General features: G+C 43.9%; 161 protein-coding genes, 3 tRNA genes, 1 pseudogene and 1 riboswitch. Of the genes and pseudogenes, 86 read left to right on the forward strand and 79 right to left on the reverse strand.

All coding sequences use genetic code 11. The features are described 5' to 3' along the window. Positions 1 to 4 precede the first annotated feature (4 nt). Positions 5 to 89, reverse strand: a tRNA-Tyr gene (locus HKI82_RS14495). Positions 90 to 375: 286 nt separating this feature from the next. Between HKI82_RS14495 and HKI82_RS14500 the strand changes: the two genes are divergently transcribed. Together HKI82_RS14500 and vexH are read left to right on the forward strand one after the other, a co-directional pair. Continuing rightward, positions 376 to 1434, forward strand: coding sequence for an efflux RND transporter periplasmic adaptor subunit (locus tag HKI82_RS14500; RefSeq protein WP_102940308.1), 1059 nt, complete (start codon positions 376 to 378; stop codon positions 1432 to 1434). After that, the gene (vexH, locus tag HKI82_RS14505; protein WP_171138394.1) at positions 1434 to 4541 is read left to right on the forward strand and encodes a vibriobactin export RND transporter permease subunit VexH; all 3108 of its coding nucleotides are present in this window, start codon (positions 1434 to 1436) and stop codon (positions 4539 to 4541) included. The genes HKI82_RS14500 and vexH overlap by 1 nt, the downstream gene beginning before the upstream one ends. Before the next feature lie 97 nt (positions 4542 to 4638). On the opposite strand, the gene HKI82_RS14510 is transcribed toward vexH, so the two are convergent. Then, complete coding sequence (locus HKI82_RS14510) at positions 4639 to 5238, reverse strand: YitT family protein (RefSeq protein ID WP_042486501.1); 600 nt, start codon at positions 5236 to 5238, stop codon at positions 4639 to 4641. Positions 5239 to 5585: 347 nt separating this feature from the next. Between HKI82_RS14510 and glyA the strand changes: the two genes are divergently transcribed. Continuing rightward, positions 5586 to 6836 carry a serine hydroxymethyltransferase gene (gene glyA / locus HKI82_RS14515; RefSeq protein ID WP_171138395.1) on the forward strand — a complete coding sequence of 417 codons (1251 nt, stop codon included), beginning with the start codon at positions 5586 to 5588 and terminating at the stop codon, positions 6834 to 6836. A 103-nt stretch (positions 6837 to 6939) separates the two neighbouring features. Here glyA and HKI82_RS14520 read toward each other — a convergent pair whose 3' ends face one another. The 13 genes from HKI82_RS14520 to leuS all read right to left on the reverse strand — a co-directional run bounded on the left by HKI82_RS14520 (position 6940) and on the right by leuS (position 20047). Next, positions 6940 to 7272: a hypothetical protein gene (locus HKI82_RS14520; RefSeq protein ID WP_042486494.1), complete on the reverse strand. Its 333-nt coding sequence runs from the start codon at positions 7270 to 7272 to the stop codon at positions 6940 to 6942. A gap of 136 nt (positions 7273 to 7408) precedes the next feature. After that, positions 7409 to 8374: a lipoyl synthase gene (gene lipA, locus HKI82_RS14525; RefSeq protein ID WP_102940238.1), complete on the reverse strand. Its 966-nt coding sequence runs from the start codon at positions 8372 to 8374 to the stop codon at positions 7409 to 7411. Beyond that, complete coding sequence (gene lipB / locus HKI82_RS14530) at positions 8371 to 9039, reverse strand: lipoyl(octanoyl) transferase LipB (RefSeq protein ID WP_171138396.1); 669 nt, start codon at positions 9037 to 9039, stop codon at positions 8371 to 8373. The genes lipA and lipB overlap by 4 nt, the downstream gene beginning before the upstream one ends. A 190-nt stretch (positions 9040 to 9229) precedes the next feature. Then, a complete protein-coding gene (ybeD, locus tag HKI82_RS14535) occupies positions 9230 to 9508 on the reverse strand; it encodes a DUF493 family protein YbeD (RefSeq protein WP_102940236.1) in 279 nt (92 codons plus the stop codon). A gap of 269 nt (positions 9509 to 9777) precedes the next feature. Next, on the reverse strand, positions 9778 to 10953 hold the full coding sequence (locus HKI82_RS14540) for a serine hydrolase (protein WP_102940235.1): 1176 nt from the start codon (positions 10951 to 10953) through the stop codon (positions 9778 to 9780). An 88-nt stretch (positions 10954 to 11041) separates the two neighbouring features. Beyond that, positions 11042 to 11830, reverse strand: coding sequence for a septal ring lytic transglycosylase RlpA family protein (locus HKI82_RS14545; protein ID WP_102940234.1), 789 nt, complete (start codon positions 11828 to 11830; stop codon positions 11042 to 11044). Beyond that, positions 11830 to 12951, reverse strand: coding sequence for a rod shape-determining protein RodA (gene rodA / locus HKI82_RS14550; protein WP_102940233.1), 1122 nt, complete (start codon positions 12949 to 12951; stop codon positions 11830 to 11832). The genes HKI82_RS14545 and rodA overlap by 1 nt, the downstream gene beginning before the upstream one ends. Further along, a complete protein-coding gene (mrdA, locus tag HKI82_RS14555) occupies positions 12951 to 14834 on the reverse strand; it encodes a penicillin-binding protein 2 (protein ID WP_102940232.1) in 1884 nt (627 codons plus the stop codon). The genes rodA and mrdA overlap by 1 nt, the downstream gene beginning before the upstream one ends. A 6-nt stretch (positions 14835 to 14840) precedes the next feature. After that, positions 14841 to 15311 carry a 23S rRNA (pseudouridine(1915)-N(3))-methyltransferase RlmH gene (gene rlmH, locus HKI82_RS14560; protein WP_102940307.1) on the reverse strand — a complete coding sequence of 157 codons (471 nt, stop codon included), beginning with the start codon at positions 15309 to 15311 and terminating at the stop codon, positions 14841 to 14843. 2 nt (positions 15312 to 15313) lie between these two features. Further along, complete coding sequence (rsfS, locus tag HKI82_RS14565; protein ID WP_171138397.1) at positions 15314 to 15631, reverse strand: ribosome silencing factor; 318 nt, start codon at positions 15629 to 15631, stop codon at positions 15314 to 15316. Between the two features lie 66 nt (positions 15632 to 15697). Continuing rightward, positions 15698 to 16723 carry a DNA polymerase III subunit delta gene (gene holA, locus HKI82_RS14570; protein ID WP_171138398.1) on the reverse strand — a complete coding sequence of 342 codons (1026 nt, stop codon included), beginning with the start codon at positions 16721 to 16723 and terminating at the stop codon, positions 15698 to 15700. An 8-nt stretch (positions 16724 to 16731) separates the two neighbouring features. Then, positions 16732 to 17364, reverse strand: coding sequence for an LPS-assembly lipoprotein LptE (locus HKI82_RS14575; RefSeq protein ID WP_171138399.1), 633 nt, complete (start codon positions 17362 to 17364; stop codon positions 16732 to 16734). A gap of 106 nt (positions 17365 to 17470) precedes the next feature. Further along, the gene (gene leuS / locus HKI82_RS14580; RefSeq protein ID WP_171138400.1) at positions 17471 to 20047 is read right to left on the reverse strand and encodes a leucine--tRNA ligase; all 2577 of its coding nucleotides are present in this window, start codon (positions 20045 to 20047) and stop codon (positions 17471 to 17473) included. A gap of 122 nt (positions 20048 to 20169) precedes the next feature. Between leuS and HKI82_RS14585 the strand changes: the two genes are divergently transcribed. Further along, positions 20170 to 20640, forward strand: a complete 471-nt coding sequence (locus HKI82_RS14585; RefSeq protein ID WP_102940228.1) for a zinc ribbon-containing protein — start codon at positions 20170 to 20172, stop codon at positions 20638 to 20640. 60 nt (positions 20641 to 20700) lie between these two features. Here HKI82_RS14585 and lnt read toward each other — a convergent pair whose 3' ends face one another. From lnt to miaB, 5 genes are all read right to left on the reverse strand, one after another. Continuing rightward, positions 20701 to 22221 carry an apolipoprotein N-acyltransferase gene (gene lnt / locus HKI82_RS14590; RefSeq protein ID WP_171138401.1) on the reverse strand — a complete coding sequence of 507 codons (1521 nt, stop codon included), beginning with the start codon at positions 22219 to 22221 and terminating at the stop codon, positions 20701 to 20703. Between the two features lie 44 nt (positions 22222 to 22265). Continuing rightward, the gene (corC, locus tag HKI82_RS14595; RefSeq protein ID WP_042486459.1) at positions 22266 to 23165 is read right to left on the reverse strand and encodes a CNNM family magnesium/cobalt transport protein CorC; all 900 of its coding nucleotides are present in this window, start codon (positions 23163 to 23165) and stop codon (positions 22266 to 22268) included. Between the two features lie 73 nt (positions 23166 to 23238). After that, the gene (gene ybeY, locus HKI82_RS14600) at positions 23239 to 23703 is read right to left on the reverse strand and encodes an rRNA maturation RNase YbeY (protein WP_171138402.1); all 465 of its coding nucleotides are present in this window, start codon (positions 23701 to 23703) and stop codon (positions 23239 to 23241) included. Beyond that, entirely contained in the window at positions 23700 to 24806 is a 1107-nt protein-coding gene (locus HKI82_RS14605; protein WP_102940224.1) for a PhoH family protein, read from the reverse strand. The genes ybeY and HKI82_RS14605 overlap by 4 nt, the downstream gene beginning before the upstream one ends. A gap of 67 nt (positions 24807 to 24873) precedes the next feature. Next, a complete protein-coding gene (gene miaB, locus HKI82_RS14610; RefSeq protein WP_102940223.1) occupies positions 24874 to 26298 on the reverse strand; it encodes a tRNA (N6-isopentenyl adenosine(37)-C2)-methylthiotransferase MiaB in 1425 nt (474 codons plus the stop codon). A gap of 302 nt (positions 26299 to 26600) precedes the next feature. Between miaB and HKI82_RS14615 the strand changes: the two genes are divergently transcribed. Then, the gene (locus HKI82_RS14615) at positions 26601 to 27752 is read left to right on the forward strand and encodes a 2-octaprenyl-3-methyl-6-methoxy-1,4-benzoquinol hydroxylase (RefSeq protein ID WP_102940222.1); all 1152 of its coding nucleotides are present in this window, start codon (positions 26601 to 26603) and stop codon (positions 27750 to 27752) included. Positions 27753 to 27857: 105 nt separating this feature from the next. On the opposite strand, the gene crr is transcribed toward HKI82_RS14615, so the two are convergent. The 5 genes from crr to cysZ form a co-directional block, all read right to left on the reverse strand. Continuing rightward, positions 27858 to 28367 carry a PTS glucose transporter subunit IIA gene (gene crr, locus HKI82_RS14620; protein WP_042486447.1) on the reverse strand — a complete coding sequence of 170 codons (510 nt, stop codon included), beginning with the start codon at positions 28365 to 28367 and terminating at the stop codon, positions 27858 to 27860. Positions 28368 to 28472: 105 nt separating this feature from the next. Continuing rightward, positions 28473 to 30197 carry a phosphoenolpyruvate-protein phosphotransferase PtsI gene (gene ptsI, locus HKI82_RS14625; protein ID WP_171138403.1) on the reverse strand — a complete coding sequence of 575 codons (1725 nt, stop codon included), beginning with the start codon at positions 30195 to 30197 and terminating at the stop codon, positions 28473 to 28475. A gap of 140 nt (positions 30198 to 30337) precedes the next feature. Then, positions 30338 to 30595, reverse strand: coding sequence for an HPr family phosphocarrier protein (locus tag HKI82_RS14630; RefSeq protein ID WP_102940220.1), 258 nt, complete (start codon positions 30593 to 30595; stop codon positions 30338 to 30340). 296 nt (positions 30596 to 30891) lie between these two features. Beyond that, entirely contained in the window at positions 30892 to 31860 is a 969-nt protein-coding gene (cysK, locus tag HKI82_RS14635) for a cysteine synthase A (RefSeq protein ID WP_102940219.1), read from the reverse strand. A gap of 170 nt (positions 31861 to 32030) precedes the next feature. Beyond that, positions 32031 to 32774, reverse strand: coding sequence for a sulfate transporter CysZ (cysZ, locus tag HKI82_RS14640; RefSeq protein WP_102940218.1), 744 nt, complete (start codon positions 32772 to 32774; stop codon positions 32031 to 32033). Between the two features lie 238 nt (positions 32775 to 33012). Between cysZ and zipA the strand changes: the two genes are divergently transcribed. The 5 genes from zipA to cueR all read left to right on the forward strand — a co-directional run bounded on the left by zipA (position 33013) and on the right by cueR (position 38807). Continuing rightward, entirely contained in the window at positions 33013 to 33870 is an 858-nt protein-coding gene (gene zipA, locus HKI82_RS14645; protein ID WP_171138404.1) for a cell division protein ZipA, read from the forward strand. A 64-nt stretch (positions 33871 to 33934) separates the two neighbouring features. After that, a complete protein-coding gene (ligA, locus tag HKI82_RS14650; RefSeq protein WP_171138405.1) occupies positions 33935 to 35944 on the forward strand; it encodes an NAD-dependent DNA ligase LigA in 2010 nt (669 codons plus the stop codon). A 487-nt stretch (positions 35945 to 36431) separates the two neighbouring features. Next, on the forward strand, positions 36432 to 37520 hold the full coding sequence (locus tag HKI82_RS14655; protein ID WP_102940215.1) for a porin: 1089 nt from the start codon (positions 36432 to 36434) through the stop codon (positions 37518 to 37520). A 73-nt stretch (positions 37521 to 37593) separates the two neighbouring features. Beyond that, the gene (locus HKI82_RS14660; protein ID WP_171138406.1) at positions 37594 to 38340 is read left to right on the forward strand and encodes a YccT family protein; all 747 of its coding nucleotides are present in this window, start codon (positions 37594 to 37596) and stop codon (positions 38338 to 38340) included. Between the two features lie 62 nt (positions 38341 to 38402). Further along, positions 38403 to 38807 (forward strand): Cu(I)-responsive transcriptional regulator, encoded by a 405-nt coding sequence (gene cueR, locus HKI82_RS14665; RefSeq protein WP_102940213.1) that lies wholly within the window; start codon positions 38403 to 38405, stop codon positions 38805 to 38807. A 62-nt stretch (positions 38808 to 38869) separates the two neighbouring features. Here cueR and HKI82_RS20700 read toward each other — a convergent pair whose 3' ends face one another. The 5 genes from HKI82_RS20700 to HKI82_RS14690 all read right to left on the reverse strand — a co-directional run bounded on the left by HKI82_RS20700 (position 38870) and on the right by HKI82_RS14690 (position 43362). Next, complete coding sequence (locus tag HKI82_RS20700) at positions 38870 to 39319, reverse strand: NfeD family protein (RefSeq protein ID WP_102940212.1); 450 nt, start codon at positions 39317 to 39319, stop codon at positions 38870 to 38872. Beyond that, on the reverse strand, positions 39316 to 40245 hold the full coding sequence (locus HKI82_RS14675; protein ID WP_102940211.1) for an SPFH domain-containing protein: 930 nt from the start codon (positions 40243 to 40245) through the stop codon (positions 39316 to 39318). Before HKI82_RS14675 ends, HKI82_RS20700 begins: the two co-directional genes overlap by 4 nt. A gap of 158 nt (positions 40246 to 40403) precedes the next feature. Beyond that, on the reverse strand, positions 40404 to 41258 hold the full coding sequence (locus HKI82_RS14680; RefSeq protein ID WP_171138407.1) for a thioredoxin family protein: 855 nt from the start codon (positions 41256 to 41258) through the stop codon (positions 40404 to 40406). 343 nt (positions 41259 to 41601) lie between these two features. Further along, positions 41602 to 42429, reverse strand: coding sequence for an SDR family oxidoreductase (locus HKI82_RS14685; protein WP_171138408.1), 828 nt, complete (start codon positions 42427 to 42429; stop codon positions 41602 to 41604). An 18-nt stretch (positions 42430 to 42447) separates the two neighbouring features. Next, positions 42448 to 43362 carry a TIGR01777 family oxidoreductase gene (locus HKI82_RS14690; RefSeq protein WP_171138409.1) on the reverse strand — a complete coding sequence of 305 codons (915 nt, stop codon included), beginning with the start codon at positions 43360 to 43362 and terminating at the stop codon, positions 42448 to 42450. Between the two features lie 203 nt (positions 43363 to 43565). Between HKI82_RS14690 and HKI82_RS14695 the strand changes: the two genes are divergently transcribed. From HKI82_RS14695 to yfcE, 5 genes are read left to right on the forward strand one after another with little or no spacing between them, the layout of a single operon-like run. Beyond that, a complete protein-coding gene (locus HKI82_RS14695; protein WP_171138410.1) occupies positions 43566 to 44300 on the forward strand; it encodes a DUF1538 domain-containing protein in 735 nt (244 codons plus the stop codon). Further along, positions 44297 to 45106, forward strand: a complete 810-nt coding sequence (locus tag HKI82_RS14700; RefSeq protein ID WP_171138411.1) for a DUF1538 domain-containing protein — start codon at positions 44297 to 44299, stop codon at positions 45104 to 45106. Before HKI82_RS14695 ends, HKI82_RS14700 begins: the two co-directional genes overlap by 4 nt. Beyond that, positions 45096 to 45446, forward strand: coding sequence for a P-II family nitrogen regulator (locus tag HKI82_RS14705; RefSeq protein WP_042486396.1), 351 nt, complete (start codon positions 45096 to 45098; stop codon positions 45444 to 45446). Before HKI82_RS14700 ends, HKI82_RS14705 begins: the two co-directional genes overlap by 11 nt. Further along, on the forward strand, positions 45443 to 45850 hold the full coding sequence (locus HKI82_RS14710; RefSeq protein ID WP_102940206.1) for a CBS domain-containing protein: 408 nt from the start codon (positions 45443 to 45445) through the stop codon (positions 45848 to 45850). The genes HKI82_RS14705 and HKI82_RS14710 overlap by 4 nt, the downstream gene beginning before the upstream one ends. Positions 45851 to 45895: 45 nt before the next feature. Continuing rightward, positions 45896 to 46444: a phosphodiesterase gene (yfcE, locus tag HKI82_RS14715; protein ID WP_171138452.1), complete on the forward strand. Its 549-nt coding sequence runs from the start codon at positions 45896 to 45898 to the stop codon at positions 46442 to 46444. Between the two features lie 47 nt (positions 46445 to 46491). On the opposite strand, the gene HKI82_RS14720 is transcribed toward yfcE, so the two are convergent. From HKI82_RS14720 to HKI82_RS14730, 3 genes are read right to left on the reverse strand one after another with little or no spacing between them, the layout of a single operon-like run. Then, the gene (locus HKI82_RS14720; protein WP_102940204.1) at positions 46492 to 46770 is read right to left on the reverse strand and encodes an Rdx family protein; all 279 of its coding nucleotides are present in this window, start codon (positions 46768 to 46770) and stop codon (positions 46492 to 46494) included. A gap of 7 nt (positions 46771 to 46777) precedes the next feature. Then, positions 46778 to 47293, reverse strand: coding sequence for a regulatory protein ToxS (locus tag HKI82_RS14725; protein ID WP_102940203.1), 516 nt, complete (start codon positions 47291 to 47293; stop codon positions 46778 to 46780). After that, positions 47290 to 48195, reverse strand: coding sequence for a transcriptional regulator (locus HKI82_RS14730; RefSeq protein ID WP_171138453.1), 906 nt, complete (start codon positions 48193 to 48195; stop codon positions 47290 to 47292). Before HKI82_RS14730 ends, HKI82_RS14725 begins: the two co-directional genes overlap by 4 nt. Positions 48196 to 48485: 290 nt before the next feature. Between HKI82_RS14730 and htpG the strand changes: the two genes are divergently transcribed. The 3 genes from htpG to hemH all read left to right on the forward strand — a co-directional run bounded on the left by htpG (position 48486) and on the right by hemH (position 52538). Further along, positions 48486 to 50390, forward strand: a complete 1905-nt coding sequence (gene htpG / locus HKI82_RS14735) for a molecular chaperone HtpG (RefSeq protein ID WP_171138412.1) — start codon at positions 48486 to 48488, stop codon at positions 50388 to 50390. Between the two features lie 346 nt (positions 50391 to 50736). Further along, the gene (gene adk, locus HKI82_RS14740) at positions 50737 to 51381 is read left to right on the forward strand and encodes an adenylate kinase (RefSeq protein ID WP_042486378.1); all 645 of its coding nucleotides are present in this window, start codon (positions 50737 to 50739) and stop codon (positions 51379 to 51381) included. A 200-nt stretch (positions 51382 to 51581) separates the two neighbouring features. After that, positions 51582 to 52538, forward strand: coding sequence for a ferrochelatase (gene hemH, locus HKI82_RS14745; RefSeq protein ID WP_102940200.1), 957 nt, complete (start codon positions 51582 to 51584; stop codon positions 52536 to 52538). A 65-nt stretch (positions 52539 to 52603) separates the two neighbouring features. Here hemH and HKI82_RS14750 read toward each other — a convergent pair whose 3' ends face one another. Beyond that, entirely contained in the window at positions 52604 to 53992 is a 1389-nt protein-coding gene (locus HKI82_RS14750) for a peptide MFS transporter (protein WP_102940199.1), read from the reverse strand. Positions 53993 to 54303: 311 nt separating this feature from the next. Between HKI82_RS14750 and rfaH the strand changes: the two genes are divergently transcribed. Beyond that, complete coding sequence (gene rfaH, locus HKI82_RS14755) at positions 54304 to 54801, forward strand: transcription/translation regulatory transformer protein RfaH (protein WP_171138413.1); 498 nt, start codon at positions 54304 to 54306, stop codon at positions 54799 to 54801. 63 nt (positions 54802 to 54864) lie between these two features. Here the strand turns inward: rfaH and asnB are convergent, their stop codons facing one another. The 4 genes from asnB to nagA all read right to left on the reverse strand — a co-directional run bounded on the left by asnB (position 54865) and on the right by nagA (position 60802). Further along, positions 54865 to 56529 carry an asparagine synthase B gene (asnB, locus tag HKI82_RS14760; protein WP_102940198.1) on the reverse strand — a complete coding sequence of 555 codons (1665 nt, stop codon included), beginning with the start codon at positions 56527 to 56529 and terminating at the stop codon, positions 54865 to 54867. A gap of 231 nt (positions 56530 to 56760) precedes the next feature. Continuing rightward, positions 56761 to 58347: a cation:proton antiporter family protein gene (locus HKI82_RS14765; RefSeq protein ID WP_171138414.1), complete on the reverse strand. Its 1587-nt coding sequence runs from the start codon at positions 58345 to 58347 to the stop codon at positions 56761 to 56763. A gap of 101 nt (positions 58348 to 58448) precedes the next feature. Continuing rightward, positions 58449 to 59663 carry a DNA-binding transcriptional regulator NagC gene (gene nagC / locus HKI82_RS14770; protein ID WP_171138415.1) on the reverse strand — a complete coding sequence of 405 codons (1215 nt, stop codon included), beginning with the start codon at positions 59661 to 59663 and terminating at the stop codon, positions 58449 to 58451. A gap of 2 nt (positions 59664 to 59665) precedes the next feature. Next, the gene (gene nagA / locus HKI82_RS14775; RefSeq protein WP_102940195.1) at positions 59666 to 60802 is read right to left on the reverse strand and encodes an N-acetylglucosamine-6-phosphate deacetylase; all 1137 of its coding nucleotides are present in this window, start codon (positions 60800 to 60802) and stop codon (positions 59666 to 59668) included. A 481-nt stretch (positions 60803 to 61283) separates the two neighbouring features. Here nagA and nagE point away from each other — a divergent pair, with 481 nt between their 5' ends. The 9 genes from nagE (at position 61284) to purF (ending at position 75240) form a co-directional block, all read left to right on the forward strand. Then, entirely contained in the window at positions 61284 to 62858 is a 1575-nt protein-coding gene (nagE, locus tag HKI82_RS14780) for an N-acetylglucosamine-specific PTS transporter subunit IIBC (RefSeq protein ID WP_102940194.1), read from the forward strand. A gap of 238 nt (positions 62859 to 63096) precedes the next feature. Beyond that, positions 63097 to 64767: a glutamine--tRNA ligase gene (gene glnS, locus HKI82_RS14785; protein WP_102940193.1), complete on the forward strand. Its 1671-nt coding sequence runs from the start codon at positions 63097 to 63099 to the stop codon at positions 64765 to 64767. 233 nt (positions 64768 to 65000) lie between these two features. Beyond that, positions 65001 to 69173 (forward strand): FimV/HubP family polar landmark protein, encoded by a 4173-nt coding sequence (locus HKI82_RS14790; protein WP_171138416.1) that lies wholly within the window; start codon positions 65001 to 65003, stop codon positions 69171 to 69173. A 173-nt stretch (positions 69174 to 69346) separates the two neighbouring features. After that, entirely contained in the window at positions 69347 to 70141 is a 795-nt protein-coding gene (truA, locus tag HKI82_RS14795) for a tRNA pseudouridine(38-40) synthase TruA (protein ID WP_042486330.1), read from the forward strand. A gap of 209 nt (positions 70142 to 70350) precedes the next feature. Further along, the gene (accD, locus tag HKI82_RS14800; RefSeq protein WP_102940190.1) at positions 70351 to 71277 is read left to right on the forward strand and encodes an acetyl-CoA carboxylase, carboxyltransferase subunit beta; all 927 of its coding nucleotides are present in this window, start codon (positions 70351 to 70353) and stop codon (positions 71275 to 71277) included. Positions 71278 to 71321: 44 nt separating this feature from the next. Beyond that, on the forward strand, positions 71322 to 72587 hold the full coding sequence (gene folC, locus HKI82_RS14805; protein WP_171138417.1) for a bifunctional tetrahydrofolate synthase/dihydrofolate synthase: 1266 nt from the start codon (positions 71322 to 71324) through the stop codon (positions 72585 to 72587). After that, the gene (locus HKI82_RS14810) at positions 72588 to 73139 is read left to right on the forward strand and encodes an SPOR domain-containing protein (protein WP_102940188.1); all 552 of its coding nucleotides are present in this window, start codon (positions 72588 to 72590) and stop codon (positions 73137 to 73139) included. A gap of 62 nt (positions 73140 to 73201) precedes the next feature. Next, positions 73202 to 73693 carry a CvpA family protein gene (locus tag HKI82_RS14815; RefSeq protein ID WP_102940187.1) on the forward strand — a complete coding sequence of 164 codons (492 nt, stop codon included), beginning with the start codon at positions 73202 to 73204 and terminating at the stop codon, positions 73691 to 73693. Between the two features lie 35 nt (positions 73694 to 73728). Beyond that, the gene (purF, locus tag HKI82_RS14820; protein ID WP_102940186.1) at positions 73729 to 75240 is read left to right on the forward strand and encodes an amidophosphoribosyltransferase; all 1512 of its coding nucleotides are present in this window, start codon (positions 73729 to 73731) and stop codon (positions 75238 to 75240) included. A gap of 131 nt (positions 75241 to 75371) precedes the next feature. On the opposite strand, the gene HKI82_RS14825 is transcribed toward purF, so the two are convergent. Both HKI82_RS14825 and rnt read right to left on the reverse strand, forming a co-directional pair. After that, positions 75372 to 76697, reverse strand: coding sequence for a Na+/H+ antiporter family protein (locus tag HKI82_RS14825; protein ID WP_102940185.1), 1326 nt, complete (start codon positions 76695 to 76697; stop codon positions 75372 to 75374). 29 nt (positions 76698 to 76726) lie between these two features. Further along, the gene (gene rnt / locus HKI82_RS14830; protein ID WP_042486311.1) at positions 76727 to 77380 is read right to left on the reverse strand and encodes a ribonuclease T; all 654 of its coding nucleotides are present in this window, start codon (positions 77378 to 77380) and stop codon (positions 76727 to 76729) included. A 258-nt stretch (positions 77381 to 77638) separates the two neighbouring features. On the opposite strand from rnt, the gene motY reads away from it, so the two are divergent. Further along, entirely contained in the window at positions 77639 to 78523 is an 885-nt protein-coding gene (motY, locus tag HKI82_RS14835; RefSeq protein WP_102953776.1) for a flagellar protein MotY, read from the forward strand. Between the two features lie 79 nt (positions 78524 to 78602). On the opposite strand, the gene gloA is transcribed toward motY, so the two are convergent. From gloA to rsxA, 8 genes are all read right to left on the reverse strand, one after another. Then, complete coding sequence (gloA, locus tag HKI82_RS14840) at positions 78603 to 79019, reverse strand: lactoylglutathione lyase (protein ID WP_102940182.1); 417 nt, start codon at positions 79017 to 79019, stop codon at positions 78603 to 78605. A gap of 34 nt (positions 79020 to 79053) precedes the next feature. Next, complete coding sequence (gene nth / locus HKI82_RS14845) at positions 79054 to 79689, reverse strand: endonuclease III (RefSeq protein WP_102940181.1); 636 nt, start codon at positions 79687 to 79689, stop codon at positions 79054 to 79056. 157 nt (positions 79690 to 79846) lie between these two features. After that, positions 79847 to 80551 carry an electron transport complex subunit E gene (locus tag HKI82_RS14850; protein WP_171138418.1) on the reverse strand — a complete coding sequence of 235 codons (705 nt, stop codon included), beginning with the start codon at positions 80549 to 80551 and terminating at the stop codon, positions 79847 to 79849. Continuing rightward, the gene (rsxG, locus tag HKI82_RS14855; protein WP_102987685.1) at positions 80551 to 81180 is read right to left on the reverse strand and encodes an electron transport complex subunit RsxG; all 630 of its coding nucleotides are present in this window, start codon (positions 81178 to 81180) and stop codon (positions 80551 to 80553) included. Before rsxG ends, HKI82_RS14850 begins: the two co-directional genes overlap by 1 nt. A 9-nt stretch (positions 81181 to 81189) precedes the next feature. Then, positions 81190 to 82236 carry an electron transport complex subunit RsxD gene (gene rsxD / locus HKI82_RS14860; RefSeq protein WP_171138419.1) on the reverse strand — a complete coding sequence of 349 codons (1047 nt, stop codon included), beginning with the start codon at positions 82234 to 82236 and terminating at the stop codon, positions 81190 to 81192. Next, entirely contained in the window at positions 82236 to 84635 is a 2400-nt protein-coding gene (gene rsxC, locus HKI82_RS14865; protein WP_171138420.1) for an electron transport complex subunit RsxC, read from the reverse strand. Before rsxC ends, rsxD begins: the two co-directional genes overlap by 1 nt. Positions 84636 to 84643: 8 nt before the next feature. Then, entirely contained in the window at positions 84644 to 85231 is a 588-nt protein-coding gene (rsxB, locus tag HKI82_RS14870; RefSeq protein ID WP_171138421.1) for an electron transport complex subunit RsxB, read from the reverse strand. After that, entirely contained in the window at positions 85231 to 85812 is a 582-nt protein-coding gene (gene rsxA, locus HKI82_RS14875) for an electron transport complex subunit RsxA (RefSeq protein WP_042486237.1), read from the reverse strand. The genes rsxB and rsxA overlap by 1 nt, the downstream gene beginning before the upstream one ends. Before the next feature lie 308 nt (positions 85813 to 86120). Here rsxA and HKI82_RS14880 point away from each other — a divergent pair, with 308 nt between their 5' ends. Continuing rightward, positions 86121 to 86420: a PTS sugar transporter subunit IIB gene (locus HKI82_RS14880; RefSeq protein ID WP_171138422.1), complete on the forward strand. Its 300-nt coding sequence runs from the start codon at positions 86121 to 86123 to the stop codon at positions 86418 to 86420. A gap of 21 nt (positions 86421 to 86441) precedes the next feature. Here HKI82_RS14880 and HKI82_RS14885 read toward each other — a convergent pair whose 3' ends face one another. Further along, positions 86442 to 87446, reverse strand: a complete 1005-nt coding sequence (locus HKI82_RS14885) for a substrate-binding domain-containing protein (RefSeq protein WP_102940175.1) — start codon at positions 87444 to 87446, stop codon at positions 86442 to 86444. A gap of 371 nt (positions 87447 to 87817) precedes the next feature. Between HKI82_RS14885 and HKI82_RS14890 the strand changes: the two genes are divergently transcribed. Next, positions 87818 to 89935 carry an alpha-galactosidase gene (locus HKI82_RS14890; RefSeq protein WP_102940174.1) on the forward strand — a complete coding sequence of 706 codons (2118 nt, stop codon included), beginning with the start codon at positions 87818 to 87820 and terminating at the stop codon, positions 89933 to 89935. A gap of 95 nt (positions 89936 to 90030) precedes the next feature. Here the strand turns inward: HKI82_RS14890 and HKI82_RS14895 are convergent, their stop codons facing one another. Further along, positions 90031 to 92355, reverse strand: coding sequence for a glycoside hydrolase family 9 protein (locus tag HKI82_RS14895; RefSeq protein ID WP_171138423.1), 2325 nt, complete (start codon positions 92353 to 92355; stop codon positions 90031 to 90033). A 439-nt stretch (positions 92356 to 92794) separates the two neighbouring features. Here HKI82_RS14895 and HKI82_RS14900 point away from each other — a divergent pair, with 439 nt between their 5' ends. The 8 genes from HKI82_RS14900 to fbpC all read left to right on the forward strand — a co-directional run bounded on the left by HKI82_RS14900 (position 92795) and on the right by fbpC (position 103169). Then, on the forward strand, positions 92795 to 93493 hold the full coding sequence (locus HKI82_RS14900; RefSeq protein WP_052404605.1) for a family 16 glycosylhydrolase: 699 nt from the start codon (positions 92795 to 92797) through the stop codon (positions 93491 to 93493). A gap of 248 nt (positions 93494 to 93741) precedes the next feature. After that, positions 93742 to 94887: a glycoside hydrolase family 5 protein gene (locus HKI82_RS14905; protein ID WP_171138424.1), complete on the forward strand. Its 1146-nt coding sequence runs from the start codon at positions 93742 to 93744 to the stop codon at positions 94885 to 94887. Between the two features lie 269 nt (positions 94888 to 95156). Then, positions 95157 to 95783, forward strand: coding sequence for a response regulator transcription factor (locus HKI82_RS14910; protein ID WP_102940170.1), 627 nt, complete (start codon positions 95157 to 95159; stop codon positions 95781 to 95783). A 2-nt stretch (positions 95784 to 95785) separates the two neighbouring features. After that, positions 95786 to 97348: a signal transduction histidine-protein kinase/phosphatase UhpB gene (uhpB, locus tag HKI82_RS14915; protein WP_171138425.1), complete on the forward strand. Its 1563-nt coding sequence runs from the start codon at positions 95786 to 95788 to the stop codon at positions 97346 to 97348. 91 nt (positions 97349 to 97439) lie between these two features. Beyond that, positions 97440 to 98762 carry an MFS transporter family glucose-6-phosphate receptor UhpC gene (uhpC, locus tag HKI82_RS14920; protein WP_171138426.1) on the forward strand — a complete coding sequence of 441 codons (1323 nt, stop codon included), beginning with the start codon at positions 97440 to 97442 and terminating at the stop codon, positions 98760 to 98762. A 103-nt stretch (positions 98763 to 98865) separates the two neighbouring features. Next, a complete protein-coding gene (locus HKI82_RS14925) occupies positions 98866 to 99900 on the forward strand; it encodes an ABC transporter substrate-binding protein (protein ID WP_102940167.1) in 1035 nt (344 codons plus the stop codon). 105 nt (positions 99901 to 100005) lie between these two features. After that, positions 100006 to 102102 carry an ABC transporter permease gene (locus tag HKI82_RS14930; RefSeq protein WP_171138427.1) on the forward strand — a complete coding sequence of 699 codons (2097 nt, stop codon included), beginning with the start codon at positions 100006 to 100008 and terminating at the stop codon, positions 102100 to 102102. Between the two features lie 11 nt (positions 102103 to 102113). Next, the gene (gene fbpC, locus HKI82_RS14935; RefSeq protein ID WP_102940165.1) at positions 102114 to 103169 is read left to right on the forward strand and encodes a ferric ABC transporter ATP-binding protein; all 1056 of its coding nucleotides are present in this window, start codon (positions 102114 to 102116) and stop codon (positions 103167 to 103169) included. Positions 103170 to 103263: 94 nt separating this feature from the next. Here the strand turns inward: fbpC and HKI82_RS14940 are convergent. After that, positions 103264 to 103339, reverse strand: a tRNA-Asn gene (locus HKI82_RS14940). 628 nt (positions 103340 to 103967) lie between these two features. Between HKI82_RS14940 and uvrB the strand changes: the two genes are divergently transcribed. The 3 genes from uvrB (at position 103968) to luxU (ending at position 108025) form a co-directional block, all read left to right on the forward strand. Then, entirely contained in the window at positions 103968 to 105998 is a 2031-nt protein-coding gene (gene uvrB, locus HKI82_RS14945) for an excinuclease ABC subunit UvrB (protein ID WP_171138428.1), read from the forward strand. Positions 105999 to 106268: 270 nt separating this feature from the next. After that, positions 106269 to 107669, forward strand: coding sequence for a quorum-sensing sigma-54 dependent transcriptional regulator LuxO (luxO, locus tag HKI82_RS14950; RefSeq protein WP_102940163.1), 1401 nt, complete (start codon positions 106269 to 106271; stop codon positions 107667 to 107669). Between the two features lie 2 nt (positions 107670 to 107671). Continuing rightward, complete coding sequence (luxU, locus tag HKI82_RS14955; RefSeq protein WP_206361921.1) at positions 107672 to 108025, forward strand: quorum-sensing phosphorelay protein LuxU; 354 nt, start codon at positions 107672 to 107674, stop codon at positions 108023 to 108025. A gap of 99 nt (positions 108026 to 108124) precedes the next feature. Here the strand turns inward: luxU and yvcK are convergent, their stop codons facing one another. After that, on the reverse strand, positions 108125 to 109015 hold the full coding sequence (gene yvcK, locus HKI82_RS14960) for a uridine diphosphate-N-acetylglucosamine-binding protein YvcK (RefSeq protein ID WP_102940304.1): 891 nt from the start codon (positions 109013 to 109015) through the stop codon (positions 108125 to 108127). A gap of 250 nt (positions 109016 to 109265) precedes the next feature. After that, a riboswitch (molybdenum cofactor riboswitch) is annotated at positions 109266 to 109415 on the forward strand. Here yvcK and moaA point away from each other — a divergent pair. The 7 genes from moaA (at position 109403) to udp (ending at position 113764) form a co-directional block, all read left to right on the forward strand. Then, the gene (gene moaA / locus HKI82_RS14965; RefSeq protein ID WP_171138429.1) at positions 109403 to 110392 is read left to right on the forward strand and encodes a GTP 3',8-cyclase MoaA; all 990 of its coding nucleotides are present in this window, start codon (positions 109403 to 109405) and stop codon (positions 110390 to 110392) included. (Overlaps the previous riboswitch by 13 nt.) A 77-nt stretch (positions 110393 to 110469) precedes the next feature. Further along, positions 110470 to 110976, forward strand: a complete 507-nt coding sequence (gene moaB / locus HKI82_RS14970; RefSeq protein WP_042486196.1) for a molybdenum cofactor biosynthesis protein B — start codon at positions 110470 to 110472, stop codon at positions 110974 to 110976. A 12-nt stretch (positions 110977 to 110988) separates the two neighbouring features. Further along, positions 110989 to 111468 carry a cyclic pyranopterin monophosphate synthase MoaC gene (gene moaC, locus HKI82_RS14975; protein WP_102962741.1) on the forward strand — a complete coding sequence of 160 codons (480 nt, stop codon included), beginning with the start codon at positions 110989 to 110991 and terminating at the stop codon, positions 111466 to 111468. Next, complete coding sequence (gene moaD, locus HKI82_RS14980; RefSeq protein WP_102953795.1) at positions 111465 to 111710, forward strand: molybdopterin synthase sulfur carrier subunit; 246 nt, start codon at positions 111465 to 111467, stop codon at positions 111708 to 111710. Before moaC ends, moaD begins: the two co-directional genes overlap by 4 nt. A gap of 1 nt (position 111711) precedes the next feature. Continuing rightward, positions 111712 to 112167 (forward strand): molybdopterin synthase catalytic subunit MoaE, encoded by a 456-nt coding sequence (gene moaE, locus HKI82_RS14985; RefSeq protein WP_171138430.1) that lies wholly within the window; start codon positions 111712 to 111714, stop codon positions 112165 to 112167. A gap of 155 nt (positions 112168 to 112322) precedes the next feature. Continuing rightward, the gene (locus tag HKI82_RS14990) at positions 112323 to 112739 is read left to right on the forward strand and encodes a CBS domain-containing protein (protein WP_102940157.1); all 417 of its coding nucleotides are present in this window, start codon (positions 112323 to 112325) and stop codon (positions 112737 to 112739) included. A 266-nt stretch (positions 112740 to 113005) separates the two neighbouring features. Beyond that, a complete protein-coding gene (gene udp / locus HKI82_RS14995) occupies positions 113006 to 113764 on the forward strand; it encodes a uridine phosphorylase (RefSeq protein ID WP_042486185.1) in 759 nt (252 codons plus the stop codon). A 78-nt stretch (positions 113765 to 113842) separates the two neighbouring features. On the opposite strand, the gene HKI82_RS15000 is transcribed toward udp, so the two are convergent. Then, positions 113843 to 114649, reverse strand: a complete 807-nt coding sequence (locus HKI82_RS15000; RefSeq protein ID WP_102940156.1) for a hypothetical protein — start codon at positions 114647 to 114649, stop codon at positions 113843 to 113845. A 306-nt stretch (positions 114650 to 114955) separates the two neighbouring features. Next, positions 114956 to 117019, reverse strand: a complete 2064-nt coding sequence (gene metG, locus HKI82_RS15005) for a methionine--tRNA ligase (protein WP_171138431.1) — start codon at positions 117017 to 117019, stop codon at positions 114956 to 114958. A gap of 423 nt (positions 117020 to 117442) precedes the next feature. On the opposite strand from metG, the gene apbC reads away from it, so the two are divergent. From apbC to HKI82_RS15020, 3 genes are all read left to right on the forward strand, one after another. Beyond that, positions 117443 to 118516, forward strand: coding sequence for an iron-sulfur cluster carrier protein ApbC (apbC, locus tag HKI82_RS15010; RefSeq protein ID WP_171138432.1), 1074 nt, complete (start codon positions 117443 to 117445; stop codon positions 118514 to 118516). A 208-nt stretch (positions 118517 to 118724) separates the two neighbouring features. Continuing rightward, positions 118725 to 119366 (forward strand): uridine kinase, encoded by a 642-nt coding sequence (gene udk, locus HKI82_RS15015; RefSeq protein ID WP_042486176.1) that lies wholly within the window; start codon positions 118725 to 118727, stop codon positions 119364 to 119366. Positions 119367 to 119518: 152 nt separating this feature from the next. After that, entirely contained in the window at positions 119519 to 121660 is a 2142-nt protein-coding gene (locus HKI82_RS15020; protein WP_171138433.1) for an AsmA family protein, read from the forward strand. Positions 121661 to 121751: 91 nt separating this feature from the next. Here the strand turns inward: HKI82_RS15020 and cobO are convergent, their stop codons facing one another. Then, on the reverse strand, positions 121752 to 122357 hold the full coding sequence (gene cobO, locus HKI82_RS15025; protein WP_102940151.1) for a cob(I)yrinic acid a,c-diamide adenosyltransferase: 606 nt from the start codon (positions 122355 to 122357) through the stop codon (positions 121752 to 121754). Between the two features lie 85 nt (positions 122358 to 122442). On the opposite strand from cobO, the gene HKI82_RS15030 reads away from it, so the two are divergent. After that, positions 122443 to 122910, forward strand: a complete 468-nt coding sequence (locus HKI82_RS15030; RefSeq protein ID WP_102940150.1) for a low molecular weight protein-tyrosine-phosphatase — start codon at positions 122443 to 122445, stop codon at positions 122908 to 122910. A 43-nt stretch (positions 122911 to 122953) separates the two neighbouring features. Here HKI82_RS15030 and HKI82_RS15035 read toward each other — a convergent pair whose 3' ends face one another. From HKI82_RS15035 to HKI82_RS15050, 4 genes are all read right to left on the reverse strand, one after another. Next, entirely contained in the window at positions 122954 to 124228 is a 1275-nt protein-coding gene (locus HKI82_RS15035) for an outer membrane protein transport protein (RefSeq protein ID WP_171138434.1), read from the reverse strand. A gap of 304 nt (positions 124229 to 124532) precedes the next feature. Continuing rightward, positions 124533 to 125813 carry an outer membrane protein transport protein gene (locus HKI82_RS15040; protein WP_102940148.1) on the reverse strand — a complete coding sequence of 427 codons (1281 nt, stop codon included), beginning with the start codon at positions 125811 to 125813 and terminating at the stop codon, positions 124533 to 124535. Positions 125814 to 126055: 242 nt separating this feature from the next. After that, positions 126056 to 126781, reverse strand: a complete 726-nt coding sequence (locus HKI82_RS15045) for a DUF3379 family protein (RefSeq protein WP_102940147.1) — start codon at positions 126779 to 126781, stop codon at positions 126056 to 126058. After that, complete coding sequence (locus HKI82_RS15050; RefSeq protein ID WP_102940146.1) at positions 126774 to 127337, reverse strand: sigma-70 family RNA polymerase sigma factor; 564 nt, start codon at positions 127335 to 127337, stop codon at positions 126774 to 126776. Before HKI82_RS15050 ends, HKI82_RS15045 begins: the two co-directional genes overlap by 8 nt. 639 nt (positions 127338 to 127976) lie before the next feature. Between HKI82_RS15050 and fadI the strand changes: the two genes are divergently transcribed. The 3 genes from fadI to HKI82_RS15065 all read left to right on the forward strand — a co-directional run bounded on the left by fadI (position 127977) and on the right by HKI82_RS15065 (position 132120). Then, positions 127977 to 129284, forward strand: a complete 1308-nt coding sequence (gene fadI, locus HKI82_RS15055; protein WP_102940303.1) for an acetyl-CoA C-acyltransferase FadI — start codon at positions 127977 to 127979, stop codon at positions 129282 to 129284. Next, entirely contained in the window at positions 129284 to 131407 is a 2124-nt protein-coding gene (fadJ, locus tag HKI82_RS15060) for a fatty acid oxidation complex subunit alpha FadJ (RefSeq protein WP_102940145.1), read from the forward strand. The genes fadI and fadJ overlap by 1 nt, the downstream gene beginning before the upstream one ends. Before the next feature lie 164 nt (positions 131408 to 131571). After that, a complete protein-coding gene (locus HKI82_RS15065) occupies positions 131572 to 132120 on the forward strand; it encodes an NAD(P)H nitroreductase (protein WP_171138435.1) in 549 nt (182 codons plus the stop codon). Between the two features lie 50 nt (positions 132121 to 132170). On the opposite strand, the gene HKI82_RS15070 is transcribed toward HKI82_RS15065, so the two are convergent. Next, a complete protein-coding gene (locus HKI82_RS15070) occupies positions 132171 to 133046 on the reverse strand; it encodes a LysR family transcriptional regulator (RefSeq protein ID WP_042486152.1) in 876 nt (291 codons plus the stop codon). Between the two features lie 237 nt (positions 133047 to 133283). Between HKI82_RS15070 and HKI82_RS15075 the strand changes: the two genes are divergently transcribed. From HKI82_RS15075 to recR, 6 genes are all read left to right on the forward strand, one after another. Continuing rightward, the gene (locus tag HKI82_RS15075; protein ID WP_102940143.1) at positions 133284 to 134387 is read left to right on the forward strand and encodes a response regulator; all 1104 of its coding nucleotides are present in this window, start codon (positions 133284 to 133286) and stop codon (positions 134385 to 134387) included. Positions 134388 to 134748: 361 nt separating this feature from the next. Continuing rightward, on the forward strand, positions 134749 to 135141 hold the full coding sequence (locus HKI82_RS15080; protein WP_258004216.1) for a YbaN family protein: 393 nt from the start codon (positions 134749 to 134751) through the stop codon (positions 135139 to 135141). A gap of 137 nt (positions 135142 to 135278) precedes the next feature. Then, positions 135279 to 135824 (forward strand): adenine phosphoribosyltransferase, encoded by a 546-nt coding sequence (gene apt / locus HKI82_RS15085; protein WP_042486144.1) that lies wholly within the window; start codon positions 135279 to 135281, stop codon positions 135822 to 135824. An 89-nt stretch (positions 135825 to 135913) separates the two neighbouring features. Next, a complete protein-coding gene (gene dnaX / locus HKI82_RS15090; RefSeq protein WP_171138436.1) occupies positions 135914 to 138049 on the forward strand; it encodes a DNA polymerase III subunit gamma/tau in 2136 nt (711 codons plus the stop codon). An 80-nt stretch (positions 138050 to 138129) separates the two neighbouring features. Continuing rightward, positions 138130 to 138459 carry a YbaB/EbfC family nucleoid-associated protein gene (locus HKI82_RS15095; protein ID WP_042486139.1) on the forward strand — a complete coding sequence of 110 codons (330 nt, stop codon included), beginning with the start codon at positions 138130 to 138132 and terminating at the stop codon, positions 138457 to 138459. Between the two features lie 14 nt (positions 138460 to 138473). Then, a complete protein-coding gene (gene recR, locus HKI82_RS15100) occupies positions 138474 to 139076 on the forward strand; it encodes a recombination mediator RecR (RefSeq protein WP_042486136.1) in 603 nt (200 codons plus the stop codon). A gap of 53 nt (positions 139077 to 139129) precedes the next feature. On the opposite strand, the gene aqpZ is transcribed toward recR, so the two are convergent. After that, positions 139130 to 139831: an aquaporin Z gene (aqpZ, locus tag HKI82_RS15105; RefSeq protein ID WP_171138437.1), complete on the reverse strand. Its 702-nt coding sequence runs from the start codon at positions 139829 to 139831 to the stop codon at positions 139130 to 139132. Positions 139832 to 139952: 121 nt separating this feature from the next. Continuing rightward, on the reverse strand, positions 139953 to 140201 hold the full coding sequence (locus tag HKI82_RS15110; RefSeq protein ID WP_171138455.1) for a YkgJ family cysteine cluster protein: 249 nt from the start codon (positions 140199 to 140201) through the stop codon (positions 139953 to 139955). A gap of 164 nt (positions 140202 to 140365) precedes the next feature. Between HKI82_RS15110 and HKI82_RS15115 the strand changes: the two genes are divergently transcribed. Then, the gene (locus HKI82_RS15115; RefSeq protein WP_171138438.1) at positions 140366 to 140806 is read left to right on the forward strand and encodes a YcgN family cysteine cluster protein; all 441 of its coding nucleotides are present in this window, start codon (positions 140366 to 140368) and stop codon (positions 140804 to 140806) included. A 97-nt stretch (positions 140807 to 140903) separates the two neighbouring features. Here the strand turns inward: HKI82_RS15115 and HKI82_RS15120 are convergent, their stop codons facing one another. The 3 genes from HKI82_RS15120 to rlmA form a co-directional block, all read right to left on the reverse strand. Then, on the reverse strand, positions 140904 to 142058 hold the full coding sequence (locus tag HKI82_RS15120; protein WP_171138439.1) for a hypothetical protein: 1155 nt from the start codon (positions 142056 to 142058) through the stop codon (positions 140904 to 140906). Between the two features lie 326 nt (positions 142059 to 142384). After that, entirely contained in the window at positions 142385 to 142741 is a 357-nt protein-coding gene (locus tag HKI82_RS15125) for a hypothetical protein (protein WP_102940091.1), read from the reverse strand. A 256-nt stretch (positions 142742 to 142997) separates the two neighbouring features. Beyond that, complete coding sequence (gene rlmA / locus HKI82_RS15130) at positions 142998 to 143816, reverse strand: 23S rRNA (guanine(745)-N(1))-methyltransferase (protein ID WP_171138440.1); 819 nt, start codon at positions 143814 to 143816, stop codon at positions 142998 to 143000. 287 nt (positions 143817 to 144103) lie between these two features. Between rlmA and HKI82_RS15135 the strand changes: the two genes are divergently transcribed. Further along, complete coding sequence (locus tag HKI82_RS15135) at positions 144104 to 145987, forward strand: methyl-accepting chemotaxis protein (protein ID WP_102940089.1); 1884 nt, start codon at positions 144104 to 144106, stop codon at positions 145985 to 145987. A gap of 101 nt (positions 145988 to 146088) precedes the next feature. On the opposite strand, the gene HKI82_RS15140 is transcribed toward HKI82_RS15135, so the two are convergent. Both HKI82_RS15140 and gap read right to left on the reverse strand, forming a co-directional pair. Then, positions 146089 to 146973, reverse strand: a complete 885-nt coding sequence (locus HKI82_RS15140; RefSeq protein ID WP_102940088.1) for a D-hexose-6-phosphate mutarotase — start codon at positions 146971 to 146973, stop codon at positions 146089 to 146091. A 131-nt stretch (positions 146974 to 147104) separates the two neighbouring features. Continuing rightward, positions 147105 to 148100 carry a type I glyceraldehyde-3-phosphate dehydrogenase gene (gap, locus tag HKI82_RS15145; RefSeq protein ID WP_102940087.1) on the reverse strand — a complete coding sequence of 332 codons (996 nt, stop codon included), beginning with the start codon at positions 148098 to 148100 and terminating at the stop codon, positions 147105 to 147107. 336 nt (positions 148101 to 148436) lie between these two features. Here gap and msrB point away from each other — a divergent pair, with 336 nt between their 5' ends. Then, entirely contained in the window at positions 148437 to 148841 is a 405-nt protein-coding gene (gene msrB, locus HKI82_RS15150; RefSeq protein WP_102940086.1) for a peptide-methionine (R)-S-oxide reductase MsrB, read from the forward strand. Positions 148842 to 148883: 42 nt separating this feature from the next. On the opposite strand, the gene HKI82_RS15155 is transcribed toward msrB, so the two are convergent. Beyond that, on the reverse strand, positions 148884 to 149705 hold the full coding sequence (locus HKI82_RS15155; protein ID WP_102940085.1) for a DUF2989 domain-containing protein: 822 nt from the start codon (positions 149703 to 149705) through the stop codon (positions 148884 to 148886). 191 nt (positions 149706 to 149896) lie between these two features. Between HKI82_RS15155 and HKI82_RS15160 the strand changes: the two genes are divergently transcribed. Further along, a complete protein-coding gene (locus tag HKI82_RS15160) occupies positions 149897 to 150181 on the forward strand; it encodes a YeaC family protein (protein ID WP_171138441.1) in 285 nt (94 codons plus the stop codon). A gap of 105 nt (positions 150182 to 150286) precedes the next feature. Here HKI82_RS15160 and ansA read toward each other — a convergent pair whose 3' ends face one another. Then, positions 150287 to 151300 (reverse strand): asparaginase, encoded by a 1014-nt coding sequence (ansA, locus tag HKI82_RS15165; RefSeq protein ID WP_102940083.1) that lies wholly within the window; start codon positions 151298 to 151300, stop codon positions 150287 to 150289. Between the two features lie 120 nt (positions 151301 to 151420). After that, complete coding sequence (gene sppA / locus HKI82_RS15170; protein ID WP_171138442.1) at positions 151421 to 153268, reverse strand: signal peptide peptidase SppA; 1848 nt, start codon at positions 153266 to 153268, stop codon at positions 151421 to 151423. 207 nt (positions 153269 to 153475) lie between these two features. Between sppA and HKI82_RS15175 the strand changes: the two genes are divergently transcribed. Continuing rightward, positions 153476 to 155479, forward strand: coding sequence for an NADPH-dependent 2,4-dienoyl-CoA reductase (locus HKI82_RS15175; protein WP_171138443.1), 2004 nt, complete (start codon positions 153476 to 153478; stop codon positions 155477 to 155479). A gap of 60 nt (positions 155480 to 155539) precedes the next feature. On the opposite strand, the gene purU is transcribed toward HKI82_RS15175, so the two are convergent. After that, complete coding sequence (purU, locus tag HKI82_RS15180; protein WP_171138444.1) at positions 155540 to 156373, reverse strand: formyltetrahydrofolate deformylase; 834 nt, start codon at positions 156371 to 156373, stop codon at positions 155540 to 155542. Positions 156374 to 156570: 197 nt separating this feature from the next. Here purU and HKI82_RS15185 point away from each other — a divergent pair, with 197 nt between their 5' ends. The 8 genes from HKI82_RS15185 (at position 156571) to rnd (ending at position 164477) form a co-directional block, all read left to right on the forward strand. Then, positions 156571 to 156780 carry a hypothetical protein gene (locus tag HKI82_RS15185; RefSeq protein ID WP_042486091.1) on the forward strand — a complete coding sequence of 70 codons (210 nt, stop codon included), beginning with the start codon at positions 156571 to 156573 and terminating at the stop codon, positions 156778 to 156780. 158 nt (positions 156781 to 156938) lie between these two features. Beyond that, on the forward strand, positions 156939 to 158870 hold the full coding sequence (locus tag HKI82_RS15190; protein ID WP_171138445.1) for a DNA repair helicase YoaA: 1932 nt from the start codon (positions 156939 to 156941) through the stop codon (positions 158868 to 158870). Positions 158871 to 158878: 8 nt separating this feature from the next. Next, entirely contained in the window at positions 158879 to 159580 is a 702-nt protein-coding gene (gene tsaB / locus HKI82_RS15195) for a tRNA (adenosine(37)-N6)-threonylcarbamoyltransferase complex dimerization subunit type 1 TsaB (RefSeq protein WP_102986829.1), read from the forward strand. Positions 159581 to 159669: 89 nt separating this feature from the next. Beyond that, the gene (locus HKI82_RS15200) at positions 159670 to 159966 is read left to right on the forward strand and encodes a hypothetical protein (RefSeq protein WP_042486082.1); all 297 of its coding nucleotides are present in this window, start codon (positions 159670 to 159672) and stop codon (positions 159964 to 159966) included. A 37-nt stretch (positions 159967 to 160003) separates the two neighbouring features. Further along, a complete protein-coding gene (locus tag HKI82_RS15205) occupies positions 160004 to 160567 on the forward strand; it encodes a Slp family lipoprotein (RefSeq protein WP_102940077.1) in 564 nt (187 codons plus the stop codon). Continuing rightward, positions 160564 to 161424 carry an alpha/beta fold hydrolase gene (locus tag HKI82_RS15210; RefSeq protein ID WP_171138446.1) on the forward strand — a complete coding sequence of 287 codons (861 nt, stop codon included), beginning with the start codon at positions 160564 to 160566 and terminating at the stop codon, positions 161422 to 161424. The genes HKI82_RS15205 and HKI82_RS15210 overlap by 4 nt, the downstream gene beginning before the upstream one ends. Positions 161425 to 161566: 142 nt before the next feature. Next, positions 161567 to 163255, forward strand: coding sequence for a long-chain-fatty-acid--CoA ligase FadD (fadD, locus tag HKI82_RS15215; RefSeq protein ID WP_102940075.1), 1689 nt, complete (start codon positions 161567 to 161569; stop codon positions 163253 to 163255). Between the two features lie 103 nt (positions 163256 to 163358). Continuing rightward, positions 163359 to 164477 (forward strand): ribonuclease D, encoded by a 1119-nt coding sequence (gene rnd, locus HKI82_RS15220; protein ID WP_171138447.1) that lies wholly within the window; start codon positions 163359 to 163361, stop codon positions 164475 to 164477. A gap of 76 nt (positions 164478 to 164553) precedes the next feature. On the opposite strand, the gene minE is transcribed toward rnd, so the two are convergent. From minE to minC, 3 genes are read right to left on the reverse strand one after another with little or no spacing between them, the layout of a single operon-like run. Next, complete coding sequence (gene minE / locus HKI82_RS15225) at positions 164554 to 164817, reverse strand: cell division topological specificity factor MinE (RefSeq protein WP_171138448.1); 264 nt, start codon at positions 164815 to 164817, stop codon at positions 164554 to 164556. Positions 164818 to 164826: 9 nt separating this feature from the next. Further along, a complete protein-coding gene (gene minD, locus HKI82_RS15230; protein ID WP_171138449.1) occupies positions 164827 to 165639 on the reverse strand; it encodes a septum site-determining protein MinD in 813 nt (270 codons plus the stop codon). Between the two features lie 21 nt (positions 165640 to 165660). After that, positions 165661 to 166323 (reverse strand): septum site-determining protein MinC, encoded by a 663-nt coding sequence (gene minC, locus HKI82_RS15235; RefSeq protein ID WP_102940073.1) that lies wholly within the window; start codon positions 166321 to 166323, stop codon positions 165661 to 165663. A 191-nt stretch (positions 166324 to 166514) separates the two neighbouring features. Here minC and HKI82_RS15240 point away from each other — a divergent pair, with 191 nt between their 5' ends. Continuing rightward, the gene (locus HKI82_RS15240; protein ID WP_102940072.1) at positions 166515 to 166796 is read left to right on the forward strand and encodes a YcgL domain-containing protein; all 282 of its coding nucleotides are present in this window, start codon (positions 166515 to 166517) and stop codon (positions 166794 to 166796) included. A gap of 20 nt (positions 166797 to 166816) precedes the next feature. Next, a complete protein-coding gene (locus tag HKI82_RS15245; protein ID WP_042486063.1) occupies positions 166817 to 167788 on the forward strand; it encodes a lytic murein transglycosylase in 972 nt (323 codons plus the stop codon). A gap of 67 nt (positions 167789 to 167855) precedes the next feature. On the opposite strand, the gene folD is transcribed toward HKI82_RS15245, so the two are convergent. Next, entirely contained in the window at positions 167856 to 168716 is an 861-nt protein-coding gene (gene folD, locus HKI82_RS15250; protein ID WP_102940070.1) for a bifunctional methylenetetrahydrofolate dehydrogenase/methenyltetrahydrofolate cyclohydrolase FolD, read from the reverse strand. A gap of 200 nt (positions 168717 to 168916) precedes the next feature. On the opposite strand from folD, the gene HKI82_RS15255 reads away from it, so the two are divergent. Both HKI82_RS15255 and HKI82_RS15260 read left to right on the forward strand, forming a co-directional pair. Next, a tRNA-Arg gene (locus HKI82_RS15255) sits at positions 168917 to 168993 on the forward strand. Between the two features lie 735 nt (positions 168994 to 169728). Next, complete coding sequence (locus HKI82_RS15260; protein WP_102940069.1) at positions 169729 to 170979, forward strand: dicarboxylate/amino acid:cation symporter; 1251 nt, start codon at positions 169729 to 169731, stop codon at positions 170977 to 170979. 54 nt (positions 170980 to 171033) lie between these two features. On the opposite strand, the gene HKI82_RS15265 is transcribed toward HKI82_RS15260, so the two are convergent. The 3 genes from HKI82_RS15265 to HKI82_RS15275 all read right to left on the reverse strand — a co-directional run bounded on the left by HKI82_RS15265 (position 171034) and on the right by HKI82_RS15275 (position 174258). Beyond that, positions 171034 to 171954, reverse strand: coding sequence for a DMT family transporter (locus HKI82_RS15265; RefSeq protein WP_102940068.1), 921 nt, complete (start codon positions 171952 to 171954; stop codon positions 171034 to 171036). Then, positions 171936 to 172556 carry a LysE family translocator gene (locus tag HKI82_RS15270; RefSeq protein WP_102962712.1) on the reverse strand — a complete coding sequence of 207 codons (621 nt, stop codon included), beginning with the start codon at positions 172554 to 172556 and terminating at the stop codon, positions 171936 to 171938. Before HKI82_RS15270 ends, HKI82_RS15265 begins: the two co-directional genes overlap by 19 nt. Before the next feature lie 169 nt (positions 172557 to 172725). After that, positions 172726 to 174258, reverse strand: coding sequence for a bifunctional GNAT family N-acetyltransferase/carbon-nitrogen hydrolase family protein (locus HKI82_RS15275; RefSeq protein WP_102940066.1), 1533 nt, complete (start codon positions 174256 to 174258; stop codon positions 172726 to 172728). Positions 174259 to 174758: 500 nt separating this feature from the next. On the opposite strand from HKI82_RS15275, the gene HKI82_RS15280 reads away from it, so the two are divergent. The 7 genes from HKI82_RS15280 to HKI82_RS15310 all read left to right on the forward strand — a co-directional run bounded on the left by HKI82_RS15280 (position 174759) and on the right by HKI82_RS15310 (position 183236). After that, positions 174759 to 176228 (forward strand): protein adenylyltransferase SelO, encoded by a 1470-nt coding sequence (locus HKI82_RS15280; protein WP_171138450.1) that lies wholly within the window; start codon positions 174759 to 174761, stop codon positions 176226 to 176228. 140 nt (positions 176229 to 176368) lie between these two features. After that, complete coding sequence (locus tag HKI82_RS15285) at positions 176369 to 177097, forward strand: response regulator (RefSeq protein WP_102940064.1); 729 nt, start codon at positions 176369 to 176371, stop codon at positions 177095 to 177097. Positions 177098 to 177102: 5 nt separating this feature from the next. Continuing rightward, positions 177103 to 178557: an ATP-binding protein gene (locus HKI82_RS15290; RefSeq protein ID WP_102940063.1), complete on the forward strand. Its 1455-nt coding sequence runs from the start codon at positions 177103 to 177105 to the stop codon at positions 178555 to 178557. Positions 178558 to 178581: 24 nt separating this feature from the next. Further along, the gene (locus HKI82_RS15295; protein ID WP_102940062.1) at positions 178582 to 179826 is read left to right on the forward strand and encodes an ABC transporter substrate-binding protein; all 1245 of its coding nucleotides are present in this window, start codon (positions 178582 to 178584) and stop codon (positions 179824 to 179826) included. Positions 179827 to 180125: 299 nt separating this feature from the next. Next, entirely contained in the window at positions 180126 to 181124 is a 999-nt protein-coding gene (locus HKI82_RS15300) for a TRAP transporter substrate-binding protein (RefSeq protein WP_102940061.1), read from the forward strand. Positions 181125 to 181208: 84 nt separating this feature from the next. Beyond that, on the forward strand, positions 181209 to 181871 hold the full coding sequence (locus HKI82_RS15305; protein WP_102940060.1) for a TRAP transporter small permease: 663 nt from the start codon (positions 181209 to 181211) through the stop codon (positions 181869 to 181871). A gap of 3 nt (positions 181872 to 181874) precedes the next feature. Next, on the forward strand, positions 181875 to 183236 hold the full coding sequence (locus HKI82_RS15310; protein ID WP_171138451.1) for a TRAP transporter large permease: 1362 nt from the start codon (positions 181875 to 181877) through the stop codon (positions 183234 to 183236). A gap of 125 nt (positions 183237 to 183361) precedes the next feature. On the opposite strand, the pseudogene HKI82_RS15315 reads toward HKI82_RS15310, so the two are convergent. Beyond that, positions 183362 to 183587, reverse strand: a pseudogene (locus tag HKI82_RS15315) (IS5/IS1182 family transposase); the annotation flags it as partial.

Consider the following 183587-nt stretch of genomic DNA (forward strand, 5'->3'; position numbering starts at 1 on the left):
AATATGGTGGAGGGGGACGGATTCGAACCATCGAAGGCGGAGCCGGCAGATTTACAGTCTGCTCCCTTTGGCCACTCGGGAACCCCTCCAGGGTGTTTTCCTAATCTTTTACAAGAGAAGGCTTAACTGACGTTTTCCCAACACATCAATCAAGTGCGGAGCGCATATTATCAAACTCGGACTTGGTGTAAACCCTTTTTTTGTCTTTTTGAATTGAATGCTGGCTTTTTGGGCAAAGATGGCCGTAATTCCCCATTTTCTTTTTGAAATAGTGGTTTGAAAAGGAGATGGAAATATCAAATTTACGTTCCTTTACGTTTCCACGTGCTATAACTCGTTATAATAAAAGTTCTTTCTTATATGCTGATGTGGTTTATGAAAAACGTTTCGATTCTTTCTGCTGTTCTTGCTACTGCCTTATTAAGTAGCCAAGGCGCTGTCGCTGCGGGGCCAAGAAGTGCACCTGCTATCTCTGTCGTCACTGATTTAGTGCAGGTTCATCAAATCTCTCAATCACTTTCTTTAGTTGGCAAACTGGAAGCTGAACAGTCAGTCATTATTTCGCCAGAAGTGGCAGGAAAAGTAGACGTTATTGCGGTCAAAGCCAATCAGGAAGTAAAGAAAAATCAATTATTGGTGCAGTTGTCTGACGAAAAAGCTCGAGCTTCTGTCGCCGAAGCTAAAGCGTATTTGCGTGATGAAAAACGTAAGCTGGCCGAATACGAGCGTTTGTTAAAGAGAAGCGCCATCACTCAGACTGAAATTGATGCTCAGAAAACCAGTGTTGATATTGCTCAGGCGCGCTTAGAAGCGGCAGAAGCGAACTGGAATGATCTTCATATCAAAGCCCCTTTTGCTGGCAATGTAGGTTTTATCGATTTCAGCCGAGGCAAGATTGTCAGTACCAGTACTGAACTGATGACGTTAGATAACCTTTCATTAATGCAGTTGGATCTTCAGGTTCCTGAACGTTATTTGTCGATGCTTTCTAAAGGCATGAAAGTGGTTGGGACAACCCATGCTTGGCCGGGCAAGACATTTGAAGGTGAAGTGGTTGGTATCGATACTCGTGTAAATACTGAAACGCTGAATTTAAGAGTGCGTATTCATTTTTCCAATGCTGGTGGTTTACTTAAACCAGGAATGTTAGTTTCAGCGAACTTAGCTTTCCCAGCAATTGAAGCGCCGATTATTCCGGTTCAGGCTCTCGAATACTCTGGCACCAAGCGTTATGTTTATGTTGTGAACCAAGAAAACAAAGCGGTTCGAACAGAAGTGCTTCTAGGCGCTCGTGTTGAAAACCAAGTGGTGATTGAGCAAGGGCTAGAAATTGGTGAGAAAGTGGTTGTTCAAGGCATAGTTAACATGCGTGATGGCGCTAAAGTGTCCGAAGTGACCGCAGAGGGCCTGCCAGTGAACAAGGATGACAACTAATGTTGATCTCTGATGTTTCTGTAAAACGTCCAGTTGCCGCGCTGGTTTTAAGTATGCTGCTGTGCGTGTTCGGTTTTGTCTCTTTTACTAAGCTTGCTGTGCGAGAAATGCCGGATATTGAAAATCCGGTAGTTTCTATTTCAACCCGATATCAAGGCGCTTCCGCGACCATTATTGAAAACCAGATTACTTCTGTTCTGGAAGAACAATTAACGGGTATCAGCGGCGTCGACGAAATTACATCAGTGACTCGTAACGGTTCGTCGCGTATTACAGTCACTTTCAATCTTGGTTATGACCTGAATACTGGTGTCAGTGATATTCGTGATGCGGTAGCGCGGGCACAGCGCTCCTTGCCTGAAGGGGCGGATGACCCACTGGTGTTTAAGAATAATGGTTCTGGCCAAGCGTCTATGTATATTAACTTGAGTTCATCGACGATGGACCGAACTCAGTTAACCGATTATATGGAACGAGTTCTGGTTGACCGCTTTAGCCTGATTTCGGGTGTCAGCTCTGTGGACGTCTCTGGTGGTTTGTACAAAGTCATGTATGTGCGATTGCAACCAGAATTGATGGCGGGGCGGGGTGTGACCACTTCAGATATTTCAGCCGCATTACGTCGTGAGAATATCGAAAGCCCGGGAGGTCAAGTTCGTAACGATTCTACGGTCATGTCGGTTCGTACCGCTCGAACTTATCAAAAGCCGCAAGACTTCGAGTACCTAGTGGTTAAACGCGTTAACGGGGCGCCGATTTATCTCAAAGATGTGGCTGATGTATTTCTTGGCGCTGAGAATGAAAACTCGACGTATAAAACAGACGGTGTCGTGAACGTGAGTATGGGGATTGTTCCTCAGTCAGATGCTAACCCGCTGGAGGTGGCGAAACGGGTTCATCAGCAGGTCGATAACATTCAGAAATTCCTGCCTGAAAACACCAAGTTGGTGGTGAACTACGACTCAACCATCTTTATTGAACGCTCTATCGAAGAGGTATACAGCACCCTATTTATTACTGGTGGTCTGGTTGTTTTAGTGCTCTATATCTTTATCGGTCAGGCTCGCGCGACATTGATCCCTGCTATTACTGTACCGGTATCCTTGATCTCTTCTTTTATAGCTGCCTACTACTTTGGCTTCTCTATTAACCTCATCACCTTGATGGCACTGATTCTGTCCATTGGTCTGGTTGTGGATGACGCTATTGTGGTGGTGGAAAACATCTTCCACCATATTGAGCAGGGCGAAAAACCTTTGCTTGCTGCCTATAAAGGCACTCGTGAAGTGGGCTTTGCTGTTATTGCCACGACCTTAGTGTTGGTGATGGTGTTCCTGCCAATCTCCTTTATGGATGGAATGGTCGGTTTGCTGTTCACTGAGTTCTCGGTTCTGCTGGCAATGTCGGTGATTTTCTCGTCATTGATAGCACTGACCCTCACGCCTGTGCTGGGCAGTAAGATTCTTAAAGCAAATGTGAAACCGAATGGCTTTAACCGCTTTGTTGATAAATTATTCGCAAAGCTGGAATCGGCTTATCGCACTATGCTGCGTTTTGCTTTGCGCTTTAAATGGTTTGCTCCTCTAGTCATTCTTGGCTGTATTGGTGGCAGTTACCAGTTTATGCAAAGTGTTCCCGCGCAACTGACGCCGTCTGAAGACCGTGGGGTTATCTTTGCGTTTGTACGAGGCGCAGATGCAACCAGTTACAACCGTATGTCTGCCAATATGGACTTAGTGGAAGCTCGATTGAAACCTTTGCTTGGGCAAGGCTTCTTAAAATCGTTCAGTATTCAGTCGCCAGCATTTGGTGGTAATGCTGGAGACCAGACGGGTTTTGTAATTATGACGCTAGATGATTGGAATCAGCGCAGCATTACCGCTCAAAATGCACTGGGAGAAGTAAGAAAAGCATTAGCAGGCATTCCCGATGTTCGTGTGATTCCATTTATGCCTGGTTTCCGAGGCGGCTCCAATGAGCCGGTACAGTTTGTACTTGGCGGTTCAGATTATACTGAGCTCAAAGAGTGGGCTGAGAAACTAGAAGCGGAAGCGGAAAGCTCAACCTACATGACGGGCGTGGATATCAACTATTCAGAGAAAACACCTGAACTGGTGGTGACGGTTGATAAACAAAGAGCATCGGAACTCAACATCAGTGTGCAAGATATTTCGGATACGCTGGAGGTCATGCTGGGTGGTAAGGCGGTGACAACCTTCGTCGAGCGTGGTGAAGAGTATGATGTTTATTTACGCGGCGACGAAAACAGCTTTAATAATGCTGCGGATTTAAGCCAAATCTATATGCGTACCGGAAATGGCGATCTTGTCACTCTGGATACTGTGACCAAAATTGAGGAAGTGGCGTCGGCCATTCGCCTGTCGCACTACAACAAGCAAAAAGCGATTACCATTACTGCGAACTTAGCCGATGGGGCAACCTTAGGTCAGGCTCTGGATTTTATGGATCAAAAAGCTTTGGAAATACTGCCAAGCGATATCTCTGTCAGCTATTCCGGTGAGTCTAAAGACTTTAAGGAAAACCAGTCGAGTGTTGCGGTGGTATTCGCACTAGCCTTGCTGGTGGCTTACTTGGTGCTTGCCGCTCAGTTTGAAAGTTTTATCAACCCAATGGTAATTATGTTTACTGTACCTATGGGCGTATTCGGTGGTTTCCTCGGCTTGTTTATTATGGGGCAGGGGATGAACGTATACAGCCAAATAGGTATGGTGATGCTGATTGGTATGGTCACCAAGAACGGTATCTTAATCGTTGAGTTTGCTAACCAGTTACGTGACCGAGGAGTTGAGTTTGAAAAAGCGATTGTGGATGCTTCAGCGCGCCGCTTGCGTCCAATTCTGATGACGGCATTCACTACTCTTGCAGGCTCTATCCCGCTTATTGTTTCTACAGGTGCGGGTTATGAAAGCCGTGTGGCTGTGGGTACGGTTATCTTCTTCGGTATGGCATTCGCTACTGTGGTTACCCTGTTTGTTATTCCTGCAATGTACCGTTTAATTTCAGCGAAGACGCAAGCTCCGGGGCATGTTGAAGCAGAACTGAACAGAGAGTTGGGGCACGATAACAAAGGCCGAACAACTCACTAAGCCCGTTTCCTTGAAGCCAAAATCAAAAAGCCCGCAAAATAGCGGGCTTTCGTTTTTCAGTTCTTGTTCAACTTCGTCCAATTGTCTTTCACGGTGTCTAGATATATTTCACCGAGTAACGCGAAGGCTTATGGTTCATCGCTAATACGATGTTGAGTACAACTGCACCTGCGATAGACAAGATAATAATTGAGGGTGTTAAGAAGAACAGCGAAGTAAACACAATGATGCAGTCTAAAACGAGTTGTGTTTTGCCGACCGAAATGCCGAATTTGTCCTGAATAAACAGACACAGCACGTTAAAACCACCCAAGCTTGAGCGGTGGCGGAACAATATCAGCATACCTAAGCCTGTCAGTAGGCCGCCAGCTAGAGCGCAGTAGGCGGGATCAACGTGTTCGATAGTGATGAAGTTCGATAAGTGATCAGTAAAGACTGAAACCAAGGCGCAAGAGATAGCTGTGTTGACCGAGAACCTAACCCCGAAGCGTTTCCACGCGAGCAGGTAGAATGGCATATTGACAAAGAAATAGAGTGCGCCGAAGCTCCAAGGGAATACATGCGTCAGTAAAAGTGCTAAACCCGCAGTACCACCTGTGATCAAATTGGCTGCTTTGAGAAAAAATAGTCCCTGAGACACGATAAAGGTGCCAGTGAAGATCGCTACCCAATCTTCCTTCCGTGAATGTGTTTCCATTTAAGATGCCACTAATTGCTAAAAAATAAGTAATTGGTAAAGAATAAGTGGATACTAATTAAAACCTGATCTTTTCGGTAGCTAGCGAACAAAAATTAGGGTAAACCTATGTAATCCCAAATTTACACAGTGTAAAGAAAATGTAGACACTCATCTTAAATGCGCAAAAGATGAGCGGTGTTGTCAATCAACATGAAAAAACTGCATGATAATTTCTGTAATTTGGGCTTTATGATATAAATCAAATTATGTAGAATGCGCGCCATATTACGGTGACGAAAACGTTTGCTTTTGGTCGTTGTGTGGTTTTTTGCTACTTTCAGTCAAATCTGAGTCAGGAGATACAGATGCTTAAGCGTGATATGAACATCGCTGATTATGATCCGGAGCTATACGCTGCCATTCAGGAAGAAACTCTTCGCCAAGAAGAGCACATTGAACTTATCGCTTCAGAAAACTACACCAGTCCGCGTGTAATGGAAGCTCAAGGTTCTCAGCTAACAAACAAATACGCTGAAGGCTACCCTGGCAAGCGTTACTACGGCGGTTGTGAGTACGTTGATAAAGCGGAATCTCTAGCAATTGACCGTGCTTGTCAGCTATTTGGCTGTGAGTACGCTAACGTTCAGCCACATTCTGGCTCTCAAGCAAACAGCGCAGTGTACATGGCTCTTCTAAACCCAGGTGACACTGTTCTAGGTATGAGCCTAGCTCACGGTGGTCACTTAACTCACGGTTCACCAGTTAACTTCTCTGGTAAACACTACAACGTTATTCCTTACGGTATCGACGAAGCTGGTCAAATCAACTACGACGAGATGGAAGCACTTGCTCTAGAGCACAAACCTAAGATGATCATCGGTGGTTTCTCAGCTTACTCTCAAATCGTTGATTGGAAACGCATGCGCGAAATCGCTGACAAAGTAGATGCTTACTTGTTTGTTGATATGGCACACGTTGCAGGTCTGATTGCTGCTGGCGTATACCCAACGCCAATCCCACACGCACACGTTGTTACTACTACAACTCACAAAACACTAGCAGGCCCACGTGGCGGTTTGATTCTTTCAAACGCTGGTGAAGAGATGTACAAGAAGCTGAACTCAGCAGTGTTCCCTGGCGGCCAAGGTGGTCCTCTAATGCATGTTATCGCTGGTAAAGCGGTAGCGTTCAAAGAAGCGATGGAACCTGAATTCAAAGCTTACCAAGAGCGTGTTGTTAAGAACGCAAAAGCAATGGTTGCTCAGTTCCAAGAACGTGGTTACAAAATCGTTTCTAACAGTACTGAAAACCACCTGTTCCTTGTTGACCTAATCGACAAAGACATCACAGGTAAAGAAGCAGATGCAGCTCTAGGTGCAGCGAACATCACTGTAAACAAAAACTCAGTGCCAAACGATCCTCGTAGTCCATTCGTAACTTCTGGTATCCGTGTTGGTACACCAGCAATTACTCGCCGTGGTTTCAATGAGGAAGATGCGAAAGCATTGGCTAACTGGATGTGTGATGTTCTAGACAACATCAACGACGAAGCGGTTATCGAAGCAACAAAACAAAAAGTGCTTGATATCTGTAAGCGTCTACCAGTTTACGCTTAATCGCTTGAACATATGGAAAAGGCCTGCAATGCAGGCCTTTTTTACATCTCTAAACTGGCGAACTCATTGACTAAAGAAAATCGCCATAGAACTGTGGTTAGTTCTATTTAGCCATACTGATCAAAGTGCCGGATTTACATTTGAACATGTAGTATTTGTTGCTTTCGGTAAACTTACCTAAGCCTTCACCATCACAATATTCAATATTAATCTCGCGCATCACTTCGAGTGTATCTTCACTTGCCAGAGCAAACTTAGAACCATCTGAACAGACAATGCGAACTTTGCCATCGTCGCTGACAGAGTAGATATCGACTTCTGTATTACATAACTCGAAAGAAGCTTCGCGGAAGTTGTCTGTCTGAGAGTTCGAAGAACAACCGGCTGTAATTGCTGCTGTTGTCAGAGCGAAAGCAAGCATCGTTAAATTTTTCATTATCATTGTCCTTCATGATTTAAGAGTCAGTGGTTAGCCTATAAAACTATTTGCATCTATTCAATCATAGACACAAAAAAGGCGACATATCCGAAGACATATCGCCTTTTCATTGATTTAGTTGTTCAAGTATTGATTACTTTACTTCTAAACCTTGTGCTTGCATATCTGCGTGGTAAGAAGAACGCACAAACGGACCACAAGCCGCGTGAGTGAAACCAAGTTCTAGCGCGATATCTTTTAGTTCATCAAACTCTGCTGGTGGAACGTAACGTTCAACTGGCAAATGGTGACGGCTTGGCGCTAGGTATTGGCCTAGAGTTAGCATAGTAACGCCGTGAGCACGAAGGTCTTTCATCACTTCGATGATCTCTTCTTTTGTCTCACCAAGGCCCATCATCAAACCTGATTTTGTTGGAATCTCTGGATGCTGCTCTTTGAATTTTTGTAGCAGTTGCAGTGACCACTTGTAGTTCGCACCCGGACGCGCTTTACGGTACAGGCGAGGTGCCGTTTCCAAGTTGTGGTTGAACACATCTGGCGGGTTGTCTTTCAGCAAGTCCAGCGCTACATCCATACGACCACGGAAATCAGGAACCAAAGTTTCAATACGAATATTTGGATTCAAAGCGCGAATTTCACGGTTACAGTCAGCAAAGTGTTGTGCACCGCCATCACGAAGATCATCACGGTCTACAGAGGTGATAACCACATACTTCAGCTTCATATCACTGATGGTTTTCGCTAGCTTTTTCGGCTCATCGGCTTCAGGAGCAACAGGGCGACCATGGGCAACATCGCAGAATGGACAACGACGTGTACAAATAGCACCTAAAATCATGAAGGTCGCTGTACCGTGGTTGAAACACTCAGCCAAGTTAGGGCAAGACGCTTCTTCACAAACAGAGTGCAGGTTGTTCTTACGCATTGCTGATTTGATGTCTTGGATACGTTGGCTGTCTGCTGGCAGCTTGATCTTCATCCACTCAGGTTTACGCAAGATTTCTTTTTGTTCTGTCGGCATGTTCTTTACAGGAATCAGTGCCATTTTATCAGCGTCACGGTATTTGACGCCTTTTTCCATTTGAATGGGTTTGCTCATACTTTGTTACCGATTGAGGGTGCTTCAGTGCTGAATTCGACATGCTCGTAGCCGAATAGCGGTACGAGTTCTTGGATTAATTGTTGCTCTACTTGGTGGATATCTGCCGGCCCACCTAAGTTGCTCACTTGTACCATTTCCATGCCTTGGTAACCGCAAGGGTTGATTCTCAAGAATGGGGATAGGTCCATATTGACGTTTAACGCTAGCCCATGAAATGAACAGCCTTTACGAATTCGTAGACCAAGTGAACAGATTTTTCTTCCGTCAACGTAGACACCTGGAGCATCTGGACGCGCTGCTGACGAAATATCGTAAGCTTTCAGAGTATTGATAACCAGATTCTCAATGTCGGTTACCAAATCTCGAACACCTAATTTTTTGCGTCTTAGGTTGATCAAAAAGTACACCACTAACTGACCCGGACCGTGATAAGTCACCTGACCGCCACGATCACTTTGTACAACCGGAATATCACCTGTATTGAGCAAGTGTTCAGCTTTACCTGCCTGACCCTGCGTAAATACTGGGTTGTGTTCAACAAGCCAGACTTCATCACGAGTCTCTTCGTCACGCTGATCGGTAAATTCATGCATAGCCTGCCAAACTGGATGGTAGTCTTGTCGACCCCATTGTCTGACAACAAGCTGGTTATCTAGTGTCATATTCCGTCAGTGGTTGTGAAAATTTGGGTGATTATAAACGCCTTAAGAGCGATGAACTACTCATAGAGGGCACTTTTTTGACCATAATTTAAGTAATGTCTTTTTAACATTCTGATATATATAAAGAAAGCAGCTAAGTGCTGCTTTCAAAAATATTTTAATTGATATCGAATTATTTGATTTAGTCCGATTATAGAACCATACGTACAATTTCGATATCACCCAGTTCTTTATACAGGGTTTCCACTTGAACGATAGAAGTGGCAGTAATAGTCACTGATACTGAGTGATAGTTACCTTTCGCACTAGGCTTAACTCGTGGGCTGTAATCGCCAGGAGCATGGCGTTGAATCACTTCAAGAACAAGCTCTGGTAATTCAGGTTTAGCATGGCCCATCACCTTGTAGGTAAAAGAACAAGGGAACTCAAGCAGGTCTTTTAATTTTGCATCAGAGTTGATGGTCAACATATTGGAAACTCCAAGTTTGGCATTCGATTAAGCGGTGCGGAATATTACAGCCTATCGAAGTGGATCTCAAGTGAACAAAAAAGCCGCTTTACTCTTCCTACTTGAAGCTGCAGTGGTGTTGGCTGCATTCGTTCGCCCCAATCACATAGTTATCTATGCTCATGGGGACTCACTTATTTGCCGCCTACCTGCAGTTCCAAGTAGTTTGAGTAAAAAGCAGCTTCCCTGTCAAATTACTAAAATACTATATCCAATTGCTAGAATTGGTATTAGAACAAGCCTTTGAATAGTAGAACAATGTAGTCCCATAGGCGGCTGAACAAGCTACCTTCATTCACATCTTCTAGTGCTAATAGAGGGTACTGAGCAACATCTTCATTGTCTACTTGGTAGTAAAGCTTACCAACTACATCACCTTTCTTAATTGGGGCTTTTAGCTCTTTTTCAAGTACAAAGCTTGCAGTTAGGTTTTTCGCTTGACCACGTGGAAGAGTCACATAAGTGTCTTCATCAACGCCTAGAGCAACGGTTGACTTGTCACCCATCCAAATTTGCTCTTCAACAAAGGTTTCACCTTTCTTATGTGGTGCAACGGTTTCGAAGAAACGGAAGCCGTAACTTAATAGCTTCTTGCTTTCAGATTTACGAGCATTCGCATCTTTAGTGCCCATTACAACGGCTACAAGACGCATCTTACCTTCGGTTGCTGAGCTTACTAGGCTGTAACCAGCGTTCGATGTGTGACCTGTCTTGATACCGTCAACGTTCATGCTCTTATCCCATAACAGACCGTTACGGTTGTACTGAGTGATGCCGTTGTAAGTGAATTTTTGCTCAGAATAAAGTGCGTATTCATCTGGCACATCACGAATCAGCGCTTGACCTAGCAGAGCCATATCGTGAGGTGTTGAGTATAAATTTGGATCGTCTAGACCGTGTACGTTCGCAAAATGGGTGTTGGTCATTTTCAGAGAACTTGCCCAAGCATTCATTAAGTCTACGAAAGCATCTTCTGAACCCGCAATGTGTTCAGCCATCGCTACACAAGCGTCGTTACCAGACTGAATGATAATACCTCGGTTCAGATCACTCACTTTTACAGTGGTGCCGACTTCGATAAACATCTTAGAAGAGTCTGGGAAGTTTTTAGCCCATGCGTTTTTACTAATCACGACATCGTCATTAGGAGAAATATTTCCACGCGCGAGTTCTTGGCCGATAACGTAACTCGTCATCATTTTGGTTAAACTTGCAGGAGACAGCTTTGTGTCCATCTCTTTTTCAGCCAGAATCTTACCTGAATGAAAATCCATCAGAACGTAGCCTTTAGCGGCGATCTGTGGTGCGTCTGGCATAACAATAGGTGCAGCTGCGGCTGTGAATGAGACAAGAGTAGAAAGCGCAGTGGACGACGCCAGAACAGAATTTAGAATCAATTTTTTCATGGTAAATGCGTGTTATTTAGTTGGTTGTGTATATCTTAACAGAAACGACTATTCAAACCAGAGCCGATATGCCTTGGCTCTCCAGTCATTACTGTGCAACTTGGTACTTTTTAATAAATGCGGTTTCGTAACCTAGGGACTTTACACGCTCTAATGTTTCTTGAGTCAGCGTATAGTCAGTAAAAGGACCTAAAACAGCCCTATGGCTACCGTTATCACTATCAATAAAACTTTGCACCGATAAGCTTTGTCCCAAATTTTGCGATAAAGTTCGAACTCTTTCTTCATTTTGTGAAGAAGCGACTTGAATTATATATCTTGGGTCAGACTTTTTAACTACGTTTGTCAGTGGTTTATCCACTTTGATCACTTCGATGGCGACGTTGGCAGTACCTGTTTTTATCACATCTAGCTTGTAAGCCGCCGCATAGCTTAAGTCAATAATTCGACCAGCATGGAATGGACCACGGTCGTTGACGCGCACTATGGCTGTTTTGTTGTTATCAAGGTTAGTGACTTTAACGTAACTAGGTATTGGCAAGGTTTTGTGAGCTGCACTCATTGAGTACATATCATAAATTTCACCGTTGGACGTCAGGTGACCATGGAACTTTTTACCATACCAAGAAGCCTGACCTTGCTCTGTATAGCCATCGGTATTTTTCACTATTTGGTATTTTTGACCACGTAATGTGTAGTCTTTATTGCCCCCACGACTATAAGGTTCATATTGAGGATGGGCATCTTCGATATGCTCGACCGAAATCGGTGCGTTGGGTGCAACATCATCTTTAATGTCGTAGCGGTCGCCTGAGCTCGAACAACCAGCTAAGATCATCAACACTAACAGCGGGAAAAAAAACGCTTTTAATTTCATCAAGTCGCCTTTGAAAATGCTTTTCTGTGCGTGTGAACCGACATTAAGATACCGAAGCCAGCCATTAGGGTAACCATAGAGGTACCGCCATAACTAACCAAAGGAAGTGGAACACCTACTACAGGTAAAATACCACTTACCATGCCTATATTCACAAACACGTAAACGAAGAAGCTAAGAACAACACTGCCAGCCATCATACGGCCAAAAGCAGTTTGAGCATTGCTCGCCAAATAGAGGCCTCGTCCGATAATAAACAGATATACGGATAGAAGTCCTAAGATGCCAATCATGCCCCATTCTTCGGCGATAACTGCAAAGATAAAGTCAGTATGTCGCTCTGGTAAGAATTCTAGCTGAGATTGCGTGCCGTGCAGCCAACCTTTGCCTGAAATACCGCCAGAACCGATAGCGATCTTACTCTGGATAATGTGATAGCCCGCACCAAGAGGGTCGGATTCGGGGTTGAACAGTGTTCGTACGCGGACTTTTTGATATTCCCGCATCAGGAAAAACCACAAGACAGGGATGAAAGCGCCTACGCCAACGGCCGCTGCGATGATGATTTTCCAACTGATCCCGGCTAGGAAAATTACGAAAATACCCGATGCTGCAATCAGTATTGATGTACCTAAGTCAGGTTGTTTGGCAATTAAAATAGTTGGAACCAATACCATCACAATAGACGCAAGCAGCGTTCCAAAACTCGAAGGTAGTGGACGTTTACCCACATAGCGAGCAACCATTAGTGGAACCGCTAGTTTGAGCAGTTCCGATGGCTGGAAACGTACAAACCCCAAGTTTAACCAGCGCTGTGCCCCTTTGGAGGATTCTCCGAAAAAGAGCACGCCCAGCAGTAAAATAACGCCTGCAAAATAGAGCAGGGGAGCTAGGCTTTCATAGGTTCGTGGCGATATCTGGGCTAAGCCAATCATAACGGTTAGTGCCAAAACCATGCGCATGGCCTGACGATCCATCATCGCCATACTCTGACCACTGGCGCTGTACATGACCATAAGAGCAAAGCCAAAAACCGCCAAAATACCAATCAACAAAGGCAGGTCAATGTGAAGCCTTTCAAATAGAGCTCGACTTTGTCCGGTTGAAGGATCCAGTTTCATTATTCTTCGTCCTCTTTAGCGCCCAGTATGATGTGATCGAATATGCGTCTAACCACTGGTGCACCATTGGTTGAACCACCACCGGCGTTTTCTAAAACGATGGTAACAATTGCTTGGGGATCATCTACTGGAGCGAAACCGGTAAACAGTGCGTGGTCGCGTAAATGTTCTGCCAGTTCGTCTGCGTTATATTCTTGTCCTTCCGCTAAGCCGAATACCTGAGCAGTACCTGATTTACCGGCACTTTTGTATTTCAGATTCTGGAAAGCTCGTCTTGCTGTCCCTTTCTTACCGTGGTTAACCAGATACATACCTTCCATTGCCATATCCCAGTATTTCTTTGGCACGCCTGTAATTGGCGGGTAGCTGACATATTCAGCTTCTTTCTGACGAGTAAATTCTTCACCGTTATTGATGGTTGAACGCAATAAATGCGGAGCCCAAACTTCACCGCGGTGAACCAATACCGAGGTTGCCTTGGCGATTTGCATTGGCGTCGCTGTCCAGTAACCTTGGCCGATGCCAACAGGGATTGTATCCCCCTGATACCATGGCGTACGGTGACGGGACATTTTCCATTCTCTGGTCGGCATATTCGCTTTACTTTCTTCGTAAATATCGATGCCTGTGTAATCACCAAAACCGAAGCGCATCATCCAGTCAGACAAGCGATCTATGCCCAAATCGTAAGCAATTTGATAGAAGAAGGTGTCAACCGACTCTTCAAGAGCCTTGATGATATCAACTCTTCCGTGCCCCCAACGTAACCAGTCGCGGAACGGGCGTGTGGTTGAGTTTGGAATCTTCCAATAACCAGGGTCATTTCGGGTGGTATTGGGTGTAACCACACCTTCTTGAAGGGCTGAAACTGCAATAAAAGGTTTCACTGTCGATCCCGGAGGATAAATACCTAATGTGGTCCGGTTAACTAGAGGGCGATTCTTATCGTTTAACAGGCTGCTGTATTCTTTGCCTGAAATCCCGTGAACAAAGGCATTAGGATCGTAGCTAGGGCTTGATACCATCGCCAGAATACCGTTGTCTTTCGGATCGAGAACAACGGCTGAACCTCGTCGACCATCCAGCAGTTTGTGTACATAGAGCTGTAAGTCTATGTCTAGGTTAAGAACGATATCTTTGCCGGGAACTGGCGGAACATACTTAAGCGTGCGGATTATACGACCACGGCTGTTCACTTCGACTTCTTGATAGCCAGCGGTGCCGTGCAGTGTACTTTCGTAATAACGTTCAATACCCAGTTTGCCAATATCACGTGTTGCTTGGTAGTTGGCAACTTGTCCGTCTCTTTCAAGACGTTCAATGTCTTTATCATTGATACGTGAAACATAGCCGATAACGTGAGTCAGGACTTCCCCATACGGGTAGTAACGTTTCAAGCTTGCAGTAACGGTAACGCCGGGGAACTTATGTTGTTGCACCGAGAACTTTGCAACCTCAGTTTCTGTTAACTGAGTCAGTAAAGGTACTGAGTTAAAACGACGAGAGTGGCGACGTTCTTTTTCAAAGGTCGCTATTTTTTCTGGCGTAATGTCGAGAAATTCTTGCAAGCGAGCGATGGTGCCATCGATATCTTTAACTTGTTCAGGCGTGATTTCCAAGTTAAATACAGGACGGTTTTCTGCTAATAAACGCCCGTTTCTATCGTAGATTAAGCCACGATTTGGCGCGATAGGGACGACTTTAATGCGGTTATCGTTAGATCGAGTTTTATAGTCTTGATATTGGTTGACCTGAATGTTGTATAGGTTCGCGATAAGAATACCCATCATGAACACTATGCCAACAAACGATACCACAGCACGGCTTTTGAAAAGCCGTGCTTCAGCAATGTAATCTCTAAACGGGTTACTCTTACGTAACATCGATGCCTATTCTCGGTGATATGGATGGTTGGCAGTGATACTCCACGCCCGATATAAGCTCTCGGCCATGACGACGCGAACTAACGGATGTGGCAAAGTCAGTGGTGATAAAGACCAGCTTTGGTCAGCCGCTGCTTTACATGCTGGTGATAGCCCTTCTGGACCGCCAATCAAAATGGATACGTCTCGTGCGTCTAGCTTCCAACTTTCAAGTTGACCCGCTAGCTCTTCCGTATCCCAGCGCTTACCTGGAATGTCGAGCGTAACAATTCTGTTGCCTTTTGGCACGGCAGCCAACATAGCTTCGCCTTCTTTTTGCAGTATTCTTGCAATATCAGCGTTTTTACCGCGTTTGCCAGCTGGGATTTCAACTAACTCAAGTGGCATGTCGTGAGGGAAGCGGCGGCGATATTCTTGAAAGCCTTCTTCAACCCATTTAGGCATTTTAGTGCCAACGGCAATAAGCTGAATTTTCACCTTTAGCTCCAAAGTTTTTCTAGTTGGTACATTTCACGCTGTTCTTCCTGCATGACGTGTATCATGGTTGTCCCCATATCGACAACAACCCATTCACCTTCGTTTTCACCGTCCATACCGAGCGGGTCGAAACCGATTTTTTTCGCTTCACTTGCGACGTGGTCTGCAATCGATGAAACGTGACGTTTTGAAGTGCCAGTGCAAATGATCATGTAATCCGTCACACTTGATTTGCCTTGTACGTCTAAGGTGATGATGTCAACGGCTTTCATGTCGTCAACTTTATCTGCAAGAAAGGTATTTAATTCTTCGCGTTGCAAGGGGTATTCCTCTGAAATGGTCTATTGGTACTATTTTTACTATTTAGGTGCGCAGTATAACACTGTTTAAACTGGCAAAGGGATGTTTGCCTGAGGAACGGCGAACTCTACGCTTATTTGATGAAGAAGTGGCCAGCATGGCTGCTCGTATTGAGTTTTAGCCAAGACTTCAATTTGAGCAAGTAACCTAATTAGGTGTTGCAACTTGCTGAGCGACAGTCTTTGAAGAGCCGCTGAATACAAGGGGCGCTTATTCTGCCAGACGCGGTGTTTGTCAAAAACAGCTCCTATGCCCATCGCGTTGAGTTGCTGTTTCATTTGCAGTAACAGAAACAGTTCCTTCTGCAAGGTTCGCATCAAAATGATTGGTTCAATCGCTTCCGCTTCAAGTTGACGCAGAATTCTTTGTGCACGGTTGGCTTTACCTTCAAGCAACGCATCCATCCAATGAAATGGCGTGAAATGGTTATGTCGATCAAGTGACTCCTGAAGGCGAACAAGGGTTAACTGGCCATCAGGATAATTGAGTGCCAGTTTTTGTAAGCTTTGCATCAATGCAAATAAATTGCCCTCATGCCATTGCGCCAGCATCTGAACCGCTTCGGCATCAGGGGTTAAACCCAATGTACGGCAACGAGCCATAACAAACTGCGGCAAGCGAGATAGTTCTGGTGTTAAGCAGTTAACCAGACAGCCGTTTGCCATCAGTGCCTTAAACCAAGCTGTATTCTCTTGAGCTTTGGTCAGCTTGTTGCCGATGACAATCAACACAATATCTGGATTAAGGTAGTCTGCCACAGTCGCTAGAGATTTAGATAGGGCGGCATTAAGCCCTGATTCCGCAATCTCCAGTACGATAATTTGTCGGCTACTGAATAAGCTCAAGGACTGGCAGCAGTCATAAACTTGCATCCAATCCAAATTGTTATCGACCGTAAAGTGATGCTTTTCTTCAAAGCCTTCACTGTGAGCTTTGGCTTCTATTGCTTTGACCGATTCTTGAGTCAGCAGCGGCTCGCCACCAAAGATAAGATAAACGGGCAATAACGATCTTTGTAACGAATCGGCAAGTTTATCGGCGTAAACTCTCATTGCTTCAATTACTCAGCGGTTGTTTGAGCCGATGGCTCTTGGTGAGTTTCGATAGTGTCAATGAGATACGATTCGTTTGTCGTAGGTACTTTAGCTGACTCTTCAGCTTCTGAAATTTCATCCATAGTACCAGCCTGAATCGACGCTTTTAGTCGACCCATTTGGCGAACGATTTGTGTCGCGGCCAGTTTACGCATTTCGCCTTCGATCATGTCGCGCTCAACTGATTTAGCCAGAGCCGTAAGAGGGTTGTCTAAGTAGCTACGTGTCACACTGGTTGAAAATGTTTTAGTACCGATATCAGGTACCGTCACTCGGTATGATGCTCTAAAGGTCAGCTCTTTTTCCGCTGCACGTGTGGTTTGATACAAAGAAAGCGTTCGTTCACTTATCCCTTCGCTAATCAAGTGAACATTTGGCACATCGTCAGCCGGCTGTACGATCTCGATTTCGTTCATGCGTAATTGACGAGTGACTATGCGAGTAAAACTACTGTATTGGTCGTAACTAGTAATCGAAAGTTTGCTTAGTTCATCTGGCACATCGTAATCACCGCGCAAGTGAAAGCCGCACGCACTCAGTAAGGTCGCAGAGAGGAAAACCAGTGACAATTTAAAGAAAGATGAACATGTAAAACGCATGGGATTATTATTCTCGTTAGATTACTTATGTTAGAACACAAAAGTTTATGTTCTAACATAAGTAAACAGGGCACAAAGCCCTGTTTACAGACAACATAAGTACGAATTAGTTCGCTACGATATTCAGCAGCTTACCAGGAACATAGATAACTTTACGTACGGTTAAACCTTCAGTAAATTTCACTACGTTTTCGTCATTTAGACCAAGCTCTTCAACTTGTTCTTTCGTTGCATCAGCAGCGACGGTGAGTTTGCCGCGCAATTTGCCGTTTACTTGAACAACGATCAGTTTTTCATCTTCCACTAATGCTGCTTCATCAAATGTTGGCCATGATGCGCTATCAATCTCTGATTCGCCAAGCGCATTCCACATTTCAAAACAGATGTGTGGCGCGATTGGGTAAAGCATCAGCGTAATCGCTTTTACAGCTTCATCCAGAATGGCACGATCTTGATCTGACTCTTGTGGCGCTTTAGTCAGCTTGTTCATCAGTTCCATAATAGCTGCAATTGCCGTGTTGAACGTTTGGCGACGAGCGATATCGTCCGTTACTTTGGCAATTGTTTTGTGAACATCACGACGAAGTGCTTTTTGGTCAGCAGTTAATGCACTTGCATCAACAGCTACAGCAGCACCTTTCGATGAATGCTCACGAGCCAGTTTCCAAACACGTTTAAGGAAGCGGTTTGCACCTTCAACGCCAGATTCTTGCCATTCTAGAGTCATATCAGCAGGTGATGCGAACATCATAAATAGACGTACTGTATCTGCGCCGTATTTATCAACCATTTCTTGAGGGTCGATACCGTTGTTCTTTGATTTAGACATTTTGATCATGCCTGAGTGCTCAACGCTGCGACCTTGGTTATCTACTGCAGAAGTAATGTTACCTTTACCGTCACGTTCAACTTTCACTTCAGTTGGTGAGATCCACTCTTTTGTGCCTTTTTCGTTTGTCAGGAAGAAAGCATCAGCCAGTACCATGCCTTGGCAAAGTAGCTGCTTGAATGGCTCGTCAGAGGTTACATAACCGGCATCACGTAGCAATTTGTGGAAGAAACGAGAGTACAACAGGTGCATACACGCGTGTTCAATACCACCAATGTATTGGTCTACTGGTAGCCAGTAGTTCGCTTTTTCTGGATCTAGGATGTCATCTGCTTGTGGAGAACAGTAACGAGCGTAGTACCAAGAAGACTCCATGAATGTATCGAATGTATCGGTTTCACGTAGTGCTGGCTCGCCATTGAAAGTGGTTTTTGCCCACTCTTTGTCTGCTTTAATTGGGCTGGTTACGCCATCCATAGTTACGTCTTCAGGCAGAATCACTGGTAGCTGATCTGCTGGTACTGGATGAACTTGACCATCTTCAGTCGTTACCATTGGAATTGGCGCACCCCAGTAACGTTGACGTGAGACACCCCAGTCACGTAGACGGAAGTTTACGGTTTTAACGCCTTTAGCTTCAGCTTCAAGTTTCGCAGCAATAGCGTTAAATGCTTCTTGGAACTCAAGGCCGTCAAATTCACCTGAATCGAACAATACCCCTTTTTCTGTGTATGCCGTTTCAGAAATGTCTAGCTCGCTACCATCAACAGGTTTGATTACAGGAACAATGTCTAGACCGTATTTAGTTGCAAATTCGTAGTCACGTTGGTCGTGTGCTGGTACTGCCATTACAGCGCCTGTGCCGTAATCCATCAGTACGAAGTTTGCTACGTAAATCGGTACTTCACGACCGTTCAATGGATGAATCGCAGTAAGGCCAGTCGCCATACCTTTTTTCTCCATTGTCGCAAGTTCTGCTTCTGCAACTTTGGTGTTTTTACACTCATCAATGAAAGTCGCTAGCGCTGGGTTGCTTGCTGCTGCTTTCGTTGCTAAAGGATGACCTGCAGCGATAGCTACATAAGTTACGCCCATCAGTGTGTCTGGACGAGTGGTGTACACTTCGAGATCTTTAGCTTCATCTTTTACTTCAAACTTAAGCTCAACACCTTCAGAGCGACCGATCCAGTTGCGCTGCATGGTTTTAACCATTTCTGGCCAACCTTCAAGCTTGTCTAGATCGTCTAGTAGCTCTTGTGCGTATGCAGTGATTTTAATGAACCACTGTGGAATTTCTTTTTGTTCAACTGGAGTATCACAACGCCAGCAACAACCATCTTCTACCTGTTCGTTAGCCAAAACAGTTTGGTCATTTGGACACCAGTTTACTGAAGATGTTTTTTTGTAAACCAAGCCTTTTTCGTAAAGCTTAGTGAAAAACTCTTGTTCCCAACGGTAGTACTCAGGACGACAAGTTGCGAATTCGCGATTCCAGTCATAGCCAAAACCCAGCAGTTTAAGCTGGTTTTTCATGTACTCGATGTTTTCGTATGTCCAAGGTGCTGGTGCTGTTTTGTTTTTTACTGCAGCATTTTCTGCTGGTAGACCGAACGCATCCCAACCGATTGGTTGCATAACGTTCTTGCCTTGTAAACGTTGGAAGCGAGAAACAACATCACCGATAGTGTAGTTACGAACATGACCCATGTGCAGTCGACCACTAGGGTATGGAAACATAGACAGACAGTAGAATTTTTCTTTGTTTGGGTCTTCACTTACAACGAAAGTCTTGTTGTTATCCCAGTGCTGTTGAACTTTTTGTTCAATATCTTGCGGGTTGTATTGCTCTTGCATCGATGATATCCGGTTCTCTTGGAATTTGTGAGTTCAGTTTGAACAGACTCTTATAGATCGACATAGAATACATAAAGGAGCACAGCACAACAATAGCCAATCCGATTTGAAAGAGAGGTCTTATGCCAAAACAAAAATCTGGTTATGAAGCATTACTGAAAGATGTCGTTGAAACTCTCAAGCATAGCCGTGAGGAAGTCAGCCATATTGTCGAAACTTCTGGCAAAATTGTCAGTGCGGCTAATGATCTAACTAAAGATGAATTATCCCTTATTTCTGAATATGTTAAGTCAGATTTGAAAGAATTCGCTGAAAGTTATGAGGAGAGTAAAAGTGGCCCATTTTACCTGATGATTACCGACTCCATCTGGCAAGGGTTGCTTGATATCACCGACAGAACCAAAGTGGAATGGGTGGAGCTGTTTCAAGATCTAGAACACCAAGGTTTGTATCATGCAGGAGAGATGATAGGGCTTGGTGTGCTGGTATGCGAAAGCTGCGGTCACAAGGTGCAATATAACCACCCTTCAGAGATAGTTCCGTGCATTCGTTGCGGGAATAAAGTGTTTGGACGCTTACCGCTGAAACCTTAGCGAACCTTGTATTTTGAGGTAATTAAACAAAAGAGCCTTAAGGGCTCTTTTGACGTTTAATTAATGACGGTTCTTTCGTTGGAGAATCAAGCCTAAGGCTAATCCGAACAACGCCCACAAGTAAAGCGGCCAGCTACCAAATTTATGGTAAGGTGTTTGTCCGCGAGTCGGTGTCACGTCCGCTTTAAGCACACCTGTTTCAAACTGAGGGATCTGCTTGATGATGTTGCCTCGGTAGTCGGTCACTGCGGTTACACCATTGTTGGTGGAACGAACAACGGGTTTGCCCATTTCTAACGCTCTCATTCGAGCGATTTCCATATGTTGCAATGGACCAATGGATTTACCAAACCAAGCATCGTTAGACAGAGTCAGGATGAAGTCGGTATCTTCATTGATGTTTTCTCGCACTTGCTCGTTGAAAATAATTTCATAGCATAACGCGGAAGCGAACTTGTGGCCGTTAACGTCGATGTTTGGTTGAATGTAACTGCCTCGGCTAAACGAAGACATAGGTAAGTTAAAGAAAGGCGCAATCGGCCTTAAAATCTCTTCAAATGGCACAAACTCACCAAACGGAAGAAGGTGGTGTTTGTTATAGCGTCTCGCTGCCTCATACTGATATGCAGAGTCATTGGTTCCACCGAGAGCTAACACGCTGTTAAAGAAGGCTTTGTTTTCATCTTGATTCAGAATGCCAAGGATAATGCCGCTGTTATTAGCTCGAGCAAGTTCATCAAGACTTTTCAAATAAGAAGGCAGTTCGTATTCAAAAGCGGGTACGGCGGCTTCTGGCCAGATGATAATGTCAGCGTCCCAATTTTCACGGCTAAGATCTGTGTATTTCATTATGGTCGGCCAGCGATGAGAAGGTACCCATTTCAGTGCTTGTTCAATATTGCCTTGAATTAAGGCAACCTTAGTTGAACGATCGGCTTGTGGTGTGACCCAATGCGCAGAGCGCAAACCGTATCCAGTGGCAAAAATAACGGCAGGAATTATCAACAAAGACCAAGACTTATTGATAAACGAATACGCCAAACAGCCAGAGCACACCAAAACAAGTAGTGTCAGAAGTTCTACGCCACCAAGGGGTGCGAAGTTAGCGAGTGGGCTGTCTATTTGACTATAGCCTAACCAGAGCCATGGGAAGCCCGTCATAACCCAGCCACGTAACCAGTCAAAGATGAGCCAAAGAATTGGTGCGGCAAGCAGTACTCGAGTTCGGCTATTGGCTTGGAAGTAACGATTCAGAACCCATCCGAACAAAGCCGAATAGATTGCCAGATAAGCGACTAATAGCACCATCAAGAAGATGCTGGCGATTTTAGGCATGCCACCAAAGGTATCAATACTGACATGAACCCAGCTAATGCCAGTGGCAAATTGTCCAATTCCCCACAAGTAGCCTATCCACGCGCCTTGTCTCGCTGACTGTTTATGTAGAAGAAGTAACAGCAGAGCCGGACTGATAAAGGCCAGCGGCCAAATTTGATATGGAGCGAATGATAGGGTAGTGAGAGCGCCAACAAAAGCGGCCGCAAGCGGCCGCATCAGGCGATGAGTAAAGTTATTATTCATCTGCTACTTTTAATAGACTCTTAGTTGGTAAGAGACAAAAAGAATTATTCTTCAGTAATTTCAGGCATCGATTCCAAATCTGGAATGGTGACCTGAAGCTGGATAACCCGACGGCTATCAGCTGCGGTAACTTTAAAGCTGTAATTGCCAATTTCAACCACTTCGCCGCGAGTCGGTAAATGACCAAATGCCGTCATCACCATACCGCCGACCGTATCTACTTCGTCATCACTGAATTGTGTTTTGAACGTATCGTTGAAATCATCAATCGTCGTCAGCGCTTTGACTGCGTAAGTGTGTTTGCTTAGCTTACGAATTTCCAGCTGTTCTTCGTCATCTGTCTCGTCTTCGATTTCACCGACAATCTCTTCAAGAATGTCTTCGATGGTGACAAGGCCAGAAACGCCGCCGAATTCATCAACAACAATCGCCATGTGGTAGCGTTCCTCACGGAACTCTTTTAGTAGACGGTCTACCCGTTTACTTTCAGGCACGACGACGGCTGGGCGTATCACCTCTTCGATATCGAAGGGAGTACTATTGGAACCTAAATACTTGAGTAAGTCCTTCGCTAGCAGAATACCTTCAACATGGTCTTTATCTTCACTGATCACCGGGTAACGAGAGTGCTGTGCATCGGTGATGAGTGCAATCAACGTATCGAGATCGTCGGTACGTGAAATTGTGACCATTTGAGAGCGAGGGATCATAATATCTCTAACTCGCATCTCTGAAATTTCCATAACACCTTCGAGCATGTCGCGGGTGTCGTGGTCAATTAAGTCATTGACTTCAGAGTCTCGAATCACATCAACCAATTCTTGGCGATCTTTCGGCTCTCCCTGAAACATTTGACCCAGGCGTTCAAAGAAGGACTTTCTACTCGGACCTTCAGACTTTTCTTTTTTGCCTTCGTTAGAAGGGGGCGAATTGTCTTCGTTCATTATTTCTCAAATTATTAACGCTACCAAAGTGTGGTAGCTCACAAATAAATATAAGGCCAATGTGACCTTATATTTACACTTTTTCTGCTAAATAGGGATCTTCAAAACCCAATTTTTGCATCAATTCTGTTTCGAGGGACTCCATCTCTTCGGCTTCGTTATCCTCGATATGGTCATAACCTAACAGATGCAGGCTTCCATGTACAACCATATGCGCCCAATGTGCTAGCAGTGGTTTGTTCTGCTCACTGGCTTCTTGTTCAACAACTTGTCGACATATGACCAAATCACCCAGCAGATCCAGCTCCATCCCCGGAGGTGCTTCGAAGGGGAAGGAGAGAACATTGGTCGGTTTATCTTTACCACGATAATCCATATTGAGCTGGTGGCTCTCTTCGCTATCGACGATGCGAATGGTCACTTCCGCTTGCTCTTGAAAGGGAGTGATTGCCGCTTCTAACCAAGTGGCAAAGTTCGCTTCACTAGGTAAGCCGTTTTCATCTTCAACGGCTAATTGTAAATCGAGTTCAATGCTCATTGCTGGTCAGACTCTTTTATCGATGAACTAAGTTCTTCTTTCTGCATTTCCAGCAGTTTAGACTCACGCTCTTCTCTGCGACGTTTTTCGTACTCTTTACGCTCTTTCTGATCTTGTGCTTCCCATTTCTCATAAGCGTTAACAATACGAGCAACAACTGGGTGGCGAACCACATCGTCAGCAATAAAGAAGTTAAAGCTAATTTCTTCTACTTCACTTAACACTTCTACTGCATGACGAAGGCCGGATTTAGCTCCGCGAGGTAAGTCGATCTGGGTAACGTCACCCGTGATCACTGCGCGAGAGTTGAAACCGATACGAGTCAGGAACATTTTCATCTGTTCAACGGTGGTGTTCTGACTTTCATCAAGGATGATAAACGCATCATTCAGAGTACGACCACGCATGTATGCAAGTGGTGCTACTTCAATAACGTTACGTTCGATGAGCTTTTCTACGCGCTCAAAGCCAAGCATTTCAAACAGCGCATCGTAAAGAGGGCGCAAATAAGGATCGACTTTCTGGCTTAGATCGCCCGGTAAGAAGCCCAACTTTTCACCAGCTTCAACCGCTGGACGAGTAAGCAGGATACGACGAATCTCTTGACGCTCTAACGCATCAACGGCCGCTGCTACCGCTAGGTAAGTTTTACCAGTACCCGCTGGACCAATACCAAATGTGATGTCATGAGTGACCATGTTCATCAAGTATTGTGCTTGGTTCGGAGTGCGAGGTTTAATCACGCCTTTCTTGGTTTTCACAAACACTTCTTTGCCGTGAGTAAACTCTTCAGCGACGTCTGTGTTTTGCTCTAACACGCCCGATTCTTTAATCGCGAGGTGAATTTGTTCCGGTTCAATATCTGGAATTTCACCACGAACAGGCGCGGTATCAACATAAAGAGATTTGATGATATCAAGTGCTGCTGCCGTCGTATGAGGTTTACCTACAATGGTAAAAAACTGGCTGCGGTGATTAATTTCAACGCCTAAACGACGTTCTAAGTGCTTGATGTTGTCATCGAAAGGACCGCATAAACTGGCAAGTCGGCGGTTATCTGAAGGTTCGAGATTGATCTCTAGGGTAACAATTTTATTGCTCAAATTAGCCTCTCAGTATGGTCATATCAAGGTGTCCGAATTCGACCGGACACCTTATGACTGTTAAAGCTTATGGAGTAAACGTCGCTACTCCTAGCTCATCTTCACGTTTTGTTTTTGCCATCATTTCTGATGGAGAAGTGACAACGCGAAGGTTCATTTCTTTTTCTGTACGAATCAGTTCACCACGAAGTGAGTTCGGGAATACATCAACGATTTTCACGTCAACGAATTGACCGATTAAATCTGGTGAGCCTTCAAAGTTTACAACACGGTTGTTTTCTGTACGACCACGAAGTTCCATTAGATTCTTCTTAGAAGTACCTTCAACCAGAATACGCTGCTCTGTACCCATCATTAAACGAGAATAGCGCATTGCTTGCGAATTGATCTGCTGTTGTAACTCATATAAGCGATCTTTTTTCTCTTGCTCAGTCAGATCACATGGGTAATCCGCTGCAGGCGTACCCGGGCGAGGAGAGAAAATGAAGCTAAAGCTCATATCAAAATCCACTTCGCGAATCAGTTTCATTGTGTCTTGGAAATCTTTATCTGTTTCGCCTGGGAAAGCAACAATGAAGTCAGAACTGATCTGAATATCAGGGCGTGCTTTGCGTAGTTTACGGATAATAGATTTATACTCGATTGCGGTGTGCGGACGCTTCATCATTGTCAGAATGCGGTCACTACCGCTTTGAACTGGCAGATGAAGGAAGCTTACTAGCTCTGGAGTATCTTCATAAACAGCAATGATGTCGTCAGTAAACTCAAGCGGGTGGCTTGTTGTGAAGCGAATACGGTCAATACCATCAATGGTAGCCACTAGACGCAGAAGTTCAGCGAAAGAACAGATAGTACCGTCATGCATTGGGCCACGGTATGCGTTTACGTTCTGACCTAGCAGGTTGACTTCACGTACGCCTTGCTCTGCAAGCTGTGCGATTTCAAATAGAACGTCGTCCATAGGACGGCTAACTTCTTCACCACGAGTGTATGGCACGACGCAGTAAGTACAGTATTTTGAACAGCCTTCCATTATTGATACGAAAGCAGTTGGTCCTTCAGCGCGAGGCTCAGGAAGACGGTCGAATTTTTCGATCTCTGGGAAGGAAATATCCATGACCGGTGCTTTGTCAGTGCGAGACTGTTTAATCATCTCTGGCAAACGGTGTAGCGTTTGTGGGCCAAAAATAACGTCTACGAAAGGAGCACGTTCACGAATGTGGTCACCTTCTTGAGTAGCCACACAGCCACCCACGCCGATCACAACGCCTTCTTTTTTGTCTTTCAGCGTTTTCCAACGACCAAGCTGGTGGAAAACTTTCTCTTGTGCTTTTTCACGAATCGAACAGGTATTAAGTAAAAGTACGTCTGCTTCTTCTGGATCTTCAGTCAGCTCATAGCCGTTGGCAGCGTTAAGCAGGTCGGCCATTTTAGATGAATCGTATTCGTTCATCTGGCAACCCCAGGTTTTAATTAGCAGTTTCTTACTCATTTTCACTTTCGCTCGTGTTAATTCTTAAATAAATCTTGAACGTTTTAGAGAGTGTGAACCCTATGTGTATTCAAAGGTAAACAAGTCTCAGCTCAAATTATAGCCGCCATCTCGGCGGTAAGCCGCGTATTGTACTGCTTTAAAAAGTCACTGACTAGTGATTGGGTGAAATCTCTTAAATCCATTGCTACATCAGGCTTTTTACCCTGTTAACTCTAAGGTTTTGTGACAAAAACGTTCGCAAAAAAAGTGCCGTTCCGTACAATAAGCCACGTTAACGAATTGAGATAATAGTTGGAAAGATGAACGATTTTGACATTGTTGTGATTGGTGGTGGCATGGTGGGTGCCGCAGCTGCGATTGGCTTTGCGAAGCAGGGCCGGAAAGTCGCGGTTGTAGAAGGCGCAAAGCCGCATGCGTTTGAGCCTTCTCAAGCGATGGACGTTCGTATTTCAGCTATATCGCAGACTTCCGTTGATTTACTGGATTCACTGGGAGCGTGGGAAAGTATTGAGGCCATGCGCGTTTGCCCTTATCGCCGTTTGGAAACTTGGGAACATCCTGAATGCCGAACACGCTTCTCAGCTCAATCACTAGGCTTAGAACAGCTAGGCTATATGGTTGAAAACCGAGTTATTCAGCTGGGCTTATGGAGTAGTATGGAAATGTATTCGAACATAACCCTGTTTTGTCCGGATAAGTTATCCAATATTCAGTTTGGCGATAGACAATCCATAGAGCTGGATTCGGGAGCTCAATTGGTTTGTGATTGGGTGATTGGTGCAGATGGTGCTAACTCGCAAGTCCGTGCTAGCGCCAATATTGGTGTAACGGCCTGGGATTATCGCCAACACTGCATGTTGATTAATGTTGAAACTGAAAAGCCACAACAAGATATTACTTGGCAACAGTTTTTCCCATCAGGTCCTCGCTCATTTTTACCATTGAATGGCAATCAGGCTTCTTTAGTCTGGTATGACTCCCCAAGTCGCATAAAACAGTTAGGCATGATGACAAATGAGCAACTGAGACTGGAAATTCTTAACCACTTCCCTCAAGAGTTAGGGGATATTAAGGTTCTTCAGAAAGGCTCTTTCCCGTTGACGCGTCGTCATGCTCAGGCTTACGTAAAGAATCATTGTGTCTTAGTGGGAGATTCAGCACATACCATCAACCCGCTAGCGGGGCAGGGTGTTAACTTGGGCTTCAAGGATGTCGCCACATTACTCGATTGCACTAATACTTTAGAAGAGCTAACGACAGGTGCGTTTCGCAGTTACGAACGCAAAAGAAGACCTGACAATTTATTGATGCAGACGGGAATGGATTTCTTTTATAAGACGTTTAGTAATGACATTGCACCGCTCAAGTTTGCTCGCAATGCTGCATTAAAACTGGCGGAACAGGCAGGCCCTGCGAAAGAACAAGTATTACGTTACGCGTTGGGTTTGTAGATGGATCTCAATTCACTGTAGTTGGCATTTCAATACCAAAATCAGGACACAAAAAACGCTGCCTAGGCAGCGTTTTTAGATTCAACGAACTAATTCTCTTTCGAGTTATTTAGTTACGCGAAGAACGGCAGTTTCACCAACAGAAACAGTACCAGAAAGCTTGTTCAGCTCTTTGATTTCGTCCATGTTAGAGATTACAACTGGAGTTAGAGTAGATTTTGCTTTCTCTTCTAGTAGAGCTAGATCGAATTCAATGATAGTGTCGCCCACTTTCACTGATTGACCTTCTTCAGCAATACGTTTGAAGCCTTCGCCTTTAAGTTCTACTGTATCGATACCGAAGTGAACGAATAGTTCAACACCATCATCAGACTCGATAGAGAATGCGTGGTTAGTTTCGAAAATCTTACCAATAGTACCATTTACTGGAGCAACCATTTTGTTGCCAGATGGCTTGATAGCGATACCGTCACCAACGATTTTCTCAGCAAACACGACATCTGGCACATCTTCGATGTTTACGATTTCACCAGAAAGTGGTGCGATGATTTCAATTGCACCAGCGTCAGCGCTGTCATCAGAGACTAGCTTTTTCAGTTTGTCAAACAGACCCATTGTGTCATGCTCCTAACGTTTTAAAATATTCTGTCGAAGTATAGTATACCAATCAAAAACAATAGACGACTACTTTTAGTCGTCTAAATCATTGGTATTCACTGATTATTGTGTTTTTTCAGCGATGAATTTTTCAACACATGCTTCGATTTCAGCAGCAGTTGGTAGAGAAAGTGCTTCCTCAGCCATTGCTTTAACTTCTGCGAAGTTAGAGTTACGAACAACTTTCTTCACTTTAGGGATAGAGATGCCGCTCATTGAGAACTCATCTAAGCCCATACCTAGTAGAAGAAGTGTTGCACGCTCGTCACCTGCTAACTCACCACACATACCAGTCCATTTACCTTCTGCATGTGATGCATCGATAACTTGTTTGATAACTGTAAGTACTGCTGGAGATAGAGGGTTGTATAGGTGAGAAATCATCTCGTTACCACGGTCTACCGCTAGCGTGTACTGAGTTAAATCGTTAGTACCGATAGAGAAGAATGACACTTCTTTCGCTAAGTGGTGCGCAATTGCAGCAGCTGCTGGTGTTTCAACCATTACACCGATTTCGATGTTTTCGTCGAATGCTAGACCTTCTTCACGAAGCTCTGCTTTGTATTCTTCAATCGCTTCTTTAAGAGCACGGATTTCTTCAACAGAGATAATCATCGGGAACATGATACGAAGTTTACCGTGTGCAGATGCACGTAGGATACCGCGTAGCTGGTCGCGTAGGATTTCACGACGATCCAAGCTGATACGTACTGCACGCCAGCCTAGGAACGGGTTCATCTCTTTTGGTAGGTCCATATATGGTAGGTCTTTATCACCACCGATATCCATAGTACGGATAATAACCGCTTGATCTTCCATTGCTTCTGCAACTTCTTTGTAAGCTTGGTACTGCTCTTCTTCAGTAGGAAGTGATGTACGATCCATAAATAGGAATTCTGTACGGTACAGACCAACACCTTCACCACCGTTGCGAAGGATACCGTCACAGTCTTTCACTGTACCGATGTTGCCGCATACTTCTACACGGTGGCCGTCTAGAGTCTCAGCATGAAGATCTTTAAGTTTCGCCAGCTCTTCTTTTTCAGCTACGAAAGCTTGTTGTACTTTTTCTGCTTCAGCTAGTTCAGCTGCAGTTGGATTAACAAAAATCTTGTTGTTAATCGCGTCAAGAACCAGCATGTCACCGTTCTTAACTTTTTTAGTAATATCGTTGGTACCTACAATCGCTGGAAGTTCTAGAGAACGAGCCATGATTGAAGTATGAGAAGTACGACCGCCGATATCACATGCGAAACCAAGCACGTAATCAAGATTGATTTGCGCAGTTTCAGATGGTGTTAGGTCGTTCGCAACTAGGATAACTCGCTCGTTAATGTTAGCGAGTGACACAACGTTAATGCCTAGTGCGTTCTTAACAAAACGAGAACCGATATCACGAATATCTGTTGCACGCTCTTTTAGGTATTCGTCGTCTAGAGATTCAAGCGCAGCAGCTTGCTCTTCGATAACAGTGTAAATAGCGTTATCTGCTGACAGTTTATCGTTTTTGATGAGTGCTAAAATTTCTTCTTCTAGCTCTTCATCTTCAAGCAACATGATGTGGCCTTCAAAGATGGCTTCTTTTTCTTCACCAAACGTTTCAAGCGCTTTTTGCTTGATTACTTCTAACTGTGCAGAAGATTTGTTGCGAGCGTCGTAAAAACGAGCAACTTCAGCTTCTACTTGATCGTCAGAAATGGTGTTTGTATTTAGGACAATTTCATCTTCTTGAAGTAGTAGTGCTTTACCGATAGCAATACCTGGAGATGCTAGGATACCTGAAATCATAGCTTTACCTTAAATTGGTCAACTGTAAACGGGAGATAAATGGACGCAGGCGCTAAAGATATTTTTAGCTTATTCTTTGAATAATATCCAACAAAGCCACTTTGGTTGTCCAAAATGGCTTTGAATTGGAATAGACCTGATTAGTGAAGTTGGTCCATTAGTGCTACTAGGTGGTCAACAGCTTGTTGAGCTTGAGGACCTTCTGCAGAGATAGTTACTACAGTACCTTTAACTAGACCTAGTGTTTGAAGCTTGAATAGGCTCTTAGCACTAGCACTTTTGCCGTTAGAAGTAACAGTGATATCCGCATCGAAAGCTTTAGCTTCTTTAACGAATTGTGCTGCTGGACGAGTGTGAAGACCGTTTTCTGCAGTAATTTCTACTTTCTTCTCGTACATGTGATATACCCCAATAATTTATTTTTTGTAAGTTTATTAACCAGTTTTAGCTTAACCTTAGAACCGCGTTTCTGCTAGCAGAGTAACGTGCTTTTCGTGTTAGAACTGATACTGATCTAAAATTCGTCAATCGTATTGCCTGTGAGTTGGCGATTACCATTGAACTGGAATTTTTATTGCTTCTTTATTTTGAAGCTAAAAATAAAACAGGGTGATATTACCAAAGGTAGAAATAGGATCAACAAAAAAGCCCCATCAAGGGGCTTTTTTAAAGGAAAAATTGATTTAACCACATATTACTGTTGGTTTTCTTTTTCCGTGAAAATACCTGCAAATAGGGCCGTGCTTAGGTAACGTTCACCTGAACTTGGTAGTACAGTTACAATTGTTTTTCCTTCAAATTCAGGAAGTTCTGCCAAACGGTTAGCTGCAACAACTGCTGCACCTGAAGAGATACCAGCAAGGATACCTTCCTCTTCCATTAGGCGACGAGCCATATCAATTGCTTCGTCAGAAGTTACTGTTTCAACGCGGTCAATCAGGTCCAAATCTAGGTTACCTGGGATAAAACCAGCGCCGATACCTTGAATTTTGTGTGGAGCTGGTTGAATTTCGTCACCTGCAAGCGCTTGAGTGATGACTGGAGATTCTGCTGGCTCTACAGCAACAGAGATAATTGCTTTACCTTTTTCGCCTTTAATATAACGGCTTGTACCTGTTAGCGTACCACCAGTACCTACACCAGCAACGAACACATCAACTTGGCCGTCAGTGGCTTCCCAAATTTCAGGACCAGTGGTCTTTTCGTGGATTTGAGGGTTTGCTGGGTTGTTGAACTGTTGAAGAAGCAGATACTTTTCTGGGTTGCTTGCAACAATTTCTTCCGCTTTAGCGATAGCGCCTTTCATACCTTTTGCTGCTTCAGTCAGCTCAAGGTTAGCACCAAGTGCTTTAAGTAATTTACGACGCTCTAAGCTCATCGATTCAGGCATAGTCAGTGTCAATTTGTAACCGCGAGCAGCAGCAACAAACGCAAGAGCAATACCAGTGTTACCACTTGTTGGTTCTACTAATTCAACGCCAGGCTTAAGTGTTCCTTGCTTTTCTGCTTCCCAAATCATGTTGGCACCAATACGGCATTTAACGCTAAAGCTTGGGTTGCGAGATTCAATTTTCGCTAATACTTTTCCTTTGCTGACTTTATTTAGTCGAACTAGAGGTGTGTTACCAATAGTTAGAGAGTTGTCTTCGTAGATTTTGCTCATTGTTATATTCCTTCATTACGCATGTTTGGGTATCGGTATAACGATACGTTAGCGGATACAAAAAGAGCATATGTGCTCACTTAAAAAGGTAAAAGGATTAAATCGTTATATCTTATAGATAGAAGAGATCTTTCAGCAGTTTACCTAACTTAAGTTATGACATTGCCTTATTAACTTTTGTAATCTCGTTTAAACTCGTTCACCCACATCGCGGTGGCGCCGCAAACAGCGACAGGCATCACGATTAGATTAATAATAGGTATTGTTGTCAGAAAGGCGACCAGAATACCAAAGCCATAAGCTTTGCTTTGTTTTTGTTTCAAACTGTTTCTCATGTCCTGAAACGAAATTTTATGGTTATCAAACGGGTAGTCGCAGTATTGAATAGCAAGCATCCATGCAGTGAAGATAAACCATGCAAAAGGACCTATGGTTTGCCCAACAGCAGGAATCAACAGCAGGATGAATAGCCCAAGCGCTTTAGGTAATACATAAAGCAGCTTTCGCCATTCGCGAGCCATAATTCGCGGAACGTCTTTGACGAAATCTAATACTCCATCATCATTCACTTTGTCTCCAATCATTTTCTGTTCTACTTTTTCAGCCAGTAACCCGTTGAACGGTGCGGCAATAAAGTTAGCTAATGTGCTGAAGAAGTATGAAAACGTTGCAAGAATAGTAAGTACTAGCAGTGGCCAAAGAATATAACTTAGCCAAGATAGGAAGCTAGGAATGTGTCCCATCCAACTGTTAATCCATTCATCTAAGTGGATGAAAAGATAATATAAGGCTCCGCCTACTAATAATATGTTGGCCAGCAGTGGTAGAATCACGAAACGTCGAATGCCGGGTGATACCGCCAGTTCGAATCCGTAGAAAAAATAACCCAAGCCTGAGCGCTGTTTCAAATGCATAGCTTATTCCATGTCTTATTAAAGTGTCATAAGGATGAGTATTCTATTGTAACCAAGCAAAATCAGAATGAAAGAATGCTAAAAATCTCATTGTTATCTCAACTTATAACATTAAGTTGTTCTAAATCGGGGTAGAGTTTTGGTAGAGTATCTGGATATAAGAAATTTTGCCTCTGGTTGACGTTCTTAGAAAGCGTGAAATTCAGGACATCAAAAATCGAGAAACCGAGAGTTTAAGATGCAGGAATTGCGATTCGTACTCATTATTGTTGGCGCGCTAGCGATAGCCGCTTTGCTATTTCATGGTCTGTGGACCAGTAAGAAAGAAGGTAAATCCAAGTTCGGCGACAAGCCGCTTGGTAAATTAGAGGTTGATCAAGAAGATACAGTATCGTCGCGTGCATTTGCTCCGGAAGATGATTACGAGATTATTCGTAAGGATCGTAAAGAGCCAGATTTTGGTTTGTCCGATGCTGCTCCTGAAGCTGATCCTTTGATTTCTGATTACGAACCAACCGTTGATGCTACAACTGTTATTAATACTGTTGAAGAAGAGATAGAACTTGAAGTGCCTTCAATGGTTGTTGAGAAAGACAAGGCTGAGGCAGTGGCTGATTCAGTCACTGAAGAACAGCCTTCAGTAACGGATAACAAAGAACCGAAATCGGATGAAATGGAAGTCATCGTTCTAAATGTCCATTGTGCAGGTAACGAACCGTTTGTGGGTACTAAGCTGTTCGATAGCATGCAACAAAACGGTCTACTTTACGGTGAAATGGATATCTTCCATCGCCATGCTGATATGTCTGGAACGGGCAAAGTGCTCTTCAGCGTTGCAAATATGATGCAACCTGGAACACTAAAACACGATGATCCCGCAGAGTTTACGACTAAAGGCATATCATTCTTTATGACCTTGCCTTGTTTCGGAGACCCAGCACAGAACTTCAAGTTGATGTTGAAAACAGCACAGCAAATAGCAGATGATCTGAGCGGTAATGTACTGGACGATGCTCGTAACATGATGACTCCAGATCGATTAGATGCTTACAGAAAACAAATTCAAGACTTCAAGCTCAAAGCTGCTCAGCAGTAAGTGAACAGTTATTATTAAAAGGCTCCAAGTCGGAGCCTTTTTTCATGATTCGAGAGAATAAGAAATGCAAAACGTAGAGCAAAGGCTAAAAGAACTAAGAGAAACGCTACATATTCACGCGATTCGCTATTACGTTGAAGATGATCCGACGATTCCTGATGCTGAATATGACCGTTTAATGCGTGAGTTACTCGATTTAGAGGAAGCTCACCCAGAGTTAGTTACTGCGGATTCACCAAGTCAGCGAGTCGGTGGAATGCCACTCAGTGGGTTTGAGCCTGTGACCCATGAAATCCCGATGTTGTCTTTAGACAATGCATTTGATGACGATGAATTAAACGCATTTAATCGCCGTATGGGCGATCGTGTTGCTGCTGCTAAGCAAGCCGAATTTTGCTGTGAGCCTAAGCTTGATGGCCTTGCTGTTAGCCTGCTTTATGAAAATGGCTTTTTAGTCAGAGCGGCTACTCGAGGTGATGGCGCTACAGGCGAAAACATCACTGAAAACGTGCGTACGATAAAGTCTATTCCGTTAAAACTACAAGGCGATTCATGGCCTCAACGCATAGAAGTGCGTGGCGAAGTGTTTATGCCAAAAGCGGGTTTTGAACGCATGAATGAGCTTGCGGTGAAAAAAGGTGAAAAGGTATTTGTTAACCCTCGAAATGCAGCAGCAGGGAGCCTGCGTCAGCTTGATTCACGTATTACGGCAAAACGTCCTTTAGCTTTTTATGCATACAGCGTGGGTGTGATTGAAGGCGGAGAGCTTTCATCGAGTCATTACGATCGCTTTATTCAATTGAAAAGCTGGGGGCTACCAATGTGCCCGGAAACCAGAAGAGTTAAGTCTCTTGATGACGTAAAAGCCTATTATCAAGATATTCTGCAGCGTCGAGCTGAGCTACCTTATGAAATTGACGGTGTTGTGATCAAGTTGGATGATATTGCGCTTCAGGAACAGCTTGGTTTTGTTGCTCGTGCACCACGCTGGGCAATTGCGTATAAGTTCCCTGCTCAAGAAGAAATGACAACCTTGAACGATGTCGAGTTTCAGGTCGGTCGAACAGGCGCGATTACACCAGTAGCTAAGTTAGATCCAGTATTTGTCGGTGGGGTGACAGTCAGTAATGCAACCCTACACAATGCCGATGAAATTGAGCGTCTAGGCGTGAAAGTTGGTGATACCGTTATTATTCGCCGCGCTGGGGATGTGATTCCACAAATTGTATCTGTTGTGCAAGAGTTACGTCCTGAAAGCGCTCGAGAGATTATTTTCCCTGTCACTTGTCCAGTATGCCAATCAGCGGTTGAACGTGTGGAAGGTGAAGCCGTTGCGCGTTGTACTGGCGGATTAGTCTGTCAAGCGCAGCGCAAAGAAGCGCTCAAGCACTTTGTATCCCGCAAAGCTTTGGATGTTGATGGGTTAGGTGACAAAGTCATCGAACAACTTGTAGATAAAGAAATGGTGGTGACTCCTGCTGATTTATTTAAATTACGAGCTGGTGAGTTAACCATTTTGGAACGAATGGGGCCGAAGTCGGCGCAAAACATCGTCAATGCGCTTGAAAAATCTAAGCAAACTACGCTACCACGCTTCCTATATTCGTTGGGTATCAGGGAAGTGGGTGAAGCAACAGCGTTGAACTTGGCTCAATACTTCTCAAATCTGGAGGCGATTAGCCAAGCTTCTGTTGAACAGTTAATCGAAGTACCTGATGTTGGTAACGTGGTCGCGAATCATATTCACAGCTTCTTCGCCCAAGATAACAACAATAAAGTGATTCATGAATTGATTGAGCTTGGTGTTGAATGGCGTGATATAGTGCCTCAAAGTGAAGATGCTCCTCAACCATTGGCTGGAAAAGTGGTTGTTCTGACAGGCTCTTTGTCACAACTTTCTCGCAATGACGCCAAGGCCGCTCTTCAGGCTTTAGGTGCGAAAGTGACAGGAAGTGTTTCCAAGAATACGGATATACTTTTTGCAGGCGAAGCGGCTGGCTCGAAATTAGCAAAAGCGCAGGAGCTTGGTATTGAGATTCGTAGTGAACAAGATTTGTTAGATTTAATGAAGTAACAATAGTTATCTATCAAAAAGCCTCTGTAATTTATTACTGAGGCTTTATTTTTATGCGTAAAATAACTTTAAACATATCCTTTACAACTGCTTCTCCATCGCCAGTCTTTCAAATGTAACAGTTTGCATCTTTATGAAACCTTCTTGAAAAATATGCGATGCAATTCAACTAATATAAAATTGAATTTATTTAACTATTTGTTTTTTAATTAAATTTGTATTTGTTTCATATTGTGTATTTGAGATTGAGATCTCGGTCACTTACTCGATTAAAGTTTGCTCAAGTTCATATTTTTTTAGTCGAAAATTAAGTTCTCATTGATGTTTTACTCCATAAAGTTAGTCTAGTTACATGAATGTACTCGTGCATTCAGAGTTTTTAGAGCGAAGTTAATCGCATTAAAGCTCGAAATATAAGTCCTCTCTTCGGCGGCCAACTTAAGAGAGACGAAACAAACAGCTATGTCTATTTTTTAGGAGTTTTTCCATGGAAAAAGTATTTAAACGCACGCTTATCGGTGCGGCAGTCGCTATCGCTTCTGTTTCAGGTTCAGCTAATGCAGCAGTACAACTTGCTGGTGATGCCGTTCAGTTTTACGGTCAAGCTGCTGGTTTTATGATCATGGGCGACGACAGTGATACTCAAAGTGCTGGTGCAGTAATTGAGTCTCGTGTTGGTTTTCGTGGTGTTGTAGAGTTTGAAGATTTCTCTCCAAACTTTATTTGGCAGATTGAAGGCGGCAATGCTGATAACGGAGCCAAGTCAGGTCAGCTAGGTGCGCGTGATACATATCTAGGTCTAGATTTTGATGGTTTTGGCCAATTCAAGTTTGGACGTCAATTGGTAGCTGCATACAACTATGTAGACTGGCCACACTCAAACCCAGGTCTGGGTAATGTATTTGACTGGAATAATGACCTTGGTGTTTCATATCAAGACCGTGCTGATAACACATTCCGCTTCGATTCTGCAAACTGGGGTGGTTTTGGCTTGCAAGCAACCTTGAGTGGTATGGAGCAAGATACAGACCGAATGGTTAGCAGCATTGCAGCTTCATTCTCTAAAGACCTATTTAGCTTGCATGCAGGTTACTACCATCGTGGTGAATACCAATCTAAGGAAGATGAGCAATCTAAATATATTATCGACCAAGACACGGGTAACTTAATAGCTAACCCTGACTATATCGCTGGTGGTGCTACAGTTACTAACTACGCACATAACTATGCTATTTTGGGTGGTAGTTTATTCCTAGGTGATGTGACGCTTACTGCAGCATATAAAGCAATGGAAACAGATTCAGCATCAGGTACTGTTAGTCAAAATGCGTTATCTGCTACTGCTCAGTATGTTTTAGATGGTAAGTGGGTATTTAAAGCAGGTTACTCTGCGACAGATGATGCTGATGGTATAGATAACTCTGGTGATACTGCAGTGACTGCTCGTCTAGGTTACATTCTTCCAAGTGCTTATATGTACATTGATTCTCGTAACTATAAGATGAATACAAAAAAGAATGCGTATGATGGCGACTGGGCAAATTATGTCCTAGTTGGCATGGAGTACTACTTCTAATAGGTAAGAAGTAATTAATTAAACACACGAGCATCTGACTAGGATGCTCGTTTTTTCTTAGGAGAGATCATCAATGAGAGTATTAGGAAGTATCCTTTCGGTTGGTGCGCTGATGGCTTCTTGTAATGCGATAGCACAAGTAGAAGTAAGGTTGCATAGAGATGTTGCACCGCTAGTCATTCAAGATAAAGAAGTGGGCTTTTCTCTAAAGAAAAAAGATACAATTTTACTACCCAATGGTACTAGTCAATTGGTTGTTCGAATTGAAAAATTGGTTGAACATCTTGGTGAACGAGAGAAATTTAACTCAAAACCTGTAGTGGTTACTTTTGACGCTCAAGACAGTGTTGTAAATATCGAACCGATAAAAAGTATTAGTCAAAGATCACAAGCTGAAGAGTTTGATAAAAATCCCAAATTTCAAATCAGTGTAGTTAGTGGCAAATTAGAGGAAAATACGCAAGGCGTATTGAATGCATCTAACGGTTTAACTCGCGATTATTTAAAAGAGTTATCGGTATACAATAAAGAGAACAACCTCCAGATTGCATCTACTGATGCAAATATTGAATCAAAATCTCACTCACTGGATTCTGGGGAAAATGAGTCCAAGCAGAAAGATATGGTTCAATACTGGTTCAATGAAGGCACCGCTGAAGAGCAAAAACAATTTGCTGATTGGGCGTTTAGCCAAAGAACCTCTGTCACCAACATGATTCAGACTGACAGTAAGCCTGTTGAGATGATGGCCTATTGGTATGACAAAGCGAGCAAGGCTGAGAAGTCAGATATCTTAGCTTGGTTAATTCGTCAGGAGTAATTGCTATTTCGACTAATTAGAGGCATGGTTTAACCATGTCTTTCATTAGTATTAGTTGAACAATGAACATCAGTGAAGTCTCAAAAAAGACAGGTCTGACAGCTAAATCTATCAGGCTGTATGAAGAAAAAGGGTTAATTAAACCGCCACATCGCTTAGACAATGGCTACCGAGATTACCATGAGCAACATGTCGCCGATCTCAATCTGATTGCACGATGCAAAGGCGTTGGGTTCAGTCTTGATGAGTGTAAAGCTATGCTCAACTTGGCCAATGACCCTGAAAGAAGTAGTTTCGCTGTGAAAGAGAAAGCACAGCAGAAGCTAAAAAGTGTTGAGCAGAAGTTGAAAGAATTGACCGTTATAAAACAGCAGTTAGAACTATGGATTCAGGAATGCCCCGGTGATGAGGGGAGTAAATGTCCGATCATCGACGATTTGAAAGGACAATGCTGTAAAACGAAATAATGCAAGCCAACAGATAAGCTGTAGGCTTGCATTTTCTGTTTATAGGTATCGCATTCTCTTTCTTAGACAGGTTCAACTTTCACGACAATACCATCTACATGGGCCACCTTAACTCGCGTTCCCGCTTTTAGTGGCACATCGCATTCTGCTGTCCATGTGGTATCACCCAGCATCAAGCGAAACTGACCAGCGTCGACATCTTGTTCAACCACCGATGTTTTTCCGATGAGTTGCTTGTCTTTCTGATTAAGTTCTCGGTGCGCATCGTCTTGTTTATCTGTAGAAAGTTGCTTCCTCCACCATAGCCAGGTGGTGATTAAAGAGAAACTCGCGAAAGACATCCATTGCAGTTGCCAACCAATTGGTAGGAAAACGACAATAACGCCAACGATAAGAGCCGAGATCCCCAACCAAAGAAAATACCCTGCGGTTCCAATCAATTCTACGGCTAATAGACATAAGCCCAGAGCTAACCAGTGCCAGTGGTTTAGCTGCGTTAAAAATTCAATCAAGAATCGGCCTCTTTTTTGTTAGTTTGCTTAAACATTTCGGCAATGCCAGCGACGGAACCCATCAAACCAGTTGCTTCTAGCGGAAGCATGATGATCTTGCCATTCTCTGCCTGACCGATAGATTTTAAAGCGTCAGTATATCCTTGTGCAATGAAGTAGTTCACCGCTTGCATGTCACCTTGTGCGATGGCTTGAGACACCATTTCTGTTGCTCTTGCTTCTGCCTCAGCCGCACGCTCGCGGGCCTCAGCTTGTAGAATTGCAGCCTGCTTATCACCTTCCGCTTTTAGAATTTCAGATTGTTTTTGACCTTCAGCTTTTAGTATCTCAGCTTGGCGAACGCCTTCTGCTTCTAAGATAGAGGCACGTTTCATCCGTTCCGCCTTCATTTGCGCATTCATGGCTTGTGTCAAATCTGTCGGTGGTTGAACGTCTTTGATTTCAATACGAGTGACTTTAACACCCCAAGGGTTTGTTGCTTGGTCAACGATAGCCAATAGTTTGGTGTTGATCATATCGCGTTGGCTGAGCATTTCATCAAGCTCTAAAGAACCAAGCACCGTACGCATGTTAGTCAATGTCAGGTTACGAATGGCGTTTTCCAGATCGTTGACTTCATAAGCGGCTTTGGCAGCATCGATCACTTGCACAAAACAGACCGCATCGATAACAACATTCGCGTTGTCTTTACTAATGACTTCCTGAGCTGGGATATCAAGTACTCGTTCCATCATATTGATTTTACGGCCCACTCGATCGATGAACGGAATAATGATGTTGAGTCCCGGTTTTAGGCTATGGGTGTAACGACCAAAGCGTTCTACCGTCCAGTTGTTGCCCTGAGGTACGGTTTTAACTGCTGAAAAAATAAAAACAATTGCTAGAAAAACAAACACACCGATAGCAATGAGTGAATCAAAAGCCATAACACATGTCCTTAATAAGTTAATTATGTAGAAGGGAAGGAAACTCCCTAAATGCAGTGTGTGGTATAGAACAGAATTGAACAATATTTAGGCATGGGTTTTGTAGTAAAGTTCAGAAAAAAGGCAGGTCTTATTAACCTGCCTATCTATAGTACTGACTAGTAAAGAAGAGAGTATAACTGGCGACGATACTTGCTTGCGATGCTATTGCCTTGGCCTATAGCACTGAGTATGTCCATAAAGGTTTTTTTCATCTCACCATCTAATGTGTTTAGATCCGATTTTAAGAATCGCCACAATAGTTCTAGTGCCTCTTCGTCTCGTTTAACTTGATGATACTGAGTGGCCAGTTCAACTGCGATTTTTGCATCTTGAGGGTTTTCTGCTAATGCGGCTTCTAATGCTTGAATCTCTGGACTGTTAGACGCTTGATCGTGCAGTTCTAACTTCGCCATTAAGCTCTTGTAGTAACCGTCTTGATATTCCAATGGGATGAATTCTAGCTCTACTTTTGCCGCCTCTATTTGGCCTGATTCAATAAAACAATCAGCAAGAGCCAGTTTTACATCACCTTTACTTTTTAGTTCTTCCGGTAGCGAAAGAAGCAAAGGTAGTGCTTGTTGGTGTTGTTGGGCTTGTACCAGCTCTAATGCTTGGTTCAGCGTCATTTCGTCTTGGCTAGGTAAATGACGGTCAAGCATTTCTTTTACGGCTTCAATTGGCTGAGGTCCACCGATACCATCAACAGGTTGACCATTAATAAATAGAGCGATAGTCGGTAAAGACTGAACACCAAATTGAGCGGCGATTGCTTGTTCATCCTGACAGTTCAGCATTGCTAGTGTAAATACACCGTTGTATTGCTGGGTGAGTTGTTGCAGCGCCGGAATCATCTGCGCGCTTTCTTGGCTTATCGGCGCCCAAAAGTAAAATAGAATTGGAGTAGATGCTGAACTTTCGAGTACCTGACGAAAGTTTTGTTGATTAACGTCAACGATAAATGGTGACTGCATGGACATTCCTTTTTGCTCCTGAATTTTGAGCACTGTTGTATGTACTTTACATGGGGGCACGAAGAAGAATTTCAAGCCACCAATTACAAGATGAAGGCTAGAATAGAGAAGCAAAAATGCCACCGAATGGTGGCATTTTTGTTGATATAGCAGGGTATTAGAGCGTCACAATTAAAATGAGTGCAATACAAATACCAAGCCAATTACACTGGTTTAATGTCATAGATGAACTCAACACACCTTACTCAATACAAATAATTTGCTTAATATCTGCGCAGTATCAAGGGTAAATGTTGCGAATAAATGACAATTCTATTTTTAATGAAAAAATTTTTGATTAATTTTATGCCGCTTTATAGAGCAATTTGTCCAACAGCGCGCCGGGTAACACTCGTTTTAAAATTGCCGCAATTTTTGTTGGTGTTGTTACTCTATAACGTAATTTTGGCTTGGCAGATTCCAGTGCATGGATCAAAGGTTCTAAGCACGTTTCTGGAGGAAGCACGAAACGATTATTGGACGTCTCTTTAGCTAAACGAGCCAACTGAGCTTCATAGTCAGAGTGATGAACACTCTCTTGTACGTTTATCCATTGTTTAAACGCTTGTAATGCATTCGCTCTAAATTCCGTTTCTATTGGTCCCGGTTCAATAATGCTAATTTTTATATTGGTATGTCTTAATTCAAGGCGGAGGGTATCTGTCCAGCCTTCTAGGGCAAACTTCGATGTATTGTAAGCGCCCCTGTATTTCATCGCGGCAAAACCTAAGATTGAGCTGTTTTGCACAATGCGCCCATGTCCCAGTTGACGAAAGTGAGGCAGTAGCAATGTGGTTAGTGTATGCCAACCGAATAGGTTAGTTTCTAACTGTTGGCGTAACGCTTGTGTAGGCAAATCCTCTAAAGCGCCCGGCTGACCATAAGCACCGTTGTTAAATAAAGCTGAAAGCTGGTGATTTGAAAGCTCTAGTGCTTGTTCAACACCTTTTCTAATGCTTTCTTCATTCGCCAGATCGAGTTGGATACAGGTTAATCCTTCGTTGCTGAGCCGTTGTACATCTTGTTGTTTTCTGCAAGACGCAATCACTTGATACCCTCTTTTATGTAGGGCGTGAGCTGCCATATAACCTATGCCCGAAGAGCAACCTGTGATTAATATTGAATGCGTCATGAATTTTCCTAAATAAAACTAATTGGCGTACTGAAGTAGGTTCTTTAATGCAGGCTCGATATGAGAAAACTGAAACTGGAAGCCTAGCTCAGTCAATTTTTTGGGTTTGGCTCGCATGCTGTCGAGTAATAATTCCGATGCTTCACCCATGAGCAATTTTATTGCCCACTTAGGTGTGAATAAAAAGTGCGGACGTTTTATTGCAGAAGCCAAGCATTGACTAAACAGTGCATTGGTTACAGGATGTGGGGCACTTAGGTTAAATGCACCTTGAGCATGTTCTGTGGTTAACAAAAACATAATGGCTTGTACCATGTCTGTCATATGTATCCATGGGATATATTGCTGCCCAGAGCCAATTGGTCCTCCTAATCCCAGCCTATATGGAGGAAGCATTTTCTGTAGTGCACCTCCTGCCGGAGAAAGCACAACTCCCGTTCTCAGTATGCATACTCTTGTCCTGTCTGATTGCGCTCTCAGAGCAATCTGTTCCCATTTGTCACACACTTGATGGGAAAAACTTTGATGGTGAACATGCAGACTTTCGTCAAAAGGATGAGACTGTTGGTCTCCGTAATAACCGACGGCTGAGCCACTGATCAATACTGCTGGTGGTTTGGTGCTGGCATGAATCAGCGAAACCAACTGCTCGGTAATGTCCCATCGACTGCGGCATATGCGTGACTTTTGTTTTCGGCTCCAACGTTTATTGGCAATAGGTTCGCCCGCCAAGTTGATCACCGCATCGAAATGATTGAGGTCTTGTAAATCAAGCAAAGAGTTAATGAAGTTAAGATTGCTACTCTGAATATGACTTAACTGATGTTTCGCATTTTCTATATTACGCGTTAATACGGTTACTTGCTCTGTCATCAGTAGCTTTAACAATTCACGCCCGATAAAACCGGTTCCGCCGGTGATAAGTATATTCATAGCCTCTCCTTTGCTACCTAAGTATAGGCAGTATCTACAAGCCAATCGCTGCACAGCTGTTGTTATCAGAGTACGAGATTCAGTGAGAACTGCAATACGCTGTTTTTACTTGTGATAATTATTTGCTCAGCCCTGTACCTAGGTCACACCAAGATTGGGGTTCTTTTGCCATGATGATTCATGACAAAGGTTATGGGGGTAGTATGTCAGGATTGACAGCACTGTTTAAAGCGATGCTAGCGAGTATGCGAGACTTGATGCCAATCGTGATGGTTATAGCCTTTTTTCAATTGTTTGTTTTGCAAGATGTTCTCCCTAATTTCTTAAGCGTTTTATTTGGCTTGGTTCTAGTGGTTCTTGGGCTGACTTTTTTTATTTTTGGTTTAGAAATGGGGCTGTTTCCGATAGGGGAGTCGATGGCTCAAGCGTTTGCTCGCAAAGGGAGCGCATTCTGGCTACTGGCATTTGCGTTTTGTCTTGGCTTCGGAACGACGATTGCGGAGCCGGCTCTCACCTCCATTGCAACAGAGGCCGCAAAAGTGGCAGCAGAGGGAGGGATGATTGCCCATTCACAACAAGATATGGAAAGCTACGCAAACGGGCTTAGGCTAACCGTCGCTTTATCCGTCGGAATTGCCATTGTGATCGGTGTGATTCGTATTGTGAAAGGCTGGCCGATCCACTACATGATAGCGATAGGGTACATCGGGGTTGTTGTGATGACAGCGTTTGCTCCTCCAAGCATTATCGGTGTTGCCTACGATTCCGGCGGTGTCACAACATCAACCATCACAGTTCCTTTGGTGACTGCTCTGGGCATTGGTTTAGCTTCCGCTATTAAAGGTAGAAATCCGATGCTTGATGGGTTCGGTCTTATCGCGTTTGCCTCGTTATTGCCAATGATATTCGTCATGGTATTTGGCATGGTGATGACATGATTTCACTCGGCACTTTTTATTCCACTCTTATATCCACTCTTCAGGATGTCTTTCCGATCGCTGTGATCATTGCTGGTTTTCAGTTTGTTGTTTTGCGTAAACCACTCGCGAACCCAATACGAGTGTTAATCGGGTTCGCCTATGTAATTTTTGGTCTTACGCTGTTCCTGCTGGGGCTCGAGTTTGCGCTATTTCCCTTAGGAAAAACCATGGCGACGCAATTAACCTCACCTGATTTGCTGACTGAGTTCCGCTTGAGTATTGGCGACAAATTGCAATGGATTGATTACTACTGGGTATATCTGTTTGCTTTTAGCATAGGTTTTAGCACCACCATTGCCGAACCTTCGTTAATAGCCGTGGCTATCAAAGCAAATCAGGTATCCGGTGGTGCAATATCGGTTAATGGTTTGAGAATGGCTGTGGCGCTGGGGGTTGCAGTCGGTATTACCCTTGGTTGCTATCGTATTGTGGTTGGCGACCCTATTCATTACTACATTATTGCCGGATACGTTGTGGTGGTTATTCAAACCTTTTTTGCACCACAACTGATAACCCCTTTAGCTTATGACTCTGGAGGAGTAACGACCTCCACTGTAACCGTCCCGATTGTTGCAGCATTGGGACTTGGGCTGGCTTCCACTGTTCCCGGACGAAACCCGATGATTGATGGCTTTGGTCTTATCGCGTTTGCCAGCTTATTTCCTATTATTTCGGTAATGGGATATGCACAAATTACTCAGTGGCTTAATCGAAAATCTGAGTGCACAGATGCAACTAGAAAGGAGAAAGATAATGCGGTTTAAGTTAATTCTGGCGTTTGTCGAAGATGCAAAAACGGACTTAGTGCTTGATGCCGCAAGAGAAGCGGGGGCAACTGGCGCTACGGTTATTAATAATGCGCGAGGTGAAGGTTTAAATAAGAAGCGAACGTTTTTTGGTTTGACTTTAGAGGTACAAAAAGACGTTATCTTGTTAGTGGTTGAAGAGCATTTAGCTCGGCATATCCTCGAAACTATCAATGAAGTGGGCGAATTTGACGCGACTTCAGGGCAGGGGATCGCCATTCAGATTGATATTGAAGATGCCGTAGGTGTGGCGCATCAGGTTGAGCGTTTAACGAAAGTGGTGGAGGAAAATCTATGAAGCGGGAAGATAAAGTTCGCGTCAGAGACGTCATGGCAGGCACCTATGTAATGGTTGATGGATTGACTACAGTTTTTGAAGGTATATGCCTTGCTAAAAAGCATCAGGTGAAAGCTCTAATCGTCGATAAACGCCATGAAGATGATGAGTATGGAATTGTGTTGATGAATGACATCGCCAAAAAAGTTCTTGCTAAGAATCGCTCGCCTAAGCGAACCAATATTTATGAAATTATGACCAAGCCAGCGCTGTCTGTTTCGCCAGACATGAATGTGAAATATTGCGCTCGCCTGTTTGAACGCTTTGGTATAAGCCGAGCGCCAGTCATAGATGGTGGGCGAATTATTGGCATGGTGAGTTATAACAATATTGTGGTGAATGGCATGGTAAGAGATGACGAGTAGTTGTTAAACCATTAAACTCATGTGGTTTTTGCTATGAGGTCTATGATGAAACTGTTTTTTGCTTCCGATTTGCACGGCTCGCTTCCTGCAACTGAAAAGGTCTTGTCTTTGTTTGAGCAATCAGAGGCGTCAACGCTCGTCTTGTTAGGAGACCTTTTAAATCATGGGCCTCGCAATCCGATACCTGAAGGATACAACCCAGCAGCTGTAGCGGAGCGGCTTAATCACTATGCAGATAAAATAGTAGCGGTACGAGGTAACTGTGATAGTGAAGTTGACCAGTTGTTGCTGTCATTTCCGATGATGTCTGATTACGCATGGGGGATGCTTGAATCTGGACAAAGAATGTTCCTGACTCATGGCCATCTCTATAACCAAGACAACTGTCCTGCTATGGGGCAACGTGACATTCTGGTTCACGGACATACCCATATTCCATCAGCTCAAGAGTGGGAAAAAGGCTTTTTCTTCAATCCGGGCTCAGTGACCTTTCCAAAAAATGGCTTTGCACCCAGCTATGGATTATTCGAAGAAAACCAGCTTATGGTTAAGTCTCTTGATGGTAGTGAAGTGATTGCAAAAGCAGCCATCTAAGAAGAAACAGCGTTGAAATAAAAGAAGAGCTCAAATGAGCTCTTCTTTTATTTTCTGTCTGAGTGGCCTAAATCACGCTCAGGATCAATAAGATCTCTAACGCGTTGTTTTAACTCTTTTGCTTCTGGGAATCCGCCATCTTTCTTGCGTTCCCAAATCTGTACACCGTTACAGAAAATCTCATATCTGCCGCCTGTATCAGGGTGGAGCGATACTGTTTCAATTTCTTCACTGAAAGTATGCAATAGCTCTTGGCTCATCCAAGAGGCTCTTAGCATCCAGTTACATTGACGACAGTAAAAGATGTCTATTTTCGCTTTGTCCATATCTTCCTTAGTTGCTGAACAGTACGGTTGAACCGTGGTTCAAGCTTGTTAGCAGCAAAGTTTTGTTATTGACGATATCAACACGTCGGCTTTGCTGGGCTTCCATTTTGAAAAACTGAGTCACCAATTCAAGCTCTTCTTGAGTGAATTCTTGACTCTGGCTTTGTGAAACATTTCTAAACTTAGTTGGCGAAACCAGTAGGTAGTTATCGCTGACGTCCCACTTACCTGTTTCTGAGATATTCATGATGCTCTGTGGGTCATCATTGTTTGCATACAAAACTACATTAGATACGCGCACATAGGTACCGTTAGGTAAATACTTCACATTTGAAGATATATCGACTCGACGTAACGAACCTATGGGTTGATGCGTCGTGGTGTTCTCAATGACGGTTACTGTTTTTGACTGCCATTCTCGCGAGGATATCTCCTGCTCGATTTTTAAATCGCTTCCCCAATAGAGCCAACTGCTGAATGCCACTGAAACAATGCTCATCACTACCGCTATTCGTCTGATCATGATGATTCACCTCGCTGGCACACTTTGTTTATTTCATCTTGATTCGCCACAATCTTTAACGTGATATTGGCTGATGAATACTCAGGTTTATGAATGTAATTCAAGATCAATACATCGTTATGCCCACCCGTTGCTATTACTTTCTCGAGAGCAAATTCGCCTTGATATTGAGTTATGTATTGATTGATACACAGTTCAATAGAAGGTAGCCATTCCGTTAGATCTGGGTGGTTCTTAGGAGTATCTACCACCACACCATGATAGCTCGCAAGCCTTCTGAATTCAGACTGAGTAGGACTAGTAAACATCACTGCAAATATTGGTAGCAGCACTGAGACTAAAAACAACAGTTTAGTGACTAGATCGATAGGACGCTTCGTATTGCTTGGTTGTTGCGAAACTGCCGTTACTTCATCTTCATGAGACACACTGTTGTCTGTCGCCATGTGTGTTTCAACCTCAAGCTGAGTCGCTTGGTCTGAAACACCGCTACCGATTTCTTCTCCATCCCACTCAACATTTTCAAGATCGTTCTCATCATCACTCACGTCGAGTTCAGAAATATCTGTGACTGTTGAGATTAACTGATAGCCGCGCTTAGGCACAGTTTTCACAAACTGTGGCGACTTGGTGGAATCTTTAAGCTGTTTACGCAAGGTAGATATAGCTTGAGTTAAGCTTGAATCATCTACTTCAAAGCCCTGTTCTCTCCAGACAAAATCATACAATTCGTTACGAGAAACGACCTCATTTGGACGTTGGCAGAATAGAAGGAGTATTCGACTTTCATTGCTGCCCAAACGAACAAGTTCATCGTCAAAAATATTATCAATCAGAGTGTTGCTAATTGAATCGAAAGTAAATCTGTCTCCGAGAAGGAATTTATTGCCTATGCCCGTCATCGATATCTTCTTCATTTATTTTTAGAGTCTTAAACCGCGTCTAACTGGGAATAGTTTCCATGCTAAGGAGTTAAGAAGGAGTTAAGACCACAATGAATATTTATCTTCCTTGATATAAAACTGTGCCAAGCATAATCAATAAAAATAAAAAAAACAGTGTTTTTTGACGTTACTGACCTTGAATTTACATTCACCGCCCCTACTTATTTAGCAAATTGGTTATCTTTCTGGTCTGGCTGATTTTTATTCGATCCGACCAGAAATCTCTAATGTGATGTTATGGAGCTAAAATGAGCGAAACAACGACAGCAAACAAAGAAACTCGTGGCTTTCAATCGGAAGTGAAGCAACTGCTTCATCTTATGATTCACTCTTTGTATTCAAACAAAGAGATCTTCCTACGTGAGTTGATTTCTAATGCTTCGGACGCTGCAGATAAACTGCGTTTTCAAGCACTATCAAATCCAGATCTTTACCAAGGTGATGCAGACCTTGGCGTTAAACTGTCATTCGACAAAGAGACAAAAACCATAACAATATCTGATAACGGTATTGGTATGACTCGCGAGAACGTGATTGACCATTTAGGTACTATCGCGAAATCGGGTACAGCCGAGTTTTTCTCTAAGCTTTCAGAAGAGCAAACCAAAGATTCTCAGTTAATTGGGCAATTCGGTGTTGGCTTCTACTCTGCATTTATCGTGGCTGATGCAGTAACTGTGCGTACTCGCGCTGCGGGAGTTGCGAGTAATGAAGCAGTTCAATGGCATTCTAAAGGTGAAGGTGAGTACACGGTTGAGTCAATTGATAAAGCGAGTCGTGGTACGGATATCATTCTTCATCTTCGTGAAGAAGGGGAGGAATTCCTTTCTGAATGGCGTCTGCGTGATGTGATCTCAAAATACTCAGATCATATCGGTATTCCAGTCTTTATTCAGACTGAAGATCGTGATGACGAAGGTAAAGAGACAGGCAACAAAAAGTGGGAGCAAATCAACAAGGCGCAAGCACTTTGGACTCGCAGCAAATCTGATATCACAGATGAAGAGTACCAAGAGTTCTACCGACATGTATCTCATGATTTCGCTGAACCACTAGTATGGAGCCACAACAAGGTTGAAGGTAAGAACGATTACACCAGCTTGTTGTACATTCCTTCTAAAGCGCCTTGGGACATGATGAATCGCGACCATAAGTCAGGTCTGAAACTGTACGTTCAACGCGTATTTATCATGGATGACGCAGAGCAATTTATGCCTTCTTACCTGCGTTTTGTGCGTGGTTTGATAGATTCAAACGATCTACCGCTAAACGTTTCACGCGAAATTCTGCAAGATAACAAGATTACTCAATCTCTACGCAATGCATGTACTAAGCGTGTGCTTACTATGCTTGAACGTATGGCGAGTAATGATGCCGAGAAATATCAGTCTTTCTGGAAGCAGTTTGGTCTTGTGATGAAAGAAGGCCCGGCTGAAGACATGGCAAATAAAGAGAAAATTGCCGGTCTACTGCGTTTTGCTTCAACAGAAGTGGATTCTTCAGAGCAAACTATTGGTCTTGCATCTTATGTTGAACGCATGAAAGAAGGCCAAGACAAGATCTACTACTTAACGGCTGACAGCTATGCGGCGGCTAAGAATAGCCCACACTTAGAACAGTTTAAGTCTAAGGGTATTGAAGTTATTCTGATGTACGATCGCATTGATGAGTGGTTGATGAACTACTTAACAGAGTTTGATGGTAAGCAGTTCCAGTCAATCACTAAAGCGGGTCTAGACCTAAGTAAGTTCGAAGACGAAGCAGAGAAAGAGAAGCACAAAGAGACGGAACAAGAGTTCAAGTCAGTTGTGGAGCGTATTAAAGGTTACTTGGGTGACCGAGTGAAAGATGTGCGCACAACATTCAAGCTTGCTACCACGCCAGCTGTTGTTGTGACAGATGATTTCGAAATGGGTACGCAAATGGCGAAGCTTTTGGAAGCGGCTGGTCAGGCTGTGCCAGAAGTGAAGTACATCTTCGAGATCAACCCTGACCACGCTTTGGTTAAGATGATGTCTGACGAGCCAGATGAAGAAGCATTTGGACGTTGGGTTGAAGTGTTACTGGGTCAAGCAATGTTGGCTGAGCGCGGCTCTATGGCTGATCCTTCTCAGTTCTTGACAGCGATGAACAAACTTCTGACTAAGGTTTAATAATCTTAATGAACAAAAAGCTCGCGAAATGCGGGCTTTTTTATTAAAAGGTGAGCTAACATCGTTTATCTGTGTCGATTTGTGTTAAACGAGCTTGAGGTTTGAAAGGCAGGTTGCATTCTTTAGTCTTAGATTCGCCTGAGAGGCAAATTTATGTGATAGAATGCGAAGCTTGAATATGGTTATCAACGCGTGTATTTTGCACGCCAGCTTGCATTCGCTAGCTGTATCAACTGTTATACCGAAACTTACCGTTCCCCTATCAAGGATGTTCCTCAAAAGGACCTTGCCCCTAAAGGATATAGTGAGCTTCGGTATAAATATTATTTTCTAAAGAGGATTAAACATGCGCATCATTCTTCTAGGTGCTCCAGGTGCTGGTAAAGGTACACAGGCTCAATTCATCATGGAGAAGTTCGGTATTCCACAAATCTCTACTGGTGACATGCTACGTGCCGCTATCAAAGCAGGTACAGAACTTGGTAAACAAGCTAAATCTGTTATCGATGCTGGTCAGCTAGTTTCTGATGAAATCATTCTTGGTCTAATTAAAGAGCGTATCGCGCAAGATGATTGCGAGAAAGGCTTCCTGTTGGACGGTTTCCCACGCACTATCCCTCAGGCTGATGGCCTAAAAGAAATGGGTATTGATGTTGACTACGTGATTGAATTTGACGTAGCTGACGATGTAATTGTTGAGCGTATGGCTGGTCGTCGTGCTCACCTTGCTTCTGGCCGTACTTACCACGTAGTGTACAATCCGCCAAAAGTTGAAGGTAAAGATGACGTAACTGGTGAAGATCTTGTTGTTCGTGATGACGACAAAGAAGAAACTGTTCGCGCACGTCTAGGTGTATACCACAACCAAACTGCACCACTTATCGAATACTACGGTAAAGAAGCTGCAGCAGGTAACACTAAGTACCTGAAATTTGACGGTACTAAGCAAGTTGCTGAAGTTAGTGCTGATATCGAAAAAGCATTAGCTTAATAGATAATACCTATTATCAAAATTTTTAATAATTTTGTTATAGTTAAGCGGCCGAAAGGTCGCTTTTTTTATACCCGAACGACTTGAAACAACTACAGTCTTGATAGCTAACTTTGTTTGCATTAACTCAGAGCCTGTTAGTTGGGGTATGTTCCCATTTTATTTAAGTCTTAAGCCAGATTAGTAGACAAAAGGACGCTATGAAAACTATAAAAAAACAAGGTGTCTTGTTAGCCAACTTAGGTACACCTCAAGCTCCCACAGCCAAGGAAGTTAAGCGCTTTTTGGCTGAATTTCTTCATGATAAACGTGTTGTTGATATGAGTCGTTGGTTGTGGTGTCCGCTTCTGCACGGAATCATTCTTCCAGTTCGCTCTCCAAAAGTAGCAAAGCTGTATCAGTCAATATGGTTTGATGGTGGCTCACCTTTGATGGTGTATTCACAGCAACAGCGTGACAAGCTGCAATCCTTGCTGGGTATTCCTGTCGAGCTAGGAATGACTTACGGCGAACCAAGTCTAAGCAGTGGCTTAGATAAACTTCTGCAACAAGGCGTTGAAGAGGTTACTGTTCTTCCGTTGTATCCTCAGTATTCATCGTCAACGACGGCTGCTGTCTTCGATGCGCTGGCAAAAGCGATAAAAGGTATTCCAACTATGCCTCAGCTTACGTTTGTCCGTGATTACTACAGTCACCCTCTCTATATTCAAGCGCTCGCGAGCAGTGTTCGCGCATCTTGGGAACAAAATGGTCAAGGAGACTTATTGGTTTGCTCCTACCACGGTATTCCTAAGCGATACGCCGATAATGGTGATATTTATCCCCAGCACTGTGAAGAAACGACTCGCCTTCTTGCAAAAGAGTTGGGTTTAGCTGAAGAAAAAGTACTGATGACCTACCAATCTCAGTTTGGTAAGGAAGAGTGGTTAAAGCCATACACCGACAAAACGATGGAATCATTGCCTGAAAAGGGTATTAAGAAGCTTGATATCATCTGTCCGGCATTTTCTGTCGATTGTTTGGAAACCCTTGAAGAAATAGCAGGGGAAAACAAAGCGCTGTTTCTGGAATCTGGTGGTGAGACGTTTAATTACATTCCATGTTTGAATGCAGATGATACTCATGTTGAGATGATGAAAGCCCTTGTAACGAGCTAAGTTCGAATCTTTCGAGAAACAAAAAGGACCACATTAAGTGGTCCTTTTTACTATCTAAAACAGTATTAAGCTGGTTGTACTTCAGCTTGTTTTTCTTCAGCTGCAATTTCAACGTAGCCTTCTGCTCCGTGCATCCAAAATACTAGTTTGTTTGCAAACAGCAGTAGAATGACACCAGAGACAGTTGCAGTAACCGCAATACCACTAAAGATGGCCATAGCGCCTAACTCACCAACATGAGAGCCAACATAGCCAGCAACGTAGTTTGCAATCGCGTTACAACCAAACCATGCACCCATCATTAATGATGCAAGACGCAGTGGAGCCAGCTTAGTTACTAGTGATAAACCGATAGGAGATAAACACAGTTCGCCCAAGGTATGGAAGAAAAATGCACCCACTAACCAAAGCATAGAAGTTTTAACTGTGGTGTCTCCGCCTTGTTGCAGTACCGCACCAACCATACATAGGAAGCCAAGCGCTAAGAAGAACATCGCAAGAGCAAATTTAACAGGAGAGTTAGGTTCACGCTTGCCCAGTTTTACCCAGAAAACAGCCAGCAGGGGAGCTAGAGTAATAATAAAGAACGGGTTTAGTGACTGGAACCAAGCCGCAGGTACTTCAAAGCTACCAATCATGCGGTCAGTGTATTGCTGGGTGTAGATGTTCATAAGACCACCTGCTTGCTCAAAGCCAGCCCAGAAAACAATAGTAAATAGACTCATGATTAAAATAACTTTAATGCGATCAAATTCTTCTTTCGTAAGCGGTTGCTTAGTCTGAGACTTGTTTTTTTCCATTGCGCGTTTAGCTGCTGGCACTTTACCAATATCACCAAGCCAAGATTGCGCAAGAGAAAGTTGCATCACTAAACTGATAAGCATACCGATACCAGCCGCGACAAAACCAGCTTTCCAACCGAAAGAGTTGGTTACTGAACCTGCGACAACACCAGCAAGCAGAGCACCAATGTTGATACCCATATAGAAGATGGTAAATGCACCATCACGACGATGATCGCCTTCTTGGTATAGGTCACCAACCATTGTTGAAATGTTTGGTTTAAACAAACCGTTACCTGCAATCAGCAGTGCTAGACCAAGGTAAAAAGAGTGCATTGGTGAAATGCCAATCGCATCTGCTGGCATTGCTAGAGTGAACTGACCAATAGCCATCAATGCGCCACCAATCAGAATTGAGCGGCGTTGACCAAGATAGTTATCTGCTAGGTAGCCACCGATAAGTGGAGTGATGTATACCAAGCCAGTATAGATACCGTATAGATCAAGAGCGTCTTTTGTTGACCAACCCAAACCACCGTTAAGCGTCGCGTCAGTCAAGTAAAGAACTAGGATAGCTCTCATTGCGTAGTAGGAAAAACGTTCCCAAAGCTCTGTGCTAAATAAAAGGAATAAGCCACGTGGGTGACCAAAAATTTGTTGTTGGTTTTGCATATTAGATACTAAAGTCATCATTATATTTTTAGTGGCCGATAGATATACATTGGTAATAAAGATATTTCAAATGATTTAATATTGTAAATTAGTGTGTTCGATGGCTTTTCGCTCTGCTTGGTGTTGTTAATGCAGGATATTTGAAAATCCTCTCATTTATGAAAACTAATTTTTTGTTGTGCATGTTCTTTGTTAGGAGTTGTGGTGTTTATCTCGCCAGTTGAACGACGATATATGACTATTGAGGTCTTTAATCATGACTATGCATAGCCATAGTGATAGCATTGCCAAAAAAATTATTGGTTAAGAATATGAAACGTTGGTATCTACTTTACTGTAAACGAGGTGAGCAGCTTAGGGCTAAAACTCATTTAGAAAATCAAGGCGTTGAGTGTTATTACCCAGAAGTCACGGTAGAAAAAATTTTACGAGGAAAACGTCAATCGGTGAAAGAGCCGCTTTTTCCTTGTTATATGTTTGTTCGTTTTGATTTTGAAATAGGACCAACATTTACCACGGTGCGTTCAACGCGTGGGGTGGCGGATTTTGTACGCTTTGGCAGTCAACCGAAAGAGTTACAAGGTGATCTGATTTATGAACTTAAACAGATGGATACCAGTGAGCAGAGTTTGGCTGCGTCTAAAGTACCGGCTAAAGGGCAAGTCATGAAAGTGACTGGCGGGCAATTTTCCGGCATAGACGCGATATATCAAGAAGCGGATGGGGAGACCCGTTCGTTAATGCTGATTAAACTCATCAATCAACCAGTAGTGATGAGTATTGAGAACAAAGATTTAGATTTAAAGTAGAGTCTTTCAGCATGTTCACACAACAAAAAGGCGCTCTAGGCGCCTTTTTGTCTTTCTTGAAGCTTAGTAAGCTTCGTTGTGAACAGCTTTAACTGCACGGCCTGATGGGTCGATACAGTTTTTGAATGATTCGTCCCATTCAATTGCTTTTGCAGAAGAACATGCCACTGAAGGTCCACCAGGAACACATTGAGCCGCAGACTCTAGTGGGAACAACTCTTCAAAGATTTCACGATACACATAGCCTTCTTTAGTTGTTGGCGTGTTGTATGGGAAACGGTATTGTGCGGTTTCCATTTGTTGATCGGTCACTTTCGCTTCAGCAGTTGCTTTTAGCGTGTCGATCCAGCTGTAGCCTACGCCGTCAGAGAATTGCTCTTTCTGACGCCATGCGATGGATTCAGGCAGGTAGTGTTCAAAACACTCTCGAAGGATGTGTTTTTCCATCTTGCCGTTGCCACACATTTTATCGGCAGGGTTTAGACGCATTGCTACATCAATAAACTCTTTATCTAGGAAAGGCACGCGACCTTCAACACCCCATGCTGCAAGCGATTTGTTTGCACGTGCACAGTCAAACATGTTTAGTGCAAGCAGCTTGCGAACGGTTTCTTCGTGGAACTCTTGAGCGTTTGGTGCTTTGTGGAAATATAAATAACCACCAAAAATTTCATCCGCACCTTCACCAGAAAGAACCATTTTAATACCCATTGCTTTGATCTTACGTCCCATGAGGTACATAGGGGTAGAAGCACGGATGGTTGTGACATCGTAGGTTTCAATGTGGTAAATCACATCACGAATTGCATCAAGACCTTCTTGAATGGTGTAAGTCATCTCGTGGTGAACTGTACCGATTTTCTCAGCCACTTCACGTGCCGCTTTAAGATCCGGTGCACCTTCAAGACCTACTGCGAATGAGTGAAGTTGTGGCCACCAAGCTTCAGATTTTTCATCATCTTCGATACGCATCGCAGCATAACGTTTCGCTACAGCTGAAGTGATGGATGAATCCAGGCCACCAGAAAGAAGTACACCATATGGTACGTCTGTCATTAATTGACGCTTAACCGCAGCTTCTAGTGCAGCTGTCAGTTCTTCTTTGCTCGTAGTGTTACCACTTACCGCTGCATACTCGTTCCAGTCACGTACGTAGTAACGCGTTGGCTCTTTGTCTTGAGAACTATAATAGCTACCTGGAGGGAACTCGCTCAGGGTTTTACAAACAGGAACCAGAGCCTTCATTTCAGAAGCAACATAGTAGTTGCCGTGCTCATCTTGACCTTGGTATAGAGGAATAATACCGATGTGGTCACGACCTACCAAGTACTCGTCTTTCTCTTCATCGTAAAGAACGAAAGCAAAGATACCGTTGAGTTCTTCAAGAAGATCCACGCCTTTGTCTTGGTATAGTGCCAAGATGACTTCGCAATCTGAATCTGTTTGGAACTCGTATTTGCCTTCGTAACGAGCACGAATTTCTTTGTGGTTATAAATCTCGCCGTTTACTGCAAGGATCAGTTTCTTATCAGGGCTGTATAGAGGTTGTGCTCCACTATTTAAACCAACAATCGCTAAGCGCTCGTGTGCCAAAATAGCTTTGTCAGATGCATAGATACCGGACCAGTCAGGACCACGGTGGCGGAGTTTTTTCGACATTTCCAATGCTACTGGGCGTAGCGCAGCTGCATCACTTTTGATGTCCAAGATGCCAAATATAGAACACATACAACTTCCCTTAGTAAACGAGTTTTAATCAGATGACTCCAATTTGCCATTTTGATTAAAAAAAACAACCCAGGATTGGTAAATAGTTTAAATAAACTTGCGTTGTGTGAATTTTATTTAATTAAATGTCTATTTTGGTAGATGAGATTCAAATAATGACGAAAAAAACACCGCTTGGAATAAAAAAGAGCACTTAGTGCTCTTTTTTATAAGTGGGGGAATGAACTAAGGCTAGTGTTTTACAAACTCAGGCTTTAGTTGTTCACAAACGTGGCGAGCAAAACCAGAGCCAGCTTCTCGATAAATGTTGAATGCAGCGTGCGCGCCTTTTTCGAGAAGGTTATCCAACTGATCAGGATACTCTGCAATAGCTGCAATTTGTCCGTTGAACGAGCGCTTTTTCAACTGCTCTAGAGCGATTTGATTCGCCTGATGGTGTGGCATTGCTAGCAGCACCATTTTAACGTTACCTGTATCTAGGATTCGTTCCCAAAAGTCGGGGTCGGTGGCATCTCCGGAGATCACGTTTCGACCTTCGTTTCTGTGTTCCTGAGCCGTATCTTCTCTTAGCTCAACGCCTAAACAGATCTTGCCATAGCGTGAATGGAATTCGTCGTAAGCGCCTGTACCAATACGACCCATGCCGAGAATAATCAATTGAGAGCTGCCCGGATTGATAAACCTGTCTCTGATATTTATTCGCTCAGCCGTTTGCTCTTTTAACCAATGTGCCGAGTAATGATAGATCTCGTGCCCTTTACGTACGATTGGTGCGGTAACAATAAAGGATAAAGGTACTGAAATGGCTAAGGCGACAAGTATGTCTCCTGATAACCAGCCCATCTTAAATGCAAGTCCGCCGACGATAAGTCCAAACTCACTAAAGTTGAAGAGAGATATAGTGGCGAGCAGTGACGTGCGGACTCGGAAGCGGAACTTGTTTAACACTAAGAAGTACAATACGCCTTTGAGTGGAAGCAGAAGCAGTAATAATAGTGCGAGTAAGAATCCGGTGACGGTTGGTTGTTCTGATAAGCCAATATTCAAGAAAAAGCAGACCAAGAACAGCTCTTTCATATTAAATAGAGATTTAGAGAGCTCTGAAGCCTTAGTGTGTCCGGCTAACATCATGCCTAAAATAAGAGCGCCTAAATCCGGCTTCATCCCCACAAATTCAAATAAACCAGCGCCCACAACTAAAGCAAAGAAAATCCCCGCCAAAACGAGCATTTCACCGTGTCCAACCCAATCAAGAATTTTAAAAAACAGAGGGCGTATAAATGGGAGTAGGAAAAGAGCTACGGCATACCATTCTGGAATTTTACCTGTCGAAACCGTTAAGAAAATAACGGCGAAGATATCTTGCATAACAAGAATACCGATGGCGATGGTGCCATAGGTTGCATTCATTTCGCCTTTTTCTTGCAAAGACTTCACTGCAAAAACGGTACTTGAAAAGGAGAGAGCAAAACCAAGCAGAATAATGCTCGACACTGAAACGAGTGCTAGGCTGTCTAATCCTAGGTATTTGAAACCAATAAGAACAACACTAAATACAGCGGTTGATAATAGATTATGTATCGTTGCGCCTGCCCAGATTTCCTTTGCCAGCAGAGTCTTGATGTCCAGTTTTAAACCGATGGTAAATAGCAGTAACGTAACACCAAGATCGGCTAAGAAAGAGATGGTCTCGTTTGATTCAAAGCCAAAGGCGTGAAGCGCAAAACCAGCGATAAGAAAGCCCACTAGGGGAGGGAGATTGCACTTTAGCGCAATAAAACCAGCGATAAATGCCGTTGTAATTAGAATAATTTCCATTGGTAATATTTGCTTCCCAGAAATAAAAAGGCTGTGTCTAATAAATAGGCGCAGCCTCGTATTATAGGGTAATCAGTTGCTTATACCAACGTGGATAAGTCTTAATCTTCCAGAAGTTTTTGTAACAATACACCATTCAGCATTGCACGCTTGATCATTGCAAAGGCGCTTAATGTTGGTTGTTTATCTAACAATGATGCTTCAATCGGTAAGTTAGTGTGGAACGATTTGAGAGACTGATTCTCTACATTTCGTTGAATAGCCGGGAACAAAATGTCTTTCGCTTGCGTAATCGCACCAGCAATGATGACTTTTTGCGGGTTAAACAAGTTAATCGTAATTGCAATCGCTTTACCTAACTGATTGCCAACACGCACTAAAGCTTGTTGAGAAAGTTCATCGCCGTTATTGGCGTGCTCACATATGTCATGAATCGTAATACCTTCGACTTTCGATAGGCTTGATTCATAACCTTGAGCGATAAGTTTGTTTACGCGATTAACGATTGCAGGGTTCGCCGCAACAGTTTCTAAGCAACCGAAGTTGCCACATTGGCACTGATCACCCAATGGGTCGATTTGTATATGACCAATTTCACCCACGTTTCGATTAAAGCCTAAGAACACTTGTCCATTAACTATAATACCCGCACCTGTACCACGGTGAACACTGACCAATATTGAATCCTGACAATCTTGACTGGCACCAAAATAGTGTTCAGCCAAAGCCATTCCTCTCACATCATTACCCACAAAACACTCTACGTGGAAATTGTCTTTGATGATTTCACCGAGCGGCAAGGCATCAATTTTGACATTTGGCATGTATTCAACAACGCCAGTTTCTGGGTTAACCAATCCAGGTAAGGCAATACCTATTGCGATAAGTTGTCCAACAGAAGAGGTATGTTGATGAGTGAACTCTTTAAGGTACTTGAGGAGACCTTCAACCAATTCAGATTGGCTGGTGTAGAGAAATTCTTGAAAACCTGACGCTATCTCTTTCGCACCTAGGTCGAAAAGGCTGAACTGTATGTAGTCGCGTCCAAGGCGTACTGCAATAGAGTGAAACGGTGCCACTTCTGTGGTCAGAGAGATTGCTCTTCGACCACCCGTAGAAGCTTGTTGAGCGACCTCTTTGATAAGGCCGCGTTCTAAAAGTTGGCGGGTTATTTTAGTCACACTTGCTGGCGCGAGCTGACTTACATCGGCAACTTGGATTCGAGAAATAGGACCTTGTTGGTCTATTAATCGATATACTGCAGCGCTGTTCAGCTGCTTGACTAAATCTACGTTACCTATTTGTCCGCCATTCATTATTACTTGTGCTCGTATTGTCCGTTAACCACAGTCGCTTTTACATTGAAGTCACGGTCAAAAACAGTCAGGTTGGCAATCATGCCTTTCTTAATTCGACCCAATTTATGGTCAATCCCAATTGCTTTTGCTGGATACAAAGTAGCCATTCTAAGTGCTTCATCTAAAGCGATGCCGACATGCTCAACCGTATTTTGAACTGCTTCAATCATTGTAAGGGCTGAGCCGCCAAGTGTACCGTTTTCATCAATACACTTGCCATCTCGGTAATATACTTTCTTACCGACAAAAATAAAGTAATCCATCTCCGCGCCTGCAGGAGCTGTGGCATCTGTCACTAATACGAGCTTTTCGCCCTTGATTTTATGCGCGATACGAATGTTTGCGTAATCCACATGGAAACCGTCAGCGATAATACCGGCATAGACTTCTGGGGTGTCAAAGATCGCTCCGACAACTCCAGGCTCTCGACCTTGCATTGGTGTCATTGCATTAAACAAATGCGTTGCGAAAGTAATACCTGATTCAAAACCGTTACGAGCTTCTTGATAGGTGGCGTTGGTGTGACCAATAGACACCACAATGCCTGCTTGCGCCAATTTTTCAATATGTTGAGGGTTATTGTTTTCTGGCGCTAACGTTACTTTCGTAATGACATCGCTGTTCTGGCACATGAAATCGATCATTGCTTCATCCGACTCGCGAATAAAGTCGACACTGTGAATGCCTTTTCTTTCGATATTCAAATAAGGACCTTCTAGGTGAAGACCTAAAGAGTGATGGCTGTACTTTTGGCGGTAATCTCGCTCTGCCGCGACAGCTTGACGCATGTTTTCATCAGAGGAGGTGATAAGAGTAGGTAAGAAGCTTGTACAACCGGACTGAAGGTTAGCTAGGTGCATGGTATGGATTGTATCTGCCGTTATTTCATCATTGAACATAACGCCGCCACAGCCATTAAGTTGTAAGTCAATAAAGCCTGGGCTTAAGTTTGCACCGTTGAGATCTTTGCGCTCTATGTCACTCGGAAGATTTTCTTCAGGGATAATAGCGTGAATTGTATCAGCATTAATGATAACAGCATGGTCAGTTAGTACATCGCTGCCTGTGTATACTTTACAGTTAGTTAGTGCGTACATAATTAACGAATCCTCGTCGATAGACATTCTAAAATTTTAGGAGCGATAAGCTGATATTGTCTCTAAAGAGTATGGTACGAACTGACTCTTTGCTAACTTTTATCAAATCGCGAAATATCTTTATGCTCGGAGGTCACTCAAAAGGTGCCTCCAGCTGAATATTCGGTACTATTTTTGTTCTGGTTTCATCACCGGGAAATAGGTTTTCTAGCGGCTATAATCTCTTTTGCTATAAGACATTACATCACTTATTTCTTAGTGGAATAGTACCGATAAATGCATGTTTTTTTATATTGTAAAATAAGTTTTATGATCTCGCTAGCAAAAACCTCGAATTATGCTGCTCTGAGGTGATTACGGTCACAATTGATGAGCTTTTAATTTGCGGAGCAAAATTATTGTCATACACTGATTATGACTAAATTGGGCGACTAAAATAAGTTTGCCGATATTTATAAAAATCCTATAGGGGGAACTTACGGTGAATATTCTTGGATATGCGCAAAAGTTAGGTAAAGCATTGATGCTACCTATCGCAACGCTACCTGTTGCAGCGATCTTATTACGTCTAGGTCAGGGCGACCTACTAGACATTCCATTTATGGCAGAAGCGGGTGGTGCGATCTTTGGGCAACTACCTCTACTATTCGGCCTTGGTATCGCGATCGGTCTTTCTAAAGACGGTTCAGGTGCTGCAGGTCTAGCTGGTGCAGTTGCGTACTTCGTACTAACAGCAACAGCAAAAACAATTGATCCTTCAATTAACATGTCGTTCTTCGGCGGTATCTTTGCAGGTATCATTGCTGGTCACGCTTATAACGCTTTTCACGCTACTCGTCTTCCAGAATGGTTAGCGTTCTTCTCTGGTAAGCGTCTTGTTCCTATTATGGCTGGTCTATTTGCACTGGTTGCTGGTGCAATCTCTGGTGTGGTATGGCCAAGCATCCAAGGTGGTCTTGATACTCTAGCTCACGCAGTATCAACTTCTGGTTCAGTAGGTCAGTTTGTTTACGGTACTCTTAACCGTGCTCTAATTCCTGTTGGTTTGCACCACGTACTTAACTCATACTTCTGGTTCGGTATGGGTACGTGTCAAGAAATCGTAGTATCAGGTGCTCAAGCTGCTGGTCAAGCTCTACCTGCACTACAAAAACTATGTGTGGATCCATCTATTGCTAAAGCTCTAGTTGTTGGTCAAGAGCATACATTTAACTTCCAAAATGCAGTAAATCCTGAAATTACAGCTGTTGTTAAAGAAGTAACTGAAACAATGAAGTCTGGCGACCTACACCGTTTCTTCGGTGGCGATAAGAGCGCTGGTGTATTCATGAACGGTTTCTTCCCAATCATGATGTTCGGTCTACCTGGTGCAGCATTAGCTATGTACTTTGCAGCACCTGCAGAAAAACGTCATCAAGTTGGTGGTGCATTGTTCTCTGTAGCATTCTGTTCATTCCTAACAGGTATCACAGAGCCTCTAGAGTTCATGTTCGTGTTCCTAGCGCCTGCACTATATGCAATGCACGCAGTGTTTACTGGTCTAGCTCTAGTTGTTGCTAACATGTTTGGTACGCTACACGGCTTTGGTTTCTCTGCTGGTCTAATCGACTTCGCACTAAACTGGGGTCTAGCAACTAAACCTGTAACTCTACTAATCATTGGTCTAGCGTTCTTCGCTCTGTACTTCTTCACATTTACATTCGCAATCCGTACTTTCAACTTGAAGTCACCTGGTCGTGAAGATGATGAAGAAGCAAGTGCAGCACCTTCAAGCGTAAGCGCTGAAAAAGGTGAACTAGCGCGTCAATACTTGAAAGCTTTAGGTGGTCATGAAAACCTAACTACTATCGATGCTTGTATTACTCGTCTACGTCTAACACTGAAAGACCGTTCAGTGGCTGATGAAGCTGTATTGAAGAAACTAGGTGCTAAAGGTGTTGTTAAGCTTGGTGAAAACAACCTTCAAGTTATCCTTGGTCCACTAGCGGAAATCGTTGCGGGCGAAATGAAAGCAATCAGTGCTACTGAAGATCTATCTGGCGTGAAACTGCCATAATAGATTAAATTCTTTAGCTGAAATGAAAGCCTTCGCTATATGCGAAGGCTTTTTGCTTTGTAAGACGTTGGCTACAGAACAAGCGAAGTAAATATTATTTCCTAATAAATCCGCAGTTTTTATTGTGAAAATGCCCAGAATTGTGGATCATTGAACGCAATATTTCTGTAGATTGCGGCTAATTTGGCCCAGACAGGAAAACTTTCTGCCAGTATTAAATTATTTTGAGGTGCTATAGATGAGTGAAGCTGAGGCTCGTCCATCGAACTTCATTCGCCAAATCATAGATAAAGATTTAGCGGATGGTAAACACACTAGCGTGCATACTCGTTTCCCGCCAGAGCCTAATGGTTATCTGCATATCGGTCACGCTAAGTCGATTTGTTTGAACTTTGGTATCGCTCAAGACTATCAGGGCCAGTGTAACTTACGTTTTGATGACACAAACCCAGAGAAAGAAAACATCGAATACGTAGAATCAATTAAGAAAGATGTAAGTTGGCTAGGCTTTGAGTGGTCTGGTGATATCTGCTATTCATCTGATTATTTTGACAAGTTGTACGAATATGCGCTGGAGCTGATCAACAAAGGTTTGGCTTATGTTGAAGAGCTGACTCCAGAGCAGATCCGCGAATACCGCGGTACTTTGACTACTCCAGGTAAACACAGCCCTTATCGTGATCGCAGCGTAGAAGAAAACTTAGCTCTATTTGAAAAAATGAGAGCTGGTGGCTTCAAAGAAGGTGAAGCATGTCTGCGTGCTAAAATCGATATGGCTTCGTCATTCATCGTAATGCGCGATCCAGTTATCTACCGTGTTCGTTTTGCTGAGCATCATCAGACGGGTGACAAGTGGTGCATTTACCCGATGTACGACTTTACACACTGTATTTCCGATGCATTGGAAGGTATTACGCACTCTATCTGTACTTTGGAGTTCCAAGATAACCGTCGTCTGTACGACTGGGTGCTGGATAACATCACTATTGATTGCCATCCTCGCCAGTATGAGTTCAGCCGTCTGAATCTAGAATACACAGTCATGTCTAAGCGTAAGCTAAACCAGCTTGTGACTGAGAAGTTAGTTGATGGTTGGGATGACCCTCGTATGCCTACCATTTCTGGCTTACGTCGTCGCGGCTTCACTGCTGCTTCTATCCGTGAGTTCTGTAAGCGTATCGGCGTTACTAAACAAGACAATATGATTGAATTCAGTTCTCTTGAATCATGTATTCGTGACGATCTGAACACTAATGCACCGCGAGCTATGGCTGTATTGGATCCTGTGAAGATTGTTATTGAAAACTTCGATGCTGATAGTGTTGAAGTTCTCAATCTTGCTAACCATCCAAACGACCCAGAAATGGGTTCTCGCGATGTACCATTTACTCGCGAAATCTGGATTGAACGTGAAGACTTCCGCGAAGAAGGTAACAAGAAGTACAAACGTTTGGTGTTAGGTAAAGAAGTTCGTCTACGTGGTGCGTATGTCATCAAAGCTGAGCGTGTAGAGAAAGACCAAGACGGCAATATCACAACGATATACTGTACTTACGATCCTGCGACTCTGGGCAAAAACCCAGAAGACGGCCGTAAAGTGAAAGGTGTTATCCATTGGGTATCCGCTGATAAAGGTTTACCTGCTGAATTCCGTCTTTACGATCGTCTATTTACTGTACCTAATCCAGCAGCTGCTGATGATTTCGCTGCAACGATTAACCCAGAGTCACTGGTTAAGGTGAATGGTTTCGTTGAACCTAGCCTTGCGACAGCAGAAGCTGAAGTGGGTTACCAGTTTGAGCGTATGGGTTATTTCTGTGCAGATAACAAAGATTCAACGCCTGAATCTCTAGTGTTCAACCGTACAGTTGGTCTACGTGATACTTGGGCTAAAATTGAGTCTGAGTAATATCTGACAAAGTAAAACGATGCAAAAGCCAGCTTAAAGCTGGCTTTTATTTTTTGAATCGTCATTATGGAATCGGGCATGAGTAGCAAAAATGGATTTTTAGTGTGAGATTGCTGCGATTATTACGGTACGAACACATTTTTTGCGTTATCTCCTATAGTTTTGCTTCTCTTATCCGATATATTTAACAGATTGTTATCTTTATTAATTCATAGCACCTAGCTGAGCCTTATATGCGTCAATTTTTTAAACGCCTGTTACTGCCAATCGCTGTAGCGGCCGTGACTCAGACTTCTTTCGTTAGTGCAGAGAGTATTCGCCTTATTGGTCCGACTGGCGAAGTTCAGTCAGCGCCGCAATATAGTAGTGATATTGTCCGTAATCGAACAACAGCAACGGCAGAGCCTTCACAGGTTATTGGCCCTACTTCTGAAAAAGACACTTTATGGTCGATTGCGTCACGTATACGTCCCTCAAACCAAGTATCTGTACAGCAGACTCTACTGGCAATTTATCGTTTAAACCCTCAAGCGTTTGAAAATCAAAATATTCATAGCCTAATTCCTGGTAGTACATTACGCATTCCTTCTCTCGCTCAAGTGAGCAGTGTTTCAACGGAAGAAGCGGTTAAAGTGATGGCTGCGCATAAAGCTCGTCTCGCGCAACAGCCTGCTAAGCCAGCAACACCCGTCGTAAACACTCCGAAAGCAGAACCAAAACCGACAGCAGATGTGAAACCAGCCGTTGTCACTCCTGCTGAAACACAAACACCAGAAGTCAAAGTAACACCAACAGCACCTGTCGTTGCAGAAAAGCCGGTTGTAGAAGCGAAAAATGGCGGCAGTATGAAAGCATCATCAGCCGACCAAAATGAAATTCAGGCACTGGAAGAAAAGAACCACAGACTGCGTTTGATGCTCGCTGAAGTGCAATCTGAAGTAAGCGGCTTGAAACAAGAACTGGGCGACGAAAACCGCATTCGTTCTGAAGTCGAAAAACTGCTAGCTGAAGAGAGAACCAAACGCGAAGAAATGCAGCGTCTAGCGCCTTCTAAGCTGGATGAGTTGCTAGCGAACAACTGGGTAGTAGCAGGATTAGCTCTTATACCTGGATTGCTCATTGCCTTACTGGTAGTGCTATTTTTAGGACGCCGCTCGGGTTCAAGCCAAGCCTCAAATTCTCCGGCACAGGAAACTGCACTTAACGCGAACTCTAATGCCGATGTGATGGCTCCAATCGCTTTGGGTGATCAGGCTCTCGAAGATTTAGATGATGAGTTGCTTCTTGACGATGACCTGTTTGGCAGTATGGATGACAACGATTCACTGTTTGGTGAAGAGAAGAAAGAAGAATCAGAAGAAGATGATGAAGACATCTTTGCTGGCTTAGATGAGAGCGATCTAGACTTCGACTTAGAAGGTGAAGATGGCGAAGACTTGTTTGCGGCTATCGATGATTCAGGTGACCTTGATACTGACTTTGGTGACTTGTCTTCAAGCAATAACGGCATCAATGTTAATGGTGATGAAAAAGCGCTTGGTCTAGAAGAAATGGAACGTGCGTTAGACCAAGCCTCACAAAACTACGATGAAGACGATGAGATCGGCTTTGACCTATCTGATGATGGCGAAATGTCACAAGCCGATATTGAATCTTTGTTGGCTGCAGATGATTCTGAAGAGTTGGATTCGCCTTCTCTTGACCAATCTATGTTGGATGAGCTTTTTGCAGCACAAGACGATGAAGAAACAAGCTCAGAGCTGTTAGATTTTGACAGCTTGCTTGATGATGAAAAATCGCAAACTAATTCTGAGCCAGAAGCGGCTAAGTTCACTTCAGATGAAGAGCTAGACGACCTATTTGCAAACATCGAAGCACAAGCAGACTTAGAGTCACTAGAGGCGAATGCACAAGACGAGACAGCGCTACTTGATGAGTTGTTGCTTGAAGAGGAAGAAGACGAGCCTGATTTTGAAGCCAATAGCACCGCATTGCTAGATGAGCTTTTAAATGAAAACGGGTTTGATGAAGCTGATTCTGAACAAAATGTCGCTGATGAGATGATGCTGGAACTGGATGAACTACTCGGAGAAGCGGGTGATTCAGATATTCCTGATATTGATGAAAACAGTACAGCTCTGCTCGATGATTTTGTCGGTGAACTTAGTGAAGAACCGACAGGCTACGAAGACTTCTTGGCTGATGAAGTCACTTCAGAATCGGAAGACACAGAAGAGAAAGATGAAAGTTTAGAGCTTTTTGATGAGTTGTTGACCATTGAACAAAATGCGGAATCTGAAGATCTGGTTGAAGACTTTAATAGTGCCAACTTTATTGACGACCTCATTACCAATGCGCCTAAGTCTGACCCATTGTTGGATGAAGAATTTGAATCTATCTCAGCTCTGGATGAAGAAGATTTTGATCTGGATGACTTCGAGTTCAATCCAGAGATTGAAGGTGGCGAGAAAGCGGAAGAAGATCAAGAGGAAGCAGAGCAAGAGCAAGTTGTTGCGAATGAATTCGGCGTTCCACAAGATGACGATTGGGTTTTTGATGACCCAGAAACAGAAACAGAAACAGAAACAGAAACAGAAACTGCGGACGTTCAAGTTGAAGAGTCTGAATCTGAACAGCCAGATCAAGACATTGCGGCTGAATTCGATGAATTAGATCTTCCGGAGTACACAGAAGAAGATGCGCTGGCGGATATTGAATCTGAAGCAGCAGAAACTGAAGCTCCAGAAGCGCAAGATGAAGTGACACCTGCCGAGGTTTTGGCAGAAGAGTCTGAGTCAGAATTGCCAGAGCAAGACATTGCCGCTGAATTCGACGAGTTAGATCTTCCAGAGTACACAGAAGAAGACGCGTTAGCGGATGTTGAATCTGAAGCAGCAGAAACGGAAACTCCAGAAGCGCAAGACGAAGTGACACCTGCTGAGGTTTTGGCAGAAGAGTCTGAGTCTGAATTACCAGAGCAAGATATTGCCGCTGAATTCGACGAGTTAGATCTTCCTGAGTACACAGAAGAAGATGCGCTGGCGGATGTTGAATCTGAAGCAGTAGAAACTGAAACTCCTGAAGCGCAAGATGAAGTGACACCTGCTGAGCTTTTGGCAGAAGAGCCTGAGTCTGAATTGCCAGAGCAAGACATTGCGGCTGAATTCGACGAGTTAGATCTTCCAGAGTACACAGAAGAAGATGCGCTGGCAGATGTTGAATCTGAAGCCGCAGAAACGGAAGCTCTTGAAGCGCAAGACGAAGCGGAATCTGCTGAGATTTTGGCAGAAGAGTCTGAATTGCCAGAGCAAGATATTGCCGCTGAATTCGATGAATTAGAGCTTCCAGAGTACACAGAAGAAGATGCGCTGGCAGATGTTGAATCTGAAGCAGTAGAAACGGAAACTCCAGAAGCGCAAGATGAAGCGGAACCTGCTGAGCTTTTGGCAGAAGAGCCTGAGTCTGAATTGCCAGAGCAAGATATTGCGGCTGAATTCGATGAATTAGAGCTTCCAGAGTACACAGAAGAAGACGCGCTGGCGGATTCTGAGTTCGCCGAAGAGTCAGACTTACCAGAAGCCGCTGCAGAGCTTGCGGATGTTGAAATTAACGATTCTGATCTACCTGAATATACGGAAGAAGATGCATTAGCGGATATGTTCTCCCAAACGGATGAGCTATCTGATGAGTCAGAAGACGAACAGTCAGATGATTCTTCTCTGTACGCAGAGATTGAACCGGAGACAACTGAAGTTAATCTTAGCGACGTCTCTAAACTAGAGTTTGATGAACAAGCACTTTCTGATTGGTTGTCTGATGAAGATAGAGTAGAAACAAACTTTACCTTTGATAAGCCTATTGATGCGAAGTCCGTTGACAGTGCGGGTATGGACATTGATGCCATGCTGGAAATGGGCGGGGAAGATTGGAATGGTTTCAACTTAACGCCTGACCAAAAAGCGACAATACCTGACGAAGTACCAGAGACTGAGAAGGACGTGTGGCATCCAGAAATTCAGGTCAAAGAGCCTGAAGTTGCCCAAGAAAACTGGGGAAATCAGGATGAGTTTGCTGAATTCGAGCCAACTAACCGTCAATTTATGACAATCGATGATCTTATGGCTCAGGTTGAAAACGATGATGGCAGCACTCTGAATCTTGATAACGAAGAGTTAAAGCTGGATGTTGGTCTTAACGAGTTCCCTGACGTTATTGGCGAAGTTAGTGATATCGATGTAGACAGTAATTCTGAAGCCGCAGGCAAGCTGGATTTAGCGAAAATCTACATTGAGATGAACGATGATAAAGGTGCGATTAAGCTACTCGAAGAAGCGATCGTGGATGGTAGTGATGAGATAAGGCAGCAAGCGAAACACCTTATTGATGTCATTAACGGTCGAGTGTAGACAATCACAGTAGAGGAGGCAGCATTGGCTGCCTCTTTGTTTATTCAGCTATCTTAAATAACAGATATGATCTTACCGTTGTATGTATTTTGCGGGTTAGAAATCTTAAGCGATTGATATTATACTGCCCGCCCCAAGGTCCTTAGGCCTACAGTTTTTAAGAGTGATACACCATGAGAATAGCGTTGGGTATTGAGTATGACGGTACTCATTACTTTGGTTGGCAGCGTCAAAGAGAAGTTGCAAGTGTTCAAGAAGAGCTAGAGAAAGCTCTATCTGTCGTCGCTAACCATCCTGTTGAAGTTCAGTGTGCAGGACGCACAGATGCTGGTGTACATGGCACTGGGCAAGTTGTGCATTTTGATACAACAGCGACACGCAAAATGGTTGCTTGGACGATGGGAACCAATGCAAATCTACCCAAGAATATCGCTGTGCGTTGGGCGAAAGAAGTTCCAGATGAGTTCCACGCTCGCTTCACAGCAACAGCACGTCGCTATCGCTACGTGATTTATAACCATGAGTATCGTCCGGGGATATTGGCTTCTGGTGTGAGTCACTATCACGGGGAACTTGACGCAGAAAGAATGCATCAAGCCGGTCAATATTTGTTGGGTGAGAATGATTTCACGTCATTTAGAGCTGTTCATTGCCAGTCACGCAGTCCGTGGCGTAATATTATGCACTTAAATGTTACTCGCCATGAACGTTACGTAGTGATTGATATTAAAGCGAATGCTTTCGTTCATCACATGGTTCGCAACATTACTGGTAGCCTTATTGCTGTTGGTCGTGGTGAGAAAGAACCAGAGTGGATCCAGTGGTTACTGGAAGCGAAAGATCGCACATTGGCAGGTGCAACCGCAAAAGCGGAAGGCTTATATTTGGTGTCTGTGGATTACCCACAAGAGTTTGATTTACCTCAACCACCTTTAGGGCCGCTATTTTTACCTGATCATTTGAACTAATGTTGAACTAAAGTGTAGTAATTGGCTCAAAGTTATCAGTTGATTAGCATTCAAAATGAGCAGAATTAGGTGTGTGGGGCTGGTGCAAGAAATAGGTACAACCAGTTTTTTGTCTACAGTTGGCATTTTCTATGCTTTAATCCCCACGCATTATTGTCGAATTTAAATCTTTCGCATTGAGCGGGAGAGCACAGAGTAAAAGGTCTTCTATGAGTTGGCTTGAAAAGATTTTAGAAAAAAGCAACATAGTTACTTCACGTAAAGCATCGATTCCTGAAGGTGTTTGGACGAAGTGTACATCTTGTGAGCAGGTACTCTACCACGCAGAACTTGAGCGCAACCTCGAAGTTTGTCCTAAGTGTAATCATCACATGCGTATGAAAGCGCGTCGTCGTTTGGAAACATTCTTAGACGAAAACAATCGTCAAGAGATTGCACAAGAGCTTGAGCCTCAAGATAAACTGAAATTCAAAGATTCTAAGCGTTATAAAGAACGTCTTGCAGCTGCACAAAAGAGCAGTGGTGAGAAAGATGCTCTTATCGTGATGAATGGTGAACTGCACGGTATTCCTCTTGTGGCTTGTGCTTTTGAGTTCTCATTCATGGGCGGTTCAATGGGTTCTGTTGTTGGTGCTCGTTTTGTTCGTGCTGTTGAATCTGCAATTGAAAGAAACTGTGGTCTAGTATGTTTCTCTGCAAGTGGTGGTGCTCGTATGCAAGAGGCGTTGATGTCTCTAATGCAAATGGCTAAAACCAGTGCGGCGTTAGAGCGCTTGTCAAACAAAGGTCTGCCGTTCATTTCGGTAATGACTGACCCTACAATGGGTGGTGTTTCTGCAAGTCTTGCAATGCTGGGTGATATCAACATCGGTGAGCCCAAAGCACTGATCGGTTTTGCTGGCCGTCGCGTTATCGAACAAACTGTACGTGAAGATCTTCCAGAAGGTTTCCAACGCAGTGAATTCCTGCTAGAGCACGGTGCGATTGATATGATCGTAGACCGCCGCGAAATGCGTCAACGCATTGCAGGCTTGCTAGCGAAGATGACCAACCAAAAATCTCCACTCGTAGTTTCTGTGAACGATGCTCCACAAGAGGAAGCATATTCAGTACCAGAAGCGAAGAAAAAAGGGTAAAGTAGGCGCTAACTAAACCAAAGAAAACAATGGTTCTACGTTAGATGAAACAAAACCCAATTCCTCAAGCCACATCCCCACTGTCGATGTGGCTTGATTATTTAACCCATATTCATACTTCTGCAATTGATTTAGGCTTAGACCGCGTTCAAGCGGTGGCTAACAAAGCCTCTCTCACTAAACCTGCTCCTACCGTTATCACAGTTGCCGGAACCAACGGCAAGGGTTCTACCTGTGCGTTAATGGAAAGTATTCTTCTGGATGCTGGTTATTCGGTCGGTGTCTACAGTTCTCCTCACCTTATCAGCTACAACGAACGTGTACGTATTAACGGCGTTGATGCTCGTGATGAACAACACACAGAAGCTTTTGCTTATATTGAACAACAGCGTGGCGAGATCAGCCTAAGTTTTTTCGAATTCGGAACATTAGCGGCTCTTCGCATTTTCCAAACTGAAAAAGTCGATGTTGTGCTGTTAGAGGTCGGTCTTGGCGGTCGTCTAGATGCGACTAACGTGGTTGATCACGATGTATCGGTTATTACTAGCTTAGCCATCGACCATGTTGATTGGCTGGGTGACGACATCAATGTAATTGGTTTTGAGAAAGCGGGTATTTTCCGCTCAGGCAAACCTGCTATTTGTGGACAACCTAAGCCTCCGTCAACAGTTGCCGCTCACGCCGATGATATTGGTGCGGATCTCTATCAGGTTGGTATCCAGTTTGATTATGAAAAAGTGTCAGACACGGTTTGGCAGTGGAGAAGTGGGCCTTTTGACCTCACCGATCTGCCAGTGCCAACACTTCCTCTTGCTAATGCAGCAACGGCGTTGATGGCTCTGGGATGTTCAGGTTTAGAAGTCAGCGATGTCAATATTGTCGAAGGTCTGCGCAAAGCAAGATTGGCGGGACGCATGCAACGCATTAGCGATAAGCCAATAATATTGCTTGATGTAGCTCATAACCCTCATTCCGCCGAGTATCTCGCTAACCAGATTCGTGCTCAGTTCCCTGATCAAACCGTACATATGGTGCTTGGTATGCTGCACGACAAAGATATTAAGTCCACCATTGATGTGCTTAAACCGCTGGTCAAGCATTGGTATCCAGCTTCTTTGTCTGGCCCGAGAGCGGCTTCTGCGAGTGAACTGTGCCAGCACCTTGAACAAGGTCAGGTTGAGTATTCAAACCCTGTTTGTGCATTTGAAAGTGCGATGACAAGTGTTACGGATGGTGATGTCATAATCGTTGCTGGGTCTTTCCACACAGTCGGTGAAGTGCTTGAGCACTGGAAAAATAAAGGAGCGTAAATGGCGAGTAAATTTCAAAGCCGTTTAGTAGGTACTATTATTTTGGTAGCGATAGGTGTCATCGTTTTGCCTGATGTTCTTGATGGCAAGAAAATGCACTATCAAGAAGAGATCACAAGCATTCCGATCAAGCCTGAGCTTAATAGTGATGTAGAGAAGTTCGAAGTACTTGAACCTGTTGAAGATCAAGCTGCTTTACCTGAGTCTCCAGTTTCTGTCACTGAACAAACGACTCAGTCTTCAAACTCTTCCGCGAAAGTCGATAAACCGATGGAAACCGTCGTCAAAGAAGTACAAGAGAAAAATGACTACCAAGACAGCGCGTGGATCATTCAGTTGATGGCTTTGAAGAACGCAGAAAACGCAAAAAATGTGGTGAGTGATTTACAAAAACGCGGTTATCAAGCTCACACAAAACAAGAAAACGGTTTTACGCGAGTAATCATCGGACCAGATGTCTCAAAAAGTAAGCTTGAGAGACAACTACTGGAATTAGAGAAAGTTACCGGTTCAAAAGGTCAATTGCTCAAATTTAAACCACTAAACCCATAAGAAAACGTTTGCGTCGCGTTTTTTTCTGTTAAAATGCGCGCCAACTTAAGATGTAAGAACTCATGAATTGGTTAGATATTGTCATTTTAAGTGTGATCGGCTTGTCAGCTTTGATCAGTTTGGTTCGTGGCTTTGCGAAAGAAGCCTTGTCATTAATTATTTGGTGTGGAGCATTTTTCATCGCTTCACAGTACTACGCAAAACTGGCGGTGTACTTTACCAATATTAAAGATGACATGATTCGTAACGGCGCCGCCATTGCTGCACTTTTTGTAGCAACTTTAGTGGTGGGGGCGATTGTGAATTATGTGATTTCGCAATTGGTTCAGAAAACAGGTTTATCAGGTACGGATAGAGTCTTAGGCGTTGTATTTGGCGCATTACGTGGGGTTCTAATCGTAGCAGCGGCTCTGTTTTTTGTGGATACCTTTACTGCATTACCAAGCTCAGAGTGGTGGAAGAGCTCGCAATTAGTACCGGAATTTAGCCGTGTGATTGCGCCTCTCTTCGAACACATACAAGCAACATCAAGTTTTCTATCTGACGCGATATAACGCGTCAGTTACTGACGCAAATCGAGGAATAGGACATGTGTGGTATTGTTGGAATCGTGGGCACAACGCCTGTAAACCAGTCTATTTATGACGCTTTAACGGTATTGCAGCATCGTGGCCAAGATGCCGCTGGTATTTGTACCATAGATAGCAATCGTTTTCGTCTGCGCAAGGCGAACGGTTTAGTAAAAGATGTCTTTGAAGCCAAACACATGCAGCGTCTTCAAGGTACTGTGGGTATTGGGCACGTTCGTTACCCAACTGCAGGCAGCTCAAGTGCATCTGAAGCTCAGCCTTTTTACGTAAACTCTCCATTTGGTATCACGCTTGCTCATAACGGCAACCTAACCAATGCGAATGTTGTACGTGAAAAGTTATTCGAGAAAGATCGCCGTCATATCAATACCACTTCAGATTCTGAAGTACTGCTAAACGTATTGGCGCATGAGATTGATACTGTCAGAGGTAATGTTACTTCTGAAGATGTCTTCCGTGCAGTGGCAAACGTACACCGCACTATTCGTGGCGCATACGCAGTAACTGCTATGATTATCGGTCACGGTATGATTGCATTCCGCGACCCACATGGTATTCGTCCGCTTTGCCTTGGTAAGCGTGAAGTGAATGGTCGCACTGAGTACATGGTTGCGTCTGAATCGGTAGCACTTGATGCTGTTGGTTTTGACTTTGTGCGCGATGTTGCACCGGGTGAAGCGATTTACGCAACGTTTGAAGGTGAACTGTTCACTAAGCAGTGTGCTGATAGCCCAAGTCTTACTCCATGTATTTTCGAGTTCGTTTACTTTGCTCGTCCTGATTCATTCATCGATAAAATCTCTGTTTACAGCGCACGCGTTGAAATGGGTAAACGCCTTGGTGAGCGTATTAAGAATGAGTTTTCTGATCTGGATATTGATGTTGTTATTCCAATTCCAGAAACATCAAATGATATCGCGCTGCAAATTGCTCAAGCAATTGATAAACCATACCGTCAAGGTTTCGTGAAAAACCGTTATGTTGGCCGTACGTTCATCATGCCGGGTCAACAGCTACGTAAGAAATCAGTTCGTCGTAAACTGAATGCTATCCGTTCTGAATTTAAAGATAAGAATGTACTGCTTGTGGACGACTCAATCGTGCGTGGAACGACGTCTGAGCAGATTATCGAAATGGCTCGTGATTCAGGTGCAGCGAAAGTTTACATGGTGTCAGCAGCGCCTGAGATTCGTTTCCCGAACGTATATGGTATCGATATGCCAACAGCAAACGAGTTGATTGCTCACGGCCGTGATAATGCAGATATCTGTAAACAAATCGGTGCTGATGCGCTTATCTTCCAAACGCTTGAAGATTTAGAAGATGCAGTGCGTGCAGGTAACCCTGATATCGCTAAATTTGAAGCTTCAGTATTTAACGGTGAGTACGTAACAGGCGACATCGACCAGCAATACCTAGACTACCTAGAATCGATGCGTGGTGACGATGTTAAGGCACAACGTGAAATTCAGGATCTAGCGAGTCTGGAACTGTACAACGAAGGTGCTTAATCACTTTAAGCGTAAGCATTTTGACGTTGAAAGTCAGTGAATAGCAAAAAGGCTTCCCGAGGGAAGCCTTTTTAATGTCTTACGTTTTATCAACCCCAAAATTTTAATATGCGGGGTTGAAAGCAAATGGGTTAAAGCACCATTGCCGCAATCCAACCAAATGCAACTAACGGCAAGTTGTAGTGGAGGAAGGTCGGTACAACGGTTTCCCAAATGTGCTCATGCTGTCCATCTGCGTTCAGACCAGAGGTTGGGCCTAAGGTTGAATCAGAAGCTGGTGAGCCCGCATCACCCAGTGCAGCAGCAGTACCAACGAGTGCTACGGTTGCCATCGGAGAAAAACCAAAAGCGATACACAAAGGCACATAGATGGTCGCGATGATTGGAATGGTTGAGAACGACGAACCGATACCCATAGTCACCAGCAAACCCACTACAAGCATTAGCAATGCGGCTAAAGGCTTGTTGTCACCAATACTGGTTGATAACGCGCTAACAAGAGATTCAACACCGCCAGTATCTTTCATTACAGCGGCAAAGCCAGCTGCAGAAATCATGATAAAGCCGATCATTGCCATCATGTGAACACCTTTGGTGAACACATCATGCGTCTCTTTCCAAGCGATAACACCGCCGAATGTAAACACCATAAAGCCAGCTAATGCACCGATGATCATTGAACCTGTCGCAAGCTGGACCGCTAATGCAACCACGATACCGACAGCGGCAATGCCAACGTGTTTCTTGTCGATTTCGTTCGCTTGATGGTGAACAACCGTCAGTTCAGTTTCTTGGTACTCACGCGGCTTGCGGTAGCTGAAAAATACGGCAATGAGCAGGCCTGTAATCATGCCAATAGCTGGCAGTAACATCGCCATAGGTACCTGACCCGCAGTGATGTTGTCCAGACCATTCTCACGTAGATTCTTAAGCAGAATGTTGTTAAGGAAAATACCGCCAAAACCCACAGGTAGCACCATGTAAGGAGTGATCAGACCAAAGGTAAGAACACAGGCTACTAAGCGACGGTCAAGTTTGAGTTTTGCAAACACACCTAACAGAGGCGGAATCAAAATTGGGATAAATGCAATGTGCACCGGAATGACGTTTTGTGAAGATACCGCCATCAACAACAAAGCAATCAGAACGGCGTATTTCAATCCAGTTGTTGCCGCACCATGCTCTTTGCCATGAAGACGTTTGATCACGCTTTGGGCTAGTAGATCAGTGATGCCAGATTTAGAAATAGCAACAGCAAACGTCCCCAGCATTGCGTAGCTAAGTGCGATAGTCGCACCACCACCAAGGCCGCTTTCGAAAGCCGCTACAGTATCATTTAAGCTCATACCCGCCACTAAACCGCCAACAATGGCGCTGAAGGTTAGGGCAACCACAACGTTTACGCGCATCAGTGCAAGAAGCAGCATGACGCAAACGGAAATGACTACAGGATTCATATAATTCTCAATTCAAGTCGTGTTTGGTTTTAGTTGTTTTCTTGGTTATCAACAGCAGGCCAGCCACCAAGAGCTTTCCATTTGTTGACGATTCCGCAGAACAGCTCTGCAGTTTTTTGTGTATCGTAAAGCGCTGAGTGTGCTTCACGATTGTCAAATTCCATTCCGGCTGCTTTGCACGCTTTGGCGAGTACCGTCTGTCCGTAAGCAAGACCACTTAACGTTGCGGTATCAAAAGTGGCAAAGGGATGGAAAGGAACGCGTTTAAGTTTACTGCGCTCGCTTGCCGCCATAACAAAGCTATGATCGAAGTTGGCGTTGTGCGCAACGATGATCGCTCGGCTGCAATCAGAGTCTTTCTGCTCTTTACGAACCAGCTTGTAGATCTCTTTTAGCGCATGATCTTCAGACACTGCGCCACGAAGCGGGCTAAATGGGTCATAGATGCCAGTGAACTCGAGTGCCGCTTTTTCTAAATTGGCACCTTCAAAAGGCTCAACATGAAAGTGAATGGTAGAAGCTGGTTGCAAATCGCCGTTTTCGTCCATACGCAAAGTCACTGCGCAAATCTCTAATAAAGCATCGGTTTGGGCATTGAATCCAGCGGTTTCAACGTCAATAACGACAGGAAAATAACCACGGAAACGCTCTTTTAATGTCTTTGCTTCTTTTAAATCAGTCATGCTGGCTCTAGTTATTGTGACAAGGGCGGCATTATTGCATGTTATGACTATAAGAAAAACCTGAGCACTCTATTTAGAAGGAATTAATTAGTTCACTATTCTGTGGTATCAAATTAGGCTGAATTATCGGTTATCAATCGATTTGAGATTAAAGAGTTAGGGATAATCTGGCGAGATTTTTGCATTACTCTGTTCAGATTTACGTTGGTGGCAATGTGTAGCCACGATGACATGCAGTATTAAGAGATAAAAGTCCTTATGAATAAATGGCTTGTGACAAGTTTAGCCGCTGCCACTCTATTGACGCCTGTTGCCGCTTCGGCATTAGAAAAGCGTTATGTGGCAACGCCACAGCAGTCAACTTGGCAGATGGTGGCGAACACACCACTCGAGTGTCGGCTTGTTCATCCTATCCCCAATTACGGCGATGCGGAGTTTTCTGCGCGTGCCAGTAAGAAAATGAATTTGGACTTTGAACTGAAAATGCGCCGCCCGATGGGGGACACACGTAATGTAAGCTTAGTTTCAATGCCACCAGCATGGAGACCGGGTGAAAGCGCAGACCGCATTACGAATATTCAGTTCTTTAAACAGTTTGATGGCTATATTGGCGGCCAATCGGCATGGACACTATTGAGTGAACTGGAAAAAGGACGTTATCCGACATTCAGTTATCAGGATTGGCAAAGCCGTGACCAGCGTATTGAAGTAGCGCTCTCTTCAGTATTATTCCAAGCTCAATACAACGTTTTTAGTGACTGTATTGCCAATTTACTGCCATACAGTTTCGAAGATATCTCGTTCACTATTCTTCATTACGACCGCGGCAATAGTGTTGATCTGAACAAAGCGTCTCAAAAGCGTTTAGAACAGATTGCTGAGTACATTCGTTATAACAAAGATATCGACCTAGTGTTGGTAGCGGCTTATACAGATTCAGCAGACAGCAAAAACGAGAGCCAAAGTCTGTCGGAGAAACGCTCGGAAAGACTGCGCAATTACTTTAAGTCACTCGGTTTACCTGAAGACAGAATTCAGGTGCAGGGCTTTGGTAAGCGTCGTCCAATTGCCGACAACGAATCGCCAATTGGCAAAGATAAGAACCGCCGTGTGGTGATTTCACTTGGTCGCACTCAAGTTTAGTAGTCAACTGTCGCTTTAAAGAGACTAACAAAAACACCGCCATCTGGCGGTGTTTTTTATCGTAAGTACAAAAGAAAGATTAACCTTCTAGGCCTGCACTTGCTTGACGGTTTTGGATAAGTTCAATCATGTAACCATCAGGATCTTTCACAAAAGCGATGTGTGTTGTACCGCCTTTTACTGGACCTGGCTCGCGAGTAACATTGCCGCCAACCGCTTTAATTGCATCACAAGTTGCGTAAATGTCGTCTACGCCGATAGCGATGTGACCGAAACCTTTACCTAGGTCGTATTCTTCTACACCCCAGTTATAAGTGAGCTCAATAACGGCGCCTTGTGACTCATCACCATAACCAACGAACGCTAGAGTATATTTGTACTCAGCATTTTCGCTTTTACGTAGTAACTTCATACCCATTACGTTGGTGTAGAACTCGATAGACTTGTCTAAATCACCTACGCGTAGCATGGTATGTAGAACACGGTTGTTTGACATTTTGGACTCCTAGCTTTCCGGGTAAATTATATATTTACAGTTCTGTTTTCGAGGCGAACTCACACAGGTCTTCAATTATGCAACTCCCACAACGAGGTTTACGTGCGATACAGGTGTATCGACCATGCAAAATCAACCAGTGGTGAACGTCTAATTTGAATTCTGCGGGAACGACTTTCAGTAGTTTCTGTTCGACATCGTCGACAGTTTTTCCCATTGCAAATTTGGTGCGATTGGATACTCGATAAATGTGAGTGTCCACAGCGATAGTTGGCCAGCCAAATGCCGTATTTAAAACGACGTTTGCTGTTTTTCGGCCTACACCGGGTAACGCTTCCAGTGCTTCTCTGTTTTCAGGAACTTCCCCCTTGTGCTTATCAAGCAAAATACGGCAAGTTTTAATCACGTTCTCTGCTTTCGAGTTAAACAGACCTATGGTCTTGATGTACTCTTTAACGCCATCAACGCCCAAATCAAAGATGGCTTGAGGTGTATTGGCAACGGCATACAACTTGTCTGTCGCTTTATTCACACTCACATCTGTTGCTTGAGCGGACAACAGAACGGCGATGAGCAGTTCGAATGGTGAATCCCAGTTGAGCTCCGTTTCCGGCTTTGGATTGTTTTCTCTCAGTCGCTCGAGAATTTGTCTTCTTTTATCTTTATTCATTGCTCTGCGCTGTTTCCAGTCTTTTATACTCTTCCTACTTGATGTCGCAGCGGTGTTGGCTACGTTCGCTCACCCCAATTACATAGTTTATCTATGCTCATGGGGATTCACTCACTTGCCGCCTACCTGCAACACCAAGTAGTTTGAGTATAGTTTTTCATGAGGACGATACGTTGGTGACTCGTGCTCGTTCGATAGTTGGTTTTTCTTGTTTTGGCTGACGCGCTGCAAGCTGCTTATCAATCACATTTTTGAGAGCAATCAGCAGGCCGACGCCGAAAAACGCGCCCGGTGGTAATAGGGCAAGCAAGAAGCTGCTATCAAAATGGAAAATTTCAATTCTCAATACTTTTGCCCAATCGCCTAGTAGCAGATCAGCGCCATCGAACAGGGTGCCGTTACCGATGATTTCTCGCATTGCACCCAGAACAACCAGTACTGAAGTCATACCTAGCCCCATCCACAGACCATCTTGGGCTGAAGGCAGGACGTCATTTTTTGACGCAAAAGCTTCTGCGCGACCGATGATAATGCAGTTAGTCACGATGAGAGGGATGAAGATACCGAGCGACAGATACAACCCGTAGGCGTAAGCATTCATCAACAGCTGCACGCAGGTTACCAACGACGCAATGATCATTACGAATACTGGAATACGCACTTCTTTAGGTACGTAATCGCGAACCCATGATACGGTCACGTTGGAACCGACTAAAACCAGTAAGGTTGCGATGCCTAAACCAAGTGCGTTGGTTACGGTAGAAGAAACAGCAAGTAGCGGACACAAACCAAGCAACTGCACTAAGGCGGGGTTGTTTTCCCACATGCCGTTTTTCATCAATGCCTTATGTTCATTGTTCATTACTGATCTCCGCAGTTATAGGTTTGTTTCGCCAGTGCTTCACGATTTTGATTCACGTAAGTCACTGCGTTCTTCACTGCTTTCACCACAGCTCGTGGAGTAATTGTTGCACCGGTAAACTGATCAAATTGACCCCCGTCTTTACGGACTTTCCACTGTTCCTCGTTGTCTGCTGTTACAGATTTACCTGTAAAGTTTAGTATCCAGTCAGTGATTCTCAGGTCAATTTTGTCACCCAGCCCCGGAGTTTCGTTATGTGCCAGAACTCGGGTGCCGGTAATCGTGCCATCATTTCTAATGCCGACAATGACTTTAATCGCACCGTTATAACCATCGGGAGCAATAGCTTCGATCGCTATTGCACTAGGCTGGCCATTCAGTGTCGCCACATAGGCTGGCATTGAATTATCTGTGCCAAGTGCTGGGTCATTAATCAAGATGCACGATTGTGACAGTTCGTTATCGTGCAGCTTTTTAGGAATCACTTGGTTTAAAATCGACAACAACTGAATCTTCTCTTGTTTTTTGATTTGCGATTCAGTCAATTGATGTGTCAGCGCTACGACACCTGTCGATAAGCAGGCAAAAGTAGCAAGGATGAGACCGTTTTTTCTAATTGCGGTTAGCATAATTGCTCCTTAGTGCCCGTAAGTACGAGGTTTAGTGTAGTAGTCGATTAACGGTACGCACATGTTAGCAAGCAAAACGGCAAATGCCACACCGTCAGGGAAACCACCCCAACTGCGAATGATAAACACCATAGCACCGATGAATGCGCCAAACACTAAACGTCCTTTCACTGTAGTAGAGGCCGTAACTGGATCTGTGGCAATGAAAAACGCGCCCAACATGGTTGCACCAGACAACAGATGAACTAATGGTGATGCGGTTGTACCCGGTGCGAACAGGGTCGCCATTGTGCTCATCACTAACAAGCTCGCGATAAAAGCAACAGGGATATGCCAGTTGATGACTCTTAGTCTCAGAAGAACAAGTCCACCAGCCAAATAGGCAAGATTGACCCATTCCCAACCAATGCCAGCTAGAGAACCGAACTGAGGCTGAGACATTACTTCAGATAAAGTGTGGCCTGCTTTAAGCGACGTTTTCACTGAATCCAATGGTGTGGCCATCGTCATTCCGTCAATACCGGTTCGAACTTGCTGCAGCGATAAACCATCGGAGTCGAAACCAGTAAAGATCAAAGAAAACGAGTCACTAAAAGAGATACCATCTGCGCCTAGCTGATGTGGCGCTATCCAGCTTGTCATTTGAACAGGGAAGGAAATAAGCAAAACCACGTAGGCAACCATTGCAGGGTTAAACGGGTTTTGACCAAGCCCGCCGTAAAGATGTTTTGCAATCAAAATAGCGAAGATTAGACCGATAACCACAATCCACCAAGGTGACATTGGTGGAATGGCAACAGCCAATAACCAAGCGGTGACAATGGCACTGTGGTCTCTTAATGCAAGATGAGCAGGGCGTTTACGTAGTTTCATCACTGCCGCTTCAAATGACAGCGCGACAATAACTGCAAATCCCAACTGGATTAAGGTACCGAAACCGAAGAAATAGGTCTGGGCAAATAAGCCCGGTAGTGCGCACAACGCTACCCACTTCATTAAATCAGAAGTGCTGCGTTTAATATGAGTATGTGGGGAACTAGCTATGAAGAAAGCCACTAGTTATTCTCCTCGGTATTTTTGTTTTGTTGCTCTGCTTTACGAGCCTTCGCACGGGCGATCGCTGCTGCAACTGCTGCTTTTTTTGGGTCTTCTGAAGTTTCTGTTTCAGCCCGAGCTTCTTCTTCCGCAGGCGCGGATTCTTGCTGCGCTTTACGAGCTTTGGCTCGGGCAATCGCTGCTGCAACGGCTGCTTTTTTCGGATCTTCAGAAGAGTCCGTTTCAGCTTGATCTTCTTCATCAGGCGCGGATTCTTGCTGCGCTTTCCGAGCTTTGGCACGAGCAATCGCTGCTGCAACGGCTGCTTTTTTCGGATCTTCTGAAGTTTCTGTTTCAGCTTGAGCTTCTTCTTCAGTAGATGCCGATTCTTGCTTCGCTTTACGAGCTTTGGCTCGGGCAATCGCTGCTGCAACGGCTGCTTTTTTCGGATCGTCAGAAGAGTCCGTTTCAGCTTGAGCTTTTTCTTCCGCAGGTGCGGATTCTTGCTGCGCTTTGCGAGCTTTGGCACGGGCGATAGCTGCTGCAACTGCTGCTTTTTTCGGATCGTCAGAAGTTTCCGTTTCAGCTTGAGCTTCTTCAGCAGGCGCGGATTCTTGCTGCGCTTTGCGAGCTTTGGCACGGGCAATTGCTTCAGCGACGGCTGCTTTTTTATCGTTAGCTGGTGCTTCTGATGTGTCGGTTTGTTGCTCTTTTTCCAGCTTACGTTCACGAGCCTGACGCTTGCGCTCTTCTCGCAGTTTGATCATCTCAGCGTTATCAGGTTCAGCTGCGCCAGTTTTCGCTGCTTCTGCTTGTTTTGCTTTCGCTTTGGCAATAGCGGCGGCAACGGCTGGTTTAACCGCCGAATCGGACGTCGCTGTTGCTTGTTCTTTTTGTGCTTTCACGCGAGCGATGGCAGCAGCAATCGCGTTTTCACCATCGCTGGTGGTCATTTCTTGACGACGGTTTTCTGCTGCGGCTTTAAAGCGATTTTCTCTTTCCGCTTTATCGCGTTCCATACGCTCTTTTTTCTCTTCGAAGCGAATTTTTGCGCGCTCAGCCGCTTCAGATTCCTGCTTGCGAATACGGATTTCTGCTTTGGCCTGACGATAGTATTGAACCAGTGGAATTTCACTAGGGCAGACGTACGCACACGCGCCGCATTCAATACAATCTTTTAAGTGCAGTTCTTCACACTTGTCGAATTCTTCTGCTTTTGCATGCCATTGAAGCTGCTGTGGGAGAAGGGATGCAGGGCATACTTCAGCACATTGACCACAACGAATACAAGCCATTTCATAGGATTGTGGCGCAATTTCCTGACGTGTCGGAGCGAGAATACAGTTAGATGTTTTGGTCACAGGCACATTGGCATGGGGCAGGGTAAAGCCCATCATTGGGCCGCCCATGATCAGACGCGGAAGCTTTTTATCAGCCTGATAGCCAAACTCATCAAGCAGTGCCTGAACAGGGGTGCCAAGCAGTGCCCAGACATTCTTCGGCTTTTTAAAACTGTTACCTGTGAGTGTCACTACGCGGCGAATTAACGGCTCACCATCAACAACAGCGCGTTTAATGGCTTGCATAGAACCGACGTTTTGCACCATCAAACCAATATCAGCAGGGATTCTGCCATTCGGTACTTCAAGATTGGTAAGAATCTTGATCAGCTGCTTTTCACCACCTGACGGGTATTTGGTTGGAATAACACGAATAACGATGTCTTTATTCAACGCCGCATTTTGCAACGCTTCAATCGCTTTCGGTTTGTTATCTTCAATGCCAATAATGGTCAGTTTTGGTTTTAGAATGTGTTCGACAATGCTGATGCCTTGGATGATCTCTTGAGCGTTTTCTCGCATCAGAACATCGTCAGCGGTGATGTAAGGTTCACATTCAGCAGCATTAATGATCAGAATGTCAGTGCGTGACAGACCTGATTGAATTTTCTTTGCTGTCGGGAAGCCCGCACCGCCCATGCCTGAAACACCCGCTTGGCGGATGATTTCAATCAGCTCATCAGGTGAGGATTGAGTAAAATCTTCAATGCATGTTTTCTCAATCCACTCATCTTTTCCGTCAGTTTCAATAACGACACACAACTCAGCAAGACCGGAAGGGTGCGCTGTTGTTCTCGGTTCGATCGCTTTCACTTTGCCAGATGTTGGAGCATGAATGGGCAGCATAAATGTCGAGGTATATTGAGTTAATGCCTGACCTTTTTTAACGCTGTCGCCAACAGTGACCAGTAGATCGCCTGGCTTACCGATGTGCTGCTTAAGAGGCAGCACGAGTTCACTTGGAATACTAGCCTGAGCGATAGCGGATTGATTCGATTGTTGTTTGTTTTCTGGTGGGTGAATGCCGCCCGGAAATGTCCACAGGCTACCCGTTCTGATTTGTTCGATTAATGACAACATATGAATCCTTAATCCCCGCTGTTTTGCTGACTGGTTGCAGCGTTTGTAACATCAACCACAGGAATCGCATTTAGCTGCCATTTCCAAGTCTCAGTGGTTGTTGCAACAGGGATCATTTCAATACAGTCTGTAGGGCACGGAGCAACACAGAGATCGCAACCCGTACACTCATCTTTAATTACGGTATGAAGTGCTTTGGTACCACCTACTATCGCGTCAACAGGGCAAGCCTGAATACACTTGGTGCATCCGATACACATATCTTCATGAATAAAAGCAACGGTTTTGACTTTGCTATCAAGATCGTGTGCAGACTCTTGGACGTCAACGCCCATTAAGTCGGCTAATTTTTCGATCGTTTGCTGACCGCCCGGAGGGCATTTATTGATTTGGTCACCATTGGCAATCGCTTCTGCGTAAGGACGACAACCTGGGTAGCCACATTGACCGCATTGGGTTTGTGGCAAAATAGCATCAATTTGGTCAACGATAGGATCGGCTTCAACTTTGAAGCGGATGGAAGCAAAGCCCAAAATAGCGCCAAATACGGCAGCAAGTACCGCGATAGCTAATACAGCAATTAATATCGTACTCATTACAACTTCACCAATCCGGTAAAGCCCATAAAGGCAAGCGACATCAAACCAGCCGTGATCATGGCGATAGATGCGCCTTTAAATGGTGCCGGTACATCTGCTACATGAATACGCTCACGCATTGATGCAAACAGGATCAGTACCAGTGAAAAGCCCACAGCAGCGCCGAAGCCGTAGATGATCGACTGTATGAAATTATGGTTTTCGTTGATGTTAAGTAATGCCACACCTAAAACTGCACAGTTAGTGGTGATGAGAGGCAGGAAGATACCTAACAAACGATAGAGTGTCGGGCTGGTTTTGTGCACCACCATTTCGGTAAATTGAACCACAACCGCAATCACGAGGATAAAGCTCATGGTGCGTAAGTATTCAATACCCAATGGTTTAAGGATGTAACTTTCTACAAGATACGAACATACGGAAGCCAAGGTTAAAACGAACGTTGTCGCTAACCCCATGCCAATTGCAGTTTCTAACTTTTTGGATACGCCCATGAAAGGACACAAGCCCAAAAACTTTACCAGTACAAAGTTGTTTACCAGCACAGTGCCGACTAACAACAAAAGATATTCGGTCATAATTATATAATGTCTTCGTTCCGATCTCGGTATTATCCTGCTTTGCGTAGTCAATAACAACCAACCAAAGATAAGGTTTTCAATTTAAGAATAAAAAAAGTTGAAACTTTACACGCTAGATTGAACTCGTAGCCCGAATTCGCGTAGAACTCTCAGTTATGATGTTCCTATGTATTGCATGACGACATGTTCAGAAAACACTGATTGTTCTGTATGTGTGACTAAGGTGTAATTTAGGTTCATGTACTTACAGTGTAGGGTTATTTATTGTATTTACTGCAAATCATCTTATTTATCGGCAGGTTTTTATGATTGATAAAATTCGTCAGTTTTTTAATTTTTTAGTCAGAGTAAACCCGAACATTGGTCAGGAAACTGACGGCATCGTAAAAGCTGTAGGCGGACTAGAGAACATCGTCCATTCGGGGGCGTGTGCGACAAGATTAAGATTGCAACTTAATGATTCTGCTCTGGTTGATGTTGACTACTTAAAATGCAACGGAGCTTTTGGTGTCGTTCTGCTGGACAAAAGCAACGTGCAAATTATCTATGGAGTAAAGGCGAACAACTATGCTCAAGAGATAGATGCTCGCCTTCAAGTACTTTAGGTAAACCTGATAGGGCAGAGCTTATTGCGCTCTGCCTACTGAGGAACGACGAACTAAGGTCGGCATAAACAGTTTGCACTCTGAGCGTTCTACGTTCTCATTATTTGCCAGTTGCAAAGAAAGTTTCACCGCTTCGTTTGCCATTAATTGAATGGGATAACGAATAGTGGTGAGACGCGGGTAAACAAAGCGAGCCATGTGTCCGTCATCAAACCCAATTACGGACATCTCTTCAGGAATACGAATGCCATTTTCTTGAAGCAGCACCAAACAACCTGCCGCCATATAGTCGTTATAGGTAGAGACCGCAGTAATGTCGGTATTTTTGGCCATCAGATTGACCATTGCCTGCTCGCCGCCAAGCTCGTCGGGCTCACCGTACTCCACATACTCGTCTCTCGCGTCTATACCGTAATCGCGCAGTGCATCAAAGTAACCTGCTAGTCGGTCATGGGCATCATCAATATTATGGCTAGAGGCAATATAGCCGATGTGTTTATGACCATTTTTAATCAGATACTCAGTAGCGATATAAGCCCCTTTGCGGTTATCTAATGCGATACAACGCGAAGCGATGTCAGGCACAACACGGTTGATCAGCACCATACCGGGTACTTCTTTCGCGAGTTTTGTCAGCTCCTGATCGCTCATGCCTTTGCTATGCAGCACAAGCGATTCACAGCGGCTGTTAATTAACAGATTGATAGCGTTACGCTCTTTCTCTGCATCATGATAGCCGCTACCAACCAGTAGCTGCTTTTCCTGCTCACTGGCGATGGTATCAATTGCTTTCACCATGATGCCAAAAAAAGGCGCAGACACATCACTGACCAAAACGCCAATGGCATTGGAAGATTTGCTTACCAGCGCGCGAGCATTTGCATTCGGGCGATAGCCCAGCTTCTCCATTGCGGCTTTAACCGCAATGATGGCGGTTTCGCTGGTGTGCGGGGCGTTATTAATGACGCGTGAAGTGGTCGCTATGGATACTCCCGCTTCCCGTGCAACGTCTTTTATGGTCGCCATAGTGATATTTACCTTAGGTTTCTAAGAGAGCGTTTAGTACTTATGCCATACAAGCTTAAGTTGTTTTGCTTAAGTGATTTCAGCGGCTCTCTGAACATGATTCTACTGTTTGTGAAAATGTTTTCAGGTTTTAAGGCACTCATTAAATATCGGTTATTTAGACAACTCAAGTGCTTAAAGCCTAACTACTGCGCAAGCTCAAGCTTTTAAGCTTGTTTATGGTCAGCATTTCTCAAACTCCATACTTTCTAACAGAAATAGCGAAACCTGTAGATGCATGGAAACGTTTCCATGATTATGGCTTTAATCACAGAAAGTTTTTCAGTTTTGCTTATGATATCGAAAATTAAAAGGTTTGAAGGGAACAGACAGTGACGGAGCCAGTATTAATTAACTTAACCGGTAAACAGAGCCAGATCATCGTTGAGGTCGGAGAGTTTGCAGAGATTCTCTATTGGGGCAAACCCGTTCAAGGTGCTTTGGAAAACTATAGGAAGAGTTTGTATCGTCCTGTGCCTTTTGGCCGCCTCGACAAAGATGTTTCAATGACATTAAGCCCAGAATTGGGGCGTGGTGTTTTCAGTAGCCCAGGTGTCGAAGGGCATCGCGACGGCTTGGACTGGGCTCCGGTCTTTGTTGTTCAGCAAATAGTAGAAATTGACACTGGGGTGCGTATTGAAAGCGTTGATGAACTGGCAGGTTTGTCGCTGACGACTGAACTGTGTTTAGACGCTGATGACGTGGTGAAAACCCGTCATACTCTAACCAATTTAAAGGCGGGTGTTTATCAGGTTAATCGCTTAGCCAATACTCTACCTTTGCCTGCTAGAGCCAACGAACTGATGACATTTTTTGGCCGCTGGGTTCACGAGTTTCAAACTGCTCGCCAGCCTTTAATGCATGGTGGTTATCAGCAAGAAAACCGTCGTGGACGCACGTCTCATGAACACTATCCGGCATTGATTGCAGGCCAGCAGCATTTCGATGAATTGCAGGGTGATGTGTGGGGGTTCCATTTTGCTTGGAGCGGCAACCACCGCATGCGCGCGGATGTTAAGGCCGATGGTCGTCGTCTTGTGCAAGCTGAAGTGATTTATTTCGCTGGTGAAGTGTCATTAGCGCAGGGAGAAAGTGTCACATCGCCATGGCTGTATGCCAGCTACAGTGATAAAGGTCTGAACGGCATGAGTCAGCAGTTCCACGCTCATGTACGTCATCGTATTTTACCGAAAGAGTTTGCTGCGAAGCCTCGACCAATTCATCTCAATACGTGGGAAGGTATCTATTTCAACCACGACCCTGAATACATTAAGTCAATGGCAACTCAGGCGGCAGCCATGGGTGTCGAACGTTTCATTATTGATGACGGTTGGTTTAAAGGTCGAAATGACGATAAAGCTGCGTTGGGTGACTGGTTCCTTGATGAAAGAAAATACCCTCAAGGTCTCACTCCAGTTGTTGAGCATGTTAATCAACTCGGTATGGAATTTGGTTTGTGGTTTGAACCGGAAATGATTAACAAAAATTCCTACCTTTACAGGCAGCATCCGGATTGGTTGCTGGCTGTGGAAGGGTATGAGCAGCCTACAGGGCGCAATCAGTATGTGATTGATCTGCAAAACCAAGAGGCCTTTGACTATCTGTTTGAGCGACTCGACCATTTTCTTTCCACTTACAACATCGCTTACATCAAATGGGATATGAACAGGGAAGTGGTTCAGCCTGCTCATGGGGGAATGGCCGCGGCTCATAAGCAAACGCAGCGTTATTACCAGCTGGTGGATAAAGTTCGCGCCAAGCACCCGAATGTGGAAATTGAATCCTGCGCCGCAGGTGGTGGCCGTATTGATTACGAGGTACTGAAAAGGACTCATCGTTTTTGGGCGTCGGATAACAACGATGCTTTAGAACGTCAGACTATTCAACGTGGAATGAGTTATTTCTTCCCACCGGAAGTGATGGGTAGCCATATTGGTGCTAGTCATTGCCACAGTACACGTCGTCGACACAGTATTGAATTCAGAGGCTTAACGGCTCTGTTTGGTCATATGGGTATTGAGCTAGACCCTGTAAATGAGAGCCAAGAAGAGAAGCAAGGCTTTGAATACTATGTGAAGCTACACAAAGCGCTGCGCCCATTGTTGCACAGCGGAACAACTTGGCGGATTCCAAGTGAGGATAAAGCGCATCAAATTCATGCGGTGGTATCGCAAGACAAATCACAAGCGGTGGTATTGGTTTCTCAGCTCGCTATGCCAACGTATTCATTAAGTGGTCATCTTCGTATTGTCGGATTGGATCCAGAATCAACTTACCAAGTATCAGTGATTGATAAGCCGGAGAACTTCAACCACATTGTGGCTTGCCAACCTGAATGGACTGCATCTGGTTGTGAAATGTCTGGTGAGTGGTGTCAGAACGTCGGCCTAACTATGCCAATTCTCGACGCAGAAAGCGCAATCTTGATTGAGCTGAAGCGCGTGAGTTAGACATTTCTATCGTTAATCGATAAATAAAATAAGCCGAAAATAGGATTTATTTTCGGCTTATTAACTTAATGATTATTTGATTGCAGAACCGTTAATTACTGAACTGTTTCGTCTAAGAAGCTCGCAGCCCAAAAGAATGGAGCATTCCAGTTAATCGTAATTTCATTCAGTGTCCACGCACCAATATCATCTTTCCAACAAGTCTGCCCAATACACTTGCCCTTCATTGACGCCGCAACAGGGTCACTGAAGTTGATTGAATTTGGACCTCCAGACATAACACCAGGAGCGACTATCGGCGAATTGCTGTCCGCGGAATGTGCCCAAAAACGGTGATGTGGATTGGTAAGTGGACGGCTACCGTAGCCTGAAACATAAGATTGGTCCAAAGCGTTACGTCCTAAGATGTAGTCCATTGCATTGATGATGCCATCTACGTACTTTTGATCTTTGGTGAAATCATAAGCAACTCCCATGAAGATACTGCGATTCATTAAGTTTGAATTTGAACCCCATGGGTACTCTTTTGTGCTGTAAGGAATTTGATAGCCTTCACTCTCAATAGACTGGTAGTAAGCATCCGCAGTTTTGATGATATTAGCGCGTGCTTTTTCTATCTCTTTTTCCGGTAAGTTATTTGGAACAATCGCAAGAGACAAAGTCCCTGCAGCGCTCACTCCTTGCCAGTAGAGATCTCCGGTCGCTTCAATATCTCCTTTCGGAGCTACGAGATAATAAGGTGATGATTGAACTGCCTTTTTGTATTCTTCTTTTCCTGTTGTGATAAATAATTCTGCTGCTGCCCAGTAAAACTCATCGTCTAGTTGAGTATCATCATAGGGGCCGGAGCCGACAAAGTTGTCGTAGGCATACACATTTTTATGCTGATTGGCTGCTTTCCATGCTTTTTCTGCTGAACTTAAGCAGCGCTTGGCGTAGCTTGCATCCAGCTCTTTCCAAACTCGAGCACATTGAGCGGCAGTTGCAGCCAAATTAAGTGTAGCGGCTGTTGTTGGATAGCTCAGGAAGCGCTCGCGTGGATCTTTGTGAGGAGGTAACGGCATTCCCGTCCAAGCATCATCTGCGACCTTATGAAAAGCCATACCACTGGCATCAATTTCCGTTAGTTTCAAATGATCCAGTTGGTTGGATTGATCGCCAACAGGAACCGAAACTTTTCTGTTTTCAGGCGCTTGCATTGACATCATGAAGTCCATCATCCAGCGAGATTCATCGAGAAGATCGTTGAAGTTGTTTTTGTTTTCCGGAAGTTTGGCTTTTCCATCAGCAAAAGCGTTAGCACGGGCGGCCAGTTTTTCTCTTTCGTAGTAATTGGTCAGTGTCCACAATGAAATACCACCGTTTACTACGTACTTCCCATGATCGCCCGCATCATACCAGCCTCCAGTGACATCTAATGATAGGTCACAACCTGGCCACTGATTGCCCTTTGCATCGGTTTTATTAAAGCAAGTAACGACTTCTGGCTTGTGTCCAGCTGGTCGAGCGAGATCGGCTCTTTGAACAAATTCAGGAAGAATATCAATACCGCTTCGTTGCTGATAGAAGAAAGAGAGCGCGTCATACTTCATAGTGCTATAGATGGCATTATCAATGGCAAATGGATGGCTTTTGTGTCCGTCAACTTCCAAGATCGCTTTCTTTGTCGGAGTTTGCACGCTGCTGAAATCGATTAATTGAACATGTTCACCAGAGGCTTTATTTAAGCCAAATGGAATCGTCTGACCTTTAGCTATTAGCTTCTTGTCAGCGTCTAACAGCTTCCAATCCATAGGTGATGTTTCTTTAGTAACAATCGTTGCGTGTTTAGGGCCACGGACAAAGTAGCCGACTTGGTTCACTCTAACGCTAGCAAGGTCGCTTTCTTTAACATATTGAGGTCCGGTTAATGATACATTTTTGACGCAAACTGTTGTTGGCGTTTCTGTTCCCATTTGAAATTGAAACTGCACACTATCGTCATCACCAGATGGCTTGAATGAAAACTCAAACGGTTTCAGCTCTTGATTGAGATAAATATCCTTAACAAAATGATTGGTGTATGGCGCGCCATTATGTTGAACGAGCGCTTTGACGTTTATTGACTGCTTCGCTAACGCACTAAATTTTAGATGGTAGTCTTCGCCCTTTTTCAAGGCCAGTCCCGATTGTCCAAGGATAACATCCCAAGGGTTACTTCCCCTTTTGGTAAACGTTATACAGCCCATTTCGTCGGTAGCCAGTAAATCAGCTCCGGCTGCCCACCAACCGTCTGTACCCTGTGAAAAGTTGCCATTAGTGATGAGCTCTTCTTGACCCATGCTGACATTATTTGCCGTAGTTTTCTCAACAGCACAGCCACTAAGTCCAATAAAACTACAACTAACAATAGCAACGACACTTAGCCGTTTTTTATTCATTTTAACCTCGTGAAATTTTATCAATACAAATAGAAATCTTTGTTCTCGCCATGAACCCTTGTGGGGCAGAAATGTATTTTTGGTTTTTAAATTTGGATTTTTATAACACGACATGTCTATGAATATTACAAGTGGCATTTATGTGTATTTGGCAAAGGTTTTCAACGATATGTTTATTTTGTTTGCTAGTTAAATAATTTTACTAGTTCCAAGAAACTATTTCATGACAAAGAAGGAATTGTGATAGTGCCTGTTGTTTCAAGTTTTGATAAATGACTTGTTTGCGATTTTCATAGATAGGTATAGACAATTTTTAAGGAATCATTCTAGAGTTTATTCCTGAAAGAAAAGAGGAAACAAAGATATTTTGCTGTTGTGCTTTGTTCTTGAAACTATGAAGTTATACATCGGGTATATTATCCTAGCTAAGAGATTAACCATGAACACTATTCTACGAAACTGTAGTTATGCAGTGCTACTTAATATTTTGTTTGCTTCTTCCAGTTATGCTTTGAATTGGAGCGGGATGAACTGGCTTGTTTCTGATGGTTGGAAAAATGGGGGAAGTGAGTTTGATTGTACATGGAAAGCACAAAATATTTGGCGTGAAGCTGACTTATTAATTATGCACGCAAAGTCAGAGTCTTATGGAAAGAGTTGCTCTGAAATTCGAACCGATCAATATGTCCGACGTGGTCGCTATGAAGTCGAAATGCAGGCAGGTGCTGTACCAGGAACCATAAGTTCCTTTTTTACTTATGCGGGAGAAGCTGGCACATACAGTCATTATGAAGTGGATATTGAGTTAATGGGAGGAACTAATTTACTGCACACTAACGTATGGATTGGCGGCCAACAGTTTCCTTTAGACATTGACTTGGGGCAGTATGGTATGTCGATTTGGAGCATGGAAAAATATGCATTCACGATCGACGAGTATGGTGTGACTTGGGAAGTATTCAGCCGCTATCAAAATAGATGGGTTCAAGTTCGAAGAGCGAATCAAAAAGTTTCAGACTATATGCAAATTTTTATTAATAACTGGATAAGCGCCAATCCTCAATTCCCACCAAGCTATTACAATGGTTATCCTGTATATGCCAAATATAAAACAGTTAGATTTATTCCGTATGAGTAACGCCTAGCGTGAAAATATGTAACTCCAAGGTGTGTGTTTAATGTCATTTATATTTTAAATGGACGAATGCTAAATAATTTCTGTTGTTAAGACATTGAACATTATTGATGGAACATTGCCATTCACAGGCTTCACATAAGTCCTACTTCTATGGTGGTAGGGCTTAGTTATTTTTAGAGTATTGAAGTGATGCATAATGAACGTGATTTTTAGGGGAACGCTTTTTTATGAGTTATAGAATAAAAATAATGAGTATCGCGGCTTTTAGTCTCTTCGCCGTTGCGGGATGCGGCTCAGATATAAATAATTTCAAGCTAAGTGATCAATCTGTTGTGTTAGAAAAAAGCTATTACACAGATATGTATCACTGGAATGAAAGCAAAGGGCTGAGCAGCACGCTACTTGGACGGGGGATTAATATGGGGAATTATCTGGAATCTCCCACTTACGAAGGAGAATGGAATAGCAACCTGACCATTAAGGCGAGTGATTTTAGAAATATCAGTCAATCAGGTTTTTCAAGTGTAAGGATTCCCATCCGTTGGAGCGCACATACGCTGCCTAGTGATCCCAATACTATCGATGATGCTTTCATGTCACGGGTTCAAGAGGTGGTTGATCAAGCAATCCAAGAAAACTTAAAAGTAATTATTAATACCCATCATTTTAATGAACTATTTTATGACGATAGAGATTATAGCTATCAGCGTTCACGGCTATTAAATTTCTGGCAGCAAATATCTAACCGTTTCCCTATCAGTCAATACGGAGAGGATCAGCTGATTTTTGAGTTTCTAAATGAACCTCATGAAGACGTTGGTGTGAGAGAATGGAATAGCCTAGTTGTAGAGTTAACCAATCTTGTTTGGAACAAGAATGCTAAAACTCAAAACAACGCTCTTGGGCAACGTAAGGTCATGATTGGAACCGCGGATTGGGGCGGAGTGGCGAAACTGCCATATCTTCGACTTCCGAGGGCGGCGAATCCCAAAAATACAATCATCACTGTACATTTCTACGAACCGTTTAAATTTACTCATCAGGGGGCTTCATGGGTTGAAGGCGCCGATGCATGGGTCGGTACTCGTTGGTTGGCGACACAACCCCAACGTAAAGTGCTGCTCGATTACCTAAATGTTGTAGATAAATGGAACGCGGCGCCAAATCGTGGCTTTGAGATAAATATTGGTGAGTTTGGGGTATACAGCCAATATGCTCCGCCAGAGGATCAGCAAGCTTGGACTGCCTTCATTACAAGGGAAGCAGAAAAGAGAGGGTATAGCTGGAATTATTGGGAGTATAGCTCCGGTTTTGGTGCTTATGATCCACATTTCAAGCAGTGGCGAAAAGCACTACTTGGTGGATTAATACCAGAAGACGTGGATAGTCTTTAAGTTGCTATCTGTATTGTCCAGAATGTTATTTATTTTGCGAAAGAGTTTACCAAGCTTATTTAGGAGGTTTTAATACACATATAACCGTTGTCTAAATACTGATTGGGGATTTTGGAGCGCTTTAAAACTTCGAAAATTGAATCCTTGTCGATTCTGTAACTAATAGAAATAATTACGCTGTGCATTACGTCTCGATAACATAATGTAATACCCGATAGACTGCTATTTAATATTCAGAGTGTTAACACAAGTTATATAAGTAAACAGCGATGATAAAAATAGCTTTGATTGATGATCATACTATCGTACGTTCCGGATTTGCTCAGTTACTGAACCTAGAGCAAGATATTGTTGTAGCTAGTGAATTTGACAGTGCTAAGGATGCATTCCATACATTAACTCAGACTCCTGTGGATGTGGCTGTTATCGATATATCCATGCCTGACGAAAATGGTTTGAGTCTTTTGGAAAGACTTCGTCGGAGTGATCCTGCGTTTAAAGCTATAATTTTAAGCATCTACGATTCTGCATCTTTCGTAAAGAAAGCGCTTGATGCTGGAGCGCAAGGCTATTTGTCAAAGCGCTGCGGACCTAGTGAACTAGCAAGCGCAATCCGCACTGTTGCATCAGGTAAGCGTTATTTGTGCGCTGATGCACTGATTAATCTCAGTAATCCAGATATCAACAATGTTTTGGTAGAGCTAACAAAACGTGAGCTAGAAGTATTCGACCAATTGATTAAGGGAAAAGAAGTCAAAGAAATTGCACAGTCACTCTTTCTTAGCCACAAAACGGTTCATGTTCACCGAGCTAATATCCTTAGCAAATTAAACCTAACTAACAACGTTGACTTAATCCGTTTCGCCATTCATCACCATTTGCTTGCAGAAGGCTGAGTATGTCTGGAGTAGTGTTCAACTTATTATTCAGCTTTTTACTCTACAGTATCACTCAGTTTAGTTTATGGAATATTAGTCAGTATTTAAGTCAAGCTCCGTTACACGCATATTTGTTGTTTCCAACAGGACTTAGATTAGCAGCTTATCTCTTGGTGAAGCCTAATTACATCTGGGTGTTACTGGTCAGTGATTTACTGCTCGCAGGGGCTATATGGGCGTACTTGCCAACAGAGGCGGACTCGGTATTGTTGTTGATGCCGCTTGTTGCTTGGGTCACAGTAACTTTTGCTCGCCAACGTTGGCAACACATCTCTCTTTACTGGCAAAAGTTGTTGTTGATCGTTGCGTTGGTTGTCGCGCACAGCGCAGCCACAGGGCTAACGTTTGTACTGCTGGGTAAACCTCTTCGCATCAACGCCGATACGATTACCGCAGTTACAGTCGCATCCCTAACTGGCGGCCTTGTATTAACACCGTTTTTGTATCTGGTGGCAGATTATCTACGTCACCAAACTTGGTCACCATTGACACCGCAGCTCATACATCAGGATGTGAAATTACAGCCAAAGATGTTGGTTTGGAGCCTATTTTTCTTTTCATCGGGATTGCTAGCGGAGCTTACTCTGCTTGACCAAATGAAGCCATTTGCTCTGTTGATCATCATGTTACCGACAATCTTTCTTGCTTATCGTTATGGATGGCAAGGTGGAGTGTTGGCGAGCAGCTTAAACAGTATATTGCTTGCCACAGCAAGACAGCTCAGTGGCTCATTTGAATCCGATCAAGAGCTGTTGATCTTCATGTCCAGTCAGGCCTTGATTGGTCTAGGCTTAGGTATTGCTATCAGTCGTCAACATCAATTATCTATGTTGCTCCAGAAAGTTAACCAAAGACTGGCTAGGGAGCTGGCGGTAAAGCAAAACCTTGCACGTCAGTTAGTTTCCGTCGAGGAACAAATTCGTAAATCAGTGGCTAGAGAGTTACACGATGAAATCGGCCAAAACATCACAGCCATCCAGATCCAATCCATGTTGGCTCAACGCCTAGCTGAAGATGAACAAGCCAGAAGTGCAGCGACGAGCATTCAATCTTTGGCCATGAGAGTGCATCACTCAACCAGACAATTGTTGAAGCAACTGCGGCCACATATTCTTGATGAACTGGGTTTAGAACACGCAATTCGCCAATTGATTCAGGAAATGCGTTTCACTGAACAGGGTATTCAAGTTGGTCTAAATATTGGTGTTGACCCACAAAAGCTAGATGACACCACCAGTGTGACACTGTTTCGTATTGTTCAAGAACTTCTAAACAACGTTTCCAAACACGCCAAGGCTCGTAATGTAAACATCAGCTTGTTCCCGGGCAGTGACATGGTTCTGGAAGTAAAAGATGATGGTATAGGCCTTCCTGAAGACTGGCGCATCCGTGGGCAAGGAATTAAAGGGTTGACTGAACGAGTATCCGCACTTGGAGGTAGTCTTAAACTAACCACTTCATCTAATCCTGGTGGCACTCGTATTATTGTTAACCTACCCACAAAATCGTTACCAACAGATTAGAAACTAGGAATATTTCCTAGATGAATACAAATCCTTCTCATGTTTTTCCCTCTTCTTCTCTTTAGGATCAGATTAACAAGGACAAACAAGCATGAACATTGTGCCGACACAAACCAATAGCACAAACATGGACACCGATCAGGCTTATCGTTATTGGCGCATTCAGTTGATGGTATCCATGTATGTCGGATACGCGGTTTTTTACTTTACTCGTAAAAGTTACAACTTTGCACTGCCAGGGATGTTGATTGACTTAGGGATGGATTATTCCGACTTTGGTCTATTAGGTACCATGTTCTATTTAACCTATGGTGTTTCTAAGTTTGTTTCTGGCTTGATGATAGACCGTTCCAGATCTCGATATTTTATGGGATTGGGTTTGATAGCTACTGGTATTGTAAATATTGCTTTTGGTTTCAGCTCTTCGTTACTTGCGTTTACCTTGCTATGGACGATAAACGCGTTTTTTCAGGGGTGGGGGTGGCCAGCATGCGCCAAAATACTAACCAGTTGGTATTCACGAAGTGAGCGAGGATTTTGGTGGTCGATTTGGAATACCTGCCACAACCTTAGCGGAGCTTTGATCCCTATCACGATTGGTTTTATTAGTTTGAATTTTGGCTGGCGCTATGGGTTTATCGTGCCTGGTTGTGGTGCTGTATTAGTTGGTATTTGGCTATGTTATCGCATACAGGAAAAACCCACTCATATCGGATTACCTTCCGTTGGCCAATGGCGCAATGATTCGCTTGAGTTGGAACATGAAAAGGAAGGGCAAGGGCTGTCCTTCAATGTAGCAGTTTATCGCTATGTGCTGACAAACCGTTACATATGGTTGCTGTGCGGGTCATATCTGCTGGTATATGTCGTGAGAATTGCAATTAACGACTGGGGTGCTTTGTACCTAGTGGAGCGACATTCCTATGACGTCTTGAGTGCAAATAGCGCGGTTTCCATGTTTGAAGTAGGTGGTTTTTTGGGCTCGTTATTTGGTGGTTGGGGTTCGGACCGATATTTCCATGGTAATCGTGCCCCGATGAACTTGATTTTCGCCTTGGGTATTTTTGCTTCAGTTGCTGCACTGTGGTTAACCCCAGTGCAGCATATAGGATTTCTAGCTGGATGTTTTTTCTGTATCGGTTTCTTTGTATTTGGCCCACAGATGATGATCGGTATGGCCGCCGCCGAATGCGCTAGGAAAGACCTAGCTGGTACGGCTACCGGATTTATAGGCTTATTCAGTTATTTCGGTGCGGCGCTTGCGAGTTATCCAATGTCTCTCGCTATTGAGCATTGGGGGTGGGAAGGATTTTTCTGTTTGATTACCGCGGCGGCAGCTGTGATTAGTTTACAACTGCTTCCTTTTATAAAGGCTCAGCAACCGAGTTCGGACGATGAGCTACCAATATCATGAAAGCTTTACTATCTAACAACGTGACAATGCTTCTAATGGTGACCTGATTGGCTTCTTGCCTGATCAGGAATTCAGGCAGGCATTAACAAAGAGGGAAAAACCAATGATTGTAAAAGCAAAACGTACGCTGCTCGCTCTAAGTATCCTTGGATCTGTTATGGCAACGCCCGTCGCTCAAGCTGAAGGGCGGCTTGTAGTCTACTGCAGTGCCACTAACGCCATGTGTGAAGCCGAAACCAAGGCGTTTTCTGAAAAATTTGATGTTAAGACATCATTTGTTCGCAATGGCTCCGGTAGTACACTTGCAAAAATTGATGCAGAGAAGAATAACCCTCGTGCCGATGTCTGGTATGGCGGTACGCTTGACCCACAATCGCAAGCTGGCGAAATGGACCTACTGCAGGCCTATAAATCTCCCCAGCTTGAAAACATCATGACAAACTTCCGAGATCCAGCTAAACGTAAAGGAAACTACTCATCTGCAGTATATATGGGGATTCTGGGGTTCGGTGTTAACACCGAACGGCTTGCCCAGAAAGGGGTTCCTATTCCACGTTGTTGGAGTGATCTCACCAAACCAGAATACAAGGGAGAAATTCAGATAGCTGACCCTCAAAGTTCTGGAACGGCATACACAGCATTGGCGACATTTATTCAACTTTGGGACGAGCCAAGTGCATTTGAGTACTTCAAGCAACTAGACAAAAACGTGTCTCAATACACCAAATCTGGCGTTACCCCGTCTCGTAATTCGGCACGTGGAGAAATCGCAATCGGCATTGGTTTCCTACACGACTATTCTCTTGAACAGTCAAAAGGAGCTCCGTTGGAGCTGATTTCACCGTGTGAAGGAACCGGTTATGAAATTGGCGGAGTGAGTATTATCAAAGGTGCTCGAAACTTAGATAACGCCAAATTGTTCGTTGACTGGGTACTGTCGAAAGAAGGTCAGGAATTGGCTTGGAAGCAAGGCGAGTCGTTCCAAATCTTGACGAATACTCAGGCTGAACAATCACCTAATGCGTTGAATCCAAAAGAACTTAAGTTAATTAACTACGACATGGAAACCTACGGTTCGTCCGACGAACGCAAGCGTCTAATTACCAAATGGGTTAACGACGTCAAAATGGGCAACTAACCTCCCTAGTATTTCTGACCGTCATTTAACGGTTTTCATCACCTGACATTCAGTCTGCCAGTATTGGCGGGCAGGCTGAATGCAACTCAAAATAAAGGTTCCATAATGAACGAGCGAACTCAAGCATTGAACCTCGCGAACAGCCAGCCACGGCGAATAGATGCTGTGTTTTACTGGCTTGGCGTTGTGTTCTTTAGTTTTATTCTTCTGCCATCTTTTGCTTTGGACTATGGTCTGTTTGAATCAACCTCTGACGAATTTTATGACGCCATGGGGTGGAGTTCTCTGAACATATCTTGGCTATGGTTTAGTTTGCCAGCGTTTCTAGCAATTCGTCCGCTTCATCCATTAGGGCGTGATCATAAAGTTCGTCACTATATTGATATTGGCTATTCAGTGTTCTGCATGCTTGCAATACTCGCTAGTTCTTGGCTCACTCATCAAGGGTTAGGTTACTCCACCATACTTCTGTTTGTTGGGTTGGGAGCCGTGATGACAATCGCTTTTGCCCGACTAGAGTATTTAGGAGGTGATCATTTCGTCATTGGCTCTCTGATTAGCATCATTTTGCTGATTGCTATTTTCATCATTTTCCCGAGTGTTGCGATTTTTCTACCTATGTTTAAAGATGACATGGGGTTGTGGACCGCATGGCAGTTTATGGAGATTCTTACACAATCTCATACTTTGTCCGTGATTCGTAATTCTATTGTTCTTGGAACTGCAGTAGGTGTTGGAGCTACTTTCTTCGGTTTGATATTCGCTATCTATACCACTCGTATTGCAAGACGTTCAGCCTTTATTGCTAGAGTGTTTTCAATACTGCCAATTGTTACACCGCCTTTCATCGTAGGTCTTGGTGTCACTCTTATGTTAGGTCGCTCTGGTTACATCACCGAATTAATGGTCGAGTGGTTTGGACTTCAAAAAACTAACTGGTTATATGGTTTTACAGGCATTTGGCTGGCGCAGGTACTCGCATTTGCACCTATGTCATTCATGATTTTGGATGGAGCTTTGAAGTCACTGCATCCGTCATTGGAAGAAGCATCTTATACTCTGAAAGCTAACCGCTATCAGACATTTTTTGGCATCATTCTTCCCTTATTGAAACCTGCTCTGGCCAACTCATTCCTGATTATTTTCGTGCAGTCTCTTGCAGACTTTAGTAACCCTCTGGTGCTTGGGGGAAGCTTTGATGTTCTAGCTACTCAGATCTATTTTTATATTGCTGGAGCTCAATTAGATTATGCCTCCGCCAGTACGCTTGGTTCCGTTTTGCTACTATTTTCTCTTGCAATATTTGTCGTACAGTATCTTTGGATAGGTCAACGCTCTTACGTGACAATCTCAGGCAAAGCTTATCGTGGCGATGTTCAGGAAATGCCAGCATCTCTCAAACTAGGAGTCACCATTACCCTCTACATATGGATGGTGTTTAATGTGCTTCTATATGGAAGCATCTTCTTCGGTAGTTTCACGGTGAACTGGGGGGTTGATTACACTCTCACGTTGCAGAACTACATCAACCTATTTGGTAATGGCATGTCTGATGGTGCTTGGCCTTCACTTATCACAACGATGATTTATGCTGGAGTCGCGGCTCCTATCACAGCGTTATTTGGTTTGCTGATTGCTTATGTGGTTGTTCGCCAACAGTTTTACGGCAAAAAGGTCATCGAGTTTTCCACCATGCTATGCTTTGCGGTTCCCGGAACTGTGGCTGGTGTGTCTTACATTCTGGCATTTAATGATGCACCAATCTATCTCACAGGAACGGCGGCGATTGTCGTGATTTCTATGGTAATGCGAAATGTTCCCGTCGGGATTCGTTCTGGCATCGCTGGACTTGGACAGCTCGACAAGTCGCTCGATGAAGCATCTTTGAGCTTACGTGCAAGTTCTTTACAAACCATTCGTCATATCATTTTGCCACTGTTGCGCCCAGCGATTTTATCGACACTGGTTTACAGTTTTGTGCGCGCAATGACAACTGTGAGTGCCATTATCTTCCTGGTTACACCCGAAACCCGTGTTGCTACATCGTATATTCTGAATCGAGTCGAAGACGGAGAATACGGAATTGCTATTGCTTATGGCTCCGTCCTTATTGTGGTGATGTTAGCCATCATATTGTTGTTTGATCTGCTGGTCGGCGAAGCTCGTATATCTCGCTCAAAAGCCACTAATCAAGATTCTTAGGAGATATCATCGTGGAAAAACAAAACTTCGTTGTACTGAAAAATATCTGCAAACGGTTCGGCAGCAATACCGTTATCGATAATCTGGATTTGGAAATAAAGAAAGGCAGTCTTGTCACTCTGCTGGGCCCATCAGGTTGCGGTAAAACCACAGTCTTACGTTTAGTCGCGGGGCTAGAAAAAGCGACTAGTGGTCAAATATTTATTGATGGGGAAGATGTAACTGAACGTTCAATACAGCAACGGGATATCTGTATGGTGTTTCAATCGTACGCCCTATTTCCTCACATGTCTTTGTATGAGAACGTCGCTTATGGACTAAAAATGCTTAAACTACCTGCAGAAGAAATTCGCCAGCGAGTTGACGAAGCTTTGAAAATCGTCGATCTGGAAGGCATGGGTGAACGTTTTGTAGACCAAATATCCGGTGGGCAACAACAGCGAGTGGCTCTCGCCCGCGCTTTAGTTCTCAAACCTAAAGTACTGTTATTTGACGAGCCTTTGAGTAACTTAGACGCCAATTTACGCCGTAGCATGCGTGAAACGATTCGAGAGTTACAAAAGCGCTTCGACATCACTTCTCTATATGTAACACACGATCAAGCAGAAGCATTCGCGGTTTCTGATACTGTGATCGTCATGAAAAGTGGTGAAATCATGCAGATTGGTTCACCTCAAGAGCTATACAAATCACCGAAATCAATGTTTATGGCGAACTTTATGGGAGAGGCAAACCTATTTCAGGGGCATTTCGATGGTGAACGCATTCATATTAATGGCTATTCTATTGACGCTGACCCAGATGCAGTATCCGGCAAGTCAGATGGTGAATACCAGATTGGCGTTCGCCCTGAAGCCATTACTTTGAGCACACAAGGTGAGAACAGCCAAGCGTGTGAAATACTGAAGTTCGCCTATATGGGGTCAATGTATGAAGTCACGGTGAGATGGCACGAACAGGAACTGCTATTGCAACTTAACTCCGCACAGTTTAGCCACGAATTGACCAAACATGCTTATTTAGAATTTAACCCAAGAGGCCTGTTCTTACTTCCTAAAGAGGACTAGAAAGTTTGAGGTCAAGTAATTTAACAGCAGTAAAAAGCAATTAAATGTGATAGATACAAAAAAAGACGTCCTAGGACGTCTTTTTTCTTGAATTTGGCTCCCCCTGCAAGACTTGAACTTGCGACATACGGATTAACAGTCCGCCGTTCTACCGACTGAACTAAGGGGGAATTGCTTAGTGCGGTGCGGATGTTACTTAGAGGGACGGGGAGTGTCAACCTTTACACTAAAAAATTCAGCTAATTTTTTTCAAAAAAAATAGTTTACTTTTCTGTACCCCTTATGGGTATTACGCTGGATTTACTTATCCACCAAATTTGTGGATAAGTGTGTTGATGAAACTTGAGCAATCATTTGAAGTGGTTTCATTTAAGTGAAAACTCTAAATGTAATCGATTGTATAAATTATCTAACTAAATGATTTTTATTTTATAAATCATGTTATCCACTGTTTTTTCTAACGATTCTAAACTGCGAGAAAAAGGTCAATTCAATGCCAGAATTGGAAATTTTGGGGAAAACCAGTGGATTATTATTTGGGTATTTTAGATAGGTATAACTCGGTGGGGCGATGATGTTAACAAACTTTTTAGGCTGATGCGAACGTTATTTTTTAGCCTTGGTAGATCTGAAACACAAGTTTGATTGGTAGTTATGAAACTGTTTCATGGGTGCTTACCTATGAAGATAAGAATCCCATATAAAGTTTTCACAATAGTAAATAACAATTATGACTTGCCATGCTGTAAGGCAAGCAGCGACAATAGTTCTTCGTTCAGACTGTAGGAAGAAAGCGTAATGAGTAAGGCGTTTGAATTGGTATCACAGTATCGCCCATCCGGCGATCAGCCTAAAGCCATTGAGCAGCTTTTAGAAGGAATTGAAGCAGGACTTGCGCATCAAACTCTGTTGGGTGTTACGGGGTCTGGTAAAACGTTTACCCTAGCGAATGTTATTGCTCGCTCACAACGACCAACGATTTTGCTTGCGCCGAATAAGACGCTTGCAGCGCAGCTTTATGGCGAAATGAAAGCTTTTTTCCCAAACAATGCCGTCGAATACTTTGTTTCCTACTACGACTATTACCAGCCTGAAGCTTACGTGCCGACGACGGATACTTTCATCGAGAAAGATTCATCTGTAAACGCTCATATTGAGCAAATGCGTCTTTCTGCTACCAAAGCGTTACTGGAGCGCAAAGATGCCATCATCGTGGCTTCTGTTTCCGCGATTTACGGTCTGGGTGACCCTGATTCCTACTTGAAGATGATGCTTCATTTACGCCGAGGAGATGTGATCAATCAGCGTGATATGCTGCGTCGCTTGGCGGAGCTTCAGTATTCCCGCAATGATGTAGCGTTTGAGCGCGGTCAGTTCCGTGTGCGCGGTGAAGTGATTGATATTTTCCCTGCTGAATCTGACCAAGATGCGGTGCGCGTGGAGATGTTCGATGAAGAAGTAGAATGCATCAGCTTATTTGATCCGCTCACTGGTGCGATAAAACAGCGAGACTTGCCGCGTTTTACGGTCTACCCGAAAACTCACTATGTCACACCGCGCGAACGCATTCTCGAAGCGATTGAGAATATTAAAGTTGAACTCGAGTCGCGCCGTAAGTATCTGCTTGAAAATAATAAACTGCTGGAAGAGCAGCGTATTACTCAGCGGACACAATTTGATATTGAAATGATGAATGAGCTAGGTTTCTGCTCGGGTATAGAAAACTACTCTCGATTCTTGAGTGGACGTAATGAGGGCGAGCCGCCACCGACACTTTTCGATTACCTGCCGCATGATGGCTTACTGGTTATTGATGAATCCCACGTTACTGTTCCGCAGATTGGCGCAATGTTTAAAGGTGATCGTTCACGTAAAGAGACGCTGGTGGAATTTGGTTTCCGTTTACCTTCTGCTTTGGATAACCGACCTCTTAAATTTGAAGAATTCGAAGCACTGGCTCCGCAGACGATTTTTGTTTCTGCGACGCCGGGTAATTATGAGTTAGAAAAATCGGCGGGTGAGGTGGCTGACCAAGTTGTTCGTCCTACAGGGTTATTGGATCCTGAGCTCGAAGTTCGTCCTGTGGCTACTCAGGTTGACGATCTGTTGTCTGAAATTCGTATCCGCTCTGCAAAAGATGAACGCGTACTTGTGACTACGTTAACTAAGCGTATGGCAGAAGACTTGACCGAATATCTTCATGAACATGGTGTTAAGGTGCGATACCTTCATTCGGATATCGATACAGTGGAAAGGGTCGAGATCATTCGAGATTTACGTTTGGGCGAATTTGACGTATTGGTGGGTATCAACTTGTTGCGAGAAGGTTTGGACATGCCAGAAGTGTCTTTGGTTGCGATTTTGGATGCGGACAAAGAAGGCTTCTTACGTTCAGAACGTTCTCTTATTCAGACTATTGGTCGTGCTGCTCGTAACCTAGAAGGTCGAGCGATTCTTTATGCTGACAGCATCACGAAGTCGATGAAGAAAGCTATGGATGAGACCAACCGTCGTCGCGAGAAACAGCGTGCTTATAACGAGGCCATGGGGCTTAAACCACAGGCACTAAAACGTAATATCAAAGACATTATGGAAATCGGTGATATTGCTAAATCTCGCAAGCAGAAATCAAGTAAAGTGGTTGCGCTGTCTAAAGTCGCAGAGGATGCTGCTAACTATGGGTCTTTAACTCCACAACAATTAGATAAAGAGATCAGTAAGTTAGAAGGTCAAATGTACAAGTATGCACAAAACCTTGAGTTCGAGATGGCGGCGAAAACACGCGATCAGATTGAAGAGTTAAGAAAGCAATTTATTGCGAACTCTTAGCTATGGATTCTGAGCTAGAGTCAGATAAAAAAATAGCCAATAGAAATCGTCTCTATTGGCTGTTATTTCGTGAATATCGTATTCACTAACAACGTCAGTTGGCTAGGTGACCCGTTAGGGTCAGTCAGTACTAAGCATTTAGCGTGCCAAGTATAAAATACCAAATTTGTTCAATTCTCATACTAGTTGTATGGTTTAGCCTCTGTTTATTTGCAAAATGCAACTTCTAATGCAATCATGAAGCAAAATGCAAAAATAAATGGCTAGGTTATGCAACATAATTACACACCACAAAAAGCAAAATACTTATTGATGGTGGAAGACACGGTGTCCGTGGCGGCATTGTATCGTTCTTATCTAACTCCACTTGAAATAGATATCAACATAGTAGGGACGGGGCGCGAAGCAATAGAAAGCATCGCCGCACGCGAACCTGATTTAATTCTTCTCGACCTTCGATTACCAGATATGACTGGGATGGACGTTTTGCATGCCGTAAAACAGAAATCACCTGAAGTTCCCGTTATTTTCATGACCGCGCATGGTTCGATTGATACAGCGGTTGAAGCAATGCGCCACGGGGCTCAGGACTTTTTGATCAAACCTTGTGAAGCGGATCGACTGCGTGTCACCGTGAACAACGCTATCCGCAAAGCCAGTAAGCTAAAAAATGATGCTGATGGTCTTAATAATCAAAATTATCAGGGCTTTATCGGAAGTAGTCAGACGATGCAGGCGGTTTATCGCACCATAGACTCGGCCGCGACCAGTAAAGCGAGCATTTTTATAACCGGAGAAAGTGGTACCGGTAAAGAAGTGTGTGCAGAGGCGATTCATGCGGCAAGTAAACGCGGTGATAAACCGTTTATCGCTATTAACTGTGCTGCGATTCCTAAAGATTTGATTGAAAGTGAGTTGTTTGGTCACGTGAAAGGTGCCTTTACAGGTGCCGCGGCTGACCGACAAGGCGCAGCTGAATTAGCAGATGGAGGCACACTGTTTCTCGATGAGTTGTGCGAGATGGATCTAGAATTGCAAACAAAACTGCTTCGCTTTATTCAGACGGGCACATTTCAAAAAGTCGGCTCTTCTAAGATGAAAAGCGTGGATGTACGATTCGTTTGTGCAACCAACCGAGATCCATGGAAAGAAGTGCAGGAAGGGCGTTTTAGGGAAGACTTATATTACCGCCTCTATGTTATCCCATTGCATCTGCCGCCTTTGCGTGAACGAAGTGATGACGTCATCGAAATCGCTTATTCGCTGTTGGGTTATATGTCTAAAGAAGAAGGCAAAGGTTTTGTTCGTTTGTCTCCTGAAGTGGTAGAGCGCTTTAAACGCTACGAGTGGCCGGGTAACGTTCGTCAGTTACAGAATGTATTGCGTAATGTAGTGGTTCTTAATGAGGGTAAAGAGATCACTCAAGATATGTTGCCTCCACCGTTGAACTTACCTCAGGAACGTGTTGAATCCGTTGACATGCCGATGAGCGGTCCTATTACCGTGCATGAAATCTTTCCTCTTTGGATGACGGAAAAACAGGCGATCGAAAAAGCGATAGAAGCTTGTGATGGCAACATTCCAAAAGCGGCGGGCTATTTGGATGTCAGCCCTTCAACGCTCTATAGAAAACTACAAACGTGGAATGAGAAAGAGAAGGAAAGTCGATAATTATGGACGTGTTAAACCAAAGCAAGATAGAGAAATTAGCAAGAGAAATTGGTGAAGAGAACGTACCAATGCTCCTTGAGATTTTTCTTGGTGAGCTAGTAGCCTATCAGCAAAGTTTAACCGGCGATGAGGTAACTGACAAAACTCAATATCTTAAAGATATCAGCCATGCATTAAAGAGCAGTGCGGCGAGTTTCGGTGCTGATAGACTCTGTGCAAAGGCGGTCGATCTTGACGCTAAGGCAAAATTAGGTGAGCAATTTGATGAAGCGGTAGAAACCGCGAACATGATAGATATTCTTAACCAGACTCACGGCTACTATCAGCAGTTAATTGTCACAAGCAGCTGTGATTAATCAGTGATTGTAAATTGTTACCGATTATCGTTAGCGAGTCAGCACCACTGCGACCAACAATCGTAGCCGCAGTGGTGAACCATAAACCCAGTCAGCTAATTAACTGTTCAACTGTTCTTCAATTGCGAGGCGCAACTTGTCTCGATCATGACGCCAATCGCGGTTTGGTGATGCCAAATCGCGAGTCACACAGATCCAATTGTCTTTTAAATCTGAGTGTTCTTTCGGACCAATCACCACATCAATCTTGCGATTTTTACACGCGCGTTCGCACCATTCGAGCTTCTGTTTCAGGCTCATACGACCCGCAGGGCCGTATTCAGGTGATAAGTTCTCAATAAAAATCACCTTGGCCTTTTGGTTGTCAAAAATCGCCTGACCGATTTTAGGCAAAAGGAGCGGCGGCATTATACTGGTAAGAAAACTGCCGGGACCAAGAATAATCGCATCGGCTGCCGCAATCGCCTCGACTCCCTCGAACGTTGCCGCAACCTTCGGTTCAAGGTCGAGTCGTAATAAGTCGTCTTCCATCTCATCTACGCTGGTTTCACCTGTTACCCATTTGCCGTTTGTTGCTAATGCGGTGAGATCGGATGGATGTTCTGACATAGGAATAATGTTCACATCAACTTTCAGCATGGTGCGGATAAGATTGATTGCGTCTAGTGGACGAACTGAGAGGTTATCCAGAGCTGTTAGCATCAGGTTACCGAGGTTGTGACCATCAAGCTCGCCGCTGCCTTTAAAGCGGTATTCAAACATCATCGAGCTGATGGAAGGGTCGGTAATCAACTGGTTAATACAGTTCCGCGTATCACCCCAAGCAATTCCGCCTTGGCAGTGGCGAATTCGCCCAGTCGAACCGCCATTGTCTGTAGTGGTAACAATACCGGTTGCGTTAGAACCGAAATGCTTTAACGCTGCCAAAATTCGTCCTAAACCGTGACCGCCGCCAATAGCGACCACTTTTTTATCTTTGTATAAGTTCATCATCTTTATTCTTCTAATATTTGATAAAACCTTAGCCGATGGAAGTTAAGTTGTGAATGTATTGCCCATCAACAACCCCAAGGGGCTTGGGTGTACTAGAATGTATAGGATATTGAAAACGACATATACTTATTTAGAGGTAAATTAGGACTTTGGTTTTCTTTTGCAACTGATTTACTAGAAAGATGATGCGTTTTTCAGTATTTTACAGCCAGTAGTCGCTGATTAGATAAGCGTTCAGCTTTCTAGCCGGCTGCCATAACTCCGAGCTTTTTCATCTAAGTTACTTGAAACTATTGATAGTGATATGGTTAAGAAGCCAGTGGCATATTGTCACGAGGGCATAAGTGGAAATGTTTATGCCTCCCGTATTTGGAAAGGTGTTCCGTGGCGCAACAATTCGAAGATAAATTCCAGCGTAAATTTTATTATTTGCGTCTGTCAGTTACCGATGTTTGTAACTTCAAATGTACTTATTGTCTGCCTGATGGTTATAAACCTTCGGGGAGCAAAAACTCGTCTTTTTTAACCCTTCCTGAAATCCGTCGCGTGGTAAATGCTTTCGCTGATTGTGGTACTTCAAAAATACGCATTACTGGTGGTGAACCTACATTACGTAAAGACTTTACCGATATCATCCGCTTGGTTGCCGATAACTCAAATATTAAGAAAATAGCTACCACTACCAATGGTTACCGGATGGAAAAGGGAGTTGCAGATTGGAAAGAAGCTGGCCTCACGCATATCAATGTCAGCGTCGATAGTTTAGACCCGAGAATGTTTCATCAAATCACGGGTGAAAACCGCTTTCATCAAGTCATGGCGGGCATCGACCGCGCGTTCGAAGTTGGTTATGAACAAGTCAAAGTGAATGTGGTGTTGATGAAAGATCGCAATCACAACGAACTTCCTCTGTTTCTTGAATGGATCAAACACCGCCCAATCCAACTGCGTTTTATCGAACTGATGCAAACGGGTGAAATGGACGATTTGTTCGCTAAACATCATATCTCTGGAGTCACAATCCGTAATCAACTTATTGCCAACGGCTGGATTCTAAAAGCGAGAGAAAACAATGATGGCCCTGCACAGGTCTTTGTGCATGCGGATTATCAGGGCGAAATCGGTCTTATCATGCCTTACGAAAAGAACTTCTGTGAGAGTTGCAATCGACTCAGAGTGTCTGCGCTTGGCAAATTGCATCTTTGTCTTTTTGGCGAAAAAGGTCTAGAGCTCAGAGATTTGCTTCAGGAAGACGCACAGGAAGCCGAGTTGATCGAACGTATTCAAATGCAGCTACAGAACAAATCCGTCAGCCATTTTCTCCAGGAAGGAAATACAGGCATGACTCCGCATTTAGCATCTATTGGTGGTTAAAGCCATTTCGAAGGCTAGAAATCATCGTGATTAATCAGATTTAAATTAACGAATAATAATTGAATTAAGGTGAGCAAATGGGTCACGCAGAAAGCAAATTTCAACCAGCGAACATCGCAGTGTTAACCGTTTCAGATACACGTACAGAAGAAAATGATACCTCAGGTCGCTACCTTGCTGAGCAACTTCAGGAAGCTGGGCATCACCTAGCAGACAAGCAAATCGTTATTGACGATATGTACAAAATACGTGCGGTGGTTTCACAGTGGATTGCGGATGAAAAGGTTCAGGCAGTATTAATCACAGGTGGTACTGGTTTTACTTCGCGCGATAGCACTCCTGAAGCGTTAAAGCCTTTGTTTGATAAAGAAGTAGAAGGTTTCGGAGAGTTGTTCCGCATGGTTTCTTATGAAGAAATTGGCACTTCTACTATTCAATCTCGCGCTGTGGCTGGTTTCGCAAATCATACGGTTATTTTTGCGATGCCTGGCTCAACAGGAGCTTGTCGCACTGGCTGGACGAAGATCATCAAACAGCAGTTAGATGCCAGCCATCGTCCATGTAACTTTATGCCGCATTTATAAGTGTGAGGGACAATGACTCAATTCACTCACATTAACGCTTCTGGTGAAGCCAACATGGTGGATGTTTCTGCAAAGGCGGAAACGGTAAGAGAAGCGCGCGCAGAAGCTTTTGTTCATATGGCACCAGAAACATTACAACTGATCGTATCGGGTCAGCATCACAAAGGTGATGTGTTTGCCACGGCGCGTATTGCCGGTATTCAAGCAGCCAAGAAAACATGGGATTTAATTCCACTTTGCCATCCGTTACTGCTTTCAAAAGTTGAAGTCCAGCTAGAAGCGATTGAATCGGAAAACAAGGTTCGTATTGAATCAGTATGTAAACTCGCTGGCAAAACCGGTGTTGAAATGGAAGCGCTAACCGCGGCTTCGGTTGCAGCATTGACGATTTACGACATGTGTAAAGCTGTGCAGAAAGATATGGTAATTGGGCAAATTCGTTTGTTAGAAAAGACGGGCGGTAAATCGGGTCATTTTAAGGTAGATGTATGATTAGTGTTTTGTTTTTTGCCCAAACAAGAGAATTAGTGGACTGTGATGGTTTGTCACTTGAGCATGAGTTTGATTCGGTTGAAGCATTGCGAGCACATCTTGCGGCTCAATCGGACAAATGGGCACTGGCATTAGAGTCAGGTAAATTGTTGGCTGCGGTTAACCAATCAATTGTACCGATGGATTCTGAACTTAAAGATGGCGATGAAGTGGCTTTCTTCCCACCGGTAACTGGAGGTTAATATGAACAGCTATATATCGGTTCAGGTAGAAGATTTCAGTGTCGCACAAGAGTATGAAGCGCTTTCATCTGGCACAGATGCGGGTGCAGTCGTGACTTTCATAGGTAAAGTTCGTGACATGAACTTAGGTGACCATGTGACAGGACTGCATTTAGAGCATTACCCGGGTATGACGGAGAAATCTCTTAACGAAATCTGTGATGAAGCGAAATCACGCTGGCCACTATTGCAGTTGAGGTTAATTCACCGTATTGGTGATTTAGATATCGGCGATCAAGTCGTCTTCGTCGGTGTCAGCAGCGCTCATCGCTCGGCATCTTTTGAAGCGTGTGAATTTGTTATGGACTTTTTAAAGACCAAAGCACCTTTCTGGAAAAAGGAGCGAACAACCGATGGCACTCGCTGGATTGATTCAAGAGACTCAGATACCAAAGCTGCTCAGCGTTGGGTGAAGTAGAGTTATCGCTGTTCCAAAGGTAAGAACGAAAGATTTTTACGTAGCCATAGATTGCAACAATCAAAAAATTGGTGAATCCCATTTAGTAAAATCAAGAAATTAGTCAACACTTAGATTAACAGCTACCTTTAAATAAGGAACCTAAGGAGACTGAAATGGATTCACTAAAAGTAAAAGATTACATGACCGTTAAAGCGGTGACCTTTACTCCTGAAATGCCTTTGTCTGCTGCGCTCGATAAAGTGATTCGTTCCGATCACTTAGGTGGGCCTGTTATTGATGACAAAGAACGCGTAATTGGCTTCCTTTCAGAACAGGACTTGCTCGATAAACTGGTCAAAGTGAGTTACTTCTGTCAGGACACACATATTGTCAGTGACTGCATGTATAAAGAAGTGCTCTCTGTCTCTCCGGAAATGTCGATCATTGAGTTGGCCGATATGATGAAAGTCGGAAAGCCTAAAGTTTATCCTGTTATTGATAATGGCAAGCTGGTAGGGATTATTACGCGGCGTGATGTGTTAAGAGCAATAGGTAAAAACTTAGCCAATTGTTTTAAACATCAAGTATAAAAAGCAACTTCCTTATTCCATACCATCAATGTGATTTTCTCTCGCCAAAGCACAGTCAAGCGCTGTGCTTTTGAGTTTTCCCATCATCGCGCATATTAGCCATTCAGTAGATAATAAGTGATCTGAGTCACCTTAATGTGAAACAAATATATATATTGCTTTTGATGATGTGATTCCTATCACTCTATAGCTTTTAATACTGAGCTAAAGTTGTCCTGTACCTATTTATATTTATGAGCTGAATAAGCCGCATGAAGGAGCAACCTATGTCTCAAGCAGTATTCCATCTTGGTGTTACCGAAGCTGATCTTAATGGCGCAACGTTAGCGATCATTCCTGGTGATCCAGCGCGTGTACAAAAAATTGCAGAGTTAATGGATAACCCAGTATTTCTTGCAAGCCACCGTGAATACACGCTTTATCGCGCAGAGCTTGATGGCAAGTCGGTTGTAGTTTGTTCTACTGGTATCGGTGGCCCTTCAACTTCTATTGCCGTAGAAGAGTTAGCTCAGCTAGGTGTTCGTAGTTTCTTGCGTGTAGGCACAACAGGTGCAATTCAACCACACGTTAATGTTGGTGACATGATTGTGACCACTGGTTCTGTTCGTCTTGATGGCGCAAGCCTTCACTTTGCTCCGATGGAGTTCCCTGCGGTTCCTGATTTCGATGTTGCAATTGCAATGAAACAAGCTGCGGAAGAGAGCGGTGCGACGGTTCACATGGGTATTACTGCTTCCAGTGACACTTTCTACCCAGGTCAAGAACGTTATGACACATTCACAGGTCGTGTTGTTAAGCGTTTCCAAGGTTCTATGAAAGAATGGCAGGAAATGGGCGTACTAAACTTTGAAATGGAATCAGCAACTCTGCTTACTATGTGTGCAAGTTCTGGTTTGAAAGCAGGTTGCGTCGCTGGTGTTATCATCAACCGTACTCAAAAAGAAATTCCAGATCACGCAACGCTGAAAGAGACAGAAGCTCGTTCAATCAAAGTGGTCGTAGAAGCTGCTCGTAAGATGCTTTAATTCTCTCTATTCGCAGCTGCGTAGAGAATGCTTGAATTTAAACGCCATACTGTTTTCGCAGTATGGCGTTTTCGTTTATTAAGCGACGACCAGTTTAGGCAAAGGGATGTAAAGACTCTCACTGACATCCGCCAGCATTTGGTCATAAACGTGCGCAATGCTCAGCGAGACATCCGAAGTCAGTTGATATAGCTGCTCCTGAGGAATATCAAAAGCTGGATTCTCGTGCAGCTCACTTAATATATGCATCGCTTTTGAACAGGCCGGTGATGCAATGGACAACGGACTGATCAACGCCAATTGATTCAGCTTGCGGCGTAATAGGTCACAGTAATGACGCAAACGTGCGGAACCATCTTGGGTATGCATATCTTCAATTGAAATACGTAGCTGTGTCAGAGTATCCATAGAGTCAATCACTTGCTGCCAATTCATATGGTACTCTTCACTCAAATCTTCTCGGTTTGATTCTACTAACCAAGCCAGCATTACTTCGTCCATCAAAAACATACAGTGTCGAATAGCTTTACCATGCATCATTTGGTTGCGGGCAATGCTCCTGTCCTGCCAGTTATTCATCAGCGCTTTCAATTTAAGCTGCAGTACTCGATACATAGGTTTGTTATCGAAATGCGATGTTGAAATCAGATGGTTCGATTTCTCATGCAGTAAATCTTGCAAATGACTAAGCTCTGCTTCTCTTTTTTCTCCGAACATCAGTGCGTGATGAGTGGCACTGCGGTGCTGTCGGCTCAAATATAACAGTTGGCGAAGATCGATCAGAAGCTCGTACTTGCGCTGCAAAGTCGATTCTCTTTGCTTAGAAAAGTAGAACATCAAACCAAGTATGCCGATAGAGATCAGCATTGAGACAATGACAAACATAACCAACTCCTTGTGTGCCTTTAACGTTGAAGGTTGCCTTGTAGCCGTGCCTTGGCATCGACCAGTGAAGGGATATTATTGTTTACTAAAGGAATTGCAGTTTTAATGCCAAGGAATAACTGATTTAAAATCAATTGGTTAGAAAGTATTTGAATGAAAATTTGCACCATTAAAGGGCGAATTGAACTAAAAGTGTGAACTGGTTCATAAAAAAAAGCCCCAGCGAGTATGACGCTAGGGCTTGTTAAACGTTTTGCTTTAAAGCGGATGCTCAGGGCTACTATTTAGAGCAACGACTTAGAGCAATTACATTACACGCATGCCCGGTTGAGCACCTTCGTGTGGCTCTAGAATCCATAGATCACTGCCACCTGGGCCTGCTGCTAGGATCATGCCTTCAGACATGCCAAATTTCATCTTACGAGGCTTAAGGTTTGCAACCACCACTGTAAGCTTGCCAACTAACTCTTCTGGTTCGTAAGCAGCTTTGATACCAGAGAATACTTGGCGCATTTCACCACCGATATCCAATTGGAATTTCAGTAGTTTGTCTGCTTTTGGCACCGCTTCGCATGAAACAATTTTTGCAATGCGCAGGTCAACCTTTGCAAAATCATCGAATTCGATTTCTTCTGCAATTGGATCTTTGCTTAGCTCAGTTGCTTGCGCAGCTTCTGCTTTTTGTTTCGCAGCGACTTCAGCGGCAGCATCTTCTTTCGATGCTTCAATCATCGCTTCGATGTTCTTAGGATCGATACGGTTGAACAGTGCTTTAAACGCTGTGATTTCATGGCTAGTTAGCGGAGTAGCGATACCTTCCCAAGTTAATTCTTGGTTTAGGAATGCTTCTGTACGCGCTGCTAGCTCAGGCATAACAGGTTTCAGATACGTCATTAGAACGCGGAACAGGTTGATACCCACAGAACAGATATCTTGTAGCTCTTGATCTTTACCTTCTTGTTTTGCCACAACCCAAGGTGCTTTTTCATCAACGTATTGGTTTGCTTTGTCTGCCAGTGCCGTGATTTCACGGATTGCGCGGCCAAACTCGCGAGCTTCAAATTGCTCTGCAATACGGTCAGCTGCTTCTACGAACTCGTTGTATAGCGCTGGCTCTACAAAATTGTCTGATAGCTTGCCATCAAAACGCTTAGCTATGAAACCTGCGTTACGAGAAGCAAGGTTAACGATCTTGTTAACCACATCAGCGTTTACACGTTGAGTGAAGTCTTCAAGGTTAAGGTCTAGGTCATCGATACGGCTGTTTAGCTTCGCCGCGTAGTAGTAACGTAGACATTCTGGATCTAAATGATCTAGGTAAGTACTTGCTTTGATGAAAGTACCTTTAGATTTAGACATCTTAGCGCCGTTTACAGTGACGTAGCCGTGAACGAAAACGTTGTTAGGTTTACGGAAACCAGAACCTTCCAGCATTGCTGGCCAGAATAGGCTGTGGAAGTAAACGATGTCTTTACCGATGAAGTGGTAAAGTTCTGTCTTACTGTCTTTGTTCCAGTATTCGTCGAAATCTAGGTCATCACGTTTGTTACATAGGTTTTTGAATGAACCCATGTAGCCAATTGGCGCGTCTAGCCAAACGTAGAAGAACTTGTCTTTTTCGCCCGGAATTTCAAAACCGAAGTAAGGTGCATCGCGTGAGATATCCCACTGTTGCAGACCAGACTCAAACCACTCTTGCATCTTGTTTGCTGTTTCAGCTTGAAGAGAACCAGAACGAGTCCACTCTTTTAGCATGCTTTCAAACTGAGGCAGGTCGAAGAAGAAGTGCTCAGAATCTTTCATAATTGGCGTAGCGCCAGAAACTGCAGATTTCGGATTGATTAGCTCTGTTGGGCTGTATGTCTCACCACATGCATCACAGTTGTCACCGTATTGGTCTTCTGACTTACACTTAGGGCAAGTACCTTTTACGAAACGGTCTGGCAAGAACATCTCTTTCTCAGGATCGAAAAGCTGAGAAATGGTACGGCTAGAGATAAAGCCATTCTTTTTCAGTTCTAGATAGATATGTGAAGCCAGCTCACGGTTCTCTTCTGAGTGAGTGCTGTGGTAGTTATCAAAGCTGATATCAAAGCCAGCGAAGTCTTTTTGGTGCTCTTCACTAACAGCGGCGATCATCTCTTCTGGTGTCATACCCATCTGTTGAGCTTTAAGCATAATTGGCGTGCCGTGGGCATCGTCAGCACAGATGAAGTTTACAGTGTTGCCGCGTAGACGCTGGTAGCGAACCCAGATGTCAGCTTGGATATGTTCAAGCATGTGACCTAAGTGGATTGAACCGTTAGCGTAAGGAAGGGCACAAGTTACCAGCAATTTCCTTGCGGTAGAGAGTCTTGGATCGTTTGCCATACTTAATATTCGCTTTCTTGATAGGTATAAAAATTTTGATGGGTAATACTACCCCATGAGCCATCTAACTCCAAGGTGTCAAAGGTGTGATTGCCTTAGTTTTTTCGGGGTTCTGTACAGGCTTAGCTGGTGGTAGCATAGGGCGTATACCTAAGTGACTTCAAGATACAGGATTCAGAGCTTCATCAACGAGTTCAAGCCAAGGTTAATAACGGCTGGAATGGTCATTCCCTTTCAACATTATTGAGCGCCGGAATGGACTCGTTGATGAGCTCCCGAAGGGCGAGTTTTATTCGCTCTTATACTGCGTTACTGATTTTCTACGTAGAATAACTATGTCTTCAAATCAATGCCTTGCCTAAGAGCGAATAAATTCTCGCTGAACCAGTATCTTGAGGTTACTTAGGTATATAAGGAGGACCTATGCGTCAATTCAGTTCAAAGCAAGATTTTTGTGATTGGTTAAACCAATTTCAGCATCCTTTTCTTATTCAAGATTGGGCTTCACAACCAAATATTGTTTCTGTGGAAGCTCAAGGCTTTAAGATAACACTCCCTTTTGCCGCACTCTCTTTGCCTGAAGAACTTTCAAGCTGGATTGCCCAACAGCAGCAGTCAGGTGAAGTACCTTCTTTCCACTATGATGTTGTTGTCAGTCCTAAAGCGCTGGAGACTCATGTCGCTTCAGAAGTGCGTGGTGTGAAAAACATTATTGCTGTGACATCAGCAAAAGGCGGGGTGGGTAAGTCAACCACTGCGGTCAACCTTGCATTAGCGATTGCAAAATGTGGTGCGAAAGTTGGTTTGCTTGATGCTGATATTTATGGTCCTTCAGTGCCTATGATGCTGGGGCAGTTGGATGCAAAACCAGAAGTTCGTGACAACAAATGGATGCAACCGATATCTGCGCATGGCATTTACACTCATTCAATTGGTTATCTGGTGGATAAATCAGACGCGACTATCTGGCGTGGTCCAATGGCATCAAAAGCATTGGCTCAGCTTCTTACTGAGACAGAATGGCCTGAACTGGATTATCTGGTTATTGATATGCCACCGGGTACGGGCGACATCCAGTTGACGCTTTCTCAGCAAATTCCGGTTACCGGAGCACTTATCGTCACGACGCCTCAAGATCTGGCGTTGGCGGATGCTCGTAAAGGTGCGGCAATGTTTGAGAAAGTGGATGTGCCGGTGATTGGCATGGTCGAGAACATGAGCTATCACATCTGTAGTCATTGTGGTGAGAAAGAACATATCTTTGGTCATGGCGGAGCACAGGCGCTGGCGAATGAATTTGGCTTGTCACTGCTTGCTCAAATTCCGCTCCACATCAGCATGCGCGAAGATATTGATGCTGGTAAACCAACGGTCGCCGCTCGCCCAGATAGTGAGCATGCCGCTGTTTATATTCAACTGGCTGAACGTGTTTGCGCATCGATGTACTGGCAAGGAAAGGCGAAACCAGAGTCAATCATGTTTACCATGGTTGAGTAAGTTTGGTCATTTTCTGAGATTTAAAAGACGATCGAAATGAATGGTCACTGAGTCAGGGTAGATGTAATCGTTTACTCTGACTTTTTATTGTTCAACATCAGAAATTACTGTCATTTAACGTTAATGCAAACTGGTATAACCCTTTTGAACTCCCTATAATCAGGCGGTTTAACTTAATTCCCAAAATACACGTATCGAGTGCACATACATGTCTGATAATAATCAATGCGTCATCGTTGGTATCGCCGGCGCATCAGCTTCTGGTAAAAGTCTTATAGCCAGCACAATTTACAATGAACTGAGTGCGAAAGTTGGTGACCACCAAATAGGTGTGATTACGGAAGATTGCTATTACAAAGACCAAAGCCATCTGAGCATGGAAGAGCGTGTTAAAACGAATTACGATCACCCAAGTGCATTGGATCATGATTTACTGTGTGAACACTTAACACAGTTGATGAACGGTCACGCTGTTGAAGTACCAGAGTATAGCTACACAGAGCATACTCGTACCGCTAACACCACCACAATGACACCTAAAAAAGTCATCATTTTAGAAGGTATTCTGCTGCTGACTGACCCACGTCTACGTGAGCTTATGCAAGTAACGGTATTTATGGATACTCCATTAGATATCTGTTTGCTGCGCCGCGTGAAGCGTGATGTAGAAGATCGTGGTCGCACAATGGATTCAGTGCTGAAGCAATATCAAAAAACGGTTCGCCCTATGTTCCTCCAGTTTATTGAACCGTCAAAACAATATGCTGACATCATCGTACCTCGTGGCGGTAAAAACCGTATCGCGATCGATGTGTTAAAAGCACACATTGCGAAATTGCTAAAATCGTAATTTTGACTAATGCTTGGCATTAGCCGACTTTATTTTTTAACTGAAAAGTGGCACTTTAAGTGTCACTTTTTTTATATCTATATCATTGATTAATTGATTGAAAATCATCGGTTAATCGCAGGTGTTGATGTTTTCAAGCAAGGATTAAACAGATGAAAAAACTGTTGCTCTTGGTTGCTGTACTTTTGGTCGTCGTTTTAGGCGCAGTTGCAGCACTTGTTTTATTCGTGAACCCAAACCAGTTCAAGCCTTTAATTGTTGAACAAACGAAGAAACAAACCGGATTAGATTTAATGATTGAAGGCGACATTGGCTGGAAATTCTTCCCTTCAATTGGCTTTGAAATTGGCAAAACCGAACTGAAAAACCCACAGGGATTCACAAACCCAAATATGTTCAAAGTGGACAACGTTGGGGTGGATGTCTCCGTGATGCCTCTGTTGGACAAACAACTCGTTATTGGCAATGTTCAGCTAGATGGTGCTGAAATTTATTTAGAAACATTGAAAGATGGTCGAACGAATTTAGACAGTTTGACTAAAGCGAAAACCTCACAAGAAGTTGCTGACACGCAAGCACCAGCAGAAAGCAAAAGTCCTTCGTCAACTCCAGAGCAAACCGGCGGTGTTCAGGGTTGGACTATTCAACTGGCTGGCGTCACAGTCAACAATGCGTTGTTGGATATTCAGGATCGTAAAGCAGGAACGCAAACCAAACTCTACGATGTTCAGTTAAAAGTGGATGAGTTCGAAGCGGAAAAGTGGACCTTAGTGAGCTTCGCTGCAAAAGGACGCAATGAGCAGCAAAAAAACAATCCGCAGAACTTTGCAGCTTCAGGCAATGCTGAAATCAAACTGTCGAGTGATTTTGCGCAATATGCGTTACGCAATATCAACGTGGACGCGAGCTTTAGTGACCAAGCAAACAACATCGAGTCTGCAAAGTTAGCGCTGGCAACATTCGATTTTGATAAGCCAAATGCGCTAGAGTTTTCTGTAAAAGGTAAAGCTGCAGATATGATGTTAGAGGCGAAAGGCTCTAGCTCACTGGTGGTGAATAAAGAGATCACTAAAGTCGCGGCAAATGGATTTACTCTGGAAGCAAATCTGCAGGGCGCATCTTTACCTCAGTCGCCGATGAAGGTTGGCATGCAATCGGATATTGCTTTTGATATCAGCAAAAACACGCTCAATGTCGTTCTTGCGAAGTTAACGGCTAACGCATTGCAGTTTGACGGCAAACTCGATGTGGCGTTGGCGGATATCCCGAAAGTAAGATTCAGCCTGCATAGCCCAGATATTGATGTGGATGCCTTCCTTGGTAACGAGAAAGCGGCTGCAGCAAGTTCTTCAGAAACGACTTCTGAGAAGCCTGCGTCGACAGAGACCAAACCTGCAACCACAAGCAAACAAGAGGTGGAGCCTGATCTATCTGCATTGCAAACACTCGACGTTGCTGGCGACATCACTATCGATAAGCTAAAAGCGAACAATGCGAAAATGCAGAACGTGAAAGCGGATGTTGTTGTGAACCGAGGTTTGGTGACACTGAAATCTTTTACTGCCAACTTGTATCAAGGTTCAGTTTCCGCATCAGCTTTAGTGGATACGAGAAAGACACCTGCCACTTATACGGTGAAGAAATCGGTTAAAGGTGTGAAGGTACAACCTATGCTGATGGATGTGCTTGATAACGATATGCTTGAAGGCACAGGTAACATAGAAGTTAACGCACAAGGTAAAAGCTTAACGCCTACAGGTATCCAAAAGAACCTTGTCGGTACTGTTGCAATCAACTTCGCTGATGGCGCTGTCAATGGTATCAACGTTGCCCACTTATTACGCACGAACTACGCCAAAATAACCGGTGGTGATGTGACTCAAGCGGATCAAGTGAAGAAAACAGATTTCAGTGCGATGACAGCAACGCTCAAACTCGATAAGGGTAATATCACGACCGATGATCTGCATATGCAGTCACCCGCTCTTCGCATCAGAGGGCAGGGTAAAGCCAACTACTTAAATGAAACGGTAGACTTTACTCTCAGCACTTCTGTTGTTGGATCATTGAAAGGTCAGGGCGGTAAAGATATCGATGAACTGCGTGATGTGACTATTCCTGTAAACATTTCAGGCAAATGGTCTGATCCTAAATACAAACTTATTTTTGACGATGTACTTAAACAAAAAGCCAAAAAAGAAGTGGATCGAGGTATCGAAAAGTTAAGTGATAAGATCAAAAACGAAGACACTAAGAAAGCGGTTGATAGCTTACTGAAAGGTCTGTTTAACTAAGTTTGATTCCTCTGATAAACAAAAAAAGCGAGCTGATGTAATGTCTGCTCGCTTTCTTTTTATCAAGACAAAATAGCCTGTAACTAGAGCTTTACCAGTCAACACCTTGCAGAGCTTTAACACCTGCTTCGAATGCGTGTTTGGTGTTCTTTACTTCGGAAACCGTATCTGCCATTTCAATTAAGGTTCGGTGTGCTGCGCGGCCAGTAATAATGACAGACTGCATATGTGGACGCTGGCTTAGCGCTTCAACCACTTCGTCTAATTCAATGTAGCCGTAGTTGACCATGTAGGTCAGTTCGTCGAACAGAATGACATCGATAGATTCATCTTTAAGCATTCGCTTGCACTCTTGCCATACAAGTTGCGCCGCAGCTGTGTCGCTTTCTTTATTCTGAGTATCCCAGGTGAACCCTGTTGCCATAACTTGAAATTCAACGCCTAACTTTTCAAGCAAGTTACGTTCACCATTATCCCAAGTTCCTTTAATAAACTGGGCTACGGCACATTTTTTGTTGTGTCCGATGGCGCGGGCAATAGTGCCAAAACCGGAAGTAGACTTACCCTTACCGTTACCAGTAATAACCAACAATAACCCTTTCACTTCCTGAGCTGCTGCGACTCGTGCATCTACCTGTTCTTTCACTTTTTGCTGGCGAGCTTTGTGGCGCTCTTGTTTTACGTCATCGCTAGACATGACAATTCCTTTTTCAATCTGATTCTAGTGACTATGATAACTTAATGATGCTTTGGCAAACACAGACCAAAAACAAGGAATTACAATGACAAAAATTTTAGTGGTTTGCATGGGGAATATTTGTCGTTCACCAACCGGAGAAGCTGTCTTAAGAAGCAAGGCAGAGCAATTAGGTGTCGATATTGAAGTAGACTCAGCAGGTACAATTGGTTATCACCAAGGAGCGCTTCCGGATAAGCGAGCGATTGCCGCTGGAGAGCGGAGAGGCTATTCATTTTCTGGAATTCTGGCACGAAAAGTAACAAAAAGGGATTTTGAGGATTTTGACTACATATTGGCAGCCGATCATGAGAATTTGGAAGATCTTATGCTCATGTGCCCTAAGCAATTGCAGTACAAGTTGTCGTTATTTCTGAGCCACGGAGAATCCAACTATGAAGAGATTCCTGACCCATATTATGGCGGGGATCAAGGCTTTGAGCTGGTATTGGATTTAGTAGAAGAAGTCAGTGAACAGTTTCTATTGTTCCTAAAAGAAAGAGGCCAGTGGTAAACACTGGCCTGATTGAGTAAACAATAATTTTTAGAAATAGTGGTTAGAAACGGTAGCTCGCTTGAACGCCTAACAACCAAACGCTACCAGTAGTTTGACCTGTGAATGTGCCGCCAACTGCTGCTGCTTTATCATCTGATTCATAACCACGAGATTCTTTGATTGAAGCATCTTTAGCTACGATATAAGTAAAACCTGCATCAACAGTGAACTGTTCGGTAACTTCGTAGCCTGCACCAATGCTTAACCAGATACGGTCTGTTTCTGGAATCGTAATCGTTCGGTTTTGATCACTAACCGCACCCATGTCGTAAGCCACACCGCTACGTAGAGCAAGCTTTGAATCTAACTGGTAAGTAGCGCCGAGAGCGAAACGGTAGTTATCTTTCCAGTTTTCCTCTTTAACCATCTGTGTGCCTAATTTATCCAACTCGGCTTCAAGTTTTTCGAAGCTGCTCCAGTCAGTCCAGTTGATACTGCCGTGTAACGCAAGTTTATCTGTTACTTGATGGAAGCTGGCAATTTCGGCTGTTGCAGGCATGGTTAGAACCATGTATCCCGTATCATTGAATACAGTTGTGCCAGTGAAAATTTTTGCTGTACCAGAGAGTTTAAGATCCACTTCTGATTTATAGGTTAAACCAACACGGTTACTCGGGTTGATTTGCCATGCAGCACCTGCTTGCCAGCCCCATGCAGTATCTTCACCTTCCATATACTTAAGAGTAGTACCTTGAACTAATGGTGATTGCGCGGGTGAAGTTGCTCCAAAGTGACCTTCACCGATAACGTAGCGAACACCACCACCGATGCTGATAGCGTCTGTCAATTGATAACCAAGGTTGGCATTCGCTTCCATGGTTTTTACCATCGCTTCATCACCAAAGTGACTGGCTGCGAAGTCAGAACCGAGTTCGGTCTCCATACCATAGTTTGTGCCTAGAGCAAGGCCAGCAACTAGTGTTTCATTGATTTGATGAGAGAGATAAAAGTTAGGAATAACAGCATCGTTTGCGTAGTCATTCGATTCAGCACTGCGTGAAGAGTTACCTAAAGTCACATCGCCATGTACATCAACGTTCGGGTTTACATAAATTGCGCCCGTTGAAACTTGAGTACCGTGTAGGTAAGTAAGCATTGCAGGGTTGCGCCATTGTGCGCTGGCATTATCTGCCATAGCGGCTTCACCTGCGTAGGCGCGGCCTAGGCCTGTTGCTGAGTATTCTGCAAGTTGAAAACCTGCAGCATGAGAAAGAGTTGGTACGCTAGCCAAACTAGCAGCCACCGCTAGAGTAAGGAGAGTCTTATTTGTTTTCATTTTGATTTTATGTTCGCTGAAATTTGAAAAAACTGAACGGTAAAGTCTAAGAACTAAAATCAGCCATGAAAAACGAAAACCATCTTTTAACTGATATATAAAATAAAATGCTAAAAAATCTTAATTCGAGAAACATATAACTGCTTAATTTTTTCCGTGAATGTATTTTCAGCGTACACGTGTAGGGGTTAAGGAGGGTTTTAAGACACAACTGTGCGCTTAAAATAAAAAAGATTACTCGGAAAGATGTAAAAAAGGGCTGGTAAACCAGCCCTTTAGCGTTTGTGTTATTTCTAACTATTGATTAGAAAGAACGGCTGTATTGTAAGCCTACTAAGATTGCATCAGCGTGCGTTGTTGCTGTCAAAGTAGTACCTGCTGAATTCTCAGTTACAGCTACATCGTCACCTAGTAGATACGTAAAGCCAAAGTCTACGTTAGATGCTTGGTCAATAGCATAGGTAAAGCCTGCTGAGAACCATTGGCGGTCTGAATCAGGTACTGAAATTGATGTTACTGAGTCCTGAGCACTTGTGTCATACATATAACCAGCACGTAGAGTCCAGTCGCTGTTTAGGTAGTAAGTACCACCAAGTGAATAGTGCCAGCCATCTTGCCATTCATATGGTTTGTCGTAGTTTGTTCCAGCTAGTGAACCAGATTTTAGGTTACGCATTTCAATTTTGTCGAATGATGACCAACCAATCCATTGCACACTATAATGTACTGCGAATGATGTATCTTCGATTTTGTGGAAACCAGAGAACTCTGCGATATCTGGAAGAGGCAAAGTAATTTCTTGGCCATAGTCATCTTTCGCTTTGAAGTCTGGACTATAGTGATAGCCAAAACCGAAACGGTTGTTTTCATCTAGTTCATACACAGTACCTACGTTGAAACCAACAGCCCAACCATCGGCTCCATCGATATTAACAAGAGCTGTACCAGCTGGAACCGCAGTAGTCGATGCTCCGTTTGTAAGTTTATACGAAGCCAGCGCAGCTGATGAACTACTTGCATAGCGCTGTAGAGTACCTTGACCATAGATTAAATCTATACCGGCACCAAAGCTTAGTTGTTCATCTAAACGATATGAACCAGCCAAACCGAAGTTAATGCTCTTAACATCTGTAACACCGCCGTATTCCGAAGCGGTGTAACTGCTAGAAAATTCTGTACGTGTTCCGAAGTTAGTGTATGCGTTAACGCCAACCGCAAACTTCTCATCTATAGGTACGATTAAATGGATATTGGGAGCTACTGATGTGCTACCTACATCATCAGTGTCTGCAATAGAAGTTGATGTACCTAAAGGACTTGAGTATTTAGCATCTTTTACTTCGATCATGGTAGTAATCGACTCGAAACCAAGGGATAACTCAGTTTTGTCGAATAGTGCCATTGCTGCAGGGTTACGCGCCATTACTGAAGCGTTATCTGCGATTACGGCATCACCAGCAAATGCACGGCCTAGGCCCGTTGCTGATTGAGCGTTGAGCTGGAAGCCAGCAGCCATTGCTTGCTGCGTAGCTAGTGTTACTGTTACTGCTAATAGTGAACGTTTAAACAGACGCGTCTTGTTCATGTGTTTTTCCTTTTTTGTATAGCCTCTAGTGGGCTTTTTTGAGCAATTGCTCAGTTGGGGCTGATCCTAGTACCTAGTCTACAATATAGAAATCCGACCATTGTCTAATTGGACGGGAAAATTGCAGAAATGGTGGATAACTGACATGAATTTGTAAGAAATAATGATTTATTAGAGTTTTAACTCTATTAAAAATGCAATAAGCCCACATTATTTGTGAGCTTATTGTTTATTCAGGTTGGCTATTTCTGAGGGCTAAGTAAAGGAAGAAGATTGTCTGCAATTTTACGTATGTTTTCGCCACTATTACCGACGATAATCAGACTTTTATCGCCGACTGACTCGACCATTCCGGACATTCCATCTTTATCAAAGTGCCCATTGATGTCGCTCTGAACACCTGCGAGAAACAATGTAACTTTGCCACTATCGCCTTGGAACACCATATGCAGAGCGTTAGATTTGCCAAATCCACAGTGATTTAGGTAATAAACATGGTACGGGAAGTTCTCGGTGAACTTATAGGCAAAAGGTTGTAACTTTGCATTGATCTGTCTAGAGCTGACTTGTTCGTCAATGTTAGATACAAAGCCTTCTTCATCGACCACATGTTTAATGGCGATATCAACCAAACTTGCTTGTGCTGGTGGAACGATAAGTTTCCCCCAGTTGACCTGTCCTACGATTAAGCCAAATACAAAAGCGATAGATGCTGCCATTGCCATTGCTCTGCGAGCAAAGTTAACGGTAGTGACATTATCATCCGCGTGTGAACTTTGATTGAACAAAATTCTGTCGGCTAACCCTTCGGGCACATCCACTTTCATAGCATCAGCGATTTGTGCATCGAGCTTTAACACATCATCTAAGAACTTTTGGTTAGCCTCTTTGGATAATGCACCAGCGTATTCGCTGTTTTTCTGTTTCGGTTCCGACATGACGCGGCGGCGAAATTCTAAATCATCCATTTTGCTGCCCTCTAAAGTTTTCGGAAGAATCCAACATTTCTTTTAATTGATTACGAGCTCGGAAAAGACGAGTCATAACGGTATTTTGATTGAGTTCGAGAATCTCGCTTATCTCTTCACCGCTAAAACCGCCAATGATTTGTAAGAACAGTGGTTCGCGATACTCATCTTCCAATTTCATGATCTGTTTTTGCAACCATTCTCTCTGGTGGTGAGCATCGTCTGAAACCTTCGCTTCATTTCCGTGTGTCTCAATATCAACTAAATCAAACTGCTTGCGCTCAAAGCGGCGCGCATTCTCTCGCCTCAGTATGGTAATGAGCCAAGATTTAGCGGCTTTTTCATCTTGCAGGCTTTCAAGTGATTTCCATGCTCGTAAGCAAGTTTCTTGCACCAGATCTTCAGCCACACTTTGGTCTTTGCATAACCAATAAGCGTAGCGATAGAGATCGGCGTGATAAGCACGCACAAGCGCTTCGTATTTTCTTTGTCTATCCATACCGTTATTGACCGGATGGTTAGCCGATTTCTTTCCAAATATTTTAATTATTGACACTCGAGTCTCCGATGGCTTCGTAGTGTGATATTTCAATTCATTCCAAATTCGAAACTAAGGTGAGCACTTAGCAACTGAAATGGGTATTCAGGCTCTTTTGAGTAACGATGTTTTCGCATTGATGTGGAAAATTATGCTTAAAACAACTTTTCGACGAAATTAATTTCGTTCTTCTCAATAAATCACATTAAAATTGATCTATTTCAAAATCTATTGCTCAGGAGCAGTTATAGTTGTTCACGTCATCTAGTTAGTCCTTGTGACTAGCATGTTGAGCAAGATGACACTTCCTTTTGAAGGCTGACTTTACTTTCTCCTAATCAGGAAACTGATTATTTTCAATTGGCGTAAGTTAATTGTTTTACTATATATTCCGACCACACAGATTTGTGTGGTTTTTTTTTGCTTTCAATTCCTCTTTTTGAAAATATTTATTTCCTTTCTCACTCTTCAATTACTTTTAAACCATTCAAGACAAGCTGATATAGCTGATATAAAGGTTAGCAGAGCTTAAGCAGGAATACTTGTTTCGCTGCTGATATCACGTTTTCTAAACGCTTGTTTGATTGTATTAACAATCTCGTTACAATGAGCAGGTCAGACCTCTTATTCTAAGGAAAAGTAATGGGTAAACAGATAATGGGCAAACAGGAAGTCAAAACGCGTTCGGGTGAACGTGTCGCTATCGTCGCAGGTCTAAGAACCCCTTTTGCACGCCAAAGTACAGAGTTCAGCCAAGTTCCCGCAGTTGATCTTGGAAAGATGGTGGTAAGTGAATTACTTGCTCGTACAAATATTGATCCCAAGTTGATCGAACAGGTTGTGTTTGGACAAGTTGTTCAGATGCCAGCTGCGCCAAATATTGCACGAGAAATTGTACTTGGCACCGGAATGGATATTAATACGGATGCTTACAGTGTGACTCGCGCATGTGCAACCAGCTTTCAATCGGCTGTGAACGTTGCAGAAAGCATTATGGCTGGCACGATAGACATCGGCATTGCGGGTGGTGCGGATTCTTCATCGGTACTGCCAATTGGCGTTTCAAGAAATTTAGCAGCGAGTTTATTGGCTTTAAGTAAAACCAAAACAATCGGCCAAAAACTCAAAGTACTGAAATCACTATCGCTCAAAGACTTAATGCCTGTACCGCCTGCTGTTGCAGAGTATTCAACTGGGCTTTCCATGGGACAAACCGCTGAACAAATGGCAAAAACTCACGGGATTTCGCGTGCAGACCAAGATGCATTGGCTCATCGTTCACATACGCTAGCGTCTGCCGCTTGGAATGATGGAAAAATTCAAGGTGAAGTGATGACCGCCTTCCCTGAACCTTATAAGAAATGGATAGAGCAGGATAACAACATTCGCCATGATTCGACTTTGGAAGGGTACGCCAAATTGCGTCCTGCCTTTGACCGTCAATACGGCACAGTAACCGCAGCCAACAGTACTCCTCTTACAGACGGCGCAGCAGCCATTATGCTGATGCGTGAAGGTAAAGCGAAAGAGTTGGGGCTGGAGATTATGGGTTACATCCGTTCTTACGCATTTTCTGCTATTGGTGTTCAGCAAGACATGCTTATGGGGCCATCCCATGCAACGCCTATCGCTTTAGACAGAGCTGGTATTACGCTTTCTGATCTTACCTTGATTGATATGCACGAAGCTTTTGCTGCTCAGACTTTGGCGAATTTGAAAATGTTTGCCAGCGATAAATTTGCCCAAGAAGTGTTGGGTCGCAGCCAAGCGATTGGTGAAGTGGATATGGATAAATTTAACGTGCTTGGTGGATCCATTGCCTATGGTCACCCATTTGCGGCGACAGGTGCACGGATGATCACTCAAACACTTCGCGAGTTAAAACGCCGTGGTGGTGGTCTTGCATTGAATACGGCGTGTGCCGCGGGCGGACTGGGTGCAGCTATGATTTTGGAGGTTGAGTAATGAGTGAGTCGAAAGCGTTCCATCTTAGAATTGATGAAGACAGTATTGCTTGGCTTGCCATCGATGTTCCGGGAGAAAAAATGAATACACTGCAATCTGCGTTTGCCGCGGAAATGCAAGAGGTGTTCACGGAACTGAATCAGTCAAAGAATCAAGTAAAAGGTCTGATCATTCATTCTTTGAAGCCAGACAACTTTATTGCCGGCGCCGATGTTCGAATGTTGGATTCTTGCACTTCTGCAAAAGAAGCGCAGGAGTTGGCGACCCAAGGTCAGCAGATGTTCCAGCAACTGTCTGATCTCCCGTTTCCTGTTATCGCAGCGATTCATGGTCCATGTTTGGGTGGTGGTTTAGAGCTTGCTTTAGCGTGTGATTACCGTGTGTGTAGCGATGACGACAAAACTCGTTTGGGCTTGCCGGAAGTGATGTTGGGTTTACTTCCAGGATCTGGCGGTACACAGCGTTTGCCTCGATTGATTGGCTTACTGCCATCACTAGATCTGATTCTTACAGGTAAACAATTACGTGCAGCGAAAGCGAAAAAGCTAGGTGTTGTTGATGCTTGCGTACCAAACAGTGTGTTACTGGATGTCGCAAAGCGTTTTGTGAATGAAAAGAGTAAAAAGCGTAGCAAAGGAAAACTGACGACAAAAGAAAGACTGATTTCGCGAACTCAGTTTGGCCGTAAGTTTGTGTTCGAACAGGCGTCTAAAAAGACAGAACAAAAGACGCGTGGTAACTATCCTGCGGCGAAAGCGATATTGGAAGTGATTCAATATGGCTTAGAAAAAGGCATGAAAGCAGGGCTTCAGTTAGAAGCGGAAAGATTTGGTGAGCTAGTGATGACGTCCGAATCGAAAGCTCTGCGCTCTATCTTCTTTGCGACTACGGAAATGAAGAAAGAAAACGGTAGCGATGCTGAGCCAAGAAAAGTCGAGCGAGTGGGTGTATTAGGTGGCGGTTTGATGGGCGCGGGTATCAGCCACGTCAGCGCATCAAAAGCCAAAGTGCCGGTTCGCATTAAAGATGTCTCGAATGACGGAGTGCTCAATGCGCTCAAATACAACTACGGTTTGTTCGAGAAGCAGCGTAAGCGCCGCATTCTGAGCAAAGCTCAGGTTCAGCACGAGATGATGAAGTTGTCTGGAGGCACTGACTTTACAGCGTTCAACTTGACTGACGTGGTGATAGAAGCGGTGTTTGAAGACTTAGAACTTAAGCAATCCATGGTTTCAGACATTGAAACGCATGCTAAGCCAACGACAATTTTTGCGACCAATACATCCTCGTTACCGATTCATCAAATCGCTGAAAAAGCAGCTCGCCCTGAAAATGTGGTTGGTTTGCACTACTTTAGCCCAGTTGAAAAGATGCCTTTGGTTGAGGTGATACCGCATGCAACTACTTCTGATGAAACGGTATCAACTGTAGTGGCACTTGCTCGCAAACAGGGTAAGACACCGATTGTGGTTAAAGATAAAGCAGGCTTTTACGTTAACCGAATTCTTGCTCCTTATATGAATGAGTCAGCACAAATTCTAATGGCAGGTGTGCCGATAGAAGAGATTGATACTGCGCTGCTGAACGCAGGTTTCCCTGTTGGACCTATTACCTTGTTGGATGAGGTCGGTATCGATATCGGCGCGAAAATTATGCCGATATTGGTTAAAGAACTTGGCCCTCGTTTCCAAGGCCCTGAGGTTTTCGATAAGTTGCTTAATGACAACCGTAAAGGTCGTAAGTCTGGCAAAGGCTTCTATATCTACAAAGGCAGCAAGAAAAAAGAAGTCGATAAATCAGTCTATAAGCTACTGAATTTGAAACCAGAGTTGCACCTCAAGGAGAGTGAAATATCATTACGCTGCATGTTGCCGATGTTAAATGAAGCAGTACGCTGTTTAGATGAAGGCATCATTCGCAGTCCAAGAGATGGTGATATTGGCGCGATATTCGGCATTGGTTTCCCTCCGTTTTTAGGTGGACCTTTCCGCTATATGGACCATATCGGTCTTCCTAAGCTGGTGGAAATGATGAATCAGCATGCTGAGAAATATGGCGACAGATTTGCGCCTTGTGATGGTTTGCTAACTCGTGCAGGAACTGGTGAGACTTTTTATTCATAACGTCAGACCTTCTATTTATAAGAAGGAAAAACAACGTTGGTGAAGCAAAAACAGAAAGTGAGGTGAAAACCTCACTTTTTGCATTGATGAGAATAAAAATATCTATGCTAGGATTGGTTTAAATTCATATCTTCAACAAATTAAGCACTTAAGAAGGACTTATCATGGATGCTCTTGAACTGCTGCTCAATCGTCGCTCTATGGCCAAGCTTGTTGCTCCGGCTCCGGAAGGCAAAGCTTTGGAAAACATTATCCGTGCTGGGTTACGCGCACCGGATCACGCAAATCTGACTCCTTGGCGTTTTGTGATCGCGCAGGGCAGTGGTCTCCATAAACTTTCGGATATTTTGGTTAAAGCCGCGATTGCTAACAACAACGATGAAGCCGCAGTCGTTAAGATGAAAAACGCACCTTTTCGAGCACCTATGGTAATTACTGTGATTGCCAAAGTGACGCCGCACGAAAAAGTGCCTGCGTTTGAACAGCATTTATCTGCGGGTTGCGCTGTGCAAGCGATGCAAATGGCGGCGGTTGCACAAGGTTTTCAGGGAATATGGCGTTCAGGTAATTTGATGTTTCATCCTGAAGTGCGAAACGCTTTTGGTTTAGAAGGGGAAGACCACGTAGTCGGTTTCCTTTATCTGGGCACTCCAGAAGGCAGTACGATGAAAGTGCCTGAGCGTGAACTCAGTAAGTTTGTCGAGTTTCTATAATCTTTAATAATTGAAATACAGATAAGCAAAAAGGGCCGAATGGCCCTTTTTTAATGCAAGTGGTAGGCGATAACGAAATCGATAAAAAGACGCACTTTTTCTGGAAGGTGGTCTTTATGGTTATACAGCATATAGATATCGCGCGGATTTGCACTCCACTGGTCAAGTACTCGAACTAGACTGCCTTCGGCAATGTATTCGGTAATCATGACGTTAGGCATTAGGGTAATACCTAACCCTTCAGAGCAAGCAATGCGAACCACATCTAGAGTGTTGGCTTGGAAACGACCTTTATCTAAGTTAATAACCGTTTCACCTTCGGTGTTGGTGAGTTGCCATTTCAGTAAAGGATGGCCTTTAAGCAATGAATGTCGGCTCAGCTCTTCCGCATGTTTAGGTGCAGGGTTCTTCGCTAAATAAGTCGGGCTTGCAACTAAAATATCTTTTACTTCACTGATTTTTCGGGCAATTAAGCTTGAGTCGCGTTGCGGACCAATTCTGAAAATGACATCCCATTCCGTTGGATCAAGTTGGTCTGCTTGATTGCTAGTCGTCAGTTCAATATTAATTTCTGGGTACTGCTTCATAAACTCATTGAACATCGGCATCATCAAACGCTTAGTCAGGTTTGAAGGTGAAGAGATCTTAAGTTTGCCAGATGCGCCACGGCACTCGTCAGTGATCTCTTCCGCCATTGAAGCCAAACGGTGTAACAGAGGAGAGCAATCTTTGAAGAAACGCTCTCCAGCTTCTGTAAGAGAGAGTTTACGAGCGTGGCGATTAAGAAGTCTCAAGTTCAATGAGTCTTCGAGTGCTTGAATGCGTCGAGTGATCGTAGCAACTGGAATCATCGTTTTGCGAGAAGTTGCCGTGTAACTTCCATTCTCGACCACCAGTCGAAAGAGATTTAGATCGTCTAGTTTCATTTTTCCTGACACATTATTTTACGAATTTGCTTAAGTTATACGGATATCTGAAAGCAAAGGTTGAGTCATGTCAACTTGTTTGACGATTTTGAGACATTGCGTACATATAGTATGCAACAAGAGCTGAAAGCGGAATATTTGTATAAATCCTTTTTACTGACTACTTTTTAAATAACGAATTCACCTGCTTTGAAGTCAACGTCATTGCATATAACAAACGCATAGTGGAGTTAGGCTATGTACAAAACTCATCCACGTATGGATCCGCAACCGATGGCGGAGTCTGTACACAAGAAGTTAATTATGTTGGTTGATGATGACCCCATTTTCCGACGTATCACAAGTGGCTACTTGTCGGCGCAGGGTTATGACGTGATGGAAGCTGAAAATGGTCTGGATGGCCTTAGAAAGCTAAGAACTGTCGAACCTGATTTGGTTTTGTGTGATTTATCTATGCCAGTGTTAGACGGCATAGAGTTTGTGGAAGAAGTCAGTTTAGAGTACCCGTCGCTACCATTGATTGTTGTTTCAGCGACTGATGAGATGTCTGATGTGGCAAAAGCCTTACGTTATGGGATTAAAGATTTTCTGGCGAAGCCGATTGGTAACCACGCTCACTTAGGTTGTGCAATAGAAAGCACTTTAGAAGATTCCAACAACCACATTGTTGACCAACGTGATTTTTCTAGCCAATGGTTCCGTGTTGACGGCGGTGGCGATGTGCCCGAAGAGCAAGAGTTGCATTGGCATTTGGATTTTCTACGTTCAAACCCCAATGCAGCCCGTGATTTGTTGCACGCTCTGTTGCCTGAAAACGACACTTCACAAGGGGTGTGGAAGTGCAGTTATCGCCTTCTTCAGTCTACGGATACAATGCCGTTAGTCTTTGATTATGCATGGCTGATGAATGGTCAGTTTGCTTTCTATTTGGTTGACTCGGCAACGAATGACGAAGAGAACGTTGCCAGTACATTATTGGTAAGAGCGTTGTTTCATGATTACTTACGTAACTTACGCAGTTTCAGCGCGGATCTCAAAGACTTGGCTGACATCTTAGAAAAAGGGCTAGAGTGTTCGCCTTGTGCGAAACCCGTGTCGGCGCTGTTTGGTCTGGCTGACCTAACGGACGGAACGCTGTCCATTTTGCCTGCAGGGTTAGACAGCCAATGGTCAAATGGTTATATGACGCAACATATTTCTGCTGGTGTGAATCTTGGTGAAAACTGCATGAAAAATTTTATTACCAAAGATCTTCTGATTCACGGAGGATGCCAGCTTTCTTTGGGTAAGATTGGGGTAAGTAGTTTTTCTCTTGATATTCATCGTGGTGCCGAAGCATAAGGCTTCGGTCGCTACAACCAGTTATAGTTGCTTACACTTACGCAGAGTGTGAGCCTTGTATCTACCTGCCAATAACCACACAATTACTCTGTGTTTAAGTTGAATTGTTTGAGGTATAGTCTGCGCCGAAAACAATGATGCATCAATTCGTTTACTTGTCATTAACGAAATGCAATAACAAGACTCAACACATAAGCTCAGAGACGTACCCATGGCAGACAAAGATTTTAAAGAACCATATAACGTTTTATATTTTTTAGGTTTCATTGCAGCCCTATTGATCCCAACGCTTCCAGCTACATTAACTTGGATTCGCGTATTTAGTGGCTACGAGGGTTTCTAATAATTCAGAGGTTTCACCATCAGTATTCGTCGCTACACCTATAATATTGTTGGTGCTGTGAGTGTATGCCTAGGCATTCTGGGCATCATCCTTCCTTTGCTACCAACCACCCCATTTATCTTGTTAGCCAGTGCTTGCTTCGTCAGAGGTAGCCCTCGCTTTCACAGTTGGTTGCATCAACACGCCTTATTCGGCCCTATTTTAGAAAATTGGCATCAGAATCGAGCGGTTTCCAGAAAAGTGAAGATTCGTGGAACCATATTTATCATCGCCAGTTTTTCATTCTCTATCTGGTTTGTGCCTCATATTTGGTTAAAACTTCTACTGTTTTTTGGGCTTGTGGTATTGATCACTGGGTTTCAGCGCATACCTACCTACGAGCTGGTTGCTAACCAGCAAGAAAATCACTAGCATTAGCGGGAAGTGTGCCCACTCTTCGTAGTGGGCGTTTGTTTTTTCGGCGCTATGAAATATTAATTTAGGGTGTGCCGGAATTTTAATACCAGTACATAGATTCTTGTACTGAATGAACCGAAGTTAATTTAGTTATGACAACCGAAACTCTTTCACTGATCAAATCAAGCATCAAATCAATTCAAGACTATCCAAAGCCAGGAATCTTGTTCCGTGACGTAACGAGTCTGTTGGAAGATGCTCAAGCATATCAAGCAACTATTCAGTTATTGGTTGATAAGTACAAGGATATGGGATTTACCAAGGTTGTAGGTACAGAAGCGCGTGGTTTCCTTTTCGGTGCACCACTGGCTCTAGAACTAGGCGTAGGTTTTGTACCAGTGCGTAAGCCGGGTAAACTTCCTCGTCAAACCATCGCTCAATCTTATGAATTGGAATACGGTACAGATGTACTGGAAATTCATGTCGATGCTATTAAATCTGGCGACAAAGTACTTGTTGTTGATGACCTGCTAGCGACAGGCGGCACTATTGAAGCGACAACTCTTCTGATTCGCCAACTTGGCGGTGAAGTAGAACACGCAGCATTTGTTATCAACCTACCAGAAATTGGTGGTGACAAGCGTTTAGAAGGTTTAGGCTTAAACGTTTACAGCATTTGTGAATTTGAAGGCCACTAATACCTTTTCAGTTGTCGGACAGTTTGGTTTCTAACAGTCCAGTGGCTGAATAGACTAATTAGGTATAAACATCTACAACGGAAGGTTTCATGAGTTATCTTGCCTTAGCGCGTAAATGGCGTCCTACCAAGTTTAAAGAAGTGGTAGGGCAGGCCCATGTATTAACAGCTTTAGAAAATGCTTTGGCTCACAATCAACTTCACCATGCGTACCTGTTCAGTGGTACTCGTGGTGTAGGTAAAACGACGATTGGACGACTTTTTGCAAAAGGGCTCAATTGCGAAACAGGTATAACATCAACGCCTTGTGGCGAGTGTGCAACCTGTAAAGAAATTGACCAAGGACGTTTTGTTGATTTACTAGAAATCGATGCGGCGTCGCGCACCAAAGTTGAAGATACTCGTGAGCTTCTCGATAACGTCCAGTATAAGCCAGCGCGTGGTCGCTTTAAGGTTTACCTGATAGACGAAGTTCACATGCTGTCGCGCCACAGCTTCAATGCATTATTGAAAACGTTGGAAGAACCGCCTGAGTATGTGAAATTCCTGCTTGCGACCACCGATCCTCAGAAGCTGCCGATGACGATTTTATCTCGTTGTCTTCAGTTTCATCTAAAACCGATCAGTATCGAAAATATCCAGCAACAACTTGAGCATGTTCTTACTGAAGAAAGTGTTGCATTTGAGCACAAGGCGTTAGGTCTTATTGCTCATGCCGCTGATGGCAGTATGCGTGACGCGTTGAGCTTAACCGATCAGGCGATTGCGCTAGGTAACAATCATGTGAGCAACGATATTGTGTCGCACATGTTAGGTACACTTGATACTGACCAAGCGCTGCACCTGTTGCAATCAATAAGCTCCAAACAACCTCAAATGGTAATGGAGTCTATTGAGACATTTGCGCAGAATGGTGTTGAATGGGATGGACTGCTTCAGCAGTTGGCGAGCCAATTGCACCGTGTTGCCATGTTTCAGGCACTACCAGCAAGCCTAGATAAATCGGCTCCAGATGCTGAGAGAATTGAATGGCTAGCGAAGTCTCTGACGCCTCAGGATGTGCAGCTTTACTATCAAATTGCGTTGAAAGGCAGAACTGACCTTGCTGCTTCGCCGACAGGGCGTATCGGTATGGAAATGATCGCTTTGAGAATGATGGCATTCAGGCCATCTCAAGTGTCGTTGACCTCAGCAATATCGACGCAAAGTGAACCTGCAACAGTAGCTCAGCCAGCCACTCAAGCACCTGTAGCTCCGAGACCTCATGTTGCACCTTCGGCTCCTGTAGCACCAAGTGCTCCGCAACATTCTGCGGTTCCGGCTCAAACTGTGCCACAATCAGCGCCAGTTCAGAGTCAACCTGTACAGAATCATGCCGAGCAATACAACGCTCCGCGTGATGCCCAACAGGCGCCGATGAATCCTGTTTCTCAGCCGGAGCCTTATGTTCCTGCAGAACAGCCAACCGTTGCAGAACCGCCTCAACAGGAACGCAAACCGTCGTCGCCTTTAACTGGGTTAAGACATCAGTTGCGTTCACAGCGTGAAGGTTTGAATCAGCAAGGAAATGCTGGTCAAGGAAACACAGGTCACGGCTCAAAAAAGTCTGAAGCGGCATCTGCAAAACCTGTTTCGGTGTTAGAGCGAGTGGCACAACGTGCTCAGAACGCTTCGCCGATGTCGCCAGCGTATGAGAGTAACGAACCTGAAGAGCAAGAAGCATATCAATGGCGTCCAACTCAGCCTGTCGCTGAAGTTGAAGTAAAAAAAGAACTGACACCGACTCAGATTAAAAAGTCTCTGGAGCATGAAAAAACACCAGAGATGACCGCTAAGCTTATCGAAGAAGCTTGCTCTCAAAGTGAATGGGCGAGTTTGATTCAAAGTTTAGAAACCGCGAAACTTGTTGAGCAATTGGCACTCAACTCTGTGTATAAGAAACAGGGTAATGTTATCGAGCTGCTATTGCGCTCCAGCCATGCTCACCTGAATACGGATAAAGCTCAAAGCGAGCTGCTACAAGCGCTCAACGCAAAATTAGGTGAAGAGTGTGTACTTTCGGTCTCTTTAGGCGAAGAAGGTGAAACACCGCTCGAACTGCGCGAAAGGCTGTACCAAGAGAAACTTTCTCATGCCATGAGCCAACTATCGACAGATCCTAATGTACAATTTATTGAGCGTCGCTTTAGCGCCGAACTCGATAAAGACAGCGTTAGACCAATTTAACCGAAACGGTGGGGTTGAGATTTTAATCTTTTATCCCCACTGTATGTGAAACAATCAAAGATAAAACCAGAGAGATAAAGATGTTTGGTAAAGGCGGAATGGGCAACTTAATGAAGCAAGCCCAACAAATGCAAGATCGCATGCAAAAGATGCAAGAAGAAATCGCAAACATGGAAATCACCGGTGAATCTGGTGCAGGTTTGGTAAAGGTTACAATCACTGGTAGCCACAGTGTTCGCCGTGTTGACATCGATGAAAGCTTGATGGAAGACGACAAAGAAATGCTGGAAGATTTGATCGCAGCTGCGTTTAACGATGCTGCTCGTCGTATCGAAGAAGCATCAAAAGAGAAAATGGCTGCAGTTACTGGCGGTATGCAACTACCACCAGGCATGAAGATGCCTTTCTAAAAAGTAGGTGATTGATGCGTACCAGTCATATGCTGGAGCATTTGATGGAGGCCTTACGTTGTCTGCCTGGGGTTGGTCCCAAGTCTGCCCAACGTATGGCCTTTCATTTGTTACAGCGCGACAGAAAAGGTGGGTTACTTCTCGCTGAAGCTCTTGGTCAGGCAATGGTGGATATTGGCCATTGCAGCCAATGCCGAACATTCACTGAAGAAGAAACTTGTCATATCTGTAACAACCCTAAACGTCAGGAAAACGGCCAACTTTGTGTGGTTGAAAGCCCAGCAGACATTGCTGCTTTAGAAGCAACAGGCCAATTTTCGGGACGTTACTTTGTTTTGATGGGACACTTGTCCCCACTTGATGGCATAGGCCCAAGTGATATTGGATTAGATGTTCTGGATTTCCGTCTTCAAAAAGGCGGGATCAGCGAAGTTATTTTAGCAACCAACCCGACGGTAGAAGGCGAAGCGACAGCGCACTATATTGCTGAGCTATGCCGTGAACATCAAGTCTCGGCAAGTCGTATTGCCCACGGTGTACCTGTTGGTGGTGAATTAGAGTTGGTTGATGGCACTACGTTGTCCCACTCTTTATTAGGTCGCCAAAGGCTTTCCTAAAATTCGCTTTAACATCCAGAGCCGCTGCTTGTCACAGCGGCTTTTGTTTATCTTCAATCGATTTCTTTTATTTCGCCATCCACAATTTTATAGACAATCGCTCCGATCATTCCGCCCACAATAGGCGCTACCCAGAACAGCCACAACTGCGACATCGCCCAGTCACCGACAAATACAGCCACACCAGTGCTTCGAGCTGGGTTCACGGAAGTATTCGTTACCGGAATACTGATTAAGTGAATAAGGGTCAGACACAAGCCGATAGCAATAGGTGCAAAACCTTTCGGGGCTCTAGCGTCTGTGGCACCCATGATGACGAACAAAAAGACGCCTGTCATAACCAACTCGCTCACCAGAGCAGCCATGAAAGAGTAACCACCGGGAGAGTGTACCCCATAACCATTGCTGGCAAATCCAGACGCGCCTATATCGAAGTCAGCTTGACCTGTAGCGATAACATACAGCACGCCGCCAGCGATAACGCCACCAATGACTTGGGCGAGAACATAAGGGAGAATGTCTTTACTTTCAAATCGACCGCCAGCCCATAAACCAAAAGTAACAGCAGGATTTAGGTGACAGCCTGAGATATGACCGATGGCATATGCCATGGTGAGAACCGTTAAACCAAAAGCGAGTGATACGCCTAGTAAGCCAATGCCGACATCGGGAAAGCCAGCAGCTAAAACTGCGCTGCCACAACCACCGAGAACCAACCAAAATGTACCTACTAGCTCTGCGAGATATTTCTTCATAGTCACATTCCTATATGTAACAAAGACACATCTGAAGCGTAGTAGAAAAACGCAACTCACTTAGAGTTAAGGAAAATTAATCTGTTTCAAAAGTGGTACTTAGATCTAAAAATAGCCGAAACTAGGTCAACTGTTCGAGTTCAGTAAGATTTTTCAGAGCTTCTTGATTAGTTGAGCCGCAGACGACAGGGCAGGGTTTGAAATCATGGCAGACATTCGGTCTCTCTGGTTTGCCAAACAACTTACACAAGTTATCGTCATTCAATTGAATGCATCGTACACCGGCAGGTTTTCCATTCGGCATACCCGGAATTGGAGAAGATATGCTAGGTGCGATACAACATGCACCACATCCAAGTCGACAATTCATCATGACCTACCGCAAGTAAAAGCAAAAAGAAGGGCGCAGATGTTAACAGAAAAACCAGTAGCGGTAGACATTTTACGACGTTTTTTTCAGCATATTTGCCCTTGAATTTTATGTGGTGGGGCGGTATAACACGTCCCCCGGTTACAGACAGAAAGAATTCAGCAATGACAACTCCATTTTGGGAAAGCAAAACACTAGAACAAATGACAGAAGCAGAGTGGGAGTCACTGTGCGATGGCTGCGGTAAGTGTTGTTTGCATAAGCTGATGGATGAAGACAGCGATGAGGTGTATTACACCAACGTTGCTTGTAGCTGGCTAAATAGCAATACCTGCGCTTGTAAAGACTACCCAAACCGTTTTGAATCAGGCGAAGAGTGCTTGAAACTCACTCGCGACAAAATCGATGAGTTCCACTGGCTCCCAGATACCTGCGCATACCGCTTACTGTCTCAAAATGAACCTCTACCGCAATGGCACCCACTTATCACTGGCTCGAAAGCCGCAATGCATGCCGCAGGTGAAAGTGTCCGCAATAAAGTCGTATATGAAATCGACGTTGTGGATTGGGAGGATCACATCTTGAACCATCCTAACCGAAGTTAGTAGTATCAAGCTATATCAGTAGGTTAGATATGGCTCTCTACTCAATAAGTACCAATAATTACCCATGTCTTTAAAATTTGTGGACACAATGTGGACGTTATATGGCTTGTTGTCCTCTTTCATTTCGCTGCCTGTATTCTGTAATGTTAGTTAGCAGTTGAGCTATGAACTGTATTGAATCGTCTTGCTTAGTAGAGTTAGCGATTGCAGTGTGAGATGTTACCTCTAGTAACTTAATTATTTCGTTAAAATCGGTAAGCTGGCCATTTGATTCGTTGTTGTAGAGGATCGCTCTGCGCATGCTATCTAGATTAATTTTCTCATTTTTAGTGATTTTTTCGTCTAGTAGGTTTATTAAAAGTTCAATCTCAAGCCATATATCTTCGTGGCCTAACTCTATGTTTATATGATGTTTTAATGTCTGCCTGAGAATTCCAATAACGTTCTTTGGTAGGGGGGCGACCCCCGCTGTTTTTATTAGTCGGTTAAGTTGTATAGCTTCACTCAACTTACTCATAAGTTTTTTCACAAAGCATGTAAAATCTATACCTGTGTCATAGGTATAATCAGTCTTATCACCAAAGCTAGCAAAATCCTTCAATTGATTTAGAGATGCTTCTATAACCACCAAAGTTAACTCTAAGTTATAAACATTGATGCTGCTTTGCTTGTCAAATTGGCCGTTAATGTTTCCTATCGTTGAGTTTGTTCTCATTGATAAACAAAGATCGGTGTATAACCACTCAATGTTGTCAAATATGGCAGAAAAACTTTCAATGGTTGGATTTTCAGCTAACGTTACATCTCTAATATCATTAACTATTTTTATCAGAGACTTATTAGCGAAGTTAAAAATATGTTTGTCATCGACATCTTGTTTACTTAGGCTGATTGTTACCGAATCTAAACGGTTTTCACGAAAAATCTTTTTATATAGCAGATCGGCATTTTTGAATTTGATGAGGTTTTGATATCTAGAGTCGTTTTCAATCGATAAAGTACGCTGTTTGAAAAGGTTTATGTGATTCTCATACCTTTGTAGGTTAATCATTTCTCTTTGTTCACGTCTTTCAGATTTGTTAATGAAACTCTCGTAAACTAAGAACATTAGTGTCAGCGCAGTCGCGATATTACCGATTGATGAAATAACCACGGCTGTTTGTGGAGCATATTTGGCAGGAAAAAACACACCTATCAAAATTCCTACTAAAAGGACGACTATACATATAAATACTTGATAATGATGTTTCATGTTATGCGCTCTTTGTTTTGACAGTTCAGACAGAGCAACATTTACGTTGCCAGCGAGTTCTTATTAATCACATCTTCTTGGCAAATTTGTGGTCAGAGTAAGAAGTACTTAGCAAATGGTATGCTCTATATGCATAAATTAGAATACGCTTTAATGCGCTGATATTACTACTATTAATCTAATAGACGCTGGTGAATGTGTGACAAAGAACATGGGCTTTTTCTTGCTTTCGATAGGCAAAACTAAATCTCAAATAACAAAAATCCCACAGTGTGCTTAAACATTGTGGGATTTTTTAAAGCCTGAGAAGAATTGGGAGAGTGGGGTTAGGCTAATAAGAGTAATAGGCTACCAACGGTTGCCGCTGCGGAAAGATATTGCCCCGCGGAGAAGAACGAATCATCTTTCTCTTTTACTTTGTCTGGATGTTCCATACCTAAAGCGCCATAGGTAAAGGCTTCCACCTTATCACTCATGGTTTTATCACCTTCAGGCATTTTGCCGTTTTGCTCAATATCTTGTAATGCGGCAAGTAACGCCTTTCCTTCGTCAGAAAGCGTTACTTTGTTTTGTTCGACTTTCAGTGGTGCTGGTGAAGCCGACTCTGTATTCGCTGAAGCTTGATTTTTTACCGGTTGAGTGGCATTCAGATTAGATACTGATCCTGCGCCTACTGGGTTCATGCTGCTCTCCTAAATCCATCCTCAATAACTATATCGACAGGCTTATGTCAAACTTGTGTTATTTTTTGAGCATATTTTCACTGTTTCTTACAAAGCAATAAGCATGCCTGTTTTTTATACTTTTTCAGATTGAGATTTCGGAAAGGAATGTTGAGGTGCTGTTAGTGGAGAAAGTGTTGTTTGTCTTTGAAGTTACAGTAGTTTTTGAGGCGCCTGTAACTTCAGGTTACTAGTATTATTCGACCGATAAGGATAACTAAGCTTTTCTATACACTCGAATCATAAAGTCTGCTTCGCATTGCACACTTGCTGAGTTTTTCAGTTCAGCTTTGTAAGCTTCACTTGCGCGCCATGCAAACGGAGTCATCTGAAGTAAATCAAATGCATCATCTCCGCTTAGTGTCATCAAGTAATTCACTTTCTCTTCGTGTTCTAAGGTGAAGTTTTCAATCACTTCTGGTTGCTCTTCATGCAAGCGTACGTCTTGATAAATACCTTGTTTAAACTCGTACAAATGCCTTGCTGCTGGGGTGACTGTAATAACAACACCGCCAGATTTGATACAACGACTCAGTTCATCAGCTTTGCAAGGAGCATAGATGCGTAAAATTCCGTCGAGTGTTTCGTCGGCAAAAGGTAAGCGATGGCTTGAAGCAACCGTAAACTCACAGTTTGAGTAGCGTTTTGCTGCATATCGAATAGCGACTTTGGAAATGTCCAGCCCGAAGGTATTTGCTAGCGGGTTCTGCTGTTTTAGGCAATCCGCAATATAGGTTGTGTAGTAACCTTCACCGCAACCAATGTCTAACAGCTGGTGGTCTGTGTTTTTTAAGAAACGTTGGCACAACTCGGCGACTTTCTCTCGCATAGGGTTGTAATGACCGCCATCGAGAAAACGACGTCTTGCTTGCATCATCTCTTTGTTGTCACCTGGATCTTTCGAACGTTTATGGTGAGCTGGCATCAAGTTGACGTAGCCTTCTTTTGCCAAATCAAACTGATGGTTGTTAGCACACGAGTAGGTGCGTTGATTAAGAGTGAGCGGATGCTGGCAAAGCGGACACTGGTAAGCCATGGTGTTCTCAAGGTAGTAAATGGAAGCGTAAGTGTAGCGGTTACTCAGCCAAATAAAAAGCAAGTTAATAGGCAGGTGTTACATGGCTTTTTGGAAGTAAAGTCTTACTTTTTCAGCCTTTGAACTACCATGCCGACAATATTTTGTTTTCTGCCAATTTGTTGACATTAGTCCTTGTATTACAAAGGCTTATATATTGAATGTTTTTTTATCTTTTTTGTGGATAGCCTATGGCAATGGGGTTAGTATCTCGCCTGTAAAAACAACTATATTGAGAGCTGTTAATAATGTCATTTTCGCTAAAGCAAAAGTTAATCGGTGCTAGCCTAACCGCAGTTGTAGTTATGGCCGGCGCATTAACATGGCTGTCTATCGACCGTATATATGATCAGACCCAAAAAGCAATGTCAGAGCGTGTTGAGTCTCTAACGACTGCGACTGCCAAAGGCATCTCGGATTGGGTTGCTGACAGAAAATCTATCACTTCAGCATTTAAAGCTTATGCAAATGCTACGGATCCAACGCCTTTCTTACAACAAGGCCGAGTTTCGGGTGGTTTTGACGAGCTGTATTACGGTACCACCGAAGGTGTGATGAACCGCTCTTATCCTGAGAGATACCAGGAAGGTTACGACCCTCGCAAACGTCCTTGGTATATTGATGCATCGACGGCTGGCAAAATGATCGTAACTACGGCATATCAAGATGCCGTGACCAAAGCATTACTTATTACTATTGCTGAGCCTGTTACTGTCAACGGACGCTTTTCTGGTGTTGTCGGCGCTGATGTGTTGATTGAACAGTTAGTCTCTGACGTGCTTTCATCTGATGCAGGTGTTAATGCTAGAACCATGCTTATTGATACTCAAGATGGCAACTGGTTGGCGCATCCAAATAAAGACTTCACGCTAAAACCTGTATCAGCTGTGTCAAAAGCGTTAACTATCGACGCGATTAACAAAGCGGCGAGAGACAAAACCTTTATTCCGGTTACTTTGAATGGCGTACAAAAGTGGTACTACTTCAAGTCTGTACCGGGAACGCAGTGGATCTTTGCGGTAGAGTTGGATAAAGACACTGAACTTGCATCAACGGATTCATTGCTTTGGGGATTAATTTCAACGGCAGTAGTGATTACGTTTTTAGTATTACTTGCTGTGTCTTGGTTGGTTAACTTCTTGATTAGAGATCTTTCTCGCGTGAGTAAAGCGTTGGAAGAAATTGCCTCTGGTGATGCAGACTTGACGCAACGTCTGACCATTCATTCTGAAGATGAAGTGGGTAAACTGGCGCAAAGCTTCAACCGTTTTGTGGGCAATATGCAGCAAATGGTGGCAAATTTAGGCAATGTGTCTGCTGAGCTTTTACAGCAGTCTGCCCATGCTGCGAAGCAATCAGACCAAAACAATATGCGTATTCAGCAGCAACAAGATGAAATCAATATGGTTGCGACGGCAATCAACGAAATGTCAGCTGCAACGCATGAGATTGCGGGTAACGCAGAGCAAACGGCTGGTAACTCGAATGATGCTGTTGTTGCATGTGACGCGGGTGCTCGTCAGGTTTCTCAAACGCAAGTTTCTATTGAAAACCTAGCGACCGAAGTGGAAGTGGCAACTGGCGTTATTACTGAACTTGAAGGACACAGCAACCAAATTAGCAATATCCTATCAACGATTCAGGGCATTGCAGAGCAGACAAACTTGCTAGCACTAAATGCTGCGATTGAAGCTGCGCGAGCGGGCGATCAGGGACGCGGATTTGCCGTTGTTGCCGATGAAGTTCGAGTTTTGAGTCAACGTACTTACGCGTCGACAAAAGAAATTCAGCAAATGATTGATACGCTGCAGAGCACAACGGGTAAAGCGGTATCGATCATGAATGACAGCCGTGCTTTAGCGACAACCAGTGTGAACGATGCAATCAATGCCTCTCAATCGCTAGAGCAAATCAGAACGGTAGTGTCTGCGATTAGTGATATGGCAACGCACATTGCAACTGCGGCGGAAGAACAGGCATCTGTAACCTCTGAAATTACGCGTAATACTCAGGGTATCCGTGATGTATCGAACGAGTTCTCGATGGAAGCGAAAGATGCAGCAGAGCAAGCTGCGAGACTATCTGCACTGTCTCATGAGCTTGAATCAGAGATTCGTCGCTTCAAAGTGTAATGTCGCTTAAACGCTTCATTTAGACACATAAATAAAAACCCGATAAACACTGTTTATCGGGTTTTTTCTTTTCGGGTTCGAACCACATTAAGACGAGATGGTTAGTTTGCCGAAATGGTCGTTGCTAATAGGTACTGCTCACCCGGTTGCAACGTTTGACCTGCTGAAAGGCATGGTGCATGAATGGTTGACTCAACGCAGAACATGGTTTTGTAGCCGTCATCCGGCATGTCTGCCATTGCTTTAGAACCTTGAGACCATGGGTTCCATAGCACTGCGCAATTGTGACCGCTGTTTTCAACCAATAATGCTCGTTTCAGCACTGGGTCTGTAACGGTGATTTTGGATTCTGGCATAGTGTAGACACGATCGATCGTATCAGTGAGTACCAGTGTCTCGTCACCTTGGCAGATTTTTGAATCTTGAAGCTTATCGATGTATTCAGCGCCCATACCTGTCGTGGTAATTTGAGCTACGTCGCCAACATTCAGATAAGTATGCAGTGCGCTTGAGAACGTCCAAGCTTTTTCATCCGTGTTGTTTACTTCCAAAGTAACTTTCAGTTCATCGCCAACTTCGACGAACAAGCGGGTCTTAAACTTGTATGGCCAAATTGCCAGTGTTTCTTCTGACTCTTCAAGCTCTAGTACAACCACAACGCCTTGTTCGTTTTCTCTGTGTTCTGCCAATTTCCACTGGCTGATACGCGCAAAACCATGTCCAGGTTCTGCAATTTTGCCAAACCAAGGCCAACAAACTGGAATACCACCGCGAAGTGCAGCTTTGCCGTCAAAAGGAGTGTTGCTGCTCATCCAAATCAGGTCTTCTTTTCCTGCTGGAATATAAGAAAGAACGTGAGCACCATGCAGAGCAATAGCGGCTGTCGCTTTATCGTGGATGACACGAACGATTTTTACCTCGTCTTTTTCAACGATGGTCACGTTGTCAGAGAGGTAAGTAAGGGTAGGTAGAGAAAGTAGATCCATAAATATCATTCCTCGTTCAGCTTTTTGCTTAGACTGATTGTTATTAGGAAAATCAAATCTGTAGAAACAAAAAAGGCGACACATCGGCCGCCTTTTCAGATTCTCAACGAAATTCTTCGCTAATGCTTACATTACTTAGAGATGTGAGCGATTAGGTCTAGAACTTTGTTTGAGTAACCGATTTCGTTGTCGTACCAAGATACAACTTTAACGAATTTGTCAGTTAGAGCGATACCAGCTTTAGCATCGAATACTGAAGTGCATTTTTCGCCGATGAAGTCTTGAGATACAACTGCGTCTTCAGTGTAACCTAGAACGCCAGCCATTTCGCCTTCAGAAGCTTCTTTCATCGCTTTACAAATTTCTTCGTAAGACGCTGGGTTTTTCAGGTTAACAGTCAAGTCAACAACAGAAACGTTAGCAGTTGGTACGCGGAAAGCCATACCAGTTAGAAGACCTTTAACTGCTGGAAGTACAACGCCTACTGCTTTAGCAGCACCAGTTGAAGATGGGATGATGTTTTGAGAAGCACCACGACCACCGCGCCAGTCTTTAGCAGAAGGACCGTCTACAGTTTTTTGAGTTGCTGTAGTAGCGTGAACTGTAGTCATAAGACCAGATTCGATACCGAACTTGTCGTTAAGAACTTTAGCGATAGGCGCTAGACAGTTAGTAGTACAAGAAGCGTTAGAAACGATGTCTTGGCCTGCGTAAGTGTCGAAGTTTACGCCGTTAACGAACATTGGAGTTGCGTCTTTAGAAGGGCCAGTCATAACAACTTTCTTCGCACCAGCAGTGATGTGCTTACGTGCAGTAGCGTCGTCAAGGAATAGACCAGTTGCTTCAGCAACAACGTCAACACCGATTGCATCCCATTTTAGATCTTCTGGGTTACGCTCAGCAGTAACACGTACAGTCTTACCGTTTACGATTAGGTTACCACCTTCAACTTCAACAGTACCGTTGAAACGGCCGTGAGTTGAGTCGTACTTAAGCATGTAAGCCATGTAATCTACGTCGATTAGGTCGTTGATACCAACAACTTCGATGTCATTACGTTCTTGTGCTGCACGGAATACGAAACGGCCAATACGGCCAAAACCGTTAATACCTACTTTGATAGTCATTATAGTTGCTCCACAACTTAATTTCTGATTAAAGATAACTGGTAGTAAAATTACAAAATCCAGTAAACATCTGCAACAGATAATCCGACTTAACTTGTTTAAAGTCAAAAAAAACTGTCGCTTTTTTTCACAATCACTTACAACTGATTAGTTTTTAGACGTGCTACTGCTTTTCATCCCTACCAATTGACGTAAAATAATCAAGACACGAGGTTATTGATGCTCAAATAACCCGAAATACTATGGTGAAAAAGTATGTGCTACAAAATCATAGGTACGCAAGTTTTTAGCGAAAAAAGTCAAAAATAATTATTACAAAAATGGAGAAGTTAAAGCGTGGTTGATAAAGCCCAAAATCTTGAGAAGCCTGACGAATACTGGAAAGACCAGTTGTCGGAAGAAGAATATTACGTTTGTCGCCAGAGAGGAACGGAAGCGCCTTTCTCTGGTAAGCTGCTGCATAACAAACTAACGGGTGACTACCATTGCACCTGCTGCAATGCGCTTCTGTTTAGTTCTGAAAATAAATACGACTCTGGCTGCGGGTGGCCAAGTTTTGATGCGCCAGTTAATGATCAGGCTATCCGTTATTTAGAAGATCTGAGTCACGGAATGATAAGAACAGAGATTCGTTGTGCTGCTTGTGACAGCCATTTAGGTCACGTGTTTCCTGATGGTCCACAGACGACTGGTGAGCGCTTTTGTGTGAATTCGGTGTCGTTAATTTTCAACAAAAAGTGAAAAAGTTGGTGGTAAACCACCAACTTTTGTTTGATAGCAACACTATTTCAAAGAGTTAGGGACTACGCTTTTTCGGTATTGTCCCTCTTTGATCGACTTAACTACGGTTGCTGCAATATCGTCCAGTTTCTCAAATTTCTCTTCATCAAAGCCATACAGCAATGCGAGTTCAGATTCGCTAGCGATAGGTACTTTGTATTCTTTACCGACCATAGCCCAAACATAGGCATGTTCTTTATCACCAGCGGCGTGATAGTTACTCGCCAGTGATTTAAAAATCTCGGTGTTGATCTTGTCTGGTTTACTTAACTCTAAAGCGTGATTAAGCAAAACGATGGTTTTTTCACGGTCTCGCGAAGTATAGAAAGTGGCTAATGCGTACTGTAACTCAGCGGTTTCTAGCTCAGGCTTTCCTTCCAACTGCAAAAACTCACGACGTGCTTTATGGTCACCCTCTTGACTCCATAAAAAGTACAGAGACTCTGGTGTGCGTTGGTTACGAAGTTCGGTCGCGATACGTTTTAAATCTTCTCCTGCATTCACCAGCGCATTGACTCGTCTTTGCTTGAGATCTGCTTGGTCAATCGCCTGAATTTGAGATGCGAGTTCTAAGCATTTTCGATAGGCAGTGGTGAGGTTGTATTCCTCAATTTTGTTTACTGGAGTTGGGTCTTTAAGTACTTCAAAGCGATGCCAGATCAGGTCGGTTCTGGGAATGCGGCATTGCCCGTCATTAACATTTAGTCTTTCACACTGCAGGGATGGATTGTCTGCACAAAGTTTGTCGGTGTTCTTTCTATTTTCAAAACATCCTGAAAGAGCTAAAGGCAGTGACAACACGAGAATGACTTTTATTATGTTCATAGTTTGGCCTGTTGACCTTATTTATAGAGATTCTTTTTGTAATGGATTGAACTGAGTAAATGCAGGAGCTATGCCACATCATGTTAGAAAAATGTTTAGCTTGTGATCCGTTACTCTTATTTATTTAGCTTGTCTTGACTCAATATGCCAGCAAGTTATTTTGGCGCAAATTGTTAAATTAGGAATACACCATGGACGCAAATCAACTTGTTGCTGCTATTACACCGGAAGCCTATGAGCGTTTATTGTTTGCTGTTGAAACAGGTAAGTGGCCTGAAGGTACTTCACTTTCTCAAGAGCAGCGAGATTCTTGTATGCAAGCTGTGATGTTGTACCAATCAAAACACAATAACAACGCTGACCATATGAGCATTGGTGTTGGTGGCGAAATGATCTTTAAGTCGAAAGCCGAATTGAAAAAACGTTTTCAAGATAATCAAAAAGATATCGTACGTATCAATCCTAATCACGAGTAGTGGTTACGGCAGGAAAAAGAAAACCCCGTATGTGAATACGGGGTTTTCTTACTTTAAAAGGTGCTCATTGAAGTTCAGCTAGCCGTTTAATTTAGGCATAGCAAACTATAGAGACATTTCGCCGCGCAGAACTTGCTGCATTTTTTGCTTCACTTCTTCGTAAGAGAGATCTTGGCTTAACAAGTAGTGAAGTTTTGCTAGCGCTGCTTCAGGGGTCATATCGTAACCACTGATAACACCTGCATCAGCAAGTGCACAGCCCGTTGCGTAGCCGCCCATATTGACTTTACCTGCTAAACATTGGGTTAGGTTTACGACAATAACGCCACGTTCTGAGGCATCTTTTAGCTGTGCCAGTAGTTCTGGATTTTGAGGTGCGTTACCAACTCCAAACGTGAGTAGAATCATCGCATTCACGGGTTGCAACAGGGTGTTGCGAATGACCTCGTGAGAGATGCCCGGATACATGGTGATCACACCGATAGGTTGCGGTGTAATGTGGTGTACGCGGAACTTGCCTTCAGGCACCTGACCAATTTGCACGCCGTTGCTGACATGAATATTGATACCCGCTTCGAGCAGTGGCGGAATGTTTGGTGAAGTAAACGCGTTGAAACCATCAGCATGAGACTTAGTGCTGCGGTTACCGCGCATCAAGTGATTGTTGAAGAACAGAGTGACTTCATTAATCGGGTAGTTTGCTGCGATGTGCAGTGCATTCAGCAAGTTAGCCTGACCATCCGAGCGTAGTTCTGCTAATGGGATTTGTGAGCCTGTCACAATGACTGGTTTACCCAAGTTTTCTAACATGAACGACAGCGCTGAAGCGGTATAAGCCATTGTGTCGGTGCCATGCAGAATAACGAAACCATCGTATTTGTCGTAGTTGTCTGCGATATCATCAGCGATTTTTTGCCAGTCTTCCGGCGTCATATCTGAAGAGTCAATCAATGGTTCGTACTCATGAACCGTAAACTCAGGCATTTCGTCACGATGGAACTCTGGCATATTTGCCAATTGCTTTTCCATGAATCCAGCTACAGGAACATATCCGTGTGAGGATTTCTTCATGCCGATAGTGCCGCCAGTGTAGGCGATATAGATATGTTTTCTTGCCATGATTACAACTACTAAAGGTGGTGGTAAATAGTGTGGCGATTATAACGAAAACGATTGTAATAAAAAGGGGCGCTGTGTATTTAGCGCCCCTGAAACGGAAATTTCGTGCTGCTAGTCTGACTATTGTACTTGGCAGGGCAGACAGAACGCGTATTGTCCTTTTGGATCGTTAAAGCTGCTTAGCAGGTTTGCATCGTTAATTAACTGGCTTGCTGCCGGTTGAAACGCTGCTGGAACCATGCTGGAAACATTCAAACCAAGACTTGCTTTGATCTGTCCAAACAGATCTTGCAGGATTTGCTGCGCCGGACTTAGCGGATCTGACACCCAGAACAGGTTGTAATCTTCTAATTTCGCCAGTTCAGCTGCGAGCTTAACGGCGTCATCAAAGTCACCCAGTTTGTCGACCAAACCAAATTTCTGCGCATCTTGTGCTGTCCAGACACGACCTTGAGCTACCTGATCAACCTGTTCAACGGACATGCCACGACTTTCACCCACGAGCGAGATGAAACGGTGGTAACCATGTTCAATGCCCATTTGCAGCGCTTTTTGTGCCCCATCGTTAAGGCCAGTCGTGATACCAATTCCTGAGAATGGAGTAGTACCAACGCCATCGGTAGAAATGCCAAGCTTGTTAAGACCTTTTTCAAAAGTCGTAATGACACTGAAGATACCGATTGAACCGGTGAGGGTTGTTGGCTGAGCAACGATTTTATCTGCACTCATTGAAATCCAGTAACCGCCGGACGCCGCTAGGCTCGACATTGAAACAACCACAGGTTTACCTGCTGCTTTTAATGCATCAATCTCGTTACGAATCACTTCGGAAGCAAAGGCGCTGCCTCCTGGGCTGTCTACTCGTAAAACCACTGCTTTGACGTTGTTATCATTGCGTGCTTGGCGAAGAAGAGCCGCAGTGCTGTCACCGCCGATACTGCCGCGAGGTTGAGAACCGTCCATAATTGTGCCGCTGGCAACCACAATTGCGATATCATCGTTGGTCGCATTCATTTGAGGCGTTACTGTTTGTGCATAGTCGTAATAGCTCACAGCGTTGTAGCTGTCTTTACCGTCGCTGCCAAAGGTTTTTGCAAGCTCAAGGCGAATTTGCTGGCGAGTTGCCAACTCATCAACGAGGCCAATGTTCAGTGACAACTGAGCTAAGTCACCCGATGTTTGTTCAAGAAGCGCAAGAAACTCATCCATGTTTGGTGTTAATACGTCTGCATCAATGCCTCTGTTGGTGGCAACATCATCGATATAGGCTCCCCATAACTGGGTTAACCAACGAGACGCCGATTCACGCGCTGCATCTGACATATCGTCGCGGATGAAAGGTTCAATAGCTGACTTGTACGTGCCGACTCTGAACACGTGAGTGTTGACGTCGAGCTTCTCCAGAAGAGTTTTGTAATACATGTTGTAAGCACTGTAGCCATGTAACAGAACCGCGCCATCAGGTGCCATAAACACTTTGTCGGCGTAACTTGCCAGATAGTATTGGCTTTGGTTGTACATGTCGCTCAGAGCAAAAACCGGCTTGCCAGAAGCTTTGAATTCATTAATGGCTTTCGCGATATAGCGCAATTTGGTCAGGTTGGTTTCTGGCATATTACGCAGCGCCAAAACCAAGCCAGTAACTTTATCGTCGTCTTTCGCGTGACGTAGAGTTTCAACAATATCGAAAAGCACGTTTTCTTTTGGCAGTTCTTTGCCTAATACCGAGCCTGTAACGGAATCCATTGGGCTTAAGTAACTGCTTTGCTCAACGATAGGGCCAGACAGGTTGAGTACTAGAGCAGATTTTTTCTCAACCACAGGTGCTGGGGTCTCATAAGCGTAAAGGAAATACACTAACGCGATACTGAGTAGAAAAATCAAGTTGGTAAGAGCGATACGAATGAAAGTGATTAGTTTCCAAATCCCTTTAAAAAGCAGCCCAATAAATCGGAATATTGTTTTCATTGTGTCTCCAGCAATGCCATCGAAATGCTTGTTAATATCACCAAAACAACACCTTGGAATATTAATTAAGTTGCATCGTACGTGATCTAGTATACGCAAACAACCGCAAGATTGATCGGTGTTACAAAAATGTAAACACTTGTTTGATTTTTGTGTGCGTGAGGAATAGTGTGGTCGGAAAACAATAACGATAAAGGTTAACTCTCCATGTACCCAAATCTGCTACAGCCATTGGATTTAGGATTTACTCAGTTAAAAAACCGAGTATTGATGGGTTCAATGCACACTGGTTTAGAAGACGAAAAAGAAGGTTTACATAAGCTTGCCGCATTTTATGAAGAACGGGCAAAAGGTGGTGTGGGCCTAATTGTGACGGGTGGATACTCGCCAAATCTTCGCGGACGTTTACATCCTTTTGGCGCCGAGTTTAGCAGTGTTAAACATGCTAAAGCTCATAAAGTGGTGACCGATGCGGTACATCAACATGGTGGTAAAATTGCGCTGCAACTTCTTCATGCTGGCCGTTATGCCATGCATCCATTCTCACAGAGCGCGTCTGCGATTAAGTCTCCAATCAGTAAGTTTGTTCCTAGCGAAATGACACCGCGCCAGATCCGAAAAACCATTCAAGCTTTTGCCAACAGTGCTGAGCTGGCTCAGCTCGCAGGGTATGACGGCGTCGAAGTGATGGGGTCTGAAGGCTACTTACTAAACCAGTTTATTTGTAAACGTACCAATATGCGTTATGACGACTGGGGTGGTAGTTATCTCAATCGAATCCGTTTCCCGCTTGAAGTGGTCAGAGCCATTCGTGAAGCGGTGGGTGAAGAGTTCATCATCATCTTCCGTTTGTCGATGCTGGACTTGGTTGAGCAAGGCAGCACATTTGAAGAAGTATTGATGCTGGCTAAAGAGCTAGAAAAGGCTGGCGTGACAATCATTAATACGGGTATCGGCTGGCATGAAGCACGGATCCCGACCATAGTGACGCAGGTTCCTCGCGCAGCATTTAGCTGGGTAACGGAGAAGATCAAACCTCATTTGTCGATCCCAGTGATTACCTGTAACCGTATCAATACTCCGGAAGAAGCGGAGAGCATTATTGCTTCAGGCAAAGCGGATATGGTTTCTATGGCTCGTCCATTCTTGGCAGACCCAGAATTTGTCAACAAAGCAGAGCAAGGTCGAGCAGCGTTTATCAATACCTGTATTGGTTGCAATCAAGCTTGTCTGGATAACGTGTTTAAAGGTAAACGCGCATCGTGCATGGTTAACCCGCGTGCCTGTTACGAAACAGAAATTGTGGTTCAACCTGCCAGTGTTAAGAAGACTGTGGCGGTGATTGGCGCTGGACCTGCTGGGCTGGCTTGTGCAACGACCTTGGCTGAGCGTGGGCATAATGTTGACCTGTTTGAAAGAAACGATCGCATAGGCGGTCAGTTCAGATTAGCGATGCAGATCCCGGGCAAAGAAGAGTTTCGTGAGACGATTCGTTACTTCGCCAACCGTATTGACGAAACAGGCGTGCGTTTGCATTTAAGAACCGAGGCTGATTTCTCTATGTTGTCGGAGTATGACGAAGTGGTCATGGCATCGGGTGTTGAACCTCGTAAAGTTGATATTGAAGGCTTGGAGAACAGCGAAAAAGTGGTGGACTACCAAACGCTGATTCGCGAAAAGACACCGGTAGGCAATAAAGTCGCGATCATTGGTGCGGGTGGTATTGGCGTTGATGTCGCAAGTATGATTACTGAGCCGTCCGACCATGATTTGGATGACTGGTTACATGAATGGGGCATAGACAAAGAGATTACTTACCCTGGAGGTTTGTATCCGTATCCGGATTCACGCAGTGAAAAAGAAGTGTGGTTGCTGCAACGCAGAAAAGGCAGTGTCGGCAAAGGGCCGGGCAAAACGACAGGCTGGGTTCACAAACGCACCTTAGAGAAGCGCGGCGTACACATGCTGGGCGGTGTTCAATATCAAGGTATTGATAGCCAAGGTTTTCACATCGGTGTCGATGGTGAATCAAAGCTTCTTGATGTAGATAAAGTGATTATTTGTGCAGGGCAGGTGTCAGTTCGTCCGTTTGAAGATAAATGGCCTGAACTGTCAGGCAAGCTCCATGTCATTGGTGGTGCTGAACTTGCGGGTGAGCTGGACGCGGTACGTGCTATTCGCCAAGGGGTGAAACTCGCGGTGTCTATTTAATCGCTGGTTAACACTAAAGAAAATGGCGCTGATTTAGCGCCATTTTTTATTCTCATAAATTTAAAGAATCACAGTCTTGTTGCCGTAGACGAATACGTGGTCATTGATCACTTTGTTCAGAGCTTTGCTTAGAACGTTCTTTTCTACATCACGTCCTGCCTGAGCCATATCTTGCGCACTGAATGTGTGATCGACAGGAATGACATCTTGCTTGATGATTGGACCTTCGTCCAAATCGTTAGTCACAAAGTGAGCCGTCGCACCAATGATCTTCACACCTCGCTCATAAGCTTGCTGGTATGGCTTCGCACCAATAAATGCAGGTAAGAAGCTGTGGTGAATATTAATGATTTTATGGTGAAACTTCTCAACAAAGCTTGGAGTCAGAACACGCATGTATTTAGCAAGAACAATATAGTCCGGTTGATATTGTTCGATCACTTCCAACAACTCTTTTTCATGCTCTTGTCGGTTAAGACCTTCGTGAGATACACAGTGGTAAGGGATGTCGAATCTCTCTGTTAAGGTTTGCAGTTTGTCGTAGTTACCCACCACAGCTGCGATATCCACATCTAAGCTGCCATCGTAGTTTTTCATCAGAATATCACCCAAGCAATGGGCTTCTTTGGTGACCAGTATCACAATACGTTTACGTGATGAACCGACCAATTTACGCTTTGCACCTTGAGGTAAAGCTTGGTCTAAGTCTGCCAATAGAGTGTGGTCATTGAAGTAGCCTTCAAGCTCGGTACGCATGAAGAAGTGACCACTGGTGTTGTCAACGAACTCATTGTTATGAATGATGTTTAGCTGATGCTTGTAACAGATGTTGGTGATTTTTGAGATAAGTCCTGGTGCATCACTGCAATGCGTTAGGAGAATTTTCTTTTCCATTAAATACGACTTCCGGGCGTGCAAATTTTTCATTCTTAGAAGAGATAGATTGGCTTGAACGGCAAACCAAATCCGAATTTGGCTTCTATAATTAATCTATTCTCCTAATGGTTTCAACTAATATAACTAGGCTCAGTGAATCCTCGGCTATTGAAAGCGTCTCCTCTGTTTGTACTTGTTTTGCGAAGGTGGTGTTTATGGACAAAGAATTACTTGCACGTAAATTGTACGTTGAACGTGTTATTTCATTGATGGGTGATCACAGTGTTGATGACGACATTTTAGAGTTTATGTGGGAGAGCAAAGCGTCACCAGAAGAGGCGGCGAAGGCGATGATGCCGCAAGTAGAACTAACTTCACTTGAAGTGGGTTCTAAGTGGCTAAACCGCTATTTGAATAGGAAATAGTTCCCTTATGTCAGGTGCGGCTTGGTTTCGTACCTGACACATTCTGTTTGGAATGTAAGTGCCTACCAATACCTTCTCAAACATAGGGGGTAACTGCATTCGCTCCTGACCTAAAAACCTGCCATAATCGCGCCAAAGTTATTATTTTTTTGACGTGGATGATCCAAAAAACCTTTTCTCAACAAGGCGCATTAGGCAAAGCCATTCCGGGCTTCCAGCCTCGACAAGCTCAAATCGATATGGCTCAGGCAGTTGCAAAAGCAATTGCTGGCGAATCGCAGTTGGTCGTGGAAGCTGGAACAGGAACCGGTAAAACCTTCGCTTATCTCGTGCCTGCGCTATTAAGCGGAAAGAAAACCATCATCAGCACGGGTTCTAAAAACCTGCAAGAGCAGCTGTTTCACCGTGATCTTCCCTTAATGGTTGATGCTCTGGGCTTTCACGGCAATGTCGCATTACTCAAAGGTCGCGCTAACTATTTGTGTTTAGACCGCCTGAGTAGGCAAATGGTTGAAAGCCACACCAATGATGCTGCTGACCCGCAACTGCTCACACAGCTGGTGAAGGTGAGGTCATGGTCCTCAGAGACCAGAAGCGGCGATTTAGGCGAGTGCGATGCACTGCCTGAAGACAGCATGATCATTCCAACCATTACTTCCACCAATGACAACTGTTTGGGTAAAGAATGCCCGAGCTATACCGATTGCTTCGTTAATAAAGCAAGACGTAAAGCGATGGATGCCGATATCGTGGTGGTCAACCATCACCTGTTCTTAGCCGATTTAGCGATTAAAGAAACGGGATTTGGTGAACTGATTCCAGAAGCGGAAGTATTTATCTTCGATGAGGCACATCAGTTGCCTGATATTGCCAGCCAATATTTTGGTCAGTCGGTGTCGAGCCGACAAATCCAAGATCTTGCTAAAGACATTGAAATTGCTTATCGCACCGAAGCCAAGGATATGCGCCAACTGCAAAAAGTAGGCGATAAACTTGTTCAGTCTGCGGCTGATTTACGCATTGTACTTGGCGATTCAGGGCACAGAGGTAACTGGCGAGAAGCGATGGCTTCCCCTTCTATTGCCCGTGAAATTGAACGTGTTAAAGACAGCCTAAATTTTGCGATAGAAGTACTCAAAATTGCTTTAGGCCGCAGCCAGCTGTTGGATGCAGCCTTTGAACGCGCCAACCTGCTCAAAGGCCGAATTGAAAGGGTATGTGATGTTTCTATTACGGGGTACTCGTATTGGTTTGATACCACGCCACGTCATTTTAGTTTGCATATTACGCCTCTTTCCGTTGCCGATAAGTTCCACGAACAGATAGAAATGAAGCAAGGAGCTTGGATATTTACTTCAGCCACGTTGGCGGTGAATGACGACTTCGGCCACTTTACTCATCGTTTAGGATTGCAGCCCGGAGAACAATTTTCTTTGCCGAGTCCTTTTGATTTTCAGAATCAGGCGAAGCTTTGTGTTCCAAGGTATCTGCCAGAGCCAAACAGTCCGGGGCTCGCTGACAAACTGGTACGTATGCTTTCTCCTGTGATCGAACAAAACCAAGGGCGCTGTTTCTTTTTGTGTACATCACACAGCATGATGCGCGAATTGGGCGATAAATTCAGAGAAACTCTGACCTTGCCTGTATTGATGCAGGGTGAAACCAGCAAGCAGAAAACGCTGGCTGAGTTTATGGAGTTAGGCAACGCCTTGTTGGTGGCAACCGGTGCTTTTTGGGAAGGGATTGATGTTAGAGGTGACACATTAAGCTGTGTTATCATCGACAAACTTCCGTTTACCGCTCCAGATGACCCGCTGTTAAAAGCGCGCATAGAAGATTGCCGTTTGCGAGGCGGAGACCCGTTTGCTCAGGTCCAGTTGCCAGAAGCGGTGATTACCTTGAAGCAGGGTGTTGGACGACTTATTCGAGACAAGAAAGACAAAGGTGCACTGATCATCTGTGATAATCGATTAGTGACCCGAGACTATGGCGGAATATTCCTTGCCAGTTTGCCTCCTATCCCGCGTACGCGAGATTTGGATGTGGTCAAAAGCTTTCTTGCACAATTATCAGAAACAGAAACAATTTAGAGATATTCATGAGCGCAAAAATTCTTGCCTTAGACACAGCGACAGAGCAGTGTTCAGTCGCCTTAATGGTTGGTGATAAAGTTTATTCTCGCAGTGAGTTTGCTCCTCGCGACCATACAAAAAAAATTCTGCCAATGGTGGATGAGGTTCTAAAAGAAGCAGGTTTAGCGCTGAGTGATTTAGACGCGCTTGCTTTCGGTCGTGGTCCGGGTAGCTTTACAGGCGTTCGAATTGGTATCGGAATTGCACAGGGTTTAGCATTCGGTGCGGATTTACCCATGATTGGTGTATCAACGTTAGCGGCAATGGCACAGGGTGCGTACCGTCAACACGGTGTGACTCACGTTGCGAGTGCGATCGACGCACGAATGAGTGAAGTGTATTGGGGCCGCTTTGAGCGTCAAGAAGATGGCAGTTGGAATGAAATCGACGCGGAATGCGTGATTCCTCCGTCTGTTTTAGCTGAAGAAGTTCAGAAAGATGATAAAACTTGGGCAAAAGTAGGTACAGGTTGGGAAGCTTACGCTGATGATTTGGCAGCGCTGCCACTGACATTGACCGAGAGCGAAATACTGTACCCAGATTCGCAAGACATTGTTTATCTCGCTCAGTTTGAATGGGCTAAAGGCAATACGACAGCAGTAGAAGACTCTAGCCCAGTGTATTTGCGTGACACAGTGGCATGGAAAAAGCTACCGGGACGTGAGTAAACGTAAGGTCGCGGATAAGCGTTGAGTTGAGAACAAGTCACTTGCAAGGGTAAGGTTAAGAACCTTACCCCACTTACTGTAGGAGCTTTATGGTTTCAATTAATGGATTGCCCGGCAATGTCTCGAATACCAACCGAACATCCAAGGCAAAGAAAAACAACGGGGTCAAAAAGGGTACTGAAGTTGCGACCAGAGCGACGAAAGTGGCTGAAGCCGTCTCGCACTCAATTCGTCCTGTTGATGAATCTGAAATCCATCGAGCTCAAGTTGAGTACGATTTACCGGAAGGCCGCTCCAGAAAAGCCATGGAAGCTTATATGGATGTGATGAATCGTGCTAAAAGAGAGGAACTAGCCCAGCTGTTAGGGGTCGATATTTATATTTGAACCATTTGCATCTTAAAGCCTAGCCTGAGAGGCCATCATGAAATCATTCACTTTACGCCACTTATTCGCCTTATCTGCCGTCTTTGTTATTTCCGCCTGTACCTCATTACCAACCGAACTGAACGCTTCCTCAGAAGAAACGGTTATTTCTGATTACAAAACATGGGTGGAATCCGGCACTGCGCAAGGTAGCGAAGTCCGATTAGGAGGTGTTATCGCCAATATTACCAACCTCAAAGACAAGACGCGTATTGAAGTGGTTAATGTACCGATTGATAGTGTCGGTAGGCCAAGCGTTAAGGTTGAGCCTCAGGGACGTTTCGTCGGTTACGTCAATGAGTTCTTAGATCCGGTCACTTTTGCAGAAGGTCGACTAGTGACGCTACTCGGCACTACGGCTGAACCTGAAACAGGCAAAGTGGGTGATTTCGAACATCAATACCCTGTGATGACAGTTAAAGGTTATCACTTGTGGCGTGTCGAAGAGCGCATCATCATGCAAGACAGCGGCCCTTATTTATATCACCACTGCTTAAGTTATTTCTGTCGTGATAGAGATGACATGTATCGTGAAGGCAGAGTAATACAAGAAGTAAAATGATGTTCAAACAGACTCAATACTCAATCCATAGCGGCAGGATAGCCGCAGTGGAAGTTGGAGATGCAAAAACGGCCGATGTATCGGTCGTTTTTATTCATGGTTGGCTAGACAACGCAGCGAGTTTTTTCTCGATCATGCAAGAGCTGGCAGAGGTTGCGCCTCAGTTACACCTTTGCGCAATCGATTTACCGGGGCATGGCTTGTCTGAGCATAAAAATGGCAGCAATTTTTACCCTTTTCACGACTATATCGATGATTTTTGTCAGTTATCGCTTAATTTCTCAGCAAACAAGCTGGTGATCGTAGGTCATTCTCTTGGTGCTTTGGTTGCAAGTTGCTATAGTGCCGCCTTTCCTGAACACGTGGACGGGTTAATTCAGATTGAAGGTTATGCACCTTTAGCTGAATCGGCTGCCGAAAGCGTTGCAAGAATACGTCAGGGAGTGATGAGCCGTCAGCGTTTACGCAAAAAGCCACAACGTGGCTATGACGATATATCACAAGCGATAGAGCGTCGTTCGATGGCTAACCATATTAATCCTGAGTTGATCGCTCCCATTGTCGAACGGGGTATCAAACAGGTCGATGGTAAATGGCACTGGCGCCATGACGTGCAGTTGAAAAGTGAATCTTTATATCGGATGTCACCGCAACATGCGGCTGAAATTATCAATGCGATTCAATGCCCTCATCGATTAATCCTCGGTGAGCATGGTTTTCAAAGTTTAAAGCAACATCGCAACATTTCGGAGCAAAATAGCCCTGAGACGTTCACTGTTTCTGGTGGTCATCATTGCCATTTAGAACAACCAGAGCAGGTTGCAGAACTAATTTTTGGCGTAGTTAACAAAATTTAAACAAGTGTTTGAGTCTTTTCGTGCTCAAGCATCGAGGCTGTGCTGTAATAAGCGCCATAAAAATAATGGCGCGACATAAAGTCAATCCACCAAAAGAAGGTCATTGACGACAAATTGCCAGCCAATAACGAGGAGTATTACTGTGGATAAACCTTGGCTTTCACGTTACCCAAGTGAAGTACCAGAGACCATTAATCCAGATCAATATCCATCATTGGTGGAAATGTTCGAACAATCGGTCAATCGATTTGCTGATCAGCCTGCTTTCATTAACATGGGCACGGTAATGACTTATCGCAAATTGGAAGAGCGTAGCCGAGCATTTGCTGCGTATCTGCAAAACGATTTGAAATTAAAGAAAGGCGATCGCGTAGCGTTAATGATGCCAAACCTTTTGCAATATCCGGTTGCGTTGTTCGGTATTTTGCGTGCAGGTCTAATCGCAGTTAACGTGAACCCTCTTTACACTCCTCGCGAGTTGGAACACCAGCTAAATGATGCAGATGCGCGAGCGATTGTTATTGTTTCCAACTTTGCCAGCACGTTAGAAAAAATTGTTGAGAATACACAAGTTAAACATGTGGTTCTGACCAGTCTTGGTCAGATGCTGCCACGTGCAAAAGGCACTGTGGTTGATTTCGTGGTGAAGTACGTAAAAGGAATGGTGCCTAAGTATCATCTTCCTGGTGCGATTTCTATGCGTAAAGCACTGCATAAAGGTCGCCGTCAACAGTATGTGAAACCTTTTATGGCGGGTGATGATATTGCTTTCCTTCAATATACCGGTGGTACTACGGGTGTTGCGAAAGGTGCAGTGCTAACGCACAGAAATATGATTGCCAACGTCTTGCAGGCAAAAGGTGCCTACGGTGCGGTATTGCGTGAAGGGCGTGAACTAGTGGTTACGGCGCTGCCGCTTTACCACGTATTCGCTTTAACGGTGAACTGTCTGCTGTTTATTGAAATGGGTGGCAACAACCTGCTCATTACCAACCCGAGAGACATTCCGGGGTTCGTGAAAGAGTTACAAAGAACACCTGCGACCGCTATTACAGGGGTAAACACCTTGTTTAACGCGTTGGTGAACAATGAAGATTTCCATGAGCTGGATTTCAGCAATCTGAAATTGTCTGTTGGTGGCGGTATGGCTGTACAGCGCGCTGTTGCTGAAAAGTGGAAAAAGATCACCGGTATCCATTTGCTCGAAGGTTACGGTTTAACAGAATGTGCTCCATTAGTAACAGGCAACCCTCACAACCTCACTGAATATACAGGTGCGATTGGTTTACCTGTACCGTCAACGGAAGTTCGTATCGTTGATGATGAAGGTAAGGTATTGCCGAATGACCAAGTGGGTGAACTGCAAGTACGTGGCCCGCAGGTTATGCAAGGTTACTGGCAGCGTCCTGAAGCGACCAAAGAAGTGTTGGATGAAGATGGCTGGTTATCAACGGGTGACATCGTAAGATTTGACGAAAATTACTTGCTGCATATTGTTGATCGCAAGAAAGACATGATTCTGGTTTCTGGCTTTAACGTCTATCCGAATGAAATTGAAGATGTGGTTGCGCTGCATGGAAAAGTTCTTGAAGTGGCCGCGATTGGTCAGGCTCATGAAATTTCAGGTGAAGTAGTGAAGATTTTCGTGGTTAAACGTGACCCGAGTTTAACTAAAGAAGATGTCATCGAGCACTGCCGTGAGTACTTAACAGGCTACAAAGTGCCTAAGTTAGTCGAGTTCAGAGATGAGCTGCCAAAAACTAACGTTGGTAAGATCCTGCGTCGCGTATTGCGCGAAGAGAACGACGCAGCCTTAGCTAAAAGTGCGTAACCTTATATTTAATGATGTTACAATGCCGACCTAAACCGTCGGCATTTTTGTTCCCGTGGAGATCATGCTGATGCCGAAAAGGGAAACTCATAGTGAGCCATTTGTGAATTATCAGATTATTACCCAGTTTAACGAACTAGAGCGTGTGTGCTTATTAGCACGAGATGCCGATGTCGTTATGCTCGATACCGAATTTGTTCGTACCCGTACTTTTTTCCCGCAGTTAGGACTTATCCAACTGTTTGACGGGGAAAGTCTGTCCTTGATTGATCCGCTTACCATGGACGACATGTCGCCATTTACCGAATTACTCAAAGATACCTCCGTTCTTAAAGTGCTTCATGCCTGTGGTGAAGATTTGGAAGTATTCCAGAATGCCTTCGGTTGTGTACCATTTCCAATGGTCGATACCCAAGTGATGGCAGCTTTTCTCGGTTACGGCCTTTCAACAGGCTTTGCTTCTTTGGTGAAGGATCTGCTGGATGTCGAGCTAGATAAAAGTGAATCTCGCACTGACTGGTTGGCTCGTCCTTTATCACAAAAGCAGCTTGATTACGCCGCAGCGGATGTTTTCTATTTACAGCCAATGTATGAGCAACTGTTAGAGAAAGTGACTCAAGTTGGCTGGTGGGACGCAGCGCAGCAGGAATCAGAATTGCTGGTAGAGAAACGCATTAAGTCAGTCAATCCTGATTACGTGTATTTAGATATCAAAGGCGCATGGCAGCTTAGTCCTAAAGAGCTGGCGATCTTAAAACCGCTGGCCACATGGCGTTATCAGGAAGCAGTGAAACGCGATTTAGCGTTGAATTTTGTGGTGCGTGAAAATGAGCTGCTGACTATTGCTCATCTGGCACTGCGCAGTCCTAAACGTATGATCGAAGAGGGTGTAGATCCACACGCTGTTCGCCGTCACAGCACTAAGCTGATTCAAATCGTCAAAGATGCAATGCAAACACCGGAAGATTACTATCCAGAGAAGATCGTCCCTTTGATGGATTATCCGGGTTATAAGCAACTGTTTAAGAAGCTCAAAGATGAAGTGAAGGCGGTGTCTCAATCAACAGGTCTTGCAACGGAATTTTTGGCATCGAAAAAACAGCTGAATCAACTATTAAGTTGGGTCTGGAATAACGAGCGTGATCCTGAGCATCTTCCTGATGTGATGAGTGGATGGCGTCTGCCTATTCTTGGTGAACGCTTAGATAAACTGGTGAATTAAGCGTGTAGCGCTTTTGCGAATAGAAATGAAACAGCCGACAGTGAAGTGTCGGCTGTTTTTTTATGATAATCGCGAATTATTTTTCGTCGTCTGGAAGCTTAACGTTCAGCTCCAGTACTGAAATATCATCATCCTTGTGCTCAAAAGAGAGCTCGACCATTGACGGGTCTATTGCCACGTATTTCGCAATCACTTTAAGAATATCGTCTTTTAACTGCGGTAAATAAGTTGGCGCAGGATCATTCTGGCTACGACGCTCTGCCACAATAATCTGTAAACGTTCCTTCGCTAAACTTGCGGATGTTTTTTTCTGTGGTTTGAAAAATTCAAGTAAAGACATAGTCGCTGTTTAGCCCCCAAAAAGTCGTTTAAAGATGCCTTTTTTCGGCTCGGTTAGGAAACGGAATTCGATTTGTTCGCCAAGTAGGCGTGATACGGTGTCATCGTATGCCTGACCTGCATCAGACTGCTCGTCGAAAATAACTGGAACACCTTTGTTTGATGCATTCAGTACCGCTTGGCTCTCAGGAATAACACCCAATAGAGGCACATGCAGAATTTCTTCAACATCTTGTACACTCAGCATTTCGCCCTGATTAACACGCGTTGGGTTGTAACGAGTCAAAAGCAGGTGCTGCTTAATAGACTCCATGCCTTGTTCTGCGCGCAGTGACTTAGAATCTAGAATGCCGAGAATACGGTCTGAGTCGCGCACAGAAGAGACTTCTGGGTTAGTTGTTACAATCGCTTCATCTGCATAGTAAAGCGCCATCAAAGCACCTTGCTCAATACCTGCTGGAGAGTCACAAATGATGAAGTCAAAGCCCATTGCTTTTAACTCATCAAATACGCGTTGCACACCATCTTTGGTCAACGCATCTTTATCGCGAGTTTGAGAAGCAGGGAGGATGAACAGGTTCTCGTTACGTTTGTCTTTGATCAGTGCTTGGTTCAGTGTTGCTTCACCATTGATAACGTTGACGAAGTCATACACAACGCGACGTTCACAGCCCATAATCAAATCAAGATTACGCAAGCCGATATCAAAATCGATAACCGCTGTCTTTTTACCTTTTAAAGCCAAGCCTGACGCAATCGCTGCGCTAGATGTGGTTTTACCCACACCGCCTTTACCCGACGTTACGACAATAATGCGTGCCATTTTTATAATTTCCTTTAAAACCTAAATTGCGAGAGATTCGAACAGGAGTGAGTCATCATTCATACTCAGCATGACTTTCTGCTGCCAAAACTCACTTTCGATCTGATCGCTAAGCCAGTAATTTCCAGCAATGGAGACTAGCTCAGCTTGTAAATCGTGACAAATAATACGTGCTTCTTTTTGACCGCTCGCACCTGCAATAGCGCGTCCACGCAGTGTGCCGTGAATATGAATAGAACCATCGGCAATCACTTCAGCACCCGCGCTGACATGGTTAAGAATCACCAAGTCGCCATCTTTGGCATACACTTGCTGACCGGAGCGAATAGGGGTGCGTACTACTTTGGTTGGTGCCATTTTCGCTGGCGCGTTAGCAGGGCTGTTACTGGCGGTCATCACGGCAAAACCCGCTTCAGACGCGAGCGTTTGGCTGCGTTTATCTTTGCAGCCGGAAATACCAACAGGAATTAAGTTTGCCTCGCTGATACCGTTTTTCAGTTGCACAAAATCGATGTCTCCGTCGACCTTAGCAATATTGATAACAACGGGAGCATTTGCAAAAAATGCAGGCGCTTGCGCGATTTTTTGTTTGAGAAAATCTATAGTGTTGGTGATGTGATTGTCAGAAAGGTGTAAAACTGACAAAGTAAAACTACTACCTTTTAGGTCAGGTGTATTAGACATTGAAACGTTGACCTCATAAACTCTTGGCTAGGCGTTGCCTGAGACTAGGGTTGTCATGTTATATTCAGCGCCCATGCTCAGCAAGTTATCTTGCGGTTAATTAAGTGATTTGGTCGCATTTTTGTCGAATCTTGACCATTTCTAGACAAAACTCGTCATTAGTACGTGTTATTTACAATAAAAGGCTCATCATGCTTTGTTCTATCTACAAAAGTCCTAAGAAAGAAGGCACCTATCTCTATATTCCAAAAAGAGATGATTTCTCACAGATCCCAGAAGCGCTGATGCAAACATTCGGCAAACCGATATTTGTAATGCTGGTTAATCTGGAATCACGCCAATTAGCTCAGGTAAATGTGGAAAAAGTCAAAGCGTCGCTGGATGAACAAGGTTTCTTCTTGCAATTGCCGCCACCACCAGTGAATCTATTAGAACAACATAAAGAAAGAAAAGCTCAGAACAATCCTGAGTGAGAATACTCAAGGAGGCTAGGTTGAGAAAATTATTATCAGTGGTTTTGGGGTTAAGTCTTTCTGCGCCCGTATTGTCGAACGAATTGAGTTTCGAACAGTATGTTGAAGGACTGAAACAACAAGCCCGCGAAGAAGGTATTTCAGAGCAGATTCTTCAGTCTGCTTTTACCAACGTAGAATACAAGCCTCGTGCAGTTGTTGCTGACCGTAATCAGCCAGAGAAAAAGAAAACGCTGGATGAATATATTCCAAGTGCCGTACCGGATTGGAAAGTAAAACAAGCTCGTGCCTTGTATGAAAAACATTACAAAGAGTTGAGCCGCATTGGCGAACAATACGGTGTTCAGCCTCGTTTCATTGTTGCCTTGTGGGGTGTGGAAAGTAATTTCGGTGCCAATATGGGGCGCTTTAGCGTTATTGATGCTTTATCAACTATGGCCTACGAAGGCCGACGCGAAGAGTTCTTCCGAAAAGAGACCATGGCTGCGCTGCAAATTCTTCAGCAAGGTCACATTAAACCTGATGCGATGAAAGGCTCTTGGGCTGGCGCGATGGGGCAATGTCAGTTTATGCCAAGTTCATTCTTAGCCTTTGCTGCCGATGGTAACAGTGATGGCAAGAAAGATATTTGGGGCAGTAAGTCGGATGTGTTTGCTTCAACGGCGAACTATTTAAGTCAGTCTGGTTGGGATGATAAATACACTTGGGGTCGCCAAGTCAAAGTGCCTCATGGTTTAGATAAAAACCTCGAAGGACGTCAGCCAGAGAAAGGCAAATACTTACGCGAGTGGAACGAGCTGGGTATTACTCGCTATGACGGCAAACCACTTCCAGCCCTCAGCGATGATATTAAAGCGTGGCTGATTATGCCTGATGACGAAGATGGTCGTACGTATCTGGTTTACAACAACTACAACGTGCTGATGAAATGGAACCGTTCATACTACTTTGCGTTAGCAGTCAGCCATTTGGCGGATAGAATCGTGTATTAGTCTTAAGCGACATGCAGTAAAAATAGAAAAGGGCTCTTAGAGCCCTTTTTCGTATCTATTTGGTTACTTATTTCTTGGTGTGAAACTGTTCGCACGCAATCATAGTATTCTCAATCAAACTTGCTACCGTCATTGGGCCTACACCACCCGGTACTGGTGTAATAAAGCTTGCATTGCTGCGAGCCACGTCATACTCAACGTCACCCACCAGTTTGCCACTCTCTAGGCGGTTGATACCGACATCGACCACTACTGCACCTTCTTTGATCCAAGCACCCGGAATGAAGTTTGGCTTACCTACTGCGACAACTAAGATATCCGCTTGGCGAACATGACCTTCAAGATCTTTGGTGAATCGGTGACAGGTCGTTGTTGTACAACCAGCAAGTAACAGCTCCAGTGTCATTGGACGACCAACAATGTTTGATGCACCAACAACAACGGCGTGTTTACCGCGCATAGGGATATTGTAACGGTCTAAAAGGGTGATGATACCTTTTGGTGTACATGAACGCAGTTTTGGAATGCGTTGAGCCAAACGTCCAACGTTGTATGGGTGGAAACCATCCACGTCTTTTTCTGGGTGAATACGCTCTAGTACGTGAGTTGAATCGATACCAGCGGGCAGAGGAAGCTGAACAAGAATGCCATCGATTTCTGGGTCTTGGTTAAGTTGGTCAACCAAATCCAATAGTTCTGTTTCTGAAGCCGTTGCTGGTAAGTCGTAAGACTTAGAAACAAAGCCCACTTCCTCACAAGCGCGTCGCTTACTGCCAACATAAACTTGTGATGCAGGGTCTTCACCCACAAGCACTACTGCTAGTCCCGGAGCACGTAATCCAGCTTCTGTTCTAGCTTTTACTCGTGCTGCAACTTCAGAACGCACGGTTTTAGAAATAAGTGTTCCATCAATATTTTGAGCAGTCATGACTTTCCTTCACATTTATAGCGAAAATTTTTGCGCGCATTGTCGCAGAAATTTTGATGAACATCTATAAGCAAACGTTTGCTTTGTTGTATTTTTCGGCGCTTGTCCGTCGAGTGGTAAATTTTTAGGCATTTAAATCAGAAACTAAGATAAAGCCGTTGATTTACCATCTTTAACTCGTATAATCCTTTCCCTGTAGCGCGCCCTTAGCTCAGCTGGATAGAGCACCTGCCTTCTAAGCAGGTGGTCACAGGTTCGAATCCTGTAGGGCGTGCCATTATTTTAGACCTCGGTATGTTAACTCTGCCGGGGTTTTTTATTTGTCTATATCTCATCTCTCTTTCCCTTCAGTGTCAATGGACTATGGCTAGTTACGGATTTTTTAAATCTGTCTTATTCTTAGTGACCATATTTATAGTGCTACCTTTTCCTCTATAACTGAAACCGAACTCCTTTGTTTTAAATGCGTGAGATATTTTACGTATAAATTTGGGGGGGATGTTTTCAATTGCGATGATGACTAAACCAAGTGAGCTGTTCTTTAGTGTTTTTCACTGTTTGTGGGTGCTGAAACGTGTTCAATCGAAAGTGTTGGTTGTAACTTCTTAAATATCAATGAATAGTATCAATTGTATTTCGTTGTTCATGGAGAGAGTCGAATCTATGGATGTTTGTAATGAGTCACAAGCCTAAATGTTATAAGAGGTCAGACTTGTTATTTATTAAGCGTCATCAATTCCGTGAAGGTTCTTATTGAGTCATCTTACCTTGTCGTTAGTCTCAGTGTTTGAATTTAACTCTTTGAAATTTATTGGTAAATTATTTTTGCGATTAGAGTGTTTAGTGAGGATTAGTAGTTTTCTGAAATCAAGTTCTCGTTAAGTAATCATTCATTCTAAAAATGACGTTGAGTTTGGTTATTTATACCTATTTACCTCACTTCTCTTTTGTTGTGTAATCCGGCCTTTGATTTTTTTATTTTCACTAGCACTTTTAAGAAACAAGGAATGAGATGAATACGCAAGTACAATCGCAACCCAAAGGGTTTTGGTCTGGTCTAGCACTGTGGAAAAAAATATTGATAGGTATGGTTGCAGGTCTCGTGGTCGGTACCATTATGGGACCTAGCGCTGCCATATTGAAACCTATTGGGACACTTTTTATCAACGCGATTAAAATGTTGATTGTCCCTCTGGTCTTTTGCTCACTTATTGTTGGCATCACCTCAATGAAGGACACTCGTAAGATGGGACGTATTGGTGTAAAAGCTATCGTTCTTTATATGGGCACAACGGCAGTGGCTATTGCAATCGGTATGGGGCTTTCCTCAATATTGGAACCGGGTGCTGGTCTAAATATGGTTGCGAAGAACCTCGAAGACAGTGGCAAAGCGGCTCCAGAACTTGTTCAGACGCTATTGGCGATGATTCCGCAAAACCCCGTGAACGCAATGGCGGCAGGTAATATTTTGCAAATTATTGTATTCGCTGTTGGTCTGGGTGTTTCTTTAGTTTTAGTTGGAGAAAAAGGCGAGCCCGCAGTTAAAATTTTTGAAAGCCTAGCTGAAGCTATGTATAAGCTTACTGAAATTGTGATGACACTTGCTCCTTACGGTATTTTTGGCCTGATGGCTTGGGTTGCAGGCACATATGGCTTAGATGTACTTCTGCCTTTGATTAAAGTGATTGCGGCGGTATACATTGGCGCGTTAATTCACATTCTCGTTTTTTACTCTGGTTTACTGAGTATTTTAGGCCGCTTAAATCCTATCAACTACTTGCGCGGTATTACTAATCCAGCAGCCGTTGCGTTTACCACTTCTAGTAGTTCAGGTACTTTACCAGCCACTATCAAAGCATCTCGTGAAGAATTGGGTGTTTCTGAAGGCGTATCAAGCTTCGTGCTTCCTTTGGGTGCAACTATCAATATGGATGGTACTGCTTTGTACCAAGGCGTTTGTGCTCTGTTTATTGCACAAGCGTTTGGCATTGATCTTGAAACATCAGACTACTTGACCATTATCCTGACGGCGACTTTAGCTTCTATTGGTACCGCAGGTGTTCCAGGTGCTGGCCTCATAATGCTGTCTCTAGTTTTGAGCACTGTTGGCCTGCCAATTGAAGGTTTAGCGATTGTTGCAGGTATTGACCGTATTCTTGATATGGCGCGTACGACAATCAATATCTGCGGTGACATGATGGTTGCTGTACTGGTAGCCAAGAGTGAAGGTGAACTAAGCGAAGATACTTATCACGCTTCTTAAGTTCATTATTGTTGTGTAATAAAGAGCCAGCGGAGTGATTCGCTGGCTCTTTTTCTAGCTAAGAATAACCCCAAGGAAAATCAATATTATTCCCCAAAGATGGTACAGCTGCACATATTCACCAAGAAAGAGGGCTGAGAGCATAGCGCCAAACACAGGAATCAAGTGAACGGAAAGGCTGGCTTTTGCAGGGCCAAGCAGTTTCACGCATTGCATATAAAGCAAGAAGGCACCTATAGAAGGGAAAATCCCGATATAAAGCAAACTCATAATGGAGTGGGCATTCCAAATCGGATATTGGCCTGAATACACCTCCCATAAATAAAACGGCAGCAGAGCCAGTATCGCTAATATCATTTGCACTGACATTAAACCGAGTCGATTGATACTCGGGGGCAATTGTTTAAGGCCGATGGTGTATATCGCCCAACAAACCATGGCTAAGAAAATAATAAAATCACCATGGTTGATGTTGAGTGCGAGAAGGTTGTTCCAGTCGCCAGCACTAACGATGGTCAGTATGCCGCATAGGGAAAGAGTAATCCCCAGACAGAGCCGCCAAGTGATCGCGAGGCCAAAAAACAGAGCGCCAAAGATGCTGATCAGAATAGGAATAAAGGCGTTCAGTAAAGTGCCGTTGGTTGCCGGTGTCGATTGCAAACCAAGATAGATAAAAGAGTTAAACGCGGCAAAGCCTGTAATCGAGGTGACCAGCGTTAAACGCCACTGCTCAATATAGAGCCTCCATTCCTTAAAAATGTACTTATACGAAAAAGGCAGCAATAAGATGCTTGCCAGAACCCAACGGCTGAAAGAAAGGGTTACTGGCGGAATTTCATCGCGAACCGCACGACCGACAATAAAATTGCCCGCCCAGAAAAGCGGTGGCAGCAGGAAGAAAAACACGATCACCGCTCGCGATTTAGAAAGTTTTCTGACTCCCGTATTTAAACGACCTAACTCAAAAATAGCCATATACCGACACCCATCATCAACGTTCCCGAAATACGGTTCATTAGCTTCACGTTTTGAGTTTTTCCAAGTGCGCGTTTCAAACCTTTACCACCAGTTGCGTAAAGCGTCATACAGACGAACTCGGACACAAGAATAATGGATACCAGAAAAATAAGTTGCGGCGTCAGACTGATGGATTGGTCGATAAAAGGAGGCAGCAAAGAGATCATAAAAGCCCAACCCTTAGGGTTAGCAATAGCGGTAATAAAACCTTGAGCGGTCAACTCCCAGTTGCTGCCTTTGTATGCTTGTTCACTGTCAACATTTAATGCGAGTTTGCCTCGTGATAGCCACATTTGCACGCCGAGGTAAAAAAGGTAACAAGCACCAATCAACTTGAAGATAGTGAATAGCCAAGGATAGGTAAGCATGATAGCTGCAATACCCACAACTGCGGAAACCGCTACGACAGCGACCCCTACCAATTCTCCGGCCATCATCCAAAGCGTACGTTTGTAGCCGATGGTCATACCCAAAGTGAGCGCAAGTGTCATGCACATACCCGGGGTGATAGAAACGAAGAAAAAAGTAGGAATAAACATTCCTAACAGCGCGGTATTCATAGAGATTTCCATATCTTGAAAGTAGGAGAACAACAATAAGCGTTGAACGTATGCCGATCAATATTTGTTTGATGTGGTTCGCAGAAAAATTAGGATTAAAGTGAGATTCAAACAAAAACGCACAGTAACCACTGTGCGTTTTTACTTTCTTATTAGTTGCGTTCACTGCCTAGGATTTGGGCTGTGTGAATCCGCCGTAGAGATCCATTCTGCGATGACGAAGATTAGTCACCGAGCCTTCGGTATTGAGCTGTTTTAGTTTGTCTAAATCGACATCAGCGAAGATTATCATCTCAGTATTTGGGCTGGCCTCAGTGATTGTCGCATCGTGCGGAAAATAGACATCGGATGGAGAAAACACTGCCGATTGTGCGTACTGAATATCGACGTTATCTACGCGCGGCAAGTTACCGACACTGCCGCCAATGGCAACATAGCACTCATTCTCAATAGCCCTAGCTTGTGAGCACAGGCGAACCCGTTGATAGCCGTTTTTAGTATCAGTCCAGAAAGGAACAAAGATAATTTGCACATCCTGTTCTGCCATCATTCTGCCCAGCTCAGGAAATTCGCTGTCATAACAAATCAGAATGCCGACACGTCCTGCGTCAGTTTCAAACACCTGTACTTTGTCACCACCGTCGATAACCCAATCTCGCTTTTCATGCGGAGTGATGTGGATTTTACTCTGCTCATCAATGGTTCCGTCGCGATGAAGCAAATAGGCCACGTTGTAGAGAATCCCGTCTTCCAGCACAGGCATACTACCGGCAATGATATTGATGTTGTAAGTCACCGCTAATTCAGAGAAACGGAGTTTGATTTCTTCACTGAATGACGCAAGAAAGCGAATCGCCTCTACCGTATTTTGATCGTTTTTCAGTCCCATTAAGGGCGCATTGAAAAATTCAGGGAAGAGGGCGAAATCTGCTTTGTAGTTGGAAAGAGAATCAACAAAGAATTCCGCTTGATCCATTAAGTCTTCCACACTGGTCACAGCGCGCATTTGCCACTGAACAATACCAATTCTGACCAGCGTTTTTTCAATGTCGTGAATCGAGATAATGTCATCTTCATAAAAGAAGTTGTCCCATTCCAATAAGGTGGCGTAACCGCGTGAGCTGTCATCTTCTGGCAGGTAATGACGCATGATACGTTTAACATCAAAATCATTAGAAAGCTGGAAAGAGAGAATCGGGTCGTGGATTTCGCGGCGTTTGATTTTCTCTATGTACTCGGTAACTGGCATGGTGTTGGCGTAAGCGCCGTATCCGGGAATTCTTCCGCCAGCGAGAATGGCTTTCAAATTGGTACTACGACAAAGCTCTTTGCGAGCCGCATATAGGCGTCGTCCCAAACGCAGACCACGATAATCAGGATGCACAAACACATCTAATCCGTAGAGCGCATCACCGTTGGCTTTGTGTTGAATAACATTATTTTCGTTGACTATGTCTGTATAGACATGGGGGAGAGAGAAGCGGTTGTAATCGACTTTGATTGTGAGAGCGGCGCCAATGATTTTACCGTCGTCTTCGATACAAATTTGTCCATCCGGAAACTGGTGAATCAAATCCATAATTGTCATGCGTGGCCAAGCTCCGCCCACGTCATGAAAAACTAAATCCATTAGCTCTGCTAATTCTGGATAGTCGCTTTTTTCAATCACGCGCAGCGTTAGGCGCGGCGTTGGATTTCTCATTCATCCTTATCCTTCTATTGCTGTCCTTTTTTCATACTGGACAATTTAAAGCTTCAATACAAGGGCTAATGCGGTAAAGGCTTTGCCGATAGGTAAGGTTTCTCTGTCTATGTTGCTAGGTTCAGGTCGCTACTTCTAGAAACTCATTTCAATGTGTCACTTACGTTGTAACAAAAATTTAATCTGTCTAGTTATTGCTCATTAGCGAAATTTTCATCATATTGTCATTACATTGTCATATTTATCGAGGAGAGCATTATGCATGTAGAAATGATTCAACCAACTCTTTTAGGCGTTATTGGTCGCACGCTAGTGTTTTCCTTAGTTGCGGTAGTAAGCGTATTCGCTCTGATTTAACCGTTAATCAGCAAGTGACACTAAGAGCCCCAAACAAAGTTGGGGCTTTTTTATCTCTGTTTTATATAACCTAGTATTTAACTCAGGTATTTGCTAACGTTCGAACAAATAAATCAGCGCAATCGATCCTTGTGAGAAATGTTATGTCGTTCTGGGATACCGTCACATTGACGACTCGTTTTAGCGAGTTACCTAAAGCTTTTTACACACCTATTGACCCTCAGCCATTGCGTAATACTCGTTGGGTGACTTGGAACAGCGATCTAGCCAAGCACTATGGTTTTCCTGACAAACCGAATGACGAACTCTTACAGGCTTTTTCAGGGCAGGCAGTGCCGGAGCAGTTTGCTCCGCTGGCGATGAAGTATGCTGGTCACCAGTTTGGCGTTTACAACCCTGATTTGGGTGATGGACGTGGGTTATTATTGGCAGAAATTGCGTCGAAAAGCGGTCAAGTTACGGATATTCATATTAAAGGTGCGGGCTTAACACCTTATTCGCGAATGGGCGATGGGCGTGCTGTATTGCGTTCGTCGGTGCGCGAATATTTGTGCAGTGAAGCGATGGCTGGGCTGGGAATTGCCACTACCAGAGCGTTAGGTTTAATGACCAGTGACACACCGGTTTATCGTGAAAAACAAGAGTACGGTGCGTTGTTGATTCGTATGGCTGACACTCATGTTCGTTTCGGCCATTTCGAGCATTTCTTTTATACCAATCAGTTAGATCAGCAAAAACTCCTCGCTGACAAAGTGATTGAGTGGTATTTCCCTGAATGCGCCGGACAAGAAAATCCGTACGCCATGATGTTCAATCAAATCGTGGATAAAACAGCATTGATGATTGCGCAGTGGCAAGCCGTGGGTTTTGCGCATGGGGTAATGAATACCGACAATATGTCTATTCTTGGGCAGACTTTTGATTATGGTCCTTTTGGCTTTTTAGATGATTATCAGCCTGAATTTATCTGCAACCATTCGGACTATCAGGGGCGCTATGCCTTTGATCAGCAACCGAGAATTGCGTTATGGAATTTATCGGCACTGGCACATTCTTTATCGGCGTTAATTGAGAGAGAAGATCTTGAACAGGCGTTGAACCAATACGAAGTTCAGCTCAATGGTTACTTTAGCGAAATGATGCGTAAAAAACTTGGCCTGTTAACGCGTTTACCTGAAGATGGCGCCATTTTTGACACTATGTTTGAGCTTTTGGCTGCAAATAAGGTCGACTACACCCGATTCTTCCGCCAGATTTCTATGTTGGATAAAGCGAAGCCACAAGAGGTGATTGACCTGTTTCTCGATCGCGAGCAAGCCACTAAGTGGCTGGACTCGTATCTCGCTCGCTGTGAGCGCGAGTTAAATAGTGAAAGTGAACCTGTGAGCACGGCACAACGCTGTGAGAAAATGCGTCAGGTAAATCCCAAATACATTTTAAGGAACTATTTGGCGCAGATCGCGATAGATAGAGCCGAAGAAGGCGATTTTTCAGAGTTAGAGCGCCTAGCCGAACTATTGAAAAAGCCATTTGATGAGCAACCACACAACGAACATTACGCTAAGTTACCGCCAGAATGGGGCAAAACTTTGGAGATCAGCTGCTCTTCATGAGAACGTTTACAATAATTTGACTGAATAATGTGATCTTTATCCATGATGAATTCAAGTTTTAGTGAAATAAGCGTAATCAAGAAAGCGCTACGGATATAAAATCTATTCACTATTTGTTACATACGGAATATGGAAGAAACATGCTGGAAGATACTCGCATCCTCGTCGTTGATGATGATAAAGAAATATGTGAGCTGCTGGATGAGTATCTCAGTAAGTCCGGATTCAATGTCGCCGCAGTCGGTGATGGTGTAGAACTTCAGGCTTACTTAGATGACAAAGGCTATCCTGATCTTATCTTGCTGGACGTGATGTTGCCGGGGGATGACGGTTTCGATATTTGCCAACATATTCGCCGTGATTCGAATGTTCCTATCATTATGTTGACTGCGGTATCGGATGAAACCGACCAAATTATCGGTCTGGAAATCGGTGCGGACGACTATATTGCGAAGCCGTTTAGTCCAAGACAGCTGGTGGCTCGCATCAAAGCTGTGCTAAGACGTTTCAATGCCAACGAAGAGAAAGGCGAAGAAGTGTTGCCGAAACGTATCGAGTTTGGTGATTGGCGTTTGGATACCACGTCTCATCGTATTGTTCATGCCCACACCAGTGAAGAGCATGACCTATCCGGTAGTGATTTCGCGTTGCTGATGCTGTTTTTGACCAATCCACAAGAAGTGATCGACAGAGACACCATCTCTATGGCAACTCGTGGGCGTGAAGCCTTGCCTTATGAGCGCGGTATCGATGTTCAGTTAAGTCGTTTAAGACAGCGTCTGGGTAGTAGTGAGCAGTTCCCTCACTACATCAAAACCATGCGTGGTAATGGTTATAAGTTAGCCATTCCTGTTCAATATGAGCATTAATCTCTATGTCAGCTCCACGTTTTTGGAAAAGATTTAAGCCCAACTCGCTAGTGGCTCGTACTTTAATGTTGACGCTGCTGGCGGTGGTTATCGCTCAGGGTATTGCTACTTCAGTCTGGTATAGCCAATCAAAGGCCAAAGAACTGGAAGGTATTCATTCGGCATCAGCCAGTATGGCGGGTATGTTCGCCTCGACCGTGACGTTTTTCCAGTCTCTTCCTGTTCGTTATCGTCATATTATTTTGGATCAAATCCGAAATATGGGCGGTACACGTTTCTTTGTTTCCTTGAACAAGGAAAGCTTAATCGTTGAGCCGATAGAAGAAACGAGCCTGAAAAAGGCATCGGTGAAGGCGGTGAAAGAGGTCTTGAATGACAAACTGAACAATGTCGGTCAGGTGCTGGTGGATTTCTCTCGTCCTGAAAGACTGCGTTTACTGAAGAACAGCATTTTCATGAATGATTTACCCAAGTCATGGGTTCATCACACGCTCACTTTGGAACCGCTCAACCCTCCGGTGATGGTGGTGCAGATTGAACTGGATGAAAAAGAGTGGATATACATAGCAGCCTTGCTGCCTTCACCATACATCACCTTGGATGACACCATCATAGGCAAAGAGCAGATTATCTATTTGTTCTTTTCGACTTCCATTTTGCTAGTGCTTACTTACCTGTTAATGCGCAGGCAAGTTAGACCTTTAAAAAACTTAGCCCGTGCTGCCAATGATATGAGTATGGGTATCGAACAGCGACCTTTGAATGAAGAAGGTGCCAGTGAGTTAATTACCGCTACCCGCGCATTTAACCTCATGCAACAGCGTATTCGTCGCTATGTATCGGACAGGGAAAATCTCTTTTCCGCGATTTCACACGATTTGAAAACGCCCATTACCCGTTTGAGATTACGAGCTGAACTGCTTGAAGATGACGTTAAGCGCGAGAAATTTAACCGTGATTTAGATGAACTGGAGATGATGGTTAAAGGCGCATTGCAGTGTGTTCGTGATACCGACTTGCACGAAAACAACGACTTTATCGATCTCAACGAGCTGATTCTGTCGATTGCAGAAGGGCACAATCTAGCGACTCAAACTGTCCACTTTAAGCCAATTGCCATTGAACCTATTGTCGCAAAACCGTTAGCGATGAAGCGGGCACTTACCAATCTGATTAACAACGGCGTTAAGTACGGTTATGAAGTTTGGGTGAGCATTGAAGAGACAGAAGACTGGATCACCATCTGCATTGAAGACCGTGGGCCGGGTATCCCTAAAGATAAACTGGAAACCGTTTTTGAACCTTACTTCCGCATTGCCAACGATGATGAAGGGCATGGGCTTGGTCTGGGGATCAGTCGCAGCATTCTTCGTGGACATGGCGGCGATATGGTAATAGAGAATCTGTTGAGTGGTGGTTTGCGCGTTAAACTGTTTATCCCGCCAACACTCGAAGTGTAAATTCCTTACTCTCAAGGAAAACCAATGAAAATAAGCAAAACTCTTCTTGCCGCTTCACTGCTTTCTGCTGCTACACCGGCGCTTGCTGGTGAGGTAGAAGTGCTTCACTGGTGGACTGCCGGTGGTGAAGCCAACGCTATTTCTGTATTGAAAACCATGTTGGAGCAACAAGGATATTCATGGATTGATTTCGGTGTGGAAGGCGGTGGTGGCGAAAGTGCAATGAGAGTTCTCAAGACTCGTGCTGTCTCGGGGAATCCACCTTCAGCGGCGAACATCAAAGGGCTCGATATTCAGGAGTGGGCTCGACTCGGTTTTTTAACCAGCCTGAATCAAGTTTCGGACAAAGAGAATTGGGATAACGTTATCCCAAACATCATCAGTAATGTGATGAAATATGACGGCCAGTATGTCGCAGTACCCGTGAATGTTCACCGAATCAACTGGCTTTGGGCGAATGCTGAGGTTCTGAAGAAAGCTGGTGCGAGTGTGCCGACCACATTAGACGAGTTCTTTGTGACCGCAGATAAAATTAAAGCGATAGGTTTGATTCCTTTGGCTCACGGTGGTCAGCCTTGGCAGAATGCAACGCTGTTTGAAGTTATAGCTTTAGACGTATTGGGTTCAGAAGACTACATAAAAGCATTTGTCGATCTGGATATGGACATTCTAGGCAGTGACAAAATGGTCGAGGCCTTTACTCAGTTTAAACGAGTCCTCAGCTATGTTGATGATGCGCCCGGTAGAAACTGGCTTGAAGCGACCTCGATGGTTATTAAAGGCGAGGCAGGAATGCAGATCATGGGGGACTGGGCAAAAGGAGAGTTTTCTGCGGCTGGTAAGATACCCGGAAAAGATTATATCTGCGCACCTGCTCTGGGGACGGCCGGAAAATTCACTTATAACGTCGACAGTTTTGCGTTCTTCGAACTTCATGATGAAGAGAATTTTGAAGCGCAAAAAGCATTAGCGTCCACGATACTTAATCCTAAGTTTCAGGAAGTATTCAACTTGAACAAAGGTTCGATACCTGTGCGAGTCGATATGGATATGTCTCACTTCGACCAGTGTGCACTCGATTCAATGCAAGAGTTTAAATCATCGGCGAAAACAGGCGATTTAGTGCCAAGTATGGCTCATGGGATGTCGACCACCAGCTATGTTCAAAGTGCAATGTTTGATGTGATCACCAACTTCTTTAACGATCCAGATGAAACACCAGAACAGGCAGTAAAACGCCTTGTTAAGGTAGTGAAATCCTCAATGTAGCTTTACTGCTTTGTAGTTTGCAGCTTTACCGCTGTTACTAGGGGCGAACTCAGCTGCGCAGCTTCTCTTTCAATAGGCGGGAAATGACACAAACGTTAATTTTTAATGTGTCATTTTCCACCCATTTCTACATTCTTTATTACCCGTCTTATCAAGATGACATTTAGAAACTAAGTGTAACTAATTGTTTTTAAATGAATGTTAATTAATTGTTTCAACTTGGCTTGCTCCTTGCTCTATAGAGCTCATGCAGCGCTCATTGATGAGTTAGCTGATGATATAAACCAAGGAGAATAATAATGTTAAAGCCTCTTACCCTACTGACTGCCTCTATCCTAGCTGTTACAAGCTTCAATGCTGCTGCGAACTGTGACCCAGGTGAAATGGTGATTAAATTCAGCCATGTAACCAACACAGATAAACACCCTAAAGGCATTGCGGCGTCATTACTTGAAAAGCGCGTTAACGAAGAGATGAATGGCAAAGCTTGTATGCAAGTTTTCCCTAACTCAACGCTTTACGATGATGACAAAGTGTTAGAAGCATTGTTGAACGGCGACGTTCAGTTAGCCGCTCCGTCTCTGTCTAAATTTGAAAAATTTACCAAAAAGTTCCGCCTTTTCGACTTACCTTTCCTTTTTGAAGACGTAGACGCAGTAGACCGCTTCCAGAACTCAGAATCTGGTGAACAGCTAAAGAATGCAATGACTCGCCGTGGTGTGAAAGGTCTTGAATTCTGGCACAACGGTATGAAGCAAATTTCTGCAAACAAACCAATTATTGTTCCAGAAGATGCTAAAGGTCTTAAGTTCCGTGTTCAGGCTTCAGACGTGCTAGTTGCTCAGTTTGAACAGTTGGGTGCTAACCCTCAGAAAATGTCATTTGCTGAAGTTTACGGTGGCCTACAAACCAAAGTTATTGATGGTCAGGAGAACACTTGGTCAAACACTTATGGTCAGAAATTCTTCGAAGTTCAAGATGGTATTACTGAAACCAACCACGGCATCCTTGATTACCTAGTGGTGACTTCTTCTAAATGGTGGGACGGTCTACCAGCAGACATCCGTGATCAGCTAGCGACCATTCTTAACGAAGTAACGGTTGCTCGTAACTCGGAATCGAACAAAGTAGAAGAACAGAACAAGCAATACATCATTGAAGCGGGTGGTGTTGTTCGTCAGCTAACACCAGAACAACGCCAACAATGGGTTGATGCTTTGAAACCTGTTTGGAAGAAGTTTGAAAAAGATATCGGTAGCGATTTGATTGATGCTGCTTTGGCTTCTAATCAGAAGTAATGAAGTTTGCCCCTGCTCTTTACGGGTAGGGGCTTTTACACCAATTACATGACAACAACGATTACAACAAGAGCTTAGTATCTTATGGAACAGTCATTTTTTGCCAAAGTCGGTCGTTTTACTGACAAAGCGGAAGAGACATTGATCGCCTTCTTCTTAGGTGCAATGACGCTACTCACTTTTGCCAACGTAGTGATGCGCTATCTGTTTAACGACAACATTCTCTGGGCGTTAGAACTCACCGTATTTATGTTTGCATGGATGGTGCTCGTCGGAGCTTCCTATGGAGTGAAGAAACACTTCCACATCGGTGTTGATGTGCTGATCAATATGGCACCGCCTGCAGGCCGAAAAATTTACGCTTTGATCGCTATTAGCTGCTGTCTCGCTTTCTCAATTTTACTGCTGATCGGTTCGTGGAATTACTGGTACCCATTTGCGACGGAACGCGCTTGGTACGAAACCGACGATATTCCGATGCCGGAAATGCTGCAATTTCTAGCGGATTGGCTCAACGAAGGTGAGCGTTACGAGAAATTGCCTCGATTTATCCCTTACATGGCATTACCAGTAGGTATGGCTATGCTCACTTTCCGTTTTTTACAAATCGCGTATCAAATCCTAACTGGAAAGTTAGACCGAATGATTGCGGGTCATGAAGCCGAAGAAGACCTTGATGCATTAAAAGCGGAATTGGCTGACGTGGAAGATGTTATGGGCGTCAAAAATAAGACTAAGGAGCAGTAAGCCATGGCTATTTTGTTGTTATTCATACTTGTAATTGGCTTCATGCTGATTGGCGTTCCAATTGCTGTATCGCTTGGTCTGTCGAGTATTCTGTTCTTAATGTGGCACTCGGAGGCTTCACTTGCTTCGGTTGCACAAACTCTATTCAATGCGTTTGAAGGCCACTACACCCTTTTAGCTATCCCATTCTTTATTTTGGCTTCCAGCTTTATGTCTACTGGCGGTGTGGCGAAACGTATTATTCGTTTTGCTATCGCTATGGTAGGTTGGTTCCGCGGTGGTCTAGCAGTGGCTTCGGTTGTTGCTTGTATGATGTTTGCGGCGCTTTCTGGATCGTCACCAGCTACGGTTGTGGCTATCGGTAGTATTGTTATTGCCGGTATGGTGAAAAATGGTTATAGCAAAGAGTTTGCAGCGGGTGTGATTTGTAACGCGGGCACCTTGGGGATTCTTATCCCGCCTTCAATCGTAATGGTTGTGTATTCAGCGGCGACTAACGTTTCTGTTGGCCGTATGTTCCTTGGTGGGGTAATACCGGGACTATTGGCTGGTCTGATGTTGATCATTGCTATCTACATTGCTGCCCGTATCAAAAACTTACCAAAACAGCCTTTTGTTGGCTGGAAAGAAGCGATGGCAGCAGCAAAAGATGCGAGTTGGGGTCTATTGCTGGTGGTGATCATTCTTGGTGGTATCTACGGTGGTATATTTACACCAACAGAAGCTGCGGCAGTTGCAGCTGTCTATTCGTTCTTTATCGCAAACTTTATTTATCGCGATATGGGGCCGTTCGCTGACAAAAATAATACCAAGAACTTCGTCGTCAAAGTGTTCGAGTCTTTTGTTCATAAAGATACGCAAAATACTCTTTATGACGCGGGTAAACTGACAATCATGTTGCTATTTATCATCGCTAACGCGCTGATCTTGAAACATGTTCTGACGGAAGAACGCGTACCACAGATGATTACTGAATCCATGCTTTCTGCTGGGTTAGGACCAATCACCTTCCTAATCGTAGTGAACGTATTGTTGTTGATCGGTGGGCAGTTTATGGAACCGTCAGGCCTGCTAATCATCGTTGCTCCGCTGGTTTTCCCGATTGCAATTGAGTTAGGAATTGACCCTATTCACTTAGGTATCATGATGGTGGTGAACATGGAGATAGGCATGATAACGCCGCCTGTCGGGCTCAACCTCTTTGTAACCGCAGGGGTCGCCAAGATGTCCATGATGCATGTGGTGAAAGCCGCTATGCCTTGGGTAGCGATCATGTTCCTGTTCTTAATCATCGTTACTTATGTACCAATCGTATCGACATGGCTACCAACCTTACTCATGGGACCGGAAATCATTACCCGATAAAGAAGGGTATTCTAGTCAACATAACAAAACGCCCAGCATTGCTGGGCGTTTCTTTTTGTATAGAGAAAACCGGCTTTGTTTCCTAATTCGCGTTCAGTTAATAACGACCCTAACATGGCTAATTGTTAGGCGATCACCATCGTTTCAGGCATACCTAGCCCTGTGAGCTTGTTTAACGCTTTTATCATGGCGTAAGTCTCACCACCCTGAGCATTGTAATTTCTTAAGCTTAATGTCCCACCGAGCAGTTTCTTCACACGGAACATCGCCGTCTCTGAGAGCGAACGTTTATGGTAGCCGTACTTCTTTTTCCAATGCTTATTTGAACCATATAGTTTCTGGCACCCGACA

Source organism: Vibrio plantisponsor, assembly GCF_013041605.1.
Taxonomy (GTDB): domain Bacteria; phylum Pseudomonadota; class Gammaproteobacteria; order Enterobacterales; family Vibrionaceae; genus Vibrio; species Vibrio plantisponsor.

What these genes read in the sequence shown, in the direction of transcription:
- HKI82_RS14500 (WP_102940308.1), top strand. Translation starts at nt 376, where the DNA reads ATGAAAAACGTTTCGATTCTTTCTGCTGTTCTTGCTACTGCCTTATTA.
- vexH (WP_171138394.1), top strand. Translation starts at nt 1,434, where the DNA reads ATGTTGATCTCTGATGTTTCTGTAAAACGTCCAGTTGCCGCGCTGGTT.
- HKI82_RS14510 (WP_042486501.1), bottom strand. Translation starts at nt 5,238, where the DNA reads ATGGAAACACATTCACGGAAGGAAGATTGGGTAGCGATCTTCACTGGC.
- glyA (WP_171138395.1), top strand. Translation starts at nt 5,586, where the DNA reads ATGCTTAAGCGTGATATGAACATCGCTGATTATGATCCGGAGCTATAC.
- HKI82_RS14520 (WP_042486494.1), bottom strand. Translation starts at nt 7,272, where the DNA reads ATGAAAAATTTAACGATGCTTGCTTTCGCTCTGACAACAGCAGCAATT.
- lipA (WP_102940238.1), bottom strand. Translation starts at nt 8,374, where the DNA reads ATGAGCAAACCCATTCAAATGGAAAAAGGCGTCAAATACCGTGACGCT.
- lipB (WP_171138396.1), bottom strand. Translation starts at nt 9,039, where the DNA reads ATGACACTAGATAACCAGCTTGTTGTCAGACAATGGGGTCGACAAGAC.
- ybeD (WP_102940236.1), bottom strand. Translation starts at nt 9,508, where the DNA reads ATGTTGACCATCAACTCTGATGCAAAATTAAAAGACCTGCTTGAGTTC.
- HKI82_RS14540 (WP_102940235.1), bottom strand. Translation starts at nt 10,953, where the DNA reads ATGAAAAAATTGATTCTAAATTCTGTTCTGGCGTCGTCCACTGCGCTT.
- HKI82_RS14545 (WP_102940234.1), bottom strand. Translation starts at nt 11,830, where the DNA reads ATGAAATTAAAAGCGTTTTTTTTCCCGCTGTTAGTGTTGATGATCTTA.
- rodA (WP_102940233.1), bottom strand. Translation starts at nt 12,951, where the DNA reads ATGAAACTGGATCCTTCAACCGGACAAAGTCGAGCTCTATTTGAAAGG.
- mrdA (WP_102940232.1), bottom strand. Translation starts at nt 14,834, where the DNA reads ATGTTACGTAAGAGTAACCCGTTTAGAGATTACATTGCTGAAGCACGG.
- holA (WP_171138398.1), bottom strand. Translation starts at nt 16,723, where the DNA reads ATGAGAGTTTACGCCGATAAACTTGCCGATTCGTTACAAAGATCGTTA.
- HKI82_RS14575 (WP_171138399.1), bottom strand. Translation starts at nt 17,364, where the DNA reads ATGCGTTTTACATGTTCATCTTTCTTTAAATTGTCACTGGTTTTCCTC.
- leuS (WP_171138400.1), bottom strand. Translation starts at nt 20,047, where the DNA reads ATGCAAGAGCAATACAACCCGCAAGATATTGAACAAAAAGTTCAACAG.
- HKI82_RS14585 (WP_102940228.1), top strand. Translation starts at nt 20,170, where the DNA reads ATGCCAAAACAAAAATCTGGTTATGAAGCATTACTGAAAGATGTCGTT.
- lnt (WP_171138401.1), bottom strand. Translation starts at nt 22,221, where the DNA reads ATGAATAATAACTTTACTCATCGCCTGATGCGGCCGCTTGCGGCCGCT.
- corC (WP_042486459.1), bottom strand. Translation starts at nt 23,165, where the DNA reads ATGAACGAAGACAATTCGCCCCCTTCTAACGAAGGCAAAAAAGAAAAG.
- ybeY (WP_171138402.1), bottom strand. Translation starts at nt 23,703, where the DNA reads ATGAGCATTGAACTCGATTTACAATTAGCCGTTGAAGATGAAAACGGC.
- miaB (WP_102940223.1), bottom strand. Translation starts at nt 26,298, where the DNA reads ATGAGTAAGAAACTGCTAATTAAAACCTGGGGTTGCCAGATGAACGAA.
- HKI82_RS14615 (WP_102940222.1), top strand. Translation starts at nt 26,601, where the DNA reads ATGAACGATTTTGACATTGTTGTGATTGGTGGTGGCATGGTGGGTGCC.
- crr (WP_042486447.1), bottom strand. Translation starts at nt 28,367, where the DNA reads ATGGGTCTGTTTGACAAACTGAAAAAGCTAGTCTCTGATGACAGCGCT.
- ptsI (WP_171138403.1), bottom strand. Translation starts at nt 30,197, where the DNA reads ATGATTTCAGGTATCCTAGCATCTCCAGGTATTGCTATCGGTAAAGCA.
- HKI82_RS14630 (WP_102940220.1), bottom strand. Translation starts at nt 30,595, where the DNA reads ATGTACGAGAAGAAAGTAGAAATTACTGCAGAAAACGGTCTTCACACT.
- cysK (WP_102940219.1), bottom strand. Translation starts at nt 31,860, where the DNA reads ATGAGCAAAATCTACGAAGACAACTCTCTAACTATTGGTAACACACCT.
- cysZ (WP_102940218.1), bottom strand. Translation starts at nt 32,774, where the DNA reads ATGCATTTGAAACAGCGCTCAGGCTTGGGTTATTTTTTCTACGGATTC.
- zipA (WP_171138404.1), top strand. Translation starts at nt 33,013, where the DNA reads ATGCAGGAATTGCGATTCGTACTCATTATTGTTGGCGCGCTAGCGATA.
- ligA (WP_171138405.1), top strand. Translation starts at nt 33,935, where the DNA reads ATGCAAAACGTAGAGCAAAGGCTAAAAGAACTAAGAGAAACGCTACAT.
- HKI82_RS14655 (WP_102940215.1), top strand. Translation starts at nt 36,432, where the DNA reads ATGGAAAAAGTATTTAAACGCACGCTTATCGGTGCGGCAGTCGCTATC.
- HKI82_RS14660 (WP_171138406.1), top strand. Translation starts at nt 37,594, where the DNA reads ATGAGAGTATTAGGAAGTATCCTTTCGGTTGGTGCGCTGATGGCTTCT.
- cueR (WP_102940213.1), top strand. Translation starts at nt 38,403, where the DNA reads ATGAACATCAGTGAAGTCTCAAAAAAGACAGGTCTGACAGCTAAATCT.
- HKI82_RS14675 (WP_102940211.1), bottom strand. Translation starts at nt 40,245, where the DNA reads ATGGCTTTTGATTCACTCATTGCTATCGGTGTGTTTGTTTTTCTAGCA.
- HKI82_RS14680 (WP_171138407.1), bottom strand. Translation starts at nt 41,258, where the DNA reads ATGCAGTCACCATTTATCGTTGACGTTAATCAACAAAACTTTCGTCAG.
- HKI82_RS14685 (WP_171138408.1), bottom strand. Translation starts at nt 42,429, where the DNA reads ATGACGCATTCAATATTAATCACAGGTTGCTCTTCGGGCATAGGTTAT.
- HKI82_RS14690 (WP_171138409.1), bottom strand. Translation starts at nt 43,362, where the DNA reads ATGAATATACTTATCACCGGCGGAACCGGTTTTATCGGGCGTGAATTG.
- HKI82_RS14695 (WP_171138410.1), top strand. Translation starts at nt 43,566, where the DNA reads ATGTCAGGATTGACAGCACTGTTTAAAGCGATGCTAGCGAGTATGCGA.
- HKI82_RS14700 (WP_171138411.1), top strand. Translation starts at nt 44,297, where the DNA reads ATGATTTCACTCGGCACTTTTTATTCCACTCTTATATCCACTCTTCAG.
- HKI82_RS14705 (WP_042486396.1), top strand. Translation starts at nt 45,096, where the DNA reads ATGCGGTTTAAGTTAATTCTGGCGTTTGTCGAAGATGCAAAAACGGAC.
- HKI82_RS14710 (WP_102940206.1), top strand. Translation starts at nt 45,443, where the DNA reads ATGAAGCGGGAAGATAAAGTTCGCGTCAGAGACGTCATGGCAGGCACC.
- yfcE (WP_171138452.1), top strand. Translation starts at nt 45,896, where the DNA reads ATGAAACTGTTTTTTGCTTCCGATTTGCACGGCTCGCTTCCTGCAACT.
- HKI82_RS14720 (WP_102940204.1), bottom strand. Translation starts at nt 46,770, where the DNA reads ATGGACAAAGCGAAAATAGACATCTTTTACTGTCGTCAATGTAACTGG.
- HKI82_RS14725 (WP_102940203.1), bottom strand. Translation starts at nt 47,293, where the DNA reads ATGATCAGACGAATAGCGGTAGTGATGAGCATTGTTTCAGTGGCATTC.
- HKI82_RS14730 (WP_171138453.1), bottom strand. Translation starts at nt 48,195, where the DNA reads ATGACGGGCATAGGCAATAAATTCCTTCTCGGAGACAGATTTACTTTC.
- htpG (WP_171138412.1), top strand. Translation starts at nt 48,486, where the DNA reads ATGAGCGAAACAACGACAGCAAACAAAGAAACTCGTGGCTTTCAATCG.
- adk (WP_042486378.1), top strand. Translation starts at nt 50,737, where the DNA reads ATGCGCATCATTCTTCTAGGTGCTCCAGGTGCTGGTAAAGGTACACAG.
- hemH (WP_102940200.1), top strand. Translation starts at nt 51,582, where the DNA reads ATGAAAACTATAAAAAAACAAGGTGTCTTGTTAGCCAACTTAGGTACA.
- HKI82_RS14750 (WP_102940199.1), bottom strand. Translation starts at nt 53,992, where the DNA reads ATGCAAAACCAACAACAAATTTTTGGTCACCCACGTGGCTTATTCCTT.
- rfaH (WP_171138413.1), top strand. Translation starts at nt 54,304, where the DNA reads ATGAAACGTTGGTATCTACTTTACTGTAAACGAGGTGAGCAGCTTAGG.
- asnB (WP_102940198.1), bottom strand. Translation starts at nt 56,529, where the DNA reads ATGTGTTCTATATTTGGCATCTTGGACATCAAAAGTGATGCAGCTGCG.
- HKI82_RS14765 (WP_171138414.1), bottom strand. Translation starts at nt 58,347, where the DNA reads ATGGAAATTATTCTAATTACAACGGCATTTATCGCTGGTTTTATTGCG.
- nagC (WP_171138415.1), bottom strand. Translation starts at nt 59,663, where the DNA reads ATGAATGGCGGACAAATAGGTAACGTAGATTTAGTCAAGCAGCTGAAC.
- nagA (WP_102940195.1), bottom strand. Translation starts at nt 60,802, where the DNA reads ATGTACGCACTAACTAACTGTAAAGTATACACAGGCAGCGATGTACTA.
- glnS (WP_102940193.1), top strand. Translation starts at nt 63,097, where the DNA reads ATGAGTGAAGCTGAGGCTCGTCCATCGAACTTCATTCGCCAAATCATA.
- HKI82_RS14790 (WP_171138416.1), top strand. Translation starts at nt 65,001, where the DNA reads ATGCGTCAATTTTTTAAACGCCTGTTACTGCCAATCGCTGTAGCGGCC.
- truA (WP_042486330.1), top strand. Translation starts at nt 69,347, where the DNA reads ATGAGAATAGCGTTGGGTATTGAGTATGACGGTACTCATTACTTTGGT.
- accD (WP_102940190.1), top strand. Translation starts at nt 70,351, where the DNA reads ATGAGTTGGCTTGAAAAGATTTTAGAAAAAAGCAACATAGTTACTTCA.
- folC (WP_171138417.1), top strand. Translation starts at nt 71,322, where the DNA reads ATGAAACAAAACCCAATTCCTCAAGCCACATCCCCACTGTCGATGTGG.
- HKI82_RS14810 (WP_102940188.1), top strand. Translation starts at nt 72,588, where the DNA reads ATGGCGAGTAAATTTCAAAGCCGTTTAGTAGGTACTATTATTTTGGTA.
- HKI82_RS14815 (WP_102940187.1), top strand. Translation starts at nt 73,202, where the DNA reads ATGAATTGGTTAGATATTGTCATTTTAAGTGTGATCGGCTTGTCAGCT.
- purF (WP_102940186.1), top strand. Translation starts at nt 73,729, where the DNA reads ATGTGTGGTATTGTTGGAATCGTGGGCACAACGCCTGTAAACCAGTCT.
- HKI82_RS14825 (WP_102940185.1), bottom strand. Translation starts at nt 76,697, where the DNA reads ATGAATCCTGTAGTCATTTCCGTTTGCGTCATGCTGCTTCTTGCACTG.
- rnt (WP_042486311.1), bottom strand. Translation starts at nt 77,380, where the DNA reads ATGACTGATTTAAAAGAAGCAAAGACATTAAAAGAGCGTTTCCGTGGT.
- motY (WP_102953776.1), top strand. Translation starts at nt 77,639, where the DNA reads ATGAATAAATGGCTTGTGACAAGTTTAGCCGCTGCCACTCTATTGACG.
- gloA (WP_102940182.1), bottom strand. Translation starts at nt 79,019, where the DNA reads ATGTCAAACAACCGTGTTCTACATACCATGCTACGCGTAGGTGATTTA.
- nth (WP_102940181.1), bottom strand. Translation starts at nt 79,689, where the DNA reads ATGAATAAAGATAAAAGAAGACAAATTCTCGAGCGACTGAGAGAAAAC.
- HKI82_RS14850 (WP_171138418.1), bottom strand. Translation starts at nt 80,551, where the DNA reads ATGAACAATGAACATAAGGCATTGATGAAAAACGGCATGTGGGAAAAC.
- rsxG (WP_102987685.1), bottom strand. Translation starts at nt 81,180, where the DNA reads ATGCTAACCGCAATTAGAAAAAACGGTCTCATCCTTGCTACTTTTGCC.
- rsxC (WP_171138420.1), bottom strand. Translation starts at nt 84,635, where the DNA reads ATGTTGTCATTAATCGAACAAATCAGAACGGGTAGCCTGTGGACATTT.
- rsxB (WP_171138421.1), bottom strand. Translation starts at nt 85,231, where the DNA reads ATGAGTACGATATTAATTGCTGTATTAGCTATCGCGGTACTTGCTGCC.
- rsxA (WP_042486237.1), bottom strand. Translation starts at nt 85,812, where the DNA reads ATGACCGAATATCTTTTGTTGTTAGTCGGCACTGTGCTGGTAAACAAC.
- HKI82_RS14880 (WP_171138422.1), top strand. Translation starts at nt 86,121, where the DNA reads ATGATTGATAAAATTCGTCAGTTTTTTAATTTTTTAGTCAGAGTAAAC.
- HKI82_RS14885 (WP_102940175.1), bottom strand. Translation starts at nt 87,446, where the DNA reads ATGGCGACCATAAAAGACGTTGCACGGGAAGCGGGAGTATCCATAGCG.
- HKI82_RS14895 (WP_171138423.1), bottom strand. Translation starts at nt 92,355, where the DNA reads ATGAATAAAAAACGGCTAAGTGTCGTTGCTATTGTTAGTTGTAGTTTT.
- HKI82_RS14900 (WP_052404605.1), top strand. Translation starts at nt 92,795, where the DNA reads ATGAACACTATTCTACGAAACTGTAGTTATGCAGTGCTACTTAATATT.
- HKI82_RS14905 (WP_171138424.1), top strand. Translation starts at nt 93,742, where the DNA reads ATGAGTATCGCGGCTTTTAGTCTCTTCGCCGTTGCGGGATGCGGCTCA.
- HKI82_RS14910 (WP_102940170.1), top strand. Translation starts at nt 95,157, where the DNA reads ATGATAAAAATAGCTTTGATTGATGATCATACTATCGTACGTTCCGGA.
- uhpB (WP_171138425.1), top strand. Translation starts at nt 95,786, where the DNA reads ATGTCTGGAGTAGTGTTCAACTTATTATTCAGCTTTTTACTCTACAGT.
- uhpC (WP_171138426.1), top strand. Translation starts at nt 97,440, where the DNA reads ATGAACATTGTGCCGACACAAACCAATAGCACAAACATGGACACCGAT.
- HKI82_RS14925 (WP_102940167.1), top strand. Translation starts at nt 98,866, where the DNA reads ATGATTGTAAAAGCAAAACGTACGCTGCTCGCTCTAAGTATCCTTGGA.
- HKI82_RS14930 (WP_171138427.1), top strand. Translation starts at nt 100,006, where the DNA reads ATGAACGAGCGAACTCAAGCATTGAACCTCGCGAACAGCCAGCCACGG.
- uvrB (WP_171138428.1), top strand. Translation starts at nt 103,968, where the DNA reads ATGAGTAAGGCGTTTGAATTGGTATCACAGTATCGCCCATCCGGCGAT.
- luxO (WP_102940163.1), top strand. Translation starts at nt 106,269, where the DNA reads ATGCAACATAATTACACACCACAAAAAGCAAAATACTTATTGATGGTG.
- luxU (WP_206361921.1), top strand. Translation starts at nt 107,672, where the DNA reads ATGGACGTGTTAAACCAAAGCAAGATAGAGAAATTAGCAAGAGAAATT.
- yvcK (WP_102940304.1), bottom strand. Translation starts at nt 109,015, where the DNA reads ATGAACTTATACAAAGATAAAAAAGTGGTCGCTATTGGCGGCGGTCAC.
- moaB (WP_042486196.1), top strand. Translation starts at nt 110,470, where the DNA reads ATGGGTCACGCAGAAAGCAAATTTCAACCAGCGAACATCGCAGTGTTA.
- moaC (WP_102962741.1), top strand. Translation starts at nt 110,989, where the DNA reads ATGACTCAATTCACTCACATTAACGCTTCTGGTGAAGCCAACATGGTG.
- moaD (WP_102953795.1), top strand. Translation starts at nt 111,465, where the DNA reads ATGATTAGTGTTTTGTTTTTTGCCCAAACAAGAGAATTAGTGGACTGT.
- moaE (WP_171138430.1), top strand. Translation starts at nt 111,712, where the DNA reads ATGAACAGCTATATATCGGTTCAGGTAGAAGATTTCAGTGTCGCACAA.
- HKI82_RS14990 (WP_102940157.1), top strand. Translation starts at nt 112,323, where the DNA reads ATGGATTCACTAAAAGTAAAAGATTACATGACCGTTAAAGCGGTGACC.
- udp (WP_042486185.1), top strand. Translation starts at nt 113,006, where the DNA reads ATGTCTCAAGCAGTATTCCATCTTGGTGTTACCGAAGCTGATCTTAAT.
- HKI82_RS15000 (WP_102940156.1), bottom strand. Translation starts at nt 114,649, where the DNA reads ATGTTTGTCATTGTCTCAATGCTGATCTCTATCGGCATACTTGGTTTG.
- metG (WP_171138431.1), bottom strand. Translation starts at nt 117,019, where the DNA reads ATGGCAAACGATCCAAGACTCTCTACCGCAAGGAAATTGCTGGTAACT.
- apbC (WP_171138432.1), top strand. Translation starts at nt 117,443, where the DNA reads ATGCGTCAATTCAGTTCAAAGCAAGATTTTTGTGATTGGTTAAACCAA.
- udk (WP_042486176.1), top strand. Translation starts at nt 118,725, where the DNA reads ATGTCTGATAATAATCAATGCGTCATCGTTGGTATCGCCGGCGCATCA.
- HKI82_RS15020 (WP_171138433.1), top strand. Translation starts at nt 119,519, where the DNA reads ATGAAAAAACTGTTGCTCTTGGTTGCTGTACTTTTGGTCGTCGTTTTA.
- cobO (WP_102940151.1), bottom strand. Translation starts at nt 122,357, where the DNA reads ATGTCTAGCGATGACGTAAAACAAGAGCGCCACAAAGCTCGCCAGCAA.
- HKI82_RS15030 (WP_102940150.1), top strand. Translation starts at nt 122,443, where the DNA reads ATGACAAAAATTTTAGTGGTTTGCATGGGGAATATTTGTCGTTCACCA.
- HKI82_RS15035 (WP_171138434.1), bottom strand. Translation starts at nt 124,228, where the DNA reads ATGAAAACAAATAAGACTCTCCTTACTCTAGCGGTGGCTGCTAGTTTG.
- HKI82_RS15040 (WP_102940148.1), bottom strand. Translation starts at nt 125,813, where the DNA reads ATGAACAAGACGCGTCTGTTTAAACGTTCACTATTAGCAGTAACAGTA.
- HKI82_RS15045 (WP_102940147.1), bottom strand. Translation starts at nt 126,781, where the DNA reads ATGGATGATTTAGAATTTCGCCGCCGCGTCATGTCGGAACCGAAACAG.
- fadI (WP_102940303.1), top strand. Translation starts at nt 127,977, where the DNA reads ATGGGCAAACAGGAAGTCAAAACGCGTTCGGGTGAACGTGTCGCTATC.
- fadJ (WP_102940145.1), top strand. Translation starts at nt 129,284, where the DNA reads ATGAGTGAGTCGAAAGCGTTCCATCTTAGAATTGATGAAGACAGTATT.
- HKI82_RS15065 (WP_171138435.1), top strand. Translation starts at nt 131,572, where the DNA reads ATGGATGCTCTTGAACTGCTGCTCAATCGTCGCTCTATGGCCAAGCTT.
- HKI82_RS15070 (WP_042486152.1), bottom strand. Translation starts at nt 133,046, where the DNA reads ATGAAACTAGACGATCTAAATCTCTTTCGACTGGTGGTCGAGAATGGA.
- HKI82_RS15075 (WP_102940143.1), top strand. Translation starts at nt 133,284, where the DNA reads ATGTACAAAACTCATCCACGTATGGATCCGCAACCGATGGCGGAGTCT.
- apt (WP_042486144.1), top strand. Translation starts at nt 135,279, where the DNA reads ATGACAACCGAAACTCTTTCACTGATCAAATCAAGCATCAAATCAATT.
- dnaX (WP_171138436.1), top strand. Translation starts at nt 135,914, where the DNA reads ATGAGTTATCTTGCCTTAGCGCGTAAATGGCGTCCTACCAAGTTTAAA.
- HKI82_RS15095 (WP_042486139.1), top strand. Translation starts at nt 138,130, where the DNA reads ATGTTTGGTAAAGGCGGAATGGGCAACTTAATGAAGCAAGCCCAACAA.
- recR (WP_042486136.1), top strand. Translation starts at nt 138,474, where the DNA reads ATGCGTACCAGTCATATGCTGGAGCATTTGATGGAGGCCTTACGTTGT.
- aqpZ (WP_171138437.1), bottom strand. Translation starts at nt 139,831, where the DNA reads ATGAAGAAATATCTCGCAGAGCTAGTAGGTACATTTTGGTTGGTTCTC.
- HKI82_RS15110 (WP_171138455.1), bottom strand. Translation starts at nt 140,201, where the DNA reads ATGAATTGTCGACTTGGATGTGGTGCATGTTGTATCGCACCTAGCATA.
- HKI82_RS15115 (WP_171138438.1), top strand. Translation starts at nt 140,366, where the DNA reads ATGACAACTCCATTTTGGGAAAGCAAAACACTAGAACAAATGACAGAA.
- HKI82_RS15120 (WP_171138439.1), bottom strand. Translation starts at nt 142,058, where the DNA reads ATGAAACATCATTATCAAGTATTTATATGTATAGTCGTCCTTTTAGTA.
- HKI82_RS15125 (WP_102940091.1), bottom strand. Translation starts at nt 142,741, where the DNA reads ATGAACCCAGTAGGCGCAGGATCAGTATCTAATCTGAATGCCACTCAA.
- rlmA (WP_171138440.1), bottom strand. Translation starts at nt 143,816, where the DNA reads ATGGCTTACCAGTGTCCGCTTTGCCAGCATCCGCTCACTCTTAATCAA.
- HKI82_RS15135 (WP_102940089.1), top strand. Translation starts at nt 144,104, where the DNA reads ATGTCATTTTCGCTAAAGCAAAAGTTAATCGGTGCTAGCCTAACCGCA.
- HKI82_RS15140 (WP_102940088.1), bottom strand. Translation starts at nt 146,973, where the DNA reads ATGGATCTACTTTCTCTACCTACCCTTACTTACCTCTCTGACAACGTG.
- gap (WP_102940087.1), bottom strand. Translation starts at nt 148,100, where the DNA reads ATGACTATCAAAGTAGGTATTAACGGTTTTGGCCGTATTGGCCGTTTC.
- HKI82_RS15155 (WP_102940085.1), bottom strand. Translation starts at nt 149,705, where the DNA reads ATGAACATAATAAAAGTCATTCTCGTGTTGTCACTGCCTTTAGCTCTT.
- HKI82_RS15160 (WP_171138441.1), top strand. Translation starts at nt 149,897, where the DNA reads ATGGACGCAAATCAACTTGTTGCTGCTATTACACCGGAAGCCTATGAG.
- ansA (WP_102940083.1), bottom strand. Translation starts at nt 151,300, where the DNA reads ATGGCAAGAAAACATATCTATATCGCCTACACTGGCGGCACTATCGGC.
- sppA (WP_171138442.1), bottom strand. Translation starts at nt 153,268, where the DNA reads ATGAAAACAATATTCCGATTTATTGGGCTGCTTTTTAAAGGGATTTGG.
- HKI82_RS15175 (WP_171138443.1), top strand. Translation starts at nt 153,476, where the DNA reads ATGTACCCAAATCTGCTACAGCCATTGGATTTAGGATTTACTCAGTTA.
- purU (WP_171138444.1), bottom strand. Translation starts at nt 156,373, where the DNA reads ATGGAAAAGAAAATTCTCCTAACGCATTGCAGTGATGCACCAGGACTT.
- HKI82_RS15185 (WP_042486091.1), top strand. Translation starts at nt 156,571, where the DNA reads ATGGACAAAGAATTACTTGCACGTAAATTGTACGTTGAACGTGTTATT.
- HKI82_RS15190 (WP_171138445.1), top strand. Translation starts at nt 156,939, where the DNA reads ATGATCCAAAAAACCTTTTCTCAACAAGGCGCATTAGGCAAAGCCATT.
- tsaB (WP_102986829.1), top strand. Translation starts at nt 158,879, where the DNA reads ATGAGCGCAAAAATTCTTGCCTTAGACACAGCGACAGAGCAGTGTTCA.
- HKI82_RS15200 (WP_042486082.1), top strand. Translation starts at nt 159,670, where the DNA reads ATGGTTTCAATTAATGGATTGCCCGGCAATGTCTCGAATACCAACCGA.
- HKI82_RS15205 (WP_102940077.1), top strand. Translation starts at nt 160,004, where the DNA reads ATGAAATCATTCACTTTACGCCACTTATTCGCCTTATCTGCCGTCTTT.
- HKI82_RS15210 (WP_171138446.1), top strand. Translation starts at nt 160,564, where the DNA reads ATGATGTTCAAACAGACTCAATACTCAATCCATAGCGGCAGGATAGCC.
- minE (WP_171138448.1), bottom strand. Translation starts at nt 164,817, where the DNA reads ATGTCTTTACTTGAATTTTTCAAACCACAGAAAAAAACATCCGCAAGT.
- minD (WP_171138449.1), bottom strand. Translation starts at nt 165,639, where the DNA reads ATGGCACGCATTATTGTCGTAACGTCGGGTAAAGGCGGTGTGGGTAAA.
- minC (WP_102940073.1), bottom strand. Translation starts at nt 166,323, where the DNA reads ATGTCTAATACACCTGACCTAAAAGGTAGTAGTTTTACTTTGTCAGTT.
- HKI82_RS15240 (WP_102940072.1), top strand. Translation starts at nt 166,515, where the DNA reads ATGCTTTGTTCTATCTACAAAAGTCCTAAGAAAGAAGGCACCTATCTC.
- folD (WP_102940070.1), bottom strand. Translation starts at nt 168,716, where the DNA reads ATGACTGCTCAAAATATTGATGGAACACTTATTTCTAAAACCGTGCGT.
- HKI82_RS15260 (WP_102940069.1), top strand. Translation starts at nt 169,729, where the DNA reads ATGAATACGCAAGTACAATCGCAACCCAAAGGGTTTTGGTCTGGTCTA.
- HKI82_RS15265 (WP_102940068.1), bottom strand. Translation starts at nt 171,954, where the DNA reads ATGGCTATTTTTGAGTTAGGTCGTTTAAATACGGGAGTCAGAAAACTT.
- HKI82_RS15270 (WP_102962712.1), bottom strand. Translation starts at nt 172,556, where the DNA reads ATGAATACCGCGCTGTTAGGAATGTTTATTCCTACTTTTTTCTTCGTT.
- HKI82_RS15275 (WP_102940066.1), bottom strand. Translation starts at nt 174,258, where the DNA reads ATGAGAAATCCAACGCCGCGCCTAACGCTGCGCGTGATTGAAAAAAGC.
- HKI82_RS15280 (WP_171138450.1), top strand. Translation starts at nt 174,759, where the DNA reads ATGTCGTTCTGGGATACCGTCACATTGACGACTCGTTTTAGCGAGTTA.
- HKI82_RS15285 (WP_102940064.1), top strand. Translation starts at nt 176,369, where the DNA reads ATGCTGGAAGATACTCGCATCCTCGTCGTTGATGATGATAAAGAAATA.
- HKI82_RS15290 (WP_102940063.1), top strand. Translation starts at nt 177,103, where the DNA reads ATGTCAGCTCCACGTTTTTGGAAAAGATTTAAGCCCAACTCGCTAGTG.
- HKI82_RS15295 (WP_102940062.1), top strand. Translation starts at nt 178,582, where the DNA reads ATGAAAATAAGCAAAACTCTTCTTGCCGCTTCACTGCTTTCTGCTGCT.
- HKI82_RS15300 (WP_102940061.1), top strand. Translation starts at nt 180,126, where the DNA reads ATGTTAAAGCCTCTTACCCTACTGACTGCCTCTATCCTAGCTGTTACA.
- HKI82_RS15305 (WP_102940060.1), top strand. Translation starts at nt 181,209, where the DNA reads ATGGAACAGTCATTTTTTGCCAAAGTCGGTCGTTTTACTGACAAAGCG.
- HKI82_RS15310 (WP_171138451.1), top strand. Translation starts at nt 181,875, where the DNA reads ATGGCTATTTTGTTGTTATTCATACTTGTAATTGGCTTCATGCTGATT.